The 230,686-nt window shown below is 41.8% G+C and carries 222 protein-coding genes (2 of these 222 only partly in view); 99 read left to right on the top strand and 123 right to left on the bottom strand.

Annotation, left to right across the window (positions count from 1 at the left end; all coding sequences use genetic code 11):
- From ACZ41C_RS05465 to ACZ41C_RS05485, 5 genes are all read right to left on the bottom strand, one after another.
- Positions 1–163, bottom strand: partial view of an MGMT family protein gene (locus ACZ41C_RS05465; RefSeq protein ID WP_138256974.1) — the start only. It extends 179 nt beyond the left edge of the window; the window shows 163 of its 342 coding nt (coding positions 1–163); the start codon lies at positions 161–163; its stop codon lies beyond the left edge, outside the window.
- A 1-nt stretch (position 164) separates the two neighbouring features.
- The gene (locus ACZ41C_RS05470; RefSeq protein WP_138256973.1) at positions 165–797 is read right to left on the bottom strand and encodes a LysE family transporter; all 633 of its coding nucleotides are present in this window, start codon (positions 795–797) and stop codon (positions 165–167) included.
- Between the two features lie 4 nt (positions 798–801).
- Positions 802–1,470, bottom strand: coding sequence for a tRNA (guanosine(46)-N7)-methyltransferase TrmB (gene trmB, locus ACZ41C_RS05475; RefSeq protein WP_138256972.1), 669 nt, complete (start codon positions 1,468–1,470; stop codon positions 802–804).
- Between the two features lie 46 nt (positions 1,471–1,516).
- Positions 1,517–2,467 carry a sensor histidine kinase gene (locus ACZ41C_RS05480; RefSeq protein ID WP_394347766.1) on the bottom strand — a complete coding sequence of 317 codons (951 nt, stop codon included), beginning with the start codon at positions 2,465–2,467 and terminating at the stop codon, positions 1,517–1,519.
- A gap of 116 nt (positions 2,468–2,583) precedes the next feature.
- Positions 2,584–3,270 carry a response regulator transcription factor gene (locus ACZ41C_RS05485; RefSeq protein WP_138256970.1) on the bottom strand — a complete coding sequence of 229 codons (687 nt, stop codon included), beginning with the start codon at positions 3,268–3,270 and terminating at the stop codon, positions 2,584–2,586.
- Positions 3,271–3,552: 282 nt separating this feature from the next.
- Here ACZ41C_RS05485 and ACZ41C_RS05490 point away from each other — a divergent pair, with 282 nt between their 5' ends.
- From ACZ41C_RS05490 to ACZ41C_RS05510, 5 genes are all read left to right on the top strand, one after another.
- On the top strand, positions 3,553–4,950 hold the full coding sequence (locus tag ACZ41C_RS05490; RefSeq protein ID WP_161595305.1) for a thrombospondin type 3 repeat-containing protein: 1,398 nt from the start codon (positions 3,553–3,555) through the stop codon (positions 4,948–4,950).
- A gap of 115 nt (positions 4,951–5,065) precedes the next feature.
- Entirely contained in the window at positions 5,066–7,903 is a 2,838-nt protein-coding gene (locus ACZ41C_RS05495; RefSeq protein ID WP_138256968.1) for a TonB-dependent receptor, read from the top strand.
- Positions 7,904–8,057: 154 nt separating this feature from the next.
- Complete coding sequence (locus ACZ41C_RS05500; RefSeq protein WP_138256967.1) at positions 8,058–8,366, top strand: T9SS type A sorting domain-containing protein; 309 nt, start codon at positions 8,058–8,060, stop codon at positions 8,364–8,366.
- A 168-nt stretch (positions 8,367–8,534) separates the two neighbouring features.
- The gene (locus tag ACZ41C_RS05505) at positions 8,535–8,858 is read left to right on the top strand and encodes a T9SS type A sorting domain-containing protein (RefSeq protein ID WP_154918003.1); all 324 of its coding nucleotides are present in this window, start codon (positions 8,535–8,537) and stop codon (positions 8,856–8,858) included.
- Positions 8,859–8,938: 80 nt separating this feature from the next.
- Positions 8,939–9,916 carry a LuxE/PaaK family acyltransferase gene (locus tag ACZ41C_RS05510; protein ID WP_464564875.1) on the top strand — a complete coding sequence of 326 codons (978 nt, stop codon included), beginning with the start codon at positions 8,939–8,941 and terminating at the stop codon, positions 9,914–9,916.
- Here the strand turns inward: ACZ41C_RS05510 and ACZ41C_RS05515 are convergent.
- The 3 genes from ACZ41C_RS05515 to tyrS all read right to left on the bottom strand — a co-directional run bounded on the left by ACZ41C_RS05515 (position 9,913) and on the right by tyrS (position 12,189).
- The gene (locus tag ACZ41C_RS05515) at positions 9,913–10,350 is read right to left on the bottom strand and encodes a hypothetical protein (protein ID WP_464564876.1); all 438 of its coding nucleotides are present in this window, start codon (positions 10,348–10,350) and stop codon (positions 9,913–9,915) included. The genes ACZ41C_RS05510 and ACZ41C_RS05515 overlap by 4 nt on opposite strands.
- Before the next feature lie 107 nt (positions 10,351–10,457).
- Positions 10,458–10,847 carry a hypothetical protein gene (locus tag ACZ41C_RS05520; protein WP_464564877.1) on the bottom strand — a complete coding sequence of 130 codons (390 nt, stop codon included), beginning with the start codon at positions 10,845–10,847 and terminating at the stop codon, positions 10,458–10,460.
- 43 nt (positions 10,848–10,890) lie between these two features.
- Positions 10,891–12,189: a tyrosine--tRNA ligase gene (gene tyrS / locus ACZ41C_RS05525; protein WP_464564878.1), complete on the bottom strand. Its 1,299-nt coding sequence runs from the start codon at positions 12,187–12,189 to the stop codon at positions 10,891–10,893.
- A gap of 200 nt (positions 12,190–12,389) precedes the next feature.
- Between tyrS and ACZ41C_RS05530 the strand changes: the two genes are divergently transcribed.
- Positions 12,390–13,397 carry an NAD-dependent epimerase/dehydratase family protein gene (locus ACZ41C_RS05530; RefSeq protein WP_464564879.1) on the top strand — a complete coding sequence of 336 codons (1,008 nt, stop codon included), beginning with the start codon at positions 12,390–12,392 and terminating at the stop codon, positions 13,395–13,397.
- Here ACZ41C_RS05530 and ACZ41C_RS05535 read toward each other — a convergent pair.
- The 3 genes from ACZ41C_RS05535 to ACZ41C_RS05545 all read right to left on the bottom strand — a co-directional run bounded on the left by ACZ41C_RS05535 (position 13,378) and on the right by ACZ41C_RS05545 (position 16,147).
- Entirely contained in the window at positions 13,378–13,821 is a 444-nt protein-coding gene (locus ACZ41C_RS05535; protein WP_272636120.1) for a DUF4296 domain-containing protein, read from the bottom strand. The genes ACZ41C_RS05530 and ACZ41C_RS05535 overlap by 20 nt on opposite strands.
- Before the next feature lie 261 nt (positions 13,822–14,082).
- The gene (locus tag ACZ41C_RS05540; RefSeq protein ID WP_464564880.1) at positions 14,083–15,417 is read right to left on the bottom strand and encodes a dihydroorotase; all 1,335 of its coding nucleotides are present in this window, start codon (positions 15,415–15,417) and stop codon (positions 14,083–14,085) included.
- Position 15,418: 1 nt separating this feature from the next.
- Positions 15,419–16,147, bottom strand: a complete 729-nt coding sequence (locus ACZ41C_RS05545; protein WP_154917996.1) for a polyprenol monophosphomannose synthase — start codon at positions 16,145–16,147, stop codon at positions 15,419–15,421.
- Positions 16,148–16,509: 362 nt separating this feature from the next.
- Between ACZ41C_RS05545 and ACZ41C_RS05550 the strand changes: the two genes are divergently transcribed.
- Genes ACZ41C_RS05550 through ACZ41C_RS05560 form a run of 3 tightly spaced genes read left to right on the top strand, consistent with a single transcriptional unit; the run spans position 16,510 to position 19,585 of the window.
- Positions 16,510–18,180 carry an ArnT family glycosyltransferase gene (locus tag ACZ41C_RS05550; RefSeq protein WP_464564881.1) on the top strand — a complete coding sequence of 557 codons (1,671 nt, stop codon included), beginning with the start codon at positions 16,510–16,512 and terminating at the stop codon, positions 18,178–18,180.
- Positions 18,180–18,833, top strand: a complete 654-nt coding sequence (locus ACZ41C_RS05555; protein ID WP_138256955.1) for a DUF4271 domain-containing protein — start codon at positions 18,180–18,182, stop codon at positions 18,831–18,833. Before ACZ41C_RS05550 ends, ACZ41C_RS05555 begins: the two co-directional genes overlap by 1 nt.
- An 8-nt stretch (positions 18,834–18,841) precedes the next feature.
- Entirely contained in the window at positions 18,842–19,585 is a 744-nt protein-coding gene (locus ACZ41C_RS05560; protein WP_138256954.1) for a uroporphyrinogen-III synthase, read from the top strand.
- A 71-nt stretch (positions 19,586–19,656) separates the two neighbouring features.
- Here ACZ41C_RS05560 and pckA read toward each other — a convergent pair whose 3' ends face one another.
- The 4 genes from pckA to ACZ41C_RS05580 all read right to left on the bottom strand — a co-directional run bounded on the left by pckA (position 19,657) and on the right by ACZ41C_RS05580 (position 24,530).
- A complete protein-coding gene (pckA, locus tag ACZ41C_RS05565; protein WP_464564882.1) occupies positions 19,657–21,273 on the bottom strand; it encodes a phosphoenolpyruvate carboxykinase (ATP) in 1,617 nt (538 codons plus the stop codon).
- Between the two features lie 260 nt (positions 21,274–21,533).
- Positions 21,534–22,664, bottom strand: a complete 1,131-nt coding sequence (locus tag ACZ41C_RS05570; RefSeq protein WP_464564883.1) for a glycerate kinase — start codon at positions 22,662–22,664, stop codon at positions 21,534–21,536.
- On the bottom strand, positions 22,661–24,130 hold the full coding sequence (locus tag ACZ41C_RS05575; RefSeq protein ID WP_464564884.1) for an SLC13 family permease: 1,470 nt from the start codon (positions 24,128–24,130) through the stop codon (positions 22,661–22,663). The genes ACZ41C_RS05570 and ACZ41C_RS05575 overlap by 4 nt, the downstream gene beginning before the upstream one ends.
- A 10-nt stretch (positions 24,131–24,140) precedes the next feature.
- A complete protein-coding gene (locus ACZ41C_RS05580; RefSeq protein WP_138256950.1) occupies positions 24,141–24,530 on the bottom strand; it encodes a DUF423 domain-containing protein in 390 nt (129 codons plus the stop codon).
- Between the two features lie 161 nt (positions 24,531–24,691).
- Here ACZ41C_RS05580 and ACZ41C_RS05585 point away from each other — a divergent pair, with 161 nt between their 5' ends.
- Both ACZ41C_RS05585 and ACZ41C_RS05590 read left to right on the top strand, forming a co-directional pair.
- The gene (locus ACZ41C_RS05585; RefSeq protein ID WP_464564885.1) at positions 24,692–26,065 is read left to right on the top strand and encodes a saccharopine dehydrogenase family protein; all 1,374 of its coding nucleotides are present in this window, start codon (positions 24,692–24,694) and stop codon (positions 26,063–26,065) included.
- A gap of 54 nt (positions 26,066–26,119) precedes the next feature.
- Positions 26,120–26,590 carry an Lrp/AsnC ligand binding domain-containing protein gene (locus ACZ41C_RS05590; protein WP_154917988.1) on the top strand — a complete coding sequence of 157 codons (471 nt, stop codon included), beginning with the start codon at positions 26,120–26,122 and terminating at the stop codon, positions 26,588–26,590.
- 142 nt (positions 26,591–26,732) lie between these two features.
- Here ACZ41C_RS05590 and ACZ41C_RS05595 read toward each other — a convergent pair whose 3' ends face one another.
- The 3 genes from ACZ41C_RS05595 to ACZ41C_RS05605 form a co-directional block, all read right to left on the bottom strand.
- Positions 26,733–27,428: a zinc metallopeptidase gene (locus ACZ41C_RS05595; RefSeq protein ID WP_154917987.1), complete on the bottom strand. Its 696-nt coding sequence runs from the start codon at positions 27,426–27,428 to the stop codon at positions 26,733–26,735.
- A 144-nt stretch (positions 27,429–27,572) separates the two neighbouring features.
- Positions 27,573–28,673: an alanine dehydrogenase gene (ald, locus tag ACZ41C_RS05600; protein ID WP_138256946.1), complete on the bottom strand. Its 1,101-nt coding sequence runs from the start codon at positions 28,671–28,673 to the stop codon at positions 27,573–27,575.
- Between the two features lie 254 nt (positions 28,674–28,927).
- The gene (locus ACZ41C_RS05605) at positions 28,928–32,086 is read right to left on the bottom strand and encodes a leucine--tRNA ligase (RefSeq protein WP_464564886.1); all 3,159 of its coding nucleotides are present in this window, start codon (positions 32,084–32,086) and stop codon (positions 28,928–28,930) included.
- Between the two features lie 191 nt (positions 32,087–32,277).
- On the opposite strand from ACZ41C_RS05605, the gene ACZ41C_RS05610 reads away from it, so the two are divergent.
- The 6 genes from ACZ41C_RS05610 to ACZ41C_RS05635 all read left to right on the top strand — a co-directional run bounded on the left by ACZ41C_RS05610 (position 32,278) and on the right by ACZ41C_RS05635 (position 37,695).
- On the top strand, positions 32,278–34,155 hold the full coding sequence (locus ACZ41C_RS05610; RefSeq protein ID WP_464564887.1) for a T9SS type B sorting domain-containing protein: 1,878 nt from the start codon (positions 32,278–32,280) through the stop codon (positions 34,153–34,155).
- A gap of 64 nt (positions 34,156–34,219) precedes the next feature.
- Positions 34,220–35,098 (top strand): cell division protein FtsX, encoded by an 879-nt coding sequence (locus ACZ41C_RS05615; RefSeq protein WP_138256943.1) that lies wholly within the window; start codon positions 34,220–34,222, stop codon positions 35,096–35,098.
- A gap of 9 nt (positions 35,099–35,107) precedes the next feature.
- Positions 35,108–35,371 carry a DUF3098 domain-containing protein gene (locus ACZ41C_RS05620; protein WP_464564888.1) on the top strand — a complete coding sequence of 88 codons (264 nt, stop codon included), beginning with the start codon at positions 35,108–35,110 and terminating at the stop codon, positions 35,369–35,371.
- 1 nt (position 35,372) lies between these two features.
- Positions 35,373–36,170 (top strand): undecaprenyl-diphosphate phosphatase, encoded by a 798-nt coding sequence (locus ACZ41C_RS05625; RefSeq protein ID WP_464564889.1) that lies wholly within the window; start codon positions 35,373–35,375, stop codon positions 36,168–36,170.
- A gap of 20 nt (positions 36,171–36,190) precedes the next feature.
- Positions 36,191–36,889 (top strand): tRNA pseudouridine(55) synthase TruB, encoded by a 699-nt coding sequence (gene truB / locus ACZ41C_RS05630; RefSeq protein ID WP_464564890.1) that lies wholly within the window; start codon positions 36,191–36,193, stop codon positions 36,887–36,889.
- Between the two features lie 80 nt (positions 36,890–36,969).
- Positions 36,970–37,695 carry an energy transducer TonB family protein gene (locus tag ACZ41C_RS05635; RefSeq protein ID WP_464564891.1) on the top strand — a complete coding sequence of 242 codons (726 nt, stop codon included), beginning with the start codon at positions 36,970–36,972 and terminating at the stop codon, positions 37,693–37,695.
- Here the strand turns inward: ACZ41C_RS05635 and ACZ41C_RS05640 are convergent.
- The 7 genes from ACZ41C_RS05640 to ACZ41C_RS05670 all read right to left on the bottom strand — a co-directional run bounded on the left by ACZ41C_RS05640 (position 37,678) and on the right by ACZ41C_RS05670 (position 45,088).
- A complete protein-coding gene (locus ACZ41C_RS05640) occupies positions 37,678–38,289 on the bottom strand; it encodes a thioredoxin family protein (protein WP_464564892.1) in 612 nt (203 codons plus the stop codon). The two genes, ACZ41C_RS05635 and ACZ41C_RS05640, sit on opposite strands and share 18 nt — an antisense overlap.
- A 322-nt stretch (positions 38,290–38,611) precedes the next feature.
- Positions 38,612–38,980: a hypothetical protein gene (locus ACZ41C_RS05645; RefSeq protein ID WP_464564893.1), complete on the bottom strand. Its 369-nt coding sequence runs from the start codon at positions 38,978–38,980 to the stop codon at positions 38,612–38,614.
- A 105-nt stretch (positions 38,981–39,085) separates the two neighbouring features.
- On the bottom strand, positions 39,086–39,967 hold the full coding sequence (locus tag ACZ41C_RS05650; RefSeq protein ID WP_138256936.1) for a YitT family protein: 882 nt from the start codon (positions 39,965–39,967) through the stop codon (positions 39,086–39,088).
- A gap of 11 nt (positions 39,968–39,978) precedes the next feature.
- The gene (locus tag ACZ41C_RS05655) at positions 39,979–41,385 is read right to left on the bottom strand and encodes a TolC family protein (protein ID WP_138256935.1); all 1,407 of its coding nucleotides are present in this window, start codon (positions 41,383–41,385) and stop codon (positions 39,979–39,981) included.
- Between the two features lie 2 nt (positions 41,386–41,387).
- Complete coding sequence (locus ACZ41C_RS05660; RefSeq protein ID WP_138256934.1) at positions 41,388–42,740, bottom strand: HlyD family secretion protein; 1,353 nt, start codon at positions 42,738–42,740, stop codon at positions 41,388–41,390.
- Positions 42,741–42,744: 4 nt separating this feature from the next.
- Positions 42,745–44,412, bottom strand: coding sequence for a peptidase domain-containing ABC transporter (locus ACZ41C_RS05665; RefSeq protein WP_464564894.1), 1,668 nt, complete (start codon positions 44,410–44,412; stop codon positions 42,745–42,747).
- Positions 44,405–45,088: a TetR/AcrR family transcriptional regulator gene (locus ACZ41C_RS05670; protein WP_138256932.1), complete on the bottom strand. Its 684-nt coding sequence runs from the start codon at positions 45,086–45,088 to the stop codon at positions 44,405–44,407. Before ACZ41C_RS05670 ends, ACZ41C_RS05665 begins: the two co-directional genes overlap by 8 nt.
- Before the next feature lie 246 nt (positions 45,089–45,334).
- Here ACZ41C_RS05670 and ACZ41C_RS05675 point away from each other — a divergent pair, with 246 nt between their 5' ends.
- The 4 genes from ACZ41C_RS05675 (at position 45,335) to ACZ41C_RS05690 (ending at position 47,662) form a co-directional block, all read left to right on the top strand.
- Positions 45,335–45,712: a hypothetical protein gene (locus ACZ41C_RS05675; RefSeq protein ID WP_138256931.1), complete on the top strand. Its 378-nt coding sequence runs from the start codon at positions 45,335–45,337 to the stop codon at positions 45,710–45,712.
- A 124-nt stretch (positions 45,713–45,836) separates the two neighbouring features.
- Positions 45,837–46,415, top strand: a complete 579-nt coding sequence (locus tag ACZ41C_RS05680; protein WP_138256930.1) for a DNA-3-methyladenine glycosylase I — start codon at positions 45,837–45,839, stop codon at positions 46,413–46,415.
- Positions 46,402–46,983, top strand: a complete 582-nt coding sequence (locus ACZ41C_RS05685) for a hypothetical protein (RefSeq protein ID WP_464564895.1) — start codon at positions 46,402–46,404, stop codon at positions 46,981–46,983. The genes ACZ41C_RS05680 and ACZ41C_RS05685 overlap by 14 nt, the downstream gene beginning before the upstream one ends.
- Positions 46,970–47,662, top strand: coding sequence for a DUF2490 domain-containing protein (locus ACZ41C_RS05690; protein WP_464564896.1), 693 nt, complete (start codon positions 46,970–46,972; stop codon positions 47,660–47,662). The genes ACZ41C_RS05685 and ACZ41C_RS05690 overlap by 14 nt, the downstream gene beginning before the upstream one ends.
- Here the strand turns inward: ACZ41C_RS05690 and aat are convergent.
- Positions 47,651–48,286: a leucyl/phenylalanyl-tRNA--protein transferase gene (gene aat / locus ACZ41C_RS05695; RefSeq protein WP_464565709.1), complete on the bottom strand. Its 636-nt coding sequence runs from the start codon at positions 48,284–48,286 to the stop codon at positions 47,651–47,653. The genes ACZ41C_RS05690 and aat overlap by 12 nt on opposite strands.
- Positions 48,287–48,430: 144 nt before the next feature.
- Positions 48,431–48,805, bottom strand: coding sequence for a DUF3127 domain-containing protein (locus ACZ41C_RS05700; protein WP_138256927.1), 375 nt, complete (start codon positions 48,803–48,805; stop codon positions 48,431–48,433).
- 126 nt (positions 48,806–48,931) lie between these two features.
- Between ACZ41C_RS05700 and ACZ41C_RS05705 the strand changes: the two genes are divergently transcribed.
- Both ACZ41C_RS05705 and ACZ41C_RS05710 read left to right on the top strand, forming a co-directional pair.
- Positions 48,932–50,080: a sensor histidine kinase gene (locus ACZ41C_RS05705; protein ID WP_138256926.1), complete on the top strand. Its 1,149-nt coding sequence runs from the start codon at positions 48,932–48,934 to the stop codon at positions 50,078–50,080.
- A gap of 2 nt (positions 50,081–50,082) precedes the next feature.
- On the top strand, positions 50,083–50,439 hold the full coding sequence (locus tag ACZ41C_RS05710; protein WP_464564897.1) for a hypothetical protein: 357 nt from the start codon (positions 50,083–50,085) through the stop codon (positions 50,437–50,439).
- Here the strand turns inward: ACZ41C_RS05710 and ACZ41C_RS05715 are convergent.
- From ACZ41C_RS05715 to greA, 6 genes are all read right to left on the bottom strand, one after another.
- A complete protein-coding gene (locus ACZ41C_RS05715; RefSeq protein ID WP_464564898.1) occupies positions 50,429–50,818 on the bottom strand; it encodes an HIT family protein in 390 nt (129 codons plus the stop codon). The genes ACZ41C_RS05710 and ACZ41C_RS05715 overlap by 11 nt on opposite strands.
- Positions 50,819–51,212: 394 nt before the next feature.
- Positions 51,213–51,725, bottom strand: coding sequence for a hypothetical protein (locus ACZ41C_RS05720; protein WP_464565783.1), 513 nt, complete (start codon positions 51,723–51,725; stop codon positions 51,213–51,215).
- A gap of 142 nt (positions 51,726–51,867) precedes the next feature.
- Positions 51,868–52,131, bottom strand: a complete 264-nt coding sequence (locus ACZ41C_RS05725; protein WP_464564899.1) for a hypothetical protein — start codon at positions 52,129–52,131, stop codon at positions 51,868–51,870.
- Positions 52,132–52,137: 6 nt separating this feature from the next.
- Positions 52,138–52,479, bottom strand: a complete 342-nt coding sequence (locus ACZ41C_RS05730; RefSeq protein ID WP_464564900.1) for a hypothetical protein — start codon at positions 52,477–52,479, stop codon at positions 52,138–52,140.
- 413 nt (positions 52,480–52,892) lie between these two features.
- Positions 52,893–53,399: a hypothetical protein gene (locus tag ACZ41C_RS05735; RefSeq protein WP_464564901.1), complete on the bottom strand. Its 507-nt coding sequence runs from the start codon at positions 53,397–53,399 to the stop codon at positions 52,893–52,895.
- 224 nt (positions 53,400–53,623) lie between these two features.
- Positions 53,624–54,100, bottom strand: coding sequence for a transcription elongation factor GreA (gene greA, locus ACZ41C_RS05740; protein ID WP_138256923.1), 477 nt, complete (start codon positions 54,098–54,100; stop codon positions 53,624–53,626).
- Between the two features lie 133 nt (positions 54,101–54,233).
- On the opposite strand from greA, the gene ACZ41C_RS05745 reads away from it, so the two are divergent.
- Positions 54,234–54,671, top strand: coding sequence for a Rieske (2Fe-2S) protein (locus ACZ41C_RS05745; protein ID WP_464564902.1), 438 nt, complete (start codon positions 54,234–54,236; stop codon positions 54,669–54,671).
- A 90-nt stretch (positions 54,672–54,761) separates the two neighbouring features.
- On the opposite strand, the gene ACZ41C_RS05750 is transcribed toward ACZ41C_RS05745, so the two are convergent.
- The 9 genes from ACZ41C_RS05750 to ACZ41C_RS05790 form a co-directional block, all read right to left on the bottom strand.
- Positions 54,762–54,995, bottom strand: coding sequence for a PLDc N-terminal domain-containing protein (locus tag ACZ41C_RS05750; RefSeq protein ID WP_138256922.1), 234 nt, complete (start codon positions 54,993–54,995; stop codon positions 54,762–54,764).
- A 66-nt stretch (positions 54,996–55,061) separates the two neighbouring features.
- Complete coding sequence (locus tag ACZ41C_RS05755) at positions 55,062–57,242, bottom strand: TonB-dependent receptor (RefSeq protein ID WP_464564903.1); 2,181 nt, start codon at positions 57,240–57,242, stop codon at positions 55,062–55,064.
- 40 nt (positions 57,243–57,282) lie between these two features.
- Positions 57,283–57,474 carry a hypothetical protein gene (locus ACZ41C_RS05760; protein ID WP_464564904.1) on the bottom strand — a complete coding sequence of 64 codons (192 nt, stop codon included), beginning with the start codon at positions 57,472–57,474 and terminating at the stop codon, positions 57,283–57,285.
- Positions 57,475–57,946: 472 nt separating this feature from the next.
- Positions 57,947–58,255, bottom strand: coding sequence for a hypothetical protein (locus ACZ41C_RS05765; RefSeq protein ID WP_154917970.1), 309 nt, complete (start codon positions 58,253–58,255; stop codon positions 57,947–57,949).
- Between the two features lie 223 nt (positions 58,256–58,478).
- Complete coding sequence (locus ACZ41C_RS05770) at positions 58,479–60,017, bottom strand: DUF4301 family protein (protein ID WP_464564905.1); 1,539 nt, start codon at positions 60,015–60,017, stop codon at positions 58,479–58,481.
- A complete protein-coding gene (locus tag ACZ41C_RS05775; RefSeq protein WP_464564906.1) occupies positions 60,014–60,577 on the bottom strand; it encodes an AAA family ATPase in 564 nt (187 codons plus the stop codon). Before ACZ41C_RS05775 ends, ACZ41C_RS05770 begins: the two co-directional genes overlap by 4 nt.
- Positions 60,538–61,170 carry a nicotinamide riboside transporter PnuC gene (gene pnuC, locus ACZ41C_RS05780; RefSeq protein ID WP_464564907.1) on the bottom strand — a complete coding sequence of 211 codons (633 nt, stop codon included), beginning with the start codon at positions 61,168–61,170 and terminating at the stop codon, positions 60,538–60,540. Before pnuC ends, ACZ41C_RS05775 begins: the two co-directional genes overlap by 40 nt.
- On the bottom strand, positions 61,154–61,414 hold the full coding sequence (locus ACZ41C_RS05785; protein ID WP_138256916.1) for a hypothetical protein: 261 nt from the start codon (positions 61,412–61,414) through the stop codon (positions 61,154–61,156). Before ACZ41C_RS05785 ends, pnuC begins: the two co-directional genes overlap by 17 nt.
- Positions 61,415–61,466: 52 nt before the next feature.
- Positions 61,467–62,099, bottom strand: coding sequence for a 4'-phosphopantetheinyl transferase family protein (locus tag ACZ41C_RS05790; protein ID WP_464564908.1), 633 nt, complete (start codon positions 62,097–62,099; stop codon positions 61,467–61,469).
- A gap of 80 nt (positions 62,100–62,179) precedes the next feature.
- Between ACZ41C_RS05790 and ahcY the strand changes: the two genes are divergently transcribed.
- From ahcY to ACZ41C_RS05805, 3 genes are all read left to right on the top strand, one after another.
- Positions 62,180–63,496 carry an adenosylhomocysteinase gene (gene ahcY / locus ACZ41C_RS05795; protein WP_464564909.1) on the top strand — a complete coding sequence of 439 codons (1,317 nt, stop codon included), beginning with the start codon at positions 62,180–62,182 and terminating at the stop codon, positions 63,494–63,496.
- A 146-nt stretch (positions 63,497–63,642) separates the two neighbouring features.
- Positions 63,643–64,938: a M20/M25/M40 family metallo-hydrolase gene (locus ACZ41C_RS05800; protein ID WP_464564910.1), complete on the top strand. Its 1,296-nt coding sequence runs from the start codon at positions 63,643–63,645 to the stop codon at positions 64,936–64,938.
- 15 nt (positions 64,939–64,953) lie between these two features.
- Positions 64,954–65,475, top strand: coding sequence for a 5' nucleotidase, NT5C type (locus tag ACZ41C_RS05805; protein ID WP_138256912.1), 522 nt, complete (start codon positions 64,954–64,956; stop codon positions 65,473–65,475).
- A gap of 58 nt (positions 65,476–65,533) precedes the next feature.
- Here ACZ41C_RS05805 and rpmA read toward each other — a convergent pair whose 3' ends face one another.
- The 3 genes from rpmA to ACZ41C_RS05820 form a co-directional block, all read right to left on the bottom strand.
- Positions 65,534–65,794 (bottom strand): 50S ribosomal protein L27, encoded by a 261-nt coding sequence (gene rpmA / locus ACZ41C_RS05810; protein ID WP_099544685.1) that lies wholly within the window; start codon positions 65,792–65,794, stop codon positions 65,534–65,536.
- 41 nt (positions 65,795–65,835) lie between these two features.
- A complete protein-coding gene (gene rplU, locus ACZ41C_RS05815) occupies positions 65,836–66,507 on the bottom strand; it encodes a 50S ribosomal protein L21 (RefSeq protein ID WP_464564911.1) in 672 nt (223 codons plus the stop codon).
- 98 nt (positions 66,508–66,605) lie between these two features.
- Positions 66,606–67,061, bottom strand: coding sequence for a DUF4199 domain-containing protein (locus ACZ41C_RS05820; protein WP_138256910.1), 456 nt, complete (start codon positions 67,059–67,061; stop codon positions 66,606–66,608).
- Positions 67,062–67,217: 156 nt separating this feature from the next.
- On the opposite strand from ACZ41C_RS05820, the gene ACZ41C_RS05825 reads away from it, so the two are divergent.
- The 3 genes from ACZ41C_RS05825 to ACZ41C_RS05835 all read left to right on the top strand — a co-directional run bounded on the left by ACZ41C_RS05825 (position 67,218) and on the right by ACZ41C_RS05835 (position 71,187).
- Entirely contained in the window at positions 67,218–68,540 is a 1,323-nt protein-coding gene (locus ACZ41C_RS05825) for a M16 family metallopeptidase (protein ID WP_464564912.1), read from the top strand.
- Positions 68,541–68,544: 4 nt separating this feature from the next.
- Positions 68,545–70,617, top strand: coding sequence for a M16 family metallopeptidase (locus tag ACZ41C_RS05830; RefSeq protein ID WP_464564913.1), 2,073 nt, complete (start codon positions 68,545–68,547; stop codon positions 70,615–70,617).
- A 249-nt stretch (positions 70,618–70,866) separates the two neighbouring features.
- The gene (locus ACZ41C_RS05835) at positions 70,867–71,187 is read left to right on the top strand and encodes a hypothetical protein (protein ID WP_240042648.1); all 321 of its coding nucleotides are present in this window, start codon (positions 70,867–70,869) and stop codon (positions 71,185–71,187) included.
- Here ACZ41C_RS05835 and ACZ41C_RS05840 read toward each other — a convergent pair.
- The 6 genes from ACZ41C_RS05840 to mutY form a co-directional block, all read right to left on the bottom strand.
- Positions 71,184–72,323 carry an MBL fold metallo-hydrolase gene (locus tag ACZ41C_RS05840; RefSeq protein ID WP_464564914.1) on the bottom strand — a complete coding sequence of 380 codons (1,140 nt, stop codon included), beginning with the start codon at positions 72,321–72,323 and terminating at the stop codon, positions 71,184–71,186. The two genes, ACZ41C_RS05835 and ACZ41C_RS05840, sit on opposite strands and share 4 nt — an antisense overlap.
- Positions 72,324–73,271 carry a pyridoxal-phosphate dependent enzyme gene (locus tag ACZ41C_RS05845; RefSeq protein WP_464564915.1) on the bottom strand — a complete coding sequence of 316 codons (948 nt, stop codon included), beginning with the start codon at positions 73,269–73,271 and terminating at the stop codon, positions 72,324–72,326.
- Positions 73,272–73,283: 12 nt separating this feature from the next.
- A complete protein-coding gene (gldD, locus tag ACZ41C_RS05850; protein ID WP_464564916.1) occupies positions 73,284–73,838 on the bottom strand; it encodes a gliding motility lipoprotein GldD in 555 nt (184 codons plus the stop codon).
- Positions 73,828–75,156 carry a gliding motility-associated protein GldE gene (locus ACZ41C_RS05855; protein WP_464564917.1) on the bottom strand — a complete coding sequence of 443 codons (1,329 nt, stop codon included), beginning with the start codon at positions 75,154–75,156 and terminating at the stop codon, positions 73,828–73,830. Before ACZ41C_RS05855 ends, gldD begins: the two co-directional genes overlap by 11 nt.
- Before the next feature lie 22 nt (positions 75,157–75,178).
- Positions 75,179–75,640 carry a single-stranded DNA-binding protein gene (locus ACZ41C_RS05860; RefSeq protein WP_154917953.1) on the bottom strand — a complete coding sequence of 154 codons (462 nt, stop codon included), beginning with the start codon at positions 75,638–75,640 and terminating at the stop codon, positions 75,179–75,181.
- Positions 75,641–75,755: 115 nt separating this feature from the next.
- Positions 75,756–76,805: an A/G-specific adenine glycosylase gene (gene mutY, locus ACZ41C_RS05865; RefSeq protein WP_464564918.1), complete on the bottom strand. Its 1,050-nt coding sequence runs from the start codon at positions 76,803–76,805 to the stop codon at positions 75,756–75,758.
- A 126-nt stretch (positions 76,806–76,931) separates the two neighbouring features.
- Here mutY and ACZ41C_RS05870 point away from each other — a divergent pair, with 126 nt between their 5' ends.
- From ACZ41C_RS05870 to ACZ41C_RS05885, 4 genes are all read left to right on the top strand, one after another.
- Positions 76,932–77,222, top strand: a complete 291-nt coding sequence (locus tag ACZ41C_RS05870) for an HU family DNA-binding protein (protein WP_038236075.1) — start codon at positions 76,932–76,934, stop codon at positions 77,220–77,222.
- Positions 77,223–77,478: 256 nt separating this feature from the next.
- A complete protein-coding gene (locus ACZ41C_RS05875) occupies positions 77,479–79,026 on the top strand; it encodes an Rne/Rng family ribonuclease (protein WP_464564919.1) in 1,548 nt (515 codons plus the stop codon).
- Between the two features lie 177 nt (positions 79,027–79,203).
- Positions 79,204–79,782 carry a PepSY domain-containing protein gene (locus tag ACZ41C_RS05880; RefSeq protein WP_464564920.1) on the top strand — a complete coding sequence of 193 codons (579 nt, stop codon included), beginning with the start codon at positions 79,204–79,206 and terminating at the stop codon, positions 79,780–79,782.
- Positions 79,782–80,252, top strand: a complete 471-nt coding sequence (locus ACZ41C_RS05885; protein ID WP_464564921.1) for a regulatory protein RecX — start codon at positions 79,782–79,784, stop codon at positions 80,250–80,252. The genes ACZ41C_RS05880 and ACZ41C_RS05885 overlap by 1 nt, the downstream gene beginning before the upstream one ends.
- A 7-nt stretch (positions 80,253–80,259) precedes the next feature.
- Here ACZ41C_RS05885 and ACZ41C_RS05890 read toward each other — a convergent pair whose 3' ends face one another.
- The 4 genes from ACZ41C_RS05890 to bioA all read right to left on the bottom strand — a co-directional run bounded on the left by ACZ41C_RS05890 (position 80,260) and on the right by bioA (position 84,936).
- A complete protein-coding gene (locus tag ACZ41C_RS05890) occupies positions 80,260–81,120 on the bottom strand; it encodes a cupin-like domain-containing protein (protein ID WP_464564922.1) in 861 nt (286 codons plus the stop codon).
- A gap of 173 nt (positions 81,121–81,293) precedes the next feature.
- Positions 81,294–82,388 (bottom strand): biotin synthase BioB, encoded by a 1,095-nt coding sequence (bioB, locus tag ACZ41C_RS05895; protein ID WP_464564923.1) that lies wholly within the window; start codon positions 82,386–82,388, stop codon positions 81,294–81,296.
- Positions 82,389–82,451: 63 nt separating this feature from the next.
- Positions 82,452–83,660 (bottom strand): beta-ketoacyl synthase N-terminal-like domain-containing protein, encoded by a 1,209-nt coding sequence (locus ACZ41C_RS05900; protein WP_464564924.1) that lies wholly within the window; start codon positions 83,658–83,660, stop codon positions 82,452–82,454.
- A 1-nt stretch (position 83,661) separates the two neighbouring features.
- Complete coding sequence (bioA, locus tag ACZ41C_RS05905; protein ID WP_138256894.1) at positions 83,662–84,936, bottom strand: adenosylmethionine--8-amino-7-oxononanoate transaminase; 1,275 nt, start codon at positions 84,934–84,936, stop codon at positions 83,662–83,664.
- 156 nt (positions 84,937–85,092) lie between these two features.
- On the opposite strand from bioA, the gene ACZ41C_RS05910 reads away from it, so the two are divergent.
- Positions 85,093–86,589, top strand: a complete 1,497-nt coding sequence (locus ACZ41C_RS05910; protein ID WP_464564925.1) for an ArnT family glycosyltransferase — start codon at positions 85,093–85,095, stop codon at positions 86,587–86,589.
- A 226-nt stretch (positions 86,590–86,815) separates the two neighbouring features.
- On the opposite strand, the gene bioD is transcribed toward ACZ41C_RS05910, so the two are convergent.
- The 3 genes from bioD to ACZ41C_RS05925 form a co-directional block, all read right to left on the bottom strand.
- On the bottom strand, positions 86,816–87,433 hold the full coding sequence (gene bioD, locus ACZ41C_RS05915) for a dethiobiotin synthase (RefSeq protein WP_138256892.1): 618 nt from the start codon (positions 87,431–87,433) through the stop codon (positions 86,816–86,818).
- A gap of 105 nt (positions 87,434–87,538) precedes the next feature.
- A complete protein-coding gene (locus ACZ41C_RS05920) occupies positions 87,539–87,916 on the bottom strand; it encodes a putative signal transducing protein (protein WP_464564926.1) in 378 nt (125 codons plus the stop codon).
- Between the two features lie 3 nt (positions 87,917–87,919).
- Complete coding sequence (locus ACZ41C_RS05925; protein WP_464564927.1) at positions 87,920–89,071, bottom strand: aminotransferase class I/II-fold pyridoxal phosphate-dependent enzyme; 1,152 nt, start codon at positions 89,069–89,071, stop codon at positions 87,920–87,922.
- A gap of 193 nt (positions 89,072–89,264) precedes the next feature.
- Between ACZ41C_RS05925 and ACZ41C_RS05930 the strand changes: the two genes are divergently transcribed.
- Entirely contained in the window at positions 89,265–91,055 is a 1,791-nt protein-coding gene (locus ACZ41C_RS05930) for a M61 family metallopeptidase (protein WP_464564928.1), read from the top strand.
- On the top strand, positions 91,056–91,592 hold the full coding sequence (locus ACZ41C_RS05935) for a GNAT family N-acetyltransferase (RefSeq protein WP_138256888.1): 537 nt from the start codon (positions 91,056–91,058) through the stop codon (positions 91,590–91,592).
- 106 nt (positions 91,593–91,698) lie between these two features.
- Here ACZ41C_RS05935 and ACZ41C_RS05940 read toward each other — a convergent pair whose 3' ends face one another.
- The 8 genes from ACZ41C_RS05940 to ACZ41C_RS05975 all read right to left on the bottom strand — a co-directional run bounded on the left by ACZ41C_RS05940 (position 91,699) and on the right by ACZ41C_RS05975 (position 103,651).
- Positions 91,699–92,142 carry a hypothetical protein gene (locus tag ACZ41C_RS05940; protein ID WP_464564929.1) on the bottom strand — a complete coding sequence of 148 codons (444 nt, stop codon included), beginning with the start codon at positions 92,140–92,142 and terminating at the stop codon, positions 91,699–91,701.
- Positions 92,143–92,298: 156 nt separating this feature from the next.
- Complete coding sequence (locus tag ACZ41C_RS05945) at positions 92,299–92,577, bottom strand: F0F1 ATP synthase subunit delta/epsilon (protein ID WP_138256886.1); 279 nt, start codon at positions 92,575–92,577, stop codon at positions 92,299–92,301.
- Between the two features lie 78 nt (positions 92,578–92,655).
- Positions 92,656–94,164: a F0F1 ATP synthase subunit beta gene (atpD, locus tag ACZ41C_RS05950; protein WP_138256885.1), complete on the bottom strand. Its 1,509-nt coding sequence runs from the start codon at positions 94,162–94,164 to the stop codon at positions 92,656–92,658.
- A gap of 157 nt (positions 94,165–94,321) precedes the next feature.
- Positions 94,322–95,956: a G-D-S-L family lipolytic protein gene (locus ACZ41C_RS05955; protein ID WP_464564930.1), complete on the bottom strand. Its 1,635-nt coding sequence runs from the start codon at positions 95,954–95,956 to the stop codon at positions 94,322–94,324.
- 26 nt (positions 95,957–95,982) lie between these two features.
- A complete protein-coding gene (locus ACZ41C_RS05960; protein ID WP_464564931.1) occupies positions 95,983–98,766 on the bottom strand; it encodes a TonB-dependent receptor in 2,784 nt (927 codons plus the stop codon).
- Positions 98,767–98,957: 191 nt separating this feature from the next.
- Positions 98,958–100,802 (bottom strand): glutamine--fructose-6-phosphate transaminase (isomerizing), encoded by a 1,845-nt coding sequence (glmS, locus tag ACZ41C_RS05965; RefSeq protein ID WP_464564932.1) that lies wholly within the window; start codon positions 100,800–100,802, stop codon positions 98,958–98,960.
- 141 nt (positions 100,803–100,943) lie between these two features.
- Positions 100,944–102,836, bottom strand: coding sequence for a DUF4270 family protein (locus ACZ41C_RS05970; RefSeq protein ID WP_464564933.1), 1,893 nt, complete (start codon positions 102,834–102,836; stop codon positions 100,944–100,946).
- A 5-nt stretch (positions 102,837–102,841) separates the two neighbouring features.
- Positions 102,842–103,651 carry a glycogen/starch synthase gene (locus tag ACZ41C_RS05975; protein ID WP_154917933.1) on the bottom strand — a complete coding sequence of 270 codons (810 nt, stop codon included), beginning with the start codon at positions 103,649–103,651 and terminating at the stop codon, positions 102,842–102,844.
- 103 nt (positions 103,652–103,754) lie between these two features.
- On the opposite strand from ACZ41C_RS05975, the gene panC reads away from it, so the two are divergent.
- The 6 genes from panC (at position 103,755) to radA (ending at position 108,843) form a co-directional block, all read left to right on the top strand.
- Positions 103,755–104,600: a pantoate--beta-alanine ligase gene (panC, locus tag ACZ41C_RS05980; RefSeq protein ID WP_464564934.1), complete on the top strand. Its 846-nt coding sequence runs from the start codon at positions 103,755–103,757 to the stop codon at positions 104,598–104,600.
- A gap of 13 nt (positions 104,601–104,613) precedes the next feature.
- Positions 104,614–104,964, top strand: coding sequence for an aspartate 1-decarboxylase (gene panD, locus ACZ41C_RS05985; protein ID WP_099545342.1), 351 nt, complete (start codon positions 104,614–104,616; stop codon positions 104,962–104,964).
- An 89-nt stretch (positions 104,965–105,053) separates the two neighbouring features.
- Positions 105,054–106,019, top strand: coding sequence for a lysylphosphatidylglycerol synthase transmembrane domain-containing protein (locus tag ACZ41C_RS05990; RefSeq protein ID WP_464564935.1), 966 nt, complete (start codon positions 105,054–105,056; stop codon positions 106,017–106,019).
- 26 nt (positions 106,020–106,045) lie between these two features.
- Complete coding sequence (locus ACZ41C_RS05995; protein ID WP_464564936.1) at positions 106,046–107,188, top strand: alpha/beta hydrolase; 1,143 nt, start codon at positions 106,046–106,048, stop codon at positions 107,186–107,188.
- A gap of 66 nt (positions 107,189–107,254) precedes the next feature.
- The gene (locus tag ACZ41C_RS06000) at positions 107,255–107,425 is read left to right on the top strand and encodes a hypothetical protein (protein ID WP_464564937.1); all 171 of its coding nucleotides are present in this window, start codon (positions 107,255–107,257) and stop codon (positions 107,423–107,425) included.
- Between the two features lie 56 nt (positions 107,426–107,481).
- Entirely contained in the window at positions 107,482–108,843 is a 1,362-nt protein-coding gene (gene radA / locus ACZ41C_RS06005) for a DNA repair protein RadA (RefSeq protein WP_464564938.1), read from the top strand.
- Positions 108,844–108,858: 15 nt separating this feature from the next.
- Here radA and ACZ41C_RS06010 read toward each other — a convergent pair whose 3' ends face one another.
- The 3 genes from ACZ41C_RS06010 to ACZ41C_RS06020 all read right to left on the bottom strand — a co-directional run bounded on the left by ACZ41C_RS06010 (position 108,859) and on the right by ACZ41C_RS06020 (position 112,129).
- Complete coding sequence (locus ACZ41C_RS06010; protein ID WP_464564939.1) at positions 108,859–109,614, bottom strand: hypothetical protein; 756 nt, start codon at positions 109,612–109,614, stop codon at positions 108,859–108,861.
- A 632-nt stretch (positions 109,615–110,246) separates the two neighbouring features.
- Entirely contained in the window at positions 110,247–111,287 is a 1,041-nt protein-coding gene (locus ACZ41C_RS06015) for an aldo/keto reductase (RefSeq protein WP_464564940.1), read from the bottom strand.
- A gap of 77 nt (positions 111,288–111,364) precedes the next feature.
- On the bottom strand, positions 111,365–112,129 hold the full coding sequence (locus tag ACZ41C_RS06020; RefSeq protein WP_464565711.1) for an exodeoxyribonuclease III: 765 nt from the start codon (positions 112,127–112,129) through the stop codon (positions 111,365–111,367).
- Between the two features lie 129 nt (positions 112,130–112,258).
- On the opposite strand from ACZ41C_RS06020, the gene ACZ41C_RS06025 reads away from it, so the two are divergent.
- Positions 112,259–112,780: a hypothetical protein gene (locus tag ACZ41C_RS06025; protein WP_464564941.1), complete on the top strand. Its 522-nt coding sequence runs from the start codon at positions 112,259–112,261 to the stop codon at positions 112,778–112,780.
- 30 nt (positions 112,781–112,810) lie between these two features.
- A complete protein-coding gene (locus ACZ41C_RS06030) occupies positions 112,811–114,889 on the top strand; it encodes a TonB-dependent receptor family protein (RefSeq protein ID WP_464564942.1) in 2,079 nt (692 codons plus the stop codon).
- On the opposite strand, the gene ACZ41C_RS06035 is transcribed toward ACZ41C_RS06030, so the two are convergent.
- Both ACZ41C_RS06035 and ACZ41C_RS06040 read right to left on the bottom strand, forming a co-directional pair.
- On the bottom strand, positions 114,886–116,433 hold the full coding sequence (locus ACZ41C_RS06035; protein WP_464564943.1) for a glycine--tRNA ligase: 1,548 nt from the start codon (positions 116,431–116,433) through the stop codon (positions 114,886–114,888). The genes ACZ41C_RS06030 and ACZ41C_RS06035 overlap by 4 nt on opposite strands.
- 37 nt (positions 116,434–116,470) lie before the next feature.
- Positions 116,471–117,382 (bottom strand): hypothetical protein, encoded by a 912-nt coding sequence (locus ACZ41C_RS06040; RefSeq protein WP_317129161.1) that lies wholly within the window; start codon positions 117,380–117,382, stop codon positions 116,471–116,473.
- A 156-nt stretch (positions 117,383–117,538) separates the two neighbouring features.
- On the opposite strand from ACZ41C_RS06040, the gene ACZ41C_RS06045 reads away from it, so the two are divergent.
- Genes ACZ41C_RS06045 through ACZ41C_RS06055 form a run of 3 tightly spaced genes read left to right on the top strand, consistent with a single transcriptional unit; the run spans position 117,539 to position 120,460 of the window.
- Positions 117,539–118,114: a ComF family protein gene (locus ACZ41C_RS06045; protein ID WP_464564944.1), complete on the top strand. Its 576-nt coding sequence runs from the start codon at positions 117,539–117,541 to the stop codon at positions 118,112–118,114.
- Between the two features lie 43 nt (positions 118,115–118,157).
- Entirely contained in the window at positions 118,158–119,774 is a 1,617-nt protein-coding gene (locus ACZ41C_RS06050; protein WP_138256872.1) for an Ig-like domain-containing domain, read from the top strand.
- An 11-nt stretch (positions 119,775–119,785) separates the two neighbouring features.
- Positions 119,786–120,460 carry a hypothetical protein gene (locus ACZ41C_RS06055; protein ID WP_138256871.1) on the top strand — a complete coding sequence of 225 codons (675 nt, stop codon included), beginning with the start codon at positions 119,786–119,788 and terminating at the stop codon, positions 120,458–120,460.
- On the opposite strand, the gene ACZ41C_RS06060 is transcribed toward ACZ41C_RS06055, so the two are convergent.
- Positions 120,452–121,222 (bottom strand): amidohydrolase, encoded by a 771-nt coding sequence (locus ACZ41C_RS06060; RefSeq protein ID WP_138256870.1) that lies wholly within the window; start codon positions 121,220–121,222, stop codon positions 120,452–120,454. The genes ACZ41C_RS06055 and ACZ41C_RS06060 overlap by 9 nt on opposite strands.
- A gap of 47 nt (positions 121,223–121,269) precedes the next feature.
- Positions 121,270–121,737, bottom strand: coding sequence for an ankyrin repeat domain-containing protein (locus ACZ41C_RS06065; protein ID WP_138256869.1), 468 nt, complete (start codon positions 121,735–121,737; stop codon positions 121,270–121,272).
- A 301-nt stretch (positions 121,738–122,038) separates the two neighbouring features.
- Here ACZ41C_RS06065 and ACZ41C_RS06070 point away from each other — a divergent pair, with 301 nt between their 5' ends.
- Positions 122,039–122,428 (top strand): response regulator, encoded by a 390-nt coding sequence (locus ACZ41C_RS06070; RefSeq protein ID WP_138256868.1) that lies wholly within the window; start codon positions 122,039–122,041, stop codon positions 122,426–122,428.
- A gap of 1 nt (position 122,429) precedes the next feature.
- Here ACZ41C_RS06070 and ACZ41C_RS06075 read toward each other — a convergent pair whose 3' ends face one another.
- Together ACZ41C_RS06075 and ACZ41C_RS06080 are read right to left on the bottom strand one after the other, a co-directional pair.
- Positions 122,430–123,812, bottom strand: a complete 1,383-nt coding sequence (locus tag ACZ41C_RS06075) for a DUF5689 domain-containing protein (protein WP_464565713.1) — start codon at positions 123,810–123,812, stop codon at positions 122,430–122,432.
- On the bottom strand, positions 123,812–126,514 hold the full coding sequence (locus ACZ41C_RS06080; RefSeq protein WP_464564945.1) for a carboxypeptidase-like regulatory domain-containing protein: 2,703 nt from the start codon (positions 126,512–126,514) through the stop codon (positions 123,812–123,814). Before ACZ41C_RS06080 ends, ACZ41C_RS06075 begins: the two co-directional genes overlap by 1 nt.
- Before the next feature lie 272 nt (positions 126,515–126,786).
- Between ACZ41C_RS06080 and ACZ41C_RS06085 the strand changes: the two genes are divergently transcribed.
- On the top strand, positions 126,787–127,767 hold the full coding sequence (locus ACZ41C_RS06085; RefSeq protein WP_464564946.1) for an endonuclease/exonuclease/phosphatase family protein: 981 nt from the start codon (positions 126,787–126,789) through the stop codon (positions 127,765–127,767).
- Between the two features lie 237 nt (positions 127,768–128,004).
- On the opposite strand, the gene ACZ41C_RS06090 is transcribed toward ACZ41C_RS06085, so the two are convergent.
- The 9 genes from ACZ41C_RS06090 to uvrC all read right to left on the bottom strand — a co-directional run bounded on the left by ACZ41C_RS06090 (position 128,005) and on the right by uvrC (position 141,633).
- Positions 128,005–128,601 (bottom strand): 3-keto-disaccharide hydrolase, encoded by a 597-nt coding sequence (locus ACZ41C_RS06090; RefSeq protein WP_464564947.1) that lies wholly within the window; start codon positions 128,599–128,601, stop codon positions 128,005–128,007.
- A gap of 11 nt (positions 128,602–128,612) precedes the next feature.
- On the bottom strand, positions 128,613–129,050 hold the full coding sequence (locus ACZ41C_RS06095; RefSeq protein ID WP_464564948.1) for a hypothetical protein: 438 nt from the start codon (positions 129,048–129,050) through the stop codon (positions 128,613–128,615).
- Positions 129,051–129,138: 88 nt separating this feature from the next.
- Complete coding sequence (locus tag ACZ41C_RS06100; RefSeq protein ID WP_464564949.1) at positions 129,139–132,393, bottom strand: TonB-dependent receptor; 3,255 nt, start codon at positions 132,391–132,393, stop codon at positions 129,139–129,141.
- Between the two features lie 170 nt (positions 132,394–132,563).
- Entirely contained in the window at positions 132,564–134,201 is a 1,638-nt protein-coding gene (gene pgi, locus ACZ41C_RS06105; RefSeq protein ID WP_138256862.1) for a glucose-6-phosphate isomerase, read from the bottom strand.
- A complete protein-coding gene (locus ACZ41C_RS06110) occupies positions 134,188–135,474 on the bottom strand; it encodes a peptidoglycan DD-metalloendopeptidase family protein (RefSeq protein ID WP_138256861.1) in 1,287 nt (428 codons plus the stop codon). The genes pgi and ACZ41C_RS06110 overlap by 14 nt, the downstream gene beginning before the upstream one ends.
- Before the next feature lie 4 nt (positions 135,475–135,478).
- Positions 135,479–136,447 (bottom strand): tryptophan 2,3-dioxygenase family protein, encoded by a 969-nt coding sequence (locus tag ACZ41C_RS06115; RefSeq protein WP_154917913.1) that lies wholly within the window; start codon positions 136,445–136,447, stop codon positions 135,479–135,481.
- Between the two features lie 6 nt (positions 136,448–136,453).
- A complete protein-coding gene (locus tag ACZ41C_RS06120; protein WP_138256859.1) occupies positions 136,454–137,233 on the bottom strand; it encodes a DUF3108 domain-containing protein in 780 nt (259 codons plus the stop codon).
- 328 nt (positions 137,234–137,561) lie between these two features.
- Positions 137,562–139,862, bottom strand: a complete 2,301-nt coding sequence (locus ACZ41C_RS06125) for a patatin-like phospholipase family protein (protein ID WP_464564950.1) — start codon at positions 139,860–139,862, stop codon at positions 137,562–137,564.
- Entirely contained in the window at positions 139,846–141,633 is a 1,788-nt protein-coding gene (uvrC, locus tag ACZ41C_RS06130; RefSeq protein WP_138256858.1) for an excinuclease ABC subunit UvrC, read from the bottom strand. Before uvrC ends, ACZ41C_RS06125 begins: the two co-directional genes overlap by 17 nt.
- 503 nt (positions 141,634–142,136) lie before the next feature.
- Between uvrC and ACZ41C_RS06135 the strand changes: the two genes are divergently transcribed.
- A complete protein-coding gene (locus ACZ41C_RS06135) occupies positions 142,137–142,703 on the top strand; it encodes a 5-formyltetrahydrofolate cyclo-ligase (RefSeq protein ID WP_138256857.1) in 567 nt (188 codons plus the stop codon).
- On the opposite strand, the gene ACZ41C_RS06140 is transcribed toward ACZ41C_RS06135, so the two are convergent.
- Genes ACZ41C_RS06140 through ileS form a run of 4 tightly spaced genes read right to left on the bottom strand, consistent with a single transcriptional unit; the run spans position 142,682 to position 147,883 of the window.
- Entirely contained in the window at positions 142,682–143,371 is a 690-nt protein-coding gene (locus ACZ41C_RS06140; RefSeq protein WP_464564951.1) for a lipoprotein signal peptidase, read from the bottom strand. The two genes, ACZ41C_RS06135 and ACZ41C_RS06140, sit on opposite strands and share 22 nt — an antisense overlap.
- A 31-nt stretch (positions 143,372–143,402) precedes the next feature.
- On the bottom strand, positions 143,403–144,020 hold the full coding sequence (locus ACZ41C_RS06145; protein ID WP_464564952.1) for a hypothetical protein: 618 nt from the start codon (positions 144,018–144,020) through the stop codon (positions 143,403–143,405).
- Positions 144,021–144,057: 37 nt separating this feature from the next.
- The gene (locus ACZ41C_RS06150; protein ID WP_099544332.1) at positions 144,058–144,441 is read right to left on the bottom strand and encodes a TraR/DksA family transcriptional regulator; all 384 of its coding nucleotides are present in this window, start codon (positions 144,439–144,441) and stop codon (positions 144,058–144,060) included.
- A 4-nt stretch (positions 144,442–144,445) separates the two neighbouring features.
- On the bottom strand, positions 144,446–147,883 hold the full coding sequence (gene ileS, locus ACZ41C_RS06155) for an isoleucine--tRNA ligase (RefSeq protein WP_464564953.1): 3,438 nt from the start codon (positions 147,881–147,883) through the stop codon (positions 144,446–144,448).
- Between the two features lie 182 nt (positions 147,884–148,065).
- On the opposite strand from ileS, the gene ACZ41C_RS06160 reads away from it, so the two are divergent.
- Complete coding sequence (locus ACZ41C_RS06160) at positions 148,066–148,419, top strand: DUF4175 domain-containing protein (protein ID WP_138256853.1); 354 nt, start codon at positions 148,066–148,068, stop codon at positions 148,417–148,419.
- Positions 148,420–148,494: 75 nt separating this feature from the next.
- On the opposite strand, the gene ACZ41C_RS06165 is transcribed toward ACZ41C_RS06160, so the two are convergent.
- From ACZ41C_RS06165 to ACZ41C_RS06195, 7 genes are all read right to left on the bottom strand, one after another.
- On the bottom strand, positions 148,495–150,906 hold the full coding sequence (locus tag ACZ41C_RS06165) for a TonB-dependent receptor (RefSeq protein ID WP_464564954.1): 2,412 nt from the start codon (positions 150,904–150,906) through the stop codon (positions 148,495–148,497).
- A 1-nt stretch (position 150,907) separates the two neighbouring features.
- Positions 150,908–151,627, bottom strand: a complete 720-nt coding sequence (gene recO / locus ACZ41C_RS06170; RefSeq protein WP_464564955.1) for a DNA repair protein RecO — start codon at positions 151,625–151,627, stop codon at positions 150,908–150,910.
- 28 nt (positions 151,628–151,655) lie between these two features.
- Positions 151,656–152,612, bottom strand: a complete 957-nt coding sequence (locus tag ACZ41C_RS06175; RefSeq protein WP_138256850.1) for a hypothetical protein — start codon at positions 152,610–152,612, stop codon at positions 151,656–151,658.
- Positions 152,613–153,593 (bottom strand): MBOAT family O-acyltransferase, encoded by a 981-nt coding sequence (locus ACZ41C_RS06180; RefSeq protein WP_464565715.1) that lies wholly within the window; start codon positions 153,591–153,593, stop codon positions 152,613–152,615. It lies immediately after the preceding gene.
- Between the two features lie 6 nt (positions 153,594–153,599).
- Positions 153,600–153,806: a hypothetical protein gene (locus tag ACZ41C_RS06185; protein WP_464564956.1), complete on the bottom strand. Its 207-nt coding sequence runs from the start codon at positions 153,804–153,806 to the stop codon at positions 153,600–153,602.
- Positions 153,807–154,180: 374 nt separating this feature from the next.
- Complete coding sequence (gene gdhA / locus ACZ41C_RS06190) at positions 154,181–155,524, bottom strand: NADP-specific glutamate dehydrogenase (protein WP_138257328.1); 1,344 nt, start codon at positions 155,522–155,524, stop codon at positions 154,181–154,183.
- Positions 155,525–155,694: 170 nt separating this feature from the next.
- A complete protein-coding gene (locus ACZ41C_RS06195) occupies positions 155,695–156,861 on the bottom strand; it encodes a cystathionine gamma-synthase (RefSeq protein ID WP_240042642.1) in 1,167 nt (388 codons plus the stop codon).
- Between the two features lie 177 nt (positions 156,862–157,038).
- Between ACZ41C_RS06195 and ACZ41C_RS06200 the strand changes: the two genes are divergently transcribed.
- Complete coding sequence (locus tag ACZ41C_RS06200; protein WP_464564957.1) at positions 157,039–157,779, top strand: DUF3298 and DUF4163 domain-containing protein; 741 nt, start codon at positions 157,039–157,041, stop codon at positions 157,777–157,779.
- Here ACZ41C_RS06200 and ACZ41C_RS06205 read toward each other — a convergent pair.
- Positions 157,776–158,243 (bottom strand): DinB family protein, encoded by a 468-nt coding sequence (locus tag ACZ41C_RS06205; RefSeq protein ID WP_464564958.1) that lies wholly within the window; start codon positions 158,241–158,243, stop codon positions 157,776–157,778. The two genes, ACZ41C_RS06200 and ACZ41C_RS06205, sit on opposite strands and share 4 nt — an antisense overlap.
- A 79-nt stretch (positions 158,244–158,322) precedes the next feature.
- On the opposite strand from ACZ41C_RS06205, the gene ACZ41C_RS06210 reads away from it, so the two are divergent.
- Complete coding sequence (locus ACZ41C_RS06210; protein ID WP_272636032.1) at positions 158,323–158,679, top strand: arsenate reductase family protein; 357 nt, start codon at positions 158,323–158,325, stop codon at positions 158,677–158,679.
- Entirely contained in the window at positions 158,676–159,572 is an 897-nt protein-coding gene (locus ACZ41C_RS06215; protein WP_464564959.1) for a DMT family transporter, read from the top strand. The genes ACZ41C_RS06210 and ACZ41C_RS06215 overlap by 4 nt, the downstream gene beginning before the upstream one ends.
- A 17-nt stretch (positions 159,573–159,589) precedes the next feature.
- Here the strand turns inward: ACZ41C_RS06215 and ACZ41C_RS06220 are convergent, their stop codons facing one another.
- Positions 159,590–160,003, bottom strand: coding sequence for a GntR family transcriptional regulator (locus tag ACZ41C_RS06220; protein WP_161595303.1), 414 nt, complete (start codon positions 160,001–160,003; stop codon positions 159,590–159,592).
- 286 nt (positions 160,004–160,289) lie between these two features.
- On the bottom strand, positions 160,290–160,763 hold the full coding sequence (locus ACZ41C_RS06225) for an acyl-CoA thioesterase (RefSeq protein ID WP_138256842.1): 474 nt from the start codon (positions 160,761–160,763) through the stop codon (positions 160,290–160,292).
- A gap of 117 nt (positions 160,764–160,880) precedes the next feature.
- Between ACZ41C_RS06225 and ACZ41C_RS06230 the strand changes: the two genes are divergently transcribed.
- The 3 genes from ACZ41C_RS06230 to ACZ41C_RS06240 all read left to right on the top strand — a co-directional run bounded on the left by ACZ41C_RS06230 (position 160,881) and on the right by ACZ41C_RS06240 (position 163,393).
- The gene (locus ACZ41C_RS06230; RefSeq protein ID WP_464564960.1) at positions 160,881–161,855 is read left to right on the top strand and encodes an NAD(P)H-dependent flavin oxidoreductase; all 975 of its coding nucleotides are present in this window, start codon (positions 160,881–160,883) and stop codon (positions 161,853–161,855) included.
- Between the two features lie 5 nt (positions 161,856–161,860).
- Entirely contained in the window at positions 161,861–162,823 is a 963-nt protein-coding gene (locus ACZ41C_RS06235; protein ID WP_464564961.1) for a YheT family hydrolase, read from the top strand.
- 87 nt (positions 162,824–162,910) lie between these two features.
- Positions 162,911–163,393 (top strand): c-type cytochrome, encoded by a 483-nt coding sequence (locus ACZ41C_RS06240; protein ID WP_138256839.1) that lies wholly within the window; start codon positions 162,911–162,913, stop codon positions 163,391–163,393.
- 149 nt (positions 163,394–163,542) lie between these two features.
- Here ACZ41C_RS06240 and ACZ41C_RS06245 read toward each other — a convergent pair whose 3' ends face one another.
- Positions 163,543–164,127: a TlpA family protein disulfide reductase gene (locus ACZ41C_RS06245; protein WP_464564962.1), complete on the bottom strand. Its 585-nt coding sequence runs from the start codon at positions 164,125–164,127 to the stop codon at positions 163,543–163,545.
- Positions 164,128–164,256: 129 nt separating this feature from the next.
- Between ACZ41C_RS06245 and ACZ41C_RS06250 the strand changes: the two genes are divergently transcribed.
- On the top strand, positions 164,257–164,514 hold the full coding sequence (locus ACZ41C_RS06250) for a hypothetical protein (RefSeq protein ID WP_464564963.1): 258 nt from the start codon (positions 164,257–164,259) through the stop codon (positions 164,512–164,514).
- 7 nt (positions 164,515–164,521) lie between these two features.
- On the opposite strand, the gene ACZ41C_RS06255 is transcribed toward ACZ41C_RS06250, so the two are convergent.
- Together ACZ41C_RS06255 and ACZ41C_RS06260 are read right to left on the bottom strand one after the other, a co-directional pair.
- Entirely contained in the window at positions 164,522–166,099 is a 1,578-nt protein-coding gene (locus tag ACZ41C_RS06255; protein ID WP_464564964.1) for a SulP family inorganic anion transporter, read from the bottom strand.
- An 81-nt stretch (positions 166,100–166,180) separates the two neighbouring features.
- Positions 166,181–167,155 carry a phytanoyl-CoA dioxygenase family protein gene (locus ACZ41C_RS06260; RefSeq protein WP_464564965.1) on the bottom strand — a complete coding sequence of 325 codons (975 nt, stop codon included), beginning with the start codon at positions 167,153–167,155 and terminating at the stop codon, positions 166,181–166,183.
- A gap of 166 nt (positions 167,156–167,321) precedes the next feature.
- On the opposite strand from ACZ41C_RS06260, the gene ACZ41C_RS06265 reads away from it, so the two are divergent.
- The 4 genes from ACZ41C_RS06265 to ACZ41C_RS06280 all read left to right on the top strand — a co-directional run bounded on the left by ACZ41C_RS06265 (position 167,322) and on the right by ACZ41C_RS06280 (position 169,863).
- The gene (locus ACZ41C_RS06265; protein ID WP_464564966.1) at positions 167,322–168,173 is read left to right on the top strand and encodes an AraC family transcriptional regulator; all 852 of its coding nucleotides are present in this window, start codon (positions 167,322–167,324) and stop codon (positions 168,171–168,173) included.
- Between the two features lie 34 nt (positions 168,174–168,207).
- Positions 168,208–168,564 (top strand): bleomycin resistance protein, encoded by a 357-nt coding sequence (locus ACZ41C_RS06270; RefSeq protein WP_464564967.1) that lies wholly within the window; start codon positions 168,208–168,210, stop codon positions 168,562–168,564.
- Between the two features lie 90 nt (positions 168,565–168,654).
- Entirely contained in the window at positions 168,655–169,257 is a 603-nt protein-coding gene (locus ACZ41C_RS06275; RefSeq protein ID WP_464564968.1) for a YkgJ family cysteine cluster protein, read from the top strand.
- A gap of 141 nt (positions 169,258–169,398) precedes the next feature.
- Entirely contained in the window at positions 169,399–169,863 is a 465-nt protein-coding gene (locus ACZ41C_RS06280; protein WP_464564969.1) for a hemerythrin domain-containing protein, read from the top strand.
- A gap of 250 nt (positions 169,864–170,113) precedes the next feature.
- Here the strand turns inward: ACZ41C_RS06280 and ACZ41C_RS06285 are convergent, their stop codons facing one another.
- Positions 170,114–171,028: a nicotinic acid mononucleotide adenyltransferase gene (locus ACZ41C_RS06285; RefSeq protein WP_464564970.1), complete on the bottom strand. Its 915-nt coding sequence runs from the start codon at positions 171,026–171,028 to the stop codon at positions 170,114–170,116.
- A gap of 122 nt (positions 171,029–171,150) precedes the next feature.
- Here ACZ41C_RS06285 and ACZ41C_RS06290 point away from each other — a divergent pair, with 122 nt between their 5' ends.
- The gene (locus tag ACZ41C_RS06290) at positions 171,151–172,152 is read left to right on the top strand and encodes an NAD(P)H-dependent glycerol-3-phosphate dehydrogenase (protein ID WP_464564971.1); all 1,002 of its coding nucleotides are present in this window, start codon (positions 171,151–171,153) and stop codon (positions 172,150–172,152) included.
- On the opposite strand, the gene ACZ41C_RS06295 is transcribed toward ACZ41C_RS06290, so the two are convergent.
- The 4 genes from ACZ41C_RS06295 to ACZ41C_RS06310 form a co-directional block, all read right to left on the bottom strand.
- On the bottom strand, positions 172,149–173,816 hold the full coding sequence (locus ACZ41C_RS06295) for a glycerol-3-phosphate dehydrogenase/oxidase (RefSeq protein WP_464564972.1): 1,668 nt from the start codon (positions 173,814–173,816) through the stop codon (positions 172,149–172,151). The genes ACZ41C_RS06290 and ACZ41C_RS06295 overlap by 4 nt on opposite strands.
- Positions 173,817–173,899: 83 nt before the next feature.
- Complete coding sequence (gene glpK / locus ACZ41C_RS06300) at positions 173,900–175,384, bottom strand: glycerol kinase GlpK (protein WP_154917886.1); 1,485 nt, start codon at positions 175,382–175,384, stop codon at positions 173,900–173,902.
- Positions 175,385–175,484: 100 nt separating this feature from the next.
- On the bottom strand, positions 175,485–175,796 hold the full coding sequence (locus ACZ41C_RS06305) for an antibiotic biosynthesis monooxygenase family protein (RefSeq protein WP_138256825.1): 312 nt from the start codon (positions 175,794–175,796) through the stop codon (positions 175,485–175,487).
- A gap of 93 nt (positions 175,797–175,889) precedes the next feature.
- Complete coding sequence (locus ACZ41C_RS06310; RefSeq protein ID WP_138256824.1) at positions 175,890–176,246, bottom strand: hypothetical protein; 357 nt, start codon at positions 176,244–176,246, stop codon at positions 175,890–175,892.
- Positions 176,247–176,328: 82 nt separating this feature from the next.
- Between ACZ41C_RS06310 and ACZ41C_RS06315 the strand changes: the two genes are divergently transcribed.
- The 6 genes from ACZ41C_RS06315 (at position 176,329) to amaB (ending at position 180,859) form a co-directional block, all read left to right on the top strand.
- Positions 176,329–176,823 (top strand): CvpA family protein, encoded by a 495-nt coding sequence (locus tag ACZ41C_RS06315; protein WP_138256823.1) that lies wholly within the window; start codon positions 176,329–176,331, stop codon positions 176,821–176,823.
- A gap of 223 nt (positions 176,824–177,046) precedes the next feature.
- On the top strand, positions 177,047–177,520 hold the full coding sequence (locus ACZ41C_RS06320) for a CAP domain-containing protein (protein WP_240042641.1): 474 nt from the start codon (positions 177,047–177,049) through the stop codon (positions 177,518–177,520).
- Positions 177,521–177,723: 203 nt separating this feature from the next.
- Positions 177,724–178,218 carry a CAP domain-containing protein gene (locus ACZ41C_RS06325; RefSeq protein ID WP_161595302.1) on the top strand — a complete coding sequence of 165 codons (495 nt, stop codon included), beginning with the start codon at positions 177,724–177,726 and terminating at the stop codon, positions 178,216–178,218.
- A 109-nt stretch (positions 178,219–178,327) separates the two neighbouring features.
- Positions 178,328–178,870 (top strand): 3-hydroxyanthranilate 3,4-dioxygenase, encoded by a 543-nt coding sequence (locus ACZ41C_RS06330; protein ID WP_138256820.1) that lies wholly within the window; start codon positions 178,328–178,330, stop codon positions 178,868–178,870.
- Positions 178,870–179,244, top strand: a complete 375-nt coding sequence (locus tag ACZ41C_RS06335) for a DUF1304 domain-containing protein (protein WP_464564973.1) — start codon at positions 178,870–178,872, stop codon at positions 179,242–179,244. Before ACZ41C_RS06330 ends, ACZ41C_RS06335 begins: the two co-directional genes overlap by 1 nt.
- 61 nt (positions 179,245–179,305) lie before the next feature.
- Positions 179,306–180,859 carry an L-piperidine-6-carboxylate dehydrogenase gene (amaB, locus tag ACZ41C_RS06340; protein ID WP_138256818.1) on the top strand — a complete coding sequence of 518 codons (1,554 nt, stop codon included), beginning with the start codon at positions 179,306–179,308 and terminating at the stop codon, positions 180,857–180,859.
- A gap of 43 nt (positions 180,860–180,902) precedes the next feature.
- Here the strand turns inward: amaB and ACZ41C_RS06345 are convergent, their stop codons facing one another.
- Positions 180,903–181,028 (bottom strand): hypothetical protein, encoded by a 126-nt coding sequence (locus ACZ41C_RS06345; protein WP_464564974.1) that lies wholly within the window; start codon positions 181,026–181,028, stop codon positions 180,903–180,905.
- A 625-nt stretch (positions 181,029–181,653) separates the two neighbouring features.
- Between ACZ41C_RS06345 and ACZ41C_RS06350 the strand changes: the two genes are divergently transcribed.
- Positions 181,654–182,562, top strand: coding sequence for an OmpA family protein (locus ACZ41C_RS06350; protein ID WP_464564975.1), 909 nt, complete (start codon positions 181,654–181,656; stop codon positions 182,560–182,562).
- 28 nt (positions 182,563–182,590) lie between these two features.
- Positions 182,591–183,145 carry a hypothetical protein gene (locus ACZ41C_RS06355; RefSeq protein WP_464564976.1) on the top strand — a complete coding sequence of 185 codons (555 nt, stop codon included), beginning with the start codon at positions 182,591–182,593 and terminating at the stop codon, positions 183,143–183,145.
- Between the two features lie 163 nt (positions 183,146–183,308).
- On the opposite strand, the gene ACZ41C_RS06360 is transcribed toward ACZ41C_RS06355, so the two are convergent.
- From ACZ41C_RS06360 to ACZ41C_RS06375, 4 genes are all read right to left on the bottom strand, one after another.
- On the bottom strand, positions 183,309–184,307 hold the full coding sequence (locus tag ACZ41C_RS06360) for an acyl-ACP desaturase (RefSeq protein WP_464564977.1): 999 nt from the start codon (positions 184,305–184,307) through the stop codon (positions 183,309–183,311).
- A 57-nt stretch (positions 184,308–184,364) separates the two neighbouring features.
- Positions 184,365–185,105, bottom strand: coding sequence for a metallophosphoesterase (locus ACZ41C_RS06365; protein ID WP_138256814.1), 741 nt, complete (start codon positions 185,103–185,105; stop codon positions 184,365–184,367).
- Positions 185,102–186,184 carry a TFIIB-type zinc ribbon-containing protein gene (locus tag ACZ41C_RS06370; RefSeq protein WP_464564978.1) on the bottom strand — a complete coding sequence of 361 codons (1,083 nt, stop codon included), beginning with the start codon at positions 186,182–186,184 and terminating at the stop codon, positions 185,102–185,104. The genes ACZ41C_RS06365 and ACZ41C_RS06370 overlap by 4 nt, the downstream gene beginning before the upstream one ends.
- Before the next feature lie 147 nt (positions 186,185–186,331).
- A complete protein-coding gene (locus ACZ41C_RS06375) occupies positions 186,332–187,468 on the bottom strand; it encodes an SPFH domain-containing protein (RefSeq protein ID WP_464564979.1) in 1,137 nt (378 codons plus the stop codon).
- A 316-nt stretch (positions 187,469–187,784) separates the two neighbouring features.
- Between ACZ41C_RS06375 and ACZ41C_RS06380 the strand changes: the two genes are divergently transcribed.
- Entirely contained in the window at positions 187,785–188,729 is a 945-nt protein-coding gene (locus ACZ41C_RS06380) for a carbohydrate kinase family protein (RefSeq protein ID WP_464564980.1), read from the top strand.
- A 1-nt stretch (position 188,730) separates the two neighbouring features.
- Entirely contained in the window at positions 188,731–190,671 is a 1,941-nt protein-coding gene (locus ACZ41C_RS06385) for an alpha-amylase family protein (protein ID WP_464564981.1), read from the top strand.
- On the opposite strand, the gene ACZ41C_RS06390 is transcribed toward ACZ41C_RS06385, so the two are convergent.
- Genes ACZ41C_RS06390 through ACZ41C_RS06400 form a run of 3 tightly spaced genes read right to left on the bottom strand, consistent with a single transcriptional unit; the run spans position 190,672 to position 193,447 of the window.
- A complete protein-coding gene (locus ACZ41C_RS06390; RefSeq protein ID WP_464564982.1) occupies positions 190,672–191,808 on the bottom strand; it encodes a DUF5929 domain-containing protein in 1,137 nt (378 codons plus the stop codon).
- Positions 191,805–192,560: an SDR family NAD(P)-dependent oxidoreductase gene (locus ACZ41C_RS06395; RefSeq protein ID WP_138256808.1), complete on the bottom strand. Its 756-nt coding sequence runs from the start codon at positions 192,558–192,560 to the stop codon at positions 191,805–191,807. The genes ACZ41C_RS06390 and ACZ41C_RS06395 overlap by 4 nt, the downstream gene beginning before the upstream one ends.
- An 11-nt stretch (positions 192,561–192,571) precedes the next feature.
- Positions 192,572–193,447, bottom strand: a complete 876-nt coding sequence (locus ACZ41C_RS06400; protein ID WP_464564983.1) for an aldo/keto reductase — start codon at positions 193,445–193,447, stop codon at positions 192,572–192,574.
- 157 nt (positions 193,448–193,604) lie between these two features.
- Between ACZ41C_RS06400 and ACZ41C_RS06405 the strand changes: the two genes are divergently transcribed.
- The 16 genes from ACZ41C_RS06405 to ACZ41C_RS06480 all read left to right on the top strand — a co-directional run bounded on the left by ACZ41C_RS06405 (position 193,605) and on the right by ACZ41C_RS06480 (position 210,136).
- On the top strand, positions 193,605–194,606 hold the full coding sequence (locus tag ACZ41C_RS06405) for an AAA family ATPase (RefSeq protein WP_464564984.1): 1,002 nt from the start codon (positions 193,605–193,607) through the stop codon (positions 194,604–194,606).
- An 88-nt stretch (positions 194,607–194,694) separates the two neighbouring features.
- Entirely contained in the window at positions 194,695–195,561 is an 867-nt protein-coding gene (locus tag ACZ41C_RS06410; RefSeq protein ID WP_272636007.1) for a DUF58 domain-containing protein, read from the top strand.
- A gap of 3 nt (positions 195,562–195,564) precedes the next feature.
- Complete coding sequence (locus ACZ41C_RS06415; protein ID WP_464564985.1) at positions 195,565–197,220, top strand: hypothetical protein; 1,656 nt, start codon at positions 195,565–195,567, stop codon at positions 197,218–197,220.
- Positions 197,221–198,219, top strand: a complete 999-nt coding sequence (locus ACZ41C_RS06420; RefSeq protein WP_464564986.1) for a vWA domain-containing protein — start codon at positions 197,221–197,223, stop codon at positions 198,217–198,219.
- Positions 198,220–198,222: 3 nt separating this feature from the next.
- The gene (locus tag ACZ41C_RS06425) at positions 198,223–199,269 is read left to right on the top strand and encodes a VWA domain-containing protein (RefSeq protein ID WP_138256802.1); all 1,047 of its coding nucleotides are present in this window, start codon (positions 198,223–198,225) and stop codon (positions 199,267–199,269) included.
- A 1-nt stretch (position 199,270) separates the two neighbouring features.
- Positions 199,271–200,128: a tetratricopeptide repeat protein gene (locus ACZ41C_RS06430; protein ID WP_464564987.1), complete on the top strand. Its 858-nt coding sequence runs from the start codon at positions 199,271–199,273 to the stop codon at positions 200,126–200,128.
- Between the two features lie 10 nt (positions 200,129–200,138).
- The gene (locus ACZ41C_RS06435; RefSeq protein WP_138256800.1) at positions 200,139–201,917 is read left to right on the top strand and encodes a BatD family protein; all 1,779 of its coding nucleotides are present in this window, start codon (positions 200,139–200,141) and stop codon (positions 201,915–201,917) included.
- A 2-nt stretch (positions 201,918–201,919) separates the two neighbouring features.
- Complete coding sequence (locus tag ACZ41C_RS06440; RefSeq protein ID WP_464564988.1) at positions 201,920–202,678, top strand: SH3 domain-containing protein; 759 nt, start codon at positions 201,920–201,922, stop codon at positions 202,676–202,678.
- A gap of 73 nt (positions 202,679–202,751) precedes the next feature.
- On the top strand, positions 202,752–203,048 hold the full coding sequence (locus tag ACZ41C_RS06445; protein ID WP_138256798.1) for a hypothetical protein: 297 nt from the start codon (positions 202,752–202,754) through the stop codon (positions 203,046–203,048).
- A gap of 77 nt (positions 203,049–203,125) precedes the next feature.
- Entirely contained in the window at positions 203,126–204,718 is a 1,593-nt protein-coding gene (locus ACZ41C_RS06450; RefSeq protein WP_464564989.1) for a SulP family inorganic anion transporter, read from the top strand.
- A gap of 16 nt (positions 204,719–204,734) precedes the next feature.
- Positions 204,735–205,361 carry a carbonic anhydrase family protein gene (locus ACZ41C_RS06455; RefSeq protein ID WP_138256796.1) on the top strand — a complete coding sequence of 209 codons (627 nt, stop codon included), beginning with the start codon at positions 204,735–204,737 and terminating at the stop codon, positions 205,359–205,361.
- Positions 205,362–205,450: 89 nt separating this feature from the next.
- Positions 205,451–206,086 carry a carbonic anhydrase gene (locus ACZ41C_RS06460; RefSeq protein WP_138256795.1) on the top strand — a complete coding sequence of 212 codons (636 nt, stop codon included), beginning with the start codon at positions 205,451–205,453 and terminating at the stop codon, positions 206,084–206,086.
- Between the two features lie 94 nt (positions 206,087–206,180).
- Positions 206,181–207,200, top strand: coding sequence for a phenylalanine--tRNA ligase subunit alpha (gene pheS / locus ACZ41C_RS06465; RefSeq protein ID WP_138256794.1), 1,020 nt, complete (start codon positions 206,181–206,183; stop codon positions 207,198–207,200).
- Positions 207,201–207,240: 40 nt separating this feature from the next.
- Positions 207,241–207,636: a hypothetical protein gene (locus ACZ41C_RS06470; RefSeq protein WP_138256793.1), complete on the top strand. Its 396-nt coding sequence runs from the start codon at positions 207,241–207,243 to the stop codon at positions 207,634–207,636.
- A 159-nt stretch (positions 207,637–207,795) separates the two neighbouring features.
- Positions 207,796–208,989 carry a pyridoxal phosphate-dependent aminotransferase gene (locus ACZ41C_RS06475; protein ID WP_464564990.1) on the top strand — a complete coding sequence of 398 codons (1,194 nt, stop codon included), beginning with the start codon at positions 207,796–207,798 and terminating at the stop codon, positions 208,987–208,989.
- 4 nt (positions 208,990–208,993) lie between these two features.
- The gene (locus ACZ41C_RS06480) at positions 208,994–210,136 is read left to right on the top strand and encodes an AEC family transporter (protein ID WP_138256791.1); all 1,143 of its coding nucleotides are present in this window, start codon (positions 208,994–208,996) and stop codon (positions 210,134–210,136) included.
- Positions 210,137–210,168: 32 nt separating this feature from the next.
- On the opposite strand, the gene ACZ41C_RS06485 is transcribed toward ACZ41C_RS06480, so the two are convergent.
- Genes ACZ41C_RS06485 through ACZ41C_RS06495 form a run of 3 tightly spaced genes read right to left on the bottom strand, consistent with a single transcriptional unit; the run spans position 210,169 to position 211,790 of the window.
- Entirely contained in the window at positions 210,169–210,657 is a 489-nt protein-coding gene (locus ACZ41C_RS06485) for a YciI family protein (RefSeq protein WP_464564991.1), read from the bottom strand.
- Position 210,658: 1 nt separating this feature from the next.
- Positions 210,659–211,126, bottom strand: coding sequence for a CYTH domain-containing protein (locus ACZ41C_RS06490; protein ID WP_464564992.1), 468 nt, complete (start codon positions 211,124–211,126; stop codon positions 210,659–210,661).
- Positions 211,119–211,790 carry an NAD(P)H-binding protein gene (locus tag ACZ41C_RS06495; protein ID WP_464564993.1) on the bottom strand — a complete coding sequence of 224 codons (672 nt, stop codon included), beginning with the start codon at positions 211,788–211,790 and terminating at the stop codon, positions 211,119–211,121. Before ACZ41C_RS06495 ends, ACZ41C_RS06490 begins: the two co-directional genes overlap by 8 nt.
- 28 nt (positions 211,791–211,818) lie before the next feature.
- On the opposite strand from ACZ41C_RS06495, the gene dinB reads away from it, so the two are divergent.
- The gene (gene dinB, locus ACZ41C_RS06500; protein ID WP_464564994.1) at positions 211,819–212,922 is read left to right on the top strand and encodes a DNA polymerase IV; all 1,104 of its coding nucleotides are present in this window, start codon (positions 211,819–211,821) and stop codon (positions 212,920–212,922) included.
- 51 nt (positions 212,923–212,973) lie between these two features.
- On the opposite strand, the gene pyk is transcribed toward dinB, so the two are convergent.
- From pyk to ACZ41C_RS06525, 5 genes are all read right to left on the bottom strand, one after another.
- Complete coding sequence (pyk, locus tag ACZ41C_RS06505) at positions 212,974–214,416, bottom strand: pyruvate kinase (protein ID WP_138256786.1); 1,443 nt, start codon at positions 214,414–214,416, stop codon at positions 212,974–212,976.
- 2 nt (positions 214,417–214,418) lie between these two features.
- Positions 214,419–214,886, bottom strand: a complete 468-nt coding sequence (locus tag ACZ41C_RS06510; RefSeq protein WP_138256785.1) for an IPExxxVDY family protein — start codon at positions 214,884–214,886, stop codon at positions 214,419–214,421.
- 117 nt (positions 214,887–215,003) lie between these two features.
- Positions 215,004–215,735: a ribonuclease III gene (rnc, locus tag ACZ41C_RS06515; protein WP_138256784.1), complete on the bottom strand. Its 732-nt coding sequence runs from the start codon at positions 215,733–215,735 to the stop codon at positions 215,004–215,006.
- Positions 215,736–215,742: 7 nt separating this feature from the next.
- The gene (fabF, locus tag ACZ41C_RS06520; protein ID WP_138256783.1) at positions 215,743–216,993 is read right to left on the bottom strand and encodes a beta-ketoacyl-ACP synthase II; all 1,251 of its coding nucleotides are present in this window, start codon (positions 216,991–216,993) and stop codon (positions 215,743–215,745) included.
- A 108-nt stretch (positions 216,994–217,101) separates the two neighbouring features.
- Entirely contained in the window at positions 217,102–217,335 is a 234-nt protein-coding gene (locus tag ACZ41C_RS06525; RefSeq protein WP_047247024.1) for an acyl carrier protein, read from the bottom strand.
- Positions 217,336–217,595: 260 nt separating this feature from the next.
- Here ACZ41C_RS06525 and purN point away from each other — a divergent pair, with 260 nt between their 5' ends.
- From purN to ACZ41C_RS06545, 4 genes are all read left to right on the top strand, one after another.
- Entirely contained in the window at positions 217,596–218,174 is a 579-nt protein-coding gene (gene purN, locus ACZ41C_RS06530) for a phosphoribosylglycinamide formyltransferase (RefSeq protein ID WP_272635992.1), read from the top strand.
- Between the two features lie 42 nt (positions 218,175–218,216).
- Entirely contained in the window at positions 218,217–218,852 is a 636-nt protein-coding gene (locus ACZ41C_RS06535; protein WP_464564995.1) for a ribonuclease H1 domain-containing protein, read from the top strand.
- Positions 218,853–218,941: 89 nt separating this feature from the next.
- Positions 218,942–219,868 carry a PfkB family carbohydrate kinase gene (locus ACZ41C_RS06540; RefSeq protein ID WP_464564996.1) on the top strand — a complete coding sequence of 309 codons (927 nt, stop codon included), beginning with the start codon at positions 218,942–218,944 and terminating at the stop codon, positions 219,866–219,868.
- A gap of 41 nt (positions 219,869–219,909) precedes the next feature.
- A complete protein-coding gene (locus tag ACZ41C_RS06545) occupies positions 219,910–221,808 on the top strand; it encodes an amidophosphoribosyltransferase (protein WP_464564997.1) in 1,899 nt (632 codons plus the stop codon).
- A 649-nt stretch (positions 221,809–222,457) separates the two neighbouring features.
- On the opposite strand, the gene ACZ41C_RS06550 is transcribed toward ACZ41C_RS06545, so the two are convergent.
- A complete protein-coding gene (locus ACZ41C_RS06550) occupies positions 222,458–223,066 on the bottom strand; it encodes a superoxide dismutase (protein ID WP_138256778.1) in 609 nt (202 codons plus the stop codon).
- A gap of 120 nt (positions 223,067–223,186) precedes the next feature.
- Here ACZ41C_RS06550 and ACZ41C_RS06555 point away from each other — a divergent pair, with 120 nt between their 5' ends.
- From ACZ41C_RS06555 to ACZ41C_RS06570, 4 genes are all read left to right on the top strand, one after another.
- Complete coding sequence (locus tag ACZ41C_RS06555; protein ID WP_464564998.1) at positions 223,187–226,282, top strand: UvrD-helicase domain-containing protein; 3,096 nt, start codon at positions 223,187–223,189, stop codon at positions 226,280–226,282.
- Between the two features lies 1 nt (position 226,283).
- Positions 226,284–227,477 carry a glycine C-acetyltransferase gene (kbl, locus tag ACZ41C_RS06560; RefSeq protein ID WP_464564999.1) on the top strand — a complete coding sequence of 398 codons (1,194 nt, stop codon included), beginning with the start codon at positions 226,284–226,286 and terminating at the stop codon, positions 227,475–227,477.
- A gap of 112 nt (positions 227,478–227,589) precedes the next feature.
- A complete protein-coding gene (locus tag ACZ41C_RS06565; protein ID WP_138256775.1) occupies positions 227,590–228,930 on the top strand; it encodes an OmpA family protein in 1,341 nt (446 codons plus the stop codon).
- Positions 228,931–228,980: 50 nt separating this feature from the next.
- On the top strand, positions 228,981–230,686 hold the 5' portion of the coding sequence (locus ACZ41C_RS06570; RefSeq protein WP_464565000.1) for a PD-(D/E)XK nuclease family protein. It continues 1,060 nt past the right edge of the window; the window shows 1,706 of its 2,766 coding nt (coding positions 1–1,706); the start codon lies at positions 228,981–228,983; its stop codon lies beyond the right edge, outside the window.

The following is a 230,686-nucleotide window of genomic DNA, read 5'->3' on the forward strand; positions in this document are numbered from 1 at the left end:
TGTCGTCCCTGGTATGGGAAGCGTTCATGGCCCACCCTACCATTCTGGCACTACGGGCAGCCCCTAGATATTTGGCAATGGCACCATAGGAGGTAACCCTCCCATACGGAATTTGCATGGCGACCTCGTAGACCTTTTCAAAAAAATTATCGTTATCTGCCATATCACTGCCTGTTTAGCACCCGTACCACGGTGATGATCAACAAAAGTACCATGAGAAAGGAAAGGATGTAGTTCGCATTTTTTTCAAACCGATTCGTCTTGTGCTCCAGTTTGTCAAAGTAAAAAACGTACAGGTACAGCACCGAAAACGTGCCCAAACCGGCCGCCAGAACAAAAATGGCAATATCCAAAAACATGAACTTTATCCAGCCCGATGCATTCCACATAATATTGAGTCCGCTGTAGTAGGGAATGGTCAAAAAATTAAGGGTTGCCAAAAACATACCCTTGAGGTAGCTGTTTCGCTTACTGATTTTGATGGCCTTGATTTTCGTTTTTTTATTTCGTTTGGCCGCCACAAAAAAATAGACCGCCAAAGCTGCAAAGACAGCAATGGCAACTTCCAAAAGACGGGAAACAACTTCAGGATTCCTATCCAAAAATTTAGAGATGAATACCGCAATGGTGGCCTGCAACATAATAACGGTGGACACGCCCAAACTAAAGATAACACCGTTCAATTTATCCTTTTCCACACTGGTCTTGGCGGCATTTAAATTGAGAAGCCCGGGTGGTACAGTGGCCATAAAGGCCGCCGAATAGGTAGCGAAGAAAAGAATGAGTAAATGTTGCATCTACTTAGTGTATCCTAAATTGGATATAGGTTATGGGTTTGCCTTTCTCAAGATACTGATTTTCATAGAATGTCTGAATTTCCAGAACATCCTTGGGACTACCCTCATTTTTATACACATCGTGATTGGCGTAGACAACCTCCAGTGCCAAACCATGCAGGAGTCCCAAGGTATACCCGTGCATGAATTCGCTATCAGTCTTAAGATGCATCAATCCATTGGGTGCCAAAATACGCTTGTACTTTTCCAAAAAGGCCGCGTTGGTCATCCTATGCTTGGTCCTTTTGTACTTTATTTGGGGATCGGGAAAGGTGATCCATATTTCCGAGACCTCTTCCTTACCGAACAAAAGGTCCACCAGTTCTATTTGAGTCCGTAAGAAAGCGACGTTTTGCAAACCTTCCTCCAAGGCGGTTTTGGCTCCCCTCCAAAATCGGGCACCTTTGATATCGATGCCTATGAAATTTTTATTGGGATTTTTTTTTGCCAGTCCTACCGTATATTCGCCCTTACCGCAGCCCAGTTCCAAAACAATTGGGTTATTGTTTTTAAAGTGTTCCTTCCAATTTCCTTTCAGTACAAAACCATCGGTAACTTCTTGCCGAGTTGGCTGTATCACATTTGAAAAGGTTTCGTTCTCCTTGAATCTTTTTAGCTTGTTCTTGCTGCCCACTTGGTTCCTTTTATAATGGCAAAGCTAATAAAATTGATTCCGGTCACTATTTTTTGGAGTTGGTATTTTCGGTTTTACTTTTCTCCAGGGTGAAGGAAAATTCGGAGCCCACATCCTCAGAACTTTCCACGTAGATTTTTTCACCGTGTGCCTCTATTACATGCTTTACAATAGATAGACCCAGGCCACTTCCTCCTTCCTTTCTACTTCCACTAGGGTCCACCCTATAGAAACGTTCGAACAATCTGGGCAGGTGATTCGCCGGGATGCCCTCGCCGTTATCGGTTACCCGAACTATAACTTTATTCTTGACCAAATTCTCCACACTTACCTCCGTAGTACCGTTCTCGTTACCATATTTAATGGAGTTTACTAAGAGATTGGTCAATACCTGCTGGATTTTTTCCTTATCAGCATATACCATGATCGGGTTGGGATAGGCCATATCAAAGGTGAGGACAATTTTCTTTTTGCTGGCCTTCATTTCCAAGAGGTCGAACACATTTTGAATGAGCTCCACGATATTGAAATTCTCCTTTTCCAAACGCAGATCGCCCACTTCTAGTTTGGTGATCAAATCCAGGTCCCGTACAATGTAAATAAGTCGCTCCACTGCCTTGTTGGCCCTGGAAATATATTTTCTTCGGATATTTTTGTCCTCTATGGCCCCGTCCAAAAGCGTTTCCAGATAGCCCTGTGCGGTGAACAATGGAGTCTTTAGCTCGTGCGACACATTGCCCAAAAAATCCTTACGATACTCTTCCCGGATCTTAAGCGTATCGATTTCTATCTTCTTGTCCTTGGCGAATTTCTCAATTTCCGCGGTCAAGGTGCGCATGTCGGTAGTTACGGGGTTGGTTGCCAAGGGCGTGGACTCCAACAGTTCCACATCGTCATATATTTTCTTGATACGGCGGTATATGAAGCGTTCAATTCTGAACTGAAGGGCCCCGAAAGAAAAAATAAAAATTAGCAAGGAGGCAATGGCCAAAAACATCCAGTTCATTATGTTGAAGAGCCACAGCAGACTCCCAATAACAAAAAAGGAAATAACGCCTATATAGAAAGCAGACCTGAAGGCAAACCTATAGGACTTTTTGGATCGAATGGCCATTATAATACAAACTTATAGCCTACCCCTTTAACGGTCTTAAAATGATCTTCTCCTATTTTTTCCCGTAGCTTACGGATATGTACATCGATGGTCCTTCCGCCAACGACCACCTCATTGCCCCAGACCTTATCCAGAATTACCTCGCGTTTGAATACTTTATTGGGTTTTGAAGTGAGCAGGGCAAGAAGTTCAAATTCCTTCCGAGGGAGTATTATTTCCTCGCCCTGATTTATAATCTTGTATTCTTCCCTGTTGATTACAATATCACCAACTTTTGTAATATCCTCTCTGGGCCCCTCTTCTTTGGATAACCTTCGTAAAAGGGCATTCACTTTGCTCACCAATACCTTTGGCTTTATGGGCTTGGTAATGTAGTCATCGGCCCCGGCATCAAAACCGGCCACTTGGGAGTAATCCTCTCCGCGTGCGGTCAAGAACGTAATTATGGTATTTTCCAATCCGGGTGTCTTCCGCATGATTTCACAGGCCTCAATACCGTCCATTTCGGGCATCATAACGTCCAGAATAATCAGATCCGGTTGCTTCTTTTTTGCTTTGGATACGCCCTCCGCACCGTTTTTGGCCGTGATTATCTCATACCCTTCAGAAGAAAGGTTATAACTCAAAATCTCCAAAATATCCGGTTCGTCATCCACTAAAAGTATGGTAATATCCTTTTTCTTCATCTTTTCCTATGGTTTGGTCTTTTTAGGTCCGAGACAACTAAAAGTATTAAAAAGCAACGGTTTAGCAGTATCTCCGATCGATTTTTGGTCGTGTTAATGTTTCAAAAGTACAGATTAAACCCGTATGACAAAATCGCTTAACGTTGATTTAATATAGTAACGTTTAGGTAACATTTTTGCAAAACACATTTAACTTGACCGTAACCCGACTTTTACAACCCCTATCGTTCTTTGCGGCGTAAATCAAATTAAACTATTATGAAAATTAAAAACGTAAATTCTATGAAAAAGCTATTGGGTCTTTCCCTTATATGTTTTTCATTCGCCTTTGTTGCCTGTAGCGACGATGACGGTCCTGTTGATCCAGTTGTTATTACAGATGAGGATTTTGACAATGATGGTGTAAACAACGATGTGGACAACTGTCCAGGAACAGCGAATCCAGACCAGGCCGATTCTGATGGTGATGGTATAGGTGATGTTTGTGACCCAACCGATAATGGTGCTACCGACCCAGTTGGACAAACTGTTGTAGTAGATAGCGATATTACCGAAGATACTACTTGGAGTGCCGATAATCTTTATAATTTGGATGGTAGGGTATTCGTTACCAACGGTGCTACCTTAACTATTGAAGCTGGTGTTATCATCAAAGCAAACGCAGGTTCCGGCGTAAACGCATCCGCGCTTATCGTAACCAGAGGAAGTAAGATTGAAGCGGTAGGTACTGCAAACGCTCCAATTATTTTTACATCTGCGTCAGACAACATCGCTTACGGCGAAACTGCAGGTACTAACTTAACCGAAAATGATAGAGGTCTTTGGGGCGGATTAATCGTTTTAGGTAACGCTCCCGCTTCTTTTGACGGTGATGCCGTTGCAGCGCAAATTGAAGGTATCCCAACAGATACGGATGGTGACAAAGGTTTATATGGCGGTACTGATCCAGCCGATAATTCCGGTACGCTTCAATACATCTCTATTCGTCATGGCGGTGCCTTGATCGGGGAAGGAAATGAAATCAATGGTCTTACTCTGGGAGCCGTTGGTTCAGGAACTACAGTCGATAATATCGAAGTTGTTGGAAATGTGGATGACGGCATCGAATTCTTTGGTGGTACTGTAAACGCTACTAACCTGTTCGTTTGGGCACAAGGCGATGACGGTCTGGACATTGACCAAGCCTATTCCGGTACTATCGATAACGCCATGGTCGTTCAGGGAGGTATTTCCGATCATGCTTTGGAAATAGATGGCCCAGAAGGTTCTTTACAAGGTGCTTATACCCTTACAAATGCTACTTTGGTTGGTCTTGATGACAATGCGACCGGTGGTGAGATTGCGGACTTCCGTTCCAATGCACAAGGTACAAACAGCAATATCTTGGTTACAGGTTTTACCGGTATTGGAACAGACCTGCAGCTATCAGATGTAGAATTGGACAATGCGGGTGTTGCCGCCAACTACACGGCAGGAACTTTAGTTTTCACCAATTGGGAAATCGTATTGCCAACAGGTGTAGCTACCTCTGCTGAAATCTTCAATGATACAACGGATAGTACCACATTTGAAGCGGATGCCGCTACATTCTCATCGGCTGTAGCTGAGGGGACAACCGGAGCGGATACTTCTGCTTTTGCTTGGACATACTCCAATGCCAAAGCAAGTTTAGGCTTCTAACAAATACATAAAATCAAGTATATATATACTTTTAATTAAACAGTTGCTCGTCTTACGATTTTGGTAAGGCGAGCAACTTAATTTCTATAAGAATACCCGTTATAACTCAACTCACATGAAAATTAAATCGCTTTTAGTTCTACTTGCCGCATTTTCCATACAGTCCATTCTTGCACAAGAAGGCATTATTTCGGGAACAGTGATGGATGGTGAATTTAATGACGTATTGCCTTTTGCGAATATTACCATAAAAGGCACTACCAAAGGAACGACCTCGGATTTTGATGGAAAATACGCTTTGGAGCTAGAGCCAGGCACGTATACCGTAGTGTTTTCGTTTTTAGGATATGAGACCAAGGAAATCTCCGAGGTAGTCATCGCCCAAGGTGCGGAAGAAATAATCGATGTTACCTTGAACCCACTGCCAAACGCATTGGACGAAGTGGTGGTAACCACTACGGTTTCCAAAAACACGGAGGCTTCCGTACTTAATCTACAAAAGAACTCGGTAGCCCTTTTGGATGGTCTGTCCATTCAAAGTATTAAAAAATCAGGGGCGGGAGACATCGCCAGTGCCATCAAGGCCGTGCCCGGTGTATCCGTACAGGGAGGAAAATTTGTCTATGTTAGGGGTTTAGGTGACCGATACACAAAGTCGATTCTAAATGGTGTGGACGTACCCGGTTTGGATCCCGATAGGAACACACTTCAATTGGATATTTTCCCTACCAATATCCTGGACAACATCATTGTGGTAAAATCCGCAACGGCAGACCAACCGGCCGACTTTACGGGAGGAGTTGTGGATATTGTGACCAAAGATTTCCCTTCAAGGGCCGAGTACAGCGTTTCCACAGGTCTTGGGTATAATTCTTCCATGCATTTTAAGGACAATTATTTGACTTATGACGGCAGTGTTTCAGACCCATTAGGCTATGATGGAGGAAAGCGGGATTTGCCCATTTCTCAAAATTTTGAAACCCTTTTACCTCAGCAAAATGGACAGGTTGCAAGAATTACAACGCAATTGTTCGACTCCAACTTAAAGGCCCTACAGGAGCAAAGCGGTATGGATTTCAGTTTTGGCCTTACGGCTGGAAACCAATACAATGCCAACGAGGATGGCACCAAAAAAATTGGCTATTTGGCATCCCTATCCTATAGAAACAATACGGAGTTTTACGAGAACATAGTCAACGGTCAGGTCTTTCGTAAACAAGATCAAGACCCCTCCGTTTTGGAACTGATCGACGATAGAACCCAGTCCGGGGATTTGGGTGTCAACAATGTTTTGATAAGCGGACTTGCAGGGGTATCTTTTAAAGGCCGGACTTCAAAATATAAATTGAACGTACTTCACATTCAAAATGGTGAGTCCAGTGCCGGATACCTTAGGCAAGAAAACTTTAGTGTAAATTCCAATATCATTTTTAAGGATGTGTTGACCTATACCCAACGCTCTATCACCAATGCATTGTTGAACGGGGAACACTCCAACGAGGATGGCTCTTGGAAGGTCTCATGGAAATTGTCACCAACCATTTCTAAAGTATACGACAAGGACCTTAGAACAACACCGTTCAGGTTTGACCCAGATGCCGAAAATTTTATCATTTCGCCTAGTGAATCTGGAGACCCCAGCAGGATTTGGAGGGATTTAGAGGAGATAAACATTGCCGGAAAACTGGATTTTACAAGGAGACATCAATTTTTTGGCAGGGAAGCAAAATTAAAGTTTGGGGGAGCCTACACTTTGAAACAACGGGAGTTTGTAGTAGATCAGTTTTCACACCCTGTACAATCAAGACGTGGTAACTTCAGCCTAGGATTTGGCGGCGATGCTGACCAGGTATTGGCTCCTGAAAATATCTATGACCCAAGTACTGGCGAAGGAACTTTCGTGCGAAGGGATTCCAATGTTTCGGATTCCTTTGACTCCGAAATGTCCGTAGCCGCCGGATATATTGGTGATGAATTTAAACTATCGGAAAGACTGAACGCCATACTGGGCGTACGTTTTGAAAAGTTCGACCTTTATTATACCGGTATAAATCAGGATGGTGAGGTTTTTGACAATGTAAACCTTTTGGACAAGGCGGATTTCTTTCCATCAGCCAACCTTATCTACGACCTTAACGAAGAGGCAAGCAGGAAATTTAGGGCTTCCTTCAGCAGCACCACGGCAAGACCTTCTTTCAAGGAAGCTTCCAATGCCCAGATTTTTGATCCTGTTTCCAGTACCTTTTTTATTGGAAATATCAATATCCAGCCTACCTATATAAATAACTTTGATTTACGATTTGAAGCCTATGGTGAAAGGACCAATTTCTTTGCCGCAAGTGCTTTCGCAAAAACCTTTGATGACCCTATTGAACTATCCTTTATCCGTGAGGCAAGAGGCCAGTTCATACCTTTAAACCTAGGTGACGCTGTAGTTTTTGGTGGTGAGCTTGAGTTTAGAAGAAGTATGGACTTTATACCTGGTTGGCAAAATTTTTCCTTCAATGCCAATGTCTCCGTCATTGAGTCTCGTCAGTCCTTTAGTGAAGATGAGGAGGAGGCAAGAAGGGACAACTTGAGGGAAGGCGAGGAATTTAAGGATTATAGAACATTGCAAGGCCAATCACCCTTTCTGTTAAATGTTGGATTCAACTATGACAACAATGACAATGGATGGCAAGGTGGCCTAGTCTATAACGTTCAAGGGAAAACCTTGGAAATTGTAGGAAATGGGGATATTCCAGATGTATTTACCCTGCCCTTTCACAATCTTAAATTCAATTTGAGCAAAGAGTTTGGCGAGGAGAAAAACAGCAAACTGACCCTTCGTTTTGAAAACGTGCTAAATGACAAGATTGAAAGTGTGTACCAATCCTTTGGTGCTACGGATAGGCTGTTTTCATCAAGATATCCAGGTCAGGCCATCTCATTGGGGTATAGCTATCAATTTTAAAACCGAATAAAAAATATAAAAAAGCCCGTCCCGAACCATTCGCGGACGGGCTTTTTGCATTTCATCGAAAAATTTAAAGAAAGAGTCCTATCCTATTGACGTCCAGAGGCTATAATTCCTATATTTGTGGCATAGCATTTGTAACCTGCTATATATGAAGCAACTTTACCTTGTTATTTTCTTTCTTTTTTGTGCTGTTGGTTTTGGACAAAGTCCAAAAAACCAAGGGGATATAGAAGGTTTTAGCATGTATCCAAATCCGGTTACGAATGGTAAGGTCTATATTACAACGGCCAACAATAGTCCTAAGGAAATTTTTATTTACGATGTTTTTGGAACATTGATCCTAAAAACGACCATTCTAGGCAAGGAACTCTCCCTAAACGATATGGATGCCGGAGTATACGTTCTACGCGTATTTGAAAAGGACAAAATGGCCACCAGAAAGCTTATCGTCAAGTAAGTTTTACTCTTATATCTTATTTATTTCTTGTCGATAATCGGTATGAAAAATCCGATGTATTGCAAGTGCTATCTTGTTGACATACAAAATAGTATCGTTTACAACATTTTTATATTGAACCTAGCGGATTGAAGTAACTTTAGGGTGTTGATCCCAAATCGATGCCCAATGAAAAAAATCTACTTTATCCTCTTAATGGGATTTTCCTTCATGGTATATGGCCAGGACTCCATTGATTTTCGAAATTTAAAAAATGAGGAAATCTCCGGTTTTAAACTATATCCCAATCCTGCAACGGCAGACATGGTTTATGTGACCACGGAGAACAACGACACCAAGGAAATACGAATCTATGATGTCTTTGGTGAGTTGGTTTTGACCGATCGTATCTCGAACAAGACCTTGGACATCTCCAGACTTTCACCTGGTGTTTATGTTATCCAAGTAACCGAAAACAAAAAAACGATCAATAGGAAATTGGTGGTAAAGTAACCGTTTTAGAACTCGATTTACCCTACTTTTCAAGATACATTCTATAGGGTTCTTTACCTTTACGGGGAATTGAATATTCCATGGGCCCAAAAAGTATTTTTGATATTTCATCCAAGACCGAATTTGAAACCAAATGTTTGGAAATATTTCAGTTTCAGTATCAAAATAATGGGGTTTACCAAAGGTTCTGCGATTATTTAAATGTAAAACCGGAGCGTATTGATACCCTAACCAAAATTCCATTTCTACCCATTCAATTCTTCAAGGAACACAAGGTTGTTAGTACTTTGGATGAAGAAGAAATCATTTTTACCAGTAGTGGAACCACGGGCTCGGTCGCGAGCAAACACTATGTAATGGACCTAAGCCTATACAAACAAAGTTACCTCAAAGGCTTTAAAAGTAGCTACGGGCCTATTAAAAATTATTGTGTTTTAGCGCTTTTACCCTCTTATTTGGAGCGCGATGGTTCTTCCCTGATTTACATGGTGAACGATTTAATCAACAAGAGCAAACATCCCTTTAGCGGATTTTTTCTCAATGACCTACCCAAATTGGAATCCGTTCTTAGGGAACTGGAAGCCCAAAAACAAAAGACCCTTTTAATTGGTGTTTCCTTTGCCCTATTGGATTTCGCCGAAACGTTCAAATTAGAACTGGAACATACCATTGTGATGGAAACTGGCGGTATGAAGGGACGTAGAAAGGAATTGATACGTAAGGAACTGCACGAACAACTAAAGCGGGGATTTGGTGTAAAACAAATTCATTCCGAATACGGTATGACGGAACTCCTTTCACAAGCCTACTCCCTGGGGGATAGTCTATTTAAATGTCCCCCGTGGATGAAAATTTTAGTAAGGGATACAGAAGACCCTTTATCCTTACTACCAATAGGAAAGACTGGAGGCATCAATGTAATCGATCTTGCCAATGTGAACTCCTGTTCGTTTATAGCAACCCAGGATTTGGGGAAATTATATGAAAGCGGAAAATTTGAAGTCCTGGGGCGTTTTGACCATTCGGATATCAGAGGGTGTAATTTGATGGCGCTTTAATCATCTTCCTTTTCATAGAGGAGACCAGGTCCGTCACATGCCATCCATGAACTTTGAAGCCTATCCTCGGCAACATATTGCAAGGTTTCCCTGCCAAATCCATAACAACCACCTGCCAACTCACCTCCTGTCTCGAAAACTAGTTCCAGATAATCCGCATCATCATTATCGTACTCGACCATCTCAAAGGTTCCTGTAGCTTCCAAAACGGCTCCATCACGCTCCCTGCTTTTAATAAAAGAACCATCTGGATTGAAAATGTAATATTCCTGCCAATCCATAGCATCGCCCACAGTTGTTGAATTAACAAAACTCCCTGTCATTTGAACCAATATCCACTTCTGACTTGAAAATTGCAACTCCTTTCCCTTTAGCACCAAATCATCGCTGGTGCATCCTTCCAAAAAAAGTAGGATAATCGTAATTAAAAACAAAAATCGGTTTTGCACAACTACCAGGGGTTAACTAATTCTATATTAAGATACTACAAATCACAATGGGTTGCGTTAAGGGAATGTGAAGTATTTAAAAATTATCCTATTTAAGACCGTCTTAAAGAGTACACCACCTCGTCATCCGCAATCTGAGGGTTGTCCAAGTATACCAAAGTCAATTGGTTTTCGGCAACTTCGAATTGATAGCTGGTATTATCGGTAAAATCTAGAATATTGTTCTGACCGCCATACCGGTATACCCCCGATTCCTTGAAAAACCGATCGGTACCTTCATTAATGACGGTAAGGGTATTTGTATCGGTTTCGAAAATCAGCCTTGTTTCCGAAAAATCAACATTGGCATCAAACGCGCAGAAACAGCTCACTTCCTGTAATATCCATTCCCCGTTCAAACCGGTGTCCTGTATAACGGGGTCATTGTCCGAATCACAGGAAATCAGAAAAACCGACATCATCAGCCCTAAAAATCGTTTCATAAAACCATTTTTTCAGTAGATGTCAAAATGCTGCAAAGGTTGCCTATTCCGTTACCGTAAGTACGAAATAATTCTTTTTGCCGCGCTGAAGCAGCACAAACTTTCCGTTGATAAGATCTTCCCTTCCTATCAAATAGTCCTCCTGCACCTTTTCCTTGTTTACGGAAATGGAATTCTGTTTCAATTCGCGCCTTGCCTCACCATTAGATCCCAAAAATCCTGTCTGTGCGGATAGGGCCGCGATCATATCCAACCCGCCATCCAAAGAGGCCATGGGAACCTGGGCCTGTGGAACCCCTTCAAAAATATCCAAAAAGGTTTTTTCGTTCAACGCTTTGAGGTCTTGGGATGTGGACTTGCCAAAAAGAATCTCACTGGCCTTTATTGCATTCTCCAGTTCTTCCTTTGAGTGTACCATTTCAGTTATTTCCTCTGCCAATTTCTTTTGTAACAACCTTAGATGGGGGGCCTGCGAATGCTCCGCGACTAGATGCTCAATTTCTTGCTTTGAAAGAAAGGTGAAAATCTTTATATATTTTTCCGCATCGGCATCGGAGGTATTGAGCCAGTATTGATAAAATTTATACGGGGAGGTCCGCTCTGCATCCAACCAGACGTTTCCGCTTTCGGTCTTTCCAAATTTGGTGCCATCGGCCTTGGTTATTAAAGGACAGGTAAGGGCATAGCCCTTGCCTCCACCAATTCTACGAATCAGTTCCGTGCCCGTTGTTATATTCCCCCACTGATCGCTACCGCCCATTTGTAAGGTGCAATTATGGGTCCTAAAAAGATGGAGAAAATCGTACCCCTGCACAAGTTGATAGGTGAATTCCGTAAAGGACATTCCTTCTTTGGCTTCGGCGGAAAGTCGCTTTTTAACCGAGTCCTTTGCCATCATATAGTTTACAGTTATGTGCTTCCCTACGTCCCGGATAAAATCAAGAAATGAAAAATCCTTCATCCAGTCGTAATTATTAACCAAGACCGCAGCATTATCGGCATCGCTTTCAAAATCCAGAAATCTGGAAAGTTGGTTTTTTAAGGCTTCCTGATTATGCCTAAGCGTGGCTTCGTCCAGAAGGTTTCGCTCTGCGGATTTACCGGATGGATCCCCGATCATACCGGTTGCACCTCCTACTAGGGCAATAGGTTTATGTCCTGCCAATTGAAAGTGTCTCAGCATCATGACACTAACCAAATGACCAATGTGCAAGGAGTCTGCCGTTGGGTCGATGCCCACATAGGCAGATTGCATTCCCTCCATAAGGTATTCTTCCGTTCCGGGCATTGCATCGTGCAACATGCCCCTCCATTCCAACTCCTTTACAAAGTTTGAAGCCATTTTTATCTATTTCATTTTAATTCATTGCAAATATAAAAGGAAATACACCGCAGATCATACCTATCCAAGGAGGAATTTATCCGAGTCTATTTCCTACATTTGAAAACTCATAAAGGAATTTGGCAGGACAACCTAAGATATCCAAACAAAGGTAATTGTTTGAATATCAGCTTGTTGAATTTGCTTTAAAAACATGGAATATGGTTTTAGTTACCGGAGGTACAGGCTTGGTGGGGTCCCACTTACTATTAAGATTGGTCCTGTCAAAGGTAAAAGTCCGAGCTATTTATAGGTCCGAAGAAAAACTGGGGGACGTTAAAAAAGTCTTCTCCTATTATGAGGAAACTCCAGAAACCATTTTTAATCAGATAGAATGGGTACAGGGAGATATTCTCGATGTACCCTCCTTAGAATCGGCCTTTTTGGACATTGAACAGGTATACCACGCTGCAGCACTTATTTCGTTTGACCCAAGGGATTTTAAAAGATTACGCAAAGTGAATGTGGAGGGAACGGCAAACATTGTTAATCTGTGCATTCACCATAATATAAAAAAACTCTGTCATGTAAGTACCATTGGAACCATTGGGAGAAGCATTGCGGGCAAGGAAGCTACTGAGAGCAATGATTGGAACGAATTGCACACGAACGTCTACGCCCTTACCAAATATTCGGCCGAAATGGAGGTGTGGCGGGGTTCCCAAGAAAACCTGGACGTGGTAATCGTAAATCCTGGGGTGATCATAGGTCCGGGATTTTGGAATAGCGGCAGTGGCAAGTTGTTTACCACGGTAAAAAAGGCCTATTCCTATTATCCGCCGGGAGGAACGGGATTTGTATCGGTATCCGATGTTGTTTCCGTTATGACGCGTCTCATGACGAGCACTATTAAAAATGAACGGTTTATCCTTGTATCGGAAAATCGTACCTACAAGGAAATAATGACCTCCATAGCCACTGCACTAGGTAAAAAACCACCCGGGAAAGAACTCAAAAAATGGCAGTTGGAGATTGGCAGGTATTTTGACTTCCTCAAAACCCTGTTCACTGGAAAACCAAGGACCATTACCAAAAATGCGATCTATTCCCTCTTACATCCTGAAAGTTATTCCAGCGAGAAAGTAAGGACGTTGCTTCACTACGAATTTGAACCGCTGGAAAAATCCATCGTATTTGCTTCCAAAAAGTTTATGGAAGACTATCCTTGACAGTAGCGGGTTTAGTTTTCAAACTGTCCAGAACCCCTTCCTTATTTCGCTTGCTTTCAAGAAGTTTCAGACTATCGGTTATTTTCTTTTCCTGTTCCAGGGCGATTCTTTTGGCTTCCAACGAAGCTTCCACTTCGGTGTAGATGGTCTCATACTCCGCTGGCAAGGAGGCATAGTATCGGTCACTTATCACAAATTGTGCGCTATCTATCCCAAACTTTTCAAAAACATAGGTGGTAGGCTCCACACCGTTATCCTTTAAAATACCCAAATTCACGCCCTTGGCGGCATTTATCAATGCCATCTCCTGTAAAATCAGGACCATCTTATCCTTTGGGATAAGGTTCTCCGGCTTTTCTATGAGTTTTTCACCACAAGCAGCTAAAAATAACACTACGAGTATGGCAATCCTAAAACTTTTCACACGTTTAAAATTAGGTTAATAGTTTGATTCTTAATCATTTCCTTTTGTATAGGCATTAAACTTACCATAAATAATCCCTCGATGAGGGTTTCATCTGTTTATATTTAATATTATTAAAAGGTCAGATGCAATTATTCACATCGCTGTTTATTGTATTTTCAAAAGGTGTTCATGAATCTTTGATTTCGCCAATAACCATCAAGGTGGGTATTAAGACTTGTTATGGCTCATTTCATGGGGTAAATAATTATAATTGCTCCTTTATCTATTGAAAGTGAGTCTTTTGGCATTTCTTTTATCCGACATTTTTCCGTTTTCATAAGCCAAATGTCCGTTTACAAACGTATGGGTAACACGGGCCTTGAACGAACTTCCTTCAAATGGTGACCAACCACATTTGTACACGATATTCTCCTTGGAGACCTGCCATGGGTCGTTTAGGGAAACCACGGCCAAATCGGCAAAATATCCTTCCTTGATATAGCCCCTTTTGTCTAAATCGAACAATTTGGCCGGATTGTGGCACATTTTTTCTACGATTTTCTCCAAACTGATAACACCTTCCATATGTTTCTCCAATATGGCGGGCAACGCATGTTGCACTAAAGGACCACCACTGGGGGCACTCGTATAAGGATTTTCTTTTTCCGACAGTAAATGCGGGGCATGATCTGTTGCGATTACATCGATCCTGTCATCCAACAAAGCTTTCCAAAGTGTATCCCGGTCCTGCGCAGTTTTTACCGCCGGGTTCCATTTGATCAAGGTTCCCTTGTCCAAATAATCGGCATCTGAAAACCAAAGGTGATGGATACAGACCTCCGCCGTAATTTTCTTCTTTTCCAGAGGGATGTCATTTTGGAACAAATCCGTTTCCTTCCCAGTTGAAAGATGGAAAACATGCAATCGTGCTCCCGTCTTTTTAGCCAGGGCAATCGCCTTTGAAGAGGATAGATAGCAGGCTTCCTCACTTCTGATCAAAGGATGGTACTGGATTGGAATATCCTCACCGTATTTTTCCTTGTATGCTTCCAAATTCCGACGGATGGTAGTTTCATCCTCACAATGGACGGAAATGACCATCTCAGTATTACTGAAAATACCTTCGATTACGGCCTCATCATCCACCAACATGTTTCCGGTAGATGACCCCAAAAACAACTTGATTCCGGAACAGGCATTTTTGTCCAAACGTTTCAGTTCTTCCAGATTATCGTTGGTTCCCCCAAACAAAAAGGAATAATTGGCATAGGAAGTTTCCCTTGCCATGGCATGCTTTTCCTCCAATTTGACAATAGTTGTAGTCTGTGGGTTGGTGTTGGGCTGCTCCATATAGGTGGTGATACCCCCGGCCACGGCCGCCCTGCTCTCCGATGCAATAGTGCCTTTGTGCGTAAGGCCCGGTTCCCTAAAATGTACTTGGTCGTCAATGATTCCCGGTAGTATATATTTCCCATTTAAATCGATGACTGTTGCTTCCGCTTCCGATATATCCTTGGAAATTCGGGAAATATAATCCCCCTCCAAAAGAAGGTCTAGTTCCTCAATGATACCTTCATTTACGACCCTCGCGTTTTTTAATAATGTCTTACCCATTCTAAAATCTATTTTTTTGGAAAAGGCTGCGGAGTTTCATCACAAAAACACCCCAGATAGCTTCGCTGATGATGGAGGAACTCATTTTGGACTTACCCTTTACCCTGTCCTTAAAGATAATGGAAACCTCCTCTATTTTATAATTCTTCAGGTAGGCCCTGAACTTCATTTCTATCTGAAATGCATACCCCACAAATCGAACGGAATCCAGATTGATACTTTCCAAAACATACCTTTTATAGCAAACAAACCCGGCAGTTGGATCATGCACCCGCATACCCGTAATCATTTTCACATAGAATGATGCCCCATAGGACAACAACACCCTATATAACGGCCAGTTGACCACGTTCACTCCTTTTTTATACCGAGAGCCAACGGATACGTCCGCACCTTTTTCACAGGCCTTGAGCAATCGTAAAAGATCGGTTGGGTTGTGGGAAAAATCAGCATCCATTTCAAATATATAATCATATTTTTTGCCGATGGCCCATTTAAATCCATGGATGTAAGCGGTGCCCAACCCCGATTTCTCCTGCCTCACTTCCAAAAACAGGTTGTCCTTGAACTTTTGTTGCAAGTCACGTACACGCTGCGCCGTACCATCGGGTGAATTGTCGTCCACAATGAGTACATGGAAGTCTTTTGGCAATTCAAAAACAGCATTGATTATCGCGTCAATATTCTCAATTTCATTGTAAGTAGGAATGATAACAACACTGTTGGACATCGGTATATGCTATATGGGCACAAAAGTAGTGTTTTAATCCAAAAGATTTCGGGGAAGCTGGGGATAGGGGTTTTCCTTTAAGATGTCATTTCCCCAGGTTCGGAAATTATTAATACAGTTTCAGTACCTAACGGAAATGTTTTAAATCAAAGAGTTGTGTACAGGACGAAAATTATGTAATTCAACAACAAGAAGTGATCATCAAGACCTGACAGGTTTTGAAAACCTGTCAGGTCTAATACCTAAAAAATAGGTCTTTCTACATCTTACATCTTTGGACCAATTATTTCTCCTGTACTAAAATCAAAGAATAAAAACGAAAACCATCGGAATTTGTAATTTTACGGGCATAAAAACCGCCCATGTCCGAAAAAATCCCAAGGCAATTCTATTATTTTCTTACGGCATTTTTTGTTCTCAACCTAATACAATCCGCGTTTACGGAATTGATTTTTGATGAGGCCTATTACTGGTACTATAGCCAGAACATGGCCTGGGGGTTTTTTGACCATCCCCCTTTGGTTGCGCTGCTTATAAAAATTAGCAGTCTGTTTTTTAACGGGGAACTTGGGGTGCGCTTTATGAGCTGCATAATTTCCGCACTGAATCTTGTGATTTTATGGCTGCTGATCGATAGACCGGAAAAGAATCGATTTATCCCCCATTTTTTCATACTGGTGTTTTCCATGACCTTGTTGAATGCCTATGGTTTTTTTACCCTTCCGGATACTCCATTGCTGTTTTTTACCTCCTGTTTTCTACTTACGTATAAGCATTTCCTAAAAGACCCGAAATACTCTACTGCTATCCTATTGGGTATATTTATGGCGGCCTTGATGTACAGTAAATACCACGCCGTCCTGGTCATCGTTTTTGTGTTGCTATCCAACCTAAACCTTGTTAAGAGCAAGTATGCCTGGCTTAGCGTTTTGGTTGCCTTACTCTGTTATGCCCCACATTTTTACTGGCTGTATGAAAATGATTTTGTCAGTATCAAATACCATCTTTATGAACGACCCAACGATGCCTATCAGTTCGAGAAATATACGCTGGGCTTCTTTGTAAACCTGATTGCACTGTTTGGGCTTACTTTCCCGCTTATTTATTATGCCCTATTAAAAACCAAGGGCAAGGACTTGTTCAATAGGGCGCTCTTGTTCTTGACATATGGCGTAATCCTGTTTTTCTTTATTTCCAGCTTCAACAGAAGGGTACAGACCCAATGGATCATTATTATCTGCATTCCCCTGGTGGTCATCGTATATAATTTCATGTTGGAACATAAACAGGTCCTCAAATGGATGGTTCGCTTGGGCATCATCAACGCTTTCCTGATTCTTTATTTACGAGCCGGACTCATTTACCAACCTTTACTTTTTGATTTCCATTACGAAAGTCATGGCAACAGGACCTGGGTCGATGGAATTCGCGAGGAGGTTGGGGAAATTCCCGTGGTTTTTGAGAATTCTTATCGTAACGCACCCATGTACGAATTTTATTCGGGAGGAATACCTACCTTCTCCCTGAACAATGTGATGTACCGGAAAAACCAATATTCCATTGATACCTCGGAAGAACGGGTACGGGGGAAAAAAGTGGCTTATCTTTCCAAATATATCAATGACAACACCTTTTCCTACACCAAGCCTGATGGCTGGGTTTATAAAGGCAAGTATATTTCGGATTTCGACTCCTACAGAAAACTTGAATGCACACTGAAGGAGGAAACTGTTTCCTTGGATGGTTCCGATTATCATCTACAGGTATTCAATCCCTACAATTTTGACATTGAACTGTCCAAACTTAAATTTTCTGTAGCCTATTTGAGTCCCTATAAAAATACCTTGGGCCTAAAACGGATTGCCCCGAAGCCCGTGGAGGAAAACCTGCCCTTCCTAACCAAAAAGGACACAACCCATTTTTTAGTGGAAATACCTCAGTACGATACCGAAAAAGTAGGTTATATTAGAATCGTGATTTCGGAAAACGGATTGTATCCGGGCTTGAATTCAAAACCAATTCCCGTAAACTAATGGAGCCAATTAACAGGTTTACCGAAAACTTGGACTGGATTACCCTCATTTTGTTTGGCAGTCTCCTGTTGGTCGCTATTGCCAAAAAAATATTCTATGCCAGATTTTTGAATTTTATCATTCTTCCCTTCAACAACAAGTACATCATCATGTACAACAAAAAGGAGAAGCTTTTCAATTGGTTCCATATACTACTCACCGTTTTCCAGATCATCAATATCTCGCTGTTCGCCTTTCTAGCATGGAAAAGTTATGCAAGTCCGGAAATATCCGTGTCCAATGTCACTTTTTTGGCGATCATTGGATTCCTTTTTCTTTTTGTGCTTATAAAGATGTTCCTACAACTGGGGAATGGTTTCATTTTTGGATCCTACGCTACCATTAATGAACTACTGTTCAAAAAAACGTCCTATTTGAATTACAGCAGTATTGTTCTTTTTCTGGCCAATATTTTTTTGACTTTTGTATTTATTAACTCGATTACCGTTGTTTTGGCAGCGTTTGGGCTCTTTCTGCTAATTAATATTATAGGCTGGGTTTCAGTGATTAGGATTCATCAAAAATACATTAGTTCCTACTTTTTCTATTTTATTTTGTACCTTTGCGCACTCGAAATTGCACCCCTAATCATATTGGGAAGCTTTCTAAAATAGTGTAACCTATGAAAGTAAAAACAATTTTGGTCTCTCAGCCCGAGCCAAAAATGGAAAATTCTCCCTATTCCAGGCTCATCGACAAGGAAAAAGTAAAGGTCGATTTTAGACCCTTTATTCATGTGGAAGGAGTAGATGCCAAAGGTGTCCGTCAACAGAAAATCGACCTAAAGGATTTCACCGCCATTATTCTTACAAGCAGGAATGCGGTGGACCATTTCTTTCGAATTGCGGAGGAGATGCGTTTCAAGGTGCCGGATACGATGAAATACTTTTGTCAGTCCGAGGCTGTGGCATACTATCTTCAGAAGTACGTGGTATATAGAAAAAGAAAGATTTATGTGGGCAAACGCTTGTTTTCCGATTTGTCCCCGATGATCAAAAAATACAAGGATGAAAAGTTCCTGTTACCATCCTCTGATGTTCTTAAACCCGAGGTTCCCGAGACCTTAAACGCGCTCGATATAAGCTGGAAACGGGGTATTTTCTACAAAACGGTCATCAGTGATCTATCCGATTTAAGGGATGTATATTATGATATTTTGGTATTCTTTAGTCCATCGGGTATTGAATCCCTGTTACATAACTTTCCGGATTTTAAGCAGAACGATACTAGAATAGCGGTTTTTGGTAATTCTACCGTAGAAGCTGCTACTGGTGCCGGACTTAGAATTGACATAAAGGCGCCCACTCCAGAGACACCGTCCATGACCATGGCACTCCAAAAATATATTACGAACGCAAACAAATAAGAGTTGCTTCTGAATCTATAACAAAAAGGCCTTGCAAAATGCAGGGCCTTTTTTCATGTTTAATGGTGCATTTAAAAAGCGTACCGTTGCGGTCCACCACGTCTAATTTCCTCATTGGCATATTTTTCGAACTTTTTGAAGTTTTCCCTAAAGGCATTGGAAAGCTTAAAGGCCGTGGTGTAATATTTTTCGTCATTGTTCCAAGTCGCCCTTGGACTCAACACACTGGTAGGCACTCCGGGACATTCCCTAGGTTGCGCCACCCCAAAAACGGAATGAATGTGGTAGGTATCATAGGAGTACAAACCTAGATCGCCATTGAGCGCCGCACTGATCATGGCACGGGTGTACTTTAACTTCATACGGGTACCAACACCATAAGGGCCGCCGGTCCACCCCGTATTCACCAACCATACGGCCACGCCAGTCTCCTTCATTTTTTTGCTCAACATCTCCGCATATTTTGTGGGATGCAAGGGCATAAAAGGTGCACCAAAACAGGCCGAAAAGGAAGGTTGTGGCTCAACGACCCCGGCTTCCGTGCCGGCAACCTTGGCCGTATATCCAGAAATAAAATGATATGCGGCTTGAGCAGGGGTCAGTTTGGATATTGGAGGCAACACCCCAAAGGCATCGGCCGTTAAAAAGAAAATGTTCTTTACATTTTTCCCAATGGAAGGCTGCTGAATGTTATCTATATGGTAAATAGGATAACTTACCCGGGTATTTTGTGTTATGGAGGTATCCGCATAATCCACATTGCCGTCCTTGTCCAAAATCACATTTTCAAGAATAGCTCCAGGTTTTATGGCATTGTAGATTTCGGGTTCCTGTTCTTGGGAAAGGTTGATGACCTTGGCATAACACCCTCCCTCAAAATTGAACACTGTATTTCTGCTGGTCCAGCCGTGCTCATCATCGCCGATCAATTTCCTATTGGGGTCTGTGGACAAGGTTGTCTTCCCGGTCCCTGACAACCCGAAGAATATCGCGGTATCCCCGTCTTCCCCCACATTGGACGAACAATGCATGGGCAAGGTTTCCTTAAATACAGGCAATATAAAATTGAGCGCCGAAAAAATTCCTTTTTTTATCTCGCCGGTATAGCCTGTGCCACCAATTAGGGCGATTTTTTCAGTAAAGTTCAGTATGGCGAAATTGTGTTGCCTGGTGCCATCTTCTTCGGCATTGGCCATGAAGCCAGGTGCGTTTATAACCGTCCATTCCGGACTGAAATTCTCCAATTCCTCGTCGGTTGGCCGTAAAAACATATTATAGGCGAACATGTTGGACCAAGGGTATTCGTTTATGACCCTGATATTGAGTTTATACTCCGGGTCCGCACAGGCATAGCAGTCCCTCACGAAAAGTTCCTTTGTGTTCAAATAAGCAATAACCTTGTCATACAACGCCGTAAACTTTTCCGGTTCAAAGGGAATGTTTACCGAACCCCACCAGATTCTATCCTTGGTAATAGCATCTTTTACGATAAAACGGTCTTGTGGAGACCTACCCGTAAATTCCCCCGTATTGACGGCAAGGGTACCATTTTTGGTCTCCGCTCCCATGCCAAGGTCGATAGTAGCCTTCTGTAGTGCTTGAGGCGATTCCTGATAATGAAAATTATCATGGTCAATTCCATAATTCTTTAAAGATATCATCTTCGATTGGTAGGATGAACTATGCATAACTCGAAATTTTATTTCTCCAAAGCTATTAAATTTAACCTTGAAGCCCTTGGAAATCAAGAGGTATTCATGTATTTATCGGCAAGAAATATGAAATCTACGATGAATGATTAAATTTTCAACAAATAAACATCAGTTTAAACACTGTTTAGTAAACAAACTGCAAATTACTAGGTACTAAAATATTAAATCGATAAAATAATATGGATTTACTGCCGATTACATAATTAAAAACGACCGACTTTCCAAAATGTATGAACCTAGATTAAGGATTTAAAATACTCATATACCCTTCTTTGAAGCAGGTCCTTGGCATTTTGCATATTGTATCCCAACGATTTGTTGGGGTCCCCAATTTCAATAACATCCTGAACGCCACTTGAAGTAAGCGTTTTTAGGGGAACGTCCAATTTGCCACAAACGGCCAGCACTGGAATATTGTAACTGTTGGCAAGTTCCATAACACCTTGAATCAATTTTCCATGAAGGGTCTGATCGTCGATTTTGCCTTCACCGGTCACGATGTAATCGAATTTTTGGGTATCCAACACTTCTTTTATACCGGATAGTTCCAAAATAAAAGTGATTCCACTGAGAAAATCGGCCTTAAAAAAGGCCTTGAGACCAAATCCGGTTCCCCCGGCAGCTCCTGAACCTGGTACTTCGGAAAAATCGGAACCAAATTGTCTTTCATAGACTTCCGATAAATTTCGCAATCCTTTGTCCAACTCCGTTATCATGGCAGCATCGGCACCTTTTTGGGCAGCGTATACAAAAGCGGCCCCATCTTTTCCGAATAGCGTGTTTTTGACATCGTTGATGGCAAAGAAATGTATCCCTTTGATTTCTATGGAATTATCGGATTTAGCAATCCTTTGAAGCTCACTTAAATTTTTTCCTATGGGTTCCATCGGATTGCCGTTAGAACCCAAAAATTCAAAGCCCAAAGCATTTGCAATTCCAATTCCTCCATCATTCGTAGCACTGCCCCCCAAACCGACATATATTTTTTTGGCCCCTTTTTTTATGGCGTCCGCAATTTGTTGGCCACTACCAAAGGTCGAGGTCAAGGAGGCGTTTCGCTCCGAAGGTTCCAGAAGTTCCATCCCGGAGCTATTGGCCAGTTCTATGAAGGCCGATTTGGATTTCACATCCAACAGATAGTACGAGGAAATTTCCCTTCCCAAGGGATCCATAGTTTTCATGGCTACCCTTTTGCAGTCCTTGTACATTGAAATGGCGTCCAAGAAACCATCGCCCCCATCCGATGCCTTTACAAAGTGAAAGGAGGCATCGCTTAGGACCTGCTCCACGCCCTTTCTGAACGACCGGTAGACCTCTTCGCTCGTCATGGAGCCTTTAAATTTATCGGGGATGATTAGGAATCTCATTTCTTTAGGTTTTCAGGAAATCCATTTATGACAATGTCCCACAGCTGTGGTAATAAAAAATAAACGAAAAGGCTCAGTACGATGATGGACATGATGTTCATGAAAAAGCCTTTTCGGACCATATCGGGAATCCGTAGGTAACCGGAACCAAAAACCACCGCATTGGGCGGTGTAGCAACGGGCAACATAAAGGCACAGGAGGCCGCCACGGCAGCACCCACCATTAACACGAACGGATGTACGTCTATGGAAAGGGCCATGGGAGCCAAAACGGGTAACAGCATGGCCGTTGTGGCCAGATTGGAGGTAATCTCGGTCAGAAAATTTACCGCAGCGATCAACACCAATACCAAAATGAAAATGGGGAGTCCGGACAGTGATGTCATCTGCCCACCGATCCATACGGCCAAACCACTTTCATCAAAACCCTTGGCCAGTGCCATACCGCCACCAAAAAGTAAAATGATTCCCCAGGGCATCGTAACGGCCTCGTCCCAATTTAGCAGCTGTTCCCCCTTTTTTTTGGCCGGAATCAGGAAAAGTAAAATGGCAAAAAAGATGGCGATGATGGTATCGTCCAGACCCGGTAACAGTTTCTGCAGCAGAAAGGAGCGTGTAATCCAACAAAAGGCCGTGGCCCCAAAGACGAGGGCTATCAATTTTTCCTCATACGTGATTTTCCCCAGGCCATTCTTAAGTCTTTTTATTTCTGCCCTTCCTCCGGGAAATTCGACTTGTTTGAAAGAAAAAGCAAAGCGCGTCAAATATTTCCAACAGATGAAAATCAGCACTACGGAAATTGGCAGACCGAACATGAACCACTGCATGAAGGTAATTTCATAACCGTAGGTGTCCAGTACCACCCCTGCCAACACCAGATTGGGCGGGGTACCTATCAAGGTTGCCATACCACCAATGGAAGCACTGTAGGCAATGGCGAGCATCAGGGATTTTCCAAACAACAGGTTCTCGTCCTCCACCGTAGCCGGATTATCCTTTAATTGTTTGATAATGGCGAGCCCAATGGGCAGCATCATGACAGACGTTGCCGTATTGGAAATCCACATGGATAAAAAGGCCGTCGCCACCATAAATCCCAAAATAATTTTACGGATATCCGCACCTATCAAATGAATAATGTTCAGGGCGATGCGTTTGTGCAGGTTCCATTTTTCGATAGCAATGGCGATAACGAAACCGCCCATATAGAGGAACACGTATTTATGCCCAAAAGACCCTGAGGTAGCGGTAAGGTCCAAGCCGCCAGAAAGTGGGAAAAGCACGATGGGCAGAAGTGCGGTAATGGCAATGGGAATGGCTTCCGTAATCCACCAAATGGCAATCCAGGCCGTGGATGCCATAACGGCGTTCGCTTCCTTGGACAATCCCTCAGGATGAAAAAAACTAAGGATCAATATAAACGAAACGGGACCTAATATGAGTCCCAAAAGCTTTGTATTGTTCATAATCTATATGTCATTTTAGGGTCGATGTATAGATTTGAAATCCCAAAAATCCCCAAGCTGCCAACAAAAGTGTTCCGCCAATAGGCGTAATAAATCCAATGGTCGTAAAATCGAAGGCCGTAATACTGTTTATGGCCAACAAATAGATGGAGAAGGAAAAGAACACAACGCCAATAAGGGTCAGCCAATATGTTATTCTTTGAGCCTTTGGGGACAAACCTGGCAACAATCCTAAAATGAACAGAAAAAAGGCATGGTACATTTGGTAGCGGACACCCGTTTCAAAAGTAGTTACGGCATCCGGGGGAACCAATTTCTCCAATCCGTGGGCTCCAAAGGCGCCCAGGCCGACCGCTAAAAACCCAAAAATACATGCAGTAATCAATATTGTTTTCTTCATAACACCAAATCTACTGGAAATACATGATTTACGTTATAGTTTATTTAATTGTTGGACAGTCATTCAAAGTTGGTAATATAACTTTATCGATACATATTCTTAAATATGTAACAAATTGATACCTTAGTAGCAACATTCAAACTTAAAAGTACGCAATAAGCATGGTGCGAAAAATTTTGATCATAGGGGCAGGCAAATCCACTTCCTTTTTGTTGGATTATTTATTGGAAAAATCGGATTCAGAAAATCTAAAAGTGACCATTGGCGACCTGGATACGGCTTCCATCCCAGAGAATATTAAATCGCACCCCAATTGCTCGGTTCGCACCTTGGATATCTTCAAGGAAGATGAAAGAACATTGGCCATACAGGAGTCGGATTTGGTCATTTCCATGTTACCGGCGCGCTTTCACATCAAAATTGCGGAGGACTGTCTAACGTACAAAAAGCATCTGGTAACGGCATCCTACATCAGCCCAGAACTTAAAAAACTGAACGAAAAAGTCACCGAAAGCGGTTTGGTCTTTATGAACGAAATAGGCCTTGATCCGGGCATTGACCACATGAGCGCTATGCAGGTCATTGACCGTATACGGGATAAAGGCGGAAAAATCCTATTGTTTGAATCGTTCTGCGGTGGACTTGTCGCGCCCGAATTCGATAACAACCTATGGAACTACAAGTTTACGTGGAACCCCAGAAACGTGGTGCTGGCCGGCCAAGGAGGTACGGCGAAGTTCATACAGGAGGGCACATACAAGTACATTCCCTACCATAAATTATTTAGACGTACAGAATTTTTTGAAGTAGAGGGATATGGTAAGTTTGAGGGCTATGCCAACAGGGACTCCCTAAATTATAGGGAAGCCTACGGTCTACAGAACGCGCTCACCATTTATAGGGGTACGATGCGCCGCGTTGGCTTTTCAAAGGCTTGGAACATTTTTGTGCAACTGGGGGCCACGGACGATACCTATACTATCGAGGATTCGGAAAATATGACCTATCGGGAATTTATCAATCTCTTTCTTCCCTACTCACCTACGGATTCTGTGGAACTGAAACTGAGGCATTATTTAAAAATAGATCAGGACGATAGTACTTGGGAAAAGCTTGTGGAACTGAACCTTTTCGATAAAACGAGGACTATTGGTATCCCTGATGCTACTCCGGCACAGGCTTTACAGAAAATTTTGGAAGACAAATGGACCTTGGGCGAAACCGAAAAGGATATGATCGTTATGTACCATAAGTTTGGATACGAATTGAATGGCGAAAAAAAACAAATCGATTCCAAATTGGTCGTGATTGGTGAAGATCGGGTGCATACCGCCATGGCCAAAACGGTAGGCTTGCCGGTAGCCATCGCCGCCTTAAAAATCCTGAACGGAAAAATCACCACGCCCGGAGTTCAAATGCCCATTTCCAAGGAAGTCTATCAACCCATCCTCAAGGAATTGGAGACCTTGGGCATCAATTTCAAGGAATACGAAGTTCCCTATTTGGGCTATAATCCCGATTCCGTAGCGAGTTAAACTCACATATTCATGGTGTTTACGTATTTTTGATTTCAATTTGAAATTGTAATCATGAAGTCCGATAACAAAAACACTAAGATTGACGGAATAGACAAGAAAATATTGCGCTTTTTAATGGAGGATGCCCGGAAACCGGTATTGGAAATCGCCCGAAGCATTGGTATTTCCGGTGCCGCCATTCATCAACGATTGCGCAAACTGGAAGCATCGGGATTATTGAAAGGCTCCAAGTTTATTATAAACCCAAGGGCCATGGGCTATACTACGATGGCCTATATCGGTATTTATTTGGACAAGGCCATGAGCAATCCCGCTGCGGTGAAACAATTGGAAAAAATCCCCGAAGTTTTGGAATGCCATTATACTACGGGCAACTGGTCCATCCTTATCAAAATTCTTTGCAAGGACAACGAACATTTGATGCATGTCCTCAACAAGGAAATCCAACAAATAGAAGGAGTTTCCAGAACGGAAACCTTCATATCGTTGGCACAGCAAATAGACCGACAGATTACCATATAAAACCCTCATCAAGGGATTGACTATTACAACCGAAACAATTTCACAAAAGGAAATGGTTCATAATCCAATGCCTGCCTAAAATTTGAACAAATAAAAAGCCTTCCCAATCTTGGAAAGGCTTTGAAAATTGTATCGAGAGAAGTTAATCCCTTCCTCCAAAAACCTGAAGTCCCCAGTATACCAAGGTGGCCAAGGAACCAATGGCCGCTACCAAATAGGTCCTAGCGGCCCATTTTAGGGCATCTTCAGAACCTGCATATTCTGACTGAGTCACCATATTCCTATTCTTGAGCCATGCCAAAGCGCGGTTACTGGCATCATATTCTACCGGTAGGGTGATAAAACTGAACAAAGTCGCCATTCCCATCATGATCAATCCGGCCACGGCAACCCAATATCCAAATCCTACTCCTGCAGCGGCACCTAGGGCCAATCCGCCAAAAACGACCCATGTGGACATTCCTGATGTTACACTGACTACTGGCACCAGTTTCGAGCGCATGGTCAACCACTCGTAGGCCTGTGCATGTTGTACAGCGTGGCCTACCTCATGCGCTGCAACCGCGGCTGCTGCGGCATTTCGCTGATTATACACACCTTCACTCAAGTTCACCGTTTTATTTTTTGGATTGTAATGGTCCGATAACATCCCAGGTGTGGAAACCACCTTAACATCGCGAATACCATGATCCGCCAACATTTTTTCGGCTATCTCGGCACCGCTCATGCCATTTTGTAAATGGACTTTAGAGTAATGTTTGAACTTACTTTTTAATCGGCTACTTACAAGCCAACTTACCAAGGCAATAGCACCGATCAATATATAATATCCCATCATAACGTTTCAATTTTTAGTTTCAATAAATATACATAAGATTCCCTTTTTTACGGGAATCGAATACTGAAAAGCAAAAACCCCGCCAAACCCGTAAATTAGTCGGTACGGGCTGTTGGGGTCTTCAAAAACTGACAATTTGTACGATTAGGCAAAGGCCTCCTTCCAACCAAAGGCCTCTATGATTTCTTCATACACCACCTTACCGGCCACAATGTTCAATCCCTTTGCCAAGGAAGCATCTTTTTTACATGCGGCTTCCCAACCCAAGTTTGCGAGTTTGAGCGCATATGGCAAAGTAACATTGGTCAATGCCATGGTAGAGGTATATGGAACTGCACCGGGCATATTCGCGACGGAATAGTGCACCACATCATCTATGATGTATACCGGGTCTTCATGAGTGGTAGGTCTTGTAGTTTCTACACATCCGCCTTGGTCTACGGCCACGTCCACTATTACGGTTCCGGGTCGCATGTCTTTCAACATGTCCCTAGTGATAAGGTTCGGAGCTTTTGCTCCTTTTAATAGCACCCCACCAATAATTAAGTCGTGGGTTTTTATATGCTTTCTGATATTAAACTCGTTTGAAAATTCGGTGACCACATGCGGTGGCATCACATCGTTCACGTAACGCAAACGCTTCATATTGATATCCAAAATGGTGACGTGTGCGCCCAGACCGGCTGCCATTTTAGCAGCTTGTATCCCAACGACACCCGCGCCTAGCACCAATACCCTACCCGGAGCAACCCCGGGAACGCCCCCCAATAGTACACCGCGACCTTTAACAGGTTTCTCCAAATATTTTGCCCCTTGCTGAATGGCCATTCTACCCGCCACTTCAGACATTGGGGTCAACAACGGCAATGTCCCATCTTCGTCCTCCACGGTTTCATAGGCGATGCAGATGGCTTTCTGACGGATCATGGCCTTGGTCAATGCTTCGCTCGATGCAAAATGGAAATAGGTGAACAAAATCTGTCCCTCTTGAATCAGTTCGTACTCTTCTTCTATGGGCTCCTTGACCTTGACGATCATTTCACTCATGGCATATACCTGTCCGATGGTATCCAAAATGACGGCCCCGGCCTGTTGATAATCCTTATTGAAAAAACCGCTTCCTTTCCCTGCACCGGACTGTACATACACGGTATGGTTGTTCTTTACCAATTCAAAAACGCCGGCCGGTGTCATCCCAACCCTGCTTTCGTTGTTCTTAATCTCTTTTGGAATACCCACAATCATACTAGTCTATTTTATAATTATGGGGTAAAGGTGCGATAATTTTAATTTTTACAGAACAATTATTCGATAAAAGGAGGGGTTATTTCGAATTAAATGCCATTTTAAACCATACACCCCCAAAAATATATAGGGTCATCTTAAAAATAAATATAATATCAAAGAAAACACCCTCCCTCTTTAGTGTACCTCTAAAGAAGGAGGGCGCAATTAAAATTCGATATACCTTTTAGTCCTTGGGGAAGCGGAAAACCATTTTAACCAACAATGTTTACAATTTTTCCCGGAACTACGATGACCTTCTTTGGGGTTCTCCCTTGTAATTGTTGTTGGGTTTTTTCATAGGCCATTACGGTAGCTTCAATTTCCTCCTTGGTCATACCCATAGGAAGTTCCAACGTAAACCGCGTCTTCCCGTTAAAGGAAATGGGGTATTCCTTGCTACTTTCCACCAGATACTTTTCCTCGAATTTTGGGAACGGCGCTGTGGAAATGGACTCAATGTGGCCCAATTGCTCCCAAAGTTCCTCCGCGATATGTGGCGCATAGGGCGACACCAAAATGGCCAAAGGTTCCAAGATGGCCCTGGAATTGCATTTTTGCGCGGACAATTCGTTCACACAGATCATAAACGTGGATACCGATGTATTGAAACTGAAGTTCTCGATATCCTCCTCTACTTTTTTGATGGTCTTGTGCAAGGTCTTGAGGGCCTCCCCCTGCCCCTCCGAGGGAGGGGCGTCCGACACGTAGAATTCTCCGTTAGGACCGGAGTGATAAAGCCTCCAAAGTTTTTTCAAGAAGGAATGCACCCCCGTAATCCCTGCGGTATTCCAAGGTTTGGATTGCTCCAAGGGGCCCAGGAACATTTCGTACAACCGGAGACTGTCCGCCCCATATTCCGCACAAATGGCATCTGGGTTCACCACATTATATTTGGATTTGGACATTTTTTCGATTTCACGCGAAACAATAAAAACATCTTCCTTATAAGAAAGCATTTCAGCATTTTGAAATTCTTTCTGCCAATTTTTGAATTTATTAAAATCTAATTCATTTTTAATATTTACAAAATCAACTGGAACTCTGGTCTTGTAAAAGTTGTATTTATTTCCTACAGGAGTAAACTCAACTTTAACTTTTTCATGTAACCCTATCTTTTTTAATTCAGATTCAAGATTTTTTAAAAAATATGAAGTTAATTTCTCCCTAATCTTAAGACTAGTTTTATTATCATCATTCCCCTTTTTAAAATGAGCTACTACCTCTTCAGAAAGGAAATGTCCTTTTATAAATTCGTACTTTTCTTGAAGTTCCTTTAATTGTTCTTTTTCAATTTCACTTAAATTATCCAAAGATCCATAGCCGGAGATTGTTTTTATTTTTCCAAAACTACTATCTCCAAAAAAAGTAATATTAAAACCAATTCTTAAAGCAAATGCACTTTCACCAGTAATCATCCCCTGATTGATGAGTTTTTTGGCAAACTCATCTTTGGGCACCAAACCTTTGTCGAACATGAACTTTTGCCAGAAACGGGAATACAGCAAATGGCCTGTCGCATGCTCGCTACCGCCTATGTATAGATCCACATCCTGCCAATAGTTGATGGCTTCTTGAGAGAAAATGGCCTCGTCGTTATGCGGGTCCATATAGCGATTGAAATACTGGGAACTCCCCGCCCAACCCGGCATGGTGTTCAACTCTAAGGGAAAAACGGTTTTATGGTCTATGCGCTCATTGGATACCACTTCATTATTTTTAGTGTCCCAAGCCCACTCCGTAGCATTGCCTAAAGGTGGTTCCCCTGTTTCCGTAGGCAGGTACTTTTCTACTTCCGGTAAGGTAATGGGCAAATATTGAGTTTCGATTATCTGAGGCATACCATCGGCATCATAATAGACCGGAAAGGGTTCGCCCCAATAGCGTTGACGGCTAAAGACGGCATCGCGCAAACGGTAGTTCACTTTGCCCTTACCCTGACCCAATTTTTCCAATTCGGCTATGGCCATTTTGGTAGCTTCCTTGTACCCCAATCCGTTCAAAAACCCAGAATTCTTCAATACAAATCCGGATTTTTCAGCATAAGCTTCTTCGGAAATATCCACTCCCTCGAATATGTTAGGAATAGCTATCCCAAAATGGGTCGCAAAATCGTAATCGCGCTGGTCGCCGCAGGGAACGGACATCACCGCTCCTGTACCATAACCCGCCAATACATAATCACCAATCCAAATAGGTACGGGTTCCTTGGTAAAAGGATGCTCGGCATACGCCCCGGTAAAGGCTCCTGAAATTGTCTTTACATCCGCCATACGGTCGCGTTCGGAGCGCTTTGCCGTAGCCTCGATATAGGCCTCAACCTCAGCTTTTTGTTCAGGGGTGGTGATTTGGGACACCAATTCATGCTCCGGTGCCAGGGTCATGAAAGAAACCCCAAAAATGGTATCGGGGCGGGTGGTGAAGACTTCAATGTAGAGTGCAGAATTATGAGTGTTGATTGAGTCGTCTATTTTATCAACTTTTGATTTTGAACTTTGAACTTTAAACTTAACGGAAGCTCCCTCACTTCTTCCGATCCAATTGGTCTGGGAATCCTTCAGAGGCTGCGGCCAATCGATTTTGTCCAGCCCGTCCAGCAAACGTTGGGCATAAGCGGTGATGCGCATGCTCCATTGCGTCATTTTTTTTCGGATGACCGGATGGCCACCACGCTCGGAAACCCCGTTCACAATTTCATCATTGGCCAATACGGTTCCCAAAGCGGGACACCAGTTTACCTCACTTTCCGCAAGGTAGGTCAGCCTATATTTTAACAACATCGCCTGCTTATCCTTGGGGGAAAAAGAATTCCAATCCTCCGCGGAAAATATCGGGGTGTCGTCGTCACAAACGGCATGTACGCTTTTGTTACCTTCGGTTTCAAAAATTTTGGTCAGCGTCTCTATATCCTCGGCCTTATCGGCATCGGTATTGTACCAGGAATTGAACAGTTGAATGAAAATCCACTGGGTCCATTTATAATAGCTGGGGTCCGAAGTACGCACCTCCCGGCTCCAATCGAACGAAAAGCCTAATTGGTCCAACTGCCTCCTGTATGTCTTGATGTTCGCCTCTGTAGTAATGGCAGGATGTTGCCCAGTCTGAATAGCGTATTGCTCTGCCGGCAGACCAAAGGAGTCATATCCCTGCGGATGCAACACGTTGAACCCCTTATGCCTTTTATAACGGGCATAGATATCACTGGCGATATACCCTAACGGATGTCCCACATGTAGTCCTGCTCCTGAGGGATAGGGAAACATATCCAACACATAGAACTTCTCCTTGTCCGATACATTTTCGGCTTTAAAGGTTTGATTATCCTCCCAATATTTTTGCCATTTGGCCTCAATTTCGTTGAAATTGTAATTCATTCTTTCGATACTAATACAGAGGTCCAGCCAGATTTTAGCCACATAACTATCACATTCCAGACCTTTATTTTGTTAGGCCACAAAAATAGACCTATTCGACGAAAGTTGAAAAGATATTGACGAATTACCCCTTTAACTTCATTGAACCAAAAAAGCGCTGCTTTCTTTTCCAAAAACGTACCTTTAGTACCGTGAATACCAAAAGTCCCAAATACTTTCTTTGTTTTGTCCTCTTTCTGGTTTTGGCGGCCGTGAAAGGAAGGGCGCAGTTAGGTTTTTGTACGGGCAGCTCTGGAGACCCCATTTTTACGGAGGATTTTGGTTCTGGTACGGTGGACGGACCTGAACTTCCGCCCGGGACCACTACCTATAATTTTACCACGGGAACGCCCAACGATGGCGACTATACCATTTCCAGCACTACCAATTATTTTGATTGGCAGAACGTACAGGACCACACTCCCGGAGACACCAACGGAAAGGCTTTTATCGTAAATGCCAGTTTTACGGCCGGAGAATTTTATCAGCGTGCCGTAACAGGTCTGTGTGAAAATACCACCTATGAATTTTCCTCTTGGCTCATAAATCTGCAGCGTACGGGTGGTTGCGACGGAAACAATATTCCCATCAACGTTCGCTATCAGATCTGGGACCAAACCGACACCAATCTTTTGGCCCAAGGGGATACTGGAAATATTCAGGCCATGACCACGGCAGCCTGGCAACAATTTGCCTTGGTATTCCAGACCCTGCCCGGGCAGACCTCCGTCATCCTCAAAATGCGGAACAATAGCAATGGTGGGTGCGGTAACGATCTCGCCATTGACGATATTGTCTTTAAATCCTGTGGCGATAGCGTAAGCGTGGCCACGGACCAAGCCGAGGATTTCATTGTAACCTGTGAAAATCAAGGTTCGGTATCTGCAATATTGGTGGCCAATCCTGATAATTCCATTTTTTCTACCCATGCCTATCAATGGCAGGAAAGTACGGATAATCAAGTTTGGACCGATGTACCCGGTGAGACCTCAAACACATTTACCACCCCACTGATAAATTCGACCCGTTTTTACCGCGTAAAAGTAGCGGAGGACCCGATCAACGTATCCAATGACCTTTGTAATGTGCTATCCGATGTTTTTGAAATCAATATCGTGCCCATACCGCCACCACCCACAAACAATGGCGACGTGTCCGTATGCGAGAATGAAACCGCCACTTTAATCGTGGATAGTGCTGATATTTATAGTGTAAATTGGTATGATGCCCCTACTGGGGGAAACCTACTTTTGGAAAACAACAGGGAGTTTTCCCCCACCGAAGCAGGCACCTACTATGCGGAGGCGAATTCGAGTGAAGTCGATTGTCCATCCGCTACCAGAACGGCAGTCACCCTGACCTTTAATCCTTTGCCCCAAGTTTTTGACAGCACTGAAACTTTTTGCGAGGGGGATACGGCCTTTTTATCGGCTGAAATTGACAATGTTAGTTATACCTGGAGTACTGGGGAGACTACACGCGATATTTCGGTTAACGCTCCCGGGGAGTATTCCGTGACCGTCACTGATAGCAATGGATGTTCCAGTACACGGACCATTACATTGAACCAAATTGATGCACCAAGATTGGATTCGATTACTTCCAACGGACGCTCCATCATCATTACGACCCAAAATTCAGGGGATTTCGAATACTCTTTGGATGGAAGTAGTTTTCAGGACAGCCCCGTTTTTGAGGCCGTTACGGGAGGGCCGTATACCATATCCATTAGGGACAAGACCAACTGTGGCATCGTCACGACCGATTATCTGCATATTGTTGTCCCCAATTTCTTTACACCGAACGGCGATACCTCGAATGACCTTTTAATTCCGGAAGGCATCGAGTCCTTTAACAATGTGGAGCTTTCCATCTATAATCGGTATGGGAAATTATTAAAATTTGGCAGTGGTACAAATGCCTCTTGGGATGGAAACTTCTTGGGCGCTCCCATGCCGGAATCGGATTATTGGTACCGGATAAAGTTGGACACCTTGGTCCGTACCGGGCATTTCACCCTAAAGCGGTGAGTGTTCCTATTTTTTATGATTCAATTCACATTACTTTTCTATTTTTACATGCCGATACGTTACTATGAGCAAAGCATTTGAAAGATATCAAAGAAGGAAATTGATCTCGTCCTATTTCTCGGTCGTATTGAGTATCGCCTTGGTACTGTTTCTTTTGGGCATTTTGGGATTGCTGGTCCTAAATACCAAAAAAATGGCGGACCGATCCAAGGAGCAGATTACCATTTCCATTTTTTTAAAGGAAGATGCCAAGGATATGGAGGTGGAGCAATTGCAGAAAACATTGGCAATGTCTGAATATACGAAGTCGGCCACCTATGTATCCAAAGAAGAGGCCGCAGCCCAGCACAGCAAGGAAATAGGGGAGGATTTTGTGGATTACTTGGGCTACAATCCGCTTAAGAATTCCATAGACGTTAAATTGAATGCCGATTTTGTCACGGCCGAAAAGGTCGCGGAAATAGCCGCCACCCTGGAAGAGAAAAGTTATGTGGACGAGGTAAGCTACGATCGGGTATTGGTAAGTATGGTCGCCAAGAGTGTAGAAAAAATAGGATTTTGGATTTTGGTGGCTAGTGCCATTTTTACCGTAATCGCGGTATTATTGATCAACAGCTCCATACGGTTATCCATCTATTCCAAAAGGTTCATTATCAAAACCATGCAAATGGTAGGGGCCACAAAAAGCTTTATTCGAAAGCCCTTCCTATGGCAGAACATCAAATTGGGTATGTTGGGGGCGCTCCTTGCGCTTTTGGCCATTGCAGGGGTAATTTATTACGTGAACACCAATTTTCAGGACTTGGGACTTTTGGAAGACCCTATCATCCTGGTTATTCTCCTGGTTGGTGTGTTTCTTTTGGGAATTGTTATCTCCCTCCTCAGCACCTACTTTGCCACCCAGCGTTTCTTAAATCTCAGAACAGACGAATTATATTACTAAATTTGCCAAATGAGTAAGAAGGACAAAGTAAACCAGAACCCTAGACGGGAATTTATTTTTCAGAAAAAGAATTACCTTTTCATGTTCATTGGCGTTGCGTGTATCGCCTTGGGATTTATACTGATGAGTGGCGGTGGTAGTGATGACCCAAACGTTTTTAACTCGGAGATCTATAATTTTAGAAGAATCCGCCTGGCACCTACCTTGGTATTGATTGGCTTGGGAATAGAGGTCTACGCCATATTATTGAATCCTCACAAAAAGAAAGACTAAGTTGGATATTTTAGATGCAATCATACTCGGAATCGTTCAAGGTTTGACCGAGTTTCTTCCAGTTTCCTCTAGCGGACATTTAGAATTGGGCAAGGCAATTTTGGGCGACAATTCCGTTCCCGAGGAAAGTTTGCTGTTTACAGTGGTGCTGCACTTTGCCACGGCTTTGAGCACCATTGTGGTGTTTAGAAGGGACATTGGGGAAATCATTAGGGGACTATTTCAATTTTCATGGAACGAGGAAAGCCAATTCAGTGCCAAAATCATCGTTTCCATGATTCCCGCAGTTTTGGTGGGCCTGTTTTTTGAAGAACAGTTGGAGGCTTTTTTTGGGGGTAATGTTATGTTCGTTGGTTTTATGTTGTTGATTACGGCCGTATTGCTCTATTTTGCCGATAAGGCGAAGGACACGGATAAAAAGGTAGGCTTTGGGAGTGCCTTTGTCATAGGAATTTCCCAGGCCATTGCCATGCTGCCCGGGATATCAAGGAGCGGGGCCACCATATCCACATCGGTACTTTTGGGCGTGGACAAATCAAAATCTGCCAGGTTTTCCTTTTTAATGGTGGTACCCCTGATATTCGGTAAAATCGCCAAGGACCTGTTGGGGGGCGAACTTACGTTTAACGGCGAAAACAATATGGCCATGGGAGCCGGATTCTTGGCCGCCTTTGTTGCAGGACTGGCCGCTTGTACCTGGATGATTCAACTGGTGAGAAAAAGCAAGCTTTCTTATTTTGCCATCTATTGTCTAATCGTGGGCCTAATTGCTATCATCTTCGGAATTGCAAACCCATAAACCTTAAATACAAAACCTTAATGGAGACCTTGACCAAGGAAGATTATTTGAACGGTCAGCTATTACTTATAGACAAGCCTTTGGGCTGGTCCTCATTTCAGGCGGTGAACAAGTTAAAATGGGCGATCCGGAAGAAATTCGGACTTAAAAAAATAAAGATTGGCCATGCCGGTACGCTAGACCCCTTGGCCACAGGACTACTTATTATCTGTACCGGAAAGTTCACCAAAAGAATTCCGGAGTACCAGGGTCAGACAAAGGAGTATACCGGCACTATTACCTTGGGCGGTACCACACCTTCCTACGATTTGGAAACGGAAATTGATGAAAAATTTGCCATAGACCATATTACGGAAGCGCAAATCATTAAAACAACTTCAGGGTTCATTGGGGAAATCGAGCAGGCGCCGCCTGTTTTTTCGGCCATAAAAAAAGGTGGTAAACGCTTGTATGAATACGCAAGGGAAGGAAAAGATGTCGCCATCAACAAAAGAAAAGTGCACATCCATTCCTTTGAAATAACGGATGTTCGATTGCCTGAGGTCGACTTTAGAATCTCCTGCAGCAAAGGAACGTATATACGTTCCATAGCGCATGATTTTGGCAAGGCCTTGGGCTCTGGCGGGCATCTCTCCGGGTTGAGAAGAACCAAAATAGGCGATTTTAACGTAGATATATCCCAGGACCCATCGGATTTATCGGAACGGATTTTGCAGTAATCGTTATATCGATGAATTTTTAGTAAATTCCCGTTCGTCGATTTACTGAAATATTTTTGGGAAAAATCGGTTATATACACATGAATCTCAACAGACAACAACTCTCTTTTTTGATTACCCTGTTTTCTATGGGTATCGTTGTCTTGACATTGTACAATATCCATTTGGGCGGCCAAGAGGAAGATGATGACGACTACGTGGTTGAGATGGTATTGGAAGAACCTGAGGAACTTACAAAGGAGGAGGAAGAATTGCTGGAAGAACTTGCCAAGACCGAAGCCATAAAAAGTCATATGGCCTTCAATGAAACGGCCAAACCGAATGTTGGCAATCCGGAGCCTTTGCAAACTCTAGAGGAACTCATGGAGGAAAGGGCCATGGAAAATAATGGGGAACTGGCCGAAAACCTTATGTCTGACGGCGATTTTGTTGAGCGTGTTAAGGAACTCGCAAAGAAAAGAGAGGAAAAAAAGCAACTATTGGGTGAAAAAGAGGCAAAAAAAGAGGAATACACCAACTACCTCGCGGAAAGGCGTACGTCCATTTCCTTTTCCTTGATCGATAGAAACGGATACCGTTTACCCCCACCTATTTATACGTGTATTGAAGGCGGAAAAGTAGTGGTGAATATAGAAGTCAATAACCTTGGTCAAGTAACCGATGCCAGTTTTAACGAAAAAAGCTCCGGCACTTCAAACGGCTGCTTGGTAGACAATGCCATTGCCTATGCCTATAAGGCACAATTTAGCGTTTCCGATAAGCCAAGTCAGAAAGGCACGATCACGTATCTATTTCAAGGAAAGTAGGAGTAAAAGGTCCTCCAGTATACTCTGTCCCTTATCCTTATTGTACCATATCTGAAGCTGCTCCCTAAAGGCAGCGGTCAAAGTACCATGCTCCTTTTCAAAGGCCTCTACCAATTGGGTCGCGTTGGACGAACGGGGACCCCAGGTACCAAGAACCCTATTGGATTCAGGTTCAAGTTGTACGAGTTTTGGAATGGACCATGCACCATTGGTCAAAAATTGCCGCATAAGCTGCGGATGTTCGTCCCTTAAAATGATTTTAAGGGAAATGTTGGGATTGATTTTTGCAATCTTGTTCATAACGGGCAATGCGGGCGATGCGTCCCCGCACCAACTTTCCGTAAACACCAACCAATTTACCTTATTTGGGAAGGATTTCAAGAGGCTCACAGATTCCTCGGAAAATTTTAAGGTCTTATCCCATCGCTGCATGCGCTTTGCGTTCAACTTGGTATAGTTTATATAAGCCTCTGTAGCATCCTCTCCCGTAGATTTTCCCTCGCTTGCCAAGCTCTGCACCAACTGCGAATATTGATTATATGTAAAAGCGACTTCAAGTGCGTTGGCCAAAGATGTCTTTGTAAATACTTTCATCTGTATATTTTTATTGTTTTTCATAGGTCAGATGCAATTATTCACATCGCTGTTTATTGTATTTCCAAAAGGTGTTCATGAATCTTTGATTTAGTTCATTATTTACTATTTGCTTTTCAGCGGTATTCATGAAACTTCGTTTTCGCCAATAACCATCCCGGTTGGTATCAAGACTTGTTATGGCTCATTTCATAGTATCGTAAATTCAAAATTGATTGGTTGGGAATATTTACCAAACCTTACATTTTATTATGGACAAAAGAAAGGGCCGGTCTTTAAAGAAGAAACAAGACCGGCCCAAACTAACCAAACCAAACAAAACTCACATTCCCAAATAAGGATTAAAATTCTTTGGCAAATAAAGTGAGGTATCAAAACCAAGGTCTACCTCATCCTCATCCTCCATAAGTATTAACGAATCAATGTTCAATTCCATACCAAAATAAGGGTCGAAATCCGGGGACAGAAACAGGTAGGGGTCAAAACCAAGGTCTACCTCATAGTCCACCTCTATTAATGACGGTCCCTCGTTTATTAACAACTTGGGGGTGCTAAGGGCTCTACAATCCAATAGTTCGCATTCCTTGGAGACCTTGCTATGTATAGGTTCAACGTTTTGATCTAGCTCCTTGGCATGGACCATTGAAAAAGTTACACACGAAATCAACAAAAAATAAAAATTATTCTTCATATATATTATTAATTAATACTGTGCAAAGATAGTGACAGCAAGAAGAATTTAAAATATTTACTATGTTAATTGAGTGTTAAACTTTCTTTTTTAATAGTATTACTATTATTTTATATTTCTCTTTTTGATCATCCCACCCCGTGTGTCGTTTATCTTGCTCATAACTACGAAGGCCTTTGGATCTATTTTGGATATTTCAATATTCAATTTCCGAATTTCCAACCGCGTAATTACCGTAAAAAGCACATCGTATTCGTTATGAGCGCCATTCTTTCCATATCCTCCCTTTGCGGGATAAATAGTCACTCCCCTTCCCAAAACATTGATGATCATATCCCGAAGCTGTTCGCTATGATCTGAAATTATGGTAACCCCTGTGTATTCCTCGATACCTTCTATTACAAAGTCCAAGGTTTTGGATGCCGCTAAATAGGTTAACATGGAGTACAGGGCGGACTCCACTGAAAGCAAATACGCTGCGGCCATAAAAACCAAAACATTGATGAGTATGATGATGTCCCCAATGGTCGTTCCCATCTTCCTACTCAAGTAGATGGCCAAGATTTCAGTTCCATCCAATACACCACCACCCCGAACGGAAAGTCCTATACCTGCGCCAAGAAAAAAACCACCGAAAACGGCTACCAAAAGTTTGTCTTGGGTAACTTCTGGGAAATCCAATGTTACCAAAACAAAAGCTAAACCAACAATGGCTATGGTGGTCTTAATCGTAAATTGTCTTCCTATGACCTTATATCCCAAAAAAATGAAAGGTATATTAACAAGAATGATCAGTACATACAAAGGTATTTCATAGACCTCAGCCAAGAGTAAGGAGATACCCGTTGCACCACCATCAATAAATTGATTTGGCAATAGGAAACTTTCCAATCCAAATGCGGCAGCGAGAATTCCGCCTAACAAAAAAAAGGCGTCCTTGACAAATTGCTTAAGATTTGGGCCTATATGTACATTTGATAATGCCATAAACGGGAAAATTAAAGATTCACGGGATTCACGGCCAAACTGTTGAAAAGCTTTGCCTTGGCCGTATAATATTTATTCTGGACTTCATTCTGTTTCAGTACCGCATCGATAAGTTTACTTTCCCTTGAATTTATTAGGAAAAGAGAGCTCTCACCAAAACTGAACTTTCGTTCTTCGGCCGTCAATAGACTTTGATAGTTTGTAACAATATCCAAAATCAAACGGTTTTGATCTTCAAATGAATCCAACTCATTATATATGGCTATTACCTTATTTTGTATGGCCACCTCTGCATTGTCATATTCCAACCGTGCATCCTGTAATTTGATTTTCGCCAATCGTAAATCGCCGCGTTCCTTTCTAAGGAATAAAGGCAACTGAAAGGTTACTCCTCCTTTGTAATAATCAGTCTGAAGTGAATTTGCCAATTCCGGAGTTTCCGTTAGCAGGTTATAATCTACATCAATGGTAGGCAGGAGTTTATTTGTTTTCAATCTTTTGTCCACAATGAGTCCATCGACCTTAAACCCCAGACTTTTCAATTTTGGGTGGTTTTCCAAGGAAAAACTGTCCAAGGGTTTGCCTAAAATTTCAAAAGTTTCATCGATTTCCAAGTCCAGATTGTCCTCTGGGATTACATTGGACTGCAAATTCACAGGGATATTATCGCCCAACCAAAGGAAATTAGAAAGTTCCATAGATTTGTTCACCAAAGTAACCCGTGCCTGTTCCAGTTCCAAGGCCCTATTCTGTACCGCAATTTTCGCTTCTACCGTATCAATGGCGGCGATATCACCTGCAAGGGCACTCTTTTTTATTCCTGTAAAACGGATCTGGGCATTTTCCAAAAAATTCGAATATACTTGACTATCCCTATAGGCCTGTAACCATTTAAAGTAAGCCAAAGAAGCATCGAACAATATTTGGTTCACGAGCAAATCCCGGTCTGCTTTACTTTGTTCCCTGAAAAACTTGGCTTGTTTTAGGGTTGCCATACGTTCGTTTATCCAAGAACCACGTCCAAGTGATAGGGAGATACCAGCGCTATACAGTCCGTTTTCCGGTACGGATTCCTCGGGGTTTATAAACTCGCCCTCATTCTGCTCAAAATTACCCTTGAGTTCTATACCATACCATGTGGGTATCTTGAAGGTAGCGTTTAAACGGTCATAATACTCTGTACCCTTAAAATCCTTACGTTCGTAGTCCACATCCAACTTGGGGTCAAAACCGCCCCTTGCCTTTAACAAGTTTGCCTGACCCGTACTTAAGGCAAGTTCCGCCTGCTTGGCAATAGGATGAAATCTTTTGACATATCCAAGATATTCGTTGAACTTAAGGACCAACGTATCGTTTTGCTGCCCATTTACCAAAAAACTACAGAAAAATAGTAGTATTAGGATAAAATACTTATTCATAGTTATTTTTTGACCGGTTCCGCTTTCGCCCCCTCCGGTTGGTAATAATTTGGAGGGAAGCCATTCAATTGTCTCCATAGTTCAAACCAAATAGGAACATCATCCAATAAGGCTATAGTATTGGCACCTGAACCCACTCTAAGATCTTTCGGCCATGGATGGTCCTCAGGATCTGGGGCCAACAAAATTCTGTATTTTCCATTTTCGCTGATGAACGTTTCAATGGCAACGACAACCCCTCCATAGGTACCGTAGGATACATTTGGCCATCCGCTGAAAATAATGACGGGCCATCCGTCAAATTCTATTCTTGCTTTCTCTCCTAGGTGCATCAATGGCAAATCTATGGGCTCTATAAAGGTTTCCACCGCCATATCATATTTTGCCGGCATAATGCCTACCAAACGATCTCCTTCTTTAAAGGTCTCTCCTATACCAGCTTGAATGGCCTTGTTTATAAATCCGCTTTGCGGTGCCCTAATATAATAGAGGTCGTTGCGGATGGAATAATTGGTAAACTCGTTCTCTAACTTGGTCACCTGTGCCTCAGAATCGAACTGACTGGACTGCGCAGTAAACTTATCGCTACGGGCCTTTGCAATCTTATCAGCATATTCTGCCTGTACCCTTGTGATTTCCACTTGGGCATTCAAAACTTCGTTTTTACTGGCCAACAACTTATTTTCCTGTGAGATCAGTTTCGCTTGGGTTTCCTGCAACTTCAATCTTTTTTCCTCTACATCGGTTACGGCCTTAAGGCCTTCAGACTCCAATTGGGTGGTACGGTCAAATTGTCTTTGTGCAATGGTGATGTTAGTCTTTGCAGCTTCCAAGTCAATACTATCGCTCTGTACTTTCAACCTTGCCTGAAGCAATTTGTTCTGTGCCTGTTCCAATTTCAAGGAGAGTTCCTTGTTCAAGGCACCTATCTGGGTTTCTAGTGCCTTCACTTTTTCCTGATATGAGGTGACAGACATTTCCTTTGCTTTGATCTGCATTCCGGTTCGCTCCACCAACCTTGGATCAAAATATTCGTTTTTTACTTCGGATATATGTAATATGGTATCCCCTTTTTCCACAAAGTCGCCCTCTCTTACAAACCACTTCTCTATACGCCCAGGAATTGGTGATTGTATGGTCTGAGGCCTTTGATCGGGTGTTAGGGTGGTCAAAAAACCCCTTCCGCGAACGTTCTGGGTCCATGGTAAAAAGAGCATGATAATAAAGATTACCGCTAGCACAATCAGAAAACGGTTGAAATGTTTATTGTACTTGTGTTGGCTGACCCTTTGCACAGCTTTGTAACCCGATAGGTCCACGCTTCTATTTAATACGGTTTTAGATATATTCAACATAGCGCTATTCGTTGTTTAAAATTTTACCATCGGCCAAATTGATTATACGGCCACACCTAGTTACCCATTTTGGGTCATCACTTACGACCATTAGACTCCATGGCCTATCCGGATGGGTGAGATAATCCATAATGCGATCCGCCTCTTCAGCATCGAATTGATCTAAGGGATCGCGAAGAACCAGTAGCTTGGGCCGTTTGACCAAACTTCTGGCCAACACAATTTTCTTGGCAACGGTATAGGAAATTTGCTTGCCTTCGGGAAAAATCATGGTATCCAGGCCATTGTCCATTTCCCTAACGATATGGCTAAGTCCCGTAACCTCCAAAGCCCATAAAATATCCTCCTTAGGTATGGTAGTATCATTAAAGGTTATATTGTTCAACAATGTACCTTCAAAAGGAGTCTCCAACTTTAAGGATTGCCCCACTTTTGACCTAAAGTGATTTACGTTTTCTGCCTTTAGTCGTACACCATTTACAAAAATATTTCCTTTAGTTGGCTCTATGAGTCCGGAAACAAGATGTAAGACACTGGATTTTCCGGCGCCATTCGTACCTCTTATCAATATTCTGTCCTTTGGATTTATCTGAAGGGAAATACCATCCAAAATGGGCTTTTGCCTGTCCGGTACCGAGTAGGTAATAGTATCGAGCTCTACTTTAAAATCCTCTTGGTCCAGAAGTTCAAGGTCCTTCTGCTGAGGTTCTATTTCCATATCGACCACCTGTCCCAATTTTTCAAGAGCGGTCAACACATCATAAAAGGACTCTAGACCAACGATTAACTTTTCTACGGAACTAATAACCAGTAGGATTATAATTTCCGCAGCTACGAACTGGCCAATATTCATTTCCTGATTGAGTACCAAAAGTCCACCAATGATCAATAGTCCCCCAGTAACCAAAATTTTGAAACCTACCATTTGGATAAACTGAAGCACCAAAATTCTAAAGTGGTTTTCCCTTGCTTTTAGGTAACCTTCGGTCAGATAGTCGTTCTTTTCAAGGGCGTGACTTGTCTTCCCCGATAATTTAAAGCTTACGATACACCTGGCCACTTCCTGAATCCAATGGGCCACCTTGTACTTTTGTTTGGATTCCAGTAAACTTGTTTCAAGACCCTTTGTAATGGTGTACTTAAAGACCACATAGATCAAACCCAACAATAGAATTCCGTAGGCGATAAAAAACGGATGATAAAGACTTAACAGCAATAGACCGAAAATAATTTGAAGTAATGCTGTGGGAAAGTCAATCAATAATTTTGAAATTCCTTTTTGTATGTTCAGTGTATCGAAAAAACGGTTGGCCAGTTCCGGTGGATAAAAATTACGTAGTTCTGACATTTTTATCTTTGGAAAACGATAGGCAAATTCAAAGGAACTTCTAGTAAATATTTTTTGTTGGATATTTTCAATGATACGTATCTGCATCAATTGGAGCGCTCCTTGAAATGCCACGCCCAAGGTTACCAAAATCACGAGGATAATCCAGGAGGTAGTTACCTGTGCCCCCTGAATCAAATTGATTATGGCCTGTATTCCCAAAGGCAAGGTCAAACTGACCAAACCGGCAAAAATTGCATAATAAAATACTTGGCGGACATCCTTTTTGTCCAATTTTAGCATCCTTATTAAGCGTTGCCATGCGGTAATTATTTTTTTAGCCATTAGTGTGATTTAAAACGTTAAAGACTAGGTCGGTCAAATATTCTGTAGGTGTAACTTCATCACCACAATCCGTCATCGATGAAAAATGATCTTTTAAGAAGTGTTGGTGCAGGGCACCTCCTAATATGGTACTCGCCAAACTGGATGGGTACTTGTAGCTTGGATTGTACTGCTTTATCATTTCACTTAACCTTTTTGCCAATCTCTTATAGCTGGCAAAATAACCTTCCTTATCTTCCTCATCCACCTCTTTGGTCAAGTAGGATTTTGAATACTCGTTAATGACGATTCTATTTAGAAGAACCTCATTGATATGGGAAAAATTGGAGTCCTCCGTGATTTCCCTGGAGATCATATAAATGGCCTTGGTCAGTTTTTCGCCAGGCTTTGGAATGTTATGGGTAGCAAAAACAAGTTGGTATTCCATCCATCCCCAGTACCATGAAGTGAGATACAATAAAAGCTTGTGCTTGTTCTCAAAGTAGCGATAAATGGAACTCTCATTGGAACCTATTCTTTCGCCCAATTTTCTAAAATTGAATTTTTCGAATCCAAGCTCTCCCATCATAACGATACTCATCTTTACAATGGACTTCCCAAGCTCAGACGATTCCGGGTCTTTGACAAATAACTTATCGTTCACACGAATTTTTACACCTTGAAACAGCTCTTCCATTCCATAATTTTAATAGTTATTACTGGCGAATATAATAGCAATACTATCACAAAATAAAAGTTTAACTTTTTTTAACAGAAGTAATGCTTTTATGATAATTGGATCTTTTATTTTTGAAATAAGAAATAACAGGTGTTATTTTATGGATATGATAATTTGAAAAGTTTATAATTTCGAATTTCATATAGTTCATGGAAATTAAACTGTTTTAACAACCTAATTTGTGAACCTTAAATTGATTGTATTATGAAACATTTAGTATCATTTTTAACATTGTTTTTAGTGTCTTTTGGTGTTTTTGGACAAACCGAATCTGCCGACGTTAAGGTTGGGGATATTTTTACCATACAAAAAAGTACGAACCTACCTTTTGACCATATTCATTTTCCAAGGGCAAATTTCATCATAAAACGTGGTGGCGTTGCCAATTACAAAAGCCTGGATGATGTAAAGGTCAAAGTGGTAAAGGTAATGGAGGATGACATGGTCCAACTTACGGCCGTTGATGGCAAGAAATTCTTTAACTCCTATAAATTTGTAAAGGCCGATATGGCGAAAGCACTGGAAGCAGGAGAATTGGAATATCTTGATTTGAGAAGCAAAACCACCGTAGCGAACAATTAGTCCTGCTTTAAAGAAAGTAACATTTGTTTACTTCCCTTAAAATAAAAGGTAATAAAAACAAAAGTCCCGCCGCAAAAATACTTGTGGCGGGATTTTTTACTTTTGTCCCTCATGTATTTTTGATATGCACAGTGATAAAACAGAAGTAAAAAGGTGTGGGTGGTGCTTGGGAGATGCCTTATACGAGGCCTATCACGACACGGAATGGGGCGTTCCGGTTAAGGATGATGCCACCTTATTCGAGTTTCTCATATTAGAAACATTTCAAGCCGGCCTAAGTTGGATAACCGTTTTAAGGAAACGTGAAAATTTCAGGATTGCCCTGGACAATTTCGACTATAAAAAAATAGCCCGGTACGATCAAAATAAAATAAACGAACTTTTAGAAAATCAAGGTATCATAAGAAACAAACTGAAGGTATATGCCACTGTTTCCAATGCCCTTGCATTTATTAAAATACAAGAGGAATTTGGAAGTTTTAGTAATTATTATTGGGGGTTCGTAGCCAACAAACCCGTTAAAAACAAAGTCGAAAATTACAGGGAGGCCCCTGGGACGACACCGCTTTCGGATACCATTAGCAAAGACCTCAAAAAAAGGGGCTTCAAATTCGTTGGAAGTACCGTGGTCTATGCCATGATGCAAGCTACTGGGATGGTCAACGACCACGAAAAAAGTTGTTTTAGATATGAAGAGCTATAGTTTACTTACATTATTGATTCTTATTGGATGTTTTGTGAACGCCCAAAATAAATATGAACGGGAATACCGGATCAGAAAAAGCCAATTTCCTTCAACGGCAATGGACCTTATCGATGACAAGTTAGACGATGCTAAAAGAATCCGTTTCTACAGGGAAACGGACAGTACCAAAATCAGCTATGAGGCAAAGTTCAAAAAGGACAGGTTATGGTACAGTGTTGAATTTGATGAAGACGGAACCTTGGAGGATGTGGAAATACTTATCAAAGAAGTGGATATTCCATCGGACCCCTTGGAAAAAATATTGAAATATCTCGATAATTCCTTTACCAAATATCGTATCAAAAGAATTCAACAGCAATATCCTATTTCCAAAGAAGAGCCTACGGAGAAAACGATTCGGAATGCGTTTCAAAACCTGATCCTGCCCAGCATAAACTATGAATTCATCGTCGCGGGAAAAAAGGATAAGGAATACTTTGACTACGAGCTGCTTTTTGGGTCCGATGGTAGTTTTAAGAAAATGAGAAAGTCCCTACCTCCCAACTACGACCATGTCCTGTATTAAACGCATTTCCATACTACATGTTCTGATTGTTTTTATGGCCCCTTTCGTAAACTTGGCCCAGGACAAACTTACGGGCTATTGGAATCCACAGGTGGCCCTGAATTATGATGTAACGTCCAATTATTCCCACAACTTTTCAATTGAAAACCGGTCCTTTCTTTATAGGGACTCTCATGTTCAACTTACGGTTAGGCAAATGGACATCAACCATTTTTCCAATCTTAAAACAAGGGACAACCAAAGTGTTGGTTTTGGCATAAAATATAGAATCCGAAATTCCTTTGACAACAACGCCAACAATGAACTACGACTCACCCAACAGTTCAACGTCACCTTTAAAAATGGAAGTATCCGGTACGGAAACCGATTTAGATCTGAACAAAGGATTACCAGTGATAATACAGTACATAGATTTCGGTATCGGTTTGCGGCCGATTTCCCGTTGATGGGCGAAAAACTGGATGTTGGCGAACCTTATCTGGTAATCTCTACAGAATCCCTTTTAAGCGTGGGCAGATCCATGACCCCGGAATATGACCAAAGATTTACACCCAAACTGGGATGGGTGCTTAGTCCAACGACCAAATTACAAATAGGAGGTGAATACCGAGCGGAAAACTACACTGCGAGTACAGAATACGAACTGTTCTTTTTAACAGAACTTGTGCTAAGCCTTTAACTGTTCCATAAAGGATTCCCTAGAAATTTCCCTTGCCCCCAAACTTGCCAGGTGATCTGTGTACAATTGGCAATCTATAAGCTTGTAGCCCTTTTGCTGTAAATCCTGTGCCAGCCGGATAAAGGCGACCTTTGAAGCGTTCGAAACTTTACTGAACATACTCTCACCACAAAAAATATGGCCCAAATCTACCCCGTAAAGACCTCCCACCAAACTGCACTCTTCCCATACCTCATAGGATTTGGCAATTCCCCTTTCATGTAATTTGAGGTAGGCCGATTTCATTTCACGGGTAATCCACGTCCCGTTTTGCCCTTCCCGTACAATGGACGCGCAGTTCTCAACTACGCTTTCAAAACTGGTGTTTACGGTAACGCTAAAATTATCGGATTTAATAACCTTTCGCATGCTTTTTGAAATACGTATCTCTTCTGGGTAAAGCACCATTCTGGGGTCTGGGCTCCACCACAAAATCAGGGAATCCTCGTTGAACCAAGGAAAAATTCCACTGCTATAGGCGAGTAGCAATCTTTCCGGGGAAAGGTCACCGCCAACGGCCAATAAGCCTTCAGAATTTGCCTTCTCTACCGGTGGAAAATACAGTTCCTGGTCCAAAAAATAAATAGCATTTTGTCCTCGCTGCACTATAAATTCTTTTTTTTCAAATTACACAATAGCCCAAAAAAGCGAAAACTTGTTTAACCTTTTCAGGTCGAACAAGTTCCCGTATATCGAAGTAATTTTAAAAAATAGCTTTCGTAAATCTACTTAAAAAGGTAGATCGTCATGGTCCTCCTCGTTAAGACTGTCGGCAGGCTCAAAGGCTTCCATGGGCGGTACTGGAGGCATTCCTTCCGGTTGGGAAGGTGTCAGGTTTTCAATTCTCCAGCCTTGAATGGAATTGAAATATTTGGTTTCGCCTTGGGGATTTGTCCATTCCCTACCTCTTAGATTGATACTGATCTTTACATCCTGTCCAACCTTGTAGTTGTTCAACAAATCACATTTGTCCTGTACAAACTCAACCATAAGATGTTGGGGATATTGCTCGTCTGTAGTGACTACAACTTCACGCTTTCTAAAACCGTTATTACCAAATGTTTGGGTATCCCCAATCATTTTTACCTTTCCTTCTATTTCCATCTTAATGCTCTTTTAATAAATAGAAATCAAAAATAAACAAAATGAACGGGGAATAAAACTGTAGGACAATCAATACACAACAAATAATCGCATTTTGGGTTATCTTTAGTAGTACAAAATTTCTGGATGAATTTTAGTCCTAAAAACAAGATGTCCAATATATTCCTAGTTGTTGGCTCCTTTATCGTTGTGAGCCTGATACTCTGGAATACTAATAGCTTTTTTAAGACCTTTAAGGAAGAGGAACGTCTAAAGATGGAGATTTGGGCCACGGCCCAATCAGAATTCCTACAATCTGCGGAGGATGTTGATTTGGGCAGCCTGCATTTAAAGGTTTTCCAAAACAATACATCAACGCCCATGATCCTTATCAATAAGGACAGCTCCATTAGAACGAACAATATACCCACGGAACTGGCCAAGGATTCCCTTTACATTTCGAAAAAACTAAGGCAGTTCCAGGACGAGAACGTACCCATTTCCATTGATCAGCAGGGCGAACATTTGGCCACGCTCTATTATGGAAATTCTGAAGTCTTAAACAAATTGAAGTTTTATCCTATTGCCTTACTTCTCATCATTCTGCTATTTGGGGCGGTAATCTATTTCCTGTTCAAAACGAACAAGGCATCGGAACAGAACAAATTATGGGCGGGCATGGCGAAGGAAACTGCGCATCAAATAGGCACCCCACTTTCCTCATTGCTAGGATGGAACGAACTGTTGAAAACCGAAAATATCAATCCGGACATCACCAAGGAAATAGAGAAGGATATTGCCCGATTGCAGACCATCACGGAACGGTTCTCAAAAATTGGCTCCCTTCCAAAACTGGATGCGAGCGACATTGTCGTTGAAACCAGGAATGCCTATGACTACCTTAAAAGGCGGAGTTCCAAGCTTATCCATTTTTCCTTCAACTCAAAAGTGGAGAATGCCCAGGTTTTATTGAACAGGTCGCTGTATAATTGGACCATTGAAAACTTGGTGAAGAATGGCATCGATGCGATGAAAGGCAAGGGAAGCATCGCCATAGAGATCGTTCCCAACGGAAAATATGTGAATATTCTCGTGGCCGATACCGGTCACGGAATCCCCAAAAGTAATTTTAATACTATTTTTAACCCCGGCGTGACCACAAAAAAACGAGGATGGGGCTTAGGGCTATCCCTCGTTAAACGAATCGTGGAGGAATATCATAACGGTAAGATAAAGGTACTCTCCTCTGGCAAAGAGGGAACCATCATGCAAATTACGCTTAAAGTACACCAATAGTCATGGCAAAGGAAAAACTGAAAGTAATCAAGGAAGCGGACTTGACCAATAACTGTCCGGAGTGTTTTAACCAGGACCTAAAGTTGACCTTTTATCAAAAACATACCTACGGACGTTTTTTCCACAAAACAACGAACGAAATAAGCAACCAGATTGTCTGCAGAAAATGTAGCTCGATGATCTATCCCGTTAAATGGACCGATGATATAGAGCGTCTGTTCGATTATTATCAAAAGACGGTCGTGCCCGAAAAGAAATCCACCAAACCCACCTTCCTATTTTTTATAATCCTTTTGCTGATGATCGCGATTGCGGGTATTGGGGTCTACTTCTTTTTGGGAGGAACCATTAAAGTTTAGCAGCGATCGCTTCGGCTACCTGCTTGAATTCCCCTTCCGATAGTTTCACCTTTTTTTGAAAGGTGGCGTCCTGCATGGAGTTCAAAGGAATCAAATGTACGTGCACGTGCGGTACTTCCAGGCCAATCACCGTCATCCCCACCCGTTTACATGCCACGGCCCGTTCAAGGGCTTTTCCAACCTTTCGGGAAAATGCCATAAGCCCCATATAGGTAGCCTCTTCCAAGTCCAATATTTTATCTACCTCCACCTTGGGAATGCATAAGGTATGGCCTTTTGCGTTGGGATTAATATCCAAAAATGCCAAATAGTTTTCATCCTCCGCAACTTTGTAACATGGGATTTCTCCGTTGATGATTTTAGTGAATAGGGTTGCCATGGTTATGATTTTTAAAATAAAAATACGATGGTTTTGTCGAATTTTAAAGGGTTCGGTTCTAAGAGAAGCTTACAGCCTAATTTACTTTTATCAATTCTCTAATTCCGTGTCCGTACTAAAATAGATTTTTGACTTGTCCTGAGGCAACGAATCAAACTCCTTTTTGGCTTGATAAAACCCAATTCCTATTACGATAATGAGAATGGCTAATTGAATTAGCCTTAATTTTTTATTTGATTCTCGAAATATTAAAATCAAGCTCCAGATCAGTATACAGATGATTATTGCGAAGAATATTAAAGCTATAATGGGACTAGTTCCTGAAAGAAATGAATGATTAAGGGCAACAAATAGCCCGATTATAATCGAGAAAATAATTATTGCTATTGTCCTTCTATTCATTTCGTTGGTTAAACCTAATTCCTGTTTTAAACCCACAATATGCAAGAAAAACCAAAAGTAAAATCTGAATTATTAATATCAGATTTGAAATGATATTTAAACTATTATTTTTAAGATTGGCTTCTTGCTCAATTTGTTCCAAATCTATTCCGGCACTTAATGGAGGATAAATAGTCCATCCAGAAGATTGTTGAATAATGTTCTCTACAATCGCGCTAAATCCGTTTATGATTATAATCAGTATGATGGTCGAAATCAATAAAATGAGGTTTGCAGTCAGGTTTTTAAAATTCCTGCATAAAGATCGGATAAGGTAAATCCCAAAAAACAATAAAACTGTAAGTAAGAGGATAAAATGAAAATTGGCAAAAACGAAATAAGTGTCGTGAATATTTATGTCTAAAGTCGCGTCAGGTTTCAGGCCATCCTTTCCAAAAATCAACGCGTTCAATATTAGTACGAGAATTGTAGTGCCAATCAACCAAAATATTTCTTTTCGTTTCAAATTTTTTATTCAGATTACGGTTTTGAGACATGTTCGGTTAGGTGCCACTCGCTAGCGCAAGCGACACGCTTGTACTGGGGTCACAGGCACGAGCAAGATGCTCGCGCCAGCAGGGAAGCATACATTTTGAAGTAGTACTAATTTAACCTAATGGAGAGAATAATACAGATTGAAGTTCCTTAGATTCTATTTTCAATATTTCGACTGGATTACTTCTGTAATATTGAATTTTGTCTTTTATCTCCGTGCTTTCTAAAACTATACATTTAATCACATCGTTAGCTCTAGAATTTCGAAATTCCCTATCATTTACGATATAAAAAGTTTCAGGATCTTTTTTCAGACTTATAATTTTTTCTTTGTTTGTGTCTATTTGTGTTGGGGAAAAGTCAAGAGGTTTTTTCATTATTATTTAGTATTGTTGATTACTCCAAAAATAACCTCCATTTTCGTCAAATATATTCTCCATTTGATCTATTTGTTTTTTTATTGAAAAGGTATCTCTGATTTGTGAAATGCCTAGCCACATTAACCCTACAGCAATTGCATTAAAAAATACTATTCCAATCCAATTATTGATTTCCAGCATGTGCTCCATTGAGGTTTGTCCATCTTCTTCAACAATTATATACTGCCAATATAAAAGTCCCACTCCAAAACCAATCATAAATAGACCATAGATTGGCTTGACAAGACCTCTTCCTATCCAAAAGGTGATGCGGTTAAAAGGTGACATGTCACGATACAATTTCATTTTAGTTCTATTTAAGCCTTTACAATGGACACATTTAATAACCGGAGGGCCGCACGAACTATCGCCACCATACTCCATAAATGACCAAGTTACTTTACAATACCCACATTTGCTAGTTTGATATGTCCCCATAAGATATTTTTATTTTTAAATAAGATGGTAACATTTGTCTAAAAAGACAAGGGTCTTTTTATTAGCCTTATAAATGAGAGTTACTTATTTTCTAGTGTTATTATACGACCAAAAGCACTGTATACTGTTTTTTTTAAAAAGTTAACTAATTCTCGCGCTAGCGCAAGCGTCACGCTTGTGCTGTAATTAGAGGCACGAGCAAGATGTGCGCGCCAACAGGGCATTATTTATATCATACATAATTTATTATAGTGTTAGATTAAACAGAATAATAATATCGGCTAGTACCTCGAAATTATAGTATCCATTGATTGATTTATAGGTATAGACATGTTTTTCCTTTCAGATTTCTCGATAACCTCAAGTCTTGATTCAATTTCTTTCAATTGTTTTTTGTGAATGGTATCTTCTGTATTAATTCTTAACCATACTGCCAAAACGGCAACGGTCAATGAGGCAATAGGAATAAATATTTGTGCGAAATTTTTTAGGTAACCTAAAATTATATCCCAATTTTTATTTATATATTTTTTATTTGAGAACGAATTAAGTCCATCGACAGTTTCAATAATATATGAGTCAGAAGCCTCCAAGTATTTAATCTCATTGTTAGCTCTCAATTCAGATATAACAACTGCGTATAATCTTTTATTTTTCCCAACAAGATTTATTATATCCGACTTAGGTACTTTAATGTCTCCTACCGCTCGTCCATTTTCATCCATCCCAGCGGTAAGCTTATCAGCTAAATTCTTTAATATTTTATGTTTGGTTAGATTGTATCTCATTGAATATTTGCTAAAAATTGTATAAACACACCTAATTACGTTTAAATCTATTTAAGTGTAAGATACTTATTTTCTAATGTTCATAAAGGATACCAAAAGAACAGCATAGTATTTCCTTTGAGTCACTAAACTAGTTCTCCATACTGGTCCAGAATAGCATATAGCAAAACAAAAATCCCACCATGGTTGCCATGATGGGATTAAAATTAGATAATTAGAAAATATTATTCCCGCGTGATTTCAAGAATATCGAATTTCATGGTGCCGTTGGGTACGGATATTTCCGCCACTTCGCCCACGCTTTTCCCTAACAATCCTTTTCCAATAGGTGAGTTCACGGATATTTTTCCGGATTTTAAATCAGCTTCGCTTTCCGCTACCAGTTTATATTTCATCTCCATGCCGTTGGTCTGGTTCTTTAACTTTACGGTAGACAGTACAAGCACTTTGGACGTATCCAATTGGGACTCGTCAATCAATCGGGCATTTGCCAAGGTCGCCTCCATTTTGGAAATCTTCATTTCCAGCAGTCCCTGGGCCTCCTTGGCGGCATCATACTCCGCGTTTTCGGACAAGTCTCCCTTATCTCGGGCATCCGCAATGGCCTGGGAAGCCTTGGGCCGCTCCACATCCCTCAAGTAATTCAATTCCTCCTTTAACTTTTTAAGTCCCTCAGCAGTGTAATATGATACGTTACTCATTAGTTCATCGTTTTATAAATAGCAAAATCCTCTATAACAGCCATATACCCATGACTTTTTTAGAGAGGATTTCCCACAAATATATATAATTTTGTACAAATTTAAGTATCGAATTCCCAAACATTCTAACCCCATGAAACGCATATCCGCTCTTATTCTTTTTCTGTTTTTTCTGGCCTGCGACAACAACACCACCAACCGCAATCCCTATCTGCAGGAAATCAATTTTAGGTTCGATGCCAACCTTAACCTTCCCTTTTTTAACCCCTTGACCAACACGGGAAGTGCGGTCTTGGTAACACAGGATGGCGTGGGTACCCGAGGGGTTTTTATAATTAATGCCGGATTTAACCAGTTTCGAGCCTTTGAGGCCAGTTGTCCCAATCATGCGCCCAACGATTGTTCCACCATGACCTTGAACGGGCAGGTAGCGACCTGCTCCTGTGAGGACTATGAATACAGTCTTTTTACGGGACAGATGCTCAACAGACCGGACGATGGCAATCGCTACTATGACATGTTGGAATATAGAACGAGTTTTGGGGGCAATACTGTTTCCGTGACGAATTAAGCCTTTTTTACAAATAAGAAAGACCCCAAAGGTTTAAAAAACCTTTGGGGTCTTGATTTTCAAACTGTTTCCAAAATAAAAGTCAAGACCCTATTTGGAATAATAATCCATACTTTCTGTTTCATCCTTTTTTTGTGATGGCCCAACAACAAAATAAACTAGAGATCCTATAATTGGTAGGAATAATACTATTAGTACCCGTATCAACTTACTATTATTTTCCTTGAACTCACTCCTTAAAATATTTATTATTGCAATCAAGGGTAGAACAAAAGATGAAACAATTAATAAGAGTAAAAAAGTCTGCCAAATTCCCATGCTCATTTTGATTTTGTTTTAGATTATCCTAATAATTCACAATATAATTAATTTCGATACTAGGTCGACTTCTTAAAAATTAAGGGTTGCTCCCAATAAAAAATTGATACCCGCCTGCGGATAATATCCTGCTCCCTCTATGGTGGTAATCACTCCGGGATTTGAAAAATCGTCATCGAACGTAAAGAAATAACCATTCGATACAATATCCGCATCAAACAGGTTATTTACCAACCCCGAAAACACGATACTCTTCAAAAACCCATTGAACGGAATTTCGTACTGAAAATTCAGGTCGGTTTGGGTGTAGGCGTCCAATACGGAACTTTCGGCATCTATATTCCCCATATACTGTTTGCCCACATATTTGGACAACAAGGAAATTTGGAATGCTTCCGCCGGACTGTAGGTTATCAGGTTTCCGGCTATGATATCCGGGGAATAGGCGATATTGGTATTTCCCAAATTTTGCAACACTCCATCCCTCTGGAACACAAAATCCCTGTTTTTATTGGTACTCAACGTAAGGTTAGGTCTCCAGGTAAATGTATCGCCAAATCGCACTTGTGCATCAACTTCCAGTCCCAACCGATAGCTATCCCCCACATTGGCCCTTAAGGGGGCGCCCACATCATTGAGTTCCCCTGTAAGCACCAATTGGTCCTGATACTTCATGTAGTACAGGTTCGTGTTCACTTGAACATCTGGAGAAATGTAACGCCACCCCAATTCCCAATCGTCTAATTTTTCCGGTCTGGGGCTGCCATTTTCATAATCGTTCCGGTTGGGTTCCCGGTTGGCACGGGCATAGGAGAAGTAGAAATTGTTGTTTCTGTTCAAATCATAGGTAACCCCCGCTTTGGGATTGAAAAAGTTGAAGGTATCATCTACCAAACCCGTGTCCTCACCATTGGCCCGGTACCCTACCGTTCTATATTGTAAATCACCGTAGAGCGACCAATGCTCGTTCAGCTTATAATTTGCCTTGGAATAGATATTGAAATCGGATTTTTTAGAGGTATCGTCGTAATAGCGGTCCCTATAGTCGCTATTGCTGGCAAACCTTGCCCAGATGACTTCGCCAAAGTGGTCTCCTTCGTAGTTGTTCCATCCGCCCCCAAAAATCAGGTTCAGGTTTTCCCTATCATACGTTGTGGAAAAAACGGTACCGTAAAAATCATTGTCCAGCCAACGTCGGCGGATCAGGTCAGTGGTGTTCACTTCTTCCCCGTTCACGTTGAGGGGTTCAAAACCGTAGGTTTCAAAAGCATCGTCCTCCCTAAACTGCTCAAAAAATCCCCTCCCCCGGGTATAATGCAGGGCGATGTTGGTACTCCAGGTATCGGACCATTGTTCGTTCCATAAAAGCTGGGCATGGTCCTGTTTGTAGTCGTCCACCTCGTTTTCATAGAATTGAATGTTGCCATTTTCATCGGTATAAATTCCTGACGGATTAAAGGTGCGGTCCGTCCGTAAGGTCTCCGCATCGATTCCGTACCATGCTTGATAGGTAATTTCATGACCTCCAAAAAGCAAGGCCTTGATCAACGTATTATCATCTTTGTAGGCCCCTTGTAAAAAATAGGAATCCAAATCAGACGAGGCCCTGTCGATATACCCATCGGAATTTATACGCGAAAGCCTCCCGGAAATTTCCATCATATCGTTTAGGAGACCCGTGCTGAACTTGATATTCCGCCTAAACGTATTGAAACTGCCGTAGGAAGAAGATATCTGGGCATAGGCATCTTCGGAAAAACCATCGGTCAACAAATTGAGACTGGCACCAAAGGCTCCTGCTCCATTGGTAGAGGTTCCCACACCGCGCTGTAGCTGCAGACTCTCGGTAGAGGAGGCAAAATCGGGCATGTTCACCCAAAACGTTCCCTGCGATTCCGCATCGTTGTAGGGAATTCCGTTGATCGTTACATTTACCCGTGTGGCATCACTACCTCGTACCCGAATACCGGTGTAGCCTACTCCGGCCCCTGCATCGGAAGTAGTAACCACCGAAGGCAAAAAGTTCATTAAAACAGGAATATCCTGACCCAAATTTCTGGGCTTGATTTCTTCCTTTGTCAAATTTGAAAAGGTCACAGGGGACTCCTTGGTAACGCGTACCGCAGAGACAAAGACTTCATCCAGTACTACTTTTTTCCCTTCAAGGGAATCCGTTTCCGTTGGTTGTTGTTGGGCGTAAGCGCCCATGTTTAGGCCCAAAAAGGCCAAGGTTGCGAACATAGAGTTTTTCATTCGTAAAAGTGTTACGAATAAAAGGGGCTATTATTCTGAATTAAACATGAATTTTTGTGAGCGACCCATTGCGAGGGTAAATTTCCAGCGCACCAGCTGGCCCCTCGCTAAAAATATCCACCGGACATTTTTTTAACGCTCGGTCCCTTGGCAGCATTACCTGCCCAGGTTCATTGGGTATAATCTCAGCTTCCTCCTTGTTAGGATTCGGCACCCCTTTGAGATGGCGCAAAAATACACCGCTTGATTCAATAAATCGATATGGGACAACAAAAAAATTGACTTAATAAAAAAGGGAGCCGACTGTCCAGCTCCCTTTACCACCATCAAGATCAATTTCAGGACCAAAACTAGGGTACAACAACCAAAACCTTATGAAAACTCCCAAAACACAACTACCACAATTTGTAATAGCCTGTTTTTGTTGAATCGTCCTGAAACTTAATGGTCCCTTTACAGTTAACGGTTAGTGTTTGACTTTCGAGGGTTCTTAAATTTCTTTACATCTTATAGGACACACTTTTAGCCCTGAGGTCACCTTACCAAAAAATAAAAAGTGAAACGTTTATTTTTGTTGTTTGAAAATCAATAATTTACGAAGTGTTTTTTTTATTTTGCCAATAATCCTTGAAAAGAAAACCTTCATACGTAAATAAAAAAGGCTGCCATGGCAGCCTTTTATAAATCGATTAATACAGTATTCTTCATCTCTTCTTATTCGTAATCCAATTTCCATAAGGATCAATATAGACCGTACGCCTGGTACCACTTTTTAATACCATGACCAACTTAAATATTCCTTTAGAATTTCTATAGGCCGCTCCCAACTTTGATGTTGGATATTCCTTTAAAATTTCTTCCACTACGGCGGGGGTCAACTCACTAGACGGAATTCTTTCATAATCGTCGTTTACCATTTCAATTTTTGAAACTTTTCCCATTTGGTAGGAATATGCATGGGCGCTCATTATCGTTGCAAAAACCACTATGCTAAATAGGATATACTTTTTCATTAGATATTTTTTGTTAATGATTCGTACTTACTTTTATTTACGGGGTCATTGCCGAGTTGGATGTTTGACTATAAAACTTTACTTTTTTTTAACGCAAAAAGAGGTTATACCCAGTATGTCTAAAAAAAACATGGGCATTATTCATTATGTTAAGACTTATGTTCTTTGAGATAAAAAAAGTGCGTAACAAGTACACACTTTTTAAACTTACTTCTTGGTTATTTTAAGCTTGATGCGAATCCTTTAAAAGATCCAATACCGTCTTCACCGGATTGAAGGTTACCAATGGAACCTCTACGAAAATGGTATTCCAGTGTGCCATGGCTCCGTTCCACAACCCCGGAAGCTCCAAAGCCTTCAATTCCTTGCCATTCATGGTCTTACCAGTGATAAACCCCTGTTTGGCGTCCACAAAATCCAAGAGATTGTATTTGTTTCCTTTGAAGTCGCGAATACCACAGACCAAGTCCACCGGATTGAAGTGGGTCGAATTTTGTAGAATGTCCACTTGCTTTGGGTTATCCATATCGATTTGGGCAGATTCTATTATCTGTAATGAAATCTCACCATCGGCATTTTTTATCCAAAACGGACCGCCACCCGGTTCGCCTTCGTTTTTCACCATACCACAAATGCGGATGGGCCTATTGATTTTGGATTTTAAAACATGCGTCTTTTCCGTATTGGATAGACTATGGAAATCCATCGAAAATTTTACATTCAGTTCTTCGGATAAGAAAACCCTTATTATATCCAGTTCTTTTTTGGAGACACTTCCCTCATCTAGCATTTTAGCATATTCAAAAGCTTTTTTCTGGACTTTCAGCAAGACACCTGCCAAGGTCTTTTTGCTGTCCGCGACCGCTTTTGCATCCTGCATTACGGCCACGTTATCGATATTCTTTATGAAAATAACGTCGGCATCCTGTTCATTTAAATTCTCTATCAAGGCACCGTGCCCACCTGGTCTGAACAAAACGGTGCCATCCGGATTCCGAAAGGGTTCATTGTTCATATCTACGGCAATGGTATCCGTTGAAGGTTTCTGAAACGAATAATCCACGGTATAGTTTATCCCCGTTTCTTTGGAAACCCTTTCCCCAACCTGATCCAATTCTGTCTGGAACATTTCTTCATGCTGTTCGGATATCGTAAAGTGCAGTTTACTGCCACTGGAGGAACTTGCATACAGCGCACCTTCCTTTAGGTGTTCCTCAAAAGGTGTCGCCGTATTTTCTTCATATTTATGAAATGGCAATAATCCTTTGGGATAAAATCCATAATTCAACGCATCCTCGCCTAATAGTTCCTTTACGAACAAATAGACCTTTTCCCCTTCAGAATTAAAACTATTGGGAAGCCTGTCCATTACCTTTCTATAAAAGGGCATTTGTTCCAAACCTTCGGAAAGCTTTTTGATATCCTTGTCACCCGTCCTCTCCAGGTAATCCTCAAGGGATTCGTTGGCAGGGTTATAGCTATCCAAAAAAGAAAAAAGTGCCTTGAACATTCTGGAAGCCGCACCGGATGCAGGCACGAACTTAAGTATATCCAAGTGCTTAACTTTGGATTCGTAATGGTCGATTAACTCCCTTTCTTCCACCTCCGTAAAACGAAGAATCCCGTTACCAACAACGGCGGCACTTTGCAAATCCACAAAGGGAATTCCTTCCTTAAATGTGTTGATTTGGTCCTCCACTTTTTCCTTGGCAATCCCCTTGTTTGCCATTTGTTTCATATCCTGTTCCGATAGTGCTATCATTTTCTGCGTAAATTATCTATGAGTTCAACTGCACGCTTTAGGCGCTCTTTTTTATTTCCTTTTAAGATACTAAAATTGCGTTTATACTTTTCCAAGGTAGCCTTAAAATATTCGAACATTTGTTCCCTTTCATTAGGTTTGTCCCTAAGGTCGTCCGCTTCCCAAGGTGTATCGATATAGGTCAGCAAATAAAGATCATAGGAATTCTCTAAAGCATACTTTTCCAAAATAGGGTCACAATCCCCAACGTAATAGGCCTCTGAATATACTTTGGTTTCCAAGAGATCGGTATCGCAAATAAGAATTTCCGTTGCTTTTTTGGTGAGTTCGTTTTCCAGGCGCATTTGACCTTCGGCAATGGGCAAGAGGTCTTCCGGTTCACAGGTTTTACGTTCGTTGTCCCATTTGTTCTGTAGGTACTCCCGCGCATATTCCGGCACCCAAACCGTATTATAATGTTTGGCCAATTGTTGGGACAAAGTCGTCTTTCCCGTGGATTCAGGCCCAAAAAGCACTACTTTTAGGATGCTTGAAGGATGTTGTCTATACTTTTCTTCCATTCAAAATAGCCTTGGATAGCCAAGATGGTAAATATAAGATATTGCAAGGATAGCATTCCCCAACCCCTGTAGGCATAAAGTGGAACGGTAATGACATCCGCCAAAATCCAGAGCGTCCAATTCTCCAGTTTTTTAAGTGCCATATACCACATTCCAGTGAAGAAAATGCCCGAGGTGATAATATCGATATAGTTCGATGGACCCACCTCCACATCAAAAATTCGATATACGATATAGGTAACGACCATGGTCAGCAGAAAAAGTCCAAAACCGATGCTTTTTTCCCTTGCACTGGTCCTTGAAATCTGGACAATCTTTTTATCGTTCTTGGTCCTGGCCCAATTCCACCAACCGTAAACGCTCATGACCGAAAAATAGAAGTTCATCATCATATCGCCCAGCAATCGGTCCCTATATAAAAGATACACAGTGAGGACCGTAGCGACCAAACCCGTTGGGTACACCCAAATATTTTCCTTCTTGGCGTACCAAACACTTAAAATGCCGGTTACGAAGACAATGGCTTCAATGACTATGATAAAGGTCTCCTTATCCCGGTAGGGCCCAAGGAAAAAATCAAAAATGGGGCTCATAGGCGCTTCTGTCGGACTTTACCAATTTCATGTACATCAAGCCCTTGTCCATGAGTTCAAAGGCAATTTTTACTTCGGTCTTCAGCACATCCATAACAGTTTCATAGGGTCCGAAAACCTGCGTACTTAAGGGATTTTCCAAAACGACCAGTCCGGAATTTCTAAGTTTTTTGATAAAATTGATGATATGTTCCTCAAAATCGTCCTGTAATGGGGAAAAAGTAAGTTCTACGGATATGTCCATATAAATTGTTTTTGGTAAAGATATTTGATTGTAGGTGCAAAAACTACCCCATTTACTTCTTAATGGCATATACAAGGGTAAAACCTTCGAACTCCAAAAAGTGTACGTAATAATGGGACACATCCCCATGGTAAAGGATTTCGGCCGTAGTTTGGTTTTGGGCAAAAGAGAAATCGGCCACATTGATATGATGCAAAAAACTGATGCCCTGTTGGCCGTAAATTTTGTAAAGGGATTCCTTGGCACCCCAAACAATGGTCAGTTTCCGAATTATAGCCTCGGTATTCGCCAAGGTCCTGTACTCCTCAAAAGGGGTAAACTTATGGGCTATCCGGAGAATTTTTTCCCTGTTCTTTTCTATATCGATCCCTACTTCCTCCGTTTTACTAATAATAATTGCCGTAAAATGGTGGGAGTGGGTGATGGAAATATAGTTCCCGTCTTTCAAATGGGGTTTTCCAAATTCGTTGTAATATAAATCGGTGTCAACATAACCGAAAAGTGCCAATAAGTGCCTGATGCTTAAAAAGGCCCTTCGGTGCAATTCAGATTTCATACCATTGAATCGAGATTGACAATGGTCCGTCAATTGGATTCCCGTTCCCAAAAAAACTTCCGTCTCCTCTACCTTCCAAATGGCTATGGAGGTACTCAAATTTACTGTTATAGTTTTGTAAAGAGGCATTGATTTTTCGGGTATTTTGTACCTTTGAGGCTACTAAAAAAGTAAGTTGCATTTTAACGAAAGTAAAAAGAAAAAAACATATGAGCACTACAACCATTCCCTACGTTCCTTTTAAGGTAAAAGATATGAGTCTTGCAGCGTGGGGAAGAAAAGAAATTGAATTGGCTGAGGCCGAAATGCCCGGTCTAATGTCCTTACGTGAAGAGTACAAAAATGAGCAACCTCTGAAAGGGGCGCGTATTGCAGGTTGTTTGCACATGACCATTCAAACGGCGGTATTGATAGAAACGCTCGTTGCTTTGGGAGCAGAGGTGACCTGGAGCTCCTGTAATATTTTTTCTACTCAGGATCAGGCGGCAGCAGCCATTGCAGAGGCCGGTATTCCCGTGTATGCTTGGAAGGGAATGAACGAAAAGGAGTTTGACTGGTGTATTGAACAGACCCTTTTCTTTGGGGAGGACAGAAAACCATTGAACATGATTTTGGACGATGGTGGGGACCTTACCAACATGGTATTGGACAGGTATCCCGAATTGGCCAGTGGTATAAAAGGCTTGTCCGAAGAAACGACTACCGGGGTACATCGCTTGTACGAGCGAGTTAAAATGGGAACCTTGCCCATGCCTGCTATCAACGTGAACGATTCCGTAACCAAATCCAAGTTCGATAACAAATACGGTTGCAGGGAAAGTGCCGTGGATGCCATAAGAAGGGCCACGGATACCATGCTCGCCGGAAAAAGGGTGGTCGTAGCTGGTTATGGTGATGTAGGTAAAGGTACCGCTGCTTCTTTCAAAGGAGCCGGCTCTATCGTTACAGTTACGGAAATAGACCCTATTTGTGCGCTTCAAGCGTGTATGGACGGTTTTGAAGTGAAGAAATTGGAAACGGTGATTGGTACTTCCGATATCGTTATAACGACTACCGGAAACAAGGATATCATTAGAGGCGAGCATTTTAAGGCTATGAAGGATAAAGCCATCGTTTGTAACATTGGCCACTTTGACAACGAAATCGATATGGCATGGTTGAACAAAAACTATGGCGATACCAAGGACGAAATCAAGCCACAGGTGGATAAATACACCATCAATGGCAAGGATGTGATCGTCCTTGCGGAAGGAAGATTGGTGAACTTAGGATGTGCCACCGGCCACCCAAGTTTTGTAATGAGCAATTCCTTTACAAACCAGACCTTGGCGCAAATAGAACTTTGGAACAACAGTGAGAATTATGAAAACCAAGTGTATATGCTGCCCAAGCATTTGGACGAAAAAGTGGCAAAACTACATTTGGAACGCCTTGGTGCCGAATTAACGGAACTTAATGAAGAACAAGCCGAATATATTGGGGTTACGGTAGAAGGACCGTTCAAACCTGATTATTACAGATACTAAACCGAATACTTTCAAAATAAAGCCCTTACCAAAAATAAGGGCTTTATTTTTTTATCCTAATGGTTTTTCTTTATTGGATTATCCGTTAAATTCACATTCCATAATCTAAAAGCCTCATAGCGGTGCTACGCAAAAAAAAGAAGCTAATGAACAAAATTATTTTGGTTGCCTTGATAGTCTTTTGGTCCCTTCAAAATTCAAGGGCCCAGGAAGCAGTCTCCATCGACAAAAAATTTACAAAGGAAATTGAACGGCTTGCCAAGGATAAAAAGGTTGCGTCGGCATTCAAATTCATAGAGGAACAAAGGGAGCAGACCACTCAGGACCACATTGCCCTCACCGAAATTCTCGCAGCGCCTTTTAAGGAAGACAAAAGGGGTATCGCCTTTGCCAAACTACTCGAAGAAGCAGGGGTGGACAGTCTCTGGACGGACAAGGTGGGCAATGTCATCGGTCTTAGAAAAGGTACGAGCGGGGAATCTGGCTACGTGGGGATTGATGCCCACTTAGATGTTGTTTTCCCTGAAGGTACGGACGTTACCGTTAAAAAGTTTGGCGATACCTTAAAAGCACCGGGAATTGGGGATGATACAAGGGCTTTGGCAAATCTTATTTCCATGCTTAAGGGAATGAACAAAGCTGGAGTCAAAACTGATAAGGATATTCTTATTGTTGGCTCGGTGGGTGAGGAAGGATTGGGCGATCTCCGAGGCATGAAGTTCATATTCAACGAATCCGGCATGGACATTGATTCCTGGATTGCCATTGATGGGGGCAGTATGGGAAGGATCAGTAACGCAGGATTGGGCTCCAAACGATATAAACTACTTGTAAATGGAAAGGGCGGGCATTCATGGGGCGCTTTCGGACTTGCAAATCCACATCACGCCCTAGGCAAGGCCATCGATATTTTTTCAAAAGCGGCTTGGGAATATACTTCGGGAGATATCTCCAAGACGAGCTTCAATGTGGGTAGAATTGGTGGCGGGACTTCCGTCAACTCGATACCGTTTGAATCCTGGATGGAGGTGGACATGCGGGCCATCAGCCCAAAAAACTTGGATGAGATCGAAGAAATCTTTAAACAATCCGTAGAAAGGGCGATAAACGAATACAATTCCAGCGGTATACAGGGCGAAGTAACCTATGAGCTCATCAAGATTGGTGACAGGCCTTCGGGAGAACTGTCTGCTGATATCCCCTTGGTTCAAAGGAGCATGGCCGCTACCGAATATTTTGGGGGTACGCCCTCATTGGGCAGGGGCTCCACCAATATCAACATTCCCATTTCCAAGGGCATACCGGCCGTATGTATCGGCAGGGGCGGATCTGGAGGTGGGGCGCATTCCTTGCACGAATGGTATGTGAACGACGAGCCATCCGAAGAATCGATAAAACTGGCCCTCTTGATCACATTGGCGCAAGCAGGATTGGACAAATAATATAATTTTTATTTTATGACGATATATGTGGATATGGACGAAGTCATAGCAGATACATATGGCGCCCATATTGAGATTTATAATGAAGAATTCAATGCCATGCTCACCGAGGAGCATTGTATGGGTAGCGAAGTCTGGCATAAGGTTCCCGAAGCCCATCAGGACAGTGTACGGAACCATGCGCGACGCCGCGGTTTCTTCAGAAATTTAAAACCGATAGCCGACAGTAGGGAGGTCCTGAACGAACTGGCTAAAAAATATGAGGTATATATAGCCTCCGCGGCCATGCAATTTCCCAATTCACTGGAAGAGAAAAGCGATTGGTTGGATGAACATTTTCCTTTTATACCTTGGCAAAATAGAATCCTCTGTGGACATAAGCATATTTTAAAAGGCGATGTTCTGATCGATGACCGAAGTTATAACCTAACCCATTTTGCTGGTAGACCTTTGCTTTTCACATCACCCCATAACATCCATACCACGGGAATAGAACGGGTGAATTCTTGGAAAGAGGTGGCAGACAAATTACTGTAGAACAGCATAAAAAAACCCTCACAATGTGAGGGTTTTATTTTTTATAGAGAACTATTTCTTAAGCTTCAAACGGCTCAATGGAAACATAGGATTTCCCTCCTGCTTTTTTCTCGAATTTTACAAGTCCGTCAACACGGGCATGCAATGTATGATCTTTACCGGCATACACATTCTCACCTGGATTGTGTTTTGTACCTCGCTGTCTAACGATGATGTTACCGGCAATAGCAGCCTGGCCACCAAAAATCTTAACGCCCAAACGTTTCGATTCTGATTCCCTACCATTTTTTGAACTACCTACACCTTTTTTATGTGCCATAATTTTAAGGTTTTATATTGTTATACTTAGAAAATAAAGAATCAGGATTCTTTACCTCCGTCTAATTCATCTTGCCACTTCTTCAACTCATCCCATTTACCCTCAGCGGCCAATTTGGCTTGCGCTGGCCAAGTATCGGTTACGTGGTTACCACGAACGTCTGCGATGATTTCAGAAATTTTCTCCGGAGTGGATTTTGCCAGTTCTGCGAAGGTTGTGATGCCAGCGGCATTCAAGGTCTCTGCAATCTTAGGTCCAATTCCTTCTACCTTTTTAAGGTCATCGGTTGATGCTTTTGCTTTGGCGGCCTTTGGTTTTGATGCAACCGACTTGGCTACGGGAGTTTCCTGCTTAGCGGCTGGCTTCTCCTCTTTTTTGGCCGGTTCGGCTTTTTTAGCACCTTTGGCTACGATGGATTCGATTACAATCTCCGTAAGGGATTGTCTGTGACCATTTTTCTTTTTGTAGCCCTTACGTCTTTTCTTGTGAAAAACGATTACTTTATCACCTCTAAGGTGCTTAATGACTTTGGCCTCAACAGCGGCACCGTCTATAGCTGGGGCGCCAACGGTAACGTTCTTACCATCATCCAAAAGAAGTACATTATCAAAAGTTACCTTTTTACCTTCTTCTGTCTGTAAACGGTGAACGTACACTTTTTGGTCTTTCGCAACTTTAAATTGCTGCCCTGCCATCTCTACAATTGCGTACATATCGTTAAAAATGTATTGTTAAAACCTACTGGATTTTTTCCAAAGGCGGGTGCAAATATACTGCTTATTACGTAACCTACAAGGGTTTTTTAATGATTTTATCCCTTTCCTCGCTTTAGGTTATTGGAGGGTTTAAAAAGCTGCATAAAGGAAAGCGTAAGTACCAAGGAGGTAACAAAACCCATGGTGGCGACCACCAAAAAAACGATGGCCTCAAAATTTTCGTACTCCTTTGCCCATTTCGTGGAAAGCTCTTCCAAAAATCCAGGAGACAATTCTGTTGAATAAAAAGCAAAAAACAACGTAAAAATAAGTGTGGCGACCCCGCCCGTTACAAGCCCGGCAACAAAACCGGTACTATACCCAAAAGTCTCTGGACTCTTCACTTTCAGGTATTTAATGGTTTCGTAAACACCAAAGCCAGTTATTATCATATTAAACAGACTATAAAAAACATTGGTGTGTAGGCCCAAGAGCGCCAAAATCAAAAAATAGGCGATAAGACAGGCGCTAGTTACAATTCCGAATCTAATAGGGAGCGTATAATTTTTCATCTGTTTATTTTTCCACATAAGTTAATGAATCTTTATCTAAATCGTAACTCAAAACGATACTCTTTATGAAGATTAGCACAACATAAAACGTATTTTAGTGTAACAAACTCCAAAAATCCATACCAATGGTTTGGAAGAACACTAAACATTAAAAAAATGAAGAAAAAGCTATTTGCGGTTTGCACCCTTTTATTTTCATGCACATTATTGCTTGCCCAAGAAGTCCAATATGAGGAATATGACCTTGACAATGGCCTGCACGTCATCCTTCATAAGGACAATTCCGCGCCCGTGGTCACAACTTCGGTCATGTACCATGTTGGGGGAAAGGATCGTACTGAAGGTAGGACAGGTTTTGCCCACCTCTTTGAGCACCTGTTGTTTGAAGGTACCAAGAACATAGAAAAAGGAAAATGGTTTGAGATCGTATCCTCGAACGGAGGTACCAACAACGCGAACACTACGCAGGACAGAACCTATTATTACGAAGTTTTTCCATCCAACAATTTGGAACTGGGCCTTTGGTTGGAGTCGGAAAGAATGCTTCATCCCGTTATCAACCAGGATGGAGTGGATACGCAAATCGAAGTCGTAAAGGAGGAAAAGAGGCTACGGTATGATAACTCTCCTTATGGCCAATTGCTTCCGGTCTTAGGGGAAAACCTTTTTGAAAAGCACCCTTATAAAGACCCCAATATAGGGTATATGAAGGATTTGGAGGCCGCTACCTTGGAGGATGTTAAGGCATACAATGAAAAATACTACGTACCCAACAATGCAGTGCTGGTAGTAGCGGGAGACATCGATATAGCGAAAACGAAAGGTCTGGTACAGGATTACTTTGGGCCGATTCCAAAAGGTGCCGATGTTTCCCGGAACTATCTCAAAGAAACCCCAATTACTACGGAAAGACGGGTGCAATTCTATGACCCTAATATACAGATACCCGCTGCCGGATTGGCCTACAGAACACCTGGATTCAAGGAACGGGATGCCTATGTTTTGGATATGATATCGACCTATTTAAGTGATGGTCCCACTTCCAAACTTTACAAAAAAATGGTGGACGATCAAAAACAGGCCTTGCAGGTGGGGGCTTTCAATATTCCACAGGAGGATTATAGCATGTATTTTGTCTTTGCCTTACCCGTTGGGGAGACGCCCTTGGATACCTTGATTTCCGAGATGGAAGAAGAAATTGCCAAGGTGCGCACAGTACCCATTTCAGAAAGAGATTACCAAAAACTTCAAAATAAGTTTGAAAATCAATATGTAAATTCAAACTCCAGTGTGGAGGGCATCGCCAGTTCCTTGGCCAGAAATTACATGCTCTATGGCGATACGGAATTGATCAATAAGGAAATCGAGATATATCGTTCCGTAACCCGAGATGAAATCATGGAAGTGGCCTCAAAGTATTTAAAGCCCAATCAACGCGTAATTATCGACTATTTACCTGAAGAAAAACCTTCAAACTAAAAAAATGAAAAAGCTATATACCCTATTATTCAGCATATTGGTGGCAACTGCCACACAGGCGCAAGTGGACAGATCCACGATGCCTAAACCCGGACCCGCCCCGGAGATAAACCTGGAAGAACCCCAAAGTTTTAGCCTAAACAATGGGTTAAAGGTAATGGTGGTTGAAAACCATAAGCTTCCAACGGTTTCCATTCAACTGACCATAGACAACCCGCCCATTTTGGAGGGTGATAAAGCTGGCGTGTCCAGTTTAACAGGTTCGTTGATGGGCCAAGGGTCAAAGAACATTCCCAAGGACGAATTCAATGAGGAGGTCGATTTTCTTGGGGCCCGACTTAGTTTTGGGGCACAAAGCGCCTTTGCCAGTTCACTTTCCAAGTATTTTCCAAGAATGATGGAGTTGATGGCCGATGCCGCCATAAACCCCAATTTCACTCAGGAGGAATTCGACAAGGAAAAGGACATTTTAATTACTGCATTAAAGGCCGAAGAAAAAGATGTTTCCGCAATCAGTGGAAGGGTTCAACGTGCACTTGCCTATGGAAAAGACCATCCTTACGGGGAATTTACGACCATTGAAACGGTCAACAATGTGAAGTTGGAGGATGTGAAAACCTTCTACCGGGATTATTTCGTACCGGCGAACGCCTACCTGGTGGTAGTGGGAGATATAAATTTTGATGAAGTGAAGGAATTGACCGAAAAGTATTTTACATCATGGACCAAAGCGGTTCCCCCATCGTTCACTTACAGCAAGCCTAAAGATGTTTACAATACACAGATCAGTTTTGTGGATATGCCAAACGCCGTACAATCTGAAATTACGGTTCAGAACATTGTAAACTTGAAGATGAAAGATCCCGATTATCTGCCGGCCTTACTAGCCAACCAAATATTGGGAGGCGGTGGTGAAGCCAGATTGTTCCTGAACCTACGTGAGGATAAAGGGTATACCTACGGATCTTATTCCGCCATAGGCGACGACAAATATGAACCATCCAGGTTTAGGGCCACGGCCAGTGTACGAAATGCCGTAACCGATAGCTCAGTTGTTGAGATTCTAAAGGAAATCGATAGGATCATAACCGAACCGGTATCGGAAAAAGAATTAAAAAACACCAAAGCCAAATATGCTGGTAGGTTCGTTATGGCGCTGGAGCAACCCCAGACCATTGCCAATTACGCCTTGAACATAGAAAAAGAAGGGCTGCCAAAGGATTTTTACAAGACCTATTTGGAAAGACTGGAAAAGATAACCGTTGAAGATGTCCAAAAAGCGGCACAAAAATATTTTAGCTCCTCGAATGCGCGCGTGGTTGTGACAGGGAAGGGAAGTGAGGTCTTGGAGAATCTTGAAAAAGTGGAGTTCAAAGGAAAAACTCTACCCGTCCTATTTTATTCAAAAACGGCGGAACGTACTGAAAAGCCAGATTACAATGCCGCATCTCCGGAAGGATTGACAGCGGAAACCGTGATTGAAAACTACCTAAAGGCCATAGGCGGTAAGGAAACTTTGGAAAGTGTATATTCCTATTCGATGACCGCAGAAGCGGAAATGCAGGGAATGAAACTGAATTTGGAACTAAAGAAAACATCCAAGGACCAGTTCATGCAGGATATCCAGATGATGGGGAACTCCCTGAGCAAGCAGGTTTTGGACGGTGATACCGGCTATATGGTGGCACAGGGACAGCGCAAGGATTTTTCCGAAGAAGAAATCACGAAAATCAAAGAAGAATCGGCACCCTTCCCGGAATTGAACTATTTGGCCGCCGGGGGCCTTACCTTGGAAGGAACCGATATGGTTGGTGATACAAAAGCTTACAAGGTAAAGATTACGGACAACAAGACCGTTTTTTACGACACTGAAACCGGACTAAAATTGCAGGAAGTAAGTGTCATCGACATGCAAGGACAGACCATGCAACAGACCATGATGCTGGAGGATTATAGGGAAGTATCGGGCATCCTATTTCCGTACAAGCTCATACAAAGTATGGGTCCACAGAATATTGAGTTCATTGTATCGGAAATTAAGGTCAATGAAGGGGTTACCCCAGCTGATTTTGAGTAACCTTTCCAAATAATTAAAAAGCCCGCTCCAAAAAGGAGCGGGCTTTTATTATTTTAAATCTTACAACTGGAGTTTTAGTATCTATAGATAATAACTCTATTTGGTATCTTTGCAACTTAAATGACTTTTCGCTTTAATACGAATATCTTCATGAAAAAATATTTTATCCGAATCTTAAGTTGCTTCTTGCTTTTTATCTCATGCAAGGAAGAAAAAAAAGAAACTTTGCCTTCCCAAATGGAACAAGTTATGGCAATACATGACGAGGTTATGCCCAAAATGGGAAAATTGGGAAAACTGGTGGGTCAGTTAAAACCGATGGCGGATTCCTTAGGAACGGATTCTCCCCAGGCCAAAGCGATGCGCGATTTACAGGATGCCAACAAATCCATGATGGATTGGATGCAAGGTTTTGGAGACAGGTTCGAGCCCGAAGAAATCATGGATGGCAAGGAACTGAGCGAGGAAAAAAAGCAATGGTTGAAAGAGGAGGAAGAGAAGGTCAAGGAAGTGAAGGAAAAAATAAATTCCAGTATTGCCAATGCCGAAGCGCTTTTGGGCAACAATTAATCGACATTCTTCCACCAAACTCCACCATTGGAAGTAGGTTCCGCCAAATAAATGAATTCACCAATTTTAGGTGTAACAATCGGTAGATTTAATTCCTTTGCCTTATCGCTTACCCGTATGACAGGGTCGGTCCAAGGATGCATGGCCAATTTAAAGGCGCCCCAATGAATGGGCATGATTACCTTGGCCTTCACATCTACTCCTGCCTGGGCGGTTTCCTCAGGCATCATGTGGATTTCATGCCATAGTTTGTTATACTGTCCGCATTCCAACATGGCAAAGTCAAAAGGGCCATACTTCTCGCCAATTTCGGTAAAGTGGCCTCCATAACCGCTGTCGCCGCTAAAAAATACATTGGCACCATCGTTCTTGATTACCCACCCACTCCACAAGGTTTTGCCCCTATCTGAAAGGCCACGGCCAGAAAAGTGTTGCGCCGGAACGCATTTTATGGAAAAGCCTTCAAAGGAAGTTTCGCCCCACCAATCCATTTCCTTGATCCTATCTTCGGCTACACCCCATTCCACCAAATGTGCCCCTACCCCCAAGGGTGTAAAGAACATCTGTACCTTATCCTTCAATTTTAAGATAGATCCGTAATCCAGGTGGTCATAATGGTCATGGGACAAAACCACAAAATCAATTTGCGGCAGTTGTTCAATGGCTATGGGAAGTTCTTCGCTAAATCTTTTGCCTCCTAAAAGAGGATGGGGGGCAGGAACCGGTCCCAACATGGGGTCTATCAAAATATTCCTTCCATACGACTGATATAAAAAAGTGGAATGCCCAAACCACACCATCCTTGCAGGTCCTTTATAATTGGCCAGTTCCAAAGCGTCCAATGCGTTAATAGGAACGGCTCCCTTTGGCCTTGTATTTATTTGCGGGCCAAAAAAGCCTTTCAATCCCTTTACATAATCGCCAAATCCCATGGACATGGTAACACCGCCCAAGTTCTCAAAAACACCGTCCTTGTAGTGTTCCGATTTTGAAAATTGTTCCTTTTGCGAATCCGAAATGGTACCACCAAACTCCGGACTCAAATTTATGAAAAGTGCCCCCAAGACAACAAGTACAATGATGATGGAAAATATAGCAATGAACATTCGTTTCAGTATCCGCTTTAGTGTTCGCATTTAAAATGGCAACTGATTCAGATCTACATTACCGCCGGAGATAATAATGCCTACTTTTTTGTTTTGATAGTCCGACGGAATTTCTTGGCAATCCCTAATTAGGGCCGCCAATGTAACGGCACTTGAAGGTTCAACGATGATTTTCATTCGCTCCCAAACCAGGCGCATGGCCAGAACTATTTCCTCCTCCGTAACCCGAACGATTTTTGAAACATTTTCCTTGATTATCGGGAAGTTGATATCTCCCAAGGTGGTTCGTAAACCATCGGCGATGGTATTGACCGTCTCATTTCCCTCAATCTTTCCAGAAATCAAGGAACGGTAGGCATCATCGGCCTCAAAGGGCTCGCCCCCCACAACCTTACAATCCTTTCCAAAATATTTGGCGGACAAGGAGGAACCGGCAATGAGGCCTCCCCCGCCTACGGGACAGAAAATAAAGTTCAAGTCGGGTTGCTCAGAAAGCAATTCGAGAGCAGCGGTTCCCTGTCCAATGATCACGTTCAGATCATTGGAAGGATGCAAAAACACCGAGCCTGTTTCGTTTGCGATTTTATCGGCCATGGCCTGCCTGGCCTCAACGGTAGGTTCACATTCGTAGATTTGTCCACCATAGGCAACAACCCCTTCCTTTTTAACTTTAGGTGCCGTAGTGGGCATCACAATATGTGCGGGAACCCCCAAACTCTTGGCGGCCAAGGAAACGGCCTGCGCAAAATTTCCTGAAGAATGGGTAACCACACCGTTTCTACGTTGAGCCTCGCCCAGATTCAAAATGGCATTGGTGGCGCCCCTTATTTTGTAGGCCCCCGCCCTTTGAAAATTTTCACACTTGAAAAACACCTTACCTCCCAAAAGTTCATTAATCAAGGTTGAGGTAAGCACAGGGGTATTATGAATGAAAGGGGCGATTCTTTTATGGCAATCCGTTAGTACAGTCTTGTTCATCCCTTTATTTAATTACTTCCATTCCAAGGTTTCTATGATCCTTCGAATATCGTTCTGCAGATAAGCGGCCGCAGGCAATATGGAATCATAGTTGGGTTTTGCGTAAAAATAGACGGAACCCGTCAAAAAATGTTCTGTACTATCGGTCACAAAGAATTGTGATTGGGAGGCAGCGTTCCCCTGCACTTCAAACAAGGCCCCATAAACTTGTTTATCCGGGTTTACATAGGGCTGCTCAACAATATTGTCGGCCTTTACGGCATGCTCGTAACTAAGTCGCTTGGCGTCTACGATCAGTTTTTCCAGATTGCCATCTATCTTTTTATAACTTAAGAAAATAGCGCCCTTCATCTCTGGATATTCCAAGGAAAATGCGGTTTCCGAATCCAGATTGGGCGTTGCCAATTCGTTGTAATCGAACCTGAAATTTTCGGTTTCCAAGGGTGAAGAAGCTCCTTGCGGATATTCCAAGCGCATTTGGGCCTTTGGCTTGGGAATGGGTTGGTCATTACACGAGCCTAAAAGAACAATAAAGACAAAAAGGAGAACAGAAATCTTACATCTCATGGGGCAATGTCACTTTTATTTGTTTCAACCTCTTTTTATCAAAACTCTCCACGACAAATTTATAATCCTGAAAAACGACTTCCTCGCCTCTTTTTGGAAAACTTCCGGCCATTTCCAGTACAAAACCGGCGATGGTTTCGGACTCACCTTTGTTTTCTTCAAAAATATCCTCGTCAGATAATTTTATGACCCTGTAGAAATCCTTCAAGGTGGTTTTCCCCTCAAAGACATAATTGTAATCGTCCAATTTGGAGAAGACCAGGTCCTCATCATCAAACTCATCGCTAATATCCCCCACTATTTCCTCTATGATATCCTCCAAGGTCACAATGCCCGAAGTACCTCCATATTCGTCCACTACCACGGCCAGATGGTTCTTTTTCGCCTGAAAATCGGCCAAAAGGTCATCCAATTTTTTGTTCTCCGGTACAAAATAAGGTTCTCGTATCAAGGTCATCCAATTAAAGGACTTCCGGTCAAGATAGGGTAACAAATCCTTAACATACAATACCCCTAGGACATTATCTATATTTTCCGAATAAACGGGAATCCTGGAATAGCCGTTCTTTTTAATTTCCTCCAAAACTTCGGGAAACTTCATTTGATCGTTCAAGGCAAAAATGTCTATCCTGGGTCTCATGACCTGTTTGGTATCGGTATTTCCAAAAGTTACGATACCTTGTAAAATCTTTTGCTCCTCCTTGGTGGTATCACCCTCTGAGGTAAGTTCCAATGCCTGGGATAGGTGATCTACACCAAAACTGGATTTCTCCTTTCCCAGCTTATTGTATAAAAAAATTGTTCCAGAGCGCATGGGAAGGCTTAACGGGGAAAAAATAAAATCCAAGACACGCAGGGGATAGGCCATGAAGTTGGAGAAGCTCAATCGATTTCTATTTGCATAAACTTTTGGCAGTATCTCCCCAAACATTAGAATCATAAATGTGGCTACCACCACCTCCAGCAGAAACCTCACCGAAACGATATTGAAAAGCACCGCGTTTATTTCGGAAAAAAGGGTATCGCCTATCAAATTGAAGATCAAGACCACCCCAATATTGATGGCGTTGTTGGCAATAAGGATCGTGGCCAATAATTTCTTGGGACGTTCCAATAACCGAATAAGAATAGTGCTTTTTTCCGTTTTCTGGTCCTTTATTTCGTTTATTTCGGTAACCGAAAGTCCGAACATGGCCACTTCTGCCCCAGATATAAGCGCGGAACAGATTAGCAGTATGACCAACATGGCAATATTAAGCGCAAAGGCACTATCCATCACCAGAAAATGCAAGGCCAGCGGTAAAGGGTCTGGGTCCACTTACTATAAATTAATTTCCAAATTAAAATGGTAAATCGTCTTCATCGTCCTGACTTAATGGTGCGGGAGATTTGGGCAGTGTCCTGTCGTCGTGCCCTTCCTGTTGCGGCTGGGAGGACTGTCCGGAACTATTCGCCATACTTTCCTGTTTTGTTGTCAAAAAGGTAAAGTCCTGCACATGGACTTCCGTCGTGTATCTGGTATTACCATCTTCCCCCTGCCATTGGCGGTTCTTTAAACGTCCTTCAACATAGACTTTATCCCCTTTGCTCAAGTACTTTTCGCAAACTTCGGCGGCCTTGTTCCGTACTACGATATTGTGCCAATCCGTATTGGTGACGCGCTCGCCCGTCTGCTTATTGGTATAGGTCTCGTTGGTGGCCAAAGGAAAACGCCCAATGCATCCTCCGCCCTCAAAATAGTGCATCTTCACTTCGTCTCCCAAATGCCCGATCAGCATTACCTTATTTAATGTACCACTCATATTTTTTCACCTTTATATGTATGCAAACTGCCTGAAATTAAAGGTCTCCCTTTGGAATAATCAGGTAGTTCGACTTGCTGATTCCAATACTACGGAAATCCATAGTTCAAAAGTACTAAAATTTAAATGTTTTCATGAATTCCGCTATCAATACGGGAACCGGATAATTTTCAAGATTGGATACGGGTATGGTATTGGTCCGATAAAAGGGTCCTTCCAATATCCAAAACCTGGTATGCAAATGCTGGTGTGAAAGCTTGTGGACGATGGAATCCGAATTAAAAAGGCTGATTTCAGGCGGTCTTTTGAACTTTAGTACCTCGGAATGCCGAATTTCAATGTCCTCCAAACCGATTTCCCGTTCCGTTTCCAATAAGGGAAATTCCCAGAGATTTTGCCAAATGCCCTTTCCTTTACGCTGTCTCAATTGAGTGAGGGTCTCATCGCTTTTCCTATGCTCCAAGGGTACCAAATAGTTAAAGAAGCGCTTTTTAATTTTCGTCTTTCCAATTTTGACAGGCAAATCCTTTACGGTGCCCATTTCCAAGGCCACACAACCACCGGCCAGAGGACAGGTAGAACAATTGGGGCTTTGGGGCGTACATTGGACCGCACCAAATTCCATGATGCCCTGGTTGTAATCCCTAATATTGGTAGGATGCAAGACCTCAAGGGCCAACTTTTTAAAGGATTTTATCCCTTCCGTGCTATTGATCGGTGTTTTCACACCAAAATATCTGGACAAAACCCGGTATACGTTTCCATCGACCACCGCCTGCGGTTCGTTAAAACAAATGGAGGAAATGGCGCTCGCAGTATAGTCCCCAACACCCTTTAGCTTTAGCAAACCGGCATAGGTTCTGGGGAAGGTCCCATTGAATTCCCCAACGACCATTTTTGCGGCTGCGTGCAGATTTCGGGCCCTGGAATAATAACCCAGTCCTTGCCAAAGTTTTAGGACCTGTTCCTCATTGGCTATGGCCAAATCTTCAACCTTGGGAAAGGCTTCGATAAACCTATGGTAATACGGAATGCCCTGGGCAACACGGGTCTGTTGCAAAATGATTTCCGATAACCAAATTTTATAAGGGTCCAAGGTATCGCGCCAGGGCAAATCGCGCTTGTTTTCAAGGTACCATGTCAAAATTTTATCGGAAAAAGACATTCGCAAAAATACTAAGCGGCAAAAGTATCAGTTTAAATACTTAAAATTAGATTATTAGAAAGAAAGATTGAATTTAATTTATATATTTGCAACCCGAAAAAAATACAGAAAATCTAATATTGTAAGATGACGAAAGCGGAAATTGTATCGAAGATCTCAGATAAACTGGGAATTGAAAAAGGAGATGTACAAGCGACAGTTGAATCCTTTATGGAAGAAGTAAAATCTTCTTTGGAGAGTGGAGATAACGTGTACCTAAGAGGTTTTGGAAGTTTTATCATCAAGACCAGGGCAGAGAAGACCGGAAGGAACATCTCTAAGAATACAACCATCAAAATCCCCGCCCACAACATTCCTGCATTTAAGCCGGCAAAGGTTTTTGTAGAAGGTGTAAAAAGCAACGTACAAGTAAAATAATAATCTAAAAGAAGAACTTTATGCCGAGCGGTAAGAAAAGAAAAAGACATAAGGTAGCTACCCACAAGCGTAAGAAGCGCAGAAGAGCTAACCGACACAAGAAAAAGTAGTTTTAGAAACTACTTTTTCGCTTTAATACCTACGTTCCTTGACATAGAGATTCCAAAGCGAGTCTCGGCAGATTTTATGAATCTGTTTCCAGCATTGTTTAATCCATCTATCCTATTTTCTTTGGGATAGATACAAATACATTCAGGTGAATAGAGAATTAATCGTAAGATCTAGTTCCAATGCCGTTGATTTTGCCTTGCTAAAAGACGGAAAACTCACTGAGCTACACAAGGAGGAAGACAATAACAATTTTTCGGTCGGGGATATATTCCTGGCCAAAATTCGTAAGCCCGTAACGGGCCTAAATGCAGCATTCGTTAATGTTGGCTACGAGAAAGACGCGTTCCTACATTACCATGATCTGGGACCACAACTGTCTACCATGTTGAAGTTCGTTAAACAAGTGAGTACGGGAAAACTAAAGGATTATTCCTTAAAGAACTTTCCGTTCGAAAAAGATATTGACAAAGATGGCGTCATTACCGATGCCATAAAGGCCAATCAATCCCTTTTAGTTCAAATTGTAAAAGAACCCATTTCCACCAAAGGACCCAGAATCAGTTCCGAGCTTTCCATAGCAGGACGTTATTTGGTCATGGTGCCCTTTTCAGATCGTGTCTCCGTATCGCAGAAAATTGCGAGCAAGGAGGAAAAAGACAGGTTGAAAAGGCTTGTAAAAAGTATAAAGCCAAAAGGCTTTGGGGTAATCATCAGAACGGTTGCAGAAGGCAAAAAAGTTGCGGAACTGGACAAAGACCTAGCAAATTTGCTGAACAAATGGTCAGCAATGTGCAAAAAATTATACAAGGCGCAGACGCCTTCAAAAGTATTAGTGGAGCTCAATAGGGCTTCCTCCATCCTTAGGGATGTCTTTAACGATAGCTTTACCGGAATTTATGTTGACGATTCCACATTATACGGAGAAATCAAGGACTATGTTGCCGAGATTGCCCCGGAAAAGGAATCCATAGTGAAACACTACAATACCAATGTCCCTATATTCGAAAAATTTGGAATAGACAGACAGATCAAGACTTCCTTTGGTCGTACCGCGACCATGAGCAAGGGTGCTTACCTTATCATTGAACATACCGAGGCGTTACATGTCATAGACGTTAATAGCGGTAACCGTTCCAACAAGGCCAAGAACCAAGAAGACACTGCGCTTGAGGTAAACCTTTTGGCCGCCTCAGAGATTGCAAGACAACTTCGCTTACGGGATATGGGCGGTATCATTGTAGTCGATTTTATCGATATGGTAAAATCCCAACATAGAAAGAAACTTTTTGACCATCTTAGGGATGAGATGAAGGACGACCGGGCAAAGCATAAGATTTTACCTCCCAGTAAATTTGGCCTCATACAGATTACAAGACAGCGTGTTAGGCCAGAAATGAACATTAAAACAACCGAAGAGAATCCAAACAAAAACGGACAGGAGATCGAAGCTCCCATCGTTTTGATAAACAAAATCAACGTGGATCTGGAGCGACTCTTAAAAGGACCTGCCAAGGACAATAACATAACCTTGAACATACATCCTTTCATTGCCGCTTACATCACAAAAGGATTCCCATCCATTCGTACCAAGTGGTTCTTGGAACACAAACGATGGATAAAAATTCAACCCAGGGATGCGTATACGTATCTCGAATACCGTTTTAAGAATAAGGACGGCAAAACAATATATTGAATAAGAAAAGCGACTTCCAAAAGGGGTCGCTTTTTTTGTTTGTACCAAGGATATTGGTATTTGATTAGAATACCTTGTCCGCGCCGGCAAAGACCCGTTTTTCTAAATAATTCTTAAAGTGTTTTAAGACACCCCAGCATAACTTACCTTTAGGGCCTATTTTAAAGTAAACCCTTAATGACAAAAAACAATAGAAGACAACAGCAGGCGAAAGTTATCCGTATTTTTAGAAAAATACATCGTACCACCGGAGCCCTTCTATTCTTTTTTTTTCTATTTATATCCATTACCGGCCTTCTTTTAGGCTGGAAAAAAAACAGCAACGGACTCATTCTGGCAAAAACGGAAAAAGGCACCTCAACGGAACTAACGGATTGGCTTACTTTGGAAACTCTAAAACAAAATGCCCAGAAAATATTTAGGGATTCCATTTCGACCGAACTATCACCTGAAATCGACAGGATCGATGTACGCCCGGATAAGGGTATCTTAAAGTTCAAGTTTGTGGACAACTATTACGGAATCCAATTGGATGGTGCTACCGGAAACTTGTTAAAAATAGAAAGAAGACGGTCCGACTTCATAGAACAGGTGCATGATGGTTCCATTTTGGACCGATACTTAGGAACATCGGACGGTCAAATCAAGCTTTTTTACACCACTGTAATGGGACTGGCACTGTTGGTATTTACCATAACGGGATTTTGGCTCTGGTACGGGCCCAAGAGAATGAAAAGAATAGCAAAGAATTCCTGATGCCCAAAGAATCCTTCACCCTAGAGGAAGCTACCCGAAAAATGGAAGGATACTGCGCCTACCAAGAGCGATGCCATCAAGAGGTAGTCACAAAACTACAGGGCATGGGAATGATTCCTCTGGCCATTGATACCATTGTATCTCACTTGATCAAGGAAAACTATTTGAACGAAGAACGGTTCGCCAAGAGTTTTGCCAGTGGCAAGTTCAATATAAAAAAGTGGGGGAAAAAAAGAATCGTTGCGGAATTGAAGGTTCGGGACATTTCCAAATACAATATTCAATCTGCCCTAAATGAAATCGATGACAATCAGTATTTGAAAACTTTCGAAGCACTGGCCAAAAAAAGACTGGAACAAATCAAGGACAAGGACATACAGAAGAAAAAGAAAAAACTAGCCGATTACCTCCTTTATCGAGGTTGGGAACCCAATTTAGTTTATGATAAGGTCAATGAACTCATTTCCTGATACTTTTTTAACCTGTTTTTAAAAGATTGGTTCTGGAAATCGCTTTTTCGTTCTTTTGATCAATCCATTTCTGCCCTTTAATCTTCCGCATCAACACATCAAAATGTCGCATGACAAGGACATTATAGAGCGCTTTCGCCAAATTTTTAGGATTTCGTGCGATGGCCCTTAAACTCATGGAAAAACCGGGGGTAATGTATTTCATATAATGCCAATATCCTTCCGGCATATACAAAACCTCTCCATGCCTTAAGCTCGTCCTATAACCGTTTGCCTGTTTTAAGACCGGCCACCTGTCATAATCGGGGTTTGAAAAGTCGATACTCTCATGGGTTATCAAAGAGTGCGGAACTTTGTATAAATACTTGGTTTCTGATTGTGGAAAAAGGATACACTCCTTCTCCCCTTCAAAATGAAAGTGAAAAATATTGCCCAAGTCGATATCGTAATGCATGAAGGTATGTGAATCCGTGCCCCCAAAAAACAGCATGGGAAGCCCTTTCATGAGTTTGATGCCAAAATCTGGATAGGAGAAATCCTTCTGTAATTCAGGTACCTCCTTTAGAATATTCCAAAGAAATATCCGGTATTTTGTAGGCTTGGCCTTGAGTAAATCAATATATACCGATAGCTGCATCTTGGCATGGGGCTCATTAAAGCCGTCCTTGTGCTGTACGGGCCGATCGTCGTACAGCGGCACGACCTTGTCTCCCGCAATACCCTTGATATAGTCCAAATTCCATTTTTCAAATGCAGGCCAATTCTCAATAAACCGCTCTATGACCACAGGTTTTTGCGGCTTGAAATAATGGGTTAGAAAGTCCTCCTTGGTAATGGTTTCTACCCTTGGAATTTCAGTTAACTTCAACGTAATTTGGGTTTTAGTAAACTACCTCAGGGCAAGCCCACGAGGCATTCTTAGAAAACGAACTTTTAATTTCAAGGCAAGCCTCCGAGTATTAAATCCTTTGGCAGTGCCAATAAACCGCAAATTTAGGCAACACAAGCAAAATACGATATTAAAATTTTGATAATGTAGGACTAGTCCGTCATTTTCGCCTTTTGTTTTGCAGCTTCGTTTCGCTCTATTTTATGTCCGGGTCGGGACCATTTGGGCTTTTCGTTCAAGGGTTTAAATTGCGAATCAGACGCTTCCACGCTAGTAGGCTGGGAAATCTTTGTGAACGGTTTTTGTGGGTTAAGTCCCAAAAGCCTGAACATATCCATATCCTCGTTTACATCTGGGTTTGGTGTAGTTAACAGTTTGTCCCCTGCAAATATGGAATTGGCACCTGCAAAAAAACACATGGCCTGGCCCTCCCTACTCATCTGTGTGCGACCGGCGGAAAGTCTAACCTGGGTTTCGGGCATTACGATTCTCGTGGTAGCGACCATACGTATCATGTCCCAAATGGCAATAGGTTCTATATCTTCCATGGGGGTTCCTTCCACAGCGACCAAGGCATTGATGGGAACCGACTCCGGTTGCGGGTTCAAAGAGGCCAACGCTACCAACATTCCGGCCCTGTCTTCCAATTTTTCCCCCATCCCAATGATACCACCGCTACAAACGGTCACATTACTCTTGCGAACATTTTCTATAGTGTCCAAGCGGTCCTGAAAAGCACGGGTTGAAATTACGTCCTTGTAATAATCCTCAGACGTGTCCAAGTTATGATTATAGGCATACAATCCCGCTTCCGCCAATCGCTTGGCCTGATTTTCCGTAAGCATGCCCAAGGTACAGCACACCTCCATATCCAGTTTATTGATGGTCCTGACCATTTCAAGGACTTGGTCAAATTCCGGTCCGTCCTTTACATTTCGCCATGCAGCGCCCATACAGACCCTGGAGCTTCCAGAAGCCTTGGCCCGCAACGCCTGGGCCTTTACCTGGGATACGGACATCAAATCATTGCCTTCTATATTGGTATGGTAGCGCGCGGCCTGGGGGCAGTATCCGCAGTCCTCCGGGCAACCTCCCGTTTTTATGGAAAGTAAGGTAGAAACTTGGACCGTATTGGGGTCGTGGTGCATCCTATGTACCGTAGCCGCCTCATATAAAAGTTCCATTAGTGGTCTATTGTAAATGGCTAAAATTTCCTCCTTGGTCCAATCATGTCTTACTTCGCTCATAAAATCATAGTTATATGTAGAATTCAAAAATAGCGGAATAAGTTCAGAAAATATAATTGGATTCTAAACTTTGGAAAGTAATATGCTTACCGCATTCCCCCCGAACCCTACGGCATTGACCAAAACCTTTTTTATCGATTTAGGTTTGGATTCACATTGGTGAAAAGGAACCGCAATAACCTTCTGATGTTGTAACATAAGTAGGGCCATTTCAATATTCAACATTCCGGATGCGCCAAAGGAGTGTCCTATTTTCCATTTATTGGTAGTCAAAAAAGGAAGATCGTTACAGAATACTTTTTGTATCGCGTTCATTTCCGATGCATCACCCTTTAGCGTGCCCGGTGCATGCATAACAATAACATCTACCTCTTCCTTGCGAGTATCCTTTAAGGCCATTTCCATGGATTTTTGGAAGCATTTGGCATTGGTAGAAATGGATACGTTGTGTTCCAAAAGCTCCGTCGCATAGCCAATTCCCTCGATTACCGCCAAAGCCCCATCTGGAATGCCCTTTTCCAAACAGGCCACGGAAGCCCCTTCTCCTAATACCATGGTATTCCTTTTTTTGTCCAAATCCAGGGCCCTACAAGGATAGCTTCGACTACGCTCAGCTACCAAGGAATTTTCAGAAGCGACCGAAGAAGCATATATTTTTAAAGCTTTCATCTGCGCGATGGTAAAAGGCGTCAAAGGCGCCTCACTCCCGCCTACCAAAAACCGATTGGCCATACCGCCTTGCAACCAGGCTACGCCGTTCAACAGTGCATGCAGCGCTGTAGAACAGGTAATGGAGTGGGAAAATTCCGGACCCTGGTTTCCCAAATCGTGGGCCACCCATGAAGAGATATTGCCCAAGGTGGTCGTAGGTGAAGCCAAGGAACTTAGTTTACCGTGCTTCAAAAAATCTTCATGGTAATGCTCAAAGAGACCTGTAGCGCCACGGGAAGACCCGATATTGATTCCAAACTTTGAGGTTTCAACTTTTTTGGACCATCCGGCAGATGCCACTGCCTTTCTTGATGCATTAAGGGCATACAAAACGCTTTTGTCCAAATGTTGGTATTTGGAATCCGAGTGTCGTAATTGCTCGATTTTTTCCGAAATAGTTTCGGGCAACCGTCCTACCCAAGTGGCATTCCCTTCAAAATTGGCAAGACTGAGCAAATGGTCATCGTTTTGATAGTTTCGCCAAACATCGTCCATGGTGTCGCCCAAGGGAGAAATGGAGGCTATTGCGGTTATGGATATTTTATCTGTCGGTAATCCCATGTTATAAGCTATCCAACAGTTCATAAATCACCTCATAAATCCGTTGCAATTGGTCATTGGTAATTACATAGGGAGGCAACACATAGATGGCATTCCCCAACGGCCTTAAAAGGACCCCACGGGCCATGAAAAAATTGTACAATCGGTCCCGTAGATTGCCATACCGTTCCGTTTCAAGATTTAAATCGATGGCCAAAATCACCCCTATGGAACGGGCATTACGTACGTTTGGATGGTTCTCAACCTTGGCAACGAAGGTTTTATGTGCCGATGCAATGTAGTTCCTGCGCTCCAAAATTTCTGAAGAATTCAGGAGTTGGAGTCCCGCAAGGGCAGCGGCACAACCCAGTGGATGGGCACTATACGTATGGGCATGGAAAAACCCTTTTGCAACCTCGTCGCTCAAAAAGGCATCGAACACTTTTTGGGTACAACTGGTAATGCTAAGGGGAAACATCCCGGCAGTGAGGGCCTTGCTTAGGCACAGGATATCGGGCTTATTATGTAGGTTATCCGAAGCAAAGTTTTTCCCGGTTTTGCCAAAACCCGTCATGACCTCATCGGCTATACATAAAACATCGTGTTCCTGACATTTTTCAATGAGCCTGTCCAAGCCTTCGGCAGAATGAAACTTCATGCCCGCAGCACCTTGGACCAAGGGTTCGAATACGAAGGCAGCACATTTCTCATTAGCAAGTATGGTCTCCAATTGCGCCATCACCTCCTCCATATTTTCCTTTTGGGGTACTGGAATCCGCTTTACCTTCAATAAAAAATCCTCAAAAGGACCGTTATAGGACGATAGCCCGGAAGCACTCATCGCCCCAAAGGTGTCGCCATGAAAACCGTCCTCGAAAGCGATCAGGGTGTCCCTTATGTCGTTCCGATTGTGATGGTACTGCAAGGCCATTTTTATGGCCGCCTCCACGGCCGTGGAGCCGTTATCGTTAAAAAATATCTTGGCCTGATTGCTGGGTAAAATGGCCATAAGTTTTTCGGAGAGTTTTACGGCAGGCTCATGCGTAAAGCCACTGAACATGACAAAGTCCAATTGGCTCATTTGTTCCGATATGGCCTTTGTAATATGTTTATTACCATGACCATACATGGCCGTATACCAGGAGGCAATACCATCAATATAAGAATTGCCCCTCTCGTCCCAAAACAAGGCACCCTCGGCCTTCACAATACCAATTCGAGCTACCGCCGTTTGGTGCTGTGTCAACGGATGCCAAAGGTATTTTTTATCCCGTTCCGATAGATTTTCCCCGTTCATAGAATTTAAGAATCCACAATTTATCTATCTTGCAAAGATGGGATGTAAACTACTACGGGGCAAGCCCACGAGGTAATTACATAAAACCAATGATAAATTTCGAGGTAAACCCAAGGGTATAATCCCCTGGGAGGAGCCAATAAAGTCAAATTGTTGATGAATCCAAGCATCCTAAAGGAATCCTTATTGGGCAATTCCCAGCTAAAAAGTAAAACCGTATTTCTTCTATTGACGGGGATTACATTTTTCATTCGGTTTCCTTTTTTCTTTAGGGATTATATAGATCGGGACGAAAGTACCTTTATTCTCTTGGGACAGTCCTGGGTAGACGGCTATTTACCCTACACACAACTTTGGGATTTAAAACCCCCTTTGACTTTTGCATTCTTTGCGTCTATTATCTTCCTATTTGGAAAAAGCTTTGTAGCCATAAGGATTCTAGGCGCGTTACTGGTTGCCACAACCGCATTTTTTACTTATAAAATCACTTCGAGAATGACCACTACTCAGGTAGCTCTATGGTGTGGGATATTTTGTATTGTATTGCTTAGTCTTTTCGGAAGCTTACAAGGGGTAATGTCTGAACACCTATGTATGGCATTTTTTGTTCCTTCAATGTACCTGATTATATCGAAAAAAGGCCCCATATGGTTGCTACTGGCAGGTCTGCTTATGGGGATTGCGGTTATGGTGAAATTGAACATGGCCTACCCCGTACTTTCATTGGGCCTCTTTTTGGTCATAGAACTTTTCAATAAGCAAAAAAAAAGCACCCTTTGGAACGTCTTGGCTTTTGGCACAGGCGTTTTACTTGTAATCCTTTTGACGATTCTCCCTTACTACATGAGCGGTCAATTGGAGGTTTGGTGGAAGTCCGTTATCTTGGCCCCCTTGGAGTACAGTGAAGCAAGAAGATTTTCACTCTTAAAATTGGCCCCGACCTTTATTGTAATCGGTGTTTTTCTCTTCTATTGTTGGAAGAATGCCATCATTTCGGTCAAGGACAGGACTTCACTAATCCTGTTCATGGCTATCTGCGGTGTACTTTTCTCCTTCTTTAAAGGAGGAAGAATCAATGGTCATTATCTGATTCAAATACACCCAATGCTGGTCATATTCCTCGGAATCTTCTTAAATCGTTTGTTCCTTCGAAACCGACTAAAAATATCCCGCAAACTCCTCTTCTTATTACTTTTGATACCGGCGGAAAGTTACATGGAATACGTAAATATCGTAAAGAACAAAATAGAGCGGGGCACATTTTTCAACGGTGAAGGGTTTACGGTTCCGAAATACATTTTGGAAAACAAACTGGAAACCGATACCATTTTTTTCCTAGGATACCATATTGGGTATTGGAACCTTGGAGTTTTGCCCCCAACTTTGGCCGCCACACATCCCAGCAATATCTGTAGGGATGAACTTTATCCGTTCTTTGATAATCCGCGAAAAAATTCTTTGGAAGAACTCAAATATATCATGGAAGAAATCAAACCGAAAACCGTGGTGGTTCGAAAGGGCCGACTTGTTTTTGACAGGGATGAATTGGAGGAGAATGAATATATAGACGCCTATTTGGCCAAACATTATACCGTAGCGGCGACCGTTGAAAAGGCAGAGATACTTCAGAGAACAGTAAGCAGTGAGCAGTGAACAGTTTTCAGATAATGATAAACTTGGAGCAATGGAACAGTCAACAGTTAACAGTAACGAGTTTTCAGATACCAGAAAACAGGGAGCAATTAGCGTTCAGCCTTTAGCCTTTAGCCAAATTAGAAACTGATAACAAAAATGAATCAGTTGACTGGTGAAAAAGTTAGTTAGTGGGATAGTTGTTGAACTAGAACCATTAACGAACAACCAAAAACCATGAACAATCTTATAGGCTCTCCAAAATATGCCTGAACGCTCCGGCATAGCGCGCTACAACAGTTTTGTCCAGTCTGGGCTCCTCATCGATTCTACCGATCAAGGGAACACCTGTCTTATGAAGTATGATTCTTTCCGTTGGGGGATTTTCCTTTCCGTTAAACAATACGGAAACATCATAGCCCTTGTTCTGTAACCACCCAATGGTCAACAAGGTATGATTGATACTTCCCAAATAGTGTTTGGAAACCACCACGACCTTATATTCCGGCATAATGATGTCGAACATAGTATCCTCATCATTCAGGGGCACCAATAGGCCTCCGGCCCCTTCAATAACCAAATTGTTGTCCGTCTTGGGTTCGTTGATGTGGAAACGATCTATTTTCACCCCATCTATCTCAGCAGCGGCATGCGGACTCATAGCCGCTGTAAGCTCGTAGCTGCTTGGCAAAATACGTGTCTTGTCGTTCGATATTAGATTTTTTACCGTATCGCTATCCGTTTGGTCCAAATCACCGGACTGTATGGGCTTCCAATAATCGGCCATTAGGGCTTCGGTTATAATGGCCGAAGCAACTGTTTTACCCACTCCCGTAGAAATACCTGTAACGAAAATCTTTTGCATTCTTAATTAATTTGATCACTTCCCGCGCAAGCACAAGGGACATGTATTAGAAAATAACTTTTATTTTAAGTAAAGTCTTAAACCAACTCACCAATATAATCCCGATTATCGAGTTATCATGCCACAATTTAGGCACTTATATTTTCTTTTCTCAAAAAAAGGAAAAAGTTTATAAAAAATCCCCTTCCTGTTATAATATACTTCAGATTTTCTAGCCTTGCAATTGGGACAGGTTACCGGATTGCCAAAGTCATCCAAAGCATATGCCCTAACTTCATTATAAATTTCCAAGGCCTGCTCCTTGTCCTGGGCATAGACCAGCAGCTTTACCCCTCCAATGGCGTTGCTTATCAGGGGGTCGGAATTCAAGGTATTCTCATCCCTCAGAAAAACCGGGATGCCTTCTGATTCCAGTTTTCCCTTTATAATTTGCACATCGGCCACATATTCAAAAGAAGCAACATGATAAAATTTGTCCGTCATGCATCAAATATATTTTGACAATAATTGCAGCACCAAACCAATCTCTTCCTTAGAATTGAAACTATGAAGGCAAAATCGCAATCTTTCTTTCCCTTCGGGAACCGTAGGGGAAAGGATGGCCTTCACATCAAAACCGTCGTCCCTCAATTTTTTGGAAATCTTGCCGATTTTCTCATTGCCCGGAATAATTACGGATTGAATGGCCGAATCACTTCCGATTAGGTTACCGGACCACTTCTGTTTCTTTGCTTGACCCTTGAAATAGGAAATATTTTCAAAAAGCTGGTCGCGCTGCGCCCCTCCTTCAACAACAAGAAATTCATAGGAAGATAAAATACCTACAATATCATGTGGAGGCAACGCCGTAGTATAAATAAAGCTCCGTGAAAAATTTATGAGATAGTCCCTTAGGGCATTGCTGCCAAGTATAGCCGCACCATGGGTGCCCAAGGCTTTTCCAAACGTAACGATCCTTGCAAAGAGAGCCTTTTCCAATCCCAACTCCTGTACCAACCCAAGACCTTTTTTACCCATAACGCCAACGGCATGCGCCTCGTCCACGATCAAATGATATCCTTCCGAGGTACAAAAACTGGCCAATTGTTTTAGATCTGGAGAATCACCATCCATGGAGAATACGGATTCCGTGACCACATAAACATCGGAATCACCATTTTCACAAATAGTATTTTTTATTTTCTCCTTTAAATCCGACAGGTCGTTATGCCCATATTTATAACTCTTGGCATGGCCCAGTTGTAATCCGTCTCGGATACTGGCGTGAATAAGTTCATCGTAAAAAACAAAGTCGCCCCGTTGTGGAACACATCCAAAAAAACCGATGTTGGCATCGTACCCCGAGTTAAACACCAGTGCATTTTCAACATTATGGGTCTGCGCCAATACGGATTCCAATTCCTGGAACAGGACATGGTTCCCGGTCAACAACCTGGAGCCTGTTGCGCCGTTCTCACTGATATTATACTTTAACAGTAACTGAAAAGTCTTGGAGAAAAGGCTTTCGCTCTTGGCGAAACCCAAGTAATCGTTGGAGGAAAAATCGACCATCCCGGCCGGAACGCTCAGCTGTCTTAATGAACCGTCATTCGCTCGCTCATGTAACTTGTTTTGAAGTTTTTGGGGAAGGTCTGTCATTCCATCGGATTTTACCGCAATCTATCAAAAATCCCATACAGAAAAATGAATTTTGGTGCTATTTTTTGTGGGAATATCCCTTGTTGCTTTAACCATTGATATTGATGTATTCCAATAATCATTTAGAGGTTTAATTGAACAAACCAATCGGTAAATCTGTATATTTAGCACTATCGTTTGTAATCCCTGTTTCATGAAATCTATCCGACTTTTACTTGCACTTTCATTCGTTATTTCCATTTCTAGGGCACAGACCAATCACTATACCATTTCTTTTGAGAACGCCGTGCACCATGAAGCCTTCATTACGGCCACTTTTCCAAACATCACTACAGATACCCTCGCGGTTCGTATGAGCAGGACATCCCCTGGCCGCTACGCCTTGCACGAATTTGCCAAGAATGTGTATGGATTTAAAGCGTATGACGGTAAAGGAAATTTGCTCAAAGTACATAGACCGGATCCCTATCAGTGGCAAGTTTATGGTCATGATGGCACCGTTAAAATCGAGTATCTATTATTCGCCAACCGTGGGGACGGTACGTATTCCCAAGTGGATGAAACCCATGCCCATTTGAATATTCCGGCCACGTTTATGTATGCTCCAAGCTTGGAGCTTCGGGACATTGAAGTAAGCTTTGTTATTAGAAAAAACTTGAATTGGAAGGTGGCCACACAGTTGCCCTTGGTGTCCGGTACAACCTATGCCGCGCTAAACTTACAGTATTTTATGGACAGCCCTGTGGAAATCAGCAATTTTGGTTTAAGGGAATTTCAGGTCGATGGGCAAACAATACAATTGGTGCTACACCATAATGGCACGGAGGAGGAGTTCAACACCTATTTTGAAAAAGTCAAGAAAGTAGTCCTTGCCGAGAAAGAAGTCTATGGGGAGTTGCCTGATTTCGATTACGGCCGATATACCTTTCTTGCCTGTTACATTCCAAATGCTTCGGGCGATGGCATGGAGCATCGAAATTCGACCATTCTAACCAGCACAAGAGGCTTGGCCAACGGTGGTATGGAAGGCAACATTGGAACCGTTTCCCACGAGTTTTTCCATGCTTGGAACGTGGAAAGGATTCGGCCCCGATCGCTGGAACCCTTTGACTTTGAAGAAGCGAATATGAGCGGGGCCCTTTGGTATGCCGAAGGTTTTACCAGCTATTACACGAATCTTATATTGTGCCGGGCCGGATTGATTTCGCCAAAGGAATATATAGAAGGTTTAACGGGAACCTTTAACTACGTTTGGAACTCGCCCGCCACCCATTTTTTTAATCCCATTGAAATGAGCTATCAGGCTCCGTTTGTGGATGCCGCTACTTCGGTGGATCCCGTAAATAGGGAAAACACGTTTATTTCCTATTACTCGTACGGAAGCGTTCTTGGATTGGCTTTAGATCTTTCACTTCGGGAGATAGGGCTGAACCTGGATGATTTTATGAAGCTTGTTTGGAATAAATATGGCAAGACACAAACACCGTATACAATTGAAGACCTACGGAATACATTAAACGAATATGCTGGAAAGGAGTTTGGGGAAACCTTTTTTGGTTCCTATATCCAAAAAAGTGAAATGCCGGATTACGAATCCCTTTTTAATGCGGTTGGGGTTGGCCTTACCACTAATCCCAATATCCCATATTTGGGTATTTCGGCACGATTGAACGGAGATGGAAATGGCGAGATTACCTCGAACCCCAAAATGGGCAGTCCCGCTTACGAAGCCGGTTTGGACAAAGGGGATGTCATTACGGCCATCAACGGGGAAAAATTCCCCGATGGGATGCAGTTCGATGCCTTTATATCACAGTTCAAGCCTGGAGACGTTCTAAAAGTCGATTTTGAACGATTCGGCCTTCCAAAAAGTACAAATGTAACCTTACGACCGAGTTCCATGTACACGATAGTTGTCAAGGAAGACGAAACACTTACCAAAAAGCAACGCAATACTAGAAAGGAGTGGTTGAAACTGCCATAAATGGATATAAATTACTGCCGTGCCACTGCGGACGAGGAACTGCAGGGCATATTATTGCTTCAAAAGAAAAATGCTTTGGATTCACTAACCGATGAGGAAAAGCAACAAGAGGGTTTTGTAACCGTCATCCATACGTTTGATTTGTTAAAGCGGATGAATGCGGATTGTCCACATATCATCGCAACGGTCAATGATGAAGTCATAGGTTACGCCTTATGCATGACACGGAAATTCGGTGCCGATATTCCGCTACTGGCCCCTATGTTCGAAACGACGGATATCCTCTTACCCGGAAAAAAGTATTTGGCCATGGGACAAATCTGTGTATCCAAAGAGTTTAGGGGTCAAGGAGTATTTAGGGGGTTATATTCCTTTTACAAACGAGAACTTGGGCAAGACTACGATGGCCTCCTTACCGAAGTGGCCACCAGCAACCAACGTTCCCTGAACGCCCATGTGAGTGTAGGCTTTGAAATTTTACAAACCCACGTATCCGAAGATATTTCCTGGGAATTGGTCTATTGGGATTGGAGGTGAATAAAGGGAATCCAGATGTTGCAAAAAAAACAATTAGCCAGGTATCTTTCTAATCTTAAAGGCCTTCCGTCAAGATCTTCCTCTTATCATGCGGGTCAGTTGCATCTCAAAGATCCACTTTAAAAAATTTTGCGATTTCAACGCCCATATTTAATGCAACCTCATCATTATAGCTAAAATAGACACGTTTTCGGCCTCCTCTTTGTAACCATAAATTCACTTCATATCTTACAGGAGCCTTCCTATCAAAGTTGATGGAACGTGTTTTATGCGCTTTAAAAACAGAGATATAGTCAACAGGGGGCAATTCCTCCCATTTGCCAAATCCAAACCGACCTATATGCCAACGCGTTTGAAGCCTTTTGTTTGCTTTATCCAAAACTATGCTGGTACTTTTACTTAAAAGTACACCCATTCCGGCCATAACTATAGCCATGTACAAATTCCCTACCTGAAATTTTTGATAAACAAATCCAGGTCGTAACAAATTATGTCCCGTTATAAAAATACTTAGGAAAAAAATTAAAAGGCTAAAGGCCAAAGCACCCATGATCAATTGTAATACAGGTGGCCTGCCTTCACTTATTTCCAGTTTGTCCTTGTTAGTCAGAATTAAACAATTTAATATCGTAATATAAAAAAACCAACTCTTTCGAGTTGGTTTTTTTATTTCCAGTTCCCCTCCTTTGGAGGGGTTAGGGGAGGATTAATCCGCCAATACGATTACTTTATTGTCCTTAAGTTCCACGGTACCACTGGAAATCTCCAAAACCGTATTCCCATCTTGGTCCTTAGTGAACTTGGAAGCATAGTCCTCCTCGATATGCATAGTGCCCTTTACCTTCACTTTTCCCTCCTGTAAAAGGGATACAATAGGGGCGTGGTTCTGCAACATCTGAAACTCGCCGTTGATTCCCGGTACGGTTACGGATATTACTTCTCCGGAAAATAAAGTTGCTTCGGGCGATACTATTTCTAAATACATACTTCTCTAGTTCTAAGTTTTAAGTTAAAAGCTCAAGTATCAAAATCTATGAACCAAAAACTTTAAACTATTAACAATCTACGCTTCGGCAAGCATTTTTTCTCCTGCTTCAATAGCATCCTCGATAGTTCCCTTCAAGTTAAATGCCGATTCTGGCAAGTGGTCCAATTCACCATCCATAATCATATTGAAACCTTTGATAGCATCCTTTATATCTACCAAAACTCCTGGGATACCCGTAAACTGTTCCGCCACATGGAACGGCTGGGAAAGGAAACGCTGTACACGTCTGGCCCTACCTACGGCCAATTTATCCTCTTCGGACAATTCCTCCATACCCAAAATGGCGATGATATCTTGTAATTCCTTATAACGCTGTAACAACTCTTTAACACGTTGCGCACATGCATAATGATCCTTACCCAAAATTTCAGGTGTCAAAATCCTGGACGTAGAATCCAAGGGATCCACGGCAGGGTAGATACCCAACTCCGCAATTTTTCTGGAAAGTACGGTATTTGCATCCAAGTGTGCAAATGTCGTAGCAGGAGCGGGATCCGTTAAGTCATCCGCAGGTACGTATACCGCCTGAACAGAAGTAATGGAACCCCTTTTGGTTGAAGTAATACGTTCTTGCATAGCACCCATCTCGGTGGCCAAGGTTGGTTGGTAACCTACCGCTGAAGGCATACGACCTAACAGTGCAGATACCTCTGAACCTGCTTGTGTAAATCGGAAGATATTATCTACGAAAAACAATACATCTTTCCCTTGTCCTTCCCCTGAACCATCACGGAAATATTCGGCAATTGTCAACCCGGAAAGTGCCACACGTGCACGTGCTCCCGGTGGTTCGTTCATCTGCCCGAAAACGAAGGTTGCTTTGGAATCCTTCATGGCCTTCTTATCCACTTTGGACAAGTCCCATCCACCATCTTCCATGGAGTGCATGAAGTCCTCACCATATTTTATAATGCCTGATTCCAACATCTCCCGAAGCAAATCATTTCCTTCACGGGTTCTTTCACCAACTCCAGCGAACACGGAAAGTCCACCGTGTCCCTTTGCGATATTGTTTATCAATTCCTGGATCAAAACCGTTTTTCCAACACCGGCACCACCAAAAAGACCAATCTTACCGCCCTTTGCATAAGGTTCTATCAAGTCGATTACCTTAATACCCGTGAACAAAACCTCTGTAGAGGTTGAAAGATCCTCAAATTTTGGTGCTTCCCTGTGAATGGGAAGACCATTTTTTCCTTCTTTTGGCAAATTGCCCAAACCATCAATAGCATCTCCAATAACATTGAACAGACGTCCGTAAACATCGTCCCCAATGGGCATTTGAATCGCGGCTCCTGTTGCAACCACTTCAGTCCCCCTGCTAAGTCCATCGGTAGAATCCATAGAAATGGTCCTAACGGTGTTTTCCCCAACATGTGATTGAACTTCCAAAACCAATTTTGAATTGTCCTTATTGGTTATCTCCAAGGAATCGTAGATTTTAGGAAGATCTTCTCCCGACTGAAATTCTACATCCACCACGGGCCCAATGATTTGCGAAACTTTGCCTGTAACTTTTGACATTACTAATCTGTTTATATATTACTTAAAAAATGCTCTGATTTTCAGGCTGCAAAGATATGTCTTTCAATTTTAAACAAAAATTGTTTTTTTGGGTTTTTTACAAAACAAAAAAGATGCACTTAAATGCATCTTTTTGTTACTTTTTTAAACCCAATACTTATTGAAGCGTAGGCGAAAAATTGGTAGGATACTCCCCAACATTTACCAAGTTTCCTGAATCCTCAAAGTTGGAACCATAGGTAGCATCAATGGCCTTCATAAACTCATTGGCGATCAAGGCATAGCCCCTGGCCGTTGGATGGATACCATCTAAGGAAAACGCGCCTCCAGTTACCAAACTTGCGGTCAAGGTATATTGCCCGCTCGTGATGCCTCCATTTGCCAGTTGGTTCAACAAAGCATTGGCATCCACGAATGCCAAGCCTGCCTGACTGGCCGCTGCCGATATAATCGCGTTAAAAGCGTCGGTCGCATTCGCAATTTCAGTCTGTTCCTCCGGAGTCAAAACCCATTTATCCGCCAAAGGCAAACTTACTCCTTCAACGGAGAACTGGCCGGCCAAAGTAGCCGATAGACCCTGGGCCACCAAGGCACCTGCCGCTTCCATGTTGACCGTTCCGATAACTGCACTACTTGGGAGCACAAAGAGATCATCCGCAGTGGCCTGCCTCGCCTGACCATAGGTAGTACCCAACAGACCGGCAACCAGAGGAGCCGCCTGTGGAGGCAATCCAAACTGTTGTACGAAAACAGGGAACCCTGGATTGGCATTTAAAGCCCCCGTTATCTGGGCCGAAAAATCGGTAAGGCTTTCATCCCGTATTACCACGGCATTTGCCTCTGTTGTAGAGAAGCTTATAATCCTCTCCGTAGCGCCCAAAGCTGTAAAAATCTGATTTAAGGCACCAAAAATGGTGTTCAATGTCGGGATTTGGGCCGCGAAATCAGGGTTGGATGGATCCAATGGGTTGAACGGAACCGTAGTAAAATGAGGTATGCTCGTAACATCCGGAATATTGGCTACCACACCCTGAGCACCAGTAGCTGCCAATGTCTGGATCAAGGCGCCATAGGTGTTTGCAAAACCAACTCCTGGAGGGCCATCGATCGGAGTAATAGGGTTGGTACCATCACCTCCCGTAGTGGCGTAGCCAAGTACGTCATTGTTTCCGATCCATAAGGAAAAGAACGTTGGGGACTGACTTGCCGCCATTTCCAAAATACTGATATTTGGATTTGAACCGGTCATCCTCACGAAGTAAGGATTGGCAAGTCCAAGGGATACATTTCCCAAATTCCCATATCCAGGAGCCAACAAATGAAAACTTTTTGCCCCAGGCACACCCAGATTATTGAAAGGCCCGGTTGGGTTATTCAAAGCTATATCAGTCCCTACGGTAACAGGACCAATAACCGACTCCAGCGGCACGGGTCCCGCCCCACCAAAAACCAATCTGGGGGCCTGAATTCGATTACCCCCTGCGGCCAACCCTCCAAAGTTATCGCTGGTTAGGGGTTGTACAAAATCACCACCACCTACCATGGCAAACTTTTGGGACAGAATATTGGGTGTTGAGAAATTTTGGCCTGCTTGAAACAAGGCTCCATCCGTAAAACCGGCCGTTAAGGAATTACCCAATGAAATATAATTGGAAAAATTTGCCGAGCCTGCCGTAAGTTCCGGTTTGGCCTCTTCTATAACAATTGGATCTAAATCTACATCCTCTGGGTCGTTACAATTGGTAAAGACCAATAAGAGGGACGATAAAAATATATAGGTTATTTTTTTCATTTCTAAACGGAATTTAAATTTCATTTTTAGTTGTTGATTGTCCATGATAGATAATACATAGACCCAATGAATCCGGTTCCGAACGCGGTGAAGTATTCATCGCCCAATAAATTATTCCCTCCGATTTTAAAAGTAGATTTGATACTGGGTACGGTATAGTTTATTTGAGCATCCACTACATGGAATTCTGGGACTACTCCATTTCCAAAAGTAGCTTCCCAGTAATAATCATCACTAAAACGATAGTTTATATTGAACCCAAAATTTTTGAATAGCTCTGCATTCCCAAAAGATGCCTTGAACTGATGTTCTGGGGTGTTAAAGCCGACTTGAAAATCGGGATTGGCGACCCTGTCGAAATCCAACTTTGCATATGTATAACTTCCACTAAGGTCAAAATCTCCCAAAACTTTGGCAGTTAACCCTAAAGAAGCACCGTAAGAAGCTATATCTACATCAGAATTGGTATAGGCTTGGTAGGTTTTAACATCACCATTTTGCAAAGCGAGTAAAGACAGTGAATTATCCCCTACGGTCCCATATAAGGGTGCAACAACGTTCTCTGGTGAAATAAAATCTTGATACTGGTTATAATACGTACTAAAATCAACAATCAATTTATCCAATTTCCCACGATAACCTATTTCAAAAGAGGTCACTTGCTCAGGCGAAACCACATCAGGATTTCCAATCTCAATATCGGCAATATTTCCACTTTCTCTAAAGCGCAATATTGAATTGGCAGAGAAAGAATTTTCGTAGGCTGCCCTTCCAGTCTGTGTAATGGTAGCTGGTTGTCCCAACAACTGCCCTCCACCACTTACATCCCATGGCCTTGAGTAGCGATCCAAGTTATCCGGTGCGGCACCCACCAAAATTGCCCTACCTGCATTCAAACCTATGAAAAGATCTTGGGTTGTTGGATTTCTAAAACCTGTTTGTATGGAGGCCCTAACATTGTGATTTCTGTTAATGGTATAACCTGCTGAAAATCTAGGCGAAAAGAAACCATCAAAAAACTCATTTTTATCATAACGAACAGATCCTGTAAGTTTTATGCTTTTCTCTCCAGCCAATTCAATATTTTTCTGAATCTGTGTATACAACCCAAACTCATTGTATAATATTGGACCGTCAGTATCGGTATAAATGGTGCCAAAGGAATTTAGTTGAAATTCGCGAAAAGAGCCTCCCACCTGCACTTCGGCCCAATCCCATAAATGCCCAAAGTTGTAATTTGCATCCGCATGGTAGTATTTTGATGCATCTGCAAATCTTGAACCAGTAGATAAATCAGGGTCTTGTGTTACGCGGTCAAAAGCGGCCTGAAATTCGGGGGTTCCCGGTAAAAATCTACCTGATTCTGCCTGTGCACGAGCAGCGGCATGCGCCTGTTCCTCAGTGGCACCGGCCAGTGTAGCCTGCACGAAAGTTCCAGTATACTCACCAAACCACGTGTTGTCATCCTTCCAAGTTCTATTTATATTTACCGCCGTAAAGACCATGTCATAGGAATCACCTGCCTTGTCTCCTACCATATATCCGCGTACGAAGAAATTGTCGTTCCTGATTTCAAACTTATGCTGTTCCTGAAAGAAATTTCGGATGTTATAACGGTTCGTCCCTTGATAGATAGTATTACCCGTACCTACTTTACCTACGTAGGAAAGCTCCAAACTGTTCCCCTCGATTGGGCGATAATAGAGTCCCCAATCAGATTTTATACTTCTAGCGGTGTAATCTGTTAAATCACTTTCGTGATAACCAGTTCTACTTACATTTACTGAAGGGACTAAAGCATTGGCGCCCGCTGGCAAAATACCCAAACCCTCTAAGGTGACGGCTACGCCTTTAATATTAGTAGAAACTAAATCGCCATAAACGTTTGTACCATCATAGTCCAAATCTGCCCTTGTTTGTCCAGGATTGAATCGATCCACTTCGCTATTTGCGGCCCAATCGGTACCGTCCAAATACCCGAAATTCCATTTTATGGCAAACTTATCACTGAACTTATGGGCAGCGCGCACACCTATATCCGTATACGAATTGGTACCTGCAGCTTCCTGAGAAGTAACTCCTTGTTTTACCGAAACACTAATGCCTTGATAATCAAATGGGCTTTTACTTCTCATGAATAAAATACCATTAAAAGCATTGGCTCCATATAATGCTGATGCCGCCCCTGGTAATAATTCAACACTAAGGACATCCGGTTCTATCATACCCACCAAGTTTCCGATAGGGAAGTTCAAGGCTGGAGTAGAGTTGTCCATACCATCCACCAACTGCATGAACCGGGTATTTGCGAAAGTTGCAAAACCTCTGGTATTGACCGATTTAAAGGTTAAGCTGTTCGTGTTTACATCAACACCCTTCAAGTTTTCAAGTCCACTGTAAAAATCGGCAGAAGCCGTATTTTTTATGGTTTCGATACCCATTCTTTCTACGGTTACCGGAGATTCAAAAATCCGTTCCGGGGTTCGCGAAGCGGAAATTACCACCTCGTCCAAAAACGTCTGTGCTTCGGAAAGAACTACCCGAAGCGTTTGATTGTTGGAAGTAATGTTTTCGAGTCCATCGGTATAACCAATACTGGTAATACTTAACTGAAAGGGGGGCTCTTCTGATGTCTGCAATATAAAATTACCATCAAAATCGGTAGTGGTCCCAATTGCCTTGCCTACAATTACGATATTGGCACCTGGAATCGGTTCGCCGTTTTGGTCAACGACATTTCCATTGATCGTTGTTTGTGCATAGCCTGATGCCCCAAACAAAACCAATGCTAACAGTAGTATTGTTCTCATTCTTAATTTGAGTTAGAATTTTAGTGTGATGAAGATACAGATAATTTTATATGAAAAATAGCAATTTGAAAAAAATTATGCATGCATAGTATTATTTTGATAATTTACGATGCCGATTTTGATGGTTTTAGTATTCCACCAACAAAAAAAGGACGCAAAATTGCGTCCTTTAGATTGTATTAAATTCGATTTTACTCTACGGTAACCGACTTGGCCAAGTTTCTTGGTTGATCTACATTACAACCTCGCATGACCGCGATATGGTATGAAAGTAGCTGTAAGGGTATGGTAGTCAATAGAGGTGAAAGACTTTCCAAGGTTTCTGGAACCTCAATTACATGGTCCGCCAATTCCTTAACCTGCTCATCACCTTCAGTAACGATCGCTATGATTTTTCCCTTTCTGGATTTTATTTCCTGGATGTTGCTCACCACCTTTTCATAATGACCTTTCTTGGTCGCAATTACGAAAACGGGCATTTGTTCATCTATCAAGGCGATAGGACCGTGCTTCATTTCTGCTGCGGGGTAACCTTCTGCGTGAATATAGCTGATTTCCTTAAGTTTCAACGCACCTTCCAAGGCGACCGGAAAATTGTATCCTCTACCTAAATAAAGACAATTGGAAGAATCCTTGTATACATTGGAAATAATCTCGATCAAGGGATTCGCCTCCAAGGCTTTTTTAACCTTATGGGGTATGGTCTCCAACTCCGTAAGGAATTCGTGGAACTTCGTCTGTGAGAAAGTTCCTTTCTCCTTGGCCAATTTTAATGCCAACAAGGTCAATACCGTAATCTGGGTGGTAAAGGCCTTTGTGGATGCCACGCCAATTTCTGGACCGGCATGTGTATAGGCTCCGGCATCTGATTCGCGCGCTATGGAAGAACCTACCACGTTACATACACCAAAAACAAAGGCACCTTTCTCCTTGGCCAACTTTATGGCTGCCAAGGTATCTGCAGTTTCACCAGATTGGGAAATGGCAATTAGCACATCCTTTTCCGTAATAACAGGATTTCGATATCTAAATTCCGAAGCGTATTCTACTTCAACCGGAATCCTGGCCAAATCCTCAAAAATATATTCTGCCACAAGACCTGCATGCCAAGAGGTACCGCAGGCTACAATGATGATTCTATTCGCATTCATGAACTTTTCCAAGTTCTGGTCGATTCCTGCCATGCGAATGATTCCTTGATCGGCCAAGAGCCTTCCCCTATAGGTATCCTTTATGGCCCTGGGCTGTTCATATATTTCCTTCAACATGAAATGATCGTAGCCTCCTTTTTCAATTTCCTCCAAATTCATTTGAAGTTCTAAAATCCGTGGATAGGCAACGGCATCATTTTTGATCTTTCTAAGTTTTATCTCCTTACCGAGTCGTACTATGGCCATCTCTTCATCTTCCAAATAGACGGCGTTATTTGTGAATTCAATAAAAGGGGACGCATCGGAAGCTATAAAGAATTCATTCTCCCCTATTCCGATAGCCAAAGGACTTCCCAATTTCGCAACTACGATTTCATCTGGCTTTCTTCTATCGAAAACTGCGATGGCATATGCCCCAACTACTTGGTTCAAAGCTATTTGGACGGCCTGGCCCAATTTGACATCCTCTGTTTTCTTTACTTCCTCAATAAGATTTACCAAAACCTCTGTATCCGTATCCGAGGCAAAAGTATATCCCCTTTTGGTCAACTCCTTTTTAATGGATTCATAGTTCTCTATAATTCCATTGTGTATGATGACCAAATCACCAGAATTGGAGTAGTGTGGATGGGAATTCACGTCGTTGGGTACCCCATGCGTGGCCCATCTTGTATGACCAATACCTATAGAACCTTCTTGGGAAATACTGTTAGCCTTCTGCTTTAAATCCTCGACCTTGCCCTTAGTCTTTACCAAATTGATTTGACTACCATCAAATAAGGCAATCCCAGCACTATCATATCCCCGATACTCCAAGCGCTGTAATCCTTTTATGATTATTGGGAAGGCATCCCTATGTCCAATGTAGCCGACTATTCCGCACATATTATATTATTAGTATTATAAAAGTAGTTCAAATTTAATCCAACGAACAAAAGTTCAATAAGTTATCAGTTTATTGAACGAATAAATCCTTTAAAGTGTATACATTAAATGAAAAAAATCTGATAGGCTCTTATAAAGTACCTACTCCGTTCTAGTATAACTTATTTCCAACCTTAATCTTTTGTCATAATTTGGGTCGGATTCCGGGATATTACTCCCGAACAAAACAGTACCTAGGGGTGTTAGATTGGAGGTCACGGGAATATCCTCTTCAGTTCCATTTGCAAAAATAGCGTTTGTAACACTTGTAATTTGAATATTCGTAGTAAGTGTTAGACCCAAGGTACTATTCACAGAATCCCGTACGACAAGATTATTAATGTGGTCCGTGATTCTAACCGTATATTTTACCCCAAGGCCATTTTCCTCCACAAGGACCCCATCATAATTTGGGTATGTTGCAAGTGGATTTAGGGAACTTGGTAGTGGTTCTGTGTTCACATTGTACAAAGGACTATTGGTTTCTGAATTATACAAATAGAGACGGGGTGGTTCTGCAGGTTCAGCACCCATACCTGGATAACTCCTATCCACATAAAATACAAGATTGGCTTCGTTAATTATCCAATTGTTGGCCCGTATTTGCTCCAATATATTTTCGGCGTTGTCTGGCTCAAAAAGTTCTATTTCAGACGTGATACCTGCACCCCCCTTCAAGAATATTCTGGATGCATTCATGTTGGTATCAAAGGAATCTAAAACATCTTGTGGATAATTTTCGTTCACAAAAGTATTCACGGCATTTCCTGAAAAACCAGCTGCAGCAGTGCCCGTCAATAGGTTTAAGGTAAATGTGCCCTCACGTTCTTCCGCCTCGCCCAGTTCAGAGTCGTAAGCTAGATAAGAGTAGGTGATGGTAATATTGGCTTGTGTCAAGTCCAACAGCAGCAGTGTTGGATCGCCAATCGATTCCAATAATGATAAATGGATACCTCTAATAAATTCCGAAAAATTCGACTGACTCAAAAGCTCAGGCTTACCTTCCATATCCAAAATGTTATCCTGAAAAAATTCGGTATCCAAAGACACGCGAATACCAGGGTCCAATTTCGTAAAGATTAAAGACTCATCCGTATCTTCCGTATCTTCATCATCCTCGCCAGGTATTAATATTTCCCTGTTATCTACAGTAATTCCTCCATCCATATCCGAGTCGTACAATACGTCTGAAACGAAGGTTGGTACAAATTGTTGGCTAGAATAATATTGTTGCGCTTCTTGAAAATTGGTGTTGGGATCCAAATCCCTTAGAAAATAGGTAGAACGCTGAACTTTTAAACCTATGGTTACAGGTTTGATCACATCATCATAATTCTTTGCATTCACATAAATGCTGTCCAAATCTACCGTAGTGGGAAAATTATTTGCAAATATTTGAGAATCATCAGTGTCGTTGAGTCCATCCAAATCCAAATCCACACTTTGGTCATCCAAGGGATCTGTATTGGCCGTTCTTTCCTCAGCATTTGTGGCTCCATCACCATCACTATCATTCGTTGGATCCTCAGGAAGATCATCAAACTCATCGGCTACACCATCATTATCAGTGTCCCTTGAAATCGCCTTGGTTAAATACGGGATATAAAGGTAGACTTCCTTCACGGTTTCCTGTTCATTAATGGTAGTCGCCGAGTCGTCATTTTCAGCATCATCCTCGATTCTTTGGGAAAGCACCCCAAAAGTGGGGTTGGAGGTTGGTAAATTTAGCTGCGATGTAATGGTAGCAGTTGTTTTGCCATAAACGGGATCATTGTAGATTCCAAGTTGGTAAATCGGCAGCTTATTTGTTCTTACCGCTTCTATATTGCGGTTATATGCAAAGACATCATAGACCTCTTTTCCTGTTGAAAATGGATTTTCACCTGTTACTCCTGCACCTATGGTAGTGAGGTCTTGTTCGCAGGAGAAAAATATCGTACATATTATGAAAACCCCAAATAATATGGGTAAAGACCGCTTATGAAAAATGTTCATTCAGATTATTTTAAAACTTCCGTGTTGTAAAAATTAGCGTATGCTTCCTCAAATTCTTGAATTGGAACATATTCTAACACAGGTTTTTCTTGATTGGAAATATGTGTTGTTAGGTCTTCTGGAATTTCTTCCGAGGCTAAAATAATGGCATCGGAATAATCGACGGCAACTTTTAACAAATTATTATAGGAGGGGCTTTCCAAGGAGGCGATTTCTTCCTCTGGAATTCCATCAAAAGCAATTCTCTTTATCATGTCCTTATCCAGCTCACCTTCAAAAGTCTTACCATAAACGGAGAGTACGATTTTACTATCCGCGAAAAGAGGCTCATCCGCATAATACTTTTTAAGATAAAGCGGCAACAAACTGGCCATCCATCCATGCACGTGAATGATATCTGGAGACCAATTCAGTTTTTTAACAGTTTCCATCACTCCTTTTGCAAAAAATATGGCCCGCTGATCATTATCCGGAAACAACTCGCCCTTTTTATCGGCAAAGGTTGCCTTTCTTTTAAAATATTCCTCGTTATCTATGAAATACACCTGTATGCGCTCCCTAGGTATGGAAGCTACCTTAATTATCAATGGCATGTCCATATCGTTTATGACCAGGTTCATGCCGGACAATCTGATAACTTCGTGTAATTGATGCCTTCTTTCGTTAATGTTACCGTACCTGGGCATAAAAATCCTAATTTGGCCCCCGTTACTGTTTACCATTCTGGGTGCCTCATAGGACATATGTGAAACTTCATTTTCGGGGAGGTAAGGGACTAATTCAGAAGATACAAACAATACCTTTTTACCATTCATAAAAACTATATTTTATTTTTCACGGAAACGCAGGTGCAAAATTACAAAAAATATAGAGATTACCAGTATTTATAGTAAGTTTGCTCGCTAATCACGATTTCGCATGCGCCCTATCGAGACAAAAAAGGAACTTGATAAAATTTTAAATCGCACCCCTTCTTCAAACACATTGGGACTTGTTCCTACCATGGGTGCACTCCATAAAGGTCATCTTGCCCTGGTCAAAAAGGCCGTACAGGAAAATGACCGGGTAGTAGTTAGTATTTTTGTCAACCCAACACAATTCAATAATAAGGAAGACCTTGTAAAATATCCCAAAGACCTCTCCAAGGACCTAGAACTTATAGAAAGTGTTGATCCGGATATTATCGTCTTTGCTCCATCGGTGGAAGAAATCTATGCGCAATCCGTTAGGCCTAAAAAATATGATTTCCAAGGATTGGACAACGTGATGGAAGGGGAATTTAGAGACGACCATTTTAATGGTGTGGGCACCATCGTGGAACAGTTGTTCAGTTTGACCCAACCAAACAATGCCTATTTTGGCGAGAAGGACTTTCAACAACTCCGCATCATTAAAAAACTCGTGGAAATACAGAAAATACCCGTGAATATTATCCCCTGTCCAATTGTAAGAGAAGACCACGGTTTGGCCATGAGTTCCAGAAATGAAAGGTTAAGCGAAAACATACGACTAAAGGCCGGGTTCATCTTTAAGACATTGCAAACTGCCAAGGAAAAATTTGGCACGAAAAGTGCTTTAAAAGTAAAGGAATGGGTAAAAAACCAGTTTCTTAAAGAGGAGGATTTTGAAATGGAATATTTTGAGATTGCCGATGTGGAAACACTGAGCCCGTTAAAAAGAAAAGTAAAGAATAAAAAATATAGGGCGTTTATTGCCGTTTATGCCGAAGATATAAGGCTAATTGACAATATAGCACTCAATTGACTAATTTTGTCCCATGCAAGTACAAGTAGTAAAGTCCAAGATTCATCGTGTAAAGGTAACCGGAGCCGACCTAAATTATATAGGGAGCATTACCATTGACGAAGACTTGATGGATGCTGCCAATATTATACAAGGAGAAAAAGTTCAGATCGTAAACAACGACAACGGGGAGCGTTTGGAAACCTACGTCATACCTGGACCCAGAAACAGTGGCGAAATTACTTTGAACGGAGCCGCCGCCAGAAAAGTAGCGGTTGGGGACGTCTTAATTCTGATTACCTATGCCTGGATGCCCTTAGAGGAAGCCAAAACCTTTAATCCTAGCCTTGTATTCCCGGATGAAAAGACCAACCTTTTAAAATAGGTTTGCCAGCACCATTTTCTACATTTTTCGTTCAAGTGTCATTTCAATGAAGAATACTTGCTTACTTTAGACATCCATATCCAAACATTGTGAACCCATCCTTGAAAAAGACCCTTAAACTGATCGTGCCTATCCTTATTGGGGTGTTTTTAGTACTGTATTGGTATTTAAAGACTTCACCGGAAAACAGGGAACAGATTCTTTTTTACATAAAAGAGGCCGATGTTTTCTGGGTTTCCGTTTCATTGCTTTTAGGTATCATAGGTCATGTTTCAAGGGCCATTCGATGGAACTATTTGTTGGAACCTTTGGGTTACAGACCAAAGTTGATCAACAATATTTTAATGATCTTCATGGCCTATCTGGCCAATTTAGGGGTGCCGCGCACCGGTGAAATTTTAAGGGCAACGGCCCTCACTACCTATGAAGGCGTTCCTTTTGAAAAAGGCTTTGGGACCATCGTTACGGAACGTGTTATCGATTTGATCATGCTGTTGATCGTGGTCATTATCACGCTCTTTTTACAGACCGATATTATCATCACCTTTTTTGAACAACGCGGATTCAATGCCAGCGGACTGATAATCCTGGGAATTGCAGGATTCGCGGCGGGCCTGATTTTCTTTTTGTTCATCAAAAAATCAAAAAACGCTATTGCCCAAAAAATCAAGACGTTTGTAAAAGGATTGTTGGACGGTGTCTTCAGCATTTTTAAAATGAGGAAAAAGTGGGCTTTCGTTTTTCATACTATCCTCATTTGGGCGTGCTATATTGGTATGATGTGGGTCATAAAATATACAGTGCCGGAAACCGCGCATCTGTCCCTTAATGAAATCATGGTCGCCTTTGTATTTGGAGCTTTCGCCATGGCTACCACAAATGGCGGTGTGGGACTTTTCCCCATATTGGTGAGCAAGGCCTTGGGGCTCTTTGGAATAAGCTCCGTATCCGGGGACGCCTTTGGGTGGATTATGTGGATCGCACAAACCCTCATGAACATTGTGTTCGGTGCAATATCTTTTATCCTATTACCGTTATTGAACAGAAATAAATAACCAAATCTTCTGTCCAATAACCTATTATGCGTCATTTTATTACTATTCTGACACTTCTATTGGTGTCTTTTGCCCAGGCCCAAACCACCCAAGAGATTTTTGAATCCTTCAAACTTCAGGAACGCAGGGATGTTCAATACTACTTTCCTCCAAACATGGATGAAAACAAGAAATATCCTTTAATTGTGGTCTTGGACGCCAATTACCTGTTTGATCAGGTAGTGGCCACTTCAAAATATTACAGTCGGTTTCACGGCATGCCAGAAAGTATCGTTGTTGGCGTGAACCAAAGTGAAAACGGCATCCGGTTGGAGGATTGTGCCTTTGATCCAGAAAACGGACTCCCTAGCGAAAAAGGAAAAAAATTCTATGAGTTCATCGGGATGGAGCTGATTCCCTATTTGGATTTAAATTACAGCACCGCGCCATTTAAAATGATATTCGGGTACGATATTTCGGCCAACTTTCAGAATTATTGGCTTTTCAAGGACAACTCGGTCTTTGATGCCTATGTAAGCATCTCCCCTACCTTGGCCCCAGAAATGGAAAGCAGGGTGCCATCACGTTTAAACACCTTTGATAAACAAATGTTCTATCAATTAATCGTGGAAGGCGAGCAAACTGACGAAACACCAAAAATTATGGCATTGGATACCGGGATAAAGGCCTTGAACAAGGAAACCCTCCATTATTTCTTTGACAAATACGATAAAGCGGACCATATTTCCGTCGCTACCTACGGCATTGGAAAGGCCTTCGATAATGTATTTGGCATGTTCAAGCCGATAAGTCCAAAGGAATATAAAACCCAAATTTTGACTTCGGATGAACCCGTATACCAATATCTTGAGAACAAGTATCAGGGCATTGTGGATCTGTTCGGATTTAGTAAGCCGGTAGAACTGAACGACATTATGGCCATCTATGCCGCCACCCGAAAGAAAGAGGATTTGGAATCCTTAAAATCACTTTCGGAACTGTGCAAGAGGGAATATCCGGATACCATGATGGGCTTTTATTTTGAAGGAGAATATTACGAGCAATTGGGAGAGCCCAAAAAAGCATTGAAAACCTTTGAAAAGGCTTTTCAGATGGATGAAATTGATTTTTTAACTAAAGAAATGGCATTGGAAAAAATGGACGCATTAAAGGCGGATTTTGGTTTCTAACCTACATCAAACCCCGCAAACCCAAATATAAACTTAGATCCCAAATCTAACCTACAACCTACAATTATGTTTAAAGGCATCTTTAAATACTACGCCTGTGCTGGCGTGTATTTTACCTACTATGGCCTCAAAGGCGATAAACTATTGGCATTGAGCATACTTTCCTTATTCTTGGCATGGGCCTCCTTTTTTATGGCCATCTGGGAATTCAAGAAAAAACAATCTGAAGAGGAATAAGGAATTTTCCTTTTTGAACTTCTTAGTACCTTTGGCGTAAACAAGAAACGCTACGAATGGCCAAAACTAAAACCGCTTTCTTTTGTCAGAATTGCGGTACGCAATATGCCAAATGGGTGGGACAGTGTTCCGCTTGCAAGGAATGGAATACGGTCGTTGAGGAAGTGGTTCAAAAAGAGGAGAAAACCAGCTGGAAACCTTCTCCTTCCGCTGCCAAACGTATTTCCAAACCCTTGTTGGTGCATGAAATCAGTGTTGAGAAAGAGCTGCGGCTCAACACGTTCGACCTAGAATTCAATAGGGTGCTTGGGGGTGGTCTCGTACCTGGAGCCTTGGTCCTTTTGGGCGGTGAACCCGGAGTTGGAAAAAGTACGCTACTTTTACAGATTGCGTTAAAACTACCTTATAAGACCTTATACGTTTCCGGTGAGGAAAGTCAGAAACAGATAAAGATGCGGGCAGACCGCATCCATCCCAATAGCGAAACCTGTTATATCCTCACGGAAACCAAGACCCAGAATATCTTTAAGCAAATTGAGGCTACGGAACCCGATATTGTGGTCATCGATTCCATTCAGACCTTACATTCGGATTATATCGAGTCGGCCGCAGGGAGTATTTCCCAGATTAGGGAATGTACTGCGGAGCTTATCAAATTTGCCAAGGAAACTAATACGCCCGTTATTTTGATCGGCCATATTACCAAGGATGGTTCCATTGCGGGACCCAAAATTTTGGAGCACATGGTTGATACGGTTTTGCAGTTTGAAGGGGACCGCAACTACGTCTACCGAATCCTTCGTTCCCTAAAAAACCGATTCGGATCTACGGCGGAATTGGGCATTTATGAAATGCAGGGCAGCGGACTAAGAGAAGTTAACAACCCCTCCGAAGTATTGGTCTCCAAGAACGATGAAGGCTTGAGCGGAACCGCCATTGCCTCCACGGTAGAGGGTATGCGACCTTTGTTGATTGAAATACAGGCCTTGGTAAGTACGGCGGTTTATGGAACCCCACAACGTTCCACCACGGGATATAACGCCAAACGCTTGAACATGCTTTTGGCAGTGTTGGAAAAAAGGGCCGGATTTAAACTAGGGGCAAAAGATGTATTCCTAAATATCACCGGGGGAATCTCTGTGGACGATCCTGCCATTGACCTTGCCGTAATTGCCGCTATATTATCCAGCAACGAGGACATTCCCATTGAAAAGGGCATCTGTTTTGCCGCGGAAGTTGGGTTGGCCGGTGAAATACGGCCCGTTCAGCGGGTAGAGCAGCGCATTTTGGAAGCCGAAAAACTGGGCTACACAACCATTTACGTTTCCAAAAACAATAAAATTGGGTTGAAAAACACCAAAATCAAGGTGCAGTTGGCAGCCAAGATTGAGGATGTGGTACGTAGTTTGTTTGGGTAATTATTGGAGCATTATTCAGTTATTTTTTAAAATATATTTTAAATACCTCAATCTAACCTGAGAAATTGGATAAGAAGGAACAACTTTTATATCATCTAACTTGGAATGCACTGCCTCAGTTTCCTTAATCAGTTTTAAAAGGCAGTCTTTGTTACTCCTAATATGATTTTTAATATATTCTTTATAGAATTCATTAATTTTTAAATCGTATTCGAATAGTATATTATTAAAATCAATTGGTTCAGGCAATGATTCAGTAAACTTCAAAGCCAATTTTAATCCATTCCAATTAGGGTGTTCCTTTATTCGATTTGTCAAATATGATTTGAATTTATCAACTTGAAAAGATTCAAATTTATCATTCCTTTCTTCGTTCAATGTCCATTTGCTTGTTAAAGGGAAATAATCCGTATGAGTAATATAGTTTCTTAGTTCCTTTATGAAGCAATGAAATGTGTCCGCAATTTGATTCTCCTCATAAATTTCAATAAAGCTTGTTGCGCTAGCTAAGATATTATGAATTGTTGTAATAATTCTTTTTTGCCGAAAGAACCTTTTGAGTGAATTAGCGGTGACATTTCTATCATCTGAGTAATACTCTTTTAGGACTTTATTCCAGGCAATAGTATTACTCCTGTAAATGAAATAAAGCATTTTAAATTTAAGAAGATAATGAAAACACTTGTATCCTTCAGAGTTCCTAATTTTATCGCTTTTCTGCTGACAAGCAATTATCTTTTTGGGAAATTCCGAATCCAATTTATTACTCATTAAATACTATTGAAAATAAAATATGTTTTCATAATTTTCTTGTTTTCATGCAGTCTGGGGTAGATGTAACACTAAAAAAAGCCCTTTGATAAGGAATGGCTTTTGAAATATTTGGGCATTTATTCATACTTTTTCTTCCATGTCCCTCCTGCTCCATGGTATGTTTCACATGACAATACGAATTCAGTCCGACATTTAGGACATTCAAACTCCAAGTATAAGACATCGGTCGACCAAGGCTTTTTGCTATTTATGTCGTCAACACTACAATTACCTGTCTTGAATCGAATTGAGTCGTTTTTTATGAATGTTTTAATTTGTTCCACTATCTCATAAAGTTGATATGGCATTTCAATCTTTTGAGTTTCAGTTAAACCGACACATTCCTCACACATAATTGTAGTTTACACATCAATAAATTCTATTCTGTCACAACCCTTTTAAACAAACAATAATACATGTACACTCATACATATATTCCTATTTTAAAACATACTTTTAAAGTTTATATTCCATAAAGAACTACCTCTTATCCCTCATAATCCTAGAAAGGGTCAATATGATAATTATGACCACGATGATCAAGGCCACTTGCCAAAAGCCTACTCTAAGAAATATTAATAAGTCTATCATTATGGTGCCGGGTTAGGATGTTCGTTATGAATCTTCTCGATGCCCTCCATGATTTCTGAAGTCAAGGTAATATCGATACTTCCAATATTTTCCTTCAACTGTTTCATACTGGTGGCGCCAATGATATTACTGGTCAGAAAGGGTCTGGTGTTCACGTAGGCCAGAGCCATTTGGGCCAAGGAAATATTGTGTTCCTGTGCCAGTTCATAATATTTCTGGGTAGCTTTTACTGCAGTATCGGAGCTGTATCTTTTGTAGTTGGGAAATAAGGCGATTCGGGATCCTTCCGGCAACCTATCGCCTAGATACTTTCCACTAAGCACCCCAAAGCCCAATGGGGAATAAGACAGTAGGCCAATGTTTTCACGCATGGAAATTTCGGCCAATCCAACTTCGAACAATCGGTTGAGCAAACTATATGGGTTTTGAATGGTAATGGTCCTGGGCAGGGAGGCATGGACTTTGCTTTCTTCCAAAAAGCGCATGGTGCCCCAGGGTGTTTCATTGGAAATGCCTACATGGCGTATTTTCCCCTCGCGCATCAAATCCCGTAAGGTTTCCAAAACTTGGTGGATATTGTCCTCCCAATAATCGGTTACCTGGTGGGTATAGCCCCGTTGACCAAAATAGTTCGTGTTTCTTTCCGGCCAGTGCAATTGGTAAAGGTCTATATAATCCGTCTGTAGCCGTTTTAAACTTCCCTCCAACGCTTCGATGATGGATGCACGGGTAAATCCGGTCGTTCTAATGAATTTGGTAAAATCGGCCTTGCCTGCAATTTTACTGGCCAAAACGACCTTGTCCCTGTTGCCATTTTTCTTAAACCAAGAGCCAATGATTTTTTCGGTCAGGGAATGTCTATCCGGATGGGCCGGAATAGGGTAGAGCTCTGCGGTATCAAAAAAGTTGATGCCCTGATCCAAGGCATAATCCATTTGCTCATGCCCTTCGGCTTCGGTATTTTGGTTGCCCCAGGTCATGGTGCCTAGGCATATTTTACTGACTTCGATATCGGTATGGGGAAGGTGGGTATATTTCATATTAAATGCGGCAGGTTATCGATTTAAAATCTTAAAATTACGAAATAGGAACGGTACTCGCCTTGAAGTTGTTTAAATCAAACGTTAAGTTCCAGTAAAATGGGACAATGATCGCTGTGTTTGGCTTCGGATAAAATAACGGAACGTTCTAATTTTTCGGTTAGGGGTTCAGAAACCATTCCGTAGTCCAAACGCCAACCCTTGTTGTTGTTTCGGGCATTGGCCCTATAGCTCCACCAGGTATAATTATCCGGTTGCTGATTGAAATGCCTAAAACTGTCCGTAAAACCGCTCTTTATAAAATTTCCGATCCATTCCCGTTCAACGGGCAAAAAACCCGATACGTTCTGGAGTCCCACAGGATTGTGTATATCGATGGCCTTGTGGCAAATGTTGTAATCCCCCAAAACAATAAAATTTGGATGTTTTTTTCGAAACTCGTCCGCAAACCTTTGAAAATCTGCCATATAGGTCAGTTTGTGTTCCAGACGGGCAAAGTTGGTACCCGATGGCAGGTACATGCTCATTACGGCAAGATCCCCAAAATGGGCGGTAATATTTCGGCCCTCAAAATCCATATAGTCTATACCCGTACCGTTGAGCACTTCATCCGGTTTTTGTTTGGACAGGATGGCCACTCCGCTATAGCCCTTTTTCTGTGCACTGAACCAATAATGATAGGGGTATCCGGCCGACTCAAAAAGCGATAAATCCAACTGCTCTTTGTTCGCCTTTGTTTCCTGGAGACAGACCACATCCGGGTCCACCGCTTTCAACCACGGTAAAAAATCCTTTCGCAATGCAGCCCTGATACCATTTACATTGTAGGAAACGATCTTCATCATAAGTGCCTTTGGGCCAAAAATAGAAAAGCCTACCCAATTATTCCCAAGTATGGCTACCTAAATCCTAACTTTGTCCTCTTTGAAACGACCTTTGATTACCACTCTAAGAATTAGAAACCATATGTCATGAGATATTTTTTATGCCTGATTATGAGTCTAGGTTTTACCAGCTCAATAATGGGACAGGCCTATCCAAGATTTGAAAATAATCACGAAATAAAATTCAATATCGGTCAATTTTTGGCCACCTCCACGGTTGAAGGTTCGTATGAATTTTTTTTTACCGAGGACACGAGTATTGGGGGAACCCTTTATTTTAATGGCGATGCGACCGATTACAACGGTAACTTTGGCATTGGCCCTAACCTTCGCGCTTATTTTGGCTATATACCCCGAAGCGGTTTTTTTGCCGAAGTATTTGGACTGTATTACACCGGTGAAAATGATGTGGATAGTACAACCTTGGGAGCTAGAAACAACGACTATGGCACTACCGCCCTAGGTCTAGGAATAGGTAATAAGTGGGTCACCCGAAGCGACCGTTTTACCTTGGAAATCCATGGAGGTATGGGCCGAAATATAAACCCGGAAGATTTTCAAAATGCATTTATGTTTAGGGGCGGACTCTCTATTGGTTTTAGATTTTAAACCATAACTTCGCATTTTATGCGAAGATTGATGAAATACCTACCCCTCTTAGTTCTAGTATCCACACTATTTGTAAAGGCCCAAGACCCCATAAATAGGGATAGTATCACCCAACTGGAAGAAGTGATCCTTATAGATGCGTTGAAGAACAAAAAGGTAATCGGTATCACGCCATCGGAAGTAATATCGGCCAAAACCTTTCAAAATTATAGTCCAGTAGACATTGTATCCTCCATGAACCAAATCCCCGGGGTCTATGTACTTTCAGGTGCCTTGAACACCAACAGGATTACCATTAGGGGCATAGGGGCCAGAACGTTGTTCGGCACAGATAAACTCAGGCTTTACTACAACGAGATTCCCGTGACCAACGGAACGGGTTCGTCCACCATTGAGGCTTATGACCTGGAGAATTTGGGCCAAATAGAAGTAGTGAAAGGGCCTAAGGGAACGGAATTTGGGGCCAATCTTGGGGGTGCCATTATCCTCACACCAAAGGAAGCTTTGGGAAGGTCCACGAATTTTAGTAACAACTTTACCATAGGTTCCTTTAACCTTTTAAAAAATAATCTGGCCTTTAACCATTTCGATGGAAAGCTACGTTTGAATCTGCAATACGGCCATTTGGAAACCGATGGATACCGCGAAAACAATAACTTTGAGCGCGACGGATTCCTGCTGAATACATCCTATCAACTGAACCCCAAAAACAAGTTCTCACTATTGGTGAACCATATCGACTACACGGCCCAAATACCCAGTTCCTTGGGAATTACGGCATTCAACGAAGACCCTACGCAGGCCACGTTTACCTGGAGGGCCTCCCGCGGTTTCGAAACGAACAATCAGACACTTTTGGGCGTATCCCTAAACCATGAATTTTCTACCCGTTTTCAGAACACCACCAGTTTCTTTTATAGTTATTTGGATAAGACCGAAGCGCGACCTTTTGGCATTTTGGAGGAAATCACCAATGGTTTTGGGTTCAGAACCCTGTTTTCAGGGAATCTAACCCTTTTTGAAAAAAATACCGATTTCACCTTTGGAGCGGAACTTTACAAGGATGAATATGATTGGGACGAGTTTGAAAATCTATATCAGGAAAACGATGACAACGGCAGTTTAAAGGGCGCCCAGTTTGCCCGAAATAAGGAATTTAGGGGACAATGGAACCTTTTTACTTCCTTACAATATCCATTCACCGATGCATTCTCGGCGCAATTGGGTCTTAGCCTCAACAAAACGGACTTCGATTTACAGGACCTGTTCAATATTGGAAATGCAAACAATAGTGGAAGCAGGGATTTTGACCCTATCCTGCTACCGAGTCTAACCCTAAACTATTCCTTAGGCACTAATCAGGAATTGTATGCCAACATTAGTAGGGGCTTTACCAATCCTAGCCTTGAACGTACCTTGACTCCGGAAGGCATCATCAATCCGGATATCAAACAGGAAACCGGCACAAACTACGAAATTGGAACCAATCTTCTTTTTGATCAAAACCGACTGCGCATCAACCTGACCCTCTATCAAATGGATATCAATAATTTATTGATCAGGGAACAGGTTGGTGACGATCAATTTATTGAAAAAAATGCCGGATCGTCCAAGCACCAAGGCGTGGAGCTTGGAGTGGACTACTCGCTTTTTTCATCCACCTCGGTAGTTCAGGTAAATCCGTTTGTCAACTACAATCTAAACCACCATAGGTTCACGGATTTTGTGGACGGCGGCATTGACTATTCCGGTAACGAGTTGACCGGTGTGCCAAAACATCGGTTGACCATGGGCCTCCAAAATCGCATCCTTACCCATTTTTACCTCAACCTTATCTACCAACACGTAGGCAGTATTCCCTTAACGGATGCCAACGATGTGTATAGCGATGCCTTCAATTTGGTGAATTTCCGGGCCGGATATCGCAAAAAACTAACACCAAAATTCACCTTGGGCGTGGACTTTGGCGTCAACAATGCATTCGATGTACTCTATGCACGTTCTGTGCTGATAAATACACAGGGATTTGGCGGTGCGGAACCTCGTTATTATTATCCGGGAGACGGCCGGAATTATTACGGCTCACTTAATGTGGCCTACGCACTTTAAGCCTCCATTTTTTGTAGCCAGGTACGCATATCCACGGCCTCGTGAATGATTCCTTTCAATGCTGCAATGGCCACGCGTTCCTGATCCATGGAATCCCTATGACGAATGGTAACCGTTTGGTCTTCCAAGGTCTGATGGTCCACAGTGATACAGAATGGGGTACCATTCGCATCCTGCCTTCTGTAGCGTCTGCCTACGGCATCCTTTTCATCGTATGTTACATTGAAATCCCATTTAAGCTCATCCAAGATTTGTTGCGCCACCTCCGGTAATCCATCCTTTTTTACCAACGGCAAAATAGCGGCTTTGGTAGGTGCCAGAACTGCCGGAAGTTTTAAAACGGTCCTAGAAGTACCGTTTTCCAATTCCTCCTCTTGAAGCGAATTGGACAAGACCGCCAAGAACATTCGATCTAGACCAATGGACGTTTCCAGTACGTATGGAACATAGTTTCGATTGGTCTCATGGTCAAAGTACTGTAGTTTCTTTCCAGAGTATTTTTCATGGCTTCCCAAATCGAAATCGGTTCTGGAATGGATTCCCTCCAATTCCTTGAACCCGAAAGGGAAACGAAATTCAATATCCGCGGCCGCATCCGCGTAGTGTGCCAATTTTTCATGGTCATGGAACCTATAGTTGTCTTCGCCCATACCTAGGGAAAGGTGCCATTTCATTCGATGCTCCTTCCAATGTTCGTACCATTCCTGTTGTGTTCCTGGCTGGATAAAGAACTGCATTTCCATCTGTTCGAATTCCCGCATACGGAAGATGAACTGTCTTGCGACGATTTCGTTCCTGAAGGCCTTTCCGGTCTGTGCAATCCCAAACGGGATCTTCATCCTTCCGGCCTTTTGTACGTTCAAAAAGTTTACGAAAATACCTTGGGCCGTTTCAGGTCGCAAGTATAGGTCCATGGCATTTTCCGCACTGGCGCCCAGCTTGGTGCCGAACATGAGGTTGAACTGTTTTACATCGGTCCAATTCTTGGATCCAGACATGGGGCATGCAATATCCAGCTCCTCGATCAAGGCTTTAACATCGGCCAAATCTTCTTTCTCCAGGGACTTTGCCATTCGGCTTAAGATACTTTTCCCTTGTTCCAAATATTCGACTACCCTAGGGTTGGTCTCCAAAAATTTCTGTTTGTTAAAGTTTTCGCCAAAACGTTTTTCGGCCTTGGCGACCTCCTTTTCTATTTTGGCATCGATTTTACCTACGTAATCCTCAATGAGGACATCTGCCCGGTATCGTTTTTTGGAGTCCTTATTGTCTATCAACGGGTCATTAAAGGCATCTACGTGCCCAGAGGCCTTCCATGTAGTTGGGTGCATGAATATGGCGGCATCGATGCCCACAATATTCTCGTTCAATTGAACCATGGCCTTCCACCAATACTGACGTATATTGTTCTTAAGCTCTACACCGTTATGGCCATAGTCGTATACGGCGCTTAAACCATCATAAATTTCACTGGATTGGAATACATAACCGTATTCCTTTGCATGGGAAATTACCTTCTTAAAAATATCTTCTTGATTTGCCATGCGGCAAAAATAGAATATTAGCCAAAAAGAAGGGAATTTATTTTAATTGAAATTCTGAGGAGGTAATTAGTCGTTCGTCCTCAAAAACGTTCAATGTGTAGGTTCCTTCCTTTAAGGAGCCTTCCGGAACGGTTACGTAATCACAGATGGAGGTTTCTTCACCAAAATATTGAAATTCAACCCTTTTACTATAAACATTACCATTTACCGTAATCGTATTGGCATTGTCCTCTACAATCTGTTTGTTTGGATCCAAGAATTGGAGATAGATAACTTTCTCGGATCGGGCTACGTCCGGATCTGCCAACACGGTTACACAACCACGAAGTTTTTCGATGGTAGATGCCTTATTGGTACCAACGGGACGGGACCCCCTCAACCTGAAACCGCTACCTTCTGAATAGTCCATGTTTAGGTAGTTCTTGACCTTTAGCTGCTGATTGAGTTCCATGATCTTTCTTCGCTGTAGGGCCTCTGCCTCTGCCAGACTGTTGCTGTTCGCCTGTAAAAGCTCAATTTGCTTTCTAGCCTCGTCGTATTTGTCCGTCAACAGCAAATTGTTATACCTAAGAAAATTGTTCTTAAGCTTTAGACTATCGTTTTTGGCTTCCAGTCTTCGTAGTTCCGACTTAAATTCCCTAAGCCTGTCGATAGTAAAATTTAGCCTCCCTACTGAATCCTTAAGTTGTTGCACTTGGAACTTCGCATCTTGAAGCTCTATATCGTTCATTTCGTTCAACGCAGAAAGTCGGTCCAAGTCGGCCTTCATCAATGTAAGGTCCTTCACCAGAACATCCTTTTGTTGTTCCAGGAAACTTATTTCAGATTTGGATTGTGCATGACTGTAGTAAAAGGCAATTAGGATACCAATTATAACAGCGGCCATAGCGGCAAGTATAATTTTATAATTGAATTTAGTATCTTGATTGTCCATCCAATAAATGGGCATTTAGTAGGTTAAATAATGAAGCAAGAAATGTTTCTCGCCAAGCTGTCAAATATAGCAAATGATATAAACACCCTCCTATTCCCTCACGCATGTTTTGGATGTAATGACAGATTAATTAGAGGAGAGAAGCTATTGTGTACCGTTTGTCGACACCAATTGCCACTCACCGATTACACCTTTAACGAAGAAAATCCTGTAGATCGTATCTTTTATGGTAGAATTAACATAAAAAAAGCGAGTTCCTTCCTTCATTTTACAGATTATGGCATCGTAAAAAACCTTATTCATAACCTAAAATATAAAAATCAAGAGCACATTGGGGCGTTTTTGGGCGATTGGTACGGACAACTCCTAAAGGAAAACGACCACCTTCCAAAAATAGATTTTGTAATCCCTGTTCCCTTACACAGGAAAAGACTTAAAAAAAGAGGCTATAACCAAACGGCCCTATTCGCAAAACGATTGGCAGCACATATTGGATCTGAATATTTAGACCAAGTTCTGACCAAAACTGCAAACACAAGGACACAGACCAAGAAAAACAGATTGGCCCGATGGTACGACAATAAATCCCTTTACACCGTAACCGATACCGAAATTTTAAAGAACAAGACCATTTTATTGGTCGATGATGTGATTACTACAGGAGCTACCATGGAACTATGTGGTGAAGCGCTATTAAAAATAGAAGGTACCACCCTATTTATAGCGAGCATTGCGGTCGTGGAGTAATATCTGGGGAATATATTGTTTCTTTGTCCTATAATTTTGTTCCATGTTCCGTAGAATCCTAGGTTACATATTCATTTTACTTTCAATTACGGCGTTCTACCAATGTGCAAGAAAAGGAACGCCCACAGGTGGGCCAAAAGATGTTACTCCCCCTGTTCTATTACGTGCCGTACCTGAGAACATGAGTACCAACTTTGAAGGAAAAAAAATACGTCTCTATTTTGATGAGCTTGTAAAATTGGAGAAAGTACAGGAGCAATTGATTGTTTCACCTCCCTTAAAATATCAGCCATTGTTAAGCCCTCAGGGTGGTGCCAACAAATTTGTTGAAATTGTCATACAGGATACACTAAAGGAAAATACGACCTATACCATAAATTTTGGGCAAAGTATCGTAGACAATAACGAAGGAAATCCAAACCCATTCTTAACCTATGTTTTTTCCACGGGCGACTACATTGACTCCTTGGAACTACAAGGTGTTGTGAAGGACGCTTTCAACAAAGAGGCCGATGATTTTATCAGTGTAATGCTTTACAGTATCGATTCCAGTTATACAGATTCTACCGTTTACAAAAGACCTCCCAATTACATTACCAACACCTTGGACAGTACGATCATCTTTAATTTGAAAAACTTAAAGGAAGGAACCTATGCCCTTTTTGCGATAAAGGACCAGACCAAAAACAACGTTTTTGACCAGAATACGGATAAAATCGGGTTTATTAAGGATACCGTCCGGCTACCAACGGATTCCATTTACCTTCTAAATCTTTTTAGGGAAGTCCCGGACTACGGTATTGCCGTTCCTACTTATGCGGCAAAAAATAAAATCAGCTTTGGATATTACGGGGATGGGAAGGATATAGAACTGAATACCATTTCCCCTATTCCGGATACCGTGAAAACAAAAATCCTAAAAGAAAGGGATAAGGATACCCTGAACTTTTGGTTTACACCGTATGATATGGATTCCCTGTTGTTTACAGTGAAGAACGAGCGCCTAAAACTTATAGATACGTTTAAGGTGAAAAGTAGGAAGGTGGGCATTGATTCCCTTAAATTGACTCCCAGCCGTACGGGTACATTGAACTTTGGGGAACGCTTTTCACTACTGGCGAACACGCCCATAGAATCCTTAGACACTACAAAAATTGAGGTGTTCAAGCAGGATACTTTACAAGTAATCCACACCGCGGTCCTGGACTCTTTGGAAAATCAGGTTAATATTGAGTTCAAGGTGGATGCGAATGAAAAATATAAAGTTCAGATGATTCCTGGTGCTATTGTGGATTTTTTCGGTACAACAAACGATTCCATCAATTTTGTCCTGAACACCAAGAGTTATGCGGACTACGGAAACCTATCTGTTAATTTAACTGGTGAATCTATAGAATACCCAGTAATACTAGAACTGACCAACGAAAAAGGCGAGGTGCAAAGGACGCAGATTGCAACAGAACCTAAGGTTTTTGAATTTAATCATATAAGTCCAGGAAAATATTTGATCCGAGCCATTTTCGATACAAACAATAATGGACAATGGGATACGGGAAACTACCTCAAAAGAATTCAGCCAGAAAAGGTGTCCTATTACCCTACTACCATTGAGATGCGCGCCAACTGGATAGAGAACATTACTTTTACAATTCTTAATTAATTACTTATCAAATGAACAGAATTTTCTTTTTAATCCATTTTTTATTTACCATTGTCTCTACATGGTCGCAACCTAATTTAGTAAATGAAGAAGGAGGAACCTTTCAAACAGGAAATTTAGACGTTCCTTTTTTAAGAGTTTCTGAAATAAGCGGTAATAAGATTGTGGGTAGTATCTACATAAGTGAAGAATGGGAACAAGCTACCATTATAGATTTATCAAATAAAAAAAGAATAAAAATACTAGCGCGCTTTAATGTCTACCACGGTGAAATAGAAATTTTAAAGGATAAGGAAATTTCGGCGCTGTATCCTACAAAAGGAATAAAAGTTCAGTTAAATGGAAAGAATTTAGTCCCCCTTCACTTAGGAAAAAGAAATAAGCCAATTTTTGCTGAAATTCTTGCTCAAGGAAAATACAATCTTTATAAGGTTTTCGATATTAAGATTAACAAAGCGCCATCAGACGCCAAACTTTTAAATATTGAAAGTGTAGATAAAGTCGAAATAGTTCATCAATTCTATTTTAATAGAGAGGAAGGACAGGTGGCAGAACTACCCACAAACAAACGAACCATGAAATCAGAGTTGCCTTCCAGCATTATGGAAATTCTTAAAAAAGAAAAATTATCCGCTAGAAAAGAGGAAGACTTGATTAAGTTATTTTCAATACTTAACTCACAGTAGCCGGAACATATCCCTGTCCTGAAGGAATTTTAAATTGTCCCTGGTTTTGGATATGTGTCTTTTATCAATTGTCACTTGAAGAATTTCTTCCTTCTCCGAAAAAACCAATTGTTGACCAAGTGCATCATAGGCCGCTGAATGTCCAACATACTCCAATCCTTTTTCATCGCTACCTATCCTATTCACCCCTATACAATAGCTCATATTCTCAATAGCTCTTGCCTTTAACAAGGTATCCCAGGCTTCAATCCGCGGTTTGGGCCAATTCGCTACATACAATAGAACATCGTAATCCAACGTATTTCTACTCCAAACAGGAAATCGTAGATCGTAACAGATCATAAAGTTCAATTTGAAACCTTTATAGTTAATAATCAAATGTTGCTTACCTGCCTGATATTTTTCATTTTCTCCTGCCAATGTAAAGGTGTGTCGTTTATCATACTTCCAAACCTCACCCTTTGGGGTAACAAAAAAAAGTCGGTTATAATGAAGTCCGTTTTCAGTATAAACGATGCTACCTACAATGGCAGCCTTTGTTTTTTTGGCCATTTCCTTCATCCAATTTACCGTGATTCCTCCTTCTTCAACATCCAAATTTTCGGGTGACATGGTAAATCCGGTAGTAAACATTTCTGGAAGAACGATTAGATCCACCCCATTTATAGTATCCATCTTGGCAGCAAATGAATTCCTGTTCAAGGCAGGCTGCTCCCAAATAATGGGAGATTGTATTAGGGTAATCTTAAGTTCGTTTTTCATGTCGTATCAAGTCTTCACACTATACTTTAAGGAAGTTGCCCATTCAATTACCCTTGCAGTAAATCGATTAATTTAGGGTTGCCTTTTGTTTTCGCATGGTTCAATGCCGTATTACCTCTCTGATCCTTTGTACTTTGGTCGGCACCATTTTTAACTAAAAGCTTGGCAATCTCATATTTATCGAACATGGCTGCATAAACAAGAGCCGTGGCCCCCATGGTGTTCTGTACATCCAATTTTGCCCCGTTATCGATCAGAAGTTTGGCAATTTCCAAATATCCTTTAAAACAGACCCCCATTAATGGGGTGTTTCCGGCAGCATCCTGCGCATTAATATCCGCCCCGTAATCAAGTAACAATTTGGTTATTTCTAAACGGTCGTAATAGGTAGCCAATAACAGCGGAGTGGAGCCCCTTTCATCTTTGGAGCTAACAAGCCCTGGATTATCGTTTAAAGCATCTTGTACACCTTCCAAATTTCCGTTCCTGATATAATCGTAAATATTGTGTTCCATTAGTATGGTAAAAAATAGGGTTTTGTCAAAAAATACTTTTTAATATATTAATTATAAACGCTGATTTAAAGCTCATATATTCAAATATCATATTAAAATTAACATGTCGCCTACTTTATTCTATAATCTAGGCTTATGATTTTTGTCAATTTAACTAAAAGCATTCAAAACCTGATTTTTATCCGTGAAGGTGTGGTTATAATTCTTAGTTTTACGCCAATTTTTAGAACAAAACAAACCATACTTTAATAAGGATAATTTTTCCCTGATATGGTTCCTTGGATTTTGAGTTTCGATTTTCATGAGTAGGATTGATAGCTGTTGTATAATTGATGATGATGAGTTTTTTGCCTTCAACACAAAAAAACTCATGAAGCAAATAGGGTTTTGTGAAAACGTTCTCTGGTATGCAGATGGACAGGAAGCCATAGATAGTCTTATTGGACTTTTGATTGAAAACATTCCACTTCCACAAATCATATTTTTAGACCTGAACATGCCCAACAAGGATGGATGGGCCTTTTTGGAAGAGTTTCAAAACATTCCCAAACACCAACGTGAAAATGTTAAGGTATATATTGTTAGCTCCTTTGTAAGCCCTGAGAATATGGCCAAGGTTCAAAAGTATTGTACGGTAGCATCCTATTTGGTAAAGCCTTTAACTGCAGATTCCTTAAATGAGGTTGCGTAAGTTAGCGTATTCCTGGCGAAAAATCCACTGGGGCCAATTGAGGAAGGTTAATCGTACCGGACTCTCCGGAATCATTGTATATCTCCCATTCTGAAAACTCATACAAAGGACTCCCTTGGGTTACTTCCAATCTTCTTTGGGCTCGACCATCTTCAAACTCATGATCCGTTCCCGTACCATCTTGGCCTATTACGCCAAAAATATCTATCACCGTTCCAAAGGGATCGACCAAGACGAGGTTGTCGTCCCCATTGGAATCCGCGGGTGAGTTGGTTCCCGCATCCACATCAGGTAAAAATCCATAAACTTGTTCAAAAACCAAAGGATTGGGCGATATCAATAACGTACTTTCCCCATCAATAACATGTCCCGTTAATTCCGTTGAGGAGCTCACCGTTTCACTATCATTGGTATACCGAAGGATTTGCCAACCTTTTAGGGATAATGGGGCCGTATCTGAATTGTATATTTCCACAAATCTGGCTTCCGGATTGTTATCCGGGTCCGCCAATTCCGAAAAGAAAATAGTGTTGGAAGTAAATTCGTCCACGAAATCCTCGCACCTTTCTTGGTCAAATTCAATATCGGTAAAATCCCTTATTACCAATTTAAAGTCATTTCCGTCCTTTACGAGGACACCGGTAATATTTCCACGACCCTCGGGAAGCAAAATGGATTGAAAATCGGCAAAACCACTATTCAACAAAATCAGCTCGTTATCCTCACAATCCACTAGTAAACGCTCCGTTTCGGCCTCCTTTTCGGCAAATAAGTTACCTAGTTCCGCTGCTGAAAACTCTAAATTTTGAAATTGTACCAACGTGCCTGCATTGTTATCCTGCAAATCCGGAATTGTTAGTACATCCGGTTGCAAAACGGCTCCTTCACCACAGGCTACAAAGACATGCTCAAAGATTTGGTTGTAAGGCAATCGCCCAACGGAAACATTCCCAAAGGAGGTAAATACTCCGCCAATTTTAAACTGATTTCTGGTACGTCCCAAGTACAATCCTTTCAGCTTGATCAAAATCTTGTTCCCAACCTCAAAAAATAGATGGGAATCCCGCATTTCTATTTCTATCTGAAGTCCATCGGTGGGGTTATTGGTGCTGTTCTGAAAATACAGTACGCTGAAAAAGTTGTTTTGGGCATCGGAAGAAATCACATATCCTTCCAGGATCCAATCCTCCTGGATTTGAAGCGTTTCGTCCTGATAGTATTCCTTAAGTTCCTCGATACTGATGTTCGCGACCAGATTTGATTCACAGGCAGGTTCCAGTACCTCAAAATCCTTGTTCTTTACACAGGCAAAAAGCATACCTACCATAAGTAAAAATATGGTCTTTACAATGAGCTGGTAGTATGTTTTAGAAAGATGTGTCATCAAAAACTTAGGGCTATGTTTAAAAAAAAGGTCCTTCCGTAGCCATACCAATATTTTGGGGCAAAAGAAGGGGTACCGCTCAAATTGTCCTGTCGTAACTGACCAAAGTTGCCATTGCGGCTTTGTTCATAGCCACCGGTTCTAAAAGTGGTATCGAACACATTGTTCACACTGGCGAAAACACCTAGGTACTTCCCGTTTTTCAACCACGATTTTCCTCCCACAAGATTCAAAAGATAAAAGTTGTCCAAGGATTTCTGTTCCAAAAGCGCGTCCACATTTTCTTCTGTTGCATCGGGAAAACGTTGCCCCGTCTCAGGGTTCAAAACAAAGCTATCCGTTCTCGTTATTGTGGAAATATTGGCATAGTTATTCGCAAGGTAATTGGCGGTGACACCTACCCACCAGTACTTGGGATCTCTATATTCCATACCGAAGGCAAAGGCCTGTTGTGGTCCCTGACCCAATTTATAGCCCTTTAGCTTTGCAGGCCCCAAATCCTGGAATCCCTGGACATTGATCAGTTCTTCCTCCGCCGATGCCGTGTCAAAATTAATGGTCACCAAAGGATCACTGGCATACACATATTTTCCGATGGAGGAAACCAACGACAGTTTTACCGTTGAGGATACCTGGTATTCCAGCCCCAATTCCGTTCCAAGGTGCAATTTGTCCAAACCCGTCAAAACCTCTTGGACAAAATCCGACCCAACACCCGAGTCCACAAAGAAAAAGTTGATATCGGTAGTGTTTTGAAATCGGGTGTAATAACCGGTTATACGACCCGTAAGATTGGGCAAACGAATGAAATAGTTGATATCCAAAGTGGAAACGGTTTCCGTCCGCATGTTGGGTACCAAGGCATTGGACTCCCTTGGGTTCACGAAAACATTTTGAAGCAACGGTGCCCTATTGATGAAAGCCCCTTGCATGGAGACCCAATGTCTTCCGGTTATTGCGTGGGTAAGACCTCCTTTGACCCCAAAATTTGAAAAAGTTATGTTCCTGCTTGCGCCCAAAGAATTTTCCAGAAACCGTTCATTCTGAAATTTACCTGTTCTTTGATATGCTTTCCGATTGAATTGTCCGGCCAAAAAGAACTTCCACTTGTTCAAGTCGGCCGAAATCTGCGAATAGGCCCTAAGTTCATTAGCCTGAAATTCGTAATTATACCCAAAGAAATCCCCTTCCCTTTTTTCCAAATCGGAATCGATGTCATTTCTGGTATTGGAAAAAGGGTCGATATCCCTGTGAAATTCGGCCCCCAACAGATCATCCACTTCGGCGAAGTTTTTGGATTTTAAATATCGGTTCATGATACCAAAATCGACCTTTATGTTTGGGTCCCATTGGAAATTACCGTTCAAATTGGCCGTAAACTGGGCATCCGAAACCACATCGTCATAGAGTACATAAACAGCTTCGCCGCCCAGGGACGGGTTCGCATTGGCGCTGTATACGTTTTGCCAATCCAATTGCGGATCTTTTAGAAAACTATTCTTGGCCATTTCTGCACTAATGAAGTTCGCACCTATAGGACTGTTGACATAAAAGCTGGGCAGGTACCTGTAGTATGTTGGGTCTGGATTTGGGGCATTGTAATACCCCAGCCTGCTTCGTTTATGGGTTCCATTTTGGTAGACCAACCCAAGGGATAGGTCCAGTTTATCGGCATTACAAAAATAATTGAACAACACCATAGGTTCTGAAATGAAGCGTTCCCGAGAGTTCCTTATTTTACCATCCTGTAGCCCCCAATACGGATTGTATTTGTTACCCATCAAACTGAACACCTCTTCCGTAATGGCGGACGACCGGCCCCTTCTATTACTTGTAAATATGCCGGATAAGAGAAAACTGTGGTTGTCATCGAGCTCATATTCCAACTGACCGCTTAATGAATAAGCATCGTACAGGTTTCCGTCAATGAAGCCTTCTTTCGCCCATCTTCTGGAACCGGACAGTACATAGGCAAATCCATTTTCCTTCATTCCGGAATTATACGTCGCCATCAATCTTCCCGCGTAGGTTCTATTGGAGGCCGATGTTGAAATACGTGTTCCCGGTCGTAATCCGGAGGGTCTCAAATCGATATTGGTATTGCCCAAAATACCCCCAAAGGTATAGTCCGAAGCATCCAGCCCATTCGAGTATTCCTGGTTCCTGGTAATATCGTTCAGCCCGCCCCAATTATTCCACTGGGGGCGACCATCGAACAATTTGTTCATGGGGACACCGTTCAACAGCACCTCCCCTTCTTGGGCATCGTACCCTCGAACCCTAAAAAAAGCCTGACCAAAATCAAATGCGGCCCTACTTAGAAAAACATCCCGGGTTGCCTGCAAAAGTCCTAAAGTGTTTGATGTGGATTCATCGTCCAGCAGTTCTGCATCGGTAAGTGTGATCAGATTGTCCTGTTGTTCAACAGAAATATCCCTTTTTAGGAGTATGCTGCCAAGATTAAGCGACTTTCCGTCAAGCACAATTGGGATTCGTTTGGATTCGTAATCCTGAAAGGTAATTCTTAGAATATAATCGCCCATAAGGTCCGTCTCAAAGGCGAACTGTCCATCCACATTGGTCCTAACTTCTATGGATTTCCCCTCAATACGGATGCTTGCGCCTTCAATTGCCACATTGTTATAAGAAGTAAGGACTGTTCCGGATACGGAATAACTGATTTGTCCGAAAACAGTATTCATAAAGACAAAAATCGGTATAAGAAATATGCCCTTGTACATTATGGTTGGTTAGTGCAAACCCTAATATATTTAAAAACAATTGCTTAACTCGATTTTTTATATAAAAACCATATATTTCGGTACTAATGACACCTTATTGAGGCATTTATTATCGTAACCTAAATACCTTACTTTGAAATTTTTAAAACTTGATTGAATAAATTAGTAAGAAACTCATGAAGAAGGTCGGCTTACTTTTAACCCTCTTGTACACTTTGTTCAGCCTCGGACAAATGCAAAAGAATTATCAATTACGAACCATCGCCTTCTATAATCTTGAAAACCTGTTCGACACCATAAATGACAGTTTGGTGTATGACGATGATAGAACACCCACGGGAAAGGATAATTGGACCGAAGAGCGCTATTGGAAAAAGATTGAAAATCTTTCCAAGGTCATATCCGATATTGGTTCCGATAATAACCCATCGGGTCCCGATATACTTGGTGTCTGCGAGGCGGAAAATCGAAAGGTACTCGAGGATTTGATCAACCATCCAGCCCTTCAAAAAAAGCAATATGGAATAGTACATTTTGATTCCCCCGATGAACGCGGAATAGATGTAGGGCTTCTCTATACGAAGTCCTCTTTTATCCCTATATCCTTTGTAAGCAGGAGATTGCTTTTGACTAATGAAGAAGGCTTTAGGGACTATACCCGGGACCAATTGGTAGTAGAAGGGCTTTTGGACAATGAAAAAATCTATGTAATCGTAAACCATTGGCCCTCTAGAAGTGGCGGAGAACTTAGAAGCAGGCCTTATCGATTGAAGGCCGCTGAATTGAACAAGAGAATTATAGATTCTCTGCGATATTTGGATTCCAATGCAAAAATTGTAAGTATGGGAGATTTTAATGACGACCCTATAAGTCCCAGCTTTAAAAAAATATTGAAAGTAAAGGGAAAGGAGAAGCAATTGGATTCAATGGGCCTCTTTGGGCCAATGGAAAATTTATTCAAAAAAGGCATCGGTTCGTTGGCCTATAGGGACCAATGGAACCTTTTTGATCAAATATACCTGACCGTCAACTTGCTCAACAACCCAGAAGGATACCGGTTTTGGAAGGCCGATGTTTTCAATCCACCTTACTTGATCGACCCAAAAGGAATGTACAAGGGCTATCCTTTACGTACCTACGCTGGCGGAAGTTATATTGGGGGCTATAGTGACCATTTTCCTGTATATGTGCATTTGATACGGAAAGTCAAATAAATATGAATTCAAAACTATAATTCCTTTATTTGTAGGTGGATGTAAATAGGACATTTAATCCCTCTATAAATGTAATCGAGAAATTCTTATAAAAACCGTAAGGCTCAAGTAGGTCTCGCATCTCGACTCAGCTCGATGTGACAGCAAGACCTGAAATTTACCCAAAAATCATGTACGTAGAATAGATGACGATTCCTATAGTCAACTCAAGTTAAATAAGCATTCTAATAAAATCTATTAATCCAAAGGCGTCAATTCGATATTTTTCCATTTCACCTTGATACCCCCTCCATCGTGAATTTGAAGAAGAACGGAACCTTCCCCTTTACCAATTATTCGGTCCTTAAAGGAAACCATTTCCGTACCGTTGAGCCACGAGGTTATTTGTTTGCCATCTACCTTGATGGTCATGTGGTTCCAGTCTCCAAATTTTAAGGCCACATCCTTTTCAGGCTTTGGTTTCTTCAACCATTGCCTTCCATAGGACTCGTAAACACCACCCGTAAATTTGCCTGGTGGTGCGACCTCCACTTGCCAACCACTGACAGTAGTTCCTTCAACACTGGATCTGATAAAGACACCGCTGTTGCCATCGGCTTCCTGTTTAAAGTCCAGATCGAGAATGAAGTTTTTATATTCCTTTTCTGTTCCTAAATAGCCATAGCCTGCATCAGGTCCACTTTCGCAAATCAAAACCCCGTCTTCCACATACCATTTTTCGGTTCCAAAAACTTCCCAGCCATCTAAATTTTCACCGTTGAACAAGGAAATACTTTGGGCTTTAAGGAGACTGCCACAAAAAATCAAGAAAACGATAGCCATTAATTTCTTCATGCCCCTAATTCTTAAAACCATTGACTCCATGGAATCCTACTTAAAATCAATATCAGACCTATTCCATAAAAAATGGCTATACTCTTGAACTTTTTATCGCCCTCAACAAATTTCTTGTGCCTGGACCATCCTATGGTTATGGCGGCAATGGCCAGTATGTTTATAAAGGGATGTTCAACTGCCAATAATCTGGCCGCGGAGGTTAGTCCGCCCATACCAAACTCCTGGATGGCGTTCAATCCGCTAGGGGATATAAAGTACAGAATAAGGCCTACCAATAATTGAATGTGGCAGATTATCAAAGTGAAGAGACTTAAGCGTAAATCCTTATTCATGGTGAAAACTCGTTTGCTTGTTAATCCGCTTATGGCATTGACTACGGCAATTATTAAAATTGCCAACGCTACATAGGCCAGATAAGAATGCAGCATTTGAATGGTTTCGTACATACTGTTGGTTTAAATGAATTTTAAAAATAGTGATTTTTGGGCATAAAAAACCCCGCATAAAGCGGGGTTTTAATTAACTTATTAAAGACTAGTTGAAAAGGTAACGGATTCCAACCTGAAGTCTCCATGTATCTCCCAAACTGGTGGAAGGTCTAAAACTTTCTCTAGGTAATTCTGAAGTTCCAGAAACGGTATTCAATCTATAAATAGGCTCATTGGAAGCATTTCTACCACGGTAGTTCAAAATGTTGTTTTGTAAAGCGAACTGAGGAACGCCCCAATCAGAATTGAACATATTGCCAATATTCAAAAAGTCCATTGACAATTGAATCTTGTTTTTATTGTCTTTGGTCAGATTTATATCTTCCGTAATTCTTAAATCGTAACGATTAACCCATGGTAATTTTGCACCATTCCTTTCGGCAATAGTTCCACGGTTTTCACTTAAATATTCATCCTGAGCAATATAATTGTTCAATGCATTAATCTGTGCCTGTTCCGAAATAAATACACCACCGGCGGTATATTCTTCAAAATTGAGTTCAGAAGCGTCATTAGGAATATAGATCAACCTGTTTGAATTATCTCCAAAATTTCCAGAGTACGTATAGCTATATCGACCATTCTCGCCACCTTGCCAAAATAAAGCTATAGTAGTATTATCCGTTTGATAGTTCAAATTGGCAATGAAACGATTGGGTTGGTCGAAAGAGGCAAATCCCAATCTTGGATTGTTTCTATCCTCCTGAACGGTAGCTGTCCATAACGAACCCGCCTGCGATCCTCCCGAAGCATCCAAATCCCTAGCCCTTGAAGCGGTATACGCTATCATAGCATAAAAACCATTATCGAATTGCTTTTGAAGTTGCGCAGTAAACGAATAATAATCTGCCTTTTCATCTGCATTTGTCAACAAGAAAACATTACGGAAGTCATCATCGTTAGAGTACCCTCCATCCCAATAAGGACGTTGGTCGGGACCGGCTAGATTTCCATCAGGCTCCCTTAGTACAGGATTGTATACAATAGGTGTAGAAACATCCCTTGAATAAATGAAATCCAAGGTACCTGTGATTCCCCAAGGCAATTGATGGTCTACCCCAATGTTGGTACGCCATACCTGTGGCAACTTAAATTCACGGTCTGTCAAATTCAACTCGTTAGACAAAGTCTGTCCCGGGTTGGTAGGGTTTCCAAATGTTACATCTGGGTTGAAAACATAATTTGGTCCCAGAAAGTCGATAACTTCATCTCCTTCAAAACCTAATCCTCCACGAACAACACCGGATCCATTTACCTGATTGCTCAACCATACGAAAGGTATACGGCCAGAGAAAATACCCGTTCCTCCACGCACCTGTGTCTTACCTTCACCGTTTACGTCCCAGTTGAAGCCGACTCTTGGAGACCATAGGGGCCTAACTTTAGGAAACTGACTTACATCTGGGGTGAACGTATTTCCATCTCCGTCCGTAAAGGTTTTGTTCAAATCGTCCAAAAGGGTGTTTCTTGGAATATCGGTGGCATAGAATGGAAAATCAACACGTAAACCACCTGTTAACTTGAAGTTGTCGTTCACTTGAAATTCATCCTGGAAATAAATACCAAACTGGCCAAAATTGGTCTCATCTACCGGTGGTGTTGTTGAACCGTCCAACGCAAAACTTTTAGCAAAGGCATCTGGATAGGCACCTGGGGTTTGATTGATAACCGTTTCTACGAAACTATCGTATGTAGTAAACCTGTAGAATCCGTTGAAAACAGGGTTAAAGGCATTTTTAAATGTCATATACTCAAAGTTTGCACCTATAGTATAAGTATGGTCTCCTGAGTAGATTGAGAAGTTATTCGTTACGTTGAAGACATTGTTCTCTAAAAGATTACCAACGGTAAACAGTTCATTACCCAAGGCAGTGTAATACAATAAGTTGCCAGAAGGGTCTGGTTCCAAAACTTCGATAAACGGAAACGCCTGTCCTCCAGGAATTCCTCTTTTGGGGTCGCTGATGGCCGTGTAACCAATATTCAACTGATTGGACATGTTATCAGAAACTTTGGAATTCCATTCACCTACCAAAGATTCAACCAAACGATCGTTGGTATAATTGGCATTGGCAAAAGTAATTGCTTCTATACCAAAACGATCAGTGTTTCTATATCGAGTTGGCAAAAAGCGATTGGAGTTACCATTAATAGAAACATCTTCTGCAGAATTATATCTATTATAACGAAGTGAGAATTTATTATTTTGGTTCAAGTTATAATCCAACCGTGCATTAAACCTTGTCTGCTCTGAGGCAAATGGATAGTTTTCATAAGGTCCTGTTTCGTAACCATATAGGTTCTGCATGCTCTCACGAATAAAGTCCAATTCTGAAGCGGGAACTCTGGAAATAGTTAAACCATCAGGAGTTAATCCTCCTCTTGCCGCTTGTCTTGTAAAGCCTGGTACTGCTTCTTGTTCTTCTTCATAGCTTACAAAGAAAAAGAGTTTATCCTTTAAAATAGGACCTCCAAGACTGACCCCTTTTATATCATTTTGAGCGTCTCCTCTGTTAAGTTCTAGGTCTCGTAATTTATTACCCTGCATCTGATCATTTCTCAAATAATAATAAACCGAACCCTTAAATTCATTTGTACCTGATTTAGTAACAGCATTTACCGATGCGCCTGTAAAACCAGCTAATCGAACATCAAATGGAGCTAAATTTACCTGTACTTCCTCTATAGCGTCTAAAGAAATTGGGTTTGACCCAGCAAATTGACCTGAACCTAGACCAAAGTTATTGTTATAGATATTACCGTCGATCGTGTAATTATTGAAACGACTTGAGGTACCGGCAAAAGAAGTACCATTAGATTGTGGGGTAAGCCTTGTAAAATCATTGATACTTCTACTTATAGTTGGCAACGCATCAATCTTTTCCCTTGAAAGGTTTGTAGTTGGCCCTGTCCTATCCGGGTCAATAATCTCCCCTCTTTGAGAAGTTACGACAACCTCCTCTAGTTCAACACCTTCGGATAAGGTAACCTTTAAGTTATAACTTTGTCCCAAACCAAGGGTAATCCCTTCAAAAGTCTTATCCTGAAAACCAACATAGGTTACTTTTACTGTGTATGGCCCCCCTACACGTATGTTTGGCAGGTAAAACCTTCCCTCTTCATTTGATATGGCACCATATACGGTTCCAGAAGGAGTATGGGTCGCAACGATGTTAGCACCAAATAATGACTCACCTGACTCATCTGAGACAGTACCTTGCATACTCGAGGTAGTTACCCCTTGTGAAAACGCAGTCACGGTCAATAGAAATGCCGCAATTGCAAAGTAGATTTTTTTCATTTTTCTAGTATTTGTTAGTTTTATTAACCGGTGCAAAAGTCTTGCATTTTTAGACTTCCAACGTTAAGACAACGTTAAATCACCTCTATAAACAGACATCAAAAAAAATAAAAAAATAGCTGATTATGAAGAAGTTACAAAGTAATATCTTTAAATATGATTTATGTAGGTTAACTCTTAAAATATTGCAATAATCGCAATGTGGAGCTATCGTGGGAGGTGATTCCATCACCCTCTATATCCTTTAAAATAGTACCGGCCAGTTGTTTTCCCAATTCAACACCCCACTGGTCGTAACTAAAGATATTCCAGATGATTCCCTGTACAAAGATCTTATGCTCGTATAAGGCAATCAAAGCACCCAGACTTTTTGGGGTCAATTTGTTTATTAAAATGGTATTCGTGGGCTTATTGCCTTCAAACACCTTGAATGGCGTCAATTGTTCAATTTCTTTTTCAGGCACTCCTTTATCCTTCAGTTCTGATATTGCTTCTTGAAGGGTCTTTCCATTCATCAAGGCTTCCGTTTGGGCAAAAAAATTGGCCATCAATTTATTATGGTGATCGGTATCTCCATATAAAGAATGCTTGAAGCCGATAAAATCGGTTGGTATCAATTTGGTCCCCTGATGGATCAACTGAAAGAAAGCATGCTGGGAATTTGTTCCCGGCTCCCCCCAGATGATGGTCCCCGTCTCATACCCGACGCGCTTTCCATTTCTTCCCACACTCTTACCATTGCTTTCCATAATTCCCTGTTGCAGATAGGCGGAGAATCTGCTTAAATACTGCGTATATGGAATTATGGCTTCTGTTTCTGCTTGATGGAAATTATTGTACCAAATACTTAAAAGTGCCATTATAACCGGTAAGTTTTCCCTGAATTCCGCTTCCCTGAAATGAACGTCCATTTCGTTGGCTCCAAGTAACATGGAATCAAAGTTTTGGTATCCAACCGCCAGGGCGATGGAAAGACCTACGGCGCTCCATAACGAGAATCTACCTCCAACCCAGTCCCACATAGGAAATACGTTCGCTTCTGAAATTCCAAATTCCGCAATTTTTTCGGTATTGGTAGAAACGGCGGCAAAATGTTTTGCAATATCCTCTTGGGTAGCGTGCTGCAAAAACCACTTCTTAATGGTAGTGGCGTTGCTTAATGTTTCCTGTGTGGTGAAGGTTTTGGAAACCACTACAAATAAGGTGGTTTCAGGATGTAAAGTTTTCAAAATTTCATGAACGTGATCTCCATCTACGTTGCTAACAAAATGTACGTTCAAGTGATTTTTATAGAATTTCAAGGCTTCGGTCACCATGGCTGGTCCTAGATCCGAACCTCCTATACCAATATTTACCACATCGGTAAAATTCTTTCCCGTGTAACCTTTACTGGTACCGTTTATTATGGACTCTGTAAATTCCTTGATATGTTGCTTCACTTCGAATACTTCGGGAACCACATTGACACCATCCACGTAGACAGCATCGGTTTTCTTGGCTCTCAAAGCTGTATGCAATACGGCCCTTCCTTCGGTTTGATTGATTTCGTCTCCGTTGAAATACTTGGCGATGGCGTCTTTTAATTCTACCTCATCTGCCAAATCCAAAAGCAACTGTAACGTTTCTGTAGTTATTCGATTCTTGGAAAAATCCAAGAGAAAATCGTTCCAGCGTACGCTTAATCGCTCAGCCCGACTTTCATCCCCACCGAACAGTTCCTTCATATGAAGGTTATTCGAAGTTTTATAATGTTCTTTTAGTTTGTTCCAAGCATTGGTGGTAGTTGGGTCAATGTTATTTAGTGCCATTTAGTTCATTAAGTGTTAACAAATCATCTTCTTCAATCCTCTCTGGGTAGACTATACAGTCCAGTTGTTCCTTTATAGGTTCTATATGGGCGAAATAATCCGGTCGTAAGGAATCGGCCAACGGTTCCGCCAATGGAAGTTCTTCCTGCAAGGGGTCCACTTGCCTCCCGTTTTTCCAGAAGCGATAGCAAACATGGGGGCCTCCGGTATTACCGGTCATGCCCACCCAGCCAATTACATCGCCCTGACGTACAAACTGACCCTTTTTCACGTTCTGATTTTTCATGTGAAGATATTGGGTCGAATAGGTCTCGTTATGCCTGATTTTCACATATTTCCCGTTACCGCCCCTCCTGGTGGATTCCGTTACGGTACCGTCAGCGGTGGCAAGGATGGGAGTTCCAATAGGTGCGGCATAATCGGTTCCCTTATGTGGCCTTACCTTATAACCATAGTAGCGAATTCTTCGTTTAAGATTGTATCTGGATGATAATCTCCCAAATTCAACGGGCATTTTAAGAAATGCCCTTCTAAGGTTATTTGCCTCATGGTCATAATAATCCAACTGATTTTTCAAGGTGTCGCCTTCATATGAAAAAGCATATAGAGGAATCCCATTGTGTTCAAAATAGGCAGCTACCAAGGGTTCTGAACCAGCGTATACGGTATCATTGATATATTTCTCCTTAAATATAATTTTGAACCTATCGTACTTTTGAAGCCTTGAAAAGTCAATCGTCCAAGCAAAGACATTCGCAAGGTTATGCGTAACGCTGTAATCGATACCTTGATCCAAAATAGCCTCGGACAAATTTGTCTCTATGATGCCCGAAACTTCCCTTTCTACATACTTGACCCTCTTCTTCCCTTTATACACTTGCACACTGTCCCTAAAGTCCACTACCGTATAATCAATGGGGTTGTTTTGGTATATGAAGACCTGTGCCTGCTCTGAAGTGTCCTTTGATTTCAGTATTAAATACGGTTTGCCAACACGTATCTTACGAACATCGAAGGTATCCCGAAATTTTTCCGAGATCGTTGCTATTTTAGGATACTCCACCTTATTTTTTAGCATCAGCTCCCCAAAACTATCACCGTATTTAATTGTATCCAAATGCACGTTAAATTCCTCGAAATTAAATCCGAACCTGGTGACAATTGGGTCTTCAACAGGACTGATTTTTAATTCATCATGGCTTACGACCACTTTTTCTTCTTGACATGCACCTAACAAAGCCAACGTAAATAATATGCCCCAATATTTTCGCATGAATCTATGTATTTATTTTATTGGGGTTGTAAATATGGTCGACCCATTGCTTGCCCCAGTCATTTAGTTCCTCTTCCGTATAGATATCCGGAAAGAATACGATTTTTTGAAAACTTGGCGGAAGGTAGTCCTTCCAATTGGTTCCGCCTGTAGCACTTATATCCCCTGATTCCTTTCCTAAATATCGATGGGCGGAGCCCATGTGCATCAACGGCCAATTTACATTGGCGTTTAGGTCCATCGTCTTTAAAGCCTCCAAAAGCTCCTTATTTTTTTTAACTTCTGAAGGCAAAGCTACGTATTTATGATATATGGTGTTGTTCAATAATTGCTTGGCCGTTCGCACCAATCTTGGTGTATATCTATATTCAAATTGTTTTAAGGTCAGTGTTTTTTCCCCCGTTGAAATGTCCGTTGCTCCTTTCTTCCAATAGATGTTTTCATAAAGCTCCTCAATGGAATTGTTGGAGGAAAATTGGTCCCGTTGCGACTCGTGTACCAAATTTTCAAGAGGCGTGGCGTAGATTTCTATCATCCTAAATTGGGCGGATTGAAAACCACTTGCGGGCAAAAGGGCCATCCTGTACTGGAGGAACTGTTCCCGCTCCATACCCTTTATCATGATGCTGAAAGAGGAAATGAGCGCGGTGTAATAACTATTGATGCGTCGCAGTCTTTCTACAAAAAAGTCAAGGCTCTGCGATTTGTCGTCCACCAGTTGCTTTTGCTCATGTAAAATGAGCTTAAAGTACAACTCGGTAATTTGATGGTACATGATGAAGATTTCCTCGTCCGGGAAATGCGTTCGGGGCACTTGAAGACTTAGAAGGGTATCCAAGTGGATGTAGTCCCAATAGGTTAAATATCGCTGATATAATAAGCCGTCCAAATAAGAGCTTAAATCCTGGCCAGAGTCCCTATACTTTTCCTCAAGTTTTGAAATCTGGGATTTGACCCGCTCCTTATCGTCCATTCTTAACTAATCCATTATTATCTTAAATTGATGCTTAAGGCCATTATAGCCATCCAAATCCGCCTTAATGGCACCAACCGCTAAATCCGCTTTTATTCGTATTGGAATTCGATTATCGTCATTGGAAACCCAGAGCGATAAACTTTCCTGTTCTTTGAAGACCCTACCGGATTGCACCAAGGGCCTAAACTTGAGACATTCTACCTTTCCGTATTTGGTGTTGAGAATCTCCTTTCCCAGGTACTTCAACTTAAAATTGAAAATACCGTCATCATCGTACAACATTTTCAAGTCAATGGCCTCTCCTTGTACCAAGTCACTGGGATCATAATTATTCCTCAAATAATAAAATGCAGAAATTAAATCCTGTATGCTATCTTGGAGTTCAAAATTAAACTTTTTATTGTTTTTTTTGTCATTGAGGACCGCTTTGTCATTCACATGGTCAAAGTTGATTTCAACATCCTTTGTATAGCCACCTTCATTTATCTTTCTAATGAATCTGTAGGGCTTCCCATCCTTTCTATCAAAATAGCTTTCGTAGGTATCGTCAACTTTAAAAAACAGGCTTGCAAAACCGGTGGTCTCCCCATGACCTACAACATGATACACCGGCACGGAATCGATAATTGCATTCTTTACATGTAGTGTGGCATAACTGGCATTTAGAAAGCCGTAATGCATCCTAAACTTAAGCCACTCACCAGATTTAAAGGCAGATTGCTGTCCTTGCGCGAACATCTTGCCCATGCCCATACATAGAAGTATGACCAAAACCTTTTTCATATGATTACTTTTATGTAAAAATACTATACCGTTCCTCATAATTAATGTTCTTACAATAACTTAAACAAAATTTATTCCAAAGTATTGCACAAAAAAAGCCCAGTCTTGAAACTGGGCTTTTCCTAAATAACCAACCAAACTTTAAATTATGAAAAACCAATACTTAAAGTTGTAAGGGAACCACCCCTTACTGATGTAAAATTAAAACATCCTTTGCTTCTGGTATACGATTTAACTTACTTTAACTTTCAACTTAACAGTAATTCACATTTGAAAGCCTGATTTGTGAATCCCTTAAGAAAATAGAAGTTTGTATCGAAGAAATAGATTAAAACCAGTAGCCTATACTGAAGAAAAAATTGGAGTTTTTACCTTCTGGGGACCATGAGTAAAGCACTTGAATTGGCCCAATAAACGACTCCCAACCATATCCAATTCCATAGCCAGAAAAATCCGGGGATGAAAACCATTCCCCTGTTCTAAATAAATCATCTTCCACATTGGCGTAATTAGCGGAAAACAATAAATGATTTTTGGCATAGAACTCATAATCCAAACGTCCATAGGCCTTAACAAAACTATTGCCAGGGAGGCTTAAAAAATCATAGCCATAAAAAGGAACGAAATTGTTAATCAAATCCGTACCGAATCCTCCAAGAACAAAATCGAATGTGGTAACACCGGAAGTGCCCAATTTAAAACCTCCTTCTGTCTCAATGTTCATTGAAAGATTTTTAAAAATTGGGAAAGCTGCACCCATTCTTGCCTTGGAAATGGAAAAATCCTTGAAATTTTGATTAAAATCAGATGAAAGAATATAATAATGCATGTCCCCGTCAAAGTATAGACCCTTCGTTGGGAAATATCTGTCATCATAGGTGTCCAATTTTAAATTTCCAAAAACGCTAAAAAAGCTTCCGTTTTCAAAATAAAGACGATCATCAGATGCCGAACCTACAAGATTTTCCTCCACTCCTGAAAAAGGTTCAATGGTGCGAGTACTATATTTCAAATACTTATATTCCGCACCCAAGGTAAAGGCGAATTCCTCCCTAAGAACCGTTTGAATGTAGAGTTGATTGGTAAAGTCGGATACATCCAGGTTCAAGTTGTTTAGGTTGGTACCAAAGGGAACCTCAAAATTTTGACGGATTAGGTCAAAATTTATGTCCTGGGAGAAGGCACTGAACCTCGAGTTGAGCCCAAAACTCCAATACGTTCCTTTATCCACATAATATTGAAAATTGTACCTCACATTGTCGCCAAGAATAAGATCAAAGGAGGCTACGTCATCCTGTAAGACCAAATTTTTTTTTGTAAAATTAATAATAGCTGCACTTTTATATAAATCGTCATAATGTGCTCCCAACCGAATGAAAGAAGTATTGGGCGTTTCATCCAATCGCAATATCAAATCCTCCCCGGTACCGTTCGAAACCAATTTATACCTATTGGTAGTAAAATTGCCCGTAGCGGTCAAGTTGCTAATTCCTTGCTGTAATTTTTTAAACGTGATGGGTTCTGCCAAATTAAATCGGAGCTTTCCTTTTACATAACCTCTTGTGTGTTGATTGTTACCGTTAATGATCAATCTATTGATGGTTATGGAGTCTCTCAATGTTTTATACTTTATAGGATCTTTATCAATTTTTGAGTTACTCCCAATCTCACTTAGGGCATTGAGCTTTTCACGTGCTGCAATCATACCTTTTTCAATGATTTCGGTAGCCTTGTCAAATTGAATTACTGAAAAAGCTGCAATATCCGGTCTTATATAAATGTCCGTTTTTTTAGACTTTTGCACCATGTCCCTCACAGTTCTGTAATTGTTAATCTGAGAAAGTATTTCAGTTGCGGACATTAGTGCGTCCCTCTTGGATAGGTCATGTTGTACGTCAATACCAATTATGATATCGGCACCCATATTCCTAACCTTGTCGATGGGATAATTGTTGACTACTCCACCATCTATTAGAATACGGTTGTCAATACTTGAGGGCTCGAATAAAGATGGCAGCGTTCCACTTGCCATAATCGCTTGGGGCAGGTATCCCGAATCCAAAACAACTTCCTCCCCGGTCTCAATATCGGTAGCTATGCATACAAAAGGAATAGGGAGTTTGTAAAAATCGTTTACGTCCTTCACATGATACAACAATCTAACGAGCTCGTTATAAATGTTTTGCCCACCTGAAAATGCGGTAGGTACGGTAATCTTGAAATTATCAAAGGGAAGCGTTAATGCGTATCGTTCAGAATCTTCCTTCTCGTAAAAGGTTTTTGCATTTCTAGGGAGGTTGTCCTGAATCAAATTTATGAAATCCGTCGCCCTGAAAATAGAATCCAATTGATCGGCCGTGTAGCCTGCTGCATACAAGGCTCCCACTATGGCCCCCATACTGGTTCCACCAACATAATCGATTTCTACGCCTGCTTCCTCAATTACCTTTAGTGCACCAATGTGTGCCATTCCCTTCGCACCTCCACCACTGAGTACCAGCCCCACCTTTGGTCTCTTAAGGTTATCCTGTTGGGAGTAACTTTGTAGTGATACCTGAAATAACAGAGAAAGTAGTATAATTCTCAGCATCCAGCTTTGCGATATTTCCAAATCAATGAAACGACCCATATATTTTTTGTGCTTTGGAAGTACCCACAACTTCGGCCAAATGATCCAAAGATGCTTCCTTTATTCGCTTAACGGACTTAAATTTTTTCAACAAGTCCCTTGCTGTTTTCTCTCCCACACCTTCAATATTTTCCAGTTCAGAATTGATGGCGCTCTTGCTTCTTTTATTTCTATGAAAAGTTATACCAAATCTATGGGCTTCGTTCCTTAAATGTTGGATAATCTTTAAACTTTCAGATTTTTTGTCCAGATAGAGTGGTATGGAGTCCCCAGGGAAATAAATTTCCTCGAGCCGCTTTGCAATTCCTACTATAGCTATTTTACCTCTGAGACCCAAAATGTCCAGACTTTTTAAAGCTGAAGAAAGTTGTCCCTTACCTCCGTCTATGATAATTAATTGTGGCAATGGTTCCTCCTCTTCCAAAAGCCTTTTATATCTTCTAAACACCACTTCCTCCATGGAAGCAAAATCGTCCGGTCCCGTAACGGTCTTGATATTAAAATGCCTATAGTCCTTCTTGCTGGGTTTGCCATCCTTAAAAACGACACATGCCGCAACGGGATTGGTACCCTGTATATTACTGTTGTCAAAACATTCGATATGCCTTGGTTCTTCGGACAATCTCAAGTCCTTTTTCATTTGGGCCATAATGCGATTTGTATGGCGATCCGGATCAATGATCTTGATTTGGTTGAAACGTTCCTGTCTATAAAACTTCGCATTACGTTCCGATAGTTCCAAAAGACGTTTCTTGTCTCCAAGCTTTGGAACGGATATGATCAAGGATTCATCCAGTTCCACGGGAAAAGGAAGATAGAGTTCCTTGGATTGCGAATTAAATCGTTGCCTTATTTCCACAATAGCCAATTGTAGCAATTCTTCATCGGACTCATCCAATTTCTTTTTGATTTCCATGGTGTGGGACCTTATGATCGAACCATGTGATAATTGTAAAAAATTCACATAGGCCATGGCGTTGTCGGCCACAATCGTAAACACATCCACATTGCTGATCTTAGGATTTACGATGGTCGATTTTACCTGATAGTTTTCCAACACTTCTATTTTATCCTTTATGCGCTGGGCCTCCTCATATCGCATCTCCGCTGCAAAGGTTTTCATTTGTCCCTTAAAATAATGAAGCGAAGATTTAAAATTTCCTTTGATTATTTCCTTTATGTCTGCAATTTGTCGGTCATATTCCTCAGAACTTTGAAGGCCTTCACAAGGGCCTTTACAATTGCCCAAATGATATTCCAAACAGACCTTGTACTTACCGCCCTTGATTTTTTCTTCGGATAGATCGTAGTTGCAGGTCCGTAATGGATACACACTTTTGATCAAGTCCAAAAGTGTCCTAACCGTCTTCATACTGGTGTAGGGACCGTAATATTCAGAACCGTCCTTTATGACCCTTCTGGTAGGAAACAGTCTCGGAAAACGCTCATTTTTTAAACACAACCAAGGGTAGGACTTATCATCCTTGAGCATTACATTATATCTGGGCTTGTATTCCTTTATTAAATTGTTCTCCAGCAAAAGTGCATCTGATTCCGTAGGAACCACAATGTGCTTGATCCTCTTTATTTTTTTAACAAGTACTCTGGTCTTTCCATATTCATGATTCTTGTTAAAATAAGAGGAGACCCGCTTTTTAAGATTTTTTGCCTTACCTACATACAGTATTTTATCTTCCTTGTCATAAAATTGATAAACGCCGGGGCCATTGGGCAGTGCACTTAATTGAACGTCAATGGGAATTTGGGACATAAAGCTTTGGTACGGGTTCTTATATCGTTGGATTTGAATTTACATGCTTTTCTTGAAACAACTTAAATTTTCTAATCATTTTAACGCATTTAAAGCAGAAAAATAGAACGGGTAAAGGCTAAACAGTTTTTAGAATGGTTCAATAAATTAATGTAGGATTCACACTAAAATGTGTTAAAGTACCCAATTTTTAATTTTCAACACAATTAATTGATTATCAGCATCTTAATCTCGTTATTAAATTATCTATATTCCCGTTTATGTTAATTTTCATATAAAAATGTGCTTTTTAACGATAAAATTGTGCTTTTCAAGGAGATTTAATGATTTTTTTACTTACATTTAAAACAATCAAAACCTCGAATACTTTTTGTTTAATATATGGAAAGCTACATAATAACACTTGGAACCTACCTCATACTAATGTTATTTTTCAAAGTTTTCTTTGCGGTCGCAGGAAAAGAATAATCATTGCCTAAGGTACATCAAATCATTTTTCAATCATGTTGAAGAAAGATTTGCGTCTAAAATATTCAGCTTTTAGAAAACAGCTTTCTCTAGAACAGATTGCGGCAAAAAGTCTTGATATATCAAATAAGGCTTTGGAACTTCCTATTTGGTCCAAAAAGTATTACCATATATTTCTTCCCATTACCTCAAAACAGGAAATTGATACGATTAATTTATTATCCATTCTTCAAGGCAAGGACAAGTATGTAATCGTACCAAAGGTTCAGCAGGATACCCTTGAGCATTATTTATTGACCGATTCTACCAAATTCAAGAACAATTCCTGGGGGGTACCGGAACCCGTCGACGGTATACAGATTGACCCAAATATGATCGATGTTGTTTTCATTCCACTATTGGCATTTGATACAATAGGTCATAGGGTTGGTTATGGCAAAGGATATTACGATACATTTTTAGCGAGCTGCAGACCTGATGTTTTAAAAGTTGGTCTCAGTTTTTTTGATGCGGAGGAATTGATTACAGACGTCTTCCCGGGAGACATTCCATTGGATTACTGTGTTACCCCACAAAAAAACTATTCCTTTGTTGGTTCCTGAGGTTGTTCAAAGGTTTCAGAAGTTTCCACGCCCACTTCATCGGTATTTTCCTCATCGTTCTTCCCAAAAGCCCTTTTGTTAAAAACCAATAAAATCCCTACACCTGTGCTTATGGCCGTATCGGCTATATTAAAAACGGGCTCAAAAAATCGAAAATTCTTACCTCCCACAAAAGGCATCCAATCTGGCCAAGTGGTATCCATCAATGGAAAATAGAGCATATCCACTACTTTACCATAAAATGCCTTTCCATAAGGCTCGTCCGAGAATAAAGTCGCAACGTGATTGTAACTATCATCAAAGATAAGACCATAAAAAACAGAGTCCAGAATATTCCCCAAGGCACCTGCGAATATAAGGGAAACGGCCACTATCAAAGTTTTGGATGATTGTTTCCTGACCACATCGTGCAACCAATAGCCAATGCCAAAAATGGCAAACAACCTAAAAATGGTCAATACCAATTTTCCAGTGGCATCAGAAATTGGGAGTACATCACTAAGCTTGGCACCCCAAGCCGCACCCTCGTTTTCGATAAATAGAATCTTGAACCAATTGAAAACATCCACTGATTCGCCCAAAACGAAGTGCGTTTTGATATATATCTTGCTCCATTGGTCAATTAGGAGTATCAATACAATTAATAAAATGGACTTCTTTAGGTTCATGATCTTGTTTGACCGCGCAAAAATAGAAATATTATTCGGTTTTGTTCAGTACGATATTCCCGGTTGTAGAATTTAAATAGTACTTATCATCTCCGTTTGGAATAGGATTTTTTAGATACGTACCATATTTGGTTTTCGCCATAATATTTCCACTGGTCGCATACACTATTATATTGCCACTTTGGGTCCTTACCTTGACTTCTCCGGAGACCTTATGAAGTTCGGAGGTTCCATCAGAAAGGGTAACATCAAGACTGGAGTAATCCCCAAATGCGACGACCCTAGCGCTCTTTCCGTACACCTCTACATCTTTGTAAGTGGGCACTTTAATCTTTAAGGCAATGGATACCACTTTGTGCGCGCTTAATTTGTCATTTGGATTTACAAAACTTGGTTGGAAACCGGCGCCAAGCACCAATGTATTACCCTCTTCCGAAACATTCATTTGCAGGTCCTCGCTATATTCCCCATCCATTTGTGCATCCACTTCTACCGCTTTCCCTTCAACAGTTTCTAAAATGACCTCATAACAGTTTTCGGCATTGACCTGGATGAGGTTGACGGATTCGCCCAACAGTACCTTGTGCACTTTCTTTTGTGCGAAACCTTGGGTTGCAATTATCAATAAGACGAACGGGAAAAATTTCACAACGGACCATTAAAAAACGCCCCGAGAGGCGTTTTGATTATTTTTGCATATTCTTGGCTTCGATACTCAAGGTAGCATGCGGCACCAATTTCAAACGCTCTTTGTTGATGAGTTTCCCCGTTATCCGGCAAATGCCGTAGGTTTTATTCTCTATTCTAAGCAAGGCATTTTTTAAGTCCCTAATGAACTTTTCCTGCCGAATGGCCAATTGGGTATTCGCTTCCTTGCTCATGGTTTCGGAACCTTCCTCAAAGGCCTTGAAGGTTGGGGAAGTATCATCTGTACCATTATTCCCATCGTTCATATAAGAACTTTTAAGAAGTTCCAAATGACTTTTAGCTTTCTCTATTTTTTCCTCTATCAATTCCTTGAACTCCGCCAAATCCTTGTCCGAGTATCTTACTTTTAAATCTTCTGCCATCTCGTTAATGTTTTGCAATAAACAATTTAGTGTTCACTTCATCGAAGGCAATTTCAGTGCCATTCTCTAAATATTCCTCAAAATTCAATTCCGCTGTCAAAGTTTCCGCTTTGATATAATTGAGATTGCTGGTCACCGCCTGTTCTACCAGACCGTCCTTTTGCATCCTAATGTCAATTCTATCGGTCACTTCAAAACCAGATTCCTTTCTTAAATTTTGGATTCTGTTGACCAGTTCCCTTGCGATACCTTCTTTCTTTAGGTCCTCATTGATGGTGATATCCAGCGCAACCGTTGTCCTGCCGGATGAGGCCACCAACCAACCTTCAATATCCTGGGAACTTATCTCTACATCCTGAAACTGTAAAATAATACTTTTATTTTCTATTTGAAGGGATAATTCGCCTTCTTGCTCAATTTTTTGGATATCTGCCTGATTTAGAGCACTTATAGCATTCGCAATTTGCTTCATTTCCTTGCCGAACTTTGGCCCCAAAGTCTTGAAATTGGGTTTTATACGTTTGACCAGCACTCCAGATGCATCGTCCAAAAGTTCAATTTCCTTTACGTTTACTTCCGATTTTATCAGGTCCGATACGGCCAAAATATCTTTTCTATCCTGCTCGTCCAAAATAGGAATCATGATTTTTTGCAGCGGTTGCCGCACCTTTATCTTTTCCTTTTGCCGTATCGATAAAACCAAGGACGATATCGTTTGGGCCTTTTGCATCTTTTGTTCCAAGGCCGAATCGATCATATTCTTGACCGTCGTTGGGAAATCTGCCAAATGGACACTTTCAAAGGGTTCCAAATTGGTAGTGGCAATCAGGTCTTTGTACAGCCTGTCCATAAAGAACGGTGCCACGGGCGCGGAAAGTTTGGCTACCGTGACCAAACAGGTATAAAGTGTTTGATAGGCAGCGATCTTGTCCTTTTGGTAATCACCTTTCCAGAACCTTCTCCTGCACAGACGAACGTACCAATTGCTTAGGTTTTCCTGTACGAAATCCGAAATTGCCCTCGTAGCCTTGGTAGGTTCATAATCTGCATAGGCATCATCGACCAAAGCGATCAATGAATTGAGTTCTGATAAAATCCAACGGTCTATTTCCGGTCTCTCCTCCACGGGTATATTTTCCTCGGAAAAACTAAATGAATCGATATTTGCGTACAGCGCAAAGAAGGAATAGGTGTTGTAAAGTGTCCCGAAGAATTTTCGCTTCACTTCAACAATGCCCTCCGGATCAAATTTTAGGTTGTCCCATGGGTTCGCATTACTGATCATATACCAGCGTGTGGCATCTGCTCCATGCTCCTTCATCGTATCAAAGGGGTCTACGGCGTTGCCCAATCTTTTGGACATTTTTTTCCCTTCCTTGTCCAGCACAAGTCCGTTTGAAACCACATTTTTATAGGCCACGGAATCGAACACCATGGTACCTATGGCATGTAGCGTGTAAAACCATCCCCTCGTCTGGTCAACACCTTCCGCGATAAAATCGGCCGGAAAGGTCTTGCCCGTGTCGATGAGTTCCTTGTTCTCAAATGGATAATGCCACTGGGCATAGGGCATGGAACCACTATCGAACCAAACATCGATGAGGTCGCTTTCCCGCTTCATGGGTTTTCCGGACGGAGAAACCAAGGTTATCTGATCAACGATATTTTTATGCAGGTCTATTCTTTCATAGTTTGCTTCGGACATATCACCAACCACAAAGTCCTCAAAAATATCCTTCTCCATCACGCCGGCTTCCAAGGCCTTTTGCATTTCGGACTTCAATTCGGCAACGGAACCAATGATCAATTCTTCCTTTCCATCGCTTGTTCTCCATATGGGCAAGGGAATTCCCCAATACCGTGATCTGGACAAATTCCAATCATTAGCGTTGGCTAACCAATTTCCAAAACGTCCCTCACCAGTTGCCTTTGGTTTCCAATTGATAGATTGGTTCAGCTCGAACATCCTGTCCTTAATATCTGTAACCTTAATGAACCAGGAATCCAGCGGATAATATAAAATAGGCTTATCCGTACGCCAACAGTTTGGATAGCTGTGAACGTACTTTTCAACCTTGAAAGCCTTGTTTTCCTCTTTAAGTTTAATTGCAATTTCTACATCTACGGAACGCTCAGGGGCCTCTCCCTCCTCGTAGTATTCATTTTTCACGTACTTTCCGCCCAGTTCCTTCAATTCTGGTCTAAACTTCCCCTGTAAATCCACTAAGGGTACAGGATTGGCATTTTCGTCCAAAACCAACATAGGAGGTATTTCCGGCACGGCCTGCTTTGCCACGAAGGCATCATCCGAACCAAATGTAGGAGCGGTGTGTACGATTCCCGTACCGTCTTCCGTGGTAACGAAATCCCCGGATATAACCCGAAATGCATTTTCCGCATTTTCATAAGGCAGTACATAGGGCAATAATTGTTCGTACTTGATGCCGACCAAATTTTCACCCTTTGTTTCCGATAAAACCTGATAGGGTATCTTTTTGTCTTCCGATTTGTATGTCAATAAATCCGATGCTTCGGATACCTCAACATATTTTCCGGCAAATTGCTTTCCGACCAAATTCTTGGCCAAAACAACATATATGGGTTCAAAAGTATATTGATTGTAAGACCTTACCAATACATAATCGATCTTAGGACCAACGGTCAAAGCCGTATTGGAAGGAAGTGTCCATGGCGTCGTCGTCCAAGCCAGGAAAAAAGCCTCTCCCGTACCCTCCAAAGGAGGGGCGACTCCAAATGCTTTGAAGATATCCTTTTCCGTTCCCCCTTTGGGGCTTAGGGGGCTTTTGAATTGGGCGGTTACCGTGGTATCCGTAACATCTTGGTACGTTCCCGGTTGGTTCAGTTCATGCGAACTCAATCCCGTTCCCGCCTTAGGCGAATAGGGCTGTATGGTATATCCCTTATAAATAAGGCCTTTATCGTAAATCTGTTTTAGCAACCACCAAACAGATTCCATATATTTGGATTTATAGGTAATATATGGGTCATCCATATCCACCCAATACCCTACTTGTTCCGTCATGGCGTTCCACACATCGGTATAGCGCATTACCGCCTTTTTACAAGCGGCATTATATTCCTCCACCGATATTTTAACGCCAATATCTTCCTTGGTTATGCCAAGTTCTTTTTCTACACCCAATTCTATGGGCAGTCCGTGGGTATCCCATCCAGCCTTTCGTTTCACCTGAAAGCCTTTCATGGTCTTGTACCTGGGAAAGATATCCTTGATGGTACGCGCCATAACGTGATGAATACCTGGCATTCCGTTGGCAGATGGCGGGCCTTCAAAAAAGACATAACTTTCCTTACCCTCCCTAGAAGAAATACTTTTTTCAAAAATATTGGCTGTCTTCCAGTAGTTTAAAACTTCTCCTGCAACTTTGGGCAAGTCCAATCCCTTATATTCTGCGAACTTCATACGAAATGCTTATGGTTCTGGGTTTTAAGCCTGCAAAATTAATTAATTTAGTTGGAACTGTTGTTCTACCAAACAATGAAATGGGTTAAATAAGAAAATCCCTGAATAGCGAAAACATGAACTTTAATCCAAAATGGGCTTCACTCCGTATATAGGTATACAAACACTAAAAAATTAACACCATGAAAAAATTAGTAGTAAGCACAATTTTAGTTTTGGCCTTGAGCATGTCTTTTGTGTCCTGCAGGGAAACGGCCGAAAAAGCAAAAGATGCCGCTAGCCAAGCGGAAGAAGCCCTTGAAGAAACCGGAAATGATCTGAAAGAAGCTGGTGAAGACGCTATGGACAAAGCCAAGGAAGCAGGTGAAAGCATGAAAGAAGCTGGGGAAAAAGCTATTGATTCCGCCAAGGAAGCAGGAGAGAATGCCCTTGACTCCGCTAAGGAGGCTGGAGAAGAGGCTATGGACAAAGCCAAAAAAATTGGTGAGGACGTAAAGAACGCAACCAAGGAAGCGGCTGATAAAATTTCACAATAAAAAACCTGTACTTTCCTTAAATGGGAAACGTAGGAATTCTGAACAAAAAGGCCCGATTGACGGGTCTTTTTTATTTTAAAAGTGGTACCCAATTCCCAATATCAAATTACTTCCAGGTGCCACGATTCCAGAGGAATACGTTCTATACCGCTGATTTGTAATGTTCTCCAAGCTTAGGGTCGCGTTCAGATTGTTCGCAATTGCATATTGGGAGCGAAAGTTCAAGGTATACCAGGATGGTGAAAAAGGATCGCCGTTTTCGTCCTTGGCATAGATATAATCCTTGGACTGTTCCGATATGGCCAGGTCATCATTGGCCACCTCTCCATTATAGTTGAGGAAAAAGTCGGTCGAAATCCTTTCCCGCTTCCATTTAACATGAAAATCGCCAAAAGTGGGAGGGGCATGCCTTGCCGGAGAATCCGTTCCGTCCTCTTCTTCTTCTATCCCTTCGGTAATGGTAAAATTGGAAGCGAGGGACCAATGGTCCGTCAAATAGGCATCCAGACCAAACTCAAATCCATACACGTACGCTTTTGCGGCATTCTGGATGGCCTGCACATTGCTCAACTCTCCTCCATATTCAATTTGGGAAACACCATTAAAGGTAAAATCCCTTCGGACCAAGGCATCTACCAAGTACGTGTAAAAGGTGGCCCCTTTGAGTACAAGCTTATCCCCAAAGTTCTTTTGTATCCCCAACTCCAAATTATATGCGTATTCAGATTCCAAATCCGGATTTGGAACGACTACCGATCCTGGTTCCGAATCAAATATTTTTCCGATATCGTCTACATTGGGTGCCCTAAATCCTGTAGACCCGTTAAACGTAATTTGTAGGTTCTGTCTTGGAAACCAACTAAAACCCAAACTCCCGGTTAATGCGCCCGTACTTACATCGGCATTCTCAAAAGGAAAGGCGTAAAAGGTACGGTCAAACAATGCGTCTATCCAAACATGGCTATACCGTAAACCGGACATGATAATAAAATTGGGCTTGGCCTTGTATTCTCCGTTCAAATATCCCGCCAGACTTTTCCAGGTAGCTCCGTCCGGATATCTGGAAGCTGCCGATGCCCTTTCCCCGGTAGCGATATTGGTGTCCAAACCTGTTGATCCAACATTGTTAAAAATAAATTCCCCGCCGTAATACAGTTTGAAATTCCCGATTTTCTTGTTTTCAAAATCCAGATTTAGGTTCAGTGCATCCACTTTTTCCTTTGTGGTATTTAAAATGGAACCTCCAAAATCCCGATTGCTCCTACTTTCTTCAAAAAACTGGTAGGCTGCGGTCAATTTCAATCCATCGTACAATTTTCCGTTGCCCTTCTTTTTTAATTGCATATTTCCCATGAACCATTTTTGGGGGCCGTAATACCACTCGGCCGACCGTAACCCCAAGCCATCCCTTGAAGGTCTAATGAGCCGGTCATATCTGGAATAGTCCGATGTTTCTGAATAATGGATTCCCAGATTCAAGTCCCAGTTAACATGGGGTCTGAATAGGAATTTCTGCATAAAATTCCTTTGATCGTAACCCGTGGGAACTTGCTTTCTTGGATTGTTGTTTGGCACAAGTACATCTTCCCCATTTCGGGTCATGACAAAATTGTTTCTCAGGTAGGAATCGGGGCCATGGCTGCCCATGGTCAAATCCTGAAAACTATTATAGGAAAAACTCGTTAAGGAAGCCCATTTCTCCTTTCCTATGTTTACATCGGCGTGAACCGTATTTTCCATATTTGCCGAGGAAAATCGGTAGTTGGCATTCCCTGAAAATTCGGTCGTCTCCTTTTGGCTTAGCGTGGGCTGCTTGGTGTAGAAGTTCATAACCCCGCCTATTGCATCGCTTCCATAAATAACGGAACCCGGACCAAAGATAATTTCGGTATTTCGGATGTTGAAGGGGTCGATGGAGATGACATTCTGCAAATTGCCTCCCCTAAATATGGCATTGTTCATACGCACCCCGTCCACGGAAAGCACCAATCTGTTTGTGGCAAAACCCCTTATCATAGGGCTCCCCCCGCCCAGCTGACTTTTTTGCACAAAAACCTTTCCGCTACTTTGCAATAGATCCGCAGAGGTCTGTGGCGTATTCAAGGCAATGGTCTGGGCGTCTATGGATACAATCTTGTTGGGAACTTCCTTTTTTTGTTGTTCCCATTTGGAGACCGACATGACCACCTCATCCAAGCGTTCAGGTCTCATTTGTAAATAAATCTTATATCCATTCTTGACTATCTGGAGTCGGGTAACTTTTTTGGTTTCATAACTCAGATGTCGCAGGGTCAACCTATCTACCTTCAAAAAAGTGGCGAAATCGAAATTTCCGTCAAAATCCGTCACACTGATTATGGTCTTATCCGGATTGAAAACTGCCACGTTTGGTATAGGTTCGCGCGTATCGCCATCCAAAACGGTCACCTGTTGTGACCATCCTACATAGCAGTATAGAAAAAAAATAAGGGGTAAAAATCGCTTCATATTAACCAAAGACCTCATGAAGAACCGCCAATGACTTGGGTTTTCTAAAACCTTGTAAGTGCAACTCGTAATACAAAACCAAGGATTGGAGCAGTTCTTGCCTGTTGTTCTTTCTCATTTTTATCGTGTTAATTGCATCAAAATTTATGCCTAAAAATGATTTGAAAAATAAAAGATTTTCTCCCGATAAAATAGGGTTTAGAGATGTAGTAGCTACAAATTCGCCCTCCAGCAAGTCAAAATAGGAAGCATCCATATTGTTCACATCTGGGTAAAACCCTAAGTATTTGGTCAGTAGGATCAAAAAGTAGAGATGAAAATTGGCGGTTTCCGTATGGATATCCAACCATTGCAAGGCCGCTTCCAAAAAATGGAAAAGTTCTGGGTTTGCCTCTTCCTCATGGATGCTATTGGCCAGCATTTCCGCCAAAAATAGCGCCATGGCGTTTTTCACAATGTTGGTATGCAAATCTTGATAATGGTAATGCAGCCTTGCCTCCTTAACATTTTCCAAAGATCCTTTATTTCTGTGGTTGGCAACAAGCTCCAATTGCGTCAAGGGCTGAAACAGGGCCTTTTTTACCTTTCCTTTTTTAGTGGCCAATATTCCGCGAAGCAAATATGATTTTAGACCATCGGATTCCGTAAAAATCCGAACGATCAAACTGGTATCCCCATATTTAATGGAAGTTAGAACGATGCCCTTGGTGGTTACCTGCATTCAAAAAGGTTTTTTACAAAGATATTCTTTACTGTGCTATGGAATCGTTGGCCCAATTTTTGGAATATTCCTGTAAAATAACGTTTCCAATATTTTGGGTATAGTGGTGCTTATCCAACCAATAACACGGACTCATTCGCATTAATTTGGCACCATAAGGTCTAAAAAGCTTAAAACCCTTGTTCTCCAAAGTTTTCAAAAGGTATTCGAACTGCATCCTTCTTTCGGTGGAGTTTACATAATTTTCAAAGGAGCTGGGATGTACCAAAAATGTCAACTGGATGCCCTTTTGCCCGCATAAGGATCTAATTTTTTCAAGGATTTCAATCTGTGAAGAAAAATCCAGCGGCTGTATGGGTGCTGCATGCGGGAAATCTACAAGTTCCAAGTTTTCATGGGAAATACAATCGGCTTCATAGGCATTGTGTGCGTAATAATTGCCATCGGTATATATATCATGCTCAATATACTTTTTACTCAGATCGGCCCCCAGAATTTTTTTGATGGAAATGGGCAAGAACAGAAACTCCCATTGGATTTTATCCTCTTGTAAGTTCACGAACTTACGAGAGGCGTCGTTCTCATGCGAGCTAGTTCTTTCATAAATAACCCCTTCGTCCATGCCTAAGATTATGTTATTTACTTGAACACCGTTTTCAAGCAGCAATACAAGGCTATTGTAGAATTCCTCTGGGGTTCCCAGGGAATAGGTCATATTGTACCATGAATCTTCTGAAGTATTCAATTGGTTCACATGAAGAACGCCTCCCTTGGAATTGGAAAATAAAAAGCTGTTGAACTTTTGAGGGTTTTGAAGGACAAAATTCGTTTTTAAACTATGCTCATTGGGACGTATAGCCCTGAATTCCCTTCTATTTCCAAAAATTCCATAGGGGTCAATAGTGTAATTATAGATGCTCGTGGCCGAGAAATACGTTAGCACCGTCAAACCAAAAAAAGCCGCCTTTTTGAGAAATGCCTTCATCTAAAACTGAAAATAAATGAATTGACTGGAACTTGTATTCAAACTGATCAGATATACCACGACCAGGATAACTATGACTTCTACGAGGCCGAGTATTTTTTTATTGACCGATTTTAAAAAGGGAAAATTGAGCCGCTCGTCCTTTCTAAAGATCCAATCCAAAAACAACAGGGAACCCACACTGTACAATCCGTTTTTATAGATAAGCGGAAAATCGAATTTTGTAAACATAAAGCTTATATATTCCAAAGCCGATGTCAAGGATGCACTGCGGAAAAAAACCCAGGCCAGTACCACCAAGAAAAATGTAAGTAAAACTTGACCCAGTTCCTTCAGTGTTGGAAACCAAGAATTTTCCGCGACGATGTCACTGGTATATGTTCTGTTTCGCCCCGAGATATAACTTGGCACGAACAGCAGGGCATGGACACCGCCCCACACCACAAAGGTCCAATTGGCACCATGCCATAAACCACTGACCAAGAATATAATAAATACGTTCCTCAGTGATTTTAATTTTCCTTTACGGGAACCGCCCAGGGGAATATAGAGGTAATCCCTAAACCAGGTGGATAGGGATATGTGCCATCTGCGCCAAAATTCCCCCACGTTCCGTGAAAAGTAGGGGAACTTGAAATTGGACATCAATTCGATACCGAACAATTTGGAAACCCCAATCGCGATGTCTGAATATCCACTAAAATCACAATAGATCTGAATGGCAAAATAAACCGCTCCCAACCAGAGAACACCGCCCCCAAAATCATGGTAATTTAGAAAGATATCGTCCACTTTGAGGGCCAAAACATCCGCAATTACCACCTTTTTCACCAAGCCCCATAGAATGAGCCGCAACCCCTGAATACCATTTTCATACGAAAAAGTCCTTTTTCCCAATATTTGTGGAAGCAAATTGGAGGCCCGTTCAATAGGTCCTGCAACCAACTGCGGAAAGAAGGAAACAAAGGCCGCGAAGGAAATGAAGTCCTAGGTAGGCACTAGTTTGTTTCTGTATACATCAATGGTGTAGGACATGGTCTGGAAGGTATAGAAGGAAATCCCTACAGGAAGTATGATGTTGAGCGACCATGTATTTTGTGTCTGATACCCCACACTGTTCAATAGTTGGATCCATGAATCCACAAAAAAATTGAAGTATTTAAAGAACGCCAATAGCCCAATATTAAAGGCCATACTAATCCCAAGTAAGACTTTTTTGCGGGAAGCCTTCGTTGTTCCATGAATCTGCAAGCCTACAAAATAATCAACGAGGGTAGATAAAATTATAAGGGACAGAAACCTATAGTCCCACCATCCATAAAAGATGTAGGAAGCCAACAGCAACAATATATTCTGATGCCTGATCTTTTTGTTGAAAACGAACCAATACAGCCCGAAAACAACAATCAGAAAAACCAAAAATTCAAAAGAATTGAATAACAAGCCCCTGTTTTAAGGGTCAAAAATAGGTTAAAATATGATGCTACCTATCCAAACTGATTCTAAGCCATAACAAAAAAGCCTATCCTAAAATTAGGATAGGCCTTTAAGTACAATATTGAATTCGTTTAAATAACCCCTTGGGCCAACATGGCATCCGCAACTTTCACGAACCCAGCGATATTGGCACCTTTTACATAATTGCAATAGCCATTTTCCTCCATACCGTATTCGATACAGGAGTCGTGTATATCAGACATAATGCCCTTCAAACGCTCATCGACCTCTTCGCGGGTCCAACTAATACGCAAGGAGTTTTGGGACATTTCGAGTCCGGAAGTGGCAACACCACCTGCATTGGAAGCCTTTCCTGGGGCAAAAAGGATTTTTGCATCGTGGAAGGCATGGACGGCATCGGCGGTACAGGGCATATTGGCCCCTTCGGCAACACATATACAACCGTTTTCCAAGAGTTTTTTGGCATCCTCTTTATTCAACTCGTTCTGGGTGGCACAGGGCAGGGCAATATCGCATTTAACGTCCCATGGAGTTTTACCATCGTGATATTTGGCATTAGGGTATTTCTTTACATACTCAGAAATACGTCCCCTTTTGTTGTTCTTTAGATCCATTACGAACTTCAGTTTGTCCGTATCGATTCCATCGGAATCATAGATGTAACCACCTGAATCCGATAGGGTTACGACCTTACCGCCCAATTGGATTACCTTTTCGGCAGCAAACTGGGCTACGTTACCAGATCCGGAAATCACCACCGTTTTGCCGTCAAGATTTTCGTTTTTGGTTTTCAACATGTTTTCGGCAAAATAAACCGTACCATAACCGGTAGCCTCAGGACGAATTTTGGAACCGCCCCATGAAAGTCCTTTCCCAGTCAATACCCCGGTAAACTCGTTCCTAATTTTCTTGTACATCCCAAACAAGTATCCAATTTCCCGGGCGCCAACGCCAATATCACCTGCCGGCACATCGGTATTAGGTCCAATATGTCTGTTAAGTTCCAACATAAAGGCATGGCAGAAACGCATTACCTCATCGTCAGATTTTCCCTTGGGGTCAAAATCGGATCCCCCTTTACCGCCCCCCATGGGAAGGGTGGTCAAACTATTTTTGAATACCTGCTCAAAAGCCAAAAATTTAAGGATACTGGCATTTACCGTTGGGTGAAAACGCAAACCGCCCTTGTACGGACCAATAGCGGAATTCATTTGAATCCTATATCCCCTATTTACATGGATTTCACCTTCATCGTCAACCCATGCCACCCTAAAGGAAACCAATCGTTCCGGTTCCACCATTCTCAAAAGAATGTTCTTTCCGTTGTAAATTTCCTGTTCGGCAATATAAGGTATAACGGTATCCGCTACTTCCTGAACGGCTTGGATGAATTCCGGTTCGTGCCCGTTTCGGGCCTTCACCTCATCCATGAATGCATCTATTTTTGCTTGTATTGAGCTCATTAATGTCGTTTTAAATTATTGAATTCAAAATATATCGGCAAAATTATGTTATTATTATAATTATAAACCTAAATATTTCATAATACGCTAAAAATTATGGTATTTACGACAAACATTTAATATCCCTGAAAAATAAATAGGGTTTCCCTACAAATACTACATTAAATGAGCGATTCATCCAAAGCTTGCGATAAATCCTCAATTAGGTCGTCAACATCCTCAATTCCAACACTCAGACGTATCAAAGCATCTGCTATACCAGCCTTATCGCGTTCCTGTTTGGACATACTTCCATGGCTCATGCTTGCGGGATGCCCTACCAAACTCTCCACGCCGCCCAAAGATTCCGCCAACGTGAATATTTTTAGCCTTTCCACAAATTGTAGGGTCACTTTATAATCACTTCCTTTTGGTACAAAGGATAGCATCCCACCAAAGTTCACCATCTGCTTTTTAGCGATGTCGTGATTGGGATGTTCCTCAAATCCGGGCCAATACACCGTATCTACCTTGGGATGCTTTCGCAGAAAATGTGCGATGGCCTCCGCATTCTCACAATGCCTTTGCATGCGGACATGTAAGGTCTTAATGCCCCGTAACACCAAAAAACTGTCCATGGGTCCGGATACGGCACCGCTGGCATTTTGGATAAAATACAATCTCTTGGCTAGTTCTTCGTCCTTTACCACCAAGGCCCCCAAAACCACATCACTATGGCCCCCCAAATATTTGGTGGCCGAGTGCATAACGATATCGGCACCAAGGTCCAAGGGCTTTTGCAGATAGGGCGTGGCAAAGGTGTTGTCAACCGCCAACAATAGTCCGTTTGCCGTTGCTAATTGGGAAACCGCTTCAATATCGATAATGTTCATTAAGGGATTTGTTGGTGTTTCCAACCAAATCATTTTTGTTCTCTCATTTATTTGATCCTGAACAAGGGAAACTTCTTCCATATCCATAAAATGAAAAACGATGCCATAATTTTCAAAAATTTTCTTGAACAGGCGATAACTGCCCCCATAAAGGTCGTTGGTGGAAATGACCTCGTCACCCGGATTTAATAACTTTAATACCGCATCGATCGCTGCCAAGCCACTGGCAAAGGCCAGTCCGTAATTTCCATTTTCTATACTGGCCATTGCGTTCTCCAAGGCCGTTCTGGTAGGGTTCGCACTTCTTGAATACTGAAATCCCCTGTGGTTACCTGGAGAAGTTTGGGCAAAGGTCGATGTTTGATAAATAGGCGGCATCACGGCACCATAGGCCTTATCGGGTTCTTGACCTCCATGAATCACCTTACTGTTGAATCTCATTTTATTGGCAGCCATTCTTATTATTATTCCTACAAATGTATCGTTATCTTTTTTGGATTACAATGAAGCTTTACATTTGTCGTAGTTAGAACTACAAGCATGAAATCCTCATAGAGGGAACTTTTATGTTAAACTACATACTTCTACCTAAGGAACTATTTAAAATCAAGCTATGAACCTACTATTAAACGCATGAAACGACTACTTTCCTTATTCCTATTTAGCCTGATATTCATGGGTTGTAAAAATGACAACAGCCTCGTTTTTGAACCTTCCAATTTTGGGAACGAGCCCTGCGCCAACTGTGCCTCGGTAAGCATTTCCATACCAAAGGCCATAGGCAACAAGAAATTAGACGAAACAATCAACACTGCCCTAAGGGAAGAAATTATTTTTATCCTAAAATATGACGATGCAGTGGATGCCAGTTCCATCGATATGGCGATAAAATCGTTCCAGAACGAGTTTGCCAAATTGAAGGAAAAGTTTCCCGAGGAGTCCACGCAATGGGAAGCGTCCATCAATGGGGAGGTAACCTTTGAAAATGAACGGATGTTGACCATCCGCTTAGATTATTACCTATTTACGGGTGGAGCCCATGGCTATGGCAGTATCCGCTTTTTGAACTTTGACAAAACAAAGGCAACGGACCTTAACAATGAGGAGCTTTTTAAGGATATATTGGATTTTGAAGGTTATGCAGAAGCTAAGTTTAGGGAGCAAGAAGGTATTTCATCCACAGAATCCATTAACAGCACGGGTTTCATGTTCGAAGAGGATATGTTTTACCTACCCGAGAACATGGGCTTTACCAACGAAGGCCTACAATTGTTTTACGAACAATATGAAGTGGCCTCCTATGCGGATGGCCCCATCATATTGACCTTTCCCTTTGAGGAAATCCAAAAGTTCCTTACGCCACAGACATTTTAGGAACCTTGTTTCAAAAGTCTTCTTTGGGTCATGATGGTCGCCATGTGCAAACCTTCATGAAACAGGTTAAAATTGATGGCATCCTGGAGGGTATCCAACTGAAAGCCGGCACTTGTGGTATATGGTCTGTACTCTTTGAACAAACCTTCTTCCAAATCCTGTTTGGTCCATGTAATGGTGGAGATCAGAAAATCGGCAACAATCTTAATTTCCTCATCGGTCGCGTTCCCGTCCGGGGCGGTACCCTTCATAAATTTTTCTACAAGAGCATCTGGGACCCGCATTTGGAGTCCGCTGAACTTATATACCAATATCTGTTGCGTAACGACAACATGGGCGATGTTCCACCAGATGTTGTTCCTAAAGCCGCTGGGTATCTTCAACAAATCCGCTTTTGGGGTCTGTGTTAGAACCTGGTGCAAATGTTTTCTATTTTGTAAGGTAATCGCTAATTGACTTTGCAAATCGATTGTATTTAAATGATGCCTAAAAATAGCACATTTAATCAGATTTGGGTTTCTTTGTGTTTCAATTCTATACAAGATGGGAAAAAAAATATACCACCTAAGCACCTGTAATACCTGCCAAAAAATTCTTAAGGAACTGGAACCCTTGGATGGATTTGAACTCCAGGATATAAAGTCGGCACCTATTACCGAAGCACAACTGGAAGAAATGCATTCCCTATCCCATAGTTACGAAGCGCTGTTCAGTAAGAGGGCCATGCTCTTTAGGCAAAGAGGCCTGCACGAACAGGAACTTGGGGAAACGGATTATAAAAACCTGATTTTGGACCATTACACCTTTTTAAAGAGACCTGTCATCGTTGTGGACAATGAAATTTTCATTGGCAACAGTAAAAAGACCGTAGAATCGGCCAAAGAAGCCATTCATTCGTGAGCCGAAGAACGCTGGCCCTACTGGCCGCATTGGGAGCCACCACCATTTACGCCCTCAACCACACCATTGCCAAAGGGGTAATGCCCAATTATGTGCAGCCCTTTGGGTTTATAATGCTTCGGGTGACCGGTGCGGCCGTATTGTTCTGGGTTTTCTCCGTACTGGGCCCTAAGGAAAAAATTGCGAAAAGGGATTGGGGCCGACTCGCAATCTGTTCCATTTTTGGAATGGTCATCAACATGTTGGCCTTTTTCAAGGGACTTCAGTTGTCCACGCCCATAAACAGTTCCGTTTTGGTGACCATCACCCCAATTATCGTTGTGATTCTGTCAGCTGTATGGATACAGGAAAAAATAACATGGCAAAAAGCGTGCGGTATCCTCATGGGTTTTGTAGGAGCTATTTTACTAATCTTAATGGGAGCTGAAAGTCGACAGGACGCCCCAAATATTCCGTTAGGAAACATCCTTTTAATCGTAAATGCCACTGCTTACGGTACGTATCTCATTCTAGTTAAAAAACTCATAGAAAAATACCATCCCTTAACTTTGATGAAATGGCTTTTTACCATTGCGGTTATTGTCAATTTCCCCATTACGTTTACCGAGGTGGCCGCCATAAAATGGTCTTCAATACCTCCGGAAATTTATGCATCAATTGCATTTGTTGTAATTGGCACCACTTTTTTAACTTATTTATTCAATGTTTTTGCGTTGACACAGTTAAAGGCATCATCTGTAAGTGCCTTTACCTACCTTCAACCTTTAATAGGTATTTTATTTGCCATAGGAACGGGAAAGGACAGCTTGAGCGCGATAAAAATGGCGGCCGCACTTCTTGTTCTTGCAGGAGTCTATCTAGCCAGTAGAAAACCAATTAGGGCCAAAGCCTAATTAAAATCGGAAAATTATTAAAGAACAGATAATCTACAACGCTCAAAGTGTTCTTGCATGAGTTCCGCAGCTTTGTTGGCATCCCTGTTATGCACGGCAGAGACTAAGTCCAAATGTTCCTGTAATATTTCCATAAGTGGACGCGTAAATCCTATAAGCTCCAAGGTAGGCCAGAAGTTAGATTGATTGAAGAGTTTTATTAACAAATCGTTACCACAGTTGATTACGATAAGCTCATGGAATATTCGATAAATTTTATGGAAAACATAACCGTTCTGGGGTCCCTTTTCAAAAGGTACCATCAAGTTTCGTAAATCGTCTATCCTCGCCTGTGGCGCCCTCAATGTAAAGAGCTTAATTGCTTTTGTTTCCAACGCAATTCTACAATCCAAAATATCTATGATCTCTTTTGTACTAACTTCCCTGATCATAATTTTCTTGCTTGAATTGAGGGTGACAAATGACTCTTTGCAAAGTTTATTAACAGCCTCATTTAAGCAATCGATATTTGTATTTAAGAGTTGTGAAAGTTTGATTTGACAAATAGGTTCACCGGGAAGTATCCCTTTTGTTACAATTAGTTTACGGAACTTTGTGTAAACTATTTCGGAACACTTGACTGCCTGTTCTATCATTAGATAAATTATTAAATTAAATCCTACTAAAACAAACTGCCATTCCGGGGGAAGAATGTAGCTAAATTCTTAAAAGATAAATCTATAAATTTTTGGGAGTTTTGGAAAATTTACGGGTATCTTCCTTGGACAAAATTCGAAAGCCCTCGCCCTTTTCCACATTCTTAAAAGTAACTAGAAAATCCTCCGAAAGTCCCGTTAGCTTTCGAGTTTTTAAATCCATCCAGGCACCCATCATTTCACAATGAGCAAAGTTTTCCCCTTTATGGTTGTAAAAGTTGTGATGAAATTCAAAAAACTTGGCATCCTCGCTCATACCCATAATTTCCATAGACACTTTAATGGGCTTTCCAGGAAAGGCTTCCTTGAAGTAATAGATATGCTCGTAAAATACAACGGGTCCTATTTCATGTTTTGCCAAGGTGCTATGGTCAAAACCAATTTCCATCAAAAAGGCCATACGGGTGTGGCTCATATAATTTAGGTACGCCGAGTTTGCCAAATGTCGATTGGCATCCACATCGCTCCACCGTATCTCAAAATCTTTCAAGTACATTCCGAATCGTTTTTTGTTATGCATGCATAATACCTCATAAAAATACCATAGTTTTGGTTAAACAAACTAGATTCGTTCCGCTTTTTTACTTAAATTTTGAAATCAACAAAAAATATTATGGCATCAAAAGCACCTTTTATCCAAAACCTGTCCTTACCCGTAATCGCCGCCCCCATGTTCCTCATTTCCGGGCCACAACTGGTCATAGAATGTTGTAAAAATGGGATCGTTGGCACTTTTCCGGCATTGAACCAGCGTACTAGCGAAGGATTCGAAGCATGGTTGATAGAAATAAAATCGGCCTTACAGGAATATGAGGAAGAAACCGGAAAAAAAGCGGCTCCCTTTGGCGTAAACCTCATTGTCCATCAAACCAATCCAAGGTTGGAGGCAGATCTAAAACTATGTATCAAACATAAGGTACCATTGATCATTACCTCCTTGGGTGCGGTATCCCAGGTTGTGGATGCCATACACAGTTATGGCGGATTGGTATTTCACGATGTCATTAAAAAAAGACATGCCGAAAAGGCCGCGGAAGCAGGGGTGGACGGACTTATTTTAGTGGCGGCCGGGGCAGGGGGCCATGCGGGCACCATCAATCCTATGACCCTGGTATCGGAAATTAAAAAATTCTATACCAAAACCATTATCCTCTCCGGATGCATAAGTACCGGGAGGGATATTGCATCGGCCCTTCAAATGGGTGCGGATTTGGCCTACATGGGTACCCGATTTATCAATACCGAAGAAAGCAAGGCAACTCCAGAATATCGGGAAATGATCATAAATGCGGGCGCGAGCGATGTTATCTATACAGCGGCGATATCCGGTGTGCATGCCAATTTTTTAGGCGCAAGTCTAAAGGCAGCAGGGATTACCGAGGAAGATTTAAAAAAAGATACTAAAATAGACTTTGGGAAGGAATTGGATACAGAGGCCAAGGCCTGGAAAACCATTTGGTCCGCCGGTCAAGGGGTAGCCACGATCGAGGACACGCTACCCGTCTCCAAATTGGTGGCCAATTTAAAATCAGTATTCAAAAAGGCGATCGAGGAACAGATCAAAGTGTTGGAAATATTTCCGAAGTAATCAATATGCCCCTAATTTCTTCAAAGTATAATCCTCCATTACTGTTCAGGCACAGTCACTTTTCCACCATTTATAACGGACTTTTCAGAAAGGTAACGGGTTTAACCCAAGTCCGGGAACGGATCCTGCTTTCGGACGGTGATTTTTTGGATTTGGATTGGAGTTATGCCACCATCCCTTCAAAAAAGGTCTGTATCATTCTCCACGGTTTGGAAGGGGATGCCCAAAGGGCCTATGTGCAAGGTGCGGCCAAGATTTTAAGCGATAACTCTTTTGATGTCTGCGCCATAAATCTCAGGGGGTGCAGCGGCGTACCCAATGAACGTTATCGCTCCTACCACTCCGGGGCCACGGAAGATCTCCAAGATGTTATTGACCATATTTTGAGGATGGACAGGTTTACACAAATATATCTTTACGGGTTTAGCCTGGGTGCTAACCTGCTTTTAAAATATTTGGGCGAAAATGACGATGTTCCAAAGGAAATTAAGGGCGCGGCGGCCATTTCGGTGCCTTGTCAATTGGCAGATTCGCTCGCACAATTGTTGCAGTTTAAAAATGTTTTGTATGCCAAGCGATTTAAAGGGAACCTCATCGAAAAATTAAAAATCAAGGAGGAATTATTTCCGGATAAAATTGCCAAAAGGGATATTAAGCGCGTAAAAACCCTGAAGGATTTTGACGATATTTATACCAGTAGAGCCCATGGATTTAAGGATGCCATGGATTATTACGCAAAATGTAGCTGTCTTCAATTTCTACCTTCCATTACCGTTAGCACTCTAATCGTGAATGCCGCCAACGACTCCTTTTTGGGCAAAGCCTGTTACCCAGTGAAAGAAGCGGAACATAATAAAAACATTCATTTTGAGATACCTAAATACGGGGGACATGTGGGTTTTTATGGGGACAGGAACATTACGTATACGGAACAGCGCTCCTTGGATTTTTTTAATACGTTAGTTTGATCGGGGCTTATTAAAAAACTCCCCTAACAAATAAAAATTCATATCTTAGTCCTTCCAACAATTATTAAGATTAAAATCATAAAAGAAATGCGAAAATTATTCACCTTATTGGCCCTTGGCGCCTTGGTAGTAAGCTGTGGCGAAAAGAAAGAAGAAAAGAAGGATGGTTTTGAAATGAACCGTACCAAGAAAGAGGAAATTAAGGCTACGGAAACCAGCGGTGGTGTCCCCGTGGATATGGACAACAAAGGTGTAGGGCCCATAACCAGTGTCGAGTTTGGCGATGAAATCGATGCCGACCTTGCCGCAGCGGGCGAGGAGAAATTCCAGGCCATTTGTACCGCTTGCCACATGGCGGAACAACGTATGATCGGTCCTGCCTTGAAAGGGGTGTATGAAAGAAGGAGTCCGGAGTGGGTAATGAACATGATCTTGAACCCAGATGGGATGCTCAAGGAAGATCCTATTGCCAAAGCATTATTGAAAGAGTACAACAACGCCATCATGCTGAACCAAAACCTTACGGAAGATGAGGCAAGGAGCGTAGCCGAATATCTTCGTACCTTATAATTATGGCTGAACCTATAAACAGAAACCCTTTCTAATTTTTGGAAAGGGTTTTTTTATTGGCTCTGCCAAAGGGTTTAATACATAGGGCTAATCTCGAAATTGAAAACTTGATTATAACGAAATCCTCCTGGGCTTGCCCCGTGAGGTAGTTATTTTGCCGATGCTTCACGTTCCGCAATCAGCGCATCCATTAGGTTTCTGACTTTTTTGCTGTTCCAGTTGGATGCTCCTTTTTCCTTGACAACAATTTTTCCCGTGTGGTCGATGATATAATTTGTAGGTATGGTCTTTTCATAAAGGTCCTTTGGAGGATTCATTTTGGAAACCACGGCAGGTACTGAAAAATTCCTCTTCTCCAAAAACAAATTTATTTTCTCCGGATGTTCATCCGAAATCATCAGAAAATCAATCTTGTCCCCATAATGCCCATACAAGGCATCGATACTGGGAAGTTCTGCGATACAGGGCGGGCACCAGGTTGCCCAATAACTTATAAACGTTATGTTTCCATCACCCACTTTAGTATTGACCGATTCACCTTGCAAATTTTCAACTTCATAGATAAAGGGTTCCAATTGTATTTGTTCCTTTTCAGAGGCTAGACTTGGTGAAAACAGTTCTACCTTTAACCTGTTGACCATGACCATTATGGGAATCCTTGTTTGGGGAATAATCAGCAATACAATGAACACGCCGAATAGTACATCACCAATTTTAATCGTCGGTTTTTTCAACTCTTCACTTTTTAAACGTACAGTCCCGATAATTAGACGAGGCCTTAAAAAGAAATTACACCTGTAACAAAAGTCGTGAAATCGTCACTAGTAAAGAAAGTATTAATTATGGGTTCCGCAAGTCAACCAATGTTAGTGATAAATGCCAACAGGGCACTGTTGAAAAAAAGACGAACCTTCAAGGACATCCGTGCGGAATATGAGAACCTGTCAAGTAAGACCGAGTTAAAATTCAAGGAGCTTACCCCATTTCAGCAGCAAGTGATAAAGAATAGGATACGAAATCAGGCTAAAAAAGATACTTTGTACAACCTTAAGGTAACAATCATCAGTATTCTGATAATACTTTCAATTATCGTATTTCTCTATGTAAGATTTATGATATAATTGCTTGCTAGAATTTATCGGCCACTACCTTGTATGTGGGGTCTTCCATCACGTTCACATCGATGATCTCATCGGCATTTTTAAGCAGACGGATACAGTCCTTGCTCAAATGTCTTAAATGTACCTTCTTGCCTATCTTGGCATATCGCTCCGTAATCTTGTTCAAAGCCTCGATGCCCGACATATCGGCAACCCGACTTTCCCTAAAATCGATAATGACCTCGTCCGGGTCATTGGGCACATCGAACTTTTCGGCAAAAAGCGTCGTAGAACCAAAAAATAAGGGGCCGTATATTTCATAATGCTTCACCCCGTTGTCATCAACATATTTTCTGGCACGGATACGTTTGGCGTTCTCCCAAGAATAGGCCAATGCCGAAATTATAACTCCCAAGAGAACGGCCACGGCCAAATTGTGGGTGATTGCGGTAATCAAGGTAACCAGGACCATCACGACGACATCGGATTTTGGCATTTTCCCAAACGTTTTAAAACTGGCCCACTCAAACGTTCCGATCGCCACCATGAACATCAAGCCCACCAAAGCGGCCATGGGCAAACGCTCTATCAAACTGGAACCGAACATAATAAAAACCAACAACATAACGGCGGCGGTAATTCCTGATAATCGGGCCCTGGCCCCAGCCGAGGTATTTATCAAACTCTGTCCGATCATGGCACATCCTCCCATACCTGAAAGGAAACCGGACATAATATTGGCCGTTCCCTGCGCCACGCATTCCCTGTTTCCGCTACCACGGGTTTCCGTTATCTCATCGATGATGTTCAAGGTCAAAAGACTTTCGATCAGACCTACACCGGCAACAATGGCCGCATAGGGAACAATGATCTTGAATGTCTCCAGCGTAAAAGGTAACTGGGGAATGGAAAGCGGTGGAAAGCCTCCTTTGATACTCTCGCCTTCGGCCATGATATCCGCCACTTGCATGGTATCGATACCAAAACCTAATACTATGGCTGAAACTACTAAAATGGCCACCAAGGAAGATGGAACGGCCTTGGTCAATTTGGGAAGGCCCCAAATGATGAGCATCGTTAAAAGCGTCAAACCCAACATAATGTACATAGGACTTCCGCTCAGCAAATTACCTGTAGTCTTATCATAAAAATTGGGGAACTGGGCCATGAAAATTATTATGGCCAAGCCGTTCACGAAACCGAACATCACCGGGTGTGGTACCAATCGGATAAACTTACCCAATCTTAAAAGGCCGGCACCAATCTGTAAAACCCCGGCTAGGATAACGGTTGCAAAGACATAATTCAAAATGGTCTCTGGCTCGATTCCCGGAAAGTTGAGTTTCAGCTCCAAAATCAGCCCCACAAAAACAACGGCTACGGCTCCGGTAGCCCCAGAAATCATGCCCGGTCTACCACCAAGAATTGAGGTGACCAAGGCCAATACAAAGGCGGCGTAAAGTCCGGTCAAGGGAGAAAACCCCGGAATCAGTGCAAAAGCAATGGCCTCTGGCACCAAGGCCAAGGCCACTGTGAGTCCGGAGAGGATTTCCGTTTTATAATCTACCTTCTGCTTAAAATCGAACAAATTCAAATACTTTCGCACGTCTTTTTATTTTAAGGGCGCAAAAATACCATTATTTGCGGGATACCCTAGAAACCGAATGATTATTAACGATTTGGCAACCTACCAAGCCTTCAGTCCCAATAATTTTTCCCCTAGCGGCGTTAATTTGGCGGTTTCGTATTTGGTCTGTTCCCAGTTTCTGGGATCCCCGGGAAAGGCATAGCCCTCGGGGGCCACCCTATTTTTCCAAGAGTTTATCCTCCAATTTTTCAAGGCTTCGTTATCCTCCTCGGCAGGCATCATGGAAATATACTGAGCAATACGCACTTTATCCCCGGAACGATTGGGCCTGATTCCATGCGGTTCCGTGCTATTAAAGATCAAAAGGTCGCCCGCCTCCATTTTTACTTTCACGATTTTATCCTCGATCCCGGTTATGTCCGGTTGGAAACGGTCACGGTCCTCAGGTTGGGTCAGTTTCCAAGTGTCATAATTTCGGTATAACCAAGGAATGCATTGAAAACCGCCCATGTTTTCATCGGTTTGGTCAGCCAAAGCAAGGACGCCTTGCACATTTTGGGGCCTGGTCTCCGGGTCGTAATCCCAATGAATAAAACCTTTTTTGTGTTCTCCTTCGCGCTGCGGAAAATTAAGGTTGGCCCGATCTATGGTCACCCAAAGTTTTTCGGTACCCCAAACATCCACAAAGGCATCATAAACCCTTTGGGTCTGGCGGTTATCCCAAAGGTATTGGTGGTTATATACTTCAACCATGCCCGTTCCGGTAAGTTCCTTCATTTTCATTTCGGCCCGTGGAGGCGCATACCAGGTGCTTTTCTCGTTGGGGTCCTTCTCATCGAACTCCCAGAGAAAAGCGGCCGTTCTCTGGGCCTGTTCCTTGGGAACGGCATTCTTAATGACTATATAGCCGTTGTGTATCCAGAACTTCCAATCTTCTTCAGATAAAACTCGTAAGGGTTTTCCGTTGGAGCGGTCGTTCAATTGTTGCTTGCTGCTGGTAGCGGTGGATGGATTCCCAGGGATATCCTGATGCGCCATGTTGCCCATGGCTACCTTTTCCTTAGACTGTTGCATATATTTTCTATTTAATTGATTGTTAATTACTGGGATAAAACTAGTGGGAATTAACTTTGGATACCACCGTAATATTGACGATGATTTGAACTATTTTAACTATAAAAAAGAATTAAAACTATTAGAATATCAATTTCGTTTATATTTAACACCCAATTGATGTGAAATGAAAGTCCAACTAGAAAGTATAAATCCCAATTCCAAGAGTCCGTTCCGGTTGTTGCACGATCCCAAACTGAGTCATCTCTTCTATTGGCATTTTCACCCGGAACTGGAACTAGTTTATATTGAAGGAGCCGATGCCAAGCGACATGTAGGCGACCATATTTCCAACTTTACCGGTAGCGACCTAGTGCTCATTGGTTCCAATATCCCCCATTTGAATTTTGATCATGGTGTTACAACATCGTACCGAAAAGAGGTACTTCATATAAAACCAAGTTTTAAGGAAAACGTATTGAACGACTACCCGGAGCTCAAACAATTGGACCGACTATTAGATCTTTCCCGTTATGGTGTAGCTTTCTCAGGAAAGACCAAGGAGGAAGTGGGCGGGCTTATGAAAACCCTTCATGAACAGGAACCCTTTGACTTTTTTATGTCCGTGATGCACATCCTGAAACGTCTTTCGCAGAGTACAGAATTTCAACTATTACATAAAACACCCTATGTTAACCCCCTCAAAAACAAGGAACAAAAACGGATGCGAAAGATATATGCCCTTATTAACGAACGATATCAAGAAAAGATAACCTTGGAGGAGGTTGCCGATGTTTGCGGACTGACCAAACCTGCTTTTTGCCGTTATTTCAAAAAGACCACAGGAAGCACCTTTGTTTCCTTTTTGAACCAGTACCGCATCAGTCAGGCAAAACGATTGTTGTTGATGGGGAAAAATGTGGGCGAAGCCTGTTTTGAATGTGGCTTTGAAAGCCTCTCCTATTTTAACCGAAGCTTTAAGAAAATTACGGGCGAAAACCCATCGGTGTTTAAAAAGGGGTATAATCTTGACTGCTAAATGACATATCTTAACTAATGGAAAAATAAATACTATGCTCAGCGACATCCATCCAAAGCTCCCCATGCGGGACAAGTCCATAACGGGTGAATATTATATCGAAAAATTGGGTTTTGAAAATTTAGGTACTTCCAATTACCCAGATTATTTGATGTTGGTCAAGGACAACATTCAAATCCATTTCTTTCTTTTCAAGAATCTGAATCCTTTGGAAAACTACGGTCAGGTCTATATAAGATGTAACGATATAGATGGGCTTTACCAATCGCTGTTGGACCATAATGTGGCCATTCATCCCAATGGAAAATTACAGATAAAACCATGGGGACAAAAAGAGTTTTCCCTTTTGGATCCAGATAATAACCTGTTAACGTTTGGACAGTCCATTTGATTGTTTTAAACAGTTGTTTTACAGGGATTTAAAATTCAAACAAAAAATCCCAACGCATCAATTTTAAATCTACCTTCGCGCGAAAAATTAATGACCTTACCGCAAAAAGTGAGCTTGGTGGAAAAGTTGTTCCACCAACTTGATCAGGAAACGGCTGCATTTCAAAATACGACGGGAATCCGGTGTCTTTCCGGTTGTGGCCGATGCTGTACCTACCCAGATATTGAAGCTTCGCCCTTGGAGTTTCTACCATGGGCCTTTCACTTGTTTTTGACCGGCGAGGCCGATAAAATGTTACAAACCCTTCGAGAACTTCAAACAACCATATGTGTAAATTATAAACCACTTTCAATTATAGACCAAGGGCATTGTAAGACCTACCGATATCGCGGACTTATTTGTCGTCTGTTTGGCTATGGCGCCAATACGGACAAATATGGCAAACTGCGCCTTGCCACATGCAAGGTCATCAAAGAAGGACAGGCCGTAAACTTTGCTTCCGCCTCCGAAAAAATAACACAAGGTTTGCCAGTTCCCATCTTTACGGAATACTACATGCAACTCAACCAAATAGATTTCCGTTTGGGTAATATTATAGTGCCAGTCAATAAAGCACTACGCCTGGCCTTGGAAGAAGTATTGCAATACTTTGCCTATAGACCCTTGCCATTGTCCGACAAAGAATGCGTATAAAACGCAATAGAATTAATCTTTGCTTTTATGGAGGCAAGCATAAGGATACTTTTGATTTACCTTGTCTCTATATTAATCGGGACACCAATTTTTTCCTCTTTTTACTTGTGAGCAACGTGGAGTCCCCAAAAAGATTTAGAAATGAACATTTATAAAGCCATCAAGGACGACCATGATATCCAACGGGAATTATGCTCCAAAATACTCAAAACTTCAGGAGATTCTGAGGAAAGAAGGGATATCTGGGAGGAATTGAAGAAGGAATTGGAAGTACATGAAGTCGCGGAAGAGCGATATTTTTATTCTCCATTGATAGATTCCGATAAGATGCAGGAAGATGCCAGGCACGGCATGGCAGAACACCATGAAATGGACGAGCTCATTGAAGAACTGGACGATACCGATATGAGTTCCCCTCATTGGCTGGCCACCATGCAAAAGTTAGCGGATAAGGTAGAGCACCATTTAAAGGATGAAGAAGAGGATTTCTTCAAGAAAGCAAAGGACATATACTCCACAGAAGAAGCGGAGTCCCTCGCCAAAAGTTATGGGGATACTGTATCCCAATATAGAAAATCTTGGCCCGAAGCCATACCGGGAAAATAGAAGGTTAGTTGTTGTTTGTATAGAAAAAACCGCCAGAGGTTTGAATCTTTCTGGCGGTTTTATACCATTTCTAGTTTAGGAATGAACCAAAATTTGCACTGTTAATTATTTCTGTGCCAAAGCCGTGGAAATTATAAATAGCCAGGGTTCTTTGCAATTTTCACAAAGAATGAAGGCATAGGGGAAATAAACAAGTAAATTGGCTCATTTTTAAATTGGAAATGGTATTTAACAACTAACCAACCTAAATCTATTTTGTTCGCTTCCTCACCACATCCATGGTAGGATTGGAGGTCTTTGTTCTTTTCTTGGCGACGGCACCTTTACCCGTCTTTAAATACTGCTGATAGCCCCTGCCCTTAAATTCATAAATGGTTCCGCTATCTGGATGGTATAATTCTATGGTGCCATCATTTATTACATAAAGCTCAAAATAATCGTTTCCAAAGAAGTCATAATCCAAGGTCAAGGTCTTTAGAGTAGGGTCATTGGCCACATCGTACACCTGATAATTCCCTTCATAATGCCACTGCAAACTACCTAATGGAATTCCAGGCGTATCGACGGATGAACGGAAAAAGCTAGGTAGAAACTGTAGAAAATTCTCATCATCAAAATCGTTCAACGCACCTTCCAAACTGGTATAGGATTTTTCCCAAGCATCGTATTCCTGTATTAAGTAATCGATGTTGTCATAAAATAACTGGTCATAATCAAAATTACGAATTTGATAACCTCTAAGTATGTAAGATGTATCCGTTACTGGGCTATAAAACTCTAAGGTACTACTGTTTACGGCATACACCTCCATCAGCCAAAGTCCGTCTACATCATGGTCTATTTCAACCACGCCCCTATAGGTGTCGTAAAAACCGACATCGATTCCAAATCCGTTTCCGGTCTTTCCAAGCCCTACGATATTGTTGTTGGCGTAAAAAGTACCGCGGTCAAAACTTACGGTAAAGGCACGCTGAAGAAAAGGTACTTCCCCGTTCCCTCGCGTTTGATTGATATCCACGTACCAAAGATCATAAGCCTGTAAAACCTGATCCGTATTAAAGGCCGATTCTTCAATATAGGCATCCTCTACAATGACATCCGCATAACAGGAAACCAACAGGGTGGCCATAAATGTATATCCAAAAAGTAATTTTATCGTTCTCATAAGCTTGCCTTTTAATAATACCTTTAAGAAAACAAGCACCGTGCCAAATTGACAAACCCTTTGATATACAGGGTCAAAAGCCTATTTATAATTTGGTAAATTAGCGACGTTAAATTCAGGGTATGAAGAAAGATGTAAAATTTGCGGTATTGGGCGGGGGTAGTTGGGCAACGGCCATCGTAAAGATGCTGACCGCGAATCAGGAAATGGTGGGTTGGTATATGCGGAACTCCGATGCCATTGGCTACCTAAAAATCCAGAAACACAATCCTAACTATCTTACTTCCGTTGAGTTTAAGACGGAACAGTTGTTTTTGACCGATGACATCAATGAAATTGTAAGCTATGCCGATGTGCTCATTTTTGCCATTCCTTCCGCATTTTTGATGCAGGAATTGGAGAAAATTAGCAAGCCCTTAGTGGACAAAATCATTTTTTCCGCCATTAAAGGTATTGTTCCGGAAACCGGTAAAATCGTTGGGGAACATTTCCATGATTCCTATAACATTCCCTTTGATAACATAGGGGTCATTACCGGGCCCTGCCATGCGGAGGAGGTGGCTATGGAACGACTATCCTACTTGACCATTGCCTGTGCCGATGCCAAAAAGGCGAAGTTGGTGGCCAAAAACCTGTCCAGTAACTACATCAAGACAAAGATTACCAAGGATATTATTGGTACGGAGTATGCCGCCATGCTCAAGAACATTTATGCCATTGCGGCCGGAATTGCCCATGGATTGGGCTATGGTGATAACTTTCAAAGTGTGTTGATGAGCAATGCGATTCGGGAAATGAAGCGCTATACCAAACGGATCCACAACATAGATCGAAACATTAACCAATCCGCTTATCTTGGAGATCTATTGGTGACCGGATATTCCACCTTCAGTAGAAACCGAATGTTCGGGAATATGATCGGCAAGGGATATACCGTAAAAAGTGCCCAAATGGAGATGAGCATGGTAGCCGAAGGCTATTACGCCACTAAAAGCGCCTACCAAATAAAGAACGATTTCAAAAAGAAGGTAAAGACTCCCATCATAGATGCGGTGTACGAGGTGCTGTACGAAAACAAAAATGCCAAGAAAGTTTTTGCCGCTTTGACTGATAAGTTGGATTAGGTTCTATTCAAAGAAAAATCTGAATGCTCCTTAATCTCGCTTTCCAAGATTTCCCCCCAGGTATTTAATTGGACATCGTCCGTTTTGAAAATCCTTTTGAATTCCTTAAGCACCGGGTCCATATATTGGGTGATACTCTCTATGTCAAAATAGAGCCTTCCCGTGCGTCTAATGAAGAAATCCATAGGGTTCAATACCATTTCGTTATGGATGCCAAACTCCAACTCGGCCAAAATAAGCTTAGTGGGGTTGTCTTTTTCCGAGCGTTTTTCATACCGTTCCAAAATGGATTCCGTTTGTTCCCCATAATTCGTTACCAAAAACCAGGCGTCGTGTTTTGAAAAACCATCGGGCTTGATACGTTCATATACAGAATCAATATACCTTTTTACGTGCTTGAATTTTTTGAAACTTTCATTTCCGCAGAGCGAAATCTTATCCGTATAGCATTTCTTGGTTTCGGTATTGTGTTCCTGTTTCAGTTTCTCCACAACCCTGTCAACGACGCGTTCCGCCATTTTACGGTAACCCGTCAATTTACCTCCGGCAATACTGATAAGTCCGGTATCGGATACAAATATTTCATCCTTTCTTGAAAGTTCGGAGGCCGATTTCCCTTCCTCGTGGATCAAAGGACGGAGTCCGGCCCAAGAGGACACGATATCGTCCAATTCCAGATTGATGTCCGGGAACATATTGTTCACTGCCGAAATAAGGTAGATGGCATCGGCAATATCCGTATGCACTTTGTCCTTGTTGTCATTATAATTGGTATCCGTAGTACCTACATAAGTTATCTTCCCCCTTGGAATGGCGAACATCATACGACCATCGGGGATATCAAAATAAACGGATTGCTTCACGGGCAATTTCTCGTAGGGAAATACCAAATGGACCCCTTTGGTCAGATGCAATTGCTTACCTTTTTTGGAATTGTTGAGCACCCTGAGGTCGTCTACCCACGGGCCCGCAGCGCTGATTACGTAGTTGGACTTGATTTCAAAATCCGTCCCGCTTACCTCATCCCGTACTTTTACACCGGCCACTTTCTCGTTTTTATACAGAAAATCGGTTACCGTAGCATAGTTCATTGCCCTCGCCCCGAACATAAGGCTGGTCTTGATATTTTCTATGGTGAGCCTGGCATCGTCCGTTCTATATTCGGCATAATAACCAGCCCCATTCAATATCTTTTTGGGCAAAAGGGGCTCCAATTTTAGGGCCTCCTTTTTTTCCAACATTTGCCGTTTGTCATCCCCACTTACTTGGGCCAAAATATCGTAGACCTTTAGTCCTATGGACGTCAACCACTTACCATAAGAGCCATTCTCGATCAAGGGCAAAAGCATCTTTTCCGGTAATACCAAATGGGGTGCCAATTTATGGACGATGGCACGTTCAGACCCCACTTCCTTGACCAGCCAAAAATCGAACTGTTTTAAATATCGTAAACCCCCATGAATCAGTTTGGTTGATTTGCTACTGGTACCTGATGCGAAATCGTTTTTCTCCAACAGGGCCACCTTCAAACCCCTGGAGGCGGCATCCAAGGCTATACCGGCCCCGGTAATCCCTCCTCCGATAATTACCAAATCAAAAGATTCCGTTTTTAACCGTTCAATATATTTCTCACGGTTTAAATTGGAAAACTGTATATGCTGCATAACTTTCTTTCTTCCTTAAAGATACTATGTAAGGCACCCGTATGTACGGCCTTACTTCTTAATTTAATGATAAATTAACAGGCCTATTCCTCTTCCCAAGCCTTGGATCGATCCACGGCCTTTTTCCATTGGGCATATAATCGTCTTCTTTTTGCCCGATCAAATTGAGGTTTGAAGATTCTGTTCATGGGCCTACTCTCATCGATATCGGACTGGGACCAAAGTCCCACCTGAATGCCCGCAAGAAAGGCGGCACCCATAGCAGTGGACTCTATCACTTCGGGGCGATGTACCTCGGTATCCAAAATATCGGCCTGAAACTGCATCAGATAGTTGTTGGCGCAGGCACCACCATCCACCCGTAAGTTCTTCAACTGTAGATCTGAGTCGTCCTCCATGGCCTTTAAAATATCCTTTGTCTGATAGGCAAGTGACTCCAAGGTCGCTTTGGCCAAGTGGGCCTTGCCCGTATCCCTCGTAAGTCCGAAAATCGCACCACGGGCATACATGTCCCAATGAGGTGCTCCAAGGCCGGCAAAGGCCGGTACCACGTACACCGAACTTTCCCCTTCAACAGATTTGGCAAGTGCCTCGGTTTCCTTGGCATCGGATATCAATTCCAAACCGTCACGCAGCCATTGTATGGCAGCCCCTGCAATGAAAATACTCCCCTCCAACGCGTAGTTCACCTTACCGTCCAAACCATAGGCAATGGTGGTCAACAATCCATTTTTGGAAAATTGGGGTTCCTCGCCAGTGTTCATCAGCATAAAACAGCCAGTCCCATAGGTGTTTTTTGCGGTTCCCTTTTTAAAACATCCCTGTCCGAACAAGGCTGCCTGTTGGTCCCCGGCAATCCCCGCTATGGGGATTTTAACTCCGTCAATTTCAAAATCCCCAAAATGGAATGCCGAGGGTTTTACTTCAGGCAACATGCTTTTTGGAATATTCATGGCACTTAATAGCCGATCGTCCCATTGTAGATTTACAATATCATACAAGAGGGTTCTTGATGCGTTGGTATAGTCCGTGAAATGGTTTTTGGTCGTGGTCATATTCCAGACCAGCCAGGAGTCGATTGTGCCGAACAACAGATCACCATTTTCCGCTTTCTTTTTGGCACCTTCCACATTGTCCAAAATCCATTTGACTTTGGTCCCCGAAAAATAAGAATCTATGACCAAGCCCGTAGTTTTTCTTACATGTTCGGTAAGTCCTTCTTTTTTTAGATGTTCGCAAATACCTGCCGTTCTTTTGTCCTGCCAAACTATGGCATTGTAAACGGGTTTGCCGGTATTTTTGTCCCATACCACGGCAGTTTCACGTTGGTTGGTTATACCGATGGCCTTCACATCGCCCAAATCGACCTTATTATTGGAAATCAGCTCCTTTAAAACGCCCAACTGGGTTTCCAGAATTTCAATGGCATCGTGCTCCACCCAGCCCGATTTAGGAAAAATCTGTTTGAACTCTTTCTGAACCATCCCCTGGATCCTCCCTTGCTCATCTACCAACAACGCACGAGAACTCGTCGTTCCCTGATCTAACGATATTATATATGCTCCCATAAAATCAATTGAATTTAATTATGGCCTCTACGGCATGTTTGGAGAAAGATACTAGGATTTGGCCAGTTTTCAAAGGAAGGTAAAAGAGCGGTTTCTTTCACTAGACGGATTTCTCCCAAGAATATTCGCGTTCCACCTTACAAATTCGAACCGTGTAGTTTTGGTACCAGTCTTTTATTCCTTTGGATTGAGCAAGTACGTGTTCAGAATTTTTTCTCCAATTGGTAATGGCCTCCAGACTTTCCCAGTAGCTAACGGTTATGCCAATTTCCTCCCTAGCACTCTCTATGCCCAAATATCCGGGTTGGGTCTTGGCCAGGTCTTCCATGGTTTTTGCCATTTCAGAATAACCATGATCCCCTTCCGTGCGGATGGAAGTAAAGATAACGGCGTAATAGCTGGGTTTTTTCACATGTCTTAAATGGGGTTAAAAGATTAATTTTAACCATTTACTGTTGTACAGGTATTTAACATAAAATAACAAATCCCTCGATGAGGGTTTCATTTAGTGGATAAATTCCTTCTCCAAAAAATAATCGACAATAGCTTCCTTCATCAAAACGGCCTGTTCCCCGGCTTTTAAGGGAGGAAGACTCTCCTTGATCTTGTAATGGGGCCATCCGTCGTCATCAAAAAAATCAAATTCGTAATATCCATAGGGCTCCAATAACCTGCAGATGGCGATATGCATCAAATCTAGTTTATCATCCTTCTTATACTTTCTGTGATATTGCCCCAGCTCCTGTACACCTACAAGGTAAATGATGGCATCCAGTTCCAATGGGTCTCCATCAGAAAATCTATTGGACAATTTCTGTACCAATAGTTCCCATCGTTCCTTCAACAAAGTGTCCCTGGCCATATTATTTTTTATAAGATTCCTCTTGTAAATCAAAGTCATAAAGGTACTAATCTAAAGTTTTATATTTGTTCAAATTGCTGAAATGAATTTTTTGGACATTGTATTGGGTCTATTGCTTTTATGGGGTCTTTGGAAAGGTCTCAGCAATGGACTTTTATTAGAGATTGCCGCTATTCTGGCCCTTATTGCCGGTATTTATGGAGCTATCCATTTTTCGTATATCGCAGGTGATTATTTATCCCAAAGGATGGACTGGGATGAAAAGTTCATCAATATCGCATCCTTGATCATCACCTTTATCATCATCGTGCTGGTCGTGCATGTGCTAGGAAAAATTCTGACTAAAATCGTCGATATAGCCATGTTGGGCATCTTGAATAAACTGGCAGGAGCCCTTTTTGGTATACTAAAAGTAGCCGTAATCTTAGGAGCGCTTCTGGTTTTCATAGAGCGACTTAACGGCAATTTTGAATTGCCTAGCCAAGAAATGAAGACCAATTCCGTTCTGTACGTCCCTTTAATAGAGATTGGTACCTTCCTTTTTGATAATGTACTGCAAAGTAACATGACTGAATAACTCCCCTTTATCGACCAAAAACAACATACTCCCGACCAAATACATTTTCTCCCAAATTCTAGGCATTTGGTCGAAAAACAGATAGATTTTAACATGACCGAAATCTATTTTATTTAATATTACATTGTTGATTTCCCCAATCAACACGAGAACAGAACCCCTATCTTACTTTCCTACAAAGCTATCCTGAACGGCCTGCTTACAAAGAGAACACTATATGAAAATGAGATTGCTATTAGCTATCCCAGTGATGTTTGTTTTGCTTTTTTCGTGTACGGCAGAGCCATTACAGGACGACACCATCATTGCAGTAGCTGAAAACAACGTAATCCTGGAGCAGGAGGTTCTGGCCGTTGTCAACGACCATAGGGCCTCGTTGGGCCTTAACCAACTCGAGTTCAGCGAAATCGCCTACAAGTATGCGAACAAGCACACGGACTACATGATTTCAAAAGGAAGCTTAAGCCATGACAATTTTAGCGCCAGGGCATCCAGTATTAACTCTGAAATAACCGTAAAGATGGTCGCCGAAAATGTGGCCAAGGAATATGATACGGCCATGGAAGCATTTGAGGGATGGTATCAAAGTAGCAGCCATAAAAAAACTATGGAGGGCGAATTTAGCCATACGGCGGTCAGTGTTAAAAGGAATGCCGAAGGTGATTACTACTACACACAGCTTTTCTACCAGGAATAGCTGCCTTCCAAAATCCTATAAACACGATACATTGACCAGTAAAGGCTATGTATGATCGGCAAAAAGAACATGTAATTGGTCGATAATCGTCGATTCTTCAAACTTTGTCGTATAATCGAATTTGTTGTTCAGCATACAGAGAAAATAAGGTTTTAGGATTCCTTTGAGGATACCTTTGTCCCATGGAATACAAAACCCCCGGAATGAGAACAATAACAAAAATATGCTATGTATTGGTCCTTGTGGCATTTCAATCCTGTTCAAAAGACGCATATGTAGAAATGGAAGAACAAAGCAATTTAAGCATATCCGTCGCCTCAAATATTCAAACGGCACAGGAAAACGAGCTGTTTGATTTGGTGAACGAACACAGATTATCGCTAGGTCTCAACGAACTTCAGTTTGAAAGTGTTTCCTACTATTATGCCAAGGAGCACACAAGGTATATGATCGATAAAGGACAGACAAGCCATGCGCACTTTGGACAAAGGGCCAAGAGCATATCGGATAAAACGGGGGCAAGCGATGTTTCTGAAAATGTGGCCAAGGATTATGACTCGGTAATGGAAGCATTTGAGGCTTGGTTGGACAGCCCAAACCATAGAAAAAATTTGGAAGGGGATTACACCCATTCCGCTTTGAGTATCCTCCCTGACGAAGAAGGGGAGCTATACTTCACACAAATTTTTGTTAGATAAGGTTATTATTGATTTGATTTTGCCATGGAACCCTTGCACGTGCGAGGGTTTTTTTATGCCTACCACGATTAAGTAAGACACTTTTTTTACCTTTAGAAAAATAATGATCATGGGTATAAAACCTCCTTTTAACCTTAATCAATGGATCGAGGAAAATAGACAAAACTTAAAACCCCCGGTGGGCAATAAAAATCTTTACAAGGATGCAGGTGATTACATTGTCATGGTAGTGGCGGGCCCAAATGCCAGAAAGGATTACCACTACAATGAAACCGAGGAGCTTTTTTATCAGTTAGAAGGACATATTGAAGTCCATATACAGGAGGATGGTCAGAAAAAGACCATGAAACTAGGTCCTGGCGACATGTATCTACATCCGGCCAAGATTCCACATTCGCCTGTTAGGCTTGAAGATTCCATTGGACTTGTTATAGAACGAAAACGGGCGGATATGAACGTTGATGACGGTTTATTGTGGTTTTGTGATAATTGTAACCATAAACTCTATGAAGCCTATTTTACCTTGCATGACATAGAGAAAGACTTTTTGGCCCACTTTAAGCATTTCTATAGTTCCGAAGCGTTAAGAACCTGTGATAAGTGCGGTACCGTAATGCCCGTGGATGAACGATTTATGGCCAAGGAAGAGTAATGGTATTGGTTGCCCAAATAATCACCTTTCTAGTGGCGCTTTTGCACTGTTACTTTCTTTGGCTGGAAATGTTCGCTTGGACTACCAAGGCCAGAAACGTCTTCAGGAATTTTCCTTCGGATTTGTTCGAACCCACAAAAAGTATGGCGGCCAATCAGGGTTTGTACAATGGCTTCTTGGCCGCAGGCCTTTTTTGGTCCTTGGTCATTGCCTCTCCTATTTGGTCCGTCAATGTCGCTCTCTTCTTTTTGGCCTGTGTGCTAATCGCCGGGCTATATGGGGCCCTCACCGTTTCCAAAAAGATATTTTATGTTCAGGGACTTCCGGCCTTGTTGGGAATTATCGTATGGTGCCTGGTGAAGTTTGGTTTGTAAAGAGCAAACTATTCTTTGTACTTTTGTTTAAATATAACAATAGAGGTTAAAAAAGTTATAAATGTCAGAAATAGCGAAACAATTTGGTATAGACGATGCCCTAACTGCCCTAGGCATCAAAGAGATTAACAACGGCTCATCCACGGGTGTGGAAAATTTTGCTTCAGGAAGTGAAATAGCATCTTATTCACCTGTTGACGGGTCATTGATAGCCAAGGTTACTTCAACATCCAAAGAGGACTATGAAAAGGTCATGGAAAAGGCAACGGAGGCGTTTAAATTTTGGAGAAAAATGCCCGCACCGCAGCGTGGGGAAATTGTACGTCAATTTGGCAACAGACTTCGGGAATTGAAGGAGCCCCTTGGAAAACTGGTATCCTATGAAATGGGCAAGAGCTACCAAGAAGGCTTGGGTGAAGTTCAGGAGATGATAGACATCTGTGATTTTGCGGTGGGACTTTCCAGACAGCTTCACGGTCTTACAATGCATTCGGAAAGGCCTGGCCATAGAATGTACGAACAGTACCATGCGCTAGGGGTCGTAGGTATTATTTCGGCCTTCAATTTTCCTGTGGCAGTTTGGTCTTGGAACACGGCACTGGCGTGGGTATGTGGCGATGTGTGCGTATGGAAACCATCGGAAAAAACACCTTTATGCGGGATTGCCTGTCAGAATATTGCCGCTTCGGTCTTTAAGGAGAATAAGCTCCCAGAAGGTATTTCCTGTCTCATCAACGGGGATTATAAAGTGGGCGAGTTGATGACACAGGACCAAAGAATACCCTTGGTTTCGGCAACGGGGTCCATCCGAATGGGAAAAATAGTGGCACAAGCTGTCGCTGCCAGATTGGGTAAATCCCTCTTGGAATTGGGTGGAAACAATGCTATTATCGTAACACCCGATGCCGATATCAAGATGACGGTAATAGGGGCTGTTTTTGGGGCCGTAGGTACCGCCGGTCAGCGCTGTACCTCCACACGAAGACTGATTATCCATGAATCCATATATGACACCGTAAAAGATGCCTTGGTCTCCGCGTACAAACAATTGCGCATAGGCAACCCCTTGGATGAAAACAACCATGTAGGTCCACTTATCGATACGGATGCCGTGGCCCTTTATTCCAAAGCCTTGGACAAGGTGGTGCAAGAAGGTGGCAAGGTCATTGTGGAAGGTGGCGTTCTTGAAGGCAAAGGCTACGAAAGTGGTTGTTATGTAAGGCCGGCCATCGCAGAGGCGAAGAACGATTTTGAAATCGTGCAACATGAAACGTTCGCGCCCGTACTATATTTACTGAAATATAACGGGGATGTTGAAAACGCGATAGCACTACAGAATGGTGTCGTTCAAGGCCTTTCGTCGGCCATAATGACCAATAATTTACGGGAAGCGGAGAAATTCCTGTCCGTTGCAGGAAGTGATTGCGGTATCGCCAACGTAAATATTGGAACCTCCGGTGCCGAAATTGGTGGCGCCTTTGGTGGGGAAAAAGAAACTGGGGGCGGCAGGGAAAGCGGTTCCGATGCCTGGAAAATCTACATGAGAAGACAGACCAATACCATTAATTACACCACGGAACTACCGCTAGCCCAAGGCATAAAATTTGATTTGTAGATCATTCCACTACAATAACAGCGGCCTACGATTTTGAACAATTTTAGGCCGCTTTTTGGTTATGGCCATTTGATGACCAACTGCCTTGAAGTATGGTCTGAATACCCAATATTACGAACATACACAGGAATTCAAGAACTTCAATCATTCCCTTTTTTAACCTTTTCATGTGTTTAAAATAAAGTTAATAGCTTGATAATTAAATACTTTATGTAGTATGGGTATTTAACTTATCATTATCAATCCCTCGATGAGGGTTTCATTTTTTTGTTTTATAGATTCTCATAGGTCAATATAATTCGCCCTACCGATGACTATCAGGACATCTTGGTCAGTATCAGGACTTGTTATGGCTCATTTCATACTGTTCTATTTATTCATCTTAAAATAATGGATTTAGCCCTGGATAGGAAGGAGCATTGTATCATTGGAATTATATCGTGTATGATTCGAAAGTCAGACCACAATTCAGATAAAAAAAGCCCCAAAACTATTAAAAGAATGGGGCCTTTTACTTAAACCAACTAACTCAAATATTGAAACTGACTATTACAATGCCAAAACCTTGTTGGGAGTAATAGCGACCATATTATTTGTACTTGTAAGTTCTTGAAAAAAGATTTTTGGTGAAAACCGATTTATACCAATGTATACCCCAAGTGTACAAATGGGAAAAATACCTGTGTAAATGGAAATCCGCTTATTGTTGATTACTAGGCATTAAGGATTAAAAAACCCATAAAAATTAAGATTTTTTTAATACATTGGTACCAAACACTAAACTATCATGAACTATGAGTAAAACGACAACCAACCTATTGTTGATGTTGATTACCATTATTGCCGGCACCTATTTCTATATTAATCATTGCAATGAATGTGGGACCACAGCAGTAGAGGAACCGCCTATTGAAACGGCTATTCCAAAAGAAGTGGCATCAACATCCTATCCTTTTGCCTTTAGCGACGGCAATTTTTCCTATGAAATCAACGACAATTACAATTTCAATGTTTCCTCACCAAGTATTTTGATGCCGTTGGCCAATGGGATTGGAACGGGAATTGGCCAGTTGCAGAATTATTTTTCTGAGAATACCGGTAAGGTCATCAATGTGATTGGCTATTATTCGAGTGAAGAGGAGAACAACACGGCATATCCTAATTTAGGCCTGGCCAGGGCTAATGCAGTTAAAAACCATTTGGTGGACCAAGGTATTCGATCAGTACATATCAATACCCAAAGTGAATTGAGGGGTGAAATGGTTCCCAAAGACGGCATTTATTATGGGCCTGTCGCCTATACTATAGACATGAAATCTGAGACGGCTGATGAAGAACTTTCGGCCTTATTCGATAAAATCAATGCCGATCCCTTGATCCTGTATTTCAATACAGCCGAAGCCTCCATCAGCCTGGATGCGGAACAGCGTCAAAAAGTAGCCGATATTTCCAGGTACATCGATAAAGTACCCGAAGCCACCGTAAGCATTACCGGACATACCGATAATACCGGATTGGCCGCGACCAACATGAAACTTGGACTGGACCGGGCCAATTTTGCGAAAGACTATTTGATTGATAATGGCATATCGGCAGAAAAAATAAGGACCTTTTCCAAAGGACAAACGGAACCCATTGCCGATAATTCCACCGAAGAAGGAAAGGCCAAAAACCGAAGAACGGTAGTAACCCTAAACAAATAAACTAACTAACTATTAATACTTTATAAAAATGAATTTTGAAACTATGAATATCTGGTGCTGGCTCATACCTTTGTTGGTAGGCGCAATCTGTGGAATATTGGGATACCTAATTGGGAAATCCGGAAATACAACTATAGATAATTCCGCTGAGATAAAAATCCTTGAGGATAAAAATGCCAAGCTAAGATCCGAACTCGACGCATGTAATAAAAAAGCTGCTTCGGCCACCAATTTAGGGGCCTCTGCCGCCTCCTTCGCTGCAGGTGCCGCGTTAGCTTCCATACCTTTTGATGCCGATGCTGCCAGAGCGATTTTTGGGAAACAGATCAAACAGGATGACCTCAAAGTGGTGGAAGGAATAGGGCCCAAAATTGAGGGCATGTTCAAGGACGCGGGCATTAAAACATGGAAGGCCCTCTCCGAAGCGTCCGTGGCGGATTGTCAAAAAGTATTGGACGCTGGCGGAAAACGCTATCAGGTACATGACCCGGCTTCTTGGCCCATGCAAGCTAAGATGTGCTATGAAGGTAAGTGGAAGGAGCTATTCAAGTGGCAGGAAGAGCATAAACATGGTAAATTATAATGACCAAACCAACCTAACGAAAAACCCCAACCGAATCGGTTGGGGTTTTTTAATTGGCACCGCCAAAGGGCTTAATACTCAGAGGCTTTCCTCGAAATTTAAATGTCGTTTCCTACGAATGATTCGTGGGCTTGCCCCTCGGTAGTTTACTTTTTATTATCCATTATAAAGCTCCATTTGCCTCTACCCACTTAAAGTGGTATTGGTCCTGAGGAAATTTCATGCGTTCCGCAATACGCTCCAAACGGGCAGGTAGGCTTATAAGATAGTCCCTTGCCTTTTCGGCCTCTTCATTTAGGGAACGAACCGATTCCAATTCCCAAAATGCGTTTAATTTTCTGAGGATATCCACGTAATCCTGGGCCGTATAAACACCCAAACGCTGTGCACAATTGGAAAAGTTCTCGAACGCCGTACCAACAGTTCCTCCGGATTCCCTTAAAAAATGGGCGGGCATTACTATTTTTTTCTTCATCATATCAGCAAAAGCCAACATCATTCCAGAGGGGTCCTCGCCAAAAATCGCCTTCACAAATTCCCTGTAGGCCAAATGATGCCGCATCTCATCCCCTGCAATAATGGTACACATCTTTCCCAATAAGGCATTTCCCTGCTTTTTGGCCATTTGCCCAACTCGCTTGTGGGAAATATTGGTGGCCAATTCCTGAAAGGATGTATACACAAAGTTCTTGTACGGATCCCTATCCGTCCCAATGTCAAAGCCATCGGTCAATAGATGCTGTGTGGTGATTTCTATTTCCCGCATATTTACCCTTCCGGATAAATACAAGTATTTATTCAGTACATCGCCATGTCTATTTTCCTCTCCCGTCCATGCGCGCACCCATTTGGCCCAGCCATTGGTCTTAAAATCCCCATGTTGGTCAATGCCCACTACGTCCATCAACCAAGATTCATAGGTAGGCAGTGCTTCCTCCGTAATCGTATCTGCCACCATGGTTACCCAAAAGTCATATCCCAATTCCTTCGATTCCTCCCTAATCTCCTTGACTTTCTCCAAGAATCCTTCTTCTTCGGAATCAGGCAAAAAATCACTGGGTTGCCATATCTTTTCAATAGGAACTAGAAAAGTGTCCATAAAACCAGCGACTTTAGGCTCCAATGCCTGCATTACTTCCAATCGAATATTTTTCTTCGCCATGTTTTATTTTTTATCAAATTTCGTCAATAATATAATGATTTACCGTTAAAATCAAATTCATTTTCCGTTTCGACCCTTTTCGCCCGGATAATAGGTATGGACAGGATCGCTCTGCCAAAATTCCTTTGTATGGATATCCAGCGCTGTCAACGGTCCTTTGAAGGCGGCGCCTGTATCTATATTCCAAACATTTGCTCCATTCTGAGGTGTGGTCTTGCCCATTCTGGTCACAGGCGTATGACCGATATAAATTTCCTCATAATGAACGAGCCTTTGCGGGTAACGCTCGTGATTTTTGTCCAAATCAGGATTCAGGGAAAGGGCTAATTCCCATAGGGTCCGGTCCCAATAAAAAGATTTGGTAAAGTATTCATGGTCGATACCCTTTAAGTGGGTAAAGCCTGCATGAAGAAAAAGTTTGTTGTCCTCGTTTAAATGATAGTTCTCCAAACTTTCGTAGAACGAAATATGTGTTTTTTTGGTCCGGTCATCCGCTTTGGCATAAGACTCCGCAGTAGCCCTACCCCCGTGCATGAACCAGGTTGGGTTATCCCTTCCCTCCGTAAGCCATTCATAACAGAGTTCGTCATGATTTCCTCGGAGAAAAATGCAGTTATGTGTTTTTCTTAATTCTAATAAAAAATCAACGGTAGCGACGGCATCGCTCCACGCATCTATATAATCGCCCAAAAAAATCAAGGTGTCTTTCCGAGTGACCTTTGCCCTGACCAATAAATCCTTTAACGCCCTTAATCCAGAATGGATATCCCCAATAACGAGGGTTCTTTGTAATGTCATTTTGCAAAAATCGCAAATACTGCAATCAACACAAGGATAAAGAGCACTAAAAAGAAAATTTTCCAAAAGGAATACGGCCTGCTTCCACTCACCGTGCCGGTTTGCCCATTGATATAAAAATTGTACTCGGTACCTGAATAACGATATGAACTGATGTAAATAGGTAATAATACATGTTTGAAAGTTTCTTTCGAAAGCTTGATATCCGCATGGGCAATGCGTTGTGTATCCCCTCCAATATCCCTTCTAATCCAATTATAGGCGATGTTCTTGGCTTCTTGAAAGGATTGATGGTGTCCTTCCTTGAGGGATACCGAATATTTTTCGGTTACAAATCCCGATAAATACTTGCTATTGAAAACGACCAGGTCCTTCAAGTTCCAAAAGGCTACTTTTTGGGGAATATCCTTTCTTTTCCGTTGGGATGCATTGATCAGTATATCGTCCACAAAACCATTCACCGTACCCGAAGCATAGGTCCAGCGGGTCTTTCGTACCTGACGCGTCCGCTTTCCCTTATCGCTATTATAGGTCTGGGTCTCATAGTAATAATCGCCCCGTTGACCTTGGTAGGAGGCATATAGGTTGGCATCAAAGGTCCAGTAAGGGACATATAATCCATGCAAGCCTTCCGGGTCGAGTGCCGCCCTTTTGAGTTTGTTGGGCGCAAACCAAAGACTACCCACCCATGTCTTAAAGATACTTCGGGCCTTTTTTGCGTCCAGTTGAAAGGGAACCAAGGCACCTGGGGTAATCCACCCTTCCACTTCAACATCTTCCCTAATCAAGGGTTCCCCACAATAGACACAGTCAAGCGATTTATAATTTTCCTCTACATGCTGGTTGGCCCCACAATTTTTGCAATGAAGCAGTTCAATGGTTTCAGTGTAGGCATTTTCCCCAACAACTTTTAGGTAATGGGCCAATTCCAGTTCCTCAAAACTGCTTTTCGATTGTTCAATGAACTCCTCATAACCACAATATTCACAGGTAAGCTGGTGGGAACCCGGCTTAAATTTCAGTTCCGCACCACAGTTGGCGCATGCCTTTTTGAGTTCTGACTGCCGAATATCTTCCATAGAAATTGTTTCACTAAAACTTTTAAGTGAAACCTTTATTGAAGGGTTTATTAATACAATCAATATACCTCTATCAAGGTATATATCAATAATGAATCATTTGTTTGGAATTATATGGCAACAAGCATTTCCTGTTTTTCTACCATATTATGCCGATGGTAAAGGCGGTGGCGTGTTTCCTCCTAAAAACGATTTGAGCTCCTCTATTTCCTTTAACGAAGCCCAATTGTCCATGCCCAGCTTCCAAATAAGGGTGTCCTTATTGATAGTCCTACTAGCAAAAAGTTCCTTTAACCTGTCAAAGGTAACCGGCCCGGCCTGTTGCCCGTTTACCGCATAATAATAGGTTGTTTGGGCAGGGATCGGTGGGGGTCCGGAAGGTGCCTGTTGTACCTGGCCTCCCATAGGCTGCCCCATGTTCTGACCCATCATGTTACCCATTTGTTGTGCCAATACAAAGCCCATTCCCATACCCATACCGGCACCGGCCGTTCCGCCTTCGTTCTTCGCTGCCGCTTCAATAGCCTTAGCGGCCTTGAACTGCGAAAGTTTGGCCATATCCAACTTATCCAATCGGCTGTATTCAAAAATTTCCTTTTTAAGTTCTTCCGGCATGGAAACATTCTCAATATAGAATCTTTCCAACTCAATTCCCACCCTATTGAATTCAGGCTGCATGACCTCTTGGCATGTTTCGGAAAGTTCGCTGGTATTCGCGGCATAGAGTTCTATGGGAAGATTGGCCTCACCAACGGTATCCGTAAAGCGGGTAACAATAAGGCTTTTTAGGTGTTCGTTCACCTCATAATTGGTAAAATTGCCATCGGTTCCCACAACGTCCACCACGAACTTACCGGGGTCGTTAATTCGAAAACTATAGGTTCCAAAAGCCCTGATTTCAACCAGGCCAAAACGGTCATCACTGAGCATGAAGGGATTTTTGGTGCCCCATTTTTCATCGGTGAACAATCGGGTATTTACGAAATAAACCTCGGCCTTGAAAGGGCTATCAAACCCATATTTCCATCCTTTTAGGGTGGTCAAAATGGGTAGGTTTTTAGTATTCAGCGTATATGTGCCCGGAGTAAAGACATCGGCCAACTGGCCCTCGTTGACAAATACCGCTGTCTGTCCCTCCCTAACGATCAACTGGGCATTGTTTTTTATTTCATTCTGATAGCGTTCAAATCTATGGACAATGGTGTCGTTACCAGTATCCAACCATTCCACAATATCTATGAACTCATGGCTCAGTTTCTTTTTTATCTCATCGAATAGTCCCATTTTCTTAGGTTTTTAATTGCTGTAAAAAGGTAGGGATTAAATGGAATCCCCGCAAAAAATAGTATCCTTCTAACCAGTGATTCCCCAGAAAAAATCGGTTTTATTTGGAGAACAAACCTTCCATATTCAATTATTCACAACAAAATTTACTTGAAGCTATTTTTTCTGATTACCTTAGAAATTCAAATTTCCAAACCACGATGACGTTTTGTAATAGTAGCGGACGGGAATATTTGAAGTGCGAACTATGAAAAGGCCCTCGGTTAAAAGGAATTTAATGCTTTGTGCAATGAACGTCCATCAATACAATGAATAAATGAAGAAAGTATTTTGCATCGGTGAACTACTCATAGATTTTGTGGCCGAAAACCAAGGCAAAAACTTATCGGTAGCCAAGGAATTTACAAAAAAGGCGGGCGGTGCCCCGGCCAATGTGGCCTGTGCCATAAGCAAATTGGAAGGCAAAAGTGTATTCGTAGGTTGTGTGGGGGATGATCCCTTTGGGGATTTCTTGTTGAACATCCTGGAAGAGAACAAAGTGGATACCTCCATGGCCCAGAAATCCGAAGTCTTTACCACCTTGGCCTTTGTATCCATCGATGAGGATGGTGAGCGCGATTTTGTTTTTAGCCGCGGTGCGGACAAGGAGTTGAAATACGACTCTTCCCTAAAAAAGGAATTCAAGAACAACATGGTCCATTTTGGGGCGGCTACGGCCATGCTGGGCGGTAATTTGGAAGAAGCCTATAGCCGCTATTTTTTTGATGCCCTTACCAAAGACTCCTTCATAAGTTTTGACCCCAATTACAGGGTAGACCTTTGGAAGAACAAAGAGGAGGCCTTTATTAAAAAATGCATGCCCTTTATACAAAAATCACATCTGGGGAAATTCAGTCTGGAAGAGGCACGGTTACTATCGGGGAAAAGGGACATGGACGAAGCCTGCGCCTTCCTCCATGATACTGGGGTGGCCATCATCGTTGTGACCTTGGGAAAGGAAGGCACTTTATTGAGCACCAATCACTTTAGAAAAACAATCCCAAGCATTGAAGTGACCCCTGTGGACACGACCGGAGCAGGGGATGCCTTTATAGGTTGTATGTTGAAACAGATTGCGGAACACGATAGTTTGGAGACCTTACTGGAAAGTGAGGAAGAACTTACCCAAATAGTGTCCAAGGCCAACAAGGCCGGCGCCATTACAACGACGAATTTTGGCGCGATAGAATCCTTGCCAACCCAAAAACAATTAGATTTTTAGAATGAACCAGGCTGCCTTGCACCAATTATTGGCCTCCAAAAAGGTACTTGGAAGGGCCAAGAAAACACCCACCGAATTATTCCAACAAAGGTTCCATACCAACCTAACTTACATTAAGGACTTATTTTTTGCGCTTTATCCAGCGTCTGATACCTCATATTTCTCCAAAAAGCTCCCCACAAAATTGGATCTGCTCTTTAAAGAACGCCCTGATGCGTTGAAAAAACAGGACTTGGAGCGATTGCAGGAGGGTAATTGGTACCAAAGCGAGAAACTCGTGGGCATGCAATTGTATGTGGATCGTTTTAGCAAGGACCTAAAGGGCTTACAGGACAGGTTGCCCTATTTCCAGGATTTGGGGGTAAACTTTCTCCATTTAATGCCAATAACAACTCGGCCCAAGGGAGAGAACGATGGAGGCTATGCCGTAAATAGTTATCATGAAATAGACCCAAGATATGGTACCCGGGAAGACTTTATGGAACTTTCCCAAAAAGCCCGTGAAAAGAATATCTTCTTGATGTTGGACTTTGTGGTCAACCATACTTCTGATGAATTTGAATGGGCCAAGAAAGCCAAAAAGGGGCATAAAAAATATCAGGATTATTATTACACTTTTGACGACAGGACTATTCCCGATGAGTACGAAAAAAACTTACCGGAAATCTTTCCGGAATCGGCTCCCGGTAACTTTACCTATATCCCGGAGATGGAAAAATGGGTAATGACCGTTTTCAATAAGTATCAATGGGACCTCAACTATAGAAACCCGGAAGTTTTTTTGGAAATGCTGGGGAATCTCATGGCCCTTGCGAACATGGGAGTGGATGTCATACGATTTGATGCCCTGGCCTTTTTATGGAAAAAACTGGGGACCATTTCCCAGAACCTTCCCGAAGCACACACCCTGATCTCACTCTTTAGAATGTGCCTACAGGTAATCGCTCCCGGAGTCATTCTTTTGGCAGAAGCCATTGTTGCACCGCGCAATATCCTAAAATACTTCGGTGAGAACCAGTTTGAAGGAAACGAGTGTGAAATAGCTTACAATGCTTCCTTAATGGCACTTTTATGGAACTCCATCGCAACCAAGAAAAGTTCCTTGATGATCCGTAGCCTAAATGGAGTACCCAATAAGCCCATTGATTGTACTTGGATCAATTACATCCGTTGCCATGATGATATTGGATTGGGCTATGACGACGATTTTGTACGTGAAATGGGTTGGGAACCGTTTCCCCACAAACAGTTTATCCTCAATTACTATTGTGGCAGGTTGGAGTGGTCGCCCGCAAAAGGCCTTATGTTCATGTATAACCCAAAAAATGGGGACGGGCGTATCACGGGAAGTGCCGCATCGCTCTTGGGTCTGGAATCCGCCCTTGAACAAAAAAACGAAATAAGCGTCTCCTATGCCGTGGATAAAATTATAATGATGCATGGCATCATTTTGTCGTTTGGCGGCATTCCGCTGATTTATGCCGGAGACGAAATCGCGACCTTGAACGACTATTCGTTCCTGGAGGATGAAGATTTCAAAAACGATAGCCGATGGGTCAATAGACCTAAACAGGATTGGGAGGTCGTCAAAAAACTTGATACGTCCAATGGACCTGCCAGTGTTGTTTACAAAACATTACGAAAAATGATCGCTATACGTAAGGACCAAGAAGTCTTTGCGGACCATAATAATACCGTCATCCATGACACCCCCAATCCTCACATTTTTGTTTTTGAACGAAAAGATGCAGGAAAATCGATTTGGGTATTTTCAAACTTTGACGAAGTTTCACAGTCCCTGGATGTTGCTTGGCTGCTTTCAAATGGTATTCTTACCGGGGAGGCATCTATAGACCTGCTTACAGGAAATCCAATGACCCTTAACGGGAACAAGGACTTTTATTTAAAGCCCTTTGGCCATTATTGGATAACGAACGTTTAATTAATTGTATTTCACCTTTCTCAGGATTCTCAAAGCCTCCTTTAAGGAAGTATACGTTTTTGGGTACTTGTTTTTTACCAAGTTCTTGGCCAGGTCCATTTGATCACGGGCTTCCTCAAAACCGTTCAAATAACAAATTAGGAAAGTATCGGCCAAATAATTAAGGTCTTCATTTTCCATGGAATTCAGGGGCGTGTCGTTCTTGATCTTTGAAATCAGGGACTTGCTGCTGTTATAGACATGGAACAGGGTTTTTTTATCATATTGAGGCGGTTCGAACAATAATTTCGACTCGATTTTATAGGTGCCGTTATCATTAAAACGAATAACCACCTTTTCCAAGGGATAATATTTTTGTTTGGAACCCAATCCTAAATGCACATACTCCATGGTGGAGAATGAATTGTCGTCATAATCGATGGTTACTTCATCCAAATCCGAATAAAACAACTTTACCTGCTCGTTGATCAATTCGATATCCACCCTGTAATAATAGGTTTGGCCTTTTACCACTTTTGTATTTCCTGCCCAACAGACCACAAATTGCTCCTTAAAAACTTTATAGTCACTTTCCAGGTCCTTGTGCCGATTGTTCAAAAAATCGATGACCCCGTCCAAGGTGAGTTCTATGTTGTTTCTGGCATGTTGTTCTATGGTTTCAACGGTTTTGGAATTTATGTCCTTTAGTTCTACGCCATAGGCTTTGGGCAAACTTATGCTGCCCTCCCTAAAAAACACGGAACCCCCGTAATACTTCCATATATTCTTGCGCAGGGCACATACCTTCCCTATGGACCTGATGGTCACCAGACCAACAACCTTTCCCTCCTTTAAATGGGGAAAGGGAATGTTCTCATAGGAAATAATGGGCGGGTTTTCTAGGTAGGCGTTTACTAAGTTTTGAATCTTGCTATCATCGAAAAAATCTACCCCCACAATGGTGTTATCCTCATCCTCGACACCAACAACAATGAAAGAATTATTTTTTGGATTGCTGTTTGCCAAGGCGCAAACATGCTTCAGGAATTTGGCCTTTCCCTCCTTTTCCCCAATGGCAATAAAACGCTTTTTGTCGTAAAAACTATTTTCATCATTGTGGGCGAGCAAGTTTTTTACAAGTAGGCGTTTATTGATCATACCTGCTTATTGACTATGGTGGAAGATGCCTGGGCAGTAGGCATTACCACGAGATCTGCAATATTTACGTGATAGGGTCTTGTTACCACAAAGTGAATAATATCGGCGATGTCTTCAGGAGTTAAAGGCTGGAAACCTTTGTAGACATTGTGCGCACGTTCTTCGTCGCCCTTGAACCTAACATTGCTGAATTCGGTTTCTACTAGTCCGGGATTTACGGCTCCTACTCGAATACCGTATTGGTTCAAGTCGATGCGCATTCCCTGATTAATGGCATCTACCGCATGCTTGCTGGCACAATAGACATTTCCTTTGGGATACACTTCCTTACCGGCCGTAGAACCTATATTGATAATATGACCTTCTTTTCTCTCGATCATTTGCGGTAAAATGGCCTTGGAAACATAAAGGAGGCCCTTCACGTTGATATCCATCATGGCATCCCAATCGTCCAAAGAGCCTTCCTCAATGGGGTCCAGGCCATGGGCGTTTCCCGCGTTGTTGATTAGAATATCAATTTTTGAAAAAGCATCGGGCAGGGACGCTACCGCATTTTTCACGGATTCCTTATCCCTTACATCAAAACAGAGTGTGTGCACTTTCACCTTCCTCGAAAGTTCTTCCTGAAGGCTTTTTAGCCGATTATCGCGCCTTCCACAAAGGATCAGATTTATACCGTTATTCGCAAAATACGTTGCCGTTGCCTTTCCAATGCCACTGGTCGCCCCAGTAATAAATGCTGTTTTTCCCATTATATTTAATTTTATGCTACTTCACTGCCATTGCTCGCTTCCATTAAAAGAAACCAATCCTCCAATTCCATTTGGATTTCCAAGGCCTTGATCGCCAGAGCAAGTCGGACTTCGTTGGCCGTTCCTACCACGGGGCGGATGCCTGCCGGATGTCGTAATACCCAGGCAAGCAACAATTGGTCTTCAGTGGCATTATATTTTGGCGCCAATTGGTCGATTATCTTTTGGATGCGCTTGGTACGGTCAGATGATTTTCTGAAATACGTGCCCAACGGACTCCATGCCATGGCCATACGGCCGTTAATGATACAATCAACAAGGGTGCCGTTATCCATAACATCGTTGCTGGTAAGGGAGCATTCCACTTGATTCCCTTCAACCTTCACTTTGGTTTCCAATAATTTTATTTGTGATGGGCTAAAATTGGAAACCCCAAATTGCTTGATTTTTCCCTCCTGTTTTAGTTTGGATATGGCAAGTGAAATCTCCTCCGGATCCATAAGGGGACTCGGTCGATGCAACAAAAGTAGGTCCAGATACTCTGTGTTCAGTTTCCGTAAGGACTGCTCCACGGACCAAATTATATATTCACTGTCGTAATTATAGTGCTTTACCTTGTTGTTCCTGGATTCAACCTTGAACTGGATTCCGCATTTACTGATAAATTGAACGTTTTCCCTTTGTATGCCGCTTTTTGAAAAGGCCGCGCCAAAATCCGCCTCGGTGGTGTAATCGCCATAGATATCCGCATGATCAAATGTGGTAATACCAAGATCCACGCAATGGTTCATCAAGCGTACCATTTCGTCGGTTGTAAGCCTTTTCCCCCATTTGCCCCAGGTCATGGTACCTGCAATAATTTTGGAATATTCCGTAGTGCTGTTCATAAAGAAGTTAAATTAAAAAGAAATACCATAAATACTTCACAAAAATAGGGCCTTCTACCATTTTTTAACCAATCGTTAACAGCTACTCAACCAATTAATTTTCAATTTGCACAACTGTTAAATTTTTAGCTAAATTTCGCGAAATAGTATCTGATACATGAAAGAAAATACAACTGTAGGCATAAGTGCGGTCAATGAGAAAATAGCACAGGAAAGCGCATTTATTGATTTACTTGTTCTTGAAATGAACAAAGTCATCGTTGGTCAGAAACACATGGTTGAGCGCCTTCTGATTGGCCTGTTGGGGCAGGGGCATATCCTTTTGGAAGGTGTTCCCGGTCTGGCAAAGACTTTGGCAATCAACACCTTGGCCAAGGCAGTAAAGGGAAGTTTTAGTAGGATACAGTTTACCCCGGATCTACTTCCCGCAGACGTTGTGGGTACACTCATCTACAATATAAAAGAGAACGATTTCTCCATAAAAAAAGGTCCCATTTTTGCCAATTTTGTCTTGGCCGATGAGATCAACAGGGCTCCCGCAAAGGTACAGTCGGCCTTATTGGAGGCCATGCAGGAAAAACAGGTGACCATAGGTGACGAAACCTTTATTCTGGACAAACCTTTTCTGGTTATGGCCACGCAAAACCCGGTTGAACAGGAAGGGACCTATCCCTTACCCGAAGCACAGGTAGACCGTTTTATGTTGAAAACAGTTATCGACTACCCTAAAATGAACGAGGAACAGTTGATCATGCGCCAGAATCTTTTAGGTGGATTTGAAAGCGTAAAGCCCGTGGTTTCCTTAAATCAGATCTTGAGTGCACAAAAGACGGTTAGGGAAGTATACATGGACGAAAAAATTGAAAAATACATTCTCGATATCATTTTCGCTACCCGTTACCCTGAAAAATATAACCTTGAAAAATTAAAACCCCTAATCAGTTTCGGTGCCTCTCCCAGGGGAAGTATCAACTTAGGCGTAGCGGCAAAATGTTATGCCTTTATCAAACGAAGGGGCTATGTTGTTCCGGAAGATGTTAGGGCCGTAGTCCACGATGTTCTAAGACATAGAATAGGCATTACCTATGAGGCGGAGGCCGAAAACATTACTTCTGAGGAAATCATCAACAAAATCGTAAACGAGATAGAAGTACCTTAAAAGTGGGCGGTTGGCAGATGCGGTTGGCAGTACACAATATTGTGTTCCCTACTGAATACTGCTTGCTGAAAACTGTTTACTAGACCAAATGGATACCAAGGAATTACTCAAAAAAGTACGTAAGATTGAAATCAAGACACGCCGTCTGTCCGACCATATTTTTGGTGGGGAATACCATTCTACGTTCAAGGGAAGGGGTATGACTTTTAGCGAGGTACGGCAGTATCAATTTGGGGACGATGTTAGAAGTATCGATTGGAACGTGACCGCGCGGTACAATGAGCCTTTTGTAAAGGTATTTGAGGAAGAACGGGAACTTACCATGATGCTCATGGTGGATGTGAGCGGTTCGGAATTTTTTGGCACCAAAAATCAGTTCAAAAACGAAATAGTTACGGAAATATCGGCCACATTGGCCTTTAGTGCCTTACAGAATAACGATAAAGTGGGGGTACTTTTATTTTCGGACCAAGTGGAACTTTTCATCCCACCAAAAAAGGGGAAGACCCATGTATTGCGAATCATACGGGAGCTATTAGAATTTACCCCTAAAAGCAACAGAACGGATATCGGCGAAGCCCTAAAATACCTTACCAATGTAATGAAGAAAAAGGCGATCGTTTTTGTATTGTCGGATTTTATTGCGGACGACTATGAGAAGACCTTAAAAATTACGGGCAACAAACATGACGTGACGGGAATACGGGTATATGACGAACGCGAGGAAGAAATTCCAAACCTAGGATTGGTCCAAATGATGGATGCGGAGACCGGTGCATTGCAATTGATCAATACCCAATCCAAGAAAGTGCGCAATTCCTATGCGGAATACTACAGGGATCGGGTCAATTATTTCAAGGAAACCTTTACAAAATCGGGTTGCGGGGTTTTGGATTGTAGGGTAGACGAAAGCTATGTAAAAAAGCTGTTGGGCTATTTTAAAAGAAGAGGATAAAAAATGAGAATCATTTCAACCACACATTTTCCAATATTGCAAATAGCAAGGTTCCTGGCATTTGTGTGTCTTATTTTGTCCCTTTCAACCACAAAGGCCCAAGAAAATCCGAATATCAAGACATCCGTAGACACTACGTATATTAAAATTGGGGAACAGGTCCAATGGAAGGTTTCCGTGGAAGTGGATTCTACCGATCAGGTAATCTTTCCAGAAGGTCAGACCTTTTCTCCATTGGAAACCGTAGAAGCGTTCGCAACGGATACCACACGAAAAAACGACAGGCTTACCCTCCAAAAAATATATACCCTTACCCAATTCGACTCCGGGTTCTATAAACTGCCCACCCAACGCATCGAAATCAATGGCATAGGCTATTTTACGGATAGCACAATGATCCATGTGGAAACAGTTCCAGTGGATACCATTGCCCAAAAGATGTACGACATTAAACCCTTGATCAATGTTGAAAAAAGCTATATGGGTTGGTGGAAATATGTGGTCTTTGGGCTATTGATACTGTTGGCTCTTGGAGGACTCTTTTATTGGTTTTTTATCAGAAAAAGACCCTTGACCCAAGAAGAAAAAGAAGCTCTGTTACCTCCGTACGACAGGGCGCTTTTGGAGCTCAAGCGACTTGAAAATTCCAAATACCTAATTCAGGATGAGTTGAAGGAATATTATTCTGAATTGACCACCATTGTTCGCGCCTATTTGGAAGAAGAGGCACATGTGGCAGCCTTGGAAAGTACTACGGGCCAGTTGATAGAGCGATTGGAACTCTTGAGCGATTCCGGGGAATTGCAGTTGGACAAGGAAACCATCCAACAGTTTAGGAACATACTTCAAACGGCGGATCTGGTAAAGTTCGCCAGGACAAAACCTTCCACCTCCGTGGCGGAGCAAGACCGAAAATTGGTGGAGCAGATTGTGGTAAAAACCCACGAAGCCCTGCCTGAACCAACGGAAGAAGAATTGATGCAGCAAGCGGAATATTTGGAGGAACTGGGCCGAAGAAAACAGAAAAGAAAGCTCATTATTGGACTTTCTACCTTGGCAGGAGTCATCGTTCTGGGAGTGTTGATTGCTGGGTTCAAATTCGGGTTTACCTATTTAAAGGATACGGTGCTTGGCCACCCCACCAAGGAATTATTGGAAGGGGAATGGATTTCCAGCTCCTATGGTTTTCCCCCTATTATATTGGAAACCCCAAAAGTTTTGGTGCGGCAAGAAGTGAAACTGCCTCCGGAGGCAAAGGCCAACATTCAGGATATTCAGGCCTTTTCATACCATAGCCCCATCGGGCTTTTTACCGTGGGGACGACTTCCGTGACCATGAACCCAGAAATGGAAGCTCCCTTTGAGCAGACCATCGAACAGATTATACAGGGTTTTGAAAGTCAAGGTGCCAAGAACATTATTACAAAGCAGGAGGAGTTCACCACCATTAGTGGTATAAAAGGCATCAAAGTATTTGGTAGCGGCGATTTTCCCGTTCCAAATTCAAATCAATTGGTAAAGGGCGAGTACACCGTACTACTCTTTGGGGGCAAGGGATTCCAACAGAACATAATCCTTACCTGGTTGGAAGATGACACCTACGCACAGGATATTGTGGATAGGATTCTTTCCTCTGTAGAAGTAAAAACAGATGTTTAAATGTTAGATAATATATCATTTGCAAATCCGGAATTCTTTTGGCTTTTTTTAGTACTGCCATTAGCCTTGGTATGGTATATTTTCAAACGTAAGGAAGAAACTGCAGCCCTTAAAATAGCCACGATCAAGAGTTTTCAGTACAAAAGTTTCCTACCAAAGTTAAAACCGGGGCTTTTTGTCCTAAGGCTTTTGGCCCTAAGTGCCATCATTATCGCCATGGCAAGGCCGCAAACGGAAGATATATCCACCCGTACCAAAACTACAAGGGGTATCGACATTGTTATGGCCATAGACGTCTCTTCCAGTATGTTGGCAAGGGACCTTAAACCAAATCGCCTATCCGCCCTCAAGGAAGTGGCCGCGGATTTTATCAAAAAAAGGCCCAATGACCGTATCGGTTTGGTGGCCTATGCAGGTGAAGGGTATACGAAAACACCCATTACCACGGACAAAAACATCGTGCTCAATGCACTGAACGAAATAACCTATGGGCAACTGGAGGATGGCACGGCCATTGGAATGGGTCTGGCCACATCCGTAAACAGGTTGAAGGAAAGCAAGGCCAAAAGTAAGATTATTATTCTTCTGACCGATGGGGTGAACAATTCCGGGTTTATCGAACCTCAGACCGCGGCAGATCTGGCCATAGAGTTCGACATTAAAACGTACACCATTGGTCTGGGAACTAATGGGAATGCCCTATCCCCCATAGCGTATAATGCCGATGGTTCCTTTAGGTATGGGATGCGACAAGTGGAAATCGATGAGGAGCTATTGAAAAACATTGCCGAGGTTACGGGCGGAAAATATTTTAGGGCAACGGACAATGAGACCTTGGAAGAAATCTATGAGGAGATTAATAAACTGGAAAAAACGGATATTGAAGAATTCAAATATTACCGATACGAGGAGAAATTTAGACCTTGGGTATTGCTTGCAGGTGCCCTGTTACTTTTGGAATGGGTTTTGAGAAATACGGTATTTAGAAGCTTTATTTAGAAAATGATTCAGTTAGACGAAAAAATATATTTTTATCTATTGTTCATCATACCGGTGATCATAGTCATCTTTCTATTGCTTTTGATTTGGAAAAAAAGGACCCAAAAAAAGTTTGCGGATTCCAATTTATTAAAGCGATTGACGCCTAGCAGATCCTATTACAAGGGCACCTTAAAGCTTATATTCTTTCTTTTGGGACTTTCGGCCCTGATTATGGGACTCGTAAATCCCAAAATAGGCACCAAATTGGAAACCGTAAAGCGTGAAGGTGTGGACATCGTTTTTGCCGTGGACGTCTCAAAAAGTATGTTGGCGGAGGACATCGCACCAAACAGGTTGGAAAAAGCAAAACGACTGGTGTCGGAAATTATAAACCAATTGGCGAGTGACAGGATAGGAATAATAGCGTACGCCGGGCAGGCCTTTCCGCAATTGCCGATCACTACAGATTATGGGGCCGCCAAAATGTTCCTACAAAGCATGAACACGGATATGCTCACTTCGCAAGGAACGGCCATCAACGAGGCGATAGAATTGGCCACTACGTTCTACGATGACGAGGAACAGACCAACAGGGTCCTTTTCGTAATTTCGGATGGGGAAGACCATTCGGAAGATTCCACCATGAGTGCCGTTGAGGAGGCCGTAGATGAGGGAATCACCATCTATACCATAGGTGTGGGGTCTGAAAAGGGATCTGTCATCCCCATAAAAAGAAATGGCGTTATGGAATCCCTCAAGAAGGATGCGCAAGGCCTTGTGGTCATTACCAAACTGAACGAGGAAGTGTTGACCGAAATATCCAATGAGGGCAATGGCGCCTACATTGACGGTTCCAATACGGATGCCGCTGTAGAGTTCATCAAGGAAGAATTGCTGCAAATGGATAAAAAAGAGTTTGAGGCCAAACAATTTGCGGAATACAAGGACCAATTTCAATGGTTTCTGGGAGCTGGATTATTGTTCCTATTTTTGGAAATTTTTATCTTGGACCGCAAGACAAAATGGTTGAAGAAACTCAATTTGTTTAACGAAAAACATCCGGAATAAAATGGGAAAATTCATCTATACATTTTTGCTCCTTTTCATTTCCGTTTCCGTTTTTTCACAGGAAGAGGATGCAAAGGAAAAGGAGAGGGCCTTGAGGACCTCTACCAACCTAACATGGGATGGGAACAAGAACCTTTCCGAAAATAATTTTGTGCAGGCCGAAGTAGATTACAGACAGGCCATTGCCAAAAGCCCCGAAAATGTGGCCGCTCCTTATAATTTAGGAACTGCCTATTACAATAACGAAACCTATAGCGAAGCCTTTGGAAGGTTTAAGGAAGCAGGGGAGGTCGCCACATCGAAAAAGGATAAACACAAGGCATATCACAACATGGGGAATGTGTTCATGAAACGCAAGGATTACCCAAAAGCCGTGGAAGCCTATAAAGAAGCCCTTAGAAACGACCCTACGGACGATGAAACCCGATACAATCTTGCCCTGGCCAAGGAAATGCAAAAAAAAGAGGAAGAGGAAAACAAGGACAAGAACGACGAGAACAAGGACCAGCAGGACCAAGAGGACAAAAAGGACCAGGATCAAAATAAGGACGGGGACAATAAGGAGGACCAAAACCAGGACAACAAAGATCAGGGAGAAAATGGCAATGAGGGAGATAAGGGCGACGAAAAGAAGGATGAGAACAAAGAAGGTGATGGTGACCAAAAAGAGGAGCAGAACAAGAAACCAGAGCAAGGCGACCAACCCCAGGACCAACCGCAACGAAAACCTAACCAGCTCTCAAAGCAACAGGTAGAGAACCTTTTAAGGGCGATGCAAAACGCTGAAAAGCAGGTTCAGGAGAAAATAGATGCCAAAAAGGTAAAAGGTGCAAAAGTGAAGAACGAAAAAGACTGGTAGGCAAGAGTCCATGATCAAGAAGCTAATTATACTAATTCCTTTTTTCTTTCTCTCCTTTTTAGTGAAGGGGCAGGATGCCGACGCCGTTACCTTTGAAATACAGCTGAGCAAACCAAAATTGGGATTGAACGAGCGACTTCGTGTAGATTTTACCATGAACAAGGACGGGGACAATTTCAATCCCCCAGATTTTAATGGGTTCCGGGTCTTAATGGGCCCTTCCCAATCCATAAGTTCATCCTGGATTAATGGTGTAAGAAGCTATTCCAAAACCTATTCCTATACCTTGGCACCCACCGCCAAAGGAAAGTTTACTATTGAACAGGCGACCATCATTATTGCCGGTAAAACCTATAAATCCCTGCCTAAGGAAGTAGAAGTGACGGCCGCTGTGGACAAGCCCAGTGATCAGATGACCGCAGAGGATGTAGCCGATGAAAACCTGCATCTGGTGGCCGAGGTTTCCAAAACAAATCCCTACCTCAACGAAGCCATTAGTGTAGTGTACAAACTTTATGTAAGCCCAAACATCAGTGTTTCCAACTATCAGCCTCTGGATAATCCTACCTACAACAACTTTTGGAGTCAGGATATCAAAGTCTCCAGGCTAACAGCACAAAATGGTACCTATCAAGGTAAACCTTACCGATATGTTGTTCTAAAAAGAGTGGTGCTCTATCCGCAGAAAACAGGGAAATTGGAAATTGAACCCTTGTCCTTGGACGTCACCGTGGACGTTCCAACGAGTAGAAGGGACTTTTTTGGGGGCAGGATCTATTCCCAAACCAATAAAACCGTTTCGGCCGGCAACAGGGTAATAAACGTAAAAAGCCTTCCTACCACCAATCAACCGGTAAATTTCACCGGAGCTGTGGGTGAATTCGATTTTTCGGTCAATACAACAAAAACGGAACTTAATGCGACGGAATCCCTACAGGCCACCGTTGAAGTTAGCGGTAAGGGAAATTTAAAACTGTTCAAGCTTCCGGAACCAGAACTTCCTAGCTCCTTGGAAGTGTATGAACCAGAGTTTACCGAAGATGTACGTACGAACCTCAGCGGCATGCAGGGAAAAGTGAGCAATAGTTATACGATTGTCCCTTCTTTTAGGGGCAAGTATCCCATTCCTTCCATATCCTTTAGCTTTTTTAATCCGAAGACGGAACGATACGAGACCTTAAATTCGGACGAAATCATCATCAATGTACTTGAGGGGCCCAATAATAGTGGAAGCCTCTCCAACTCGGCCATTGGTCAAACGAACAAACAGCAGGTGGTGACTACGGGGAGCCAATTCAATTTTATAAAGCTTTCCCCCAATCTTACGAATATGGGAACCTCTTATTTCTTTGGGTCCACACGGTATTATTTATGGCTCCTTCTACCCTTACTGTTAATTCCCTTAGCGATAATCCTACGGAAGAAAAGGGATGCCATCGCGGAAGATGTAGTGGGAAATAAGATAAAGCGCGCCAATAAATTGGCCAGAAAATATCTTTCCGCAGCCCGAAAGGAACTTGGCAACAAAGATGCGTTCTATATAGCTTTGGAACGTGCCCTGCACAATTACCTGAAAGCCAAGCTAAAAATAGAAACCTCTGAATTCAGTAAGGATAAAATTTCCCAACTTTTGAACAAAAAGGGTATAGAGGAAACAACTATATACGAATTCATTGGACTGCTACAGAATTGTGAGGCGGCCAGATATAGCCCATTCTCCAATGTAGAAATGCAAAGGGACTACGACAAGGCAAGTGAGGTAATTTCTTTAATGGATAAACAATTGTAGGTATGATCAAAAAATTATCCATATTAATGCTACTAATGGGATTCCTTGGGAACTCACAAGGTACCAACTTGTTTGATCAGGCTACCGAAGCCTATAACAACGGTGAGTATGAAAAAGCTATTGAGGCGTACGATAAAATTTTGGAAAACAATCAGCACTCCGCAGCTTTGTATTATAACCTTGGGAACGCCTACTACAAGTTAAACCAAATACCGGAGAGTATTTATTATTACGAGAAATCGCTTTTGTTGAATCCGGACGACCAAGAAGTACGAACCAATCTGACCTATGCCCAGAATATGACCTTGGATGCCATAGAAACGCTGCCCCAGACCGGACTTTCGCGCATTTATAAGAGTATAACCTCCCGGTTAACCTTTGACCAATGGGCCTACGCAAGCATTTTTTGCATGATTTTGTTCGTGCTCCTTTATATTGCCTTTTATTACAATCAATATTCCACTAGAAAAAGGTTCGCCTTTATTGGAAGTTTAATCGCATTGTTCCTTTGTATCGTATTCATAGTATTTGCTTCCGTGGAGTTCAGTTCCTATCAGGCGGATAATCCCGCCATTATTTTTGCCGATGAGGTGAACGTACGTTCGGAGCCCAATACTTCTAGTGAGGATATATTTACCTTGCACTCCGGCACCAAGGTAAACGTTTTGGACAGTCTCAACAACTACCGAAAAATTAGGCTGGCCGACGGCAAAACGGGTTGGATACCTGCCAGTGATCTTAAGGTCTTAAAGGATTTTTAAAATCAATTAAACCTGACATACAGGTATACCTTCAGTAGATATTCAGTATATTCGTCAAAACAGACCAATAAATTTGAAATCACTCGTAGTTTACTTTTTGTCATTTTCTTTATTGATTGCCATATTAGCACCGTCCATTGGCACATTGATGGAGCTATTTGATGGTGAACAGATTGTAATGGATTTTAATGAAGAAGAGGAAAATTATGAAACCACGATAGAGTTTGCCGAAAAGCATTTTGTAAACAACAACCTTCAAAATGATATGTCTTTTTTGGCATTTGGGAAATTACATTCTTTCTCCAAAGATGATACATGTTTAATCCTTTCCAATTTTAAAGAAGTATTCTTACCTCCTCCAAAAGTGTAAATTTTCTTTCCGTTAAATAACGATTTAAAAATTCACTTGACCACCTATTTGGTCTACTTTAAAAGATTTCAAAAAACATGTTCAAACATTTAAAAAGCGATATACCCGCGAGTATCGTGGTATTCTTTGTAGCACTTCCCCTTTGTTTGGGAATTGCCCTGGCAAGTGGCGCACCCTTATTCTCGGGCCTGATTGCGGGAATTATTGGCGGGATTGTAGTAGGCGCCCTAAGCGGTTCCAATATTGGCGTTAGCGGACCGGCGGCGGGTCTGGCGGCCATTGTATTAACGGCGATAGGAGCGCTCGGCGGATATCAGAACTTTTTGGTAGCCGTTGTCATTGGCGGTGTCATTCAATTGATTTTTGGGCTCTTGAAGGCCGGTATCATTGGATATTATTTTCCTTCCTCCGTAATCAAGGGAATGTTGACGGGTATCGGTATCATCATCATCTTGAAACAAATACCGCATTTTTTTGGATATGATCCAGACCCAATGGGTGATATGGCATTTATTCAAGCCGATGGCAATAATACCTTTACCGAAATTATCGATACTATCGACCACATAAGTCCGGGAGCTACCCTGATTGCGATTATAGGATTGGCCATATTAATCTTATGGGACAAAGTTCTTTCTAAAAAGGGGAAAATATTCGCGCTGATACAAGGTCCTCTGGTGGCCGTTGCCCTTGGTATTATATTTTATCTACTTACAAAAAATGACGAATTTCTATCCATTTCCCAGAAACATTTGGTGACTGTTCCAGTTCCCGAGGATGCTGCATCCTTTTTCGCTCAATTTAGTTTTCCAAATTTTTCCGCAATTACAAATCCCCAAATTTGGGTGACAGGTTTTACCATTGCATTAGTAGCTAGTTTGGAAACCTTACTTTGCGTGGAAGCTACTGATAAACTAGATCCCTATAAAAATGTAACCCCAACGAACAGGGAGCTTTTGGCCCAAGGAATGGGTAATATTTTTTCAGGATTGATTGGGGGCTTACCTATTACCCAAGTGATCGTAAGGAGTTCCGCCAATATACAATCAGGAGGTCGAACAAAACTTTCGGCTATCATTCACGGTTTCTTCCTCTTGTTCTCGGTAATTCTTATCCCGAAACTCCTAAACATGATACCCCTTTCTGTGTTAGCGGCCATCCTATTCATAGTAGGTTATAAATTGGCCAAACCGGCCCTGTTTAAAAAAATGTATAGTTTGGGTTGGAAACAGTCAGTACCTTTTTTTATTACAATCCTAGGAATCATTTTTACTGATTTGTTAATCGGAATTGCTCTAGGTTTATGTGTAGGTATTTTTGTAATTCTTCTGAAAAGCTACCAAAATTCCCATTTTTTACAAAAAGAGAAAAATAAGGATGGGAAAAATATAATCAAACTGACACTCGCTGAAGAGGTCACCTTTTTCAACAAAGGAGCCATTTTAAAGGAATTGGAAAGTATCCCGGAAAACACTTTCTTGGAAATAGATAAATTAAAGACCCGCTATCTGGATTATGATATTATTGAAATATTGGAAGACTTTAGATTGAAAGCCAAGGAACGGAATATTGACATAAAGCTTTATTCCAAAAGGGGTACTATTGAAAATCCGCCAAGTTTTATCGAATTTTTTAAAAGTGATCCAAAGTCGGGTTACAATGTTACCTAATAAAAATTAAAAAGATATGAAAGCCCATACCAAAGAAACACAAGCAACAATGACCCCACAAAAGTCATTGCAATTTTTAAAGGAAGGCAATCAGCGTTTTCAGAATAACCTAAAAGCGAACCGCAATCTTTTGGAGCAGGTCAACGATACCAGCGAAGGACAATTTCCCTTTGCTACGATTTTAAGCTGTATCGACTCCAGGGTGTCCGCAGAACTGGTCTTTGATCAAGGATTGGGAGATATTTTCAGTGTGAGGATCGCCGGAAATTTTGTGAACGAGGATATTTTGGGGAGTATGGAGTTTGCCTGCAAATTGGCTGGGACAAAGCTAATTGTCGTTTTGGGCCATACGAGTTGCGGTGCCATAAAAGGGGCTTGCGATCATGCCAGATTGGGGAACCTAACGGCTTTGATAAATAAGATAGAACCTGCAGTGGCCGCCGTTAAGGAACCCGTGGACGAAAGCAAAAGAAATTCCAAAAATTTGGAATTTGTGGATGCTGTAGCCGCAAAAAACGTTGAAATTACGATAGAAAATATCAGACAGCGTAGCAGGGTCCTCGCGGAAATGGAGGAACATGGCGAAATAATGATCGTAGGAGCCATGTACGATATATCTTCCGGATCCGTAGAATTTTACTGAAAAATAGCGCTTTTAAAGAAGGCCAAGACTAAGATTTGAGGCCGATACATGTAAGAATAGGTTATCTTTCCAAAGAACAATTGATTTCTATGGCCTCCAACTATTTAGACAGGATATTCGAGAACAATAAAAAGTGGATTCAGGACAAACTGTCCTTGCAGCCCAATTACTTCAATGAACTGGGCAAAGGCCAGAATCCTGAGTTTTTATATATAGGTTGTGCCGATAGCCGGGTTACCGCAGAGGAACTTATGGGGCTTAATCCCGGTGAAGTGTTCGTTCATAGGAATATTGCCAATATGGTCATTAACATAGACCTGAATACCATGTCCGTCGTGGAATATGCCGTAGAGCATCTCAAGGTAAGTCACCTTGTAGTCTGTGGTCATTACGCGTGTGGCGGCGTAAAAGCCGCTATGCAATCGGCCGATCTGGGCATACTAAATCCATGGTTGCGATGCATTCGAGATGTGTATAGAATCCATAAGGATGAACTGAACACCATAGAGGATGAAGAAAAAAAATACGACCGACTTGTAGAGCTGAATGTTCAGGAACAGTGTGTGAACCTTATAAAAACGGCGGTGGTACAAAAAGCATATAGGCAAAGGGAACTTACGGTGCACGGCTGGGTATTTAATGTACACTCCGGGGAACTCATTGACCTGAATATCGATTTTGAGGGGATTCTAAAGGAAATTATGGAAATATATCATTTGGATTGACTCCTTTCAATTTACCTTGGTTGCATATCTTAATCCCCAAAAACACATTCCACCTTTTTTAAAAGTTTTAAATTTGCGGCTTTAATCAAGCATTATGATTGATAAAATCAAGGAACAAATTGCAGAAGTATCCTCTTTCACCACTGACAATCTGGATGCCGTAGAGGCATTTAGAATAAAATATTTGGGCAAGAAAGGGGTCTTGAACGATTTTTTTGCAGAGTTCAAGAATGTTCCTAACGAGCAAAAAAAGGAATTTGGCCAAACCATCAACCAATTAAAACAGGCCGCTACGGAAAAGGTGGAGCTCTTGAAACAGGCCTTGGAGCAAAACGCATCCGAAGAAAAACTTTTTGGCGATCTTACGCGACCCGGTAACCCCACCGAATTGGGCGCAAGACATCCCATTTCCATTGTCAAGAACAAGATTATAGATATTTTTTCAAGAATAGGGTTCAATGTTTCGGAAGGACCTGAAATTGAAGATGATTGGCACAACTTTACGGCCCTGAACCTCCCGGAGTATCATCCTGCACGCGATATGCAGGACACCTTTTTTGTGCAAACGAATCCGGATATTCTACTCAGGACACATACCTCCTCGGTTCAGGTGCGGTATATGGAAAACAACAAACCGCCCATTAGAACGATTTCCCCTGGAAGGGTTTACAGGAACGAGGCAATATCTGCGCGGTCCCATTGCTTTTTTCATCAGGTGGAAGGACTATATATCGATAAGGATGTCTCTTTTGCCGATTTAAAACAGACCCTGCAGTACTTCACCACGGAACTTTTTGGAAAGTCCAAGATTCGGTTACGCCCCTCCTATTTTCCATTTACCGAACCCAGTGCGGAAGTTGACGTTTATTGGGGGCTGGAAACCGAAACCGATTATAAAATGACCAAAGGTACCGGATGGTTGGAGATTATGGGCTGTGGGATGGTAGACCCAAATGTCCTTAAAAACTGCAATATTGACCCAGAAATCTATTCAGGCTTCGCCTTTGGAATGGGTATAGATAGGATCGCCCTTTTGCTGCATCAGATCAGCGACATACGTTTATTGAGTGAAAATGATATTCGGTTTTTGGAACAATTCAAAAGTTCCCTATAAGCATTGGATGTAAAATTCTTCGGATAAATAACGGATATTTTTGAAAAAAGACATCGAAATACCTATTGCCAAAGACGTGTATATTGCCCTTGTTTACGAGTGGAACGATGAATTCCTGTCCAAGGATTGGAACGCTTACATTATTAATAATAGGAAAACGCCCATTGAAATGGCCCTGATCGTTTCAAAGGGATATGACGAAAAGGTAAAAACCTCCACCATGCGGCATGCCATTGGGGTCGTAGCTGCCAAATCCTTTGAAAAAGTGGAGCTTGTACAGGAAGAAGTGCTGCGCCTTAACAATGAGTTTTTTGTTACCTATTATGCGGATAACAAGCTTTATGAAAAGAAGTTCCTCTTTGAAAAGGGTTCCGTCAACGAACAGAACCTTACCCATGTTCCTTTGATTGAAAAGGATGGGATATTCGCAAAATAGCCCTGTTTTTTGACCCATTAATTGTCATATTGATAGTTTTATGAGTCTATTATTATTCATGTAAAATTTTAACTGCCTGATTTTTACATTATTAAGATAGGATTTGGACCTGCCTAGTTTTAAATTAGTCTCTATAGCTAATTAAACCCTATAGAACTAATGGAAACAGGAAAATTAAATCGTAGAAACTGGCTAAAGACAGGATTGCTCACCGCGGGAGGCATTACGCTATTTCCCCACTTAGGTATTTCTGAAGTGCCTAAAACTTATATTCCTTTGGATGCCAAAGGCAACGCCCTATATAGTCCCTTTTTTAAGGAATTCATCCCCAAGGAATTTCCTGAAGAATCCAAACTTTTGGCAAAGCTGAACGCCAACGAAAATCCTTATGGGCCATCGCCAAAAGCGGTGGAAGCGCTCAAAAATGTAGCTACCAAAGGAAACCGATACGCCTGGCGGGAACTGTTCGACTTAATCGATAAAATCGCCGCGGAAGAAGGGGTAAGTCCAAAAAATATCATGATGGGACCTGGATCTTCAGATCTTCTGGAAAAAACGGGTATGGTGCTGTTCTTGAACGGAGGCAATGTCGTATCCGCGGACCCTTCCTATATGTCCTTGATGCAAGTGGCCCAAGCCACGGGTGCAAGTTGGAAGCCCGTTCCATTGAAAGATGACTGGTCGCACGATTTAAAGGCCATGGAAGAAGCCATCGACTCTGAAACGAAGCTTGTGTACATCTGCAACCCAAACAATCCTACCGGTAGTATTACGGATAGTACAGAATTGTTGGATTTCTGTTCCAGGGTTTCTGAAAAAGTACCTGTTTTCGTCGATGAGGCCTACTTGGCATTCCTGGAGGACGGCGCCAAACAAAGTATGGTCAGCCTCATAAACGAAGGAAAGGATGTAATCATCGCGAGGACCTTCTCAAAAATCCATGGCATGGCAGGGCTTCGGGTTGGTTATATCGTGGCACAGGAATCCACCTTGGAAAAAATTCAGAAAATCACCAGAGGCGGCATGGGAATATCCTATACATCCATCTTTGCCGCTCTAGCGAGTATGGACGACAAAGAGTTCCAAAATATGTCCCGAGAAAAAAATGCGGCGGCTAGGGAGTATGTATACAAAAGCCTAACAAAATTGGGCTATGACTACGTGCCTTCCCATACAAGTTTTATCATTTTCCCCATAGAGATGAACGGAAAACTATTCCTCGATAAGATGCTTGAAAAACAGGTAGGGGTCAGGGCCTTTGAATTCATGGGCAAAAATTGGTGCCGTGTGAGCATAGGCACCATGGACGAAATGAAAATATTTACGGCGGCGCTTACGGACGTATTAGCTTAAAAACATGGATTATACTTTACAAAAGACGTTTACCTTTTTGTTATTTATTGGTATTGGTCTGCTCCTAAAGCTCAAATTTGGTTCCAAGGAGGAATTGACCGGTATCAAGAAAATAATTTTAAACCTTGCCTTGCCCGCTACTATTTTTATTGCCCTATTGGGTGTTCAAATTGACGCGGCGCTGCTTTCTTTGCCATTTTTGGCACTTGCCTTGAACATCCTATTGTTTTTGTTGTTCCCCTATCTTATGCCCCTTACCGGGATAAAGAGGGACACCCCGGAATACCGTACGGCAAGGTTGTTGGTTCCTTCCTTGGCACCAGGACTTTCCTGCTTTCCATTTGTTTTGGAATTTTTGGGTGAGGCCTATTTGGCAAAGGCGGCAATGGCAGACCTGGGCAATAAAGTCTTTGTACTGATAATCCTCTACTTGGTGGCCATGAATTGGTATTATTGCAAACGAGCGATTACAGACCAATCACGAGCTGCAAAATTGAAGTCTTTGACAATGGCAATGATCTCCGAACCCGTAAATATCTTTATAGTCATTGCCTTGATTTTGGTATTTTTTGGTTTTAAAATGGAGTCGTTGCCATTTTTCATTAGCGATACGTTGACCCGACTTAGCGTAATCATGACACCGTTGGTACTATTGTTTATAGGCTTGGCGGTGAAAATAAAAAAAGAGCAGATTTATAAGATTTTTTCGCTTCTGTTTTTAAGGGCCGGCTTTGTTGGCATCCTTTCCGGAGTATTTATTTTGATAGCCAAGGTAGAGGTTCAACAGGATATTTTGGTCCTGCTTTCATTTGGACTAAGTGCCTGTAGCTTTTGGCCCTTTTCGCACATTGCCGTAGTGGGTTCCCAAGAAATGGACATAAAAAAGAATCACAAAACTTTTAATGCCACTTTTGGCGTTAACATCCTGGCGTTATCCTTTCCTCTGTCCACGGTTTTAATCCTGGGGATTTTATCCAGTGGAAACCTTTTCTCAAATGGATATTCCGTGTTGGTTTTAGGCATGATTTTTTCCTTTGTAGGCGCTGTCCCCTATTTGGTAAAACAGCTATTCAAAACCAGAAAAAAGGTAGGTCAAAAAAAGGCCGATTGGGTTATATACAAAACCACTCGTACGGAAACGACTTAATTTTTTACGCAAAGAATACTTTAAACAACGTCCTATCGTAAGGGAAATCCTTTGGCCGCCCACCAAGGGTGCATTTCAATGACCAACCTCCCTGCCTTTACCATAGGGTCCATATTGGCCAGACTATCGGCCATTTCAAAGGTGGGTGTATTGTAAATGGTAATGCCCCTAATGTCCCCATCATCCCCAAATGGCCCGGAGATATCGGCATAACCCAGTTCGTACATTCGGCCTAAATGTGCCAAATGTAAGGACTGAAGACTATCCGTTTCTTCCTTTGTTTGGCTCCTGTTAGGTCCTGATTTTAAGAACGCTATAAAATATTGCTGCATCAACACGGTATCTTTGGTATCCTCATCTACATAATCGAAGATTTCATAGCCTTTATCCGTCAATTCCTTTTTTATTTCTGCGCTGGTTTTGGTTGGTTCTTCCAAGGCGCTATTCATTTCCAGCTGCTGTCTTGGATTTCCACAGGAACAGATGAACGTCAGTACCAATAATTTAAGAACATTCTTCATATTACCAGGTATTGAAAGGTTGTTTGCTTAATTGCGAATTGCAATATTTAATATCTCCGGTGACTTCCTCCCCCAACCAATGGGGCTTTTGGAATAGTTCACTTTCAGTGGTGAGTTCGATTTCTGCCAAAATAAGACCCTTGTTCTCCCCATCGAATACGTCGACTTCAAAATTGTGACCCTCAAAAGGCACTAAATACCTTGTCTTCTCCAAAACGCCCTTCTCACATAGTTGGAGCAACTTTTGGGCATCGATATGCGCTATTTCAGTCTCCCATTCAAAACGGGTGGTCCCGGTTTCGTTCGATTTTCCCTTAACCGTCAAAAACCCCTTCTCCTCTTTTATGCGTATCCTCACGGTCCTTTCAGGGTGTGTGTTCAAAAATCCCTGAATGATTTTGGTACTTGAAACCGCATTGTCCACAAAATGCATGGACTTGACCAAGAATTTACGTTCAATCTCAATCATGATTTGCGATTATTTTTATTTCATCCGAAGTAATTCTTCCGCTTGCTTCTTCCCCATTGGCCAATTTCAGCATACATATCGCAATTTCCTTGGGATGAATGGACCGATATTTTCTCAATGGCCCCACCATAAATACATTTAAAACCTTAAATAATTGCTTTGCCAGCCACTCGCCAGGACGTCGTTCTTCCCGTGGTCCGGAAATTAAGGAAGGCTGTAAAATATAGGTCTTCGATATCCCTATTTTTAATACCGCTTCTTCCATTTCTCCCTTTACCCTGTTGTAGAAAATGGAACTATTCGGATCGGCACCCAAAGCGGAAATGACCAAAAGTTTTTCGATACCCTGTTTGCTGCATATTTGTGCGGCGGAAACAGGAATTCCATAATCTATTTTATGGTACAGTTCCTTGTCCGGGGTTTTGGAATTTGTCGTGCCTATGCAACAAAATACCTCGTCTGCCTTAAATTTAGGATTAAAACATTCCAAGTTTAGGACATCCCCAATATGTTCCTCGATCTTATCCGATACAATATTTAAAGGGTTTCTAGAGAACAGTTTTATTTTATCGTATCGGTCATCCTCCAGCAAAAGCTGTAAAAGTATACCGCCCGTAAGACCGGTAGCCCCAAGAATAATTGCAGTTTTTTTGTTTTGGTCCATCAAATTAAATATACCTTAATTTTACAGGATGTCCAATGATTTTCCTTTACGAAAGATTATCCACGTGGATATGGACGCATTTTATGCCTCCGTAGAACAGTTGGACAATCCCGATCTTAGGCAAAAGCCCGTAGCCGTGGGTGGCAATGAGCTGCGCGGCGTTGTTTCGGCGGCAAGCTATGAGGCTAGAAGATTTGGGGTACGCAGTGCCATGAGCGGTATATTGGCCAAGAAAAAATGTCCGGACCTCATCTTCGTAAAACCTCGCTTTGACCGTTACAAAGAAATTTCCAAACAGATTAGGTCCATATTTTATGATTATACGGATTTGGTAGAGCCCTTATCGTTGGACGAAGCGTATCTGGATGTTACTGTGAACAAAAAAGGGAATCCTTCGGCCACTCTTATTGCCAAGGAAATTAGGGATAGAATCCTGAAGGAAACAGGGCTAAATGCATCGGCAGGTATTTCCATAAATAAGTTCATTGCCAAGGTGGCCAGTGATGTAAACAAGCCAAACGGACAAAAAACGGTAAACCCGGAGGAGGTACAAACGTTCTTGGAAGAATTGGAAATACGGAAGTTTTATGGTGTTGGAAAGGTTACGGCCGAGAAGATGTACGGCCTTGGTATTTTTACCGGCAAGGACCTAAAAGGTAAATCGCTTGCCTTTTTGGAGGAACATTTTGGAAAGAGCGGGAGTTATTATTTCCATGTGGTACGGGGCATTCACAACAGCCCCGTGAAACCCCATAGAATTCCAAAATCCGTAGGTGCGGAACGTACCTTTAACGAAAATTTGAGCAGTGAAATATTCATGTTGGAACGCTTGGAACACATTGCCAGTGAACTGGAAAAACGACTTCAAAAATCCAAAATAGCAGGAAAAACGGTAACGTTGAAAATAAAATACAGCGATTTTACCTTAAACACCCGTAGCAAGACCTTACCTTATTTTATATCGGACAAAAAACTGATACTAGAGACGGCAAAAGAGTTGTTATACCAGGATAAATTACAGAACTCCGTACGGCTCTTGGGTATTTCATTGGCCAATTTAAATACGGAAAAGAAACAACCCACAAGAGAAGATAGAGAATCGGTCTCGGTGCAACTCAAGTTTGAATTTTGAATAAAAAAAAGCCTGTTTTTAACAGGCTTTAAAAATATTTTTTACACTGGATTAAAAATTACAGGTTTCGATTTCCGTGACCCTTAAGGTATTTACCATACCTTTTGCCTTTATGGGCATGGCCGCCAAACTTACCAGCATATCGCCAACTTCCAAATAGCCTTTTTTACAGGCAATTCCGTTAACATCCTCAATGGTCTGGTCCGTAGATACAAACTTATCGTAATAGAAGGCCTTTACGCCCCACAAAAGATTCAACTGCGTAAGGATTCTTTTGTTGGAAGTGAATACCAGTATGTGGGCACTAGGCCTCCATGCCGATATCTGAAATGCCGTATAGCCACTATTGGTCAATGTGGAAATGGCCTTGGCCTTAATTTCATTGGCCATGAGAGCTGCATGAAAACATATCGATTTTGTGATATATCTATTAGTCCTAACGTGTGGTGGCTCATGAGGGACCTTAATTAATTCCGATGATTCCACACTCCTAAGGATACTGGCCATTTTTTCGATTACCTGCACCGGATAGTTTCCAACGGAAGTTTCACCGGATAGCATTACGGCATCCGCACCATCCATGACCGAGTTGGCAACGTCGTTCACCTCCGCCCTTGTAGGGGTCAAACTGGTAATCATCGTCTCCATCATCTGGGTGGCAATAATTACGGGAATTCGTGCCTTTTTGGCCCTAAGCACCAATTTCTTTTGAATCAAAGGTACCTCTTGTGCCGGTACTTCAACACCTAAATCTCCCCTGGCAACCATTAAACCATCACAATACGCGACAATCTTATCAATATTCTCAACAGCCTCCGGCTTTTCTATTTTTGCAATTATTGGGATTTTATGAGCGGAGTGTTGCTTAATTATGTTCTGAAGGTCAATCAAATCCTGGCTGAATCTTACAAAGGATAATGCAATCCAATCCACTTCCAGGGAAATCGCAAATTCCGCATCCTTGATATCCTTTTTGGTAAGGGCCGGTAGGGAAATGTTCGTGTTTGGAAGGTTCACCCCTTTCTTGGACTTTAGAGGCCCTCCTTGAATCACTTTTGCCCTAACTTCAGATTCCCCGTTCGTTGATACGACCTCGAATATCAGCTTTCCGTCGTCCAAAAGTATACGTTCTCCGGGTTTTACGTCCCTAGGGAATTCCTTATAGTTCATGTATACCCTTTCTGCCGTACCTTCAAAGGGTTCGCCTGTTACGAAGGTAAGTTCGTCGCCAGGGCTTACAACAACTTCACCGGACATTACACCAACTCTAAGTTTAGGTCCTTGCAAATCGGCCAAAATAGCCGTATTGGTTTCCAACTCTTCATTGAGCTCACGTATAAGGTCTACCCGTTCCTTAACATCTTTATAGTCGGCATGGGAAAAATTTATCCTAAAGACATCTACTCCTGCCAGCATCATGCTTCTTAGCACATCTTTCTTACTGGTAGCAGGGCCTAGGGTTGCTACGATCTTTGTCTTCTTGTTGCTTGACATTATTAAAAAATTAAATTATTTCTAGATTTTAGTTTGTTTATATCTACCTCGTAGGCGGCCATTATCTTAGGAATGCCCAAAAGGGTTTTTGTTATTTTACTGCTATCCACTGTATCCTCATCTCCCTCTATTTTCAGGAAATAATCCACCTCTTTAAGCTCCGGGATCAAACGGGGAGTGGAATAGGTTGTTTCGTACTGAAACAGGTCATTGTTGGTTACCAACTCTTTTTTCGCGCTTTGATTGGAAACGAGCACCCAATACCTGTAATTTAACTCATCTTCCCAATCATAATACGGGAAGGACCTATTTTCCGATAAATCAAAATCCGCCTTGCCTCTTTTAAAATTCGAATTCAGTATACGGTTTAATCCGTAGGCAATGGCATAATCCTCCAAAGTGCTATGCAAAGCGACTAAAAGAAAGGATTCATCAAAAAAATCATCTTTTATTTTATACACTGCCGACATACACACTCAAAAACGGTAAATATAGAACTATTAAAGAATAAAGCCTAACGGCTAAATAAGTTTAAGATGTAGTTTTGGTTACGAAAACGTTAGCGTTTTGTTGTAATCCTAACGCTTTTATTTCATTCTATCCTGTAGTGCAAAAAATGCCCTTTTGGATGCTCTTTCCTCAGCTTTCTTTTTAGAGGTAGCCCTTGCCTTGGCCACTACATTATCATTTATGGAAAGCTTTACGGCAAAGTGTTTTAACGAATCGTTCCCAGTGTCCTCGTAAACATTAAAATTAAATGATTTTTTTTGCTTTTGGCACCACTCAATGATCAAACTTTTATAGCTTATGACCTTTCCCTCCAACTGTTCGATATCCACATACGGCTCTATGACCCTTGTATTTATGAACTTTTCACAGTATTTATAGCCCCTATCCAAGTAAATAGCGCCAATCAATGCCTCGAATACGTTTCCATGTATATTTTCCCCAAAATGCGATTTTGGAATCCTACTTTCTACATACTTGATCAGGTCCAAATCCTTTCCCAATTCGTTCAGGTGTTCCCTGCTTACTATCTTGGATCGCATTTTGGTCAGATACCCTTCATCACCTTCCGGAACTTCATTGTATAAATGTTTGGAGATAATGGTTCCCAGCATCGAATCCCCCAAAAACTCCAACCGTTCATAGTTCATTGGGTTCCCATTTTCATCCTTTTGGTTCATTGATCGGTGCAAAAAGGCCTTTTTATAATAAACCAAATGCTTGGGTTTAAATCCCAAAATCCTCTTTAGTCCTAAAAAAAAATCCCCATCCTGTTTAGAATGGGAATTGAATATATTTTTAGGAAAGGTCATAAAGGTCTTAGTCTATTTTTTTAAAGACAACACAAGCATTATGCCCCCCAAATCCAAAGGTGTTGCTCATGGCAACCCTAACATCCCTTTTTTGGGCCTTGTTGAGCGTTAGGTTTAGACTAGGATCTATATTTTCATCTATCGTTGTATGGTTGATAGTGGGCGGAACCATGCCATGCTCCATGGCCAGAATGGAGGCAATGGCCTCTATGGCACCCGCGGCTCCCAATAAATGCCCAGTCATGGACTTTGTAGAATTGATATTTATATTCTTGGCATGTTCCCCAAATACTTCCGATATGGCCTTCAACTCGGCGACATCCCCTAAGGGTGTAGAAGTACCATGGGTATTAATGGCATCCACTTCCTCGATGCCCATACCAGCATCGCGAAGGCAGTTTTCCATTACCTTAACCACACCGATACCATCTGGATGTGGAGCGGTCATGTGATAGGCATCACTGGATAGTCCCCCTCCTGCAACTTCGGCATATATTTTTGCACCCCTTGCTTTGGCATGTTCATACTCCTCAAGTATCAATGCTCCTGCGCCTTCGCCAAGGACAAAACCGTCCCTAGTAGCATCGAAGGGTCTTGAGGCCGTTTCCGGACTATCGTTTCGTGTAGAAAGTGCGTGCATGGCACCAAAACCGCCCATACCTGCAATGGTTACGGCAGCCTCGCTTCCTCCAGATACGATGACATCACAATGGCCCAGACGTATGTAGTTGAGAGCGTCTATCAAAGCATTTGCAGAGGATGCACATGCTGAAACCGTTGTATAATTTGGTCCCATAAAACCATGTTTGATGGAAATATGTCCGGGAGCAATATCCGCAATCATTTTGGGTATAAAGAAAGGGTTAAACCTTGGTGTTCCATCCCCTTGGGCAAAATTCATTACCTCATTTTGAAAGGTCTCCAAACCACCAATGCCGGCACCCCAAATGACCCCGGTGCGGAATTTGTCCAGTTTGTCCAGATCTAATCCAGAATCCTTTATGGCCTCATCCGAAGAAATAAGCGCATACTGTGCAAATCTGTCCAGTTTACGTCCTTCCTTACGATCAAAATAATCCTCTGTATTGTAGTTTTTTAGTTCGCAGGCGAATTTTACCTTAAATTTTTCAGTGTCATAATATGTGATGGGCGCGGACCCACTTTTACCATTAACAAGACCGTTCCAATACTCCTCAATATTGTTACCGATTGGGGTAAGAGCACCCAATCCAGTAACGACAACTCGCTTTAATTGCATTGAACTTTTTTTTAGTTTAGAAATAAACTGAAGGTAAATTAAAAAAAATTATCCATGCGGAGCATTTACCACATGGATAATTTAAATTCTGTTTAAGAAATCATCAAATTACTTTGCTTCTTCTATATAGCTAATGGCTTGGCCAACTGTTGCGATGTTCTCAGCTTGATCATCAGGGATTTGAATATCGAATTCCTTTTCGAACTCCATAATCAACTCAACAGTATCCAATGAATCTGCCCCTAAATCGTTCGTAAAGCTAGCTTCTGATACCACCTCGTTTTCGTCAACTCCTAATTTATCAACAATGATAGCTTTAACTCTTGATGCAATGTCTGACATAATAATATTGGTTTTAAAAATTTAAATTGAAGGCAAAAATATAAAACTTTGGATTAATTACACTAATTGTCGTTAAAATGTAAGGTAATTTAAGAAAATAAAAATCATACTTCCTTGTATAAAACCATAAATTTTTCTTCCGAAAACGATGTACCCTCTAACGTCATTTATGAACAAAACCTTGGTGCTTACTTTATTTCTGTTTTCTTTTGCCCTTAAATTCTCAGAATTCTTCCATCCTAACCTTAAAACAAGAACCATTGGACGTTAAAAAAATAGTACTATTTGCATCGGGTTCCGGCTCCAATGTGGAAAATATTGTCCGTTATTTTGATAAGAATGACAACGTACAGATTGAGGCGGTATTTACGAATAAACGGAATGCCCAAGTATTGGACAGGTGTAACAGGTTGAACGTTAACGCTATATACTTTAATAGACATTCTTTCCTTGGGGGTGATTTTGTATTGAACATCCTAAAGGGAATACAACCGGACCTAATCGTTCTTGCTGGTTTTCTTTGGAAGATTCCTGAGGACATGGTTGATGCCTTTCCCAATAAAATCATAAACATCCACCCCGCCCTATTGCCCAAATACGGGGGTAAGGGAATGTATGGCATGAACGTACATACTGCGGTAAAGGAAAATAAGGAAACAGAAACAGGCATAACGATTCATTATGTAAATGCCCAATACGATGAAGGTGCGGTCATAAAACAAGTAAAAACCGTAATTTTTGCGAATGATAGCCCAGCGAATATAGCGGAAAAAGTGCACCATTTGGAGTATGAACATTTTCCAAAGGTGATTGAAGATATCTTAAAAACACAGAACTGATTCAGATTTCCGCCTTCGCGGAAATGAAAAAACAGGTTTCCTATGGGTAAAAAACAAAAGTTCTACACGGTTTGGAAGGGCAAACGACCCGGAATCTATGAGACTTGGGAAGATTGCAAGGCTGCCATCAACGGGGCAAAAGGGGCGGAATACAAATCATTTGAAACGTTTGATTTGGCAAAAAAAGCCTTCAACGGAAATTTTGCTGATTTTAAAGGGAATAAAAAAGGCGCAACTGAGCTGTCCCCGGCCGAACTTCTTAAAATAGGCCAGCCCAATTATCATTCCATTTCCGTAGATGCCGCATCCAGTGGAAATCCCGGAATCATGGAATACCAAGGTGTGGATACAAAAACCAAGAAGAAACTATTTAAACAAGGGCCTTTTGAACAAGGAACCAATAATATTGGGGAGTTTTTGGCCATTGTTCATGGCCTGGCCTTTCTAAAGGAACGGAATAGTGACAGAATAATCTATACCGATTCCCGTACAGCGATGAGTTGGGTACGAAAGAAAAAATGCAATACAAATTTGTCCCAAAACCCTAAAAACAAAGCCTTGTTCGACCTGATACGAAGGGCGGAAAATTGGTTGAACACAAACTCCTACAAAACGCCCATTGTAAAATGGGAAACCAAGGCATGGGGCGAAATTCCTGCAGATTTTGGACGAAAGTAACTTTTGATAAGTATTCAAAATTGTGCTTGCCTTTAAACCACAATTCAGTTGGCAAATCCGTATATTTGCACTTCATTTTTAACTACGGTATGGGCAAGCTTTTAATAGTAGGTACGGTCGCATTCGATGCCATTGAAACACCTTTTGGCAAAACGGACAAAATTTTGGGAGGAGCTGCTACTTTTATTGGTCTTGCAGCTTCACAATTCGATGTGGATGCTGCCATCGTTTCTGTAGTTGGGGAAGACTTTCCCAAGGAGTATCTGGACCTATTGGAAGAAAGGAAAATTGACATTTCGGCTCTTGAGGTAGTCAAGGGAGGTAAAACTTTTTTTTGGAAAGGCAAGTACCACAACGACCTTAATTCTAGGGATACTTTGGTAACGGAACTCAATGTTTTGGCAGATTTCAATCCTATTGTCCCAGATGGTTTCAAAGACTCCGATGTGGTTATGCTGGGAAATCTACACCCAAATATCCAAATGGGTGTAATTAATCAGATGGAAAAACGACCAAAGCTCATCATTTTGGATACCATGAATTTTTGGATGGACCATACTTTGCCAGAATTGACCGAAGTAATCAAAAAAATAGATGTGCTGACCATCAACGATGAGGAAGCAAGACAGCTAACCGGTGAATACTCTTTGGTCAAGGCCGCACAGAAAATCTTTGAAATGGGTCCAGATTATGTTGTCATTAAAAAGGGTGAACACGGAGCTTTGCTTTTTCATGAGGAACAAGTGTTCTTTGCCCCGGCTTTACCGCTCGAAGATGTTTTTGACCCCACGGGTGCCGGTGACACCTTTGCCGGAGGATTTTCGGGTTACTTAGCGGCATCGGAAGATTTTACCTTTGAAAATTTGAAAAAAGCCATAATCCATGGTTCCAACCTCGCATCGTTCTCCGTTGAAAAATTTGGTACGGAACGGATGTTGGACCTGGAAAGGGATGAAATAAATATAAGGTTACATCAATTTAAGGCACTAACACAGTTTGAAATTGAACTGCAATAACCCCACGCCCCTCTCTTGGGGTTTTTTTAATACTAAAACCAATGAGTGACGCTATTAAGCACGAGTGTGGCATCTCGGTCATAAGACTACTCAAGCCGCTTGAATATTATAAGGAAAAATATGGGTCCGCCTTTTATGGGGTAAACAAGATGTACCTCATGATGGAAAAGCAGCATAACCGTGGCCAGGACGGTGCGGGTTTTGCCAGCATAAAGTTGGATGTGGAAGCGGGTCAACGATATATGAGTAGGGTGCGTTCCTGTCAACAACAACCTATCCAGGATATTTTTGCCCAAATAAACGAACGAATCAATAGGGAACTTAAGGAAAATCCGGAATACGAAAATGATGTCGCACTACAAAAAAAGAACATTCCATATATAGGAGAACTATTATTGGGGCATGTTCGCTATGGCACTTTTGGAAAGAACAGTATAGAAAGTGTACATCCTTTTTTGAGGCAAAACAACTGGATGCATCGAAACCTCATCGTTGCCGGAAACTTTAACCTCACCAACGTACACGAGCTGTTCAACAATTTGGTACAATTGGGCCAACACCCAAAGGAAATGGCGGACACGGTTACCGTCATGGAAAAAATAGGCCACTTTTTGGACGATGCCGTTGCCAAACTTTACAAACAAATAAAAAAGGAAGGTTTCAGCAAGCAGGAAGCGTCCCCTATCATAGCAGAAAGGCTAAAGGTTTCAAAAATATTAAAAAGGGCCGCCAAGAATTTTGACGGTGGTTTTGCCATGGCAGGTCTTCTGGGCCATGGAGATGCTTTTGTTCTAAGAGATCCCGCCGGAATTAGGCCAGCCTATTATTATATGGACGATGAGATTGTGGTGGTTGCTTCGGAGAGACCGGCCATACAAACGGTCTTTAACGTTCCATTTGAAGAGGTTAAGGAATTGGAGCCGGGCAATGCCATTATCGTAAAAAAGAACGGCACCACAAGAATCAAACAAATCTTGGAACCAAGGGAAAGAAAGGCATGCTCCTTTGAACGCATTTACTTTTCCAGGGGAAGTGACAAGGAAATCTATCAGGAGCGAAAAATGTTGGGCAAACTGGTATTCCCCCAAATCCTCAAGGCCATAGACCACGACCTCAAGAATACCGTTTTTTCCTATATCCCAAATACGGCGGAAACTTCGTTCTTTGGAATGGTAAAAGAGGCCCAAAACTATCTAAATAAGAAAAAGGAAGAGCAAATTCTTGCCATCGGTGCAAAAATCACCAGTGAGGAGCTACATGAAATTCTTGAGGTAAGGCCCAGAATTGAGAAGGTTGCCATCAAGGATGCCAAACTTAGGACGTTTATAACCCAGGATGACAGTAGGGATGACTTGGTTGCCCATGTCTATGACATTTCCTATGGCTCCGTAAAAGAAGGGGACAACCTAGTGATTATAGACGACAGTATTGTGAGAGGTACTACTTTGAAGAAAAGTATCTTAAAGATTTTGGATAGGCTGTCTCCAAAGAAAATCATTATTGTTTCTTCAGCCCCCCAAATTAGGTATCCCGACTGTTACGGAATCGATATGGCGAAACTTGAGGATTTTATAGCCTTTAGGGCGGCACTTGCTTTGCATGAGGAGAATAACACCATGCATGTGATTAAGGAGGTCTATCAAAAATGTATTGACCAAGTGAAGTCAAAAGACAGCGATATCATAAATTATGTGAAGGAGATTTATGCCCCTTTTAGTGCCGAACAAATATCCCATAAGATTGGACAGCTATTAAGCCCGATTGATATAAAGGCCGAAGTTCAAATCATCTATCAAGGAATATCCGGTCTCCATGAAGCGTGTCCTAAAAATCTGGGAGATTGGTACTTTACTGGAAATTATCCTACACCTGGGGGAAACAGAGTCGTAAACAGGGCTTTCATCAATTTTTATGAGGGTAGAAACGAAAGAGCCTATTAAAAAAAACAGAACCGTTTAACCTGAAACCTATGCGTTTCATCGACAAAATATGCATTTCGTCGATGTAATAGTTTTTAGGGTAGGACTAAACTTAATTTTAAACTTGCCATAGCATAAGTAGGTTAAGTTCATGGTAAGATTTGGGGCAAAAAAGGTGGAGATTCTCCACCTTTTTTATTTTCTTCCGTTTACATACGTACAACTTTCCCTTACTGTAGGATAATAACACAGCTTAGGTATTTCAACTAAGGTTTACGCCGTTCAACCAATTCCTTTTATTTCTGCGTTTCTTGCTTATATCTTTGGAGAACCATAGCATAAGTAGGTTAAGTTCATGGTAAGATTTGGGGAAAAAAGGTGGAGCTTTGCTCCGCCTTTTTTATTTCATAAAATTGGAAGATGCATACCCCACAAGAAATCAGGCTCCTATAAAAAGAAAATAAATTTTTTTAACAATTCTTTTTTTATTTCCCACAATACCAGTAATTTAGTTTTGCCATAGCATAAGTAGGTTAAGTTTATGGTAAGATTTGGGACGAAAAGGGTGGAGGCTTCTCCGCCCTTTTCTATTATTGAAAGCATAAAAAAACCGCTTTGGAACTATTTCCATAGCGGTTTTTAAAGTTTTAATAAATTGAAAGGTACCTAGTTATTTATTCTTGGAATACAATTTTGAAACCTCGTCCCAATTTATGATGTTAAAAAACGCGTCAATGTACTCAGGGCGTTTGTTCTGATAGTTTAAATAATAGGCGTGTTCCCAAACATCCAAACCTAAGATTGGATATCCACCACAACCTACACCCGGCATTATTGGGTTGTCCTGATTGGGGGTCGAGCAGATTTCGAGCTTTCCACCTTTATGCACACAGAGCCAAGCCCAACCGGACCCAAACCTAGTTCCTGCGGCATCGCTGAATTTTTCCTTAAAGGTATCGAAGGAGCCAAAGGCATCGTCTATGGCCTTGGCCAAATCCCCGGATGGGGTTCCTCCACCCTTTGGGGACAGAATGGTCCAAAACAAAGCATGGTTGTAAAAACCTCCCCCATTATTTCGAACCGCCATGTTGTTCATATCCAAATTGGTCAAAATATCCTCAATAGATTTGCTGCTCAAATCGGTACCCTCAATGGCCGCATTAAGCTTGGAGGTATATCCGTTATGATGTTTTGTATGATGTATTTCCATTGTCCTAGCATCTATATGTGGTTCTAAAGCCTCATAAGCATAGGGCAAGTTCGGTAATTGAAAAGCCATAATTTTTTGTTTTTAGATTAATAATTGTAGTTATTCAAAATTAAGGATTTTAACATTTATATTAACCCAATTATTTGTTAAGAACTGTGCCATAATCCTTATTTTGCAAGTAAAAATTAGGTGCAGGAAAGTACGTTCAAGATATATAACGCTTCGGCAGGTTCAGGCAAGACCTATGCTCTTTCAAAAGCCTACCTAAAAATAGTTCTTTCAAGTCCGTATAGTTTCAAAAGAATTCTGGCCATTACCTTCACCAACAAGGCGGTGAATGAAATGAAGTTCAGAATTCTGGATAGCCTCTATTCTTTTTCAAAAATCCATTCTTTGAAGGATTCGCCCCCGCTCTTTCTTGAACTTATGGATGCCCTACAATTGAGCGTTGAAGGTTTAAGGGATTTATGTAGACTCCGTTTAAAGGAAATTTTACATAACTACGCCTTTTTTGATATTTCAACCATAGACAAATTTACCCACAGGGTCATAAGAACCTTTGCACGAGACCTAAAACTACCGCAAAACTTTGAAGTGGTTTTGGATATGGACTTGCTATTATCTGAGGCCGTGGCAAGGGTCTTGGCAAAAGCAGGCGAAGACCAAGAGCTTACCAAAATCCTGATGGACTTTGCCATGGAAAAAATTGATGATGACAAAAGTTGGGATATAGGCTACGACCTACTAAAAATTGGCAAACTACTACAGGACGAAACGAATACATTCCATATACAAGGTTTTGGGAATAAGAGCCTATCTGATTTTTTAAGTTTACAAAAACATTTAAAATCACTCATAAGGCTAACGGAAAAGGATATCAATGATTTGGCCGAAGAAACACTTGCCTATATAGGCTCAAGTGGGGTTGAAGAATCAGATTTTCCCAGACAAACGCTTCCAAACCACTTCAGGAAGATTTTGGACGGTACCCAAAGTCCTTCCCTACTCTATAACAACAATCTTGAGGGTAATCTCGTGGAAGGCAAAATCCTAAAGGTAGGTGTTGAGAATCCATCGGAGGATTTTGCCCAAACTATCTTACGGAATTATTTGACCATCAAGGAGAAAATTTACCAGCGAGGGTTTTTATTAAATTTATACGGCAACCTGGTTCCCCTAACACTTTTGAATTCCATAGAAAACGAAATAAAGAATATACAAAGGGAAAAGGAACAGCTTTCCATTTCAGAATTCAACCGGATAATCTCCGAGGAAATAAAGAATCAACCCGCTCCGTTCATTTATGAACGGTTGGGCGAAAAGTACCGCCATTATTTTATAGACGAGTTTCAGGATACCTCAGAAATGCAATGGAACAACCTGGTTCCATTGATTGCCAACGCCTTGGAAGGAAAGGATGATCAGGGAAGGTCTGGGTCACTTTTCTTGGTAGGGGATGCTAAACAGGCGATTTACCGATGGCGTGGTGGTCACGCCGAGCAATTCTTGGATTTGGCTACCAAGAAAAACAATCCGTTCTCCATTACAGGAGAAACCCACCAACTACCAAGAAATTATAGGAGCCAGGACGAAATCATTAAATTCAACAATACATTTTTCCAGAATGTTGGTACGCTATTGGAAAATGATGTATACCGGGATTTTTTTATAGCTGGAAATAAGCAGGAATCCAACGATAATCCGGGAGGATATGTTAAACTAAGTTTCTTGCAGGAAGAGGATGACACTGCCTATGCGGATAAGGTTATGGAAGCTATTGACCAATCCCTTCAAGCGGGGTTCAACTACGGTGATATTTGTGTCTTGGTCCGAAAAAAGAAGCACGGGGTAATACTAACCGACTTCCTAATGTCCAAATCCGTTCCCGTAATTTCTTCGGATTCCCTTTTGGTGTCCAGCAGTCCAAAAGTTCACTTCCTAGTTTCATTGGTCAAGTTCATGTTGATGACCGATGACCTTGAAAACAATTATTCGATTCTTGAATATTTGTCCGATTCAAAAGAAGACACCCATGATTTCATCCATCTGCATTTGAACGACCTTTCGTTCTATCTAACTACAGAACATAATTTTAATATGGATATCCTTAGGGGCAGGTCGCTTATGGATTCCATGGAGCATGCCATAAAGGTTTTTGACCTGGTGCCAACTTCTGACGCACACCTGCTGGCATTTATGGATTTTGTCTTTGAGATGGAACAGAAACATGGCACGGATGCCCAAGCTTTCTTGAACAATTGGGAGGTCAAATCCAATTCGCTGAGCATCAGCACGCCAGAGGATTCCATGGCCGTGCAGGTTATGACCATCCACAAATCCAAGGGACTGGAGTTTCCTGTGGTCATTTTTCCGTATGCGAACACCAATATATTTGAGGAAATAGACCCAAAACTTTGGATTCCCGTAGATCGGGATGTTTTTATGGGTTTTGAAGAGCTGCTCATCAGCAAAAAACAGGAAATTAAAAATTATGGGAAACTAGGTGCCAAGCTTTTTGATGAAGAACATCAAAGAATACAATTGGATGCTTTTAACCTATTGTATGTGGTCCTTACAAGAGCGGTTAATTCCTTGTATGTCATAAGCTGTAAGGATTTGAGAAAGGATGGCAGTTATAAAACCGAGTATTTTTCAGGACTGTTCCTAAAGTATCTATCCGATTTGGGTATTTGGAAGGAGGACTTATTGGAATATGAATTCGGGGAGCTCTGGAAGACTAAAAAATTAAAAATTGGGCAAGGAAATAAATGGACGGTTCCCTACCTTTACACGTACAAAAATCGCGAAGCCTTTAAAATACATACCAAAGCAGGCATGCTTTGGGACACCGATAGGGAGATTGCATTGGAACAAGGAAACGTATACCATCACATTCTTGAAAATGTAATAACTACGGAAGATTTGGAACCTGCCTTGAAAAGTGCCTTGAACAAAGGAGTTCTTAGTGATTCCACATTTGAAAAGGTACGTGAAACCCTGATAAAATTGATACATCATCCCGTACTAGGCAAGTTTTACTCGGAAGGCTTTACCATTTATAATGAAAAGGAGCTACTCATTTCCAACGGTACCATTTTAATTCCGGATCGGGTTGTACTGAAAGGGAACTCGGTAGATATTATTGATTATAAAACAGGAAGAAAAAACAATAAATACAAGGAGCAATTGGAATCCTATTCCAAGGCTTACCAAGAGATGGGATATACCGTTCAAAATAAAATCATTGCTTATATTAACGAGGAGATAATTGTAGACTATATATAATATGTACGGAAAAATAAGAGAACATTTACAGGCAGAATTAAACCAGATAAGGGAAGATGGCCTTTTCAAAAAGGAACGGATCATCGTTTCCCCACAGGACGCGGTTATCAAAATTTCGACCGGGGAAGAGGTAATAAATTTTTGCGCCAATAATTATTTGGGGCTGTCCTCGCATCCAGACATCATAAAGGCGGCCAAGGATACGTTGGACACACATGGTTTTGGAATGTCATCCGTGAGATTCATTTGCGGAACCCAGGACATTCATAAGGAATTGGAGCGTAAAATCGCTGAATTCTATGGTACAGAAGATACAATTTTATATGCCGCGGCTTTCGACGCCAATGGCGGGGTATTTGAACCGCTCCTAGGACCCGAAGATGCCATAATATCGGATTCCCTTAACCATGCCTCCATTATTGATGGGGTGCGATTGTGCAAAGCACAGCGGTACAGGTATGCCAATAGCGATATGGAAGATCTTGAAGAACAGCTCAAAAAGGCCAATGAAAATGGCGCCCGATTTAAAATCATTGTTACCGATGGTGTTTTTTCCATGGACGGCCTAGTAGCACCATTGTATAAAATTTGCGATCTGGCCGATGCCTATGATGCCATGGTCATGATAGACGAATGCCACGCCGCAGGTTTCATCGGTCCCAAGGGTATTGGAACCTTGGAAGAAAAAAATGTAATGGGTAGAATCGATATTATCACCGGAACCTTGGGCAAGGCTTTGGGTGGAGCCATGGGCGGATACACCACCGGGAAAAAAGAGATCATAGAGATTTTAAGACAGCGTTCAAGGCCTTATCTTTTTTCAAATTCCTTGGCACCGGCCATTGTAGGCGCTTCCATTAAAGTCTTCGACATGTTGGCCAAGGATACTTCCTTGAGGGATAAACTCCAATCCAATACCGATTATTTCAAGAGCGGAATGAAAAAAGCGGGCTTTGACATTATTGACGGGGATTCCGCCATTGTTCCTGTCATGTTATATGATGCCAAGCTTTCACAGCAAATGGCCGAAAAACTTCTGGAAGAAGGTATTTACGTTATTGGTTTCTTTTATCCAGTGGTCCCTAAAGGAAAGGCACGAATAAGGGTGCAATTATCCGCAGCTCATGAAAAGGAACATCTGGATAAGGCAATCAATGCCTTTATCAAGGTAGGCAAGGCGCTGAATGTCGTTTAAATGCGCATTTTATACTATTAAATGAGTTAAAAAAACAAGAAATTGATTTTGTTAATAATATTTAACAACTTACATTTGCAGCTAATAAACACTTAAACTTAAAAATTTGAACATGAAACATCTTAGCAAATTATTAGTTGTTGTCCTACTTGTTGTAGGTTTTAACAACATACAAGCGCAAGACGAGAATAATCCTTGGCAAGTGCAATTCGGGGCAAACGCCATCGATGTATATCCAACTGGTGACGTTAGCTCTTTTGGTAATGAATTCTTTAATGTAAACGACCATTGGAACATTCTTCCTTCTATTTCTTACATAGGGGTGTCTAAAAGTATTGGTGATGGTTTTTCTATTGGAGCTAGAGGTTCCTTAAACAAAATCAGCAAATTAGGTGATGTAAGCGTTGATGATCTTTCTCACTATGCTATAGATGGTACAATAAAATATAATTTTACCAAAGAAACTGTTATCCAACCTTTTATTGAAGTTGGTGGTGGTTACACTTGGGTTGATGAGATTGGTGCCGGTACTGTGAATGGTGGTTTGGGACTTAATTTCTGGTTTACTGAAAACCTAGGCCTTACCTTGCAGTCTACTTACAAGCATGCCTTCGAGGATTATGGCGTTAAACATTTTCAACACCTAGCTGGTATCTCCGTTAAATTTGGTGGAACTGATACCGATGGCGATGGTGTGTACGACAAGGATGATGCCTGTCCAGAAGTTGCTGGTTTAGAAGCTTTCAACGGTTGTCCAGATTCTGACGGTGACGGAATCGAGGATAGCAAAGATAGCTGCCCTAACGAAGCTGGTTCTAAAGAAATGAATGGATGTCCTGATGCTGACGGAGATGGTGTAGCCGATAAAGATGATGCTTGTCCTAACGAAGCCGGTTTAGCATCTTTGGCTGGTTGTCCTGATGCTGACGGAGATGGTGTAGCCGATAAAGATGACGAGTGTCCTAACGAAGCTGGTCCATCTGAGAACAATGGATGTCCATGGCCAGATACAGACGGTGATAGTGTTCTTGACAAAGACGATCAGTGTCCAGAAGTGGCAGGTACTGTAGCAAACGCTGGATGTCCAGAAGTTACTGAAGAAGTACAAAAACAATTGAACGACTACGCTAGAACTATTTTGTTCGATACTGGTAAGTCTTCCATCAAAGCTGAGTCTACTTCTGTAATGGTTGATATCATACAAATTTTGAACGAATACCCAACTGCTAAATTTACAGTTGAAGGTCACACTGACAGTGTTGGTAGTGCTAAATTGAACCAAAGTCTTTCTGAATCCAGAGCTCTTTCCGTAAAAGAATTCTTGGTTGACAAAGGAATTGAAGAGTTCAGATTATCGGCTGTTGGATATGGTGAGGACAAGCCAATCGCTACTAATAATACTGCTGCTGGTAGAGCCCAAAACAGAAGGGTTGAAATTAACTTAGTAAAATAAGTTATCCCATATAAACATTAAGTGTTTTAATACATGAAAAGCTCCGCATAATGCGGAGCTTTTTTATTTTTACATCTATGGTAAGCTTTTTGGAAGAAGTAATTGAAGAACTATGCAATGATCAGGTTGCTATAGAAAAATGCATCTATATACTTCCAAGCAAAAGAGCGGGTACCTTTCTAAAAAAAATAATATCTAGGAAGGTAGGTAAAACCATAATTTCGCCAGACATATTCAGTATAGAAGGATTCATTGAAAAAATAGCTAGTCTGTCCTATGCTTCTCAGACAGAACAACTTTTCGAATTATATAAGGCCTACTTAGAAGTTGGATCGTATGAAAAGGAAAGCTTCGAGTCCTATTTAAATTGGGCACAAACGTTATTACAAGATATTAATGAAATCGATAGGTATCTTATTGATACTTCGTCTCTCTTTTCTGGATTGGCGGCAATACAAGAGGTGAATCACTGGTCCCTTGATAAAGAGCAGACTTCCTTAATGAAAAGTTACCTGCATTTTTGGAATCAGCTTCATGGCATTTACAAAGCATATAATTCGAACTTACTGGCCAAACAAATAGGGCATCAAGGGCTTGTATACCGAAAAGCTTCGGAGATGACTTCCCAATATGCCCTAAATGAAAAAAGACCACACATTTTTCTTGGCTTTAATGCCTTAAACACGGCCGAAAGTAGCATCATTCAGGAAATTCTAAATGACCCTAATTCCAAAATCTTCTGGGACCTTGACGAGTACTTTCTTAAGGACAAATTGCATGACGCCGGACATTTCATAAGAAAACATGTAACGGACTGGAAATATTTAAGTGCAAACCACCTCAGGGGCATTAGCAATCACTATCTGAAAAATAAAAAAATATCTGTAGTGGGAACGCCTAAGAACATAGCACAGACAAAACTTGTAGGGCAATTAGTAAATCAAATAGCAAGTGAAAATCCAGATCAATTAAAGAAGTCTGCAGTTGTTCTGGGTGATGAATCCCTCTTAAATCCACTACTGAATAGTATACCGGAATCCATCAGTGCCGTGAATATTACAATGGGACAAAAATTGGAGTTATCTGGGTTAGCCTCCTTTTTCCTGAACCTTATAGATTTTCACCTCTTAAGATCAAAAAAAGGTTGGTTCTACAAGGATTTCACTTCATTCCTAAACAACCCCTTTACCGCAATAGTTTTAGAAAAGTACAATATTAAAATAGGGGAATTGACCACTCATATCCATAAAAAAAATTGGATATACATTACTGAAAATGATTTCGCGAAATTCCCGAAAGTAGATGAACAAAAACTCTCAAAACTATTTTTCCAGTATGAATCCCCCACTCAATTTGTTCATCAATGCAACTTACTCATTCACGATTTCAAGTGGGTTTTTGACAACAAGATCGACTATTTGGGATTGGAACAATTGTACAAATTACATACGCTGTTCAATCAAATAATGGAACTGATACAGGAGTATGCCTACCTGAATTCATTAAAAAGTATAAAAAGTCTATTCAGGCAATTACTTGCCTCAGAAACCTTGGATTTTCAGGGTGACCCTTTAGATGGCCTTCAAATTATGGGGATGCTGGAGAGTAGAAATTTGGATTTTGAAACGGTAATCCTGACCTCCGTAAATGAAGGCATTCTTCCTTCGGGCAAATCCAATAATTCATTCATTCCCTTTGATCTGAAAATTGAATTCGGTCTGCCAACCTATAAGGAAAAGGATGCGGTATACACCTA

The sequence above is a fragment of the Maribacter sp. C-4077 genome, from assembly GCF_055378385.1.

Bases quoted from the DNA above. Each gene is read 5' to 3' on its own strand.
- truB (WP_464564890.1), top strand. From the start codon at position 36,191: ATGGAGACCTTGACCAAGGAAGATTATTTGAACGGTCAGCTATTACTT.
- ACZ41C_RS05690 (WP_464564896.1), top strand. From the start codon at position 46,970: ATGTCCTGTATTAAACGCATTTCCATACTACATGTTCTGATTGTTTTT.
- gldD (WP_464564916.1), bottom strand. From the start codon at position 73,838: ATGAGATGTAAGATTTCTGTTCTCCTTTTTGTCTTTATTGTTCTTTTA.
- ACZ41C_RS06440 (WP_464564988.1), top strand. From the start codon at position 201,920: ATGATCAAAAAATTATCCATATTAATGCTACTAATGGGATTCCTTGGG.
- ACZ41C_RS06000 (WP_464564937.1), top strand. From the start codon at position 107,255: ATGTTTAAAGGCATCTTTAAATACTACGCCTGTGCTGGCGTGTATTTT.
- ACZ41C_RS05675 (WP_138256931.1), top strand. From the start codon at position 45,335: ATGAAACATTTAGTATCATTTTTAACATTGTTTTTAGTGTCTTTTGGT.
- ACZ41C_RS06230 (WP_464564960.1), top strand. From the start codon at position 160,881: ATGGCATCAAAAGCACCTTTTATCCAAAACCTGTCCTTACCCGTAATC.
- ACZ41C_RS06475 (WP_464564990.1), top strand. From the start codon at position 207,796: ATGGAAACAGGAAAATTAAATCGTAGAAACTGGCTAAAGACAGGATTG.
- ACZ41C_RS05505 (WP_154918003.1), top strand. From the start codon at position 8,535: ATGAAAAAAATCTACTTTATCCTCTTAATGGGATTTTCCTTCATGGTA.
- ACZ41C_RS06330 (WP_138256820.1), top strand. From the start codon at position 178,328: ATGGGTATAAAACCTCCTTTTAACCTTAATCAATGGATCGAGGAAAAT.
- ACZ41C_RS05885 (WP_464564921.1), top strand. From the start codon at position 79,782: ATGCCCAAAGAATCCTTCACCCTAGAGGAAGCTACCCGAAAAATGGAA.
- rnc (WP_138256784.1), bottom strand. From the start codon at position 215,735: ATGACCTTTCCTAAAAATATATTCAATTCCCATTCTAAACAGGATGGG.
- ACZ41C_RS05970 (WP_464564933.1), bottom strand. From the start codon at position 102,836: ATGAACATTTTTCATAAGCGGTCTTTACCCATATTATTTGGGGTTTTC.
- ACZ41C_RS06495 (WP_464564993.1), bottom strand. From the start codon at position 211,790: ATGGACCAAAACAAAAAAACTGCAATTATTCTTGGGGCTACCGGTCTT.
- ACZ41C_RS05995 (WP_464564936.1), top strand. From the start codon at position 106,046: ATGCGTCATTTTATTACTATTCTGACACTTCTATTGGTGTCTTTTGCC.
- ACZ41C_RS05735 (WP_464564901.1), bottom strand. From the start codon at position 53,399: ATGAGATACAATCTAACCAAACATAAAATATTAAAGAATTTAGCTGAT.
- ACZ41C_RS05680 (WP_138256930.1), top strand. From the start codon at position 45,837: ATGCACAGTGATAAAACAGAAGTAAAAAGGTGTGGGTGGTGCTTGGGA.
- ACZ41C_RS05480 (WP_394347766.1), bottom strand. From the start codon at position 2,467: ATGTTTTTGGCCATTGCCTCCTTGCTAATTTTTATTTTTTCTTTCGGG.
- ACZ41C_RS05670 (WP_138256932.1), bottom strand. From the start codon at position 45,088: ATGGAAGAGCTGTTTCAAGGTGTAAAAATTCGTGTGAACGATAAGTTA.
- ACZ41C_RS05925 (WP_464564927.1), bottom strand. From the start codon at position 89,071: ATGACAGACCTTCCCCAAAAACTTCAAAACAAGTTACATGAGCGAGCG.
- ACZ41C_RS06220 (WP_161595303.1), bottom strand. From the start codon at position 160,003: ATGATCAGGGAAGTTAGTACAAAAGAGATCATAGATATTTTGGATTGT.
- ACZ41C_RS06295 (WP_464564972.1), bottom strand. From the start codon at position 173,816: ATGCAGCATATACAGTTTTCCAATTTAAACCGTGAGAAATATATTGAA.
- ACZ41C_RS06400 (WP_464564983.1), bottom strand. From the start codon at position 193,447: ATGAACAGCACTACGGAATATTCCAAAATTATTGCAGGTACCATGACC.
- ACZ41C_RS06035 (WP_464564943.1), bottom strand. From the start codon at position 116,433: ATGGCAAATCAAGAAGATATTTTTAAGAAGGTAATTTCCCATGCAAAG.
- ACZ41C_RS06565 (WP_138256775.1), top strand. From the start codon at position 227,590: ATGAAACATCTTAGCAAATTATTAGTTGTTGTCCTACTTGTTGTAGGT.
- ACZ41C_RS06430 (WP_464564987.1), top strand. From the start codon at position 199,271: ATGGGAAAATTCATCTATACATTTTTGCTCCTTTTCATTTCCGTTTCC.
- ACZ41C_RS05560 (WP_138256954.1), top strand. From the start codon at position 18,842: ATGAAAGTAAAAACAATTTTGGTCTCTCAGCCCGAGCCAAAAATGGAA.
- ACZ41C_RS05765 (WP_154917970.1), bottom strand. From the start codon at position 58,255: ATGAAAAAGTATATCCTATTTAGCATAGTGGTTTTTGCAACGATAATG.
- ACZ41C_RS05975 (WP_154917933.1), bottom strand. From the start codon at position 103,651: ATGAATGGTAAAAAGGTATTGTTTGTATCTTCTGAATTAGTCCCTTAC.
- ACZ41C_RS06345 (WP_464564974.1), bottom strand. From the start codon at position 181,028: ATGAAAAGGTTAAAAAAGGGAATGATTGAAGTTCTTGAATTCCTGTGT.
- ACZ41C_RS06335 (WP_464564973.1), top strand. From the start codon at position 178,870: ATGGTATTGGTTGCCCAAATAATCACCTTTCTAGTGGCGCTTTTGCAC.
- ACZ41C_RS06165 (WP_464564954.1), bottom strand. From the start codon at position 150,906: ATGAAGCGATTTTTACCCCTTATTTTTTTTCTATACTGCTATGTAGGA.
- ACZ41C_RS05605 (WP_464564886.1), bottom strand. From the start codon at position 32,086: ATGAATTACAATTTCAACGAAATTGAGGCCAAATGGCAAAAATATTGG.
- ACZ41C_RS05920 (WP_464564926.1), bottom strand. From the start codon at position 87,916: ATGACGGACAAATTTTATCATGTTGCTTCTTTTGAATATGTGGCCGAT.
- ACZ41C_RS05615 (WP_138256943.1), top strand. From the start codon at position 34,220: ATGAGCAAAGCATTTGAAAGATATCAAAGAAGGAAATTGATCTCGTCC.
- mutY (WP_464564918.1), bottom strand. From the start codon at position 76,805: ATGTCTTTTTCCGATAAAATTTTGACATGGTACCTTGAAAACAAGCGC.
- ACZ41C_RS06250 (WP_464564963.1), top strand. From the start codon at position 164,257: ATGTTAGTGATAAATGCCAACAGGGCACTGTTGAAAAAAAGACGAACC.
- ACZ41C_RS06425 (WP_138256802.1), top strand. From the start codon at position 198,223: ATGATTCAGTTAGACGAAAAAATATATTTTTATCTATTGTTCATCATA.
- ACZ41C_RS06110 (WP_138256861.1), bottom strand. From the start codon at position 135,474: ATGCGAAAATATTGGGGCATATTATTTACGTTGGCTTTGTTAGGTGCA.
- ald (WP_138256946.1), bottom strand. From the start codon at position 28,673: ATGATTGTGGGTATTCCAAAAGAGATTAAGAACAACGAAAGCAGGGTT.
- ACZ41C_RS05700 (WP_138256927.1), bottom strand. From the start codon at position 48,805: ATGGAAATAGAAGGAAAGGTAAAAATGATTGGGGATACCCAAACATTT.
- ACZ41C_RS06395 (WP_138256808.1), bottom strand. From the start codon at position 192,560: ATGGGAAAAACAGCATTTATTACTGGGGCGACCAGTGGCATTGGAAAG.
- ACZ41C_RS05785 (WP_138256916.1), bottom strand. From the start codon at position 61,414: ATGGACATATCCGTAGAACTTACTTTTTCCCCATTACAGGACGATTTT.
- panD (WP_099545342.1), top strand. From the start codon at position 104,614: ATGCAAGTACAAGTAGTAAAGTCCAAGATTCATCGTGTAAAGGTAACC.
- greA (WP_138256923.1), bottom strand. From the start codon at position 54,100: ATGAGTAACGTATCATATTACACTGCTGAGGGACTTAAAAAGTTAAAG.
- ACZ41C_RS05550 (WP_464564881.1), top strand. From the start codon at position 16,510: ATGTCCGAAAAAATCCCAAGGCAATTCTATTATTTTCTTACGGCATTT.
- ACZ41C_RS05945 (WP_138256886.1), bottom strand. From the start codon at position 92,577: ATGTATTTAGAAATAGTATCGCCCGAAGCAACTTTATTTTCCGGAGAA.
- ACZ41C_RS05730 (WP_464564900.1), bottom strand. From the start codon at position 52,479: ATGAAATTGTATCGTGACATGTCACCTTTTAACCGCATCACCTTTTGG.
- ACZ41C_RS06455 (WP_138256796.1), top strand. From the start codon at position 204,735: ATGAAAGCCCATACCAAAGAAACACAAGCAACAATGACCCCACAAAAG.
- ACZ41C_RS05870 (WP_038236075.1), top strand. From the start codon at position 76,932: ATGACGAAAGCGGAAATTGTATCGAAGATCTCAGATAAACTGGGAATT.
- atpD (WP_138256885.1), bottom strand. From the start codon at position 94,164: ATGTCAAAAGTTACAGGCAAAGTTTCGCAAATCATTGGGCCCGTGGTG.
- ACZ41C_RS05575 (WP_464564884.1), bottom strand. From the start codon at position 24,130: ATGAACAATACAAAGCTTTTGGGACTCATATTAGGTCCCGTTTCGTTT.
- ACZ41C_RS05930 (WP_464564928.1), top strand. From the start codon at position 89,265: ATGAAATCTATCCGACTTTTACTTGCACTTTCATTCGTTATTTCCATT.
- ACZ41C_RS05955 (WP_464564930.1), bottom strand. From the start codon at position 95,956: ATGAAAAAAATAACCTATATATTTTTATCGTCCCTCTTATTGGTCTTT.
- ACZ41C_RS05555 (WP_138256955.1), top strand. From the start codon at position 18,180: ATGGAGCCAATTAACAGGTTTACCGAAAACTTGGACTGGATTACCCTC.
- ACZ41C_RS06385 (WP_464564981.1), top strand. From the start codon at position 188,731: ATGAACCAGGCTGCCTTGCACCAATTATTGGCCTCCAAAAAGGTACTT.
- pgi (WP_138256862.1), bottom strand. From the start codon at position 134,201: ATGGCACTAAATAACATTGACCCAACTACCACCAATGCTTGGAACAAA.
- ACZ41C_RS06100 (WP_464564949.1), bottom strand. From the start codon at position 132,393: ATGAAAAAAATCTACTTTGCAATTGCGGCATTTCTATTGACCGTGACT.
- ACZ41C_RS06115 (WP_154917913.1), bottom strand. From the start codon at position 136,447: ATGGACGATAAGGAGCGGGTCAAATCCCAGATTTCAAAACTTGAGGAA.
- ACZ41C_RS06550 (WP_138256778.1), bottom strand. From the start codon at position 223,066: ATGGCTTTTCAATTACCGAACTTGCCCTATGCTTATGAGGCTTTAGAA.
- ACZ41C_RS05845 (WP_464564915.1), bottom strand. From the start codon at position 73,271: ATGAACAAGACTGTACTAACGGATTGCCATAAAAGAATCGCCCCTTTC.
- ACZ41C_RS06010 (WP_464564939.1), bottom strand. From the start codon at position 109,614: ATGAGTAATAAATTGGATTCGGAATTTCCCAAAAAGATAATTGCTTGT.
- ACZ41C_RS06390 (WP_464564982.1), bottom strand. From the start codon at position 191,808: ATGATCAATAAACGCCTACTTGTAAAAAACTTGCTCGCCCACAATGAT.
- ACZ41C_RS06420 (WP_464564986.1), top strand. From the start codon at position 197,221: ATGTTAGATAATATATCATTTGCAAATCCGGAATTCTTTTGGCTTTTT.
- ACZ41C_RS06490 (WP_464564992.1), bottom strand. From the start codon at position 211,126: ATGATTGAGATTGAACGTAAATTCTTGGTCAAGTCCATGCATTTTGTG.
- ACZ41C_RS06240 (WP_138256839.1), top strand. From the start codon at position 162,911: ATGCGAAAATTATTCACCTTATTGGCCCTTGGCGCCTTGGTAGTAAGC.
- ACZ41C_RS05835 (WP_240042648.1), top strand. From the start codon at position 70,867: ATGGCAATACATGACGAGGTTATGCCCAAAATGGGAAAATTGGGAAAA.
- ACZ41C_RS06125 (WP_464564950.1), bottom strand. From the start codon at position 139,862: ATGGGTCGTTTCATTGATTTGGAAATATCGCAAAGCTGGATGCTGAGA.
- uvrC (WP_138256858.1), bottom strand. From the start codon at position 141,633: ATGTCCCAAATTCCCATTGACGTTCAATTAAGTGCACTGCCCAATGGC.
- ACZ41C_RS06210 (WP_272636032.1), top strand. From the start codon at position 158,323: ATGGGAAAAAAAATATACCACCTAAGCACCTGTAATACCTGCCAAAAA.
- ACZ41C_RS05540 (WP_464564880.1), bottom strand. From the start codon at position 15,417: ATGGGTAAGACATTATTAAAAAACGCGAGGGTCGTAAATGAAGGTATC.
- ACZ41C_RS05665 (WP_464564894.1), bottom strand. From the start codon at position 44,412: ATGGCTAAAAAAATAATTACCGCATGGCAACGCTTAATAAGGATGCTA.
- ACZ41C_RS06135 (WP_138256857.1), top strand. From the start codon at position 142,137: ATGTTGAAGAAAGATTTGCGTCTAAAATATTCAGCTTTTAGAAAACAG.
- ACZ41C_RS05820 (WP_138256910.1), bottom strand. From the start codon at position 67,061: ATGAAAAATTATACGCTCCCTATTAGATTCGGAATTGTAACTAGCGCC.
- ACZ41C_RS06160 (WP_138256853.1), top strand. From the start codon at position 148,066: ATGAAAAAATTAGTAGTAAGCACAATTTTAGTTTTGGCCTTGAGCATG.
- ACZ41C_RS05545 (WP_154917996.1), bottom strand. From the start codon at position 16,147: ATGTCCAACAGTGTTGTTATCATTCCTACTTACAATGAAATTGAGAAT.
- ACZ41C_RS06060 (WP_138256870.1), bottom strand. From the start codon at position 121,222: ATGAAAAACGAACTTAAGATTACCCTAATACAATCTCCCATTATTTGG.
- ACZ41C_RS06525 (WP_047247024.1), bottom strand. From the start codon at position 217,335: ATGTCAGACATTGCATCAAGAGTTAAAGCTATCATTGTTGATAAATTA.
- ACZ41C_RS06270 (WP_464564967.1), top strand. From the start codon at position 168,208: ATGCTCAGCGACATCCATCCAAAGCTCCCCATGCGGGACAAGTCCATA.
- ACZ41C_RS05800 (WP_464564910.1), top strand. From the start codon at position 63,643: ATGAACAAAATTATTTTGGTTGCCTTGATAGTCTTTTGGTCCCTTCAA.
- ACZ41C_RS06185 (WP_464564956.1), bottom strand. From the start codon at position 153,806: ATGGCCTTTAATATTGGGCTATTGGCGTTCTTTAAATACTTCAATTTT.
- ACZ41C_RS05940 (WP_464564929.1), bottom strand. From the start codon at position 92,142: ATGGGTGCTTTGGCCTTTAGCCTTTTAATTTTTTTCCTAAGTATTTTT.
- ACZ41C_RS05775 (WP_464564906.1), bottom strand. From the start codon at position 60,577: ATGGAAGAAAAGTATAGACAACATCCTTCAAGCATCCTAAAAGTAGTG.
- ACZ41C_RS06410 (WP_272636007.1), top strand. From the start codon at position 194,695: ATGGATACCAAGGAATTACTCAAAAAAGTACGTAAGATTGAAATCAAG.
- radA (WP_464564938.1), top strand. From the start codon at position 107,482: ATGGCCAAAACTAAAACCGCTTTCTTTTGTCAGAATTGCGGTACGCAA.
- ACZ41C_RS05705 (WP_138256926.1), top strand. From the start codon at position 48,932: ATGAATTTTAGTCCTAAAAACAAGATGTCCAATATATTCCTAGTTGTT.
- ACZ41C_RS05585 (WP_464564885.1), top strand. From the start codon at position 24,692: ATGGTGCGAAAAATTTTGATCATAGGGGCAGGCAAATCCACTTCCTTT.
- glmS (WP_464564932.1), bottom strand. From the start codon at position 100,802: ATGTGCGGAATAGTCGGCTACATTGGACATAGGGATGCCTTCCCAATA.
- ACZ41C_RS05960 (WP_464564931.1), bottom strand. From the start codon at position 98,766: ATGAGAACAATACTACTGTTAGCATTGGTTTTGTTTGGGGCATCAGGC.
- ACZ41C_RS05825 (WP_464564912.1), top strand. From the start codon at position 67,218: ATGAAGAAAAAGCTATTTGCGGTTTGCACCCTTTTATTTTCATGCACA.
- ileS (WP_464564953.1), bottom strand. From the start codon at position 147,883: ATGAAGTTCGCAGAATATAAGGGATTGGACTTGCCCAAAGTTGCAGGA.
- ACZ41C_RS05490 (WP_161595305.1), top strand. From the start codon at position 3,553: ATGAAAAAGCTATTGGGTCTTTCCCTTATATGTTTTTCATTCGCCTTT.
- ACZ41C_RS06065 (WP_138256869.1), bottom strand. From the start codon at position 121,737: ATGGAACACAATATTTACGATTATATCAGGAACGGAAATTTGGAAGGT.
- ACZ41C_RS06040 (WP_317129161.1), bottom strand. From the start codon at position 117,382: ATGCCCATTTATTGGATGGACAATCAAGATACTAAATTCAATTATAAA.
- ACZ41C_RS06415 (WP_464564985.1), top strand. From the start codon at position 195,565: ATGAGAATCATTTCAACCACACATTTTCCAATATTGCAAATAGCAAGG.
- ACZ41C_RS06140 (WP_464564951.1), bottom strand. From the start codon at position 143,371: ATGAACCTAAAGAAGTCCATTTTATTAATTGTATTGATACTCCTAATT.
- fabF (WP_138256783.1), bottom strand. From the start codon at position 216,993: ATGCAATTAAAGCGAGTTGTCGTTACTGGATTGGGTGCTCTTACCCCA.
- ACZ41C_RS05500 (WP_138256967.1), top strand. From the start codon at position 8,058: ATGAAGCAACTTTACCTTGTTATTTTCTTTCTTTTTTGTGCTGTTGGT.
- ACZ41C_RS06015 (WP_464564940.1), bottom strand. From the start codon at position 111,287: ATGAAATATACCCACCTTCCCCATACCGATATCGAAGTCAGTAAAATA.
- ACZ41C_RS06350 (WP_464564975.1), top strand. From the start codon at position 181,654: ATGAGTAAAACGACAACCAACCTATTGTTGATGTTGATTACCATTATT.
- ACZ41C_RS06280 (WP_464564969.1), top strand. From the start codon at position 169,399: ATGAACATTTATAAAGCCATCAAGGACGACCATGATATCCAACGGGAA.
- ACZ41C_RS06260 (WP_464564965.1), bottom strand. From the start codon at position 167,155: ATGCAACAGTCTAAGGAAAAGGTAGCCATGGGCAACATGGCGCATCAG.
- ACZ41C_RS05645 (WP_464564893.1), bottom strand. From the start codon at position 38,980: ATGAAGAATAATTTTTATTTTTTGTTGATTTCGTGTGTAACTTTTTCA.
- ACZ41C_RS05485 (WP_138256970.1), bottom strand. From the start codon at position 3,270: ATGAAGAAAAAGGATATTACCATACTTTTAGTGGATGACGAACCGGAT.
- ACZ41C_RS05715 (WP_464564898.1), bottom strand. From the start codon at position 50,818: ATGGCAACCCTATTCACTAAAATCATCAACGGAGAAATCCCATGTTAC.
- ACZ41C_RS06535 (WP_464564995.1), top strand. From the start codon at position 218,217: ATGGGTAAAAAACAAAAGTTCTACACGGTTTGGAAGGGCAAACGACCC.
- ACZ41C_RS06055 (WP_138256871.1), top strand. From the start codon at position 119,786: ATGAACAGAATTTTCTTTTTAATCCATTTTTTATTTACCATTGTCTCT.
- pckA (WP_464564882.1), bottom strand. From the start codon at position 21,273: ATGCATAGTTCATCCTACCAATCGAAGATGATATCTTTAAAGAATTAT.
- ACZ41C_RS06510 (WP_138256785.1), bottom strand. From the start codon at position 214,886: ATGTCGGCAGTGTATAAAATAAAAGATGATTTTTTTGATGAATCCTTT.
- ACZ41C_RS05910 (WP_464564925.1), top strand. From the start codon at position 85,093: ATGAATCCAAGCATCCTAAAGGAATCCTTATTGGGCAATTCCCAGCTA.
- ACZ41C_RS06485 (WP_464564991.1), bottom strand. From the start codon at position 210,657: ATGAAGAATGTTCTTAAATTATTGGTACTGACGTTCATCTGTTCCTGT.
- ACZ41C_RS06120 (WP_138256859.1), bottom strand. From the start codon at position 137,233: ATGAAAAAGGTTTTGGTCATACTTCTATGTATGGGCATGGGCAAGATG.
- ACZ41C_RS06355 (WP_464564976.1), top strand. From the start codon at position 182,591: ATGAATTTTGAAACTATGAATATCTGGTGCTGGCTCATACCTTTGTTG.
- ACZ41C_RS06325 (WP_161595302.1), top strand. From the start codon at position 177,724: ATGAGAACAATAACAAAAATATGCTATGTATTGGTCCTTGTGGCATTT.
- ACZ41C_RS05900 (WP_464564924.1), bottom strand. From the start codon at position 83,660: ATGGGATTACCGACAGATAAAATATCCATAACCGCAATAGCCTCCATT.
- ACZ41C_RS06285 (WP_464564970.1), bottom strand. From the start codon at position 171,028: ATGAGAACGATAAAATTACTTTTTGGATATACATTTATGGCCACCCTG.
- ACZ41C_RS05520 (WP_464564877.1), bottom strand. From the start codon at position 10,847: ATGAAACGATTTTTAGGGCTGATGATGTCGGTTTTTCTGATTTCCTGT.
- dinB (WP_464564994.1), top strand. From the start codon at position 211,819: ATGTCCAATGATTTTCCTTTACGAAAGATTATCCACGTGGATATGGAC.
- ACZ41C_RS05805 (WP_138256912.1), top strand. From the start codon at position 64,954: ATGACGATATATGTGGATATGGACGAAGTCATAGCAGATACATATGGC.
- ACZ41C_RS06320 (WP_240042641.1), top strand. From the start codon at position 177,047: ATGAGATTGCTATTAGCTATCCCAGTGATGTTTGTTTTGCTTTTTTCG.
- ACZ41C_RS05530 (WP_464564879.1), top strand. From the start codon at position 12,390: ATGGTTTTAGTTACCGGAGGTACAGGCTTGGTGGGGTCCCACTTACTA.
- ACZ41C_RS06085 (WP_464564946.1), top strand. From the start codon at position 126,787: ATGCAAAAGAATTATCAATTACGAACCATCGCCTTCTATAATCTTGAA.
- ACZ41C_RS05570 (WP_464564883.1), bottom strand. From the start codon at position 22,664: ATGAGATTCCTAATCATCCCCGATAAATTTAAAGGCTCCATGACGAGC.
- ACZ41C_RS05655 (WP_138256935.1), bottom strand. From the start codon at position 41,385: ATGAATAAGTATTTTATCCTAATACTACTATTTTTCTGTAGTTTTTTG.
- ACZ41C_RS05745 (WP_464564902.1), top strand. From the start codon at position 54,234: ATGAAACGCATATCCGCTCTTATTCTTTTTCTGTTTTTTCTGGCCTGC.
- ACZ41C_RS06175 (WP_138256850.1), bottom strand. From the start codon at position 152,612: ATGAAGGCATTTCTCAAAAAGGCGGCTTTTTTTGGTTTGACGGTGCTA.
- panC (WP_464564934.1), top strand. From the start codon at position 103,755: ATGCGCCCTATCGAGACAAAAAAGGAACTTGATAAAATTTTAAATCGC.
- bioD (WP_138256892.1), bottom strand. From the start codon at position 87,433: ATGCAAAAGATTTTCGTTACAGGTATTTCTACGGGAGTGGGTAAAACA.
- ACZ41C_RS06080 (WP_464564945.1), bottom strand. From the start codon at position 126,514: ATGAATACTGTTTTCGGACAAATCAGTTATTCCGTATCCGGAACAGTC.
- ACZ41C_RS06030 (WP_464564942.1), top strand. From the start codon at position 112,811: ATGAAATACCTACCCCTCTTAGTTCTAGTATCCACACTATTTGTAAAG.
- ACZ41C_RS05470 (WP_138256973.1), bottom strand. From the start codon at position 797: ATGCAACATTTACTCATTCTTTTCTTCGCTACCTATTCGGCGGCCTTT.
- ACZ41C_RS06315 (WP_138256823.1), top strand. From the start codon at position 176,329: ATGAATTTTTTGGACATTGTATTGGGTCTATTGCTTTTATGGGGTCTT.
- ACZ41C_RS05510 (WP_464564875.1), top strand. From the start codon at position 8,939: ATGGGCCCAAAAAGTATTTTTGATATTTCATCCAAGACCGAATTTGAA.
- ACZ41C_RS05685 (WP_464564895.1), top strand. From the start codon at position 46,402: ATGAAGAGCTATAGTTTACTTACATTATTGATTCTTATTGGATGTTTT.
- ACZ41C_RS06200 (WP_464564957.1), top strand. From the start codon at position 157,039: ATGAAACGACTACTTTCCTTATTCCTATTTAGCCTGATATTCATGGGT.
- ACZ41C_RS06095 (WP_464564948.1), bottom strand. From the start codon at position 129,050: ATGTACGAAACCATTCAAATGCTGCATTCTTATCTGGCCTATGTAGCG.
- recO (WP_464564955.1), bottom strand. From the start codon at position 151,627: ATGCAGGTAACCACCAAGGGCATCGTTCTAACTTCCATTAAATATGGG.
- ACZ41C_RS05620 (WP_464564888.1), top strand. From the start codon at position 35,108: ATGAGTAAGAAGGACAAAGTAAACCAGAACCCTAGACGGGAATTTATT.
- ACZ41C_RS06195 (WP_240042642.1), bottom strand. From the start codon at position 156,861: ATGGCTGCCAATAAAATGAGATTCAACAGTAAGGTGATTCATGGAGGT.
- ACZ41C_RS05750 (WP_138256922.1), bottom strand. From the start codon at position 54,995: ATGAGCATGGGAATTTGGCAGACTTTTTTACTCTTATTAATTGTTTCA.
- ACZ41C_RS05580 (WP_138256950.1), bottom strand. From the start codon at position 24,530: ATGAAGAAAACAATATTGATTACTGCATGTATTTTTGGGTTTTTAGCG.
- ACZ41C_RS06310 (WP_138256824.1), bottom strand. From the start codon at position 176,246: ATGGCCAGGGACACTTTGTTGAAGGAACGATGGGAACTATTGGTACAG.
- ACZ41C_RS06025 (WP_464564941.1), top strand. From the start codon at position 112,259: ATGAGATATTTTTTATGCCTGATTATGAGTCTAGGTTTTACCAGCTCA.
- ACZ41C_RS05790 (WP_464564908.1), bottom strand. From the start codon at position 62,099: ATGCCTCTTTACAAAACTATAACAGTAAATTTGAGTACCTCCATAGCC.
- ACZ41C_RS05635 (WP_464564891.1), top strand. From the start codon at position 36,970: ATGAATCTCAACAGACAACAACTCTCTTTTTTGATTACCCTGTTTTCT.
- ACZ41C_RS05935 (WP_138256888.1), top strand. From the start codon at position 91,056: ATGGATATAAATTACTGCCGTGCCACTGCGGACGAGGAACTGCAGGGC.
- ACZ41C_RS06450 (WP_464564989.1), top strand. From the start codon at position 203,126: ATGTTCAAACATTTAAAAAGCGATATACCCGCGAGTATCGTGGTATTC.
- ACZ41C_RS06225 (WP_138256842.1), bottom strand. From the start codon at position 160,763: ATGTACTTGAAAGATTTTGAGATACGGTGGAGCGATGTGGATGCCAAT.
- ACZ41C_RS06020 (WP_464565711.1), bottom strand. From the start codon at position 112,129: ATGAAGATCGTTTCCTACAATGTAAATGGTATCAGGGCTGCATTGCGA.
- ACZ41C_RS06265 (WP_464564966.1), top strand. From the start codon at position 167,322: ATGAAAGTCCAACTAGAAAGTATAAATCCCAATTCCAAGAGTCCGTTC.
- ACZ41C_RS06370 (WP_464564978.1), bottom strand. From the start codon at position 186,184: ATGGAAGATATTCGGCAGTCAGAACTCAAAAAGGCATGCGCCAACTGT.
- ACZ41C_RS06150 (WP_099544332.1), bottom strand. From the start codon at position 144,441: ATGGCAGAAGATTTAAAAGTAAGATACTCGGACAAGGATTTGGCGGAG.
- ACZ41C_RS05495 (WP_138256968.1), top strand. From the start codon at position 5,066: ATGAAAATTAAATCGCTTTTAGTTCTACTTGCCGCATTTTCCATACAG.
- ACZ41C_RS05650 (WP_138256936.1), bottom strand. From the start codon at position 39,967: ATGGCATTATCAAATGTACATATAGGCCCAAATCTTAAGCAATTTGTC.
- bioB (WP_464564923.1), bottom strand. From the start codon at position 82,388: ATGAGCGAAGTAAGACATGATTGGACCAAGGAGGAAATTTTAGCCATT.
- ACZ41C_RS05660 (WP_138256934.1), bottom strand. From the start codon at position 42,740: ATGTTGAATATATCTAAAACCGTATTAAATAGAAGCGTGGACCTATCG.
- rpmA (WP_099544685.1), bottom strand. From the start codon at position 65,794: ATGGCACATAAAAAAGGTGTAGGTAGTTCAAAAAATGGTAGGGAATCA.
- ACZ41C_RS05860 (WP_154917953.1), bottom strand. From the start codon at position 75,640: ATGAGTGGTACATTAAATAAGGTAATGCTGATCGGGCATTTGGGAGAC.
- ACZ41C_RS06290 (WP_464564971.1), top strand. From the start codon at position 171,151: ATGAAGAAAGATGTAAAATTTGCGGTATTGGGCGGGGGTAGTTGGGCA.
- kbl (WP_464564999.1), top strand. From the start codon at position 226,284: ATGTACGGAAAAATAAGAGAACATTTACAGGCAGAATTAAACCAGATA.
- ACZ41C_RS05725 (WP_464564899.1), bottom strand. From the start codon at position 52,131: ATGAAAAAACCTCTTGACTTTTCCCCAACACAAATAGACACAAACAAA.
- amaB (WP_138256818.1), top strand. From the start codon at position 179,306: ATGTCAGAAATAGCGAAACAATTTGGTATAGACGATGCCCTAACTGCC.
- ACZ41C_RS05595 (WP_154917987.1), bottom strand. From the start codon at position 27,428: ATGATGGGATATTATATATTGATCGGTGCTATTGCCTTGGTAAGTTGG.
- ACZ41C_RS05880 (WP_464564920.1), top strand. From the start codon at position 79,204: ATGACAAAAAACAATAGAAGACAACAGCAGGCGAAAGTTATCCGTATT.
- ACZ41C_RS05590 (WP_154917988.1), top strand. From the start codon at position 26,120: ATGAAGTCCGATAACAAAAACACTAAGATTGACGGAATAGACAAGAAA.
- ACZ41C_RS06070 (WP_138256868.1), top strand. From the start codon at position 122,039: ATGAGTAGGATTGATAGCTGTTGTATAATTGATGATGATGAGTTTTTT.
- ACZ41C_RS05840 (WP_464564914.1), bottom strand. From the start codon at position 72,323: ATGCGAACACTAAAGCGGATACTGAAACGAATGTTCATTGCTATATTT.
- ACZ41C_RS05770 (WP_464564905.1), bottom strand. From the start codon at position 60,017: ATGATAGCACTATCGGAACAGGATATGAAACAAATGGCAAACAAGGGG.
- ACZ41C_RS06090 (WP_464564947.1), bottom strand. From the start codon at position 128,601: ATGAAGAAATTAATGGCTATCGTTTTCTTGATTTTTTGTGGCAGTCTC.
- ahcY (WP_464564909.1), top strand. From the start codon at position 62,180: ATGAGCACTACAACCATTCCCTACGTTCCTTTTAAGGTAAAAGATATG.
- ACZ41C_RS06380 (WP_464564980.1), top strand. From the start codon at position 187,785: ATGAAGAAAGTATTTTGCATCGGTGAACTACTCATAGATTTTGTGGCC.
- ACZ41C_RS06050 (WP_138256872.1), top strand. From the start codon at position 118,158: ATGTTCCGTAGAATCCTAGGTTACATATTCATTTTACTTTCAATTACG.
- rplU (WP_464564911.1), bottom strand. From the start codon at position 66,507: ATGTACGCAATTGTAGAGATGGCAGGGCAGCAATTTAAAGTTGCGAAA.
- pheS (WP_138256794.1), top strand. From the start codon at position 206,181: ATGATTGATAAAATCAAGGAACAAATTGCAGAAGTATCCTCTTTCACC.
- ACZ41C_RS05755 (WP_464564903.1), bottom strand. From the start codon at position 57,242: ATGAAAAACTCTATGTTCGCAACCTTGGCCTTTTTGGGCCTAAACATG.
- ACZ41C_RS06480 (WP_138256791.1), top strand. From the start codon at position 208,994: ATGGATTATACTTTACAAAAGACGTTTACCTTTTTGTTATTTATTGGT.
- ACZ41C_RS05830 (WP_464564913.1), top strand. From the start codon at position 68,545: ATGAAAAAGCTATATACCCTATTATTCAGCATATTGGTGGCAACTGCC.
- ACZ41C_RS06360 (WP_464564977.1), bottom strand. From the start codon at position 184,307: ATGGCGAAGAAAAATATTCGATTGGAAGTAATGCAGGCATTGGAGCCT.
- bioA (WP_138256894.1), bottom strand. From the start codon at position 84,936: ATGAACGGGGAAAATCTATCGGAACGGGATAAAAAATACCTTTGGCAT.
- ACZ41C_RS06540 (WP_464564996.1), top strand. From the start codon at position 218,942: ATGGGCAAGCTTTTAATAGTAGGTACGGTCGCATTCGATGCCATTGAA.
- glpK (WP_154917886.1), bottom strand. From the start codon at position 175,384: ATGGGAGCATATATAATATCGTTAGATCAGGGAACGACGAGTTCTCGT.
- tyrS (WP_464564878.1), bottom strand. From the start codon at position 12,189: ATGGCTTCAAACTTTGTAAAGGAGTTGGAATGGAGGGGCATGTTGCAC.
- ACZ41C_RS06375 (WP_464564979.1), bottom strand. From the start codon at position 187,468: ATGGGACTATTCGATGAGATAAAAAAGAAACTGAGCCATGAGTTCATA.
- ACZ41C_RS06365 (WP_138256814.1), bottom strand. From the start codon at position 185,105: ATGACATTACAAAGAACCCTCGTTATTGGGGATATCCATTCTGGATTA.
- ACZ41C_RS06405 (WP_464564984.1), top strand. From the start codon at position 193,605: ATGAAAGAAAATACAACTGTAGGCATAAGTGCGGTCAATGAGAAAATA.
- ACZ41C_RS06460 (WP_138256795.1), top strand. From the start codon at position 205,451: ATGGCCTCCAACTATTTAGACAGGATATTCGAGAACAATAAAAAGTGG.
- pyk (WP_138256786.1), bottom strand. From the start codon at position 214,416: ATGTCAAGCAACAAGAAGACAAAGATCGTAGCAACCCTAGGCCCTGCT.
- ACZ41C_RS05640 (WP_464564892.1), bottom strand. From the start codon at position 38,289: ATGAAAGTATTTACAAAGACATCTTTGGCCAACGCACTTGAAGTCGCT.
- pnuC (WP_464564907.1), bottom strand. From the start codon at position 61,170: ATGAGCCCCATTTTTGATTTTTTCCTTGGGCCCTACCGGGATAAGGAG.
- ACZ41C_RS06545 (WP_464564997.1), top strand. From the start codon at position 219,910: ATGAGTGACGCTATTAAGCACGAGTGTGGCATCTCGGTCATAAGACTA.
- ACZ41C_RS06235 (WP_464564961.1), top strand. From the start codon at position 161,861: ATGCCCCTAATTTCTTCAAAGTATAATCCTCCATTACTGTTCAGGCAC.
- ACZ41C_RS06275 (WP_464564968.1), top strand. From the start codon at position 168,655: ATGACCTTACCGCAAAAAGTGAGCTTGGTGGAAAAGTTGTTCCACCAA.
- ACZ41C_RS06075 (WP_464565713.1), bottom strand. From the start codon at position 123,812: ATGACACATCTTTCTAAAACATACTACCAGCTCATTGTAAAGACCATA.
- ACZ41C_RS06435 (WP_138256800.1), top strand. From the start codon at position 200,139: ATGATCAAGAAGCTAATTATACTAATTCCTTTTTTCTTTCTCTCCTTT.
- ACZ41C_RS05710 (WP_464564897.1), top strand. From the start codon at position 50,083: ATGGCAAAGGAAAAACTGAAAGTAATCAAGGAAGCGGACTTGACCAAT.